The 228,200-nt window shown below is 67.2% G+C and carries 207 protein-coding genes, 3 tRNA genes, 4 pseudogenes and 2 riboswitches (2 of these 216 running past the window's edge); of the genes and pseudogenes, 77 read left to right on the top strand and 137 right to left on the bottom strand.

Annotation, left to right across the window (positions count from 1 at the left end):
• The 3 genes in view from OM977_RS07030 to OM977_RS07020 are tightly spaced (at most 39 nt apart) and all read right to left on the bottom strand, a layout consistent with a single transcriptional unit that may run on beyond the window.
• Positions 1–206: the 5' portion of an NAD(P) transhydrogenase subunit alpha gene (locus tag OM977_RS07030; protein ID WP_264356779.1), read on the bottom strand. The gene continues 130 nt to the left of window position 1, outside the view; the window shows 206 of its 336 coding nt (coding positions 1–206); the start codon lies at positions 204–206; the stop codon falls past the left edge of the window.
• On the bottom strand, positions 206–1,345 hold the full coding sequence (locus tag OM977_RS07025) for a Re/Si-specific NAD(P)(+) transhydrogenase subunit alpha (protein WP_264356778.1): 1,140 nt from the start codon (positions 1,343–1,345) through the stop codon (positions 206–208). The genes OM977_RS07030 and OM977_RS07025 overlap by 1 nt, the downstream gene beginning before the upstream one ends.
• A 39-nt stretch (positions 1,346–1,384) precedes the next feature.
• Positions 1,385–1,846 carry a (deoxy)nucleoside triphosphate pyrophosphohydrolase gene (locus OM977_RS07020; RefSeq protein ID WP_264356777.1) on the bottom strand — a complete coding sequence of 154 codons (462 nt, stop codon included), beginning with the start codon at positions 1,844–1,846 and terminating at the stop codon, positions 1,385–1,387.
• Positions 1,847–2,004: 158 nt separating this feature from the next.
• Here OM977_RS07020 and OM977_RS07015 point away from each other — a divergent pair, with 158 nt between their 5' ends.
• Positions 2,005–3,213 carry an MFS transporter gene (locus OM977_RS07015; RefSeq protein WP_264356776.1) on the top strand — a complete coding sequence of 403 codons (1,209 nt, stop codon included), beginning with the start codon at positions 2,005–2,007 and terminating at the stop codon, positions 3,211–3,213.
• 60 nt (positions 3,214–3,273) lie between these two features.
• On the opposite strand, the gene OM977_RS07010 is transcribed toward OM977_RS07015, so the two are convergent.
• On the bottom strand, positions 3,274–4,194 hold the full coding sequence (locus OM977_RS07010) for a cation diffusion facilitator family transporter (RefSeq protein WP_264356775.1): 921 nt from the start codon (positions 4,192–4,194) through the stop codon (positions 3,274–3,276).
• 247 nt (positions 4,195–4,441) lie between these two features.
• Between OM977_RS07010 and OM977_RS07005 the strand changes: the two genes are divergently transcribed.
• Entirely contained in the window at positions 4,442–4,708 is a 267-nt protein-coding gene (locus OM977_RS07005) for a GlsB/YeaQ/YmgE family stress response membrane protein (RefSeq protein WP_264356774.1), read from the top strand.
• Between the two features lie 140 nt (positions 4,709–4,848).
• Here the strand turns inward: OM977_RS07005 and OM977_RS07000 are convergent, their stop codons facing one another.
• The 4 genes from OM977_RS07000 to infC form a co-directional block, all read right to left on the bottom strand.
• Positions 4,849–5,757, bottom strand: a complete 909-nt coding sequence (locus OM977_RS07000; protein ID WP_264356773.1) for a TrmH family RNA methyltransferase — start codon at positions 5,755–5,757, stop codon at positions 4,849–4,851.
• A 65-nt stretch (positions 5,758–5,822) separates the two neighbouring features.
• Positions 5,823–6,287, bottom strand: a complete 465-nt coding sequence (gene rplT, locus OM977_RS06995; protein WP_264356772.1) for a 50S ribosomal protein L20 — start codon at positions 6,285–6,287, stop codon at positions 5,823–5,825.
• A gap of 119 nt (positions 6,288–6,406) precedes the next feature.
• Positions 6,407–6,601 (bottom strand): 50S ribosomal protein L35, encoded by a 195-nt coding sequence (rpmI, locus tag OM977_RS06990; RefSeq protein WP_009358635.1) that lies wholly within the window; start codon positions 6,599–6,601, stop codon positions 6,407–6,409.
• A gap of 115 nt (positions 6,602–6,716) precedes the next feature.
• Complete coding sequence (gene infC, locus OM977_RS06985; RefSeq protein WP_264356771.1) at positions 6,717–7,799, bottom strand: translation initiation factor IF-3; 1,083 nt, start codon at positions 7,797–7,799, stop codon at positions 6,717–6,719.
• Between the two features lie 449 nt (positions 7,800–8,248).
• Here infC and OM977_RS06980 point away from each other — a divergent pair, with 449 nt between their 5' ends.
• Positions 8,249–8,635: a DUF1844 domain-containing protein gene (locus tag OM977_RS06980; RefSeq protein WP_264356770.1), complete on the top strand. Its 387-nt coding sequence runs from the start codon at positions 8,249–8,251 to the stop codon at positions 8,633–8,635.
• A 112-nt stretch (positions 8,636–8,747) separates the two neighbouring features.
• On the opposite strand, the gene OM977_RS06975 is transcribed toward OM977_RS06980, so the two are convergent.
• The 8 genes from OM977_RS06975 to OM977_RS06940 all read right to left on the bottom strand — a co-directional run bounded on the left by OM977_RS06975 (position 8,748) and on the right by OM977_RS06940 (position 15,213).
• Positions 8,748–10,115, bottom strand: a complete 1,368-nt coding sequence (locus OM977_RS06975; RefSeq protein ID WP_264356769.1) for an MFS transporter — start codon at positions 10,113–10,115, stop codon at positions 8,748–8,750.
• A 61-nt stretch (positions 10,116–10,176) separates the two neighbouring features.
• Positions 10,177–11,109, bottom strand: a complete 933-nt coding sequence (locus OM977_RS06970; RefSeq protein ID WP_264356768.1) for an SseB family protein — start codon at positions 11,107–11,109, stop codon at positions 10,177–10,179.
• Between the two features lie 13 nt (positions 11,110–11,122).
• Entirely contained in the window at positions 11,123–11,869 is a 747-nt protein-coding gene (gene priA / locus OM977_RS06965; protein WP_264356767.1) for a bifunctional 1-(5-phosphoribosyl)-5-((5-phosphoribosylamino)methylideneamino)imidazole-4-carboxamide isomerase/phosphoribosylanthranilate isomerase PriA, read from the bottom strand.
• Positions 11,870–11,922: 53 nt separating this feature from the next.
• Positions 11,923–12,081, bottom strand: a complete 159-nt coding sequence (locus tag OM977_RS06960; RefSeq protein ID WP_264356766.1) for a hypothetical protein — start codon at positions 12,079–12,081, stop codon at positions 11,923–11,925.
• A complete protein-coding gene (hisH, locus tag OM977_RS06955) occupies positions 12,082–12,852 on the bottom strand; it encodes an imidazole glycerol phosphate synthase subunit HisH (RefSeq protein WP_264356765.1) in 771 nt (256 codons plus the stop codon). It abuts the gene before it with no gap.
• Positions 12,849–13,475 (bottom strand): imidazoleglycerol-phosphate dehydratase HisB, encoded by a 627-nt coding sequence (hisB, locus tag OM977_RS06950; RefSeq protein WP_264356763.1) that lies wholly within the window; start codon positions 13,473–13,475, stop codon positions 12,849–12,851. The genes hisH and hisB overlap by 4 nt, the downstream gene beginning before the upstream one ends.
• A 69-nt stretch (positions 13,476–13,544) precedes the next feature.
• Positions 13,545–14,663, bottom strand: a complete 1,119-nt coding sequence (locus OM977_RS06945) for a histidinol-phosphate transaminase (protein ID WP_264356761.1) — start codon at positions 14,661–14,663, stop codon at positions 13,545–13,547.
• Between the two features lie 112 nt (positions 14,664–14,775).
• Positions 14,776–15,213 (bottom strand): LysM peptidoglycan-binding domain-containing protein, encoded by a 438-nt coding sequence (locus OM977_RS06940; protein WP_264356760.1) that lies wholly within the window; start codon positions 15,211–15,213, stop codon positions 14,776–14,778.
• A 371-nt stretch (positions 15,214–15,584) separates the two neighbouring features.
• Between OM977_RS06940 and lexA the strand changes: the two genes are divergently transcribed.
• Positions 15,585–16,334 carry a transcriptional repressor LexA gene (lexA, locus tag OM977_RS06935; protein ID WP_264356759.1) on the top strand — a complete coding sequence of 250 codons (750 nt, stop codon included), beginning with the start codon at positions 15,585–15,587 and terminating at the stop codon, positions 16,332–16,334.
• 107 nt (positions 16,335–16,441) lie between these two features.
• Here the strand turns inward: lexA and OM977_RS06930 are convergent, their stop codons facing one another.
• A complete protein-coding gene (locus OM977_RS06930) occupies positions 16,442–18,583 on the bottom strand; it encodes an ATP-dependent DNA helicase (protein WP_270103240.1) in 2,142 nt (713 codons plus the stop codon).
• A complete protein-coding gene (gene hflX / locus OM977_RS06925; protein ID WP_264356758.1) occupies positions 18,576–20,144 on the bottom strand; it encodes a GTPase HflX in 1,569 nt (522 codons plus the stop codon). Before hflX ends, OM977_RS06930 begins: the two co-directional genes overlap by 8 nt.
• 511 nt (positions 20,145–20,655) lie before the next feature.
• Here hflX and OM977_RS06920 point away from each other — a divergent pair.
• Positions 20,656–21,270, top strand: coding sequence for a class I SAM-dependent methyltransferase (locus tag OM977_RS06920; protein ID WP_264356757.1), 615 nt, complete (start codon positions 20,656–20,658; stop codon positions 21,268–21,270).
• On the opposite strand, the gene dapF is transcribed toward OM977_RS06920, so the two are convergent.
• The 6 genes from dapF to OM977_RS06890 form a co-directional block, all read right to left on the bottom strand.
• Entirely contained in the window at positions 21,251–22,207 is a 957-nt protein-coding gene (gene dapF / locus OM977_RS06915) for a diaminopimelate epimerase (protein ID WP_264356756.1), read from the bottom strand. The genes OM977_RS06920 and dapF overlap by 20 nt on opposite strands.
• Before the next feature lie 9 nt (positions 22,208–22,216).
• A complete protein-coding gene (gene miaA / locus OM977_RS06910) occupies positions 22,217–23,179 on the bottom strand; it encodes a tRNA (adenosine(37)-N6)-dimethylallyltransferase MiaA (RefSeq protein ID WP_264357338.1) in 963 nt (320 codons plus the stop codon).
• A gap of 76 nt (positions 23,180–23,255) precedes the next feature.
• Complete coding sequence (gene miaB / locus OM977_RS06905; protein WP_264356755.1) at positions 23,256–24,845, bottom strand: tRNA (N6-isopentenyl adenosine(37)-C2)-methylthiotransferase MiaB; 1,590 nt, start codon at positions 24,843–24,845, stop codon at positions 23,256–23,258.
• A gap of 99 nt (positions 24,846–24,944) precedes the next feature.
• Entirely contained in the window at positions 24,945–25,418 is a 474-nt protein-coding gene (locus tag OM977_RS06900) for a regulatory protein RecX (RefSeq protein ID WP_264357337.1), read from the bottom strand.
• A 187-nt stretch (positions 25,419–25,605) separates the two neighbouring features.
• Positions 25,606–26,658 carry a recombinase RecA gene (gene recA / locus OM977_RS06895; protein WP_264356754.1) on the bottom strand — a complete coding sequence of 351 codons (1,053 nt, stop codon included), beginning with the start codon at positions 26,656–26,658 and terminating at the stop codon, positions 25,606–25,608.
• Positions 26,659–26,890: 232 nt separating this feature from the next.
• Positions 26,891–27,109 (bottom strand): DUF3046 domain-containing protein, encoded by a 219-nt coding sequence (locus tag OM977_RS06890; RefSeq protein ID WP_264356753.1) that lies wholly within the window; start codon positions 27,107–27,109, stop codon positions 26,891–26,893.
• Between the two features lie 41 nt (positions 27,110–27,150).
• Between OM977_RS06890 and OM977_RS06885 the strand changes: the two genes are divergently transcribed.
• Positions 27,151–27,672, top strand: a complete 522-nt coding sequence (locus tag OM977_RS06885; RefSeq protein WP_264356752.1) for a MarR family winged helix-turn-helix transcriptional regulator — start codon at positions 27,151–27,153, stop codon at positions 27,670–27,672.
• Positions 27,673–27,821: 149 nt separating this feature from the next.
• Here OM977_RS06885 and OM977_RS06880 read toward each other — a convergent pair whose 3' ends face one another.
• From OM977_RS06880 to OM977_RS06845, 8 genes are all read right to left on the bottom strand, one after another.
• Entirely contained in the window at positions 27,822–28,274 is a 453-nt protein-coding gene (locus tag OM977_RS06880; protein ID WP_066434909.1) for a helix-turn-helix domain-containing protein, read from the bottom strand.
• A gap of 137 nt (positions 28,275–28,411) precedes the next feature.
• On the bottom strand, positions 28,412–28,918 hold the full coding sequence (locus tag OM977_RS06875) for a CinA family protein (protein WP_264356751.1): 507 nt from the start codon (positions 28,916–28,918) through the stop codon (positions 28,412–28,414).
• Positions 28,915–29,553 carry a CDP-diacylglycerol--glycerol-3-phosphate 3-phosphatidyltransferase gene (pgsA, locus tag OM977_RS06870; RefSeq protein WP_264356750.1) on the bottom strand — a complete coding sequence of 213 codons (639 nt, stop codon included), beginning with the start codon at positions 29,551–29,553 and terminating at the stop codon, positions 28,915–28,917. Before pgsA ends, OM977_RS06875 begins: the two co-directional genes overlap by 4 nt.
• A 9-nt stretch (positions 29,554–29,562) precedes the next feature.
• Positions 29,563–32,547 carry an FtsK/SpoIIIE family DNA translocase gene (locus OM977_RS06865; protein WP_264356749.1) on the bottom strand — a complete coding sequence of 995 codons (2,985 nt, stop codon included), beginning with the start codon at positions 32,545–32,547 and terminating at the stop codon, positions 29,563–29,565.
• A gap of 219 nt (positions 32,548–32,766) precedes the next feature.
• Positions 32,767–34,458 carry a ribonuclease J gene (locus tag OM977_RS06860; protein ID WP_264356748.1) on the bottom strand — a complete coding sequence of 564 codons (1,692 nt, stop codon included), beginning with the start codon at positions 34,456–34,458 and terminating at the stop codon, positions 32,767–32,769.
• A gap of 60 nt (positions 34,459–34,518) precedes the next feature.
• A complete protein-coding gene (dapA, locus tag OM977_RS06855; protein WP_264356747.1) occupies positions 34,519–35,427 on the bottom strand; it encodes a 4-hydroxy-tetrahydrodipicolinate synthase in 909 nt (302 codons plus the stop codon).
• Between the two features lie 58 nt (positions 35,428–35,485).
• Positions 35,486–36,226, bottom strand: coding sequence for a carbon-nitrogen hydrolase family protein (locus OM977_RS06850; protein ID WP_264356746.1), 741 nt, complete (start codon positions 36,224–36,226; stop codon positions 35,486–35,488).
• A gap of 20 nt (positions 36,227–36,246) precedes the next feature.
• Positions 36,247–36,624 carry a hypothetical protein gene (locus OM977_RS06845; protein ID WP_264356745.1) on the bottom strand — a complete coding sequence of 126 codons (378 nt, stop codon included), beginning with the start codon at positions 36,622–36,624 and terminating at the stop codon, positions 36,247–36,249.
• Positions 36,625–36,740: 116 nt separating this feature from the next.
• Between OM977_RS06845 and OM977_RS06840 the strand changes: the two genes are divergently transcribed.
• Positions 36,741–37,976 (top strand): DUF1624 domain-containing protein, encoded by a 1,236-nt coding sequence (locus tag OM977_RS06840; RefSeq protein WP_264356744.1) that lies wholly within the window; start codon positions 36,741–36,743, stop codon positions 37,974–37,976.
• Between the two features lie 38 nt (positions 37,977–38,014).
• On the opposite strand, the gene OM977_RS06835 is transcribed toward OM977_RS06840, so the two are convergent.
• The 7 genes from OM977_RS06835 to OM977_RS06805 all read right to left on the bottom strand — a co-directional run bounded on the left by OM977_RS06835 (position 38,015) and on the right by OM977_RS06805 (position 43,691).
• Positions 38,015–38,497 (bottom strand): hypothetical protein, encoded by a 483-nt coding sequence (locus OM977_RS06835; RefSeq protein WP_264356743.1) that lies wholly within the window; start codon positions 38,495–38,497, stop codon positions 38,015–38,017.
• 5 nt (positions 38,498–38,502) lie between these two features.
• On the bottom strand, positions 38,503–39,261 hold the full coding sequence (gene dapB, locus OM977_RS06830; protein ID WP_264356742.1) for a 4-hydroxy-tetrahydrodipicolinate reductase: 759 nt from the start codon (positions 39,259–39,261) through the stop codon (positions 38,503–38,505).
• Positions 39,262–39,331: 70 nt separating this feature from the next.
• On the bottom strand, positions 39,332–39,829 hold the full coding sequence (locus OM977_RS06825) for a molybdenum cofactor biosynthesis protein MoaE (RefSeq protein WP_264356741.1): 498 nt from the start codon (positions 39,827–39,829) through the stop codon (positions 39,332–39,334).
• A complete protein-coding gene (locus tag OM977_RS06820) occupies positions 39,819–40,331 on the bottom strand; it encodes a MogA/MoaB family molybdenum cofactor biosynthesis protein (protein ID WP_264356740.1) in 513 nt (170 codons plus the stop codon). Before OM977_RS06820 ends, OM977_RS06825 begins: the two co-directional genes overlap by 11 nt.
• Entirely contained in the window at positions 40,328–40,849 is a 522-nt protein-coding gene (gene moaC / locus OM977_RS06815; RefSeq protein WP_270103239.1) for a cyclic pyranopterin monophosphate synthase MoaC, read from the bottom strand. Before moaC ends, OM977_RS06820 begins: the two co-directional genes overlap by 4 nt.
• The gene (locus OM977_RS06810; protein WP_264356739.1) at positions 40,837–42,060 is read right to left on the bottom strand and encodes a molybdopterin molybdotransferase MoeA; all 1,224 of its coding nucleotides are present in this window, start codon (positions 42,058–42,060) and stop codon (positions 40,837–40,839) included. Before OM977_RS06810 ends, moaC begins: the two co-directional genes overlap by 13 nt.
• A 50-nt stretch (positions 42,061–42,110) precedes the next feature.
• Entirely contained in the window at positions 42,111–43,691 is a 1,581-nt protein-coding gene (locus OM977_RS06805; protein WP_264356738.1) for a molybdopterin-dependent oxidoreductase, read from the bottom strand.
• 130 nt (positions 43,692–43,821) lie between these two features.
• Between OM977_RS06805 and moaA the strand changes: the two genes are divergently transcribed.
• The 4 genes from moaA (at position 43,822) to OM977_RS06785 (ending at position 47,068) form a co-directional block, all read left to right on the top strand.
• Complete coding sequence (gene moaA / locus OM977_RS06800) at positions 43,822–44,976, top strand: GTP 3',8-cyclase MoaA (RefSeq protein WP_264356737.1); 1,155 nt, start codon at positions 43,822–43,824, stop codon at positions 44,974–44,976.
• A 7-nt stretch (positions 44,977–44,983) separates the two neighbouring features.
• Positions 44,984–45,250, top strand: coding sequence for a MoaD/ThiS family protein (locus OM977_RS06795; protein ID WP_264356736.1), 267 nt, complete (start codon positions 44,984–44,986; stop codon positions 45,248–45,250).
• 104 nt (positions 45,251–45,354) lie between these two features.
• The gene (locus tag OM977_RS06790) at positions 45,355–45,636 is read left to right on the top strand and encodes a hypothetical protein (RefSeq protein ID WP_264356735.1); all 282 of its coding nucleotides are present in this window, start codon (positions 45,355–45,357) and stop codon (positions 45,634–45,636) included.
• A gap of 157 nt (positions 45,637–45,793) precedes the next feature.
• Positions 45,794–47,068 (top strand): MFS transporter, encoded by a 1,275-nt coding sequence (locus OM977_RS06785; RefSeq protein WP_264357335.1) that lies wholly within the window; start codon positions 45,794–45,796, stop codon positions 47,066–47,068.
• Here OM977_RS06785 and OM977_RS06780 read toward each other — a convergent pair.
• The 7 genes from OM977_RS06780 to OM977_RS06750 form a co-directional block, all read right to left on the bottom strand.
• Positions 47,065–47,478 (bottom strand): DUF1579 domain-containing protein, encoded by a 414-nt coding sequence (locus OM977_RS06780; RefSeq protein ID WP_264356734.1) that lies wholly within the window; start codon positions 47,476–47,478, stop codon positions 47,065–47,067. The genes OM977_RS06785 and OM977_RS06780 overlap by 4 nt on opposite strands.
• 197 nt (positions 47,479–47,675) lie before the next feature.
• Positions 47,676–49,019, bottom strand: a complete 1,344-nt coding sequence (locus tag OM977_RS06775) for a M16 family metallopeptidase (RefSeq protein ID WP_264356733.1) — start codon at positions 49,017–49,019, stop codon at positions 47,676–47,678.
• Positions 49,020–49,125: 106 nt separating this feature from the next.
• Positions 49,126–51,375: a polyribonucleotide nucleotidyltransferase gene (locus OM977_RS06770; protein WP_264356732.1), complete on the bottom strand. Its 2,250-nt coding sequence runs from the start codon at positions 51,373–51,375 to the stop codon at positions 49,126–49,128.
• Between the two features lie 246 nt (positions 51,376–51,621).
• The gene (rpsO, locus tag OM977_RS06765; protein WP_104063120.1) at positions 51,622–51,891 is read right to left on the bottom strand and encodes a 30S ribosomal protein S15; all 270 of its coding nucleotides are present in this window, start codon (positions 51,889–51,891) and stop codon (positions 51,622–51,624) included.
• Between the two features lie 140 nt (positions 51,892–52,031).
• Positions 52,032–53,315: a kynureninase gene (gene kynU / locus OM977_RS06760; protein ID WP_264356731.1), complete on the bottom strand. Its 1,284-nt coding sequence runs from the start codon at positions 53,313–53,315 to the stop codon at positions 52,032–52,034.
• Positions 53,312–54,166, bottom strand: coding sequence for a tryptophan 2,3-dioxygenase (gene kynA / locus OM977_RS06755; protein ID WP_264356730.1), 855 nt, complete (start codon positions 54,164–54,166; stop codon positions 53,312–53,314). Before kynA ends, kynU begins: the two co-directional genes overlap by 4 nt.
• A 45-nt stretch (positions 54,167–54,211) precedes the next feature.
• Positions 54,212–55,207: a bifunctional riboflavin kinase/FAD synthetase gene (locus OM977_RS06750; RefSeq protein ID WP_264356729.1), complete on the bottom strand. Its 996-nt coding sequence runs from the start codon at positions 55,205–55,207 to the stop codon at positions 54,212–54,214.
• 237 nt (positions 55,208–55,444) lie between these two features.
• Here OM977_RS06750 and OM977_RS06745 point away from each other — a divergent pair, with 237 nt between their 5' ends.
• Entirely contained in the window at positions 55,445–56,245 is an 801-nt protein-coding gene (locus OM977_RS06745) for a DUF937 domain-containing protein (RefSeq protein ID WP_264356728.1), read from the top strand.
• An 82-nt stretch (positions 56,246–56,327) separates the two neighbouring features.
• On the opposite strand, the gene OM977_RS06740 is transcribed toward OM977_RS06745, so the two are convergent.
• Positions 56,328–56,906: an adenylate kinase gene (locus OM977_RS06740; protein ID WP_264356727.1), complete on the bottom strand. Its 579-nt coding sequence runs from the start codon at positions 56,904–56,906 to the stop codon at positions 56,328–56,330.
• A gap of 207 nt (positions 56,907–57,113) precedes the next feature.
• Positions 57,114–59,033 (bottom strand): HNH endonuclease signature motif containing protein, encoded by a 1,920-nt coding sequence (locus OM977_RS06735; protein WP_264356726.1) that lies wholly within the window; start codon positions 59,031–59,033, stop codon positions 57,114–57,116.
• 223 nt (positions 59,034–59,256) lie between these two features.
• Here OM977_RS06735 and OM977_RS06730 point away from each other — a divergent pair, with 223 nt between their 5' ends.
• Both OM977_RS06730 and OM977_RS06725 read left to right on the top strand, forming a co-directional pair.
• Positions 59,257–59,661 (top strand): VOC family protein, encoded by a 405-nt coding sequence (locus OM977_RS06730; RefSeq protein WP_264356725.1) that lies wholly within the window; start codon positions 59,257–59,259, stop codon positions 59,659–59,661.
• 147 nt (positions 59,662–59,808) lie between these two features.
• Complete coding sequence (locus tag OM977_RS06725; RefSeq protein WP_264356724.1) at positions 59,809–60,369, top strand: NUDIX domain-containing protein; 561 nt, start codon at positions 59,809–59,811, stop codon at positions 60,367–60,369.
• Positions 60,370–60,442: 73 nt separating this feature from the next.
• On the opposite strand, the gene OM977_RS06720 is transcribed toward OM977_RS06725, so the two are convergent.
• The 3 genes from OM977_RS06720 to truB all read right to left on the bottom strand — a co-directional run bounded on the left by OM977_RS06720 (position 60,443) and on the right by truB (position 62,239).
• The gene (locus OM977_RS06720; RefSeq protein ID WP_264357334.1) at positions 60,443–60,871 is read right to left on the bottom strand and encodes a hypothetical protein; all 429 of its coding nucleotides are present in this window, start codon (positions 60,869–60,871) and stop codon (positions 60,443–60,445) included.
• Between the two features lie 70 nt (positions 60,872–60,941).
• A complete protein-coding gene (locus OM977_RS06715; protein ID WP_264356723.1) occupies positions 60,942–61,295 on the bottom strand; it encodes a hypothetical protein in 354 nt (117 codons plus the stop codon).
• A gap of 2 nt (positions 61,296–61,297) precedes the next feature.
• Complete coding sequence (gene truB / locus OM977_RS06710) at positions 61,298–62,239, bottom strand: tRNA pseudouridine(55) synthase TruB (protein ID WP_264356722.1); 942 nt, start codon at positions 62,237–62,239, stop codon at positions 61,298–61,300.
• 70 nt (positions 62,240–62,309) lie between these two features.
• Here truB and OM977_RS06705 point away from each other — a divergent pair, with 70 nt between their 5' ends.
• Together OM977_RS06705 and OM977_RS06700 are read left to right on the top strand one after the other, a co-directional pair.
• Positions 62,310–63,467 carry a pyridoxal phosphate-dependent aminotransferase gene (locus OM977_RS06705; RefSeq protein WP_264356721.1) on the top strand — a complete coding sequence of 386 codons (1,158 nt, stop codon included), beginning with the start codon at positions 62,310–62,312 and terminating at the stop codon, positions 63,465–63,467.
• A gap of 113 nt (positions 63,468–63,580) precedes the next feature.
• Positions 63,581–63,790 (top strand): hypothetical protein, encoded by a 210-nt coding sequence (locus OM977_RS06700; RefSeq protein ID WP_264356720.1) that lies wholly within the window; start codon positions 63,581–63,583, stop codon positions 63,788–63,790.
• Between the two features lie 110 nt (positions 63,791–63,900).
• Here the strand turns inward: OM977_RS06700 and rbfA are convergent, their stop codons facing one another.
• From rbfA to rimP, 5 genes and pseudogenes are all read right to left on the bottom strand, one after another.
• Positions 63,901–64,410, bottom strand: coding sequence for a 30S ribosome-binding factor RbfA (rbfA, locus tag OM977_RS06695; RefSeq protein WP_264356719.1), 510 nt, complete (start codon positions 64,408–64,410; stop codon positions 63,901–63,903).
• Between the two features lie 245 nt (positions 64,411–64,655).
• Positions 64,656–67,570 (bottom strand): annotated as a pseudogene (gene infB / locus OM977_RS06690) (translation initiation factor IF-2).
• Between the two features lie 152 nt (positions 67,571–67,722).
• On the bottom strand, positions 67,723–68,055 hold the full coding sequence (locus tag OM977_RS06685; protein ID WP_442960725.1) for a YlxR family protein: 333 nt from the start codon (positions 68,053–68,055) through the stop codon (positions 67,723–67,725).
• Between the two features lie 232 nt (positions 68,056–68,287).
• Positions 68,288–69,268, bottom strand: coding sequence for a transcription termination factor NusA (nusA, locus tag OM977_RS06680; protein WP_264356717.1), 981 nt, complete (start codon positions 69,266–69,268; stop codon positions 68,288–68,290).
• Positions 69,268–69,885 carry a ribosome maturation factor RimP gene (gene rimP / locus OM977_RS06675; protein ID WP_264356716.1) on the bottom strand — a complete coding sequence of 206 codons (618 nt, stop codon included), beginning with the start codon at positions 69,883–69,885 and terminating at the stop codon, positions 69,268–69,270. The genes nusA and rimP overlap by 1 nt, the downstream gene beginning before the upstream one ends.
• Positions 69,886–69,990: 105 nt before the next feature.
• On the opposite strand from rimP, the gene OM977_RS06670 reads away from it, so the two are divergent.
• The 3 genes from OM977_RS06670 to OM977_RS06660 all read left to right on the top strand — a co-directional run bounded on the left by OM977_RS06670 (position 69,991) and on the right by OM977_RS06660 (position 73,161).
• Positions 69,991–71,151 carry a ferritin-like domain-containing protein gene (locus OM977_RS06670; RefSeq protein ID WP_264356715.1) on the top strand — a complete coding sequence of 387 codons (1,161 nt, stop codon included), beginning with the start codon at positions 69,991–69,993 and terminating at the stop codon, positions 71,149–71,151.
• Positions 71,152–71,268: 117 nt separating this feature from the next.
• On the top strand, positions 71,269–72,003 hold the full coding sequence (locus tag OM977_RS06665) for a VIT1/CCC1 transporter family protein (protein ID WP_264356714.1): 735 nt from the start codon (positions 71,269–71,271) through the stop codon (positions 72,001–72,003).
• A 72-nt stretch (positions 72,004–72,075) separates the two neighbouring features.
• Positions 72,076–73,161, top strand: a complete 1,086-nt coding sequence (locus tag OM977_RS06660; RefSeq protein WP_264356713.1) for an aminoglycoside phosphotransferase family protein — start codon at positions 72,076–72,078, stop codon at positions 73,159–73,161.
• Here the strand turns inward: OM977_RS06660 and OM977_RS06655 are convergent.
• From OM977_RS06655 to OM977_RS06605, 11 genes are all read right to left on the bottom strand, one after another.
• A complete protein-coding gene (locus OM977_RS06655; protein ID WP_264356712.1) occupies positions 73,158–74,597 on the bottom strand; it encodes a pyridoxal phosphate-dependent decarboxylase family protein in 1,440 nt (479 codons plus the stop codon). The two genes, OM977_RS06660 and OM977_RS06655, sit on opposite strands and share 4 nt — an antisense overlap.
• An 88-nt stretch (positions 74,598–74,685) precedes the next feature.
• A complete protein-coding gene (locus OM977_RS06650; RefSeq protein WP_264357333.1) occupies positions 74,686–75,480 on the bottom strand; it encodes a sulfite exporter TauE/SafE family protein in 795 nt (264 codons plus the stop codon).
• A gap of 19 nt (positions 75,481–75,499) precedes the next feature.
• Complete coding sequence (locus OM977_RS06645) at positions 75,500–77,311, bottom strand: proline--tRNA ligase (protein WP_264356711.1); 1,812 nt, start codon at positions 77,309–77,311, stop codon at positions 75,500–75,502.
• Positions 77,312–77,715: 404 nt separating this feature from the next.
• On the bottom strand, positions 77,716–78,603 hold the full coding sequence (locus tag OM977_RS06640; protein WP_264357332.1) for a GNAT family N-acetyltransferase: 888 nt from the start codon (positions 78,601–78,603) through the stop codon (positions 77,716–77,718).
• Positions 78,566–79,732: a flavodoxin-dependent (E)-4-hydroxy-3-methylbut-2-enyl-diphosphate synthase gene (gene ispG / locus OM977_RS06635; RefSeq protein WP_264356710.1), complete on the bottom strand. Its 1,167-nt coding sequence runs from the start codon at positions 79,730–79,732 to the stop codon at positions 78,566–78,568. The genes OM977_RS06640 and ispG overlap by 38 nt, the downstream gene beginning before the upstream one ends.
• A gap of 45 nt (positions 79,733–79,777) precedes the next feature.
• Positions 79,778–80,068 (bottom strand): YciI family protein, encoded by a 291-nt coding sequence (locus tag OM977_RS06630; RefSeq protein ID WP_264356709.1) that lies wholly within the window; start codon positions 80,066–80,068, stop codon positions 79,778–79,780.
• A 126-nt stretch (positions 80,069–80,194) separates the two neighbouring features.
• Positions 80,195–80,743, bottom strand: coding sequence for a hypothetical protein (locus OM977_RS06625; RefSeq protein WP_264356708.1), 549 nt, complete (start codon positions 80,741–80,743; stop codon positions 80,195–80,197).
• Positions 80,740–81,474 carry a MarR family transcriptional regulator gene (locus tag OM977_RS06620; RefSeq protein ID WP_264356707.1) on the bottom strand — a complete coding sequence of 245 codons (735 nt, stop codon included), beginning with the start codon at positions 81,472–81,474 and terminating at the stop codon, positions 80,740–80,742. Before OM977_RS06620 ends, OM977_RS06625 begins: the two co-directional genes overlap by 4 nt.
• Positions 81,475–81,642: 168 nt before the next feature.
• A complete protein-coding gene (locus OM977_RS06615; RefSeq protein ID WP_264356706.1) occupies positions 81,643–82,974 on the bottom strand; it encodes a M50 family metallopeptidase in 1,332 nt (443 codons plus the stop codon).
• Positions 82,975–82,992: 18 nt separating this feature from the next.
• Entirely contained in the window at positions 82,993–84,177 is a 1,185-nt protein-coding gene (dxr, locus tag OM977_RS06610; RefSeq protein WP_264356705.1) for a 1-deoxy-D-xylulose-5-phosphate reductoisomerase, read from the bottom strand.
• A gap of 52 nt (positions 84,178–84,229) precedes the next feature.
• Positions 84,230–84,973 carry a sulfite exporter TauE/SafE family protein gene (locus OM977_RS06605; RefSeq protein ID WP_264356704.1) on the bottom strand — a complete coding sequence of 248 codons (744 nt, stop codon included), beginning with the start codon at positions 84,971–84,973 and terminating at the stop codon, positions 84,230–84,232.
• Positions 84,974–85,024: 51 nt separating this feature from the next.
• Between OM977_RS06605 and OM977_RS06600 the strand changes: the two genes are divergently transcribed.
• Positions 85,025–86,503 (top strand): lipase maturation factor family protein, encoded by a 1,479-nt coding sequence (locus OM977_RS06600; RefSeq protein ID WP_264356703.1) that lies wholly within the window; start codon positions 85,025–85,027, stop codon positions 86,501–86,503.
• A gap of 51 nt (positions 86,504–86,554) precedes the next feature.
• Here the strand turns inward: OM977_RS06600 and OM977_RS06595 are convergent, their stop codons facing one another.
• Positions 86,555–87,232 carry a response regulator gene (locus OM977_RS06595; protein ID WP_264356702.1) on the bottom strand — a complete coding sequence of 226 codons (678 nt, stop codon included), beginning with the start codon at positions 87,230–87,232 and terminating at the stop codon, positions 86,555–86,557.
• Positions 87,229–88,806 (bottom strand): sensor histidine kinase, encoded by a 1,578-nt coding sequence (locus OM977_RS06590; protein ID WP_264357331.1) that lies wholly within the window; start codon positions 88,804–88,806, stop codon positions 87,229–87,231. The genes OM977_RS06595 and OM977_RS06590 overlap by 4 nt, the downstream gene beginning before the upstream one ends.
• Positions 88,807–89,093: 287 nt before the next feature.
• On the opposite strand from OM977_RS06590, the gene OM977_RS06585 reads away from it, so the two are divergent.
• From OM977_RS06585 to OM977_RS06565, 5 genes and pseudogenes are all read left to right on the top strand, one after another.
• Positions 89,094–90,101, top strand: a complete 1,008-nt coding sequence (locus OM977_RS06585; protein ID WP_264356701.1) for a Bug family tripartite tricarboxylate transporter substrate binding protein — start codon at positions 89,094–89,096, stop codon at positions 90,099–90,101.
• Entirely contained in the window at positions 90,098–90,601 is a 504-nt protein-coding gene (locus OM977_RS06580; RefSeq protein WP_264356700.1) for a tripartite tricarboxylate transporter TctB family protein, read from the top strand. The genes OM977_RS06585 and OM977_RS06580 overlap by 4 nt, the downstream gene beginning before the upstream one ends.
• Positions 90,601–92,261, top strand: a pseudogene (locus OM977_RS06575) (tripartite tricarboxylate transporter permease). Before OM977_RS06580 ends, OM977_RS06575 begins: the two are co-directional and overlap by 1 nt.
• Entirely contained in the window at positions 92,258–92,656 is a 399-nt protein-coding gene (locus OM977_RS06570) for a universal stress protein (protein ID WP_264356699.1), read from the top strand. The pseudogene OM977_RS06575 and the gene OM977_RS06570 overlap by 4 nt, the downstream one beginning before the upstream one ends.
• 206 nt (positions 92,657–92,862) lie before the next feature.
• Positions 92,863–93,801 (top strand): glycosyltransferase family 2 protein, encoded by a 939-nt coding sequence (locus OM977_RS06565; protein WP_264356698.1) that lies wholly within the window; start codon positions 92,863–92,865, stop codon positions 93,799–93,801.
• 27 nt (positions 93,802–93,828) lie between these two features.
• On the opposite strand, the gene OM977_RS06560 is transcribed toward OM977_RS06565, so the two are convergent.
• From OM977_RS06560 to OM977_RS06530, 7 genes are all read right to left on the bottom strand, one after another.
• On the bottom strand, positions 93,829–94,671 hold the full coding sequence (locus OM977_RS06560) for an HpcH/HpaI aldolase/citrate lyase family protein (RefSeq protein ID WP_264356697.1): 843 nt from the start codon (positions 94,669–94,671) through the stop codon (positions 93,829–93,831).
• Complete coding sequence (locus tag OM977_RS06555) at positions 94,668–95,261, bottom strand: MaoC family dehydratase (protein ID WP_264356696.1); 594 nt, start codon at positions 95,259–95,261, stop codon at positions 94,668–94,670. The genes OM977_RS06560 and OM977_RS06555 overlap by 4 nt, the downstream gene beginning before the upstream one ends.
• A complete protein-coding gene (locus OM977_RS06550; RefSeq protein ID WP_264356695.1) occupies positions 95,258–96,025 on the bottom strand; it encodes a CoA transferase subunit B in 768 nt (255 codons plus the stop codon). Before OM977_RS06550 ends, OM977_RS06555 begins: the two co-directional genes overlap by 4 nt.
• A gap of 2 nt (positions 96,026–96,027) precedes the next feature.
• Positions 96,028–96,795 (bottom strand): CoA transferase subunit A, encoded by a 768-nt coding sequence (locus OM977_RS06545; protein WP_264356694.1) that lies wholly within the window; start codon positions 96,793–96,795, stop codon positions 96,028–96,030.
• 39 nt (positions 96,796–96,834) lie between these two features.
• A complete protein-coding gene (locus tag OM977_RS06540) occupies positions 96,835–97,998 on the bottom strand; it encodes an acyl-CoA dehydrogenase family protein (RefSeq protein WP_264356693.1) in 1,164 nt (387 codons plus the stop codon).
• 89 nt (positions 97,999–98,087) lie between these two features.
• Positions 98,088–100,295, bottom strand: coding sequence for an acetyl/propionyl/methylcrotonyl-CoA carboxylase subunit alpha (locus OM977_RS06535; RefSeq protein ID WP_264356692.1), 2,208 nt, complete (start codon positions 100,293–100,295; stop codon positions 98,088–98,090).
• A 7-nt stretch (positions 100,296–100,302) separates the two neighbouring features.
• The gene (locus OM977_RS06530) at positions 100,303–101,910 is read right to left on the bottom strand and encodes a carboxyl transferase domain-containing protein (protein ID WP_264356691.1); all 1,608 of its coding nucleotides are present in this window, start codon (positions 101,908–101,910) and stop codon (positions 100,303–100,305) included.
• Between the two features lie 148 nt (positions 101,911–102,058).
• Between OM977_RS06530 and OM977_RS06525 the strand changes: the two genes are divergently transcribed.
• Entirely contained in the window at positions 102,059–102,712 is a 654-nt protein-coding gene (locus OM977_RS06525) for an SACE_7040 family transcriptional regulator (protein WP_442960724.1), read from the top strand.
• Here the strand turns inward: OM977_RS06525 and OM977_RS06520 are convergent.
• The 4 genes from OM977_RS06520 to pdhA all read right to left on the bottom strand — a co-directional run bounded on the left by OM977_RS06520 (position 102,705) and on the right by pdhA (position 107,938).
• On the bottom strand, positions 102,705–104,204 hold the full coding sequence (locus OM977_RS06520; RefSeq protein WP_264357330.1) for an FAD-dependent monooxygenase: 1,500 nt from the start codon (positions 104,202–104,204) through the stop codon (positions 102,705–102,707). The two genes, OM977_RS06525 and OM977_RS06520, sit on opposite strands and share 8 nt — an antisense overlap.
• Positions 104,205–104,343: 139 nt before the next feature.
• Complete coding sequence (locus OM977_RS06515) at positions 104,344–105,753, bottom strand: dihydrolipoamide acetyltransferase family protein (RefSeq protein ID WP_264356689.1); 1,410 nt, start codon at positions 105,751–105,753, stop codon at positions 104,344–104,346.
• A complete protein-coding gene (locus OM977_RS06510; RefSeq protein ID WP_264356688.1) occupies positions 105,750–106,760 on the bottom strand; it encodes an alpha-ketoacid dehydrogenase subunit beta in 1,011 nt (336 codons plus the stop codon). The genes OM977_RS06515 and OM977_RS06510 overlap by 4 nt, the downstream gene beginning before the upstream one ends.
• Positions 106,760–107,938: a pyruvate dehydrogenase (acetyl-transferring) E1 component subunit alpha gene (pdhA, locus tag OM977_RS06505; RefSeq protein WP_264356687.1), complete on the bottom strand. Its 1,179-nt coding sequence runs from the start codon at positions 107,936–107,938 to the stop codon at positions 106,760–106,762. The genes OM977_RS06510 and pdhA overlap by 1 nt, the downstream gene beginning before the upstream one ends.
• Before the next feature lie 196 nt (positions 107,939–108,134).
• Here pdhA and OM977_RS06500 point away from each other — a divergent pair, with 196 nt between their 5' ends.
• The 3 genes from OM977_RS06500 (at position 108,135) to OM977_RS06490 (ending at position 111,120) form a co-directional block, all read left to right on the top strand.
• Positions 108,135–108,608, top strand: a complete 474-nt coding sequence (locus OM977_RS06500) for an Lrp/AsnC family transcriptional regulator (RefSeq protein ID WP_264356686.1) — start codon at positions 108,135–108,137, stop codon at positions 108,606–108,608.
• Between the two features lie 142 nt (positions 108,609–108,750).
• On the top strand, positions 108,751–109,215 hold the full coding sequence (locus tag OM977_RS06495) for a hypothetical protein (protein ID WP_264356685.1): 465 nt from the start codon (positions 108,751–108,753) through the stop codon (positions 109,213–109,215).
• Positions 109,216–109,416: 201 nt separating this feature from the next.
• Positions 109,417–111,120 carry a sialidase family protein gene (locus tag OM977_RS06490; RefSeq protein WP_264356684.1) on the top strand — a complete coding sequence of 568 codons (1,704 nt, stop codon included), beginning with the start codon at positions 109,417–109,419 and terminating at the stop codon, positions 111,118–111,120.
• A 78-nt stretch (positions 111,121–111,198) separates the two neighbouring features.
• On the opposite strand, the gene OM977_RS06485 is transcribed toward OM977_RS06490, so the two are convergent.
• The gene (locus OM977_RS06485) at positions 111,199–112,092 is read right to left on the bottom strand and encodes a DUF4862 family protein (RefSeq protein WP_264356683.1); all 894 of its coding nucleotides are present in this window, start codon (positions 112,090–112,092) and stop codon (positions 111,199–111,201) included.
• Positions 112,093–112,283: 191 nt separating this feature from the next.
• On the opposite strand from OM977_RS06485, the gene OM977_RS06480 reads away from it, so the two are divergent.
• The 8 genes from OM977_RS06480 to OM977_RS06445 all read left to right on the top strand — a co-directional run bounded on the left by OM977_RS06480 (position 112,284) and on the right by OM977_RS06445 (position 121,727).
• Positions 112,284–113,927, top strand: coding sequence for an ABC transporter substrate-binding protein (locus tag OM977_RS06480; RefSeq protein WP_264356682.1), 1,644 nt, complete (start codon positions 112,284–112,286; stop codon positions 113,925–113,927).
• Between the two features lie 72 nt (positions 113,928–113,999).
• On the top strand, positions 114,000–114,905 hold the full coding sequence (locus OM977_RS06475; RefSeq protein ID WP_264357329.1) for an ABC transporter permease: 906 nt from the start codon (positions 114,000–114,002) through the stop codon (positions 114,903–114,905).
• A gap of 3 nt (positions 114,906–114,908) precedes the next feature.
• Positions 114,909–117,020, top strand: coding sequence for a dipeptide/oligopeptide/nickel ABC transporter permease/ATP-binding protein (locus OM977_RS06470; RefSeq protein ID WP_264356681.1), 2,112 nt, complete (start codon positions 114,909–114,911; stop codon positions 117,018–117,020).
• Complete coding sequence (locus OM977_RS06465; protein ID WP_264356680.1) at positions 117,017–117,823, top strand: ATP-binding cassette domain-containing protein; 807 nt, start codon at positions 117,017–117,019, stop codon at positions 117,821–117,823. The genes OM977_RS06470 and OM977_RS06465 overlap by 4 nt, the downstream gene beginning before the upstream one ends.
• 42 nt (positions 117,824–117,865) lie before the next feature.
• On the top strand, positions 117,866–118,783 hold the full coding sequence (locus OM977_RS06460) for a dihydrodipicolinate synthase family protein (RefSeq protein ID WP_264356679.1): 918 nt from the start codon (positions 117,866–117,868) through the stop codon (positions 118,781–118,783).
• 18 nt (positions 118,784–118,801) lie between these two features.
• Positions 118,802–119,761, top strand: coding sequence for an ROK family protein (locus tag OM977_RS06455; RefSeq protein WP_264356678.1), 960 nt, complete (start codon positions 118,802–118,804; stop codon positions 119,759–119,761).
• A 2-nt stretch (positions 119,762–119,763) separates the two neighbouring features.
• Entirely contained in the window at positions 119,764–120,447 is a 684-nt protein-coding gene (locus tag OM977_RS06450; protein WP_264356677.1) for an N-acetylmannosamine-6-phosphate 2-epimerase, read from the top strand.
• Positions 120,444–121,727 carry an N-acetylglucosamine-6-phosphate deacetylase gene (locus OM977_RS06445; RefSeq protein WP_264356676.1) on the top strand — a complete coding sequence of 428 codons (1,284 nt, stop codon included), beginning with the start codon at positions 120,444–120,446 and terminating at the stop codon, positions 121,725–121,727. The genes OM977_RS06450 and OM977_RS06445 overlap by 4 nt, the downstream gene beginning before the upstream one ends.
• A gap of 18 nt (positions 121,728–121,745) precedes the next feature.
• Here the strand turns inward: OM977_RS06445 and OM977_RS06440 are convergent, their stop codons facing one another.
• Together OM977_RS06440 and OM977_RS06435 are read right to left on the bottom strand one after the other, a co-directional pair.
• Positions 121,746–122,507 (bottom strand): glucosamine-6-phosphate deaminase, encoded by a 762-nt coding sequence (locus tag OM977_RS06440; RefSeq protein ID WP_264356675.1) that lies wholly within the window; start codon positions 122,505–122,507, stop codon positions 121,746–121,748.
• 136 nt (positions 122,508–122,643) lie between these two features.
• Entirely contained in the window at positions 122,644–123,375 is a 732-nt protein-coding gene (locus OM977_RS06435) for a FadR/GntR family transcriptional regulator (protein WP_270103237.1), read from the bottom strand.
• Between the two features lie 160 nt (positions 123,376–123,535).
• Between OM977_RS06435 and OM977_RS06430 the strand changes: the two are divergent.
• A pseudogene (locus tag OM977_RS06430) lies at positions 123,536–124,557 on the top strand (acetylxylan esterase).
• A 540-nt stretch (positions 124,558–125,097) separates the two neighbouring features.
• Here the strand turns inward: OM977_RS06430 and OM977_RS06420 are convergent.
• Positions 125,098–126,714 carry a solute symporter family protein gene (locus tag OM977_RS06420; RefSeq protein WP_264356674.1) on the bottom strand — a complete coding sequence of 539 codons (1,617 nt, stop codon included), beginning with the start codon at positions 126,712–126,714 and terminating at the stop codon, positions 125,098–125,100.
• Positions 126,711–127,091: a DUF485 domain-containing protein gene (locus OM977_RS06415; RefSeq protein WP_264356673.1), complete on the bottom strand. Its 381-nt coding sequence runs from the start codon at positions 127,089–127,091 to the stop codon at positions 126,711–126,713. Before OM977_RS06415 ends, OM977_RS06420 begins: the two co-directional genes overlap by 4 nt.
• A gap of 205 nt (positions 127,092–127,296) precedes the next feature.
• On the opposite strand from OM977_RS06415, the gene OM977_RS06410 reads away from it, so the two are divergent.
• From OM977_RS06410 to OM977_RS06395, 4 genes are read left to right on the top strand one after another with little or no spacing between them, the layout of a single operon-like run.
• The gene (locus tag OM977_RS06410) at positions 127,297–128,514 is read left to right on the top strand and encodes a sensor histidine kinase (RefSeq protein ID WP_264356672.1); all 1,218 of its coding nucleotides are present in this window, start codon (positions 127,297–127,299) and stop codon (positions 128,512–128,514) included.
• Between the two features lie 45 nt (positions 128,515–128,559).
• The gene (locus OM977_RS06405; RefSeq protein WP_264356671.1) at positions 128,560–129,279 is read left to right on the top strand and encodes a LytR/AlgR family response regulator transcription factor; all 720 of its coding nucleotides are present in this window, start codon (positions 128,560–128,562) and stop codon (positions 129,277–129,279) included.
• Entirely contained in the window at positions 129,276–129,698 is a 423-nt protein-coding gene (locus tag OM977_RS06400) for a hypothetical protein (RefSeq protein WP_264356670.1), read from the top strand. The genes OM977_RS06405 and OM977_RS06400 overlap by 4 nt, the downstream gene beginning before the upstream one ends.
• 7 nt (positions 129,699–129,705) lie before the next feature.
• Positions 129,706–131,172 (top strand): sodium/solute symporter, encoded by a 1,467-nt coding sequence (locus tag OM977_RS06395; protein WP_264356669.1) that lies wholly within the window; start codon positions 129,706–129,708, stop codon positions 131,170–131,172.
• A 30-nt stretch (positions 131,173–131,202) separates the two neighbouring features.
• Here the strand turns inward: OM977_RS06395 and OM977_RS06390 are convergent, their stop codons facing one another.
• The 6 genes from OM977_RS06390 to rpsB all read right to left on the bottom strand — a co-directional run bounded on the left by OM977_RS06390 (position 131,203) and on the right by rpsB (position 136,320).
• On the bottom strand, positions 131,203–131,829 hold the full coding sequence (locus OM977_RS06390; RefSeq protein WP_264356668.1) for a DivIVA domain-containing protein: 627 nt from the start codon (positions 131,827–131,829) through the stop codon (positions 131,203–131,205).
• Positions 131,830–131,872: 43 nt separating this feature from the next.
• Complete coding sequence (locus OM977_RS06385) at positions 131,873–132,793, bottom strand: phosphatidate cytidylyltransferase (protein ID WP_264356667.1); 921 nt, start codon at positions 132,791–132,793, stop codon at positions 131,873–131,875.
• A complete protein-coding gene (gene frr, locus OM977_RS06380) occupies positions 132,793–133,350 on the bottom strand; it encodes a ribosome recycling factor (RefSeq protein ID WP_264356666.1) in 558 nt (185 codons plus the stop codon). Before frr ends, OM977_RS06385 begins: the two co-directional genes overlap by 1 nt.
• Positions 133,351–133,481: 131 nt before the next feature.
• Positions 133,482–134,219, bottom strand: a complete 738-nt coding sequence (gene pyrH, locus OM977_RS06375; RefSeq protein ID WP_264356665.1) for a UMP kinase — start codon at positions 134,217–134,219, stop codon at positions 133,482–133,484.
• A gap of 207 nt (positions 134,220–134,426) precedes the next feature.
• Positions 134,427–135,263: a translation elongation factor Ts gene (tsf, locus tag OM977_RS06370; RefSeq protein WP_264356664.1), complete on the bottom strand. Its 837-nt coding sequence runs from the start codon at positions 135,261–135,263 to the stop codon at positions 134,427–134,429.
• Positions 135,264–135,420: 157 nt separating this feature from the next.
• Positions 135,421–136,320, bottom strand: a complete 900-nt coding sequence (gene rpsB, locus OM977_RS06365) for a 30S ribosomal protein S2 (RefSeq protein ID WP_264356663.1) — start codon at positions 136,318–136,320, stop codon at positions 135,421–135,423.
• Positions 136,321–136,949: 629 nt separating this feature from the next.
• On the opposite strand from rpsB, the gene OM977_RS06360 reads away from it, so the two are divergent.
• A complete protein-coding gene (locus OM977_RS06360; RefSeq protein WP_264356662.1) occupies positions 136,950–137,537 on the top strand; it encodes a M23 family metallopeptidase in 588 nt (195 codons plus the stop codon).
• 65 nt (positions 137,538–137,602) lie between these two features.
• Here OM977_RS06360 and OM977_RS06355 read toward each other — a convergent pair whose 3' ends face one another.
• The 6 genes from OM977_RS06355 to OM977_RS06330 all read right to left on the bottom strand — a co-directional run bounded on the left by OM977_RS06355 (position 137,603) and on the right by OM977_RS06330 (position 143,007).
• Complete coding sequence (locus OM977_RS06355) at positions 137,603–138,793, bottom strand: acyl-CoA dehydrogenase family protein (RefSeq protein ID WP_264356661.1); 1,191 nt, start codon at positions 138,791–138,793, stop codon at positions 137,603–137,605.
• Positions 138,794–139,044: 251 nt separating this feature from the next.
• A tRNA-Ile gene (locus OM977_RS06350) sits at positions 139,045–139,118 on the bottom strand.
• A 102-nt stretch (positions 139,119–139,220) separates the two neighbouring features.
• On the bottom strand, positions 139,221–140,417 hold the full coding sequence (locus OM977_RS06345) for a glycosyltransferase (RefSeq protein WP_264356660.1): 1,197 nt from the start codon (positions 140,415–140,417) through the stop codon (positions 139,221–139,223).
• Positions 140,418–140,519: 102 nt separating this feature from the next.
• Positions 140,520–141,425 carry a DMT family transporter gene (locus tag OM977_RS06340; RefSeq protein WP_264356659.1) on the bottom strand — a complete coding sequence of 302 codons (906 nt, stop codon included), beginning with the start codon at positions 141,423–141,425 and terminating at the stop codon, positions 140,520–140,522.
• On the bottom strand, positions 141,425–142,072 hold the full coding sequence (locus OM977_RS06335) for a CDP-alcohol phosphatidyltransferase family protein (protein ID WP_264356658.1): 648 nt from the start codon (positions 142,070–142,072) through the stop codon (positions 141,425–141,427). Before OM977_RS06335 ends, OM977_RS06340 begins: the two co-directional genes overlap by 1 nt.
• Positions 142,073–142,128: 56 nt before the next feature.
• The gene (locus tag OM977_RS06330; protein WP_264356657.1) at positions 142,129–143,007 is read right to left on the bottom strand and encodes a phage holin family protein; all 879 of its coding nucleotides are present in this window, start codon (positions 143,005–143,007) and stop codon (positions 142,129–142,131) included.
• 181 nt (positions 143,008–143,188) lie between these two features.
• Between OM977_RS06330 and OM977_RS06325 the strand changes: the two genes are divergently transcribed.
• Together OM977_RS06325 and OM977_RS06320 are read left to right on the top strand one after the other, a co-directional pair.
• Entirely contained in the window at positions 143,189–144,412 is a 1,224-nt protein-coding gene (locus tag OM977_RS06325; protein ID WP_264356656.1) for a multidrug effflux MFS transporter, read from the top strand.
• 532 nt (positions 144,413–144,944) lie between these two features.
• The gene (locus OM977_RS06320) at positions 144,945–145,352 is read left to right on the top strand and encodes a hypothetical protein (RefSeq protein WP_264356655.1); all 408 of its coding nucleotides are present in this window, start codon (positions 144,945–144,947) and stop codon (positions 145,350–145,352) included.
• Between the two features lie 63 nt (positions 145,353–145,415).
• On the opposite strand, the gene OM977_RS06315 is transcribed toward OM977_RS06320, so the two are convergent.
• The 7 genes from OM977_RS06315 to OM977_RS06285 form a co-directional block, all read right to left on the bottom strand.
• Positions 145,416–145,488: transfer RNA gene (locus tag OM977_RS06315), tRNA-Asn, on the bottom strand.
• A gap of 137 nt (positions 145,489–145,625) precedes the next feature.
• Positions 145,626–145,698, bottom strand: a tRNA-Asn gene (locus OM977_RS06310).
• Positions 145,699–145,774: 76 nt separating this feature from the next.
• Entirely contained in the window at positions 145,775–147,718 is a 1,944-nt protein-coding gene (gene dnaG, locus OM977_RS06305) for a DNA primase (protein WP_264356654.1), read from the bottom strand.
• 64 nt (positions 147,719–147,782) lie between these two features.
• Positions 147,783–149,072, bottom strand: coding sequence for a deoxyguanosinetriphosphate triphosphohydrolase (locus tag OM977_RS06300; protein ID WP_264356653.1), 1,290 nt, complete (start codon positions 149,070–149,072; stop codon positions 147,783–147,785).
• Entirely contained in the window at positions 149,065–150,246 is a 1,182-nt protein-coding gene (dusB, locus tag OM977_RS06295; RefSeq protein ID WP_264356652.1) for a tRNA dihydrouridine synthase DusB, read from the bottom strand. The genes OM977_RS06300 and dusB overlap by 8 nt, the downstream gene beginning before the upstream one ends.
• A gap of 65 nt (positions 150,247–150,311) precedes the next feature.
• A complete protein-coding gene (locus OM977_RS06290) occupies positions 150,312–151,748 on the bottom strand; it encodes a YibE/F family protein (protein WP_264356651.1) in 1,437 nt (478 codons plus the stop codon).
• 114 nt (positions 151,749–151,862) lie between these two features.
• Positions 151,863–153,236: an FAD-binding oxidoreductase gene (locus tag OM977_RS06285; protein ID WP_264356650.1), complete on the bottom strand. Its 1,374-nt coding sequence runs from the start codon at positions 153,234–153,236 to the stop codon at positions 151,863–151,865.
• A gap of 260 nt (positions 153,237–153,496) precedes the next feature.
• Here OM977_RS06285 and OM977_RS06280 point away from each other — a divergent pair, with 260 nt between their 5' ends.
• From OM977_RS06280 to OM977_RS06265, 4 genes are all read left to right on the top strand, one after another.
• Positions 153,497–154,279, top strand: a complete 783-nt coding sequence (locus OM977_RS06280; RefSeq protein WP_333474009.1) for an alpha/beta hydrolase — start codon at positions 153,497–153,499, stop codon at positions 154,277–154,279.
• 16 nt (positions 154,280–154,295) lie between these two features.
• Positions 154,296–155,111 (top strand): DUF1295 domain-containing protein, encoded by an 816-nt coding sequence (locus tag OM977_RS06275; RefSeq protein ID WP_264356649.1) that lies wholly within the window; start codon positions 154,296–154,298, stop codon positions 155,109–155,111.
• Entirely contained in the window at positions 155,111–155,956 is an 846-nt protein-coding gene (locus OM977_RS06270; protein ID WP_264356648.1) for a lysophospholipid acyltransferase family protein, read from the top strand. The genes OM977_RS06275 and OM977_RS06270 overlap by 1 nt, the downstream gene beginning before the upstream one ends.
• Before the next feature lie 73 nt (positions 155,957–156,029).
• A complete protein-coding gene (locus tag OM977_RS06265; protein ID WP_264356647.1) occupies positions 156,030–157,469 on the top strand; it encodes a short-chain fatty acid transporter in 1,440 nt (479 codons plus the stop codon).
• Between the two features lie 84 nt (positions 157,470–157,553).
• Here OM977_RS06265 and OM977_RS06260 read toward each other — a convergent pair whose 3' ends face one another.
• The 3 genes from OM977_RS06260 to OM977_RS06250 all read right to left on the bottom strand — a co-directional run bounded on the left by OM977_RS06260 (position 157,554) and on the right by OM977_RS06250 (position 161,079).
• Positions 157,554–158,555, bottom strand: coding sequence for a GNAT family N-acetyltransferase (locus OM977_RS06260; protein ID WP_264356646.1), 1,002 nt, complete (start codon positions 158,553–158,555; stop codon positions 157,554–157,556).
• A 2-nt stretch (positions 158,556–158,557) separates the two neighbouring features.
• Positions 158,558–159,943: a glycine--tRNA ligase gene (locus OM977_RS06255; RefSeq protein WP_264356645.1), complete on the bottom strand. Its 1,386-nt coding sequence runs from the start codon at positions 159,941–159,943 to the stop codon at positions 158,558–158,560.
• Between the two features lie 167 nt (positions 159,944–160,110).
• The gene (locus OM977_RS06250) at positions 160,111–161,079 is read right to left on the bottom strand and encodes a DMT family transporter (protein WP_264356644.1); all 969 of its coding nucleotides are present in this window, start codon (positions 161,077–161,079) and stop codon (positions 160,111–160,113) included.
• A gap of 33 nt (positions 161,080–161,112) precedes the next feature.
• Between OM977_RS06250 and OM977_RS06245 the strand changes: the two genes are divergently transcribed.
• The gene (locus tag OM977_RS06245; RefSeq protein WP_264356643.1) at positions 161,113–161,349 is read left to right on the top strand and encodes an RNA-binding S4 domain-containing protein; all 237 of its coding nucleotides are present in this window, start codon (positions 161,113–161,115) and stop codon (positions 161,347–161,349) included.
• A gap of 34 nt (positions 161,350–161,383) precedes the next feature.
• Here the strand turns inward: OM977_RS06245 and OM977_RS06240 are convergent, their stop codons facing one another.
• Positions 161,384–162,034 (bottom strand): alpha/beta hydrolase, encoded by a 651-nt coding sequence (locus OM977_RS06240; protein WP_264356642.1) that lies wholly within the window; start codon positions 162,032–162,034, stop codon positions 161,384–161,386.
• An 83-nt stretch (positions 162,035–162,117) separates the two neighbouring features.
• Here OM977_RS06240 and OM977_RS06235 point away from each other — a divergent pair, with 83 nt between their 5' ends.
• From OM977_RS06235 to OM977_RS06225, 3 genes are all read left to right on the top strand, one after another.
• Positions 162,118–162,993, top strand: coding sequence for an SGNH/GDSL hydrolase family protein (locus OM977_RS06235; RefSeq protein ID WP_264356641.1), 876 nt, complete (start codon positions 162,118–162,120; stop codon positions 162,991–162,993).
• Positions 162,994–163,018: 25 nt separating this feature from the next.
• A complete protein-coding gene (locus OM977_RS06230; protein ID WP_264356640.1) occupies positions 163,019–164,122 on the top strand; it encodes a winged helix DNA-binding domain-containing protein in 1,104 nt (367 codons plus the stop codon).
• A gap of 78 nt (positions 164,123–164,200) precedes the next feature.
• Positions 164,201–164,752 carry an SHOCT domain-containing protein gene (locus OM977_RS06225; protein WP_264356639.1) on the top strand — a complete coding sequence of 184 codons (552 nt, stop codon included), beginning with the start codon at positions 164,201–164,203 and terminating at the stop codon, positions 164,750–164,752.
• A 2-nt stretch (positions 164,753–164,754) separates the two neighbouring features.
• Here the strand turns inward: OM977_RS06225 and OM977_RS06220 are convergent, their stop codons facing one another.
• Both OM977_RS06220 and mmsB read right to left on the bottom strand, forming a co-directional pair.
• The gene (locus OM977_RS06220) at positions 164,755–166,239 is read right to left on the bottom strand and encodes a CoA-acylating methylmalonate-semialdehyde dehydrogenase (protein ID WP_264356638.1); all 1,485 of its coding nucleotides are present in this window, start codon (positions 166,237–166,239) and stop codon (positions 164,755–164,757) included.
• Between the two features lie 48 nt (positions 166,240–166,287).
• A complete protein-coding gene (gene mmsB, locus OM977_RS06215; protein WP_264356637.1) occupies positions 166,288–167,190 on the bottom strand; it encodes a 3-hydroxyisobutyrate dehydrogenase in 903 nt (300 codons plus the stop codon).
• A gap of 135 nt (positions 167,191–167,325) precedes the next feature.
• Between mmsB and OM977_RS06210 the strand changes: the two genes are divergently transcribed.
• Positions 167,326–168,264, top strand: coding sequence for a LysR family transcriptional regulator (locus OM977_RS06210; protein ID WP_442960723.1), 939 nt, complete (start codon positions 167,326–167,328; stop codon positions 168,262–168,264).
• A gap of 116 nt (positions 168,265–168,380) precedes the next feature.
• On the opposite strand, the gene OM977_RS06205 is transcribed toward OM977_RS06210, so the two are convergent.
• From OM977_RS06205 to OM977_RS06195, 3 genes are all read right to left on the bottom strand, one after another.
• Complete coding sequence (locus tag OM977_RS06205) at positions 168,381–169,763, bottom strand: MFS transporter (protein ID WP_264356635.1); 1,383 nt, start codon at positions 169,761–169,763, stop codon at positions 168,381–168,383.
• Between the two features lie 202 nt (positions 169,764–169,965).
• Complete coding sequence (metX, locus tag OM977_RS06200; protein WP_264356634.1) at positions 169,966–171,141, bottom strand: homoserine O-acetyltransferase MetX; 1,176 nt, start codon at positions 171,139–171,141, stop codon at positions 169,966–169,968.
• A 10-nt stretch (positions 171,142–171,151) separates the two neighbouring features.
• Positions 171,152–171,267, bottom strand: a riboswitch (SAM riboswitch).
• Between the two features lie 115 nt (positions 171,268–171,382).
• Complete coding sequence (locus OM977_RS06195; protein ID WP_264356633.1) at positions 171,383–172,699, bottom strand: bifunctional o-acetylhomoserine/o-acetylserine sulfhydrylase; 1,317 nt, start codon at positions 172,697–172,699, stop codon at positions 171,383–171,385.
• Between the two features lie 61 nt (positions 172,700–172,760).
• Positions 172,761–172,876, bottom strand: a riboswitch (SAM riboswitch).
• Positions 172,877–173,076: 200 nt separating this feature from the next.
• Between OM977_RS06195 and OM977_RS06190 the strand changes: the two genes are divergently transcribed.
• Positions 173,077–173,715: a VOC family protein gene (locus tag OM977_RS06190; RefSeq protein ID WP_264356632.1), complete on the top strand. Its 639-nt coding sequence runs from the start codon at positions 173,077–173,079 to the stop codon at positions 173,713–173,715.
• Positions 173,716–173,834: 119 nt separating this feature from the next.
• Here OM977_RS06190 and OM977_RS06185 read toward each other — a convergent pair whose 3' ends face one another.
• On the bottom strand, positions 173,835–174,722 hold the full coding sequence (locus tag OM977_RS06185) for a CPBP family intramembrane glutamic endopeptidase (protein WP_264356631.1): 888 nt from the start codon (positions 174,720–174,722) through the stop codon (positions 173,835–173,837).
• Between the two features lie 112 nt (positions 174,723–174,834).
• On the opposite strand from OM977_RS06185, the gene OM977_RS06180 reads away from it, so the two are divergent.
• Positions 174,835–175,491, top strand: coding sequence for a histidine phosphatase family protein (locus tag OM977_RS06180; RefSeq protein WP_264356630.1), 657 nt, complete (start codon positions 174,835–174,837; stop codon positions 175,489–175,491).
• Positions 175,492–175,524: 33 nt separating this feature from the next.
• Here the strand turns inward: OM977_RS06180 and hutI are convergent, their stop codons facing one another.
• The 4 genes from hutI to tdh form a co-directional block, all read right to left on the bottom strand.
• Positions 175,525–176,733, bottom strand: a complete 1,209-nt coding sequence (gene hutI / locus OM977_RS06175) for an imidazolonepropionase (RefSeq protein ID WP_264356629.1) — start codon at positions 176,731–176,733, stop codon at positions 175,525–175,527.
• 11 nt (positions 176,734–176,744) lie between these two features.
• A complete protein-coding gene (locus OM977_RS06170) occupies positions 176,745–177,854 on the bottom strand; it encodes an NAD(P)/FAD-dependent oxidoreductase (protein WP_264356628.1) in 1,110 nt (369 codons plus the stop codon).
• A gap of 54 nt (positions 177,855–177,908) precedes the next feature.
• Positions 177,909–179,117 carry a glycine C-acetyltransferase gene (locus tag OM977_RS06165; RefSeq protein WP_264356627.1) on the bottom strand — a complete coding sequence of 403 codons (1,209 nt, stop codon included), beginning with the start codon at positions 179,115–179,117 and terminating at the stop codon, positions 177,909–177,911.
• A gap of 79 nt (positions 179,118–179,196) precedes the next feature.
• Positions 179,197–180,243, bottom strand: coding sequence for an L-threonine 3-dehydrogenase (gene tdh, locus OM977_RS06160; protein WP_264356626.1), 1,047 nt, complete (start codon positions 180,241–180,243; stop codon positions 179,197–179,199).
• A 155-nt stretch (positions 180,244–180,398) separates the two neighbouring features.
• Here tdh and OM977_RS06155 point away from each other — a divergent pair.
• Positions 180,399–181,308, top strand: a pseudogene (locus OM977_RS06155) (LysR family transcriptional regulator).
• 3 nt (positions 181,309–181,311) lie between these two features.
• On the opposite strand, the gene gatB reads toward OM977_RS06155, so the two are convergent.
• The 4 genes from gatB to OM977_RS06135 all read right to left on the bottom strand — a co-directional run bounded on the left by gatB (position 181,312) and on the right by OM977_RS06135 (position 186,250).
• Positions 181,312–182,817, bottom strand: a complete 1,506-nt coding sequence (gene gatB / locus OM977_RS06150) for an Asp-tRNA(Asn)/Glu-tRNA(Gln) amidotransferase subunit GatB (protein WP_264356625.1) — start codon at positions 182,815–182,817, stop codon at positions 181,312–181,314.
• Entirely contained in the window at positions 182,817–184,373 is a 1,557-nt protein-coding gene (gene gatA / locus OM977_RS06145) for an Asp-tRNA(Asn)/Glu-tRNA(Gln) amidotransferase subunit GatA (protein ID WP_264356624.1), read from the bottom strand. The genes gatB and gatA overlap by 1 nt, the downstream gene beginning before the upstream one ends.
• A 4-nt stretch (positions 184,374–184,377) precedes the next feature.
• Positions 184,378–184,674 (bottom strand): Asp-tRNA(Asn)/Glu-tRNA(Gln) amidotransferase subunit GatC, encoded by a 297-nt coding sequence (gatC, locus tag OM977_RS06140; protein WP_264356623.1) that lies wholly within the window; start codon positions 184,672–184,674, stop codon positions 184,378–184,380.
• A 139-nt stretch (positions 184,675–184,813) separates the two neighbouring features.
• Positions 184,814–186,250 (bottom strand): CitMHS family transporter, encoded by a 1,437-nt coding sequence (locus tag OM977_RS06135; RefSeq protein ID WP_264356622.1) that lies wholly within the window; start codon positions 186,248–186,250, stop codon positions 184,814–184,816.
• A 170-nt stretch (positions 186,251–186,420) separates the two neighbouring features.
• Here OM977_RS06135 and OM977_RS06130 point away from each other — a divergent pair, with 170 nt between their 5' ends.
• Both OM977_RS06130 and OM977_RS06125 read left to right on the top strand, forming a co-directional pair.
• Positions 186,421–188,154 (top strand): sensor histidine kinase, encoded by a 1,734-nt coding sequence (locus OM977_RS06130; RefSeq protein WP_264356621.1) that lies wholly within the window; start codon positions 186,421–186,423, stop codon positions 188,152–188,154.
• A complete protein-coding gene (locus tag OM977_RS06125) occupies positions 188,147–188,818 on the top strand; it encodes a response regulator (protein WP_264357326.1) in 672 nt (223 codons plus the stop codon). The genes OM977_RS06130 and OM977_RS06125 overlap by 8 nt, the downstream gene beginning before the upstream one ends.
• Here the strand turns inward: OM977_RS06125 and OM977_RS06120 are convergent.
• The 10 genes from OM977_RS06120 to OM977_RS06075 all read right to left on the bottom strand — a co-directional run bounded on the left by OM977_RS06120 (position 188,815) and on the right by OM977_RS06075 (position 198,276).
• A complete protein-coding gene (locus OM977_RS06120; RefSeq protein WP_264356620.1) occupies positions 188,815–189,198 on the bottom strand; it encodes a RidA family protein in 384 nt (127 codons plus the stop codon). The two genes, OM977_RS06125 and OM977_RS06120, sit on opposite strands and share 4 nt — an antisense overlap.
• 31 nt (positions 189,199–189,229) lie before the next feature.
• Positions 189,230–189,751, bottom strand: coding sequence for a hypothetical protein (locus OM977_RS06115; protein ID WP_264356619.1), 522 nt, complete (start codon positions 189,749–189,751; stop codon positions 189,230–189,232).
• An 82-nt stretch (positions 189,752–189,833) separates the two neighbouring features.
• Positions 189,834–190,337, bottom strand: coding sequence for a GNAT family N-acetyltransferase (locus tag OM977_RS06110; RefSeq protein WP_264356618.1), 504 nt, complete (start codon positions 190,335–190,337; stop codon positions 189,834–189,836).
• Between the two features lie 69 nt (positions 190,338–190,406).
• Positions 190,407–191,237, bottom strand: coding sequence for an inositol monophosphatase family protein (locus tag OM977_RS06105; protein WP_264356617.1), 831 nt, complete (start codon positions 191,235–191,237; stop codon positions 190,407–190,409).
• Positions 191,234–193,513, bottom strand: coding sequence for an NAD-dependent DNA ligase LigA (ligA, locus tag OM977_RS06100; protein WP_264356616.1), 2,280 nt, complete (start codon positions 193,511–193,513; stop codon positions 191,234–191,236). Before ligA ends, OM977_RS06105 begins: the two co-directional genes overlap by 4 nt.
• Positions 193,514–193,527: 14 nt before the next feature.
• Positions 193,528–194,325: a PP2C family protein-serine/threonine phosphatase gene (locus tag OM977_RS06095; RefSeq protein WP_264356615.1), complete on the bottom strand. Its 798-nt coding sequence runs from the start codon at positions 194,323–194,325 to the stop codon at positions 193,528–193,530.
• Between the two features lie 100 nt (positions 194,326–194,425).
• A complete protein-coding gene (locus tag OM977_RS06090) occupies positions 194,426–195,778 on the bottom strand; it encodes an adenylate/guanylate cyclase domain-containing protein (protein ID WP_264356614.1) in 1,353 nt (450 codons plus the stop codon).
• Positions 195,768–196,376: a PH domain-containing protein gene (locus OM977_RS06085; protein WP_264356613.1), complete on the bottom strand. Its 609-nt coding sequence runs from the start codon at positions 196,374–196,376 to the stop codon at positions 195,768–195,770. The genes OM977_RS06090 and OM977_RS06085 overlap by 11 nt, the downstream gene beginning before the upstream one ends.
• Positions 196,369–197,313 carry a biotin--[acetyl-CoA-carboxylase] ligase gene (locus OM977_RS06080; protein WP_264356612.1) on the bottom strand — a complete coding sequence of 315 codons (945 nt, stop codon included), beginning with the start codon at positions 197,311–197,313 and terminating at the stop codon, positions 196,369–196,371. Before OM977_RS06080 ends, OM977_RS06085 begins: the two co-directional genes overlap by 8 nt.
• 72 nt (positions 197,314–197,385) lie before the next feature.
• A complete protein-coding gene (locus tag OM977_RS06075) occupies positions 197,386–198,276 on the bottom strand; it encodes an SDR family oxidoreductase (RefSeq protein WP_264356611.1) in 891 nt (296 codons plus the stop codon).
• Between the two features lie 206 nt (positions 198,277–198,482).
• On the opposite strand from OM977_RS06075, the gene OM977_RS06070 reads away from it, so the two are divergent.
• The 5 genes from OM977_RS06070 to OM977_RS06050 all read left to right on the top strand — a co-directional run bounded on the left by OM977_RS06070 (position 198,483) and on the right by OM977_RS06050 (position 205,749).
• The gene (locus OM977_RS06070) at positions 198,483–200,066 is read left to right on the top strand and encodes an acyl-CoA carboxylase subunit beta (RefSeq protein ID WP_264356610.1); all 1,584 of its coding nucleotides are present in this window, start codon (positions 198,483–198,485) and stop codon (positions 200,064–200,066) included.
• Between the two features lie 77 nt (positions 200,067–200,143).
• Entirely contained in the window at positions 200,144–200,377 is a 234-nt protein-coding gene (locus tag OM977_RS06065; RefSeq protein ID WP_264357325.1) for an acyl-CoA carboxylase subunit epsilon, read from the top strand.
• A 49-nt stretch (positions 200,378–200,426) separates the two neighbouring features.
• Entirely contained in the window at positions 200,427–202,118 is a 1,692-nt protein-coding gene (locus OM977_RS06060; protein WP_264356609.1) for a DUF885 domain-containing protein, read from the top strand.
• A 321-nt stretch (positions 202,119–202,439) separates the two neighbouring features.
• Entirely contained in the window at positions 202,440–204,008 is a 1,569-nt protein-coding gene (locus OM977_RS06055; protein WP_264356608.1) for an endo-1,3-alpha-glucanase family glycosylhydrolase, read from the top strand.
• A 289-nt stretch (positions 204,009–204,297) separates the two neighbouring features.
• Positions 204,298–205,749, top strand: a complete 1,452-nt coding sequence (locus OM977_RS06050; protein ID WP_264356607.1) for a dicarboxylate/amino acid:cation symporter — start codon at positions 204,298–204,300, stop codon at positions 205,747–205,749.
• Between the two features lie 72 nt (positions 205,750–205,821).
• On the opposite strand, the gene OM977_RS06045 is transcribed toward OM977_RS06050, so the two are convergent.
• Entirely contained in the window at positions 205,822–206,382 is a 561-nt protein-coding gene (locus OM977_RS06045) for a hypothetical protein (RefSeq protein WP_264356606.1), read from the bottom strand.
• A gap of 183 nt (positions 206,383–206,565) precedes the next feature.
• Here OM977_RS06045 and OM977_RS06040 point away from each other — a divergent pair, with 183 nt between their 5' ends.
• From OM977_RS06040 to OM977_RS06030, 3 genes are all read left to right on the top strand, one after another.
• Positions 206,566–206,961, top strand: coding sequence for a YbjQ family protein (locus OM977_RS06040; protein ID WP_264356605.1), 396 nt, complete (start codon positions 206,566–206,568; stop codon positions 206,959–206,961).
• A 78-nt stretch (positions 206,962–207,039) separates the two neighbouring features.
• Positions 207,040–207,783, top strand: coding sequence for a TetR/AcrR family transcriptional regulator (locus OM977_RS06035; RefSeq protein WP_264356604.1), 744 nt, complete (start codon positions 207,040–207,042; stop codon positions 207,781–207,783).
• Between the two features lies 1 nt (position 207,784).
• Complete coding sequence (locus tag OM977_RS06030) at positions 207,785–210,328, top strand: MMPL family transporter (protein WP_264356603.1); 2,544 nt, start codon at positions 207,785–207,787, stop codon at positions 210,326–210,328.
• Between the two features lie 59 nt (positions 210,329–210,387).
• On the opposite strand, the gene OM977_RS06025 is transcribed toward OM977_RS06030, so the two are convergent.
• On the bottom strand, positions 210,388–211,737 hold the full coding sequence (locus tag OM977_RS06025) for an HNH endonuclease (protein ID WP_264357324.1): 1,350 nt from the start codon (positions 211,735–211,737) through the stop codon (positions 210,388–210,390).
• A 241-nt stretch (positions 211,738–211,978) separates the two neighbouring features.
• Here OM977_RS06025 and OM977_RS06020 point away from each other — a divergent pair, with 241 nt between their 5' ends.
• The 3 genes from OM977_RS06020 (at position 211,979) to OM977_RS06010 (ending at position 215,431) form a co-directional block, all read left to right on the top strand.
• On the top strand, positions 211,979–212,695 hold the full coding sequence (locus OM977_RS06020) for a Maf family protein (RefSeq protein ID WP_264356602.1): 717 nt from the start codon (positions 211,979–211,981) through the stop codon (positions 212,693–212,695).
• A gap of 125 nt (positions 212,696–212,820) precedes the next feature.
• Positions 212,821–214,665, top strand: a complete 1,845-nt coding sequence (locus OM977_RS06015) for an acetyl/propionyl/methylcrotonyl-CoA carboxylase subunit alpha (RefSeq protein WP_442960705.1) — start codon at positions 212,821–212,823, stop codon at positions 214,663–214,665.
• 34 nt (positions 214,666–214,699) lie between these two features.
• Entirely contained in the window at positions 214,700–215,431 is a 732-nt protein-coding gene (locus OM977_RS06010; protein WP_264356601.1) for a glutamine amidotransferase, read from the top strand.
• Positions 215,432–215,545: 114 nt separating this feature from the next.
• Here OM977_RS06010 and OM977_RS06005 read toward each other — a convergent pair whose 3' ends face one another.
• Positions 215,546–216,958, bottom strand: a complete 1,413-nt coding sequence (locus tag OM977_RS06005; RefSeq protein ID WP_264356600.1) for an MFS transporter — start codon at positions 216,956–216,958, stop codon at positions 215,546–215,548.
• Positions 216,959–217,246: 288 nt separating this feature from the next.
• Here OM977_RS06005 and OM977_RS06000 point away from each other — a divergent pair, with 288 nt between their 5' ends.
• The 4 genes from OM977_RS06000 (at position 217,247) to OM977_RS05985 (ending at position 223,028) form a co-directional block, all read left to right on the top strand.
• Positions 217,247–218,671, top strand: a complete 1,425-nt coding sequence (locus OM977_RS06000) for an MFS transporter (protein ID WP_442960704.1) — start codon at positions 217,247–217,249, stop codon at positions 218,669–218,671.
• A gap of 1 nt (position 218,672) precedes the next feature.
• Entirely contained in the window at positions 218,673–220,928 is a 2,256-nt protein-coding gene (locus tag OM977_RS05995) for a molybdopterin oxidoreductase family protein (protein WP_264356599.1), read from the top strand.
• Entirely contained in the window at positions 220,925–222,484 is a 1,560-nt protein-coding gene (locus OM977_RS05990) for an FAD-dependent oxidoreductase (protein ID WP_264356598.1), read from the top strand. The genes OM977_RS05995 and OM977_RS05990 overlap by 4 nt, the downstream gene beginning before the upstream one ends.
• A 91-nt stretch (positions 222,485–222,575) precedes the next feature.
• A complete protein-coding gene (locus tag OM977_RS05985; RefSeq protein WP_442960703.1) occupies positions 222,576–223,028 on the top strand; it encodes a hypothetical protein in 453 nt (150 codons plus the stop codon).
• A gap of 2 nt (positions 223,029–223,030) precedes the next feature.
• Here OM977_RS05985 and OM977_RS05980 read toward each other — a convergent pair whose 3' ends face one another.
• Positions 223,031–224,206: a S1C family serine protease gene (locus OM977_RS05980; RefSeq protein ID WP_333474008.1), complete on the bottom strand. Its 1,176-nt coding sequence runs from the start codon at positions 224,204–224,206 to the stop codon at positions 223,031–223,033.
• A 171-nt stretch (positions 224,207–224,377) separates the two neighbouring features.
• On the opposite strand from OM977_RS05980, the gene OM977_RS05975 reads away from it, so the two are divergent.
• Positions 224,378–225,097, top strand: a complete 720-nt coding sequence (locus OM977_RS05975) for a hypothetical protein (protein WP_264356597.1) — start codon at positions 224,378–224,380, stop codon at positions 225,095–225,097.
• A gap of 199 nt (positions 225,098–225,296) precedes the next feature.
• The gene (locus OM977_RS05970) at positions 225,297–225,836 is read left to right on the top strand and encodes a hypothetical protein (RefSeq protein WP_264356596.1); all 540 of its coding nucleotides are present in this window, start codon (positions 225,297–225,299) and stop codon (positions 225,834–225,836) included.
• A 75-nt stretch (positions 225,837–225,911) separates the two neighbouring features.
• Here the strand turns inward: OM977_RS05970 and OM977_RS05965 are convergent, their stop codons facing one another.
• Positions 225,912–227,327 (bottom strand): NAD(P)H-quinone dehydrogenase, encoded by a 1,416-nt coding sequence (locus OM977_RS05965; RefSeq protein WP_264356595.1) that lies wholly within the window; start codon positions 227,325–227,327, stop codon positions 225,912–225,914.
• A gap of 104 nt (positions 227,328–227,431) precedes the next feature.
• Between OM977_RS05965 and OM977_RS05960 the strand changes: the two genes are divergently transcribed.
• Positions 227,432–228,200 carry the 5' portion of a purine-nucleoside phosphorylase gene (locus OM977_RS05960; protein ID WP_264356594.1) on the top strand. It continues 50 nt past the right edge of the window, so only the first 769 of its 819 coding nucleotides appear in the window; the start codon lies at positions 227,432–227,434; its stop codon lies off the right edge, out of view.

Genomic DNA, 228,200 nt, shown 5'->3' with positions numbered 1-228,200 from the left:
AGAACCACCGCGATGAGGGCGATCGTGAGCAACCACGGATCGCTGGCCTGGCCGGCGACGAGGATGGCACCGACCAGGATGATGCCGTGGATGGCGTTGGCGCCGGACATCAGCGGCGTGTGCAGCTTGCTGGTTACCTTGGAGACAACTTCGAAGCCGACAAACACGGAGAGCACTACGACGGTCAGGAGTGTGATTGGATCCATCACTTCAATGCCTCCATAGCGCTTGCGGTCGCGGCGTGCCGGACCGTTCCGGCGTGGGTCAGGCACGCCCCGGCGACGACGTCGTCGTCGAAGTCCGGGGAGACCTCTCCGTCCGCAGTCATCAGGGCCAGCAGGTTAGCCACGTTCTTGGCGAACAGCCGGGAGGCGTCCGACGGCATCGCGGACGCGGCGTCCCGCAGCCCCACCAGGGTCACGAATCCGCCGGCGACCGCGATCTGGAGGTCCTGCCCGGCTTTCACACCTTCGACGTTCCCGCCGGATTCAGCGGCAAGGTCCACGACGACGGATCCGGCCCGCATTCCGGCCACCATGTCGAGGGTCACGAGCAAGGGAGCCGCGCGGCCGGGAATGGCCGCCGTGGTGATGAGGACGTCCGCGGCCGCGACGTGGGGGGCGAGCAATGCGCGCTGGCGCTTGGCCCGGTCCTCGCCGAGCTCGCGGGCGTAGCCGCCGGTGCCTTCGGGGGCGTCGAGGTCCAGGCGGATGAATGTCCCTCCCATCGAGGCGACTTCGTCTGCGGAGGCCGTCCTGATGTCGTTCGCCGAGACTCTGGCGCCGAGGCGTTTTGCGGTTCCGATCGCCTGCAGCCCCGCGACCCCGGCTCCGAGGACCAGGACCCGGGCCGGCGGAATTGTGCCGGCCGCGGTCATGTACAGCGGGAAGAACCGGGGATAGCGCAGCGCGGCCTCCAGCACGGCGCGGTAACCGGACACGAGCGATTGGGAGCTCAGCGCATCCATGCTTTGCGCGCGGGAGATCCGGGGGACGAGTTCCAGGGCGAAGGAGGTGACGCCGGCGTCGGCCAGGGCCCGGACGGCCGGCAGCTCGGAGGCCGGCGAGCCGAAGCCGACGGTGATGGAACCGGTCCGCAGCCGCGCGGCCGTCTCCGGGGTCAGCGGCCGGACGTGCAGGAGCACATCCAGCCTCTCGTACGGCAGTTCCGGAACAACCGTGGCTCCGGCCGCTGCGAACGCCTCATCCGAGTAACCGGCAGCCGTCCCTGCACCGCCCTCCACAACAAGCTGGAGGCCCAGGGCGGTCAGCTGCTGCACCGTCTCCGGCGTGGCAGCGACCCGCCGTTCGCCCGCACACTGCTCCCGTCTGACACCGACCTGCACGGGCCCTCCTCTCAATTCGCTTCAGCGTAGTTGCAAGCTTCACGCTTTGGCGAGGGGCAGAGCCGGACGCTCAGCATTCTTCAGCACTGCCAGGAGCGCTTCCACGATGGGCAGGTCAGCCGGGATCCACGGCAGCGCCAGAACCTCACGACGGTTCCCGAGGTCGATCCAGCGGAGTTCGTCGTGGTCCTGCAGGGGAAGCGGTTCGCCGTCGACCAGCTCGGCGAACCAGACCCGCATCGCGGCGCGTTCGTTCAGCGGCCAACCAGAAGCGGAGCCGGCTTTGAGCTCACCCCCGAGCCGGACGTGAACGCCGAGCTCCTCCAGCAGTTCGCGGTGCAGGGCCTGTTCGGCCGACTCTCCGGACTCCACCTTGCCGCCCGGGAATTCCCACATGCCGGCAAATTGCGGAGGCGCGGTGCGCCGTGCCACGAGCAGCCGGCGGGGGTTTGCCAGCGAATCCAGTACGGCACCGCCAACGACGCTAATAAGTCCAGTCACGACCCCAAGTCTAGGTCGGCGGCCGGTTAAGGGAGAATGGAGACAGCCGCCCTTCCCTTTACCGGAATACCTGGCGCGCCCCCAACGTTGTATAAATCAGATTTAAGATGCCGCGTTCTCCGGCCCCTCGGGCGGGAACTTCCTCGAAAAGCAGGCGAATGACTACCACCAAACTGGCCCCGGCGGCCTCGAAAACCGGCACCGGCAACCTTGCCCTAGCGATCGTCGCCCTTGCGATGGGCGGTTTCGGCATCGGCACCACAGAATTCGCCATGATGGGCCTGCTCAAAGAAGTGGAGCAGGGCCTCAAGATTGGCACTCCGGAGGCGGGACACCTGATCTCGGCGTACGCGCTCGGCGTCGTTATCGGTGCGCCGTTGCTGGCCGCTGCCGGTGCAAAGTTGCCGCGGAAATACCTGGCCCTGGGACTTATGCTGCTCTTCAGCATCGCCAACCTCTCATCGTTTATCGCACCTGACTACGGCACCATGCTGGTCTCCCGCTTCGTTTCGGGGCTGCCGCACGGCGCCTTCTTCGGCGTCGCGGCGGTCATTGCCGCATCGCTCGTGGCCCCGACCCGGCGCGGCTGGGCCATTTCCATGGTGATGGCCGGACTGACCATCGCGAATGTCATCGGCGTGCCGTTCGCCACCTGGCTGGGCCAGGCCTTCGGCTGGCGGCTGCTCTTCCTGGTAGTGGGCGTGATCGGCATCATCACGCTCGGCATGCTGTGGAAGTTCGTGCCGTTCCAGAAACCTCGCGCCGACGCCAGCATCCGCCGCGAGCTCGGCGCGCTCAAGCGCCTCCAGGTCTGGCTGGCGCTCCTCATCGGTGTGGTCGGTTTCGGCGGCTTCTTCGCCACGTACACGTACATTGCGCACACCATGACCTCTGTAGCCGGCATCCCGTCGCAGTGGTTGCCGCTCGTCGTGGCGCTCTACGGCCTGGGTATGGTGGCGGGCAACATTGTCGGCGGCCGGATCGCCGACAAGTCCGTCATGGGGACGATCTACTGGGTCCTGCCCGGCATCGCGGTGGCACTGGTGGTCTACGCCGTGGCGGTGCACTGGCCGTGGTCCGCCCTGGTCATGGTCTTTGTGGTTGGCGGGACAGGTTCGCTGCTGGTCCCGGCCCTGCAGACCCGCCTGCTGGACGCCTCCCCGGACGCCCCCTCGCTGGCATCCTCCCTTAACCATGCTGCGCTCAACGTCGCGAATGCCCTCGGAGCCTTCCTGGGCGGCCTTGTCATCGCGTGGGGCTGGGGTTATGTGGCCCCCGCCCTCGTGGGCGCAGGCCTGGCCCTCCTCGGCCTCGGCGTTGCCGTTCTCAGTGGCGTGGTGGAACGCCGGAGGCCGCTGGCACCGTAGCCGCAACGCGGCTCCGGCCAGCGGCCTCCGTCAAAAACTCCGAGGTCAGCGGGATAGCGGTCAGGGAGTGGTGACCCGCTGGACATCCGGCTCGAGGTAGATGGCCCGGGCAATCGGCACTGCCGCACGGATCCTGGTCTCGGCGTCGTCGATGGCCTTGGCGATGTCCTGGCCGGTGTCGGCCTTGCCGATCCCTATCTTCGCCGCGACCAGCAGTTCCTCCGGGCCCAGGTGCAGGGTCTTGAGGTGGATGATCGAGGTTCCGGCGGACTCTATGGCCTCCCGGATCTTGACGACGTCATCCTTGGTCGCGGATTCGCCGAGCAACAGGGACTTCGTCTCAACCGCCAGTACGGCGGCGATGGCCACCAGCAGCAGGCCGATCATGGCCGTCCCGAGCGCATCCCAGATGCCGTCGCCGGTGATGAGCGTGAGGCCGACGCCGAAGAGAGCGAAAACCAGGCCCAGAAGGGCGCCGAAGTCTTCAAGCAGGATGACCGGCAGCTCGGGCTGCTTGGCGCTCCGGATGAATTTGACCCAGCTCTGCGTTCCGCGGACGTGGTTTGATTCGATGATCGCGGTCCGGAAGGAGAACGACTCCGCGATGATGGCGCCCACCAGCACGGCCACGGGCACCCACCAGAAAGCGCCCTCGATGGCGTGCGGGTGCTGGATCTTGCCCCAAGCCTCATACAGCGCAAAAAGGCCACCGACGCTGAACAGCACGATCGAGACGATGAAGGCGTAGATGTAACGCTCACGACCGTAGCCGAAAGGGTGCTCCGGGCTGGCTGCCTTCGTGGCGCGCTTGCCGCCGACGAGCAGTAGGATCTGGTTGCCGGAGTCCGCCAGCGAGTGGATGGCCTCCGCCAGCATCGAGGATGACAGCGTGAGGAAATACGCGACGAACTTCAGGACAGCGATGGTCAGGTTGGCGGCCAGCGCCGCAACAATCGCCTTTGTACCGCCATTTGCAGCCAAGTGAGCTTCTCCTTCGGGGGTCTGCCGGGTGTTCGCGGGCTGGAAGTGCCCGAACCCGCAAGGAATACGCTACCGCGCTGGAGCGGCCGGCGCACCGCGGCGGACCCGGCGACACGGCGATATCACCGTCTGATCACAGCGGGTAACGATTGGATGTGATCCTGCTGACATTTAATGTCGCAGGTGTTAGCTTGAAGCCATAATCGGGATTCACAATTTGAATGCCGACGAATATGTAGGAGGAGACATGGGCTTTCTAGGCTGGATCATTCTCGGACTCATAGTAGGTGCAATCGTTAAGGCTGTCATGCCCGGCAGGGTCGGCGGCGGCTGGGTCACCAGTCTCGTGCTCGGCGTCGTCGGTGCGATAGTCGGTGGCTGGATCGGCGATCTGCTCTTCGGCGGCGGCAGGATGGAGTTCTGGAATCTCGGTTCCTGGCTTCTGGCCATTGTCGGCGGCCTGGTCGTCGCGGGAATCTACGGCGCCGTCACCGGACGCAACAAGACCAGCTGACCTCACCGGGTTGAATCGCCAAGGCGACTTCCCGGTCTGGACAATTCTCCACTAGGACAACTGCACAGCTCGAAAATTGCACGGATACGACGGCGGGAGCCCACCCTTTTTGGTGGACCCCCGCCTTCTGTCTGTCCAGGCTAGCTTTCCGCAGCTCCGGCCAGTTGGGAGCGGGCGCTGGCGTAGAGGCACACCGTCGCGGCAGTGCCCAGGTTGAGGCTCTCGGCCGCCCCGTACACGGGAACCGCCACGCGGTGGTCCGCCAGCGCCAGTTCCTCTTCGGACAGGCCCTGGGCCTCGTTGCCAAACAGCCAGGCCGTGGGCTGCTCGAGCGCGTACTCAGAGCCCCGGGGCGGTGCGCCCAGCCGGCGGGCGGCGTTCTGGTCCTGCAACCGGTCCAGGTTCAACTGGCCTTGGCCGTCCGCCGCGAGGACTCCGATGCCCCGTTCCTTGCACCGGGCCACCAGCTCCTCGATCTCGACGCCGAGGACCACCGGCAAATGGAACAGGGATCCCGCCGTCGAACGGACGGCCTTCGGGTTGTAGATGTCCACACTGGACGCGGTCAGCACCACCGCGTCCGCGCCCGCGGCGTCCGCCGCCCGCAGCACGGTGCCGGCGTTGCCGGGATCGCGGACCTGGCACAGCACCGCAATCAGCCGGGGGCCGGCGTCGAGGACCTGCTCAAGGCTCACGTCCAGGAATCCGCAGACCGCGAGAATGCCCTGGGGGGTCACGGTGTCCGCCATCGCGGCGAGCACTTCGTCAGTTGCAAGGTAGGCGTCCGTACCCTCAGCGAGTTTCTCGAGTTCGGGGTGCCGGTCGAGGCAGGCCTCGGTCGCGTACACCTCATAAACGACGCCGGGCTCCCCCGCGGCAATCCTTGCCTGGTGCAGGGTCAGGGCTTCCCGGACGGCCTGCGGGCCCTCGGCCAGGAACTCCTTGCGCTTTAAACGGGCCGGGCGCCCGGCAAGTTGTGCCACCTTCCTCACCCGATCAGCTCGGGGATTGGAGAGTGGAATGTCTTGCGGGCGCCCGGTTTCGTTCATATAAGAACCTTAGTTGCTGTTGCAGCCGGTTCTTGAACGTCGTCGTTATATGCGACTAATGGGAACTACTCAGCAGCCTCGTCGGCGGCGGCCTTCTTGGCGGCAGGCTTGCGTGCAGCCTTGGCCTTCGGTGCCGGAGCAGCCTCAGCCGCAACGGCCGGAGCGGACGTGTCGGCGGGCAGGGAGTCCTTGGCGATCTTCACCAGTGCGGCGAAGGCATTGGCGTCGGAAACGGCCAGCTCGGCAAGCATACGGCGGTCAACCTCGACCTCAGCGGCCTTCAGGCCCTGGATCAGTCGGTTGTAGGTCAGGCCGTTGGCGCGGGATGCAGCGTTGATGCGCTGGATCCACAGGCGGCGGAAGTCGCCCTTCTTCTTCTTGCGGTCGCCGTAGCTGTACACAAACGAGTGCAGCAGCTGCTCTTTGGCCTTGCGGTACAGGCGTGAACGCTGTCCACGGTAGCCCTTTGCGCGTTCAAGGATAACCCGGCGCTTCTTGTGGGCGTTGACCGCCCTCTTCACACGTGCCACGTGCGTACTCCTTTAGAATTCTGATCCCAAGCATCTACTGCCGGAACAACCGGCTGGCCTGAGAAGCCTTTTTGGTAGTTGACTGCTGCCAGGTGGCAGGCAGTCAGAGAACTTGGAACTTAGATGCCGAGCATCTTCCGGATAACCTTGGCGTCGCCCTTGAAGACGATCTTGTCGCCGGCAAGGCGGCGGGTCAGCCTGGAGGACTTGTGCTCGAGGTAGTGGCGGCGGTTGGCCTGCTGGCGGCGCAGCTTGCCGCTGCCGGTCAGCTTGAAGCGCTTCTTAGCACCACTGTGGGTCTTCATCTTCGGCATGGGAACCGATCTCCTTACGTATCCGCAGACAGGTCTGCAGTTCTTTCGTGCAGCCGCCCCTGCGGGCGGCATGCTGGTTGCCTGCCGCCGGACATTGCTGTCCGGCGGCCGTGAACTAGTTGGTCTTCTTGGTGCCCGGCTTGGCGGCGGACCGCGGAGCCGCGGGCCGAGCCGCAGGCTTGGGAGCCGCGGGGCGCGGCACCGGCTTCGGTGCAGCTACCGGCTTCGGTGCTGCGGCCGGAGCGGCGTTCGCGGGCTCGGGAGCCTTCGCGGCCTCGGGAGCTTTCGGAGCCTCAGGAGCCTTGGCGGCCGCAACCTTGGGCGCAGCCGGCGCCTTGGCGACTGCCGGCTTCTCGGCGGCCTTCGGAGCCTCACGCTTCGGAGCTGCCTGCCTGGCGACCTTGGGGGCCTCCTGCTTGGGCGCTTCCTGGACGGGAGCCTTTTCGACCGGAGCTTCCTCGACCTTAGCCTCGGCGGCCGGGGCCTCCTCGGCAGCGGTTTCCGGTGCTGCGGTTTCCGCGGCTTCGGTTTCCTGTGCAGCGGGAGCTGCTTCCGGAGCCGGCGCCTCGGTCCTTACCTGGAATCCCTCCGGCAGAAGGTCGGCCAGTGACTGCGTCAGCGGCGCGCTGTCGTCGCCGGAAACGTCCACGCGGCCCGAGGCCCTGGCCTCGTTCTCCGCCTTGGCTTCTGCACGCTGCGTGGCGCGGCGCGCCTCCGCCTTGGCTTCTGCCTTGTTCTTCAAGGGACCCACCACCATGACCATGTTGCGGCCATCGATCCGCGGGCTTGACTCCACGACACCAACCTCGGCGACGTCGTCGGCAAAACGCTGCAGCAGGCGGATGCCCATCTCGGGTCGCTGCTGCTCACGGCCGCGGAACTGGATCATGGCCTTGACCTTGTCACCGGCACCCAGGAAGCGGAGCGCGTGGCCGCGCTTGGTCTCGTAGTCGTGGGTGTCGATCTTCAGGCGGAAACGGATTTCCTTCAGGACCGTGTTGGTCTGGTTCTTCCGGGCCTCGCGTGCCTTGACCGCAGCTTCGTACTTGTACTTGCCGAAGTCCATCAGCTTGCACACCGGAGGCTTGGCCTGCGGTGCAACTTCAACGAGATCAAGATCGGACTCGGCAGCCAAACGCAGGGCATCCTCAATACGGACAACTCCTACTTGTTCGCCTGCAGGGCCGACCAGCCGCACCTCGGGGACGCGGATACGCTCATTGATTCTTGGCTCGCTAATGTTAAAGCTCCTGTGTTCGAGAGGGGTATTCCACCGGCAAATAGAGAAGGCCCCCAATTGCCGGAGCAATCGAAGGCCTCGAAGATCGGGACTGCCTTCCTCCTAAGAGGCGGCACGCGTTTCCGCCAGGCTGGTGCCCAGGAGAAATGCCCGACCAGGTACCCGGCAACCTTGCTTCTTGCGAAGCTTCCCGAAGGAGAGCGGCTGACGCGGGTGGGAGAGAACTCCGCTTGCAAACTGAAAAACGATTCTATCCAAAGAATCCCCCCGGCGCACATGCTAAGCAAAGCAGGCATGGATCGGAGGGTTTCCAACGGTAGTTCCCCTCACTCCGGCGGTCCAGCTGCCACAGTGAAAATATCGGGTGAAATAACGTCATCCAGTCGGTCTGTGACAAGCTTACCAGCATGAGCACAACAGATAGCAATTCACACGTTTATGAGCCCGCCGGCGCCCAAACCGACGTCTCGCAGCAAATCCGCGACATCTCCGAGGTCCCCGCGATCGAAGTCATCACCACGGCAGCCGTGCACCTGATGAGCGCAGCAGCAGTGAAGCTTGGCCTCGCCGCCGAGGAAAACGCAGAAGAGCTCAAGGACCTGGACGAGGCCCGCAAGCTGATTACCGCCCTGGCCGGCCTGGTCACCGCCGCGGCGCCCGAGATCGGTTCCCAGCACGCCGGACCGTTGCGCGACGGCCTCCGGTCCCTGCAGCTGGCCTTCCGCGAGGAATCCACCATCCAGGACGCCCCGGGCAAGGGTCCGGGCGAGAAGTACACCGGCCCCGTCAACTAGGAAGCGGCCAGCCAGCCAGTCAGGCTGCACCCTCAAAACTCCACGCTTCGGCGGGCGGACCCCTTGGTCCGCCCGCCGTCGTCGTTAACGGGCCCGGCGGTGACGGCCGTGGTTACCGGACGCCGGGGTCAACGGTCCCGTGCCGGCCTGCGGCGGCGAGCCGCTGCCGGCGCCGGCGCTGCAGGCCCAGCCCCAGCAGGCACAACAGGACGCCGCCCATGCCGACGGCGACGAACCCGGCGGAGGGCCCGACATTGTCGATAAAAATCCCGGCGAGCGGCGCCCCGAGCGCCACACCGCCGGTGAGGGCGGATCCGTACCAGCCCATCGCCTCGCCGCGGCGCCGCTCGTCGACGAGTTCGGCGACCTTCTCCGAGGCTGCCGACAGCACGGGCGCGCACAGCAGGCCCGGCAGGAGCGAAAGCAGGCTCAAGGTCCAGGTGTCCTGCGCGAAGGCCATCGGCACGGTGAGGGCGGACATGCCCAGCAGCAGCAGGATCGGCGAAATCGGCCGGTGCATGGCGCCATAGATCAGCCCGCCCACCACGGATGCCCCGCACCAGAAGAGGAAGACGAGCCCGATCTCGGCCTCCCGCCCGCCGGTTTCGAGGGCGGCGACAATCCCGACGTCGGAGCCGCTGAGCACCATTCCGGCTCCGGCCGCGACGGCGAAGACGGCGGCGACCGCGGCGCTGAACCAGGCAAAGTTGTGTTGGACCTTGTCCCGGAGGCCGGAACGGGGCTGCCGCCGCCGTTCCGCAGCGGCCAGCGGGGCGAACTCGGCGGCGGCTTCCTGCAGGTGCGCCGGAGCGGCCGCGACCACGGCGGCCTCCGCGGCTTCCTGCTGGCCAGCCTCGAAGGCTGCCGCGGACGCTGCATCCGACGGAAGGCCAGATTCGGCGCTGCGGGTCGGCGGATTGAACCACATCAGGAACAGCCCGGACACCGAGGTGGCAATGCCGATGATCGTCAGGCCCAGGACCGAGAATCCGGCGGTGGCGACGAGGGCGCCGACGGCAGGACCGATCATGAAGACCAGCTCGGTGGAGATTGCGTCCAGGGCAAACGCGGTGCGCCGCTGCTCCCCCGTGGCCAGGACACCGAGGGACTGGCGGACGACGCTGAAGATCGGCAGGGTCAGCAGCCCGCCCACGAAGACCAGCGGCAGCAGCATCTCAAAAGACACGTGCGGCACGATCGACCAGATGACGGCCTCACCAATGACGGACGGGATGAGGGCCCGGCGCAGACCCACGGTGTCGACGCGCCGGCCGCGCCAGGGGGCGCCGACAGCGATGCCGATTGTCATCACGGCAGCGGCGGCCCCGGCGGCCGCATAGCCCTGGCCGAGCGTGAGGACGATATGCAGGGTCAGCAGCACGCCGGCTGCCGAATGCGGTATGCGGGCAATCATGCCGACCAGCAGCAGCCGCCGGATTGGCCGGACGGACAGCAGCTCCCGGTAAAGCGCGAAATTCACGTAACTACATCCTCCTGCTACTGCCCCCGGCAGCAAGAGGGTCGCCCTCGCTGGCCGTCAGCTACTGTGCTGCGCGCTGCAATTTGACCTCGATCGAGTCAACCCGCTCAGCAAACATTTCATTCCGTGCCCAGGCACCGTTGAGGCCGGCCACGATGGACTGGACGCCTGCGGCGTCGAGTCCGTCTTCCAGGAACAACTGGACCCGGAGCTCGGGCCCGGAGCCACCGCCGGGAAGCTGCCTTCCATCTGCGGTCAGCGAGCCAACACCGCCGCCTGGATGAATTTCAACACGCCGGACGGCAGGAAAGCCAACGGCGGCCTCGCCGAGGCTCTGGGCCAGCTCCGGATCAGCATACGACGGCGTCCAGGTCCGCTGCTGCGCCAACGCCCACACAGCGGGCCGGCGCACCACGAAGGTGAAGTCAGAACCGGGGTCCAGGACCAGCAACTCGGCACCCTCCGCGACGGCGGACAGCGCAGCGCGGGCCGCATAGACCGCCACCGGCCTGGCGTCGGGGTGCCAGGCCTGGAGGGTGGCGGCCGAGGTGAACACCGGCATCGCCGTCCGCCCGTCGGGCGCTTTGAGGGTCACGAGGGCCATATCCGCCTGCTTGTCCCCGTGCAGGGCATCGCCCTGCGCGTCCACGTGGCCTGCAGCTTCCTCGGCGAGCTGGGCGAGGATCGGCACGAAGACCCGCGCGGTCGCGAGCGACGCGACGACGCCGGCCTCGGTGCCGTCGCCGGCCAGAAGAGCCGCCCGGGCCGCGAGGTAGCTTGCGTCGGCGGTGCCGTCGTCGTCCTCGAAGCTGTGGATTCGTGCGTCGTCCCCGGTCAGGCTCCGCCCGGCCCACGGCTGGCCGGCGGAGTCCGTGGCCCCTCCCGCGCCGGCCAAGGCCGCCGCGATGTGCCCGGGAAGGTGGCGGGGAGGCTCTGTGCCGCCGCCGGCCGAGGTGCCGGGCACCGGGCCGCCGCCTGGCGGCTGGGATTCCATGGCTGCGGTCCGGCTAGCGTCGGCCGGCGACGTCGAGAGCCTCGGGAAGCGTGAAGTTGCCGTTGTAGAGGGCCTTGCCGACGATTGCGCCCTCCACGCCGAGCGGGACGAGGGAGCGCAGGACCTTGAGATCGTCAAGGCTGGAGATGCCGCCGGAGGCCACGACGGGCTTGCCGGTCTTTTCCACCATCTGGCGCAGCAGTTCGACGTTCGGGCCCTGCAGGGTGCCGTCCTTGGTCACGTCGGTCACGACGTAGCGGGAGCAGCCGGCCTCTTCGAGCCGGCCCAGGACCTCCCAGAGGTCGCCGCCTTCCTTGGTCCAGCCGCGGCCGGCCAGCGTGGTGCCGCGGACATCCAGTCCGACGGCGATCTTGTCGCCGAAGCGCTCGATCACACGGGACGTCCACTCCGGGTTCTCCAGGGCCGCGGTACCGAGATTGACCCTGGCGACGCCAAGGTCAAGGGCCTTCTCGAGCGATTCGTCGTCGCGCAGGCCGCCGGAGAGTTCCACGTTGATGTCGAGTCGTCCCACGACTTCGCGGAGCAGCTCGGCGTTGGAGCCCCGGCCGAAAGCAGCATCGAGGTCCACGAGATGGACCCATTCCGCCCCCTGCTGCTGCCAGTTCAGGGCGGCCTCCAGCGGTGTTCCGTAGCTTGTTTCGCTGCCGGCCTCACCTTGCACGAGGCGCACGGCCTGACCGTTGACGACGTCGACGGCGGGCAGAAGCTCAAGCACGGGCAGCGGGGTTTCGGTGGTCATCGGGGGTCCTCAGCTTCTTTCGGTGGCGGGGATGAACGGGGGCTGCGGGACCGCTAGGAGGCGGGCAGCGTCAGGAGATAGGCGGCCAGCAACGACATCCCGGCCAGGCCGTAGAACACGATCTGGACCCAGCGCGGACTCTTTTGCTGCCGGAAGGACAGCGCGCCGCCGACCAGCAGTCCGGCGAGGCCCATCAGAACCAGGGACCACATCTAGGAGGTCTGTTCCGGGCCGGTACCGGGTGTGCCGGCCGGGGCGGCCCCGTCGCGGGACCCCTTGCGCAGGCTTTCGACCCAGTTGCGCAGCAGGTGTGCGCCGGCGTCGCCGGACTTCTCCGGGTGGAACTGCGTGGCGCAGAGCGGACCGTTTTCAACCGCCGCGATGAAGGGGGCGCCGTGCTCGGACCAGGTGACCAGCGGAGCGGCCATCCGCGGCTGGATGACATCGAAGTTCCACTCCTGCACCCCGTAGGAGTGCACGAAGTAGAAGCGCTCGTTCTCAACGCCCGCAAAGAGCCTGGAGCCGTCGGGCACGGACACCGTGTTCCAGCCCATGTGGGGAACCACGTCGGCGGGCAGCAGCTCCACCTTGCCGGGCCACTCCCCCATGCCGGGCGCCTCGGTGCCGTGTTCCACGCCCGCCTCGAAGAGGACCTGCAGGCCAACGCAGATGGCCAGCACGGGACGGCCGCCGGCGACGCGGCGTCCGATCATCCGGATTCCGTCGACCGCCTTGAGCTCGTTCATGACGGTTTCGAAGGCGCCGACGCCGGGAACCACGAGGCCGTCCGCGTTCAGTACGTCTTCCGGCTTGGCGCTGAGGATTACCTCGGCACCGGCGCGCTCGAGCGCACGGACCGCGGACCGGATGTTGCCGGAACCGTAGTCCAGCACCGTGACGGTGGGCTTGCCCTCCGGAGAGGCGGGCTTCCTGCCGGCATCGGGGTCGATGATGGCGCCGTCCTGCACCACGGGGCCGGTCACAGCGCACCCTTGGTGGAGGGGATGCCTTCAACCCGGGGATCCGGCTCGACGGCGGCACGGAGCGCGCGGGCGAAGGCCTTGAACTGGGCCTCGACGATGTGGTGGGGGTCCCGGCCGGCCGTGACGTTCATGTGCAGGCAGATGCCGGCGTGCAGGGTGATGGCCTCGAAGACGTGCCGGGTCAGGGACCCGGTGAAGTGTCCGCCGATCAGGTGGTACTCCTGGCCTGCCGGTTCGCCGGCGTGGACGAGGTAGGGCCGTCCGGAGACGTCGACGACGGCGTGTGCCAGGGCTTCGTCCAGGGGGACGGTGGCCTCACCGAAGCGGCGGATGCCGGCCTTGTTGCCCAAGGCCGTGCGCAGCACCTCACCGAAGGTGATGGCGACGTCTTCGACGGTGTGGTGCACGTCGATGTGGGTATCACCCGTCGCCTTGACCGTCATGTCGATCAGGGAGTGCTTGCTCAGCGCCGTCAGCATGTGGTCATAGAAGGGAACCGAGGTGCTGATCTCCGACACGCCGGTGCCGTCCAGGTTGATCTCGACCAGCACGGATGACTCGCTGGTGGTCCGCTCCATGCGTGCGGTCCGGCCCTCGGCAGCAGTTGATCCGGTGTTGCTCATGTGGGGGTGTCCTTTGGTGATGAAGGCGGTGCTGGGCGTTCTGGCGACGTTCTTGTCCCGAAGTTAAGTCTAGGCCCGCTGGTTGGACGGGCTGCTCAGGATCCGTTCAAGGGCCTCAAGGAAGGCTGTGGTTTCCGTCTCAGTCCCGGCCGTGACGCGCAGGTGGCCGGGGATGCCGACGTCGCGGATGAGTACCCCGGCGTCCAGCAGTTCCTGCCAGACGGCGTGCGGGTTCGCGAGCCCGCCGAAGAAGACGTAGTTCGAGTCCGAGGCGGCGGGCTTGAGCCCCATCCGCTGAAGTTCGGAGACGATCCTGTCCCGCTGGCGCTTGATGTCCTCGACGTCGGCCATAAGGGCAACGCGGTGCTGCAACGCGGCGAGGGCGGCCGCCTGCGTGATGGCGGAGAGGTGGTACGGAAGCCGGACCAGCCGGAGGGCGTCGGTCACTTCCGGGGCTGCCGCCATGTAGCCCAGCCGGGCGCCGGCGAGGGCAAAGGCCTTGCTCATGGTGCGCGAGACGATCAGACGCTCGCGGCCGGGCAGCAACGTCAGCGCGCTCGGCGTTCCGTCGTGGGCGAACTCGTGGTAGGCCTCGTCGACGATCACGATGGTCTGGCTGGCCTCCCCGGCCTCGTACACTGCCTCCACGACGTCGAGGCCGAGGCCCGTGCCGGTGGGATTATTCGGGGAACACAGGAATACGATGTTCGGCTGGAGTTCGCGGACCTGGCGGGCAGCGGATTCTGCGCTCAGCCCGTAGCCGTCCGCCCGCAGCCCAACAATGTATTCCGTGTCCGTCCCCGCAGCGAGCAGGGGGTACATGGAGTATGTGGGAGGGAAACCCAGTGCGGTCCGCCCCGGGCCGCCGAACGCTTGGAGGATCTGCTGGAGCACCTCGTTGGAGCCATTGGCTGCCCAGATACTGTCGGCGCCCAGGCCGTGACCGAGGTATTCCGCGAGGGCTCCGCGCAATTGGGTGAACTCCCGGTCCGGGTAGCGGTTCAGGCCGGCGGCGGCCTCCGTGACGGCCTCGGAGATGGCCGCCCGGACGTCCGCCGGGACACCGTGGGTGTTCTCGTTGACGTTTAGCAGGATGGGCACGTCCAGCTGGGGAGCCCCATAGGGAATCATGCCCCGCAGGTTGGTCCGGAGGGGAAGTCGGTTCAGGCGCTCTAACTGGTCAGTCACTTGCCTAGTTTAAGTGAGACCGCGCCGGGGCTTGAAACTGTGACGCCTGGCGCCGGGTTCCGGCCCCGCGAACCGGCCGGCTGTTGTTAGGCCGGGGCGCTCCCTGGCCGGGCTACTTGGCCGGGACGAACAGCGTTTGGCCGGGCAGCACGCGGGCCGCGTCGAGGTTGTTGAGCTGGACGATGTCGGCTACCACGTCGCGGGGGTCGCGATCGGGTGCGACGGATCCGGCGATGGCCCACAACGATTCCCCGGGCTGCACCGTAACGGACACGGTGGGAGTCAGGGACAGTTCCGCGGCCGAATCCGAGGCCTTGGCGGGGGCATTCAGGAAGCCGCTGAAGGACAGGATCAGTGCGGCCAACAGGATCAGGGGCACGCCGATGAAGACGAACCGTCCGCGACGGGTTAGCCGCAACGGCGCCTGCCGGGCGCGGCCGGTGCCGCCGGCCGAAGCGGCATGGCCTTCAGGGGCCGCGGAAACGGAGCGGCCGTACTCGCCGGATGCGGCTTGGCCAAAAGTGTCGTGAAACGCGCTTGAAGCTGACATGAACTGAGCCCTCCTGGACCATACTGTGCCGCCCGGCGTACTCCACGTACCTGCCGCCAACCGGCTTAACCTTCGAACATAGAACCGAACGCACTGCTGGGATCCAACCCGAGGCTTCCATCCGGACCAGCGTTGTTCGAACACATATTCGAACTTCACTAGACCAGTTTTAGCACCTATTAACGAACATTGTCGAGACTCGCTAGAACAAATGTTTGAAAAAGCCGGGTGGCTGGCCTACGTTTGAGGAACAGGACAACCACTTCTGCAGACGATCATCAGTAGTTGATCAGCGGGGTCTGACATTCAGGCCGGAGGGTCCCGGTATCTGCAGCCACGGCAGCCGGGCGGAATGAAAGGCAATGGCACATATGGCAGCACAAGCCACCGGCGGCAGGGCTTCCCAGCGGAGCCCGCAGTCAGCCAAGCCACCCAAGGGCCTCACCGTCCGGCAGAAGAAGATCCTGGAAACCATCCAGCGCTCAGTGACGGACAACGGCTACCCGCCTTCAATGCGCGAGATTGGCGACATTGTGGGCTTGGCGAGCCTATCCAGCGTGACCCACCAGCTTTCCCAGCTGGAGAAGCTCGGCTACCTGCGCCGCGATCCCAAGCGGCCCCGCGCCATGGAAGTTCTCATGCCGCTGACCCTGGATGAGGGCGGCACGAAGGTATCAGGCGTGGAAAAGTCCCGCGGTCTCCGTGCCGTGGGCGGGCTCTCCGTCTCGGAACTTGCCAGCGCCACGGATACCGCTATGGTGCCGCTGGTGGGCCGCATCGCTGCGGGCGGTCCGATTCTCGCGGATCAGGTCGTGGAAGACGTCATGCCGCTGCCGCGCCAGCTGGTGGGCCACGGAGAACTCTTCATGTTGAAGGTGGCAGGCGACTCGATGATCGATGCCGCCATCTGCGACGGCGACTGGGTCGTCGTGCGCCAGCAGGGCGACGCCGTCAACGGTGATATCGTCGCCGCGCTGCTGGACGACGAGGCGACCGTGAAGACATTCCGTCAGCGCGACGGCCACACCTGGCTGTTGCCGCAGAACACGCAATACGAGCCGATCCTCGGCGATCACGCCGTCATCATGGGCAAGGTTGTCTCAGTCCTGCGTTCCCTCTAGAGCCTGCGGTCCAGGGCCCCGTCCGGCACCGACGGGGCCCTTGGCGTTTTCCTGGCCCTTGGCGTTTCCTGGCCCGGCCGCCCGCCCGCGGCTGCTGTGCCCCGCGGCTACTGTGCGGCTTGGGCCGACGTCTGTGAGAGTCGTTCCAATGCCGCGACGGCGATTGCCGGATCGGTGGTCGGCCAGAACGGGGGCAGGGCTGCGCGGAGGAATCCGCCGTAGCGTTCCGTGGACAGCCGTGAGTCCAGCACGGCCACCACGCCCTTGTCCGTGGTCGTGCGGATCAGCCGGCCCGCTCCCTGGGCCAGGCGGATCGCGGCATGGGTGGCCGAGACACTCATGAAACCGTTGCCGCCGGCCTGGGCCACGGCCCGGGAGCGAGCCGTCATGAGCGGGTCATCCGGCCTCGGGAACGGGATTCTGTCGATGACCACGAGCCGGCAGGAGTCGCCGGGGACGTCAACGCCCTGCCACAGGGACATGGTGCCGAAGAGGCAGGTGTCCGGTTCATCGGCGAACTGGCGCACGAGCGCCGTCATGGTCGAGTCCCCCTGGCACAGGATGCTCATGTCCAGCCGGGGCCGCATCGCGTCGGCGGCGTCCTCGGCCGCGCGCCGGGAGGAGAAGAGGCACAGTGCCCCGCCGCCGGACGCGCGGATGAGTTTTTCCAGCTCGTCGAGCGCTTCCGGGGACGTGCCGCGGCCGGGTTTGGGCAGGTGCTTGGCGACGTAGAGGATGCCCTGCTTGGGGTATTCGAAGGGCGAGCCGACGTCCACTCCGGTCCAGCTGGGCGCGCCTGGGCCGACCAGGCCGAGACCGCCCGCGGCGGGTTCGAAGGCGGAGCCGATGGCCAGGGTGGCCGAGGTCAAAATGACCGTGTGGTCAGCGAAGAGGCCCTCGCGCAGCCGTCCGGCGACGCTCAGCGGGGCCACGTTGATCAGGGCCGGTGCGCTCTCGTCCGGCTGGGAGTACCCCTGGGCGGGATCGAAGGTGCTGTTCCGGGAGAACCAGACCACCTCGCGGTTTTCCCGGGCGGCCAGGAGCCGCTCGCAGAGTTCCAAAATGACCATGAGGCGCGAGCGGGCGAGCTGACGCCCGCCATCGGCGGTGTTGGCGCTGTCCCCCTTGGAATCGGAAAGCGCGGCCCGGCAGGCGTCACGCAGCTGGTCCACGCAGTCCAGCTGTTCGCTGTTCAGGCCGTTGGGCATCAGCCCGCTGGGGACACCTTCAATAGCAAGTTCGAGGTTGGCTGCGGCGTTGTTGAGTGCGTCCACGGTGATGGCGGTGTGCTTCCTGGCGCCGGACGCGGCCACATGCACCATCGCCACGGAGAGCTGGCCGGACACCGCACCGGTGACGCGGTCCTGGAGTTCGTGCGCCTCGTCCACCACCACCACGTCGTACTCCGGCAGCACGGCAAGGCCTTCGAAGGCGCTGACCGCCAGCATGGCATGGTTGGTGACGACGACGTCGGCGTCGGCCGCGTTTTGCCGGGCCAGCTCGCTGAAGCATTCGGCCGCGAGCGGGCATTTTTGTGCGCCGAGGCATTCCATCGAAGTCACGGAGATCTGGCGCCAGGCGCGGTCAGTGACCCCGGGCATGAGCTCGTCGCGGTCCCCGGTGGTGGTCTCTTCGGCCCATTCGCGTAGCCGGACCACTTCCTTGCCGAGCTGGGAAGACGGGCCGCCCATGGCTGCGGCGAAGTGCGGCACGGCCGTGTCCTCGCCGAGGGAGAACAGCTGGCCCTCGGAGGGTTCTTCGGAGGGGAAGCCGCCCTCGAGCTTGTGCCGGCAGACGTAATTGGCGCGGCCTTTGACGAGGGCCACCTTGACGGGGCGTTCCAGTGCCGGGGTGATGGTCTTGAGCAGCCGGGGCAGGTCGCGGCCCACGATCTGGGTTTGCAGGGCCAAAGTCGCGGTGGAGACCAGGGTGGGTTTGTCGCTGACCAGGGAATGGGCGATCAGCGGGATCAGGTAGGCCAGGGACTTGCCGGTGCCGGTGCCGGCCTGGACCAGGAGGTGGTCGCCCGTGTCGATGGCGTGCGCCACCTGGCGGGCCATTTCGTGCTGGCCGGTACGGCTCTGGCCGCCCATGCCGGACACCGCCCGGTCGAGCAGTTCGATCACGAACTCCTCACCGGACGGGCGGTCCTCGGCTGGACGGTTTTCGGCGGGACGGTTTCCGGCCGGGCTGGTCTCTGCCGGGCCGTGCTCGCCGGAGTCCCCCTCGGTCGCCGCTGGTTCAGTCATTGCTGATGAAGGAGTCCAGTTCAGCGGCCAGACCCTCGCGGACCATGACCACGGCACGCGTGCCGGTCTCCTCGTGGTCGAGGCTGAGGATCTCTGCGTCGGTCTCGTGCAGCTTGCTGAGCAGGTCCCCGCGGTTGTACGGGATCATCAGTTCCAGCTTCACGCTGGGCCGCGGGATGCCCTCGCTAATCGCCTTGAGCAGTTCCGGAATGCCTTCCCCGGTCCTTGCCGAGACCACGATGTGCCGCGGTTCGCGCTGCTTGAGCCTTTCAATCACGAACGGATCGGCAGCGTCTGCCTTGTTCAGGACGATGATCTCCGGCACCTTGCGCGCATCGACCTCGCTGAACACCGAGCGGACGGCCGCGATCTGGCCCTCCGGGTCCGGGTGGGAGACGTCGACGACGTGCAGGATCAGGTCCGAGTCGGCGACCTCCTCCAGGGTGGAGCGGAAGGCCTCCACGAGCTGCGTGGGCAGCGAGCGGACAAATCCCACCGTGTCGGCGAGGGTGTAGCCCAGCCCATCTGAGGTTTCGGCCTTGCGGACCGTCGGGTCCAGGGTGGCGAACAGGGCATTCTCCACCAGCACGCCGGCGTCGGTCAGCCTGTTCAGCAGTGAGGACTTGCCGGCGTTCGTGTACCCGGCGATCGCCACCGACGGCACGGCATTACGACGGCGGTTGGCGCGCTTGGTTTCCCGGGCCGGCTTCATCGCGGCGATTTCGCGCCGCAGCTTGGCCATCCGGGTGCGGATCCGGCGGCGGTCCAGTTCGATCTTGGTTTCACCGGGACCACGCGAGCCCATGCCGGCGCCGGCACCGCCCACCTGGCCACCGGCCTGCCGGGACATTGATTCGCCCCAGCCGCGCAGGCGCGGGAGCAGGTATTCGAGCTGGGCCAGTTCGACCTGGGCCTTGCCCTCCCTGCTCTTGGCGTGCTGGGCGAAGATGTCCAGGATCAGGGCCGTGCGGTCAATCACCTTGACCTTGACGATGTCTTCCAGGGAGCGACGCTGGGAGGGTGCCAGTTCGGCGTCGACGACGACGGTGTCCGCGCCCGTGGACATCACGATGTCCTTCAGTTCCTGGGCCTTGCCGGATCCGAGGAACGTTCCCGGGTCGGGCTTGGCGCGGCGCTGGACGATCCCGTCCAGGACCTCCGAGCCGGCGGTTTCGGCCAGGGCTGCGAGCTCGCGGAGCGAGTTTTCCGCATCGGCGAGCGTGCCTTCGCTCCAGAGGCCGGCCAGTACGACCCGCTCCAGCCGCAGCTGCCGGTATTCGACTTCAGTGACGTCTTCGAGTTCGGTGGACAGACCGGCGGTGCGGCGCAAAGCGTGCCGTTCCGCGAGATCCTGCTGGTCGCCGTCGTGACTGCCGTAGTCCTCGTCCAGCCCGGAGATGGCCTGCGCCTTGCCGAGCACCGACTTGGGCTCGCCGGCGGTCGGGGCAGCGTTCCGGGCAGGGGTGTCCTTGGAGAGGATCCGGTCGATGACAGCTTGGATTTCCGCAGGGCTCATGTCCTGGGCTGCTGAATCGGGTCCGGTGTTGGGCTGAGTGGTCATGGTCTCCTTTGAAGGTTCGGCAGTTTCAGAATAGTGCCGATTCGAAGTCTGCGGGGCGGTATTCGCGCTGGGCTGACGACTATGGGTCATTCGGGTCTCCTGGATGCCTGCGGCGGCGGGGCCTGCGGCAGGGGGGGGCTCCCGTGGGAGCGGTGAATAGCGGAGCTGGAAAGGAAGGGAAGGAACAGGACGGATATGCCGGACTGTCGAAGGGACGGTCTTGGGGCTGTCCGCGAGCCGAACTCAGATGAGCACTGCTGAACTCCAAGGGGTCGGGCGCCACGGGAGGGTCCTGAAAAGGGGTTCAGGTGGGGGTGGCGCGCTGAGCGGAAGGTAAGTACCTGCGTCGCTGCGGGGACGGGACGAAGCCCGTGCCGGCTACTTGAAGTTCAAGATCATGTATCAATATTACCAGACCGGTTTTCCGCATCGGCCCGCCGGGTCATCGCGGGCGCGTGAGCTTGCCCACCGGTTTCCCATAGCGGCCGAGAGCCAACTAATCTGGCAAGTTATGGAGTCTGCACATTATTTCAGCGCCCAGCCGGCCGGGCCCTTCACCCGGAAGCCATTGACCGTGGAGCTGGCAGGCGGGACGCGCCAACTGCAGACGTCCTCGGGCATCTTCAGCCCGGACGGCATCGACAAGGGAACGGCCGTCCTGCTGGCCGAAGCGCCTGCCCCGGCGCCGCAGGGAAACCTCCTGGATATCGGCTGCGGCTGGGGGCCGATCGCGCTGACCCTGGCGCTGCGCGCACCGCACTCCCGCGTTTACGCGGTCGACGTCAACGAGCGCTGCGTGACCCTGACAAACGAGAACGCGGCCATCCTGGGGCTGGGTAATGTCACCGCCAGCACGCCCGACGCCGTTGATCCGGAGCTGCGCTTCGACACCATCTGGTCCAACCCGCCCATCCGGATCGGCAAGGATGAGCTGCACGCCCTGCTGCTCCACTGGCTGCCGCGGCTCGCCCCGGGCGGGTCAGCGTGGCTCGTGGTCCAGAAGAACCTGGGATCCGATTCGCTTCAGCGCTGGCTGGCAGCCGAGCTGGATGGCAGCTTCACCGTGACGCGGGAAAGCACTTCGAAGTCCTTCCGCATCCTGCGGGTCAGGAAAGCGTCCCACTAGCCACGATTACGGCCGGACCGCTGAGCTCGACGTGCTCATGGCCTTCCGCGCCGAGGAAGAACTTCACGCCGACAACGCCGCCGGGCACCTTGACCTTCCAGGTGTCGGGGGCGCCCTGGCCTGCCCAGTGCCGGATGGCGACGGCGGCCGCGCAGGCGCCGGTACCGCAGGACTGCGTCTCCCCCACGCCCCGCTCGTGCACGCGCATGGTGATCGTTCCGACGCCGTCATGGACCAGCGGCTCGGACGGCACGACAAACTCGACATTCGTGCCGGCGGTCGGGATCGGGTCCACATGGGGCGCGGTAAACAGCTGTGTGGCCTCCAGTTCGGCCAGCTCGGCCAGCGCCACGACGGTGTGCGGGTTCCCCATGCTCACCGAAAGAGCGGGCCGGGCGACCTCCAGGCCGTGCGCACTGACGAGCGAGTCCATTGCGCGTGCCGTGGCTTCCCCCGGAAAAATGAACTCCCAGGGGCCCATGTCGACGGCGTAACCGGCCGCGGTGCGAACGATCGTCTTGGCGCCACCGCGGGTGCCGATGGTCAGGGAGTCCCCGGCGGGCAGCTCCACCAGGCCCTCGGTGATCAGGAAGTGCACGAAAACACGGACCCCATTGCCGCACATTTCCGACAGCGAGCCGTCTCCGTTCCGATAATCCATGAACCACTCCGCGTCCGGGTGTTCCCGAAGCAGTTCCTGGCCCTCGGGGAGCAGGCCGGACGGGACGGCGCGGATGAGGCCATCTCCTCCGATGCCGCGGTGCCGGTCGCAGAGCGCGGCCACCTGCTCCGGGGTGACGGAGAGCGTACCGTGCGGGTCCGCGAGAAGCACGAAGTCGTTGCCGGTTCCGTGGCCTTTGGAAAACTTAAGGCCGCTGAGCGCTGCCGTGTTGGTTTCTGCGTTCCGGTCAGCGGCCACGGCCAGGGTTTCGTCCATACTCCAAGGTTACCGTTCCGGTTGCTGCGCCGGGTCCGGACCGCCCGACGCGTCCGGACTGCCCGACAATCCCGGCCTGCCGGACGCTCCGGGTGTGCAGGCCGCGGCGGCCTTGGCCACGAGTTCCGGGTCCTGCCAGTCCAGCCACTGGATCCGGGGGTCCGCGCGGAACCACGTCAGCTGCCGGCGGGCAAACTGCCGGGTCGCGACGATGGTCTCCTCGGCTGCCTGTCCGACGTCAGCCTCACCGTCGAGGACTTTGAGGAACTGGGCGTAGCCGAGGGCCCGGGGGGCGGTCCTGCCGAGGCGCAGCCCAACAGCGTCGAGGTGCCGGATCTCGTCAAGCAGTCCCCGCTCCACCATGGTGTGCACGCGGCGGGCGAGCCGCTCCCGGAGCTGCTCGCGGTCCACGGCAAGGCCGATCTGAACGGCGGGCTGGAAGTACTGCCGGGTGGGCATGAAGGAGCTGAAGGGCCGCCCGGTCAGTTCATGGACCTCGAGGGCCCGAATGATCCGGCGTGCGTCGCCCAGCCGGCCGGCCGACACCGGATCCACGGCCTCCAGCCTGGCCCGGAGCGGGGCGGGCCCGGCGGATTCGAGTTCCGCCTCCAGCCGGCGGCGGACGGCCGGGTCGGTGCCCGGGAATTCCAGCACGTCCAGCGCGGCGCGGACGTAGAGCCCGGAACCGCCGGCCAGGATGGCGCGTTTGCCGCGGGCGTGGATGTCGGCAATCAGGGCGCGGGCCTGCTGCTGGAAGTCCGAGACGCTGGCTTCCTCGGTCACGTCCAGGGTGTCCAGGAGATGGTGCGGCACTCCCCTGCGTTCGGCCTCGGTGATCTTGGCGGTGCCGATGTCCATGCCGCGGTAGAACTGCATCGAATCGGCGTTGAGGACTTCGCCGTCGAGCTGCAGGGCGAGCGAAACGGCGAGGTCAGACTTGCCGGAACCCGTCGGCCCGACGACGGCGACCACCGGAGGGGCTGGCGGTGATCCCGCCGCAGTGTCCTGAGCTTGGCTCCCGGCGCTGTCCTGGGGACCTGCCACCGGGTTAGCGGCCGCGGACCGGGAGGGTGGGCATGCCCAGGGATACGCCGGTCTTGCCGGCGGCGCCCGGCGCGGGAGCACCGCAGGAATCCGCCTGTGACCTGTCCCAGGCGTCCCCGGCGCGGGAACGGCGGAGGCTGTAGTCGTCCGCCGACACCGGATCGGCCACGAGGTGGAAGGCCGCGGCCTCGGTGATAGTCACCGTCACGAGGTCACCGGGGCGCGGCGCTTCGGCGCCGGCCGGGACGGAGAAGTGCACCAGCCGCTGGTCCTGGGCGCGGCCGGAGAGCCTGTGGGTTTCCTCGGCTTTGCGGCCGGAGCGGGCGGTGACCATGACCTCGACGCGGCGGCCCAGCTGGCGGGCGTTTTCCTCGGCGGCGATCCGGTCCTGCAGGGCGGTGAGGCGTTCGAAGCGTTCCTGGACCACGGCCTTGGGGAGCTGGTCCGGGAGGTCCGCTGCCGGGGTGCCGGGACGCTTGGAGTACTGGAAGGTGAAGGCAGTGGCGAAGCGTGACTGCTCCACGACGTCGAGCGTGGCCTGGAAGTCCTCCTCGGTCTCGCCGGGGAAGCCGACGATGATGTCGGTGGAGATGGCGGCGTGCGGGATCTTTGCGCGGACCTTGTCCAGAATCCCGAGGAACTTCGTCGAGCGGTATGAGCGCCGCATGTCCTTGAGGACCTTGTCCGAGCCGGACTGCAGTGGCATATGCAGCTGCGGCATGACGTTGGCGGTCTCTGCCATGGCGTCGATCACGTCATCCGTGAAGGCGGCCGGGTGCGGGCTGGTGAACCGGACGCGTTCCAGCCCCGGGATGTCCCCGCAGGCGCGGAGGAGCTTGGAGAAGGCCTGCCGGTCGCCGAATTCGACGCCGTAGGAGTTCACGTTCTGGCCCAGCAGGGTGACCTCGATGGCGCCGTCGTCCACAAGGGCCTGAATCTCGGCGAGGATGTCGCCGGGGCGGCGGTCCTTCTCCTTGCCGCGCAGAGCCGGGACGATGCAGAACGTGCAGGTGTTGTTGCAGCCCACGGAGATCGACACCCAGCCGGCATAGACCGAATCGCGTTTGGTGGGCAGGGTGGACGGGAAGACGTCGAGCGATTCGAGGATTTCCAGCTGCGCCTCGTTGTTGTGGCGCGCCCGGTCCAGCAGTGCGGGCAGGGCGCCGACGTTGTGCGTGCCGAAGACGGCGTCGACCCACGGGGCCTTCTTCAGGATGGTTTCGCGGTCCTTCTGGGCCAGGCAGCCGCCGACGGCAATCTGCATGCCGGGGTTGGCGGCCTTGATCGGAGCGAGGATGCCGAGGTTACCGTAGAGCTTGTTGTCGGCGTTCTCCCGGACCGCGCACGTGTTGAAGACCACGACGTCGGCCAGTTCCCCGGCGGCCGGGACGTAACCGGCGGCTTCGAGCATCCCGGACATCCGCTCGGAATCGTGGACGTTCATCTGGCAGCCGAAGGTGCGCACCTGGTAGGTACGGGGCTGCGCGGCGTCCGATGCCGGCGCAGTGTCCAGAGAAGGGATGGCGCCCAGGGAAGGGATGGCGCCCAGAGAAGGGATGCTGCCGGATGCTGGGGAAGGAATGGTCAAACTCACCTGTTAAGGGTAACGGGTCCGGGCCCTGCCCGCGCGGGCCCGGCGGCCCGCACGGGCAGCCGGTCCCTTGCAGCCTCCGGTTACCGGTACGGGGCCGGGCTAGGCTTCGGCTTCGGCACGGACCGCGGCCGCGTCGAGGACCTCACCCACGATCCGGAAGGCCTGCGAGCGCTGATATCCCTTGCGCGCAAGCATGGAGGCCAGCCGGCGCGTGGTCTTGTCCCGCAGCTGGCGGTCATCCAGCCCGGTAGCGCCCCGGAGTTTGCGCTCGACGAGCTCCCGGGCCGCCGCTTCCTCGTCCTCGTCGCTGAGCTGTTCCAACGCCACGGCGGCCACTTCGGCGTCAATGCCTTTGTCCGCGAGTTCCCGCCGCAGCGCACCCTTGGCCAGCTTCCGGCTCTGCGACCTGCCGCGGACCCACATGTCGGCAAACTCCGCGTCGTCGACCAGCCTGACTTCCTCGAAGCGGTCCAGCACGGCCTCGGCGACGTCCTCGGGGATGTTGCGTTCGGCCAGCTTGCGGGCGAGCTGCAGCCTGCTCTTGGGCGAAGTTGTCAGCTGCCGCAGCACGATGGCGCGGGCTACCGCAGCCGGATCGGCGTCGTGGTCCTGCTCGGGCGTGGGGCCCGAGCGCCGACGCCGGCCGTCAGCACCGGCCCGTGCACCGGCCAGTGCGCCTGCGGGTGCAGATGCACCATCGTCGTCGAAGCCGGCGGCAGGATCCGGCGCTGCGGATCCTGCCCCCTGGCGCCGTCGGCGGTTAGAACCCGTCAACGGCCTTCAGCTTCGGTGATGCTTCGGTCTCGGCCGGGGCCTTCACGCCGACGCCAAGCTTTTCCTTGATGAGACGCTCCAGTTCGGAGGCAAGCTCAGGGTTGTCGCGCAGGAAGCGGCGCGAGTTCTCCATGCCCTGGCCCAACTGATCGCCGTCGTAGGTGAACCAGGAGCCCGACTTCTTGATCAGGCCGTGCTCGACACCCATGTCAATGATGCCGCCCTCGCGGGAGATGCCCTGACCGTAGATGATGTCGAATTCGGCGATCTTGAAGGGCGGGGCCATCTTGTTCTTGACGATCTTGGCCTTGGTGCGGTTACCGACCGAGTCCGCGCCCTCCTTGAGGGTCTGGATCCGGCGGACGTCGATGCGAATGGACGCGTAGAACTTCAGGGCCTTACCACCGGTGGTGGTTTCCGGGGAGCCGAAGAACACACCGATCTTTTCGCGCAACTGGTTGATGAAGATGGCCGTGGTCTTGGTCTGGCTGAGGCGCCCGGTGATCTTACGCAGGGCCTGGCTCATGAGGCGGGCCTGGAGTCCGACGTGGCTGTCACCCATGTCGCCTTCGATTTCCGCGCGGGGAACCAGGGCGGCGACGGAGTCGATGACGATGACGTCCAGCGAGCCGGAGCCGATCAGCATATCCATGATTTCCAGGGCCTGCTCACCGGTGTCCGGCTGCGAAACGAGAAGGGCGTCGGTGTCGACGCCCAGCTTGGCTGCGTACTCCGGATCCAGGGCGTGCTCGGCGTCGATGAAGGCGGCGATACCGCCGAGACGCTGGGCATTGGCCACCGCGTGCAGGGCAACGGTGGTCTTACCGGAGGATTCCGGACCATAGATCTCAACGACACGGCCGCGGGGCAGCCCGCCAATTCCCAGCGCTACGTCCAGGGCGATGGAGCCGGTCGGAATGACCTCGATGGGAGCTCGGACTTCGTCGCCCAGGCGCATGACCGAGCCCTTGCCGAACTGCTTGTCAATCTGGGCAAGCGCTGCGTCGAGCGCTTTCTGGCGATCCGGGGCTGCGGCCATGGTTCACACCTCTAATGCTTTCTCGCTGTGGAGTGGCCGTTTCGGCCCTTCGTCTGTCATCGCTGACCTGTCATCACTGACGCTACTTCTACCCACCGACAGAGTTGCCGGCGGGCGTCGCGTATGTGGAAAACACTCTAGAAAAAGCATAGTCCCACCCGAACAGGTATTCGAACAAATGGGGCGGCGTGTCAGCGGCAAGCTTGGTTTTCGAGCGGCGGATCGGCAACGGTCAGCGCGGTTTGATATCCCGGCCCAGGCGGCGCTCGGGCGGCACATCCTGCACGTCGCACAACGCCAGCCAGACCTGCCGCGGCGGTATCCCGGCCCGGAGTGCCTGGTCCGCGGTTCGGCCGCCGACGCCGGCGAGGACGAGGCTGCTGCTGAGAACCCGGGAATAGCCTGCTCCGAATTCATCGTCCATGAGCCGCCAAAAGTCACTGATTCGCACGAATAAAGTCTCTCACGGTGCGGGACTCTAGAATGGTTGCCATGAGCAACCCAGCCGGGGCCCCCGGAAATGCAGCTGACATTCCCGGTAGCGCCGAGGATCCCGCAGACGCGGCACTGACCGCTGTTGAACATCAGCTGAGCCTGTTCTTGCGCCGCGCCCGTTCCGTCTCCCAGCAGCTTTCACGTCAGGTTCATCCGGATATGGAGCCGGCCGCCTACGGCCTGCTGAGCGTGATCCGGCGGAAGGGTCCGATCCGCTTGACCGAGCTGGCCTCCTGCATCGGCGTCGGCAAGCCTTCCGTGAGCCGGCAGATTGCCTTCCTGGAAAATCTCGGCCTGATTGCCAAGGAAGCTGATCCCCTCGATGGCCGCGCGCAGTCGATCCGGCTGACGGCCAAGGGCGAGGACAAGATGCACCAGGTCCAGGACGCCCGCCGCGAGCTTTTTCGGGAGCGGCTCTCCGAGTGGCCGGCCGAGGACCTGCAGGCACTGGCCGCCTACATGGGCAAGCTCAACGCCACCTACGAACCCGACGGCTTCCCCCGGGACGAGTCCGCCTAAGAGCCATCGCGTGCGCCGGCACGCGAGCGGACAGTTCACGGCAGTGCCGCCGCGAAACATTGCCGCGAAGTGTTACATCGGGCGGGTAAGGGCACGCAAAAGGTCCCCGGCACACCGCCGGGGACCTTTGGATCGAATTGGGGTCGGGGCTAACGTGCCCCGGAGAGAAGGCCCTTGGCCAACTCGTCGTTCAGGTCCGAGTTGAGCTCACGGTCCAGGTCACGGCCGTAGCGCTGTGCGAACTCCTGCGGAACGGTGTCCGGAACTGCTACACCCTCGGCGACGGCGACGCGGTCGCTGACTTCGCGGAGCATGCTGGAGAGCGGAACATCGAGGGCCGAGCAGATCGAGGAAAGGAGCTCCGAGGAGGCTTCCTTCTGGCCGCGTTCCACTTCACTCAGGTAGCCCAGAGAAACACGGGCACTGTGCGAGACTTCGCGGAGGGTACGGCCTTGGCGTTGGCGGACATCGCGCAGAACATCACCGATTTCGTGACGAAGTACAACCATCTTGCGCTCCTTCTGTTCGCTCTTAGCCTGATCGGCGAGGCCCACATCCTTCCAGCGGACAACGCCGTTTACGGATACGGGCTGCTTTACCATCTGTATCGCCTTGCTCCCTCGTTTGTTAAATCCGCCACTTGAGGCGAACTATTGATTCCTTCATCCTAGGCGCCTCCCATATTCGGAGGCGACACAATGTAACAACTATTAGGAATCAACTTTTGTTCCCGGCAACTTTACGCCCGGTAACTTCCCGGCGCCAGCACTTCCAGCAGGCGCTCCAGCGCCGCCGCACAGGCAAGGGCGCGGATCTCGGGCCGGTTTCCGTCGAAGCTGTAGGAGTACGACGTCGAACCGTCCGCCGTCGCAATGCCGACATACACGGCGCCGACGTCCTTGCCGCCGTGCGAATCCGGGCCGGCGACGCCGGTGGTGGACACCCCAATGTCGGCGCCACAGATCCGGCGGGCGCCGTCGGCCATCGCCGCGGCAACCTGCCCGTCGACGGCACCGACGGTGTCGAGGAGTTCCCGGGGCACGCCGAGCACATCGGCCTTGACCGAATTCTGGTAGGACACCACGCCGCCCTGCAGCATCCCGGAGGCGCCCGGGATATCGGCCAGGACAGCGGCAACCATGCCGGCGGTGAGCGACTCGGCGGTGGCGACGGTCAGGCCACGCTCGATTGCCCCGGCCACGGCCTCGCCGGCGATGCGGTGGAGATTCGGATGCAGAGTGGTCATTTCTTGCCCTCCTGGATCTGCTGCCGTGCCCGGAGGCCGCTCGCGCGCAGCTTCAGGGCTTCGAGAACATATTCCGCGCCCGTCCAGACCGTGATGGCCACGGCCGCCATCATGACGGCAAAGGCCACGGCGCCCAGCCACGGCGCGAGGGAGGCGAGCGGAATGACGTACAGGAAAATTGCGGCCGTCTGGACGACCGTCTTGAGCTTGCCGCCCCGGGAGGCAGGGATCACGCCGTAGCGGATGACGAAGAAGCGCAGGGCGGTGACCCCCCATTCGCGGACCAGGATCAGGATGGTGACCCACCAGGGCAGTTCCTGGAGCAGGGACAGCATGACCAGCGCGGAGCCGATCAACAGCTTGTCAGCAATCGGGTCGGCGATCTTGCCGAAATCGGTGATGAGTCCGCGGCTGCGGGCGATGTCGCCGTCGAGCTTGTCCGTGTAGATGGCGACAGCGAAAGTCGCGGCCGCCACCCAGCGCCAGACGCCGTTCTGGCTGTCCAGCCCGGGGGCGTCGGCGACGAGGAACCAGATGAAGAACGGCACCAGCACAATCCGCAGCATCGTCAGGATGTTGGGCAGGTTCCAGATCCGCGCGGCGGACCCGGGACTCTTTGCTTCGGCGCTAGTCACCTTCCTAGGCTACCGTCCGGTGAGCGACCAGGCGTCCTCGGAGCCGTCGTCGTCCTCCCCCGAGGAATCCCCGGAGCCGCCGTCCGCGCCGTCGAAGTACTGCACGCTTTGCGTGCGGTTCTCCAGATCCGCCGCCACGAGGTCCTCCGCGTAGCCGCCCTGGGCGATGTTGGCGTTGGCGTTGTCGCTGAGCGCCGCGGTCTGGGAATCCGCGGTCACCGGGCCGTCCTGGCCCTTCATCGCGGCCAGGACGGCGGCGAGGTCGTCCGGCTTCACCAGGACGTCGCGGGCCTTGGAACCCTCGGAAGGGCCCACCACCCCCCTGGATTCGAGCAGGTCCATCAGGCGCCCCGCCTTGGCGAAGCCGACGCGGAGCTTGCGCTGCAGCATTGACGTCGAACCGAACTGCGTGGTGACCACCAGTTCGGTGGCCTGCAGCAGCACCTCGAGATCGTCCCCGATGTCGTCGTCGATCTGCTTCTTCTGCGCCTCCGGGGCGACGTCGTCACGGTAGACCGCCTTGAGCTGGCCCTTGACGTGTTCGACCACTTTGTGGATTTCAGACTCGGTGACCCAGGCGCCCTGGACACGCATCGCCTTGGAGGCCCCCATCGGCAGGAAGAGCGCGTCGCCCTGGCCGATGAGTTTCTCGGCGCCGGGCTGGTCCAGGACCACGCGGGAGTCGGTGACGGACGAGGTCGCGAACGCCATCCGGGAGGGCACGTTGGCCTTGATCAGGCCGGTGACGACGTCCACGGACGGGCGCTGGGTGGCGAGCACCAGGTGGATGCCGGCCGCGCGGGCCAGCTGGGTGATGCGGACGATCGAGTCTTCGACGTCGCGCGGGGCCACCATCATGAGGTCGGCGAGTTCGTCCACGATCACCAGCAGGTACGGGTATGGCCGGATGACCCGCTTGGAACCCTCCGGCGGGTGGACCTTGCCGGCCCGGACGGCCTTGTTGAAGTCGTCGATGTGCTTGAAGCCGTAATTGGCGAGGTCGTCGTAGCGGGCGTCCATCTCCCGGACCACCCACTGCAGCGCTTCGGCGGCCTTCTTGGGGTTCGTGATGATCGGCGTGATGAGGTGCGGGACGCCTTCGTAGGCGGTGAGTTCCACGCGCTTGGGGTCCACCATGACCATGCGGACCTCGTCCGGCGTGGCCCGCATGAGGATGGAGGTGATCATCGAGTTCACGAACGAGGACTTGCCGGCGCCGGTGGCGCCTGCCACCAGAAGGTGCGGCATCTTGGCGAGGTTCGCGACGACGTAGCCGCCCTCGACGTCCTTGCCGACGCCCATAACCATGGGGTGGTCCGTGCGGCGGGCGTTCTGGCTGCGCAGCACATCGCCAAGCGAGACCGTCTCGCGGTCCGTGTTGGGGATTTCGATGCCGATCGCCGACTTGCCCGGAATGGGGCTCAGGATGCGGACATCGGAGCTTGCCACGGCGTAGGAGATGTTCTTGGACAGCGCGGTGACGCGTTCCACCTTGGTGCCCGCGGACAGTTCGATTTCGTACCGCGTGACCGTGGGGCCGCGGCTGAAGCCGGTGACCTGGGCGTCCACGTTGAACTGGTTCAGCGTGTCAGTCAGGGAGGCCACAATCGCGTCGTTCGCCTCGGTGCGTTCCTTCGGGATGGAGCCGGGCGTCAGCACGTCCGATGACGGCAGCGTATACGTGACGTCCCCGGCCAGGGAGAGCTGTTCCGTGCGCTGCGGAATCGGTGTCGGCAGCGGCGCCGGTGCCACCGGGTTGGACGGGACCTTGGGACCGGCAGCGGCGTTTCCGTCGGTTCCGGCGGCGTTTCCGTCGGCCGTTCCCGGGGCCCCGGACGGGTTGAGGGACCCCGCGGCGACCATGCCAGGCGTGACCAGCGGAATCGCCTCGGTGGCGTTCTCGCCCACGGAACCGGCGGCTGTTCCGGCGGCGCCCAGGCCCTGGGCCGCCTTGATCTTCTCGACGGCGATCTCGGCCTGCGTGGGCCGGCGCACGCCCGGCGCGACGGACTTGGCGCCGGTTTTGGAGCCACTGGCGGACCTGGCGGCCTCGGCTTCCTCGTCCGCGATGAGCGCCCGTTCGAAGGCCTCGTCGCCGACGTAGCCCTCCAGTCCGGCCTCGGCGTCGGGGTCCTTGCCGAAGAGGCGCCGGCGCTTTTTCCTGGCCGGTGCCGGGGTCTCGTTCTCGTAGAGGTAGCTGCGGTCGTGGCTTTCGCCATTTGGTTCGTGGTCCGCCAGGTCAATGCCCATGAGGTGTTCATAGGCGCCCCGCAGCCGGCTGGGGATGGCTCCAAAGGGGGTCGCCGTGACAATCAGCAGTGACGTGAAGGCGACCAGGCTGTAGACCGCAATGGGGACGGCGGTGTGAATGGCCGCCAGCGGCGCGGCGGCAAGGTAACCGAGCATGCCGCCGGCCTGGCGCAGGCCGTCGAATCCGTCCGCGACGGTGGGCTGGCCGCCGATGATGTGGGCCAGGCCGGTACCCGCGAAGGTCATGACCAGGAAGCCGATGCCGATCCTGTTGTTGCCGCGGCCGTCGTCGGGCTGCCGGAACAGCCGGAACGCGCAGACGAAGAGCATGAGCGGCAGCAGCAGGGACATCCAGCCGAAGGTTCCGTTGACAATTCCGTAGACCGCGTCGGGGAACCAGCCCTGGAAGCCCCACCAGGCGAAGGTCGCGACGAAGACGCCAAGCGCGAGGTTGAACAGGGCGGCGCCGTCGCGGCGGTCCTCGGGGGCGAGGTCGCTGACGTCCGAGCCGATCCGGCGGACGCCCGCGCCCACGACATGGGCGATGCCGAGCCAGGCGCCGGCCACGACCCGCACCAGCCAGGGCTGCCGGGGTTCGACGGCGGCCAGCTGCCGGGTGCGCCCGGTGCCCGCCGTTCCGGACCTGCCGGATTTGGACGCGACGGGGCTGGAGCCCCTGCCCGTCGAGCTGCCTGATTTACCGTTTGAGTTTCCTCTTGGCGCGGAGGAAGTACGTGTCGCCATACACGCCACGGTACCGGAGGTCGGCCCGAAAACCGCGGATTTCCGGGGCAGGCCGGTATCCATGTTGCGCTGCCGAGGCCGGCCAAGACGCGCCGCACGGGCGCCGGAACAACGATGTGACAACGCAAGACGGCCTCCCTGGCCGGCCCAGCCAAGAGGCTGCGGGCGGGCCGGGAAGGCCGTCTTGGCAGGGCGCGGAGATTTCCGCGCCGAGCGTGCTTACGCCTCCAGGACCACCGGGATGATCAGGGGCTTGCGGCGGAGCTTGCGGTTGACCCAGGTGCCGACGACGCGGCGGACAACCTGCTGGAGCTGGTGGGTGGTGTGGTCCGAGCGGTTGAGCACGGCCTCCTCCAGCGCGGCGTTGATCTTGGGGATGATCTCGTCGAAGACCGAGTCGTCCTCGGCGACGCCGCGGGCGTGGATCTCCGGGCCGGAGACGACCTTGCCGGTGGCGCGGTGGATGACCGTGATGATGGAGATGAAGCCTTCATCGCCAAGGGTCTGGCGGTCCTTGAGATCGGCGTCGGTGATTTCGCCGACGCTGGATCCGTCCACGTAGACGAAGCCGACTTCAACCTGGCCCACAATGTCGGCCTGGTGGTCGCGGAGGTCAATCACGGTGCCGTTGTCCGCCAGCAGGATGCTCTCCTCAGGAACGCCGGAATTCAGGGCGATCTTGCCGTTGGCGATCAGGTGGCGGGTCTCGCCGTGGACCGGCATTGCGTTGAGCGGCTCGAGGATGTTGTAGCAGTACAGCAGTTCCCCGGCGGCGGCGTGGCCGGACACGTGGACCTTGGCGTTGCCCTTGTGGATGACGTCCGCGCCGAGCTTGAGCAGGCCGTTGATGATGCGGAATACGGCGTTCTCGTTGCCCGGGATCAGGCTGGAGGCGAGGACGACGGTGTCGCCCTGGCCGACGATTACGGGGTGGTCGCCGTTGGCCATGCGGGACAGGGCCGCCATCGGCTCGCCCTGGGAACCGGTGGACATCAGCACCACGCGGTTGTCCGGCAGGTTGCCGATGTTCTTGACGTCGACCAGGATTCCGGCCGGCACCTCGAGGTAGCCGAGCTTGGCCGCGATGGCCATGTTCCGGACCATCGAGCGGCCCACAAAGGCCACCTTGCGGTTATGGTTGGCGGCGGCATCGAGGACCTGCTGGACGCGGTGTACGTGGGACGAGAACGAAGCCACGATGATGCGCTTGGACGCCTGCCCGAAGACCAGGTCCAGGGTCGGCCCGATTTCCTTCTCGGCCGTGGTGAAGCCCGGAACATCGGCGTTCGTGGAGTCGGACATGAAGAGGTCCACGCCTTCTTCGCCGAGCTTGGCGAAGTGGCGGAGGTCCGTGATCCGGCCGTCCAGCGGCAGCTGGTCCATCTTGAAGTCGCCGGTGTGCAGGACGGTGCCGCCCGCGGTGCGCAGGAAGACAGCAAGGGCATCGGGGATGGAGTGGTTCACCGCGACGAACTCGCACTCGAACGGTCCGAACTTTTCAACCTGACCCTCGGTGACCGTGAGGGTCAGGGGCCGGATCCGGTGTTCCTGGAGCTTCGCCTCGATGAGGGCCAGGGTCAGCGTGGAGCCCACGAGGGGGATGTCCGCGCGGAGCTTCAGCAGGTAAGGGACGGCGCCGATGTGGTCCTCGTGGCCGTGGGTCAGCACGACGGCCACGATGTCCTGAAGACGGTTCTCGATGTAGGAGAAATCGGGCAGGATCAGGTCGACGCCGGGCTGCGTCTCCTCGGGGAAGAGGACGCCGCAGTCAACGATGAGCAGCTTTCCGTCGACCTCGAAGACCGTCATGTTGCGGCCGATCTCGCCCAGGCCTCCGAGCGGAACAATCCGCAGGGTGTCTTTGGTGAGTCTGGGCGGCGTGACAAGGCCGGGAAGGGCGGTTTGGGTCATAGTGCACTACTTTCCAGGCGGTCGCCTGACGGGTCGTTGCCGATCGGGGAGAATACCCGATCAGGAATAGACCAGTCCAGCTTCCGCCAAGTCCTCGCGGATGATTTCGATCTCGGCTTCGCCCGGCTCCACGAGGGGCAAACGGACAACCGAGTTGGGCAGGACTCCCTGCCACTTAAGAACTTGCTTCGCAGCAACAGCACCCTGAATGTGGGTCATCACTGCACGGACCACGGGGTCCAGTTCGAAATGTATGGTGCGGGCGGTCGCAAAATCGCCTGCAAGTGCGGCGTCGATCATCGCACGGTACTGCTTGGTGGCCACGTGGGCCGAGACGCTGACCAGCCCGACGGCGCCCGCTGCCATCCAGGGCAGCGTGAGTCCGTCGTCGCCCGAGTAGACATCCAGATCGGTGTTGGCCAGGACGCGGGTCACCGCGGCAAAGTCCGCCTTCGCATCCTTGAGGGCAACCACCTTGGGGTGGTCCGCAATCCGGATCATGGTCTCGGGCAGGATCGGGACGCCGGCGCGGCCGGGGATGTCGTAGACCATGACGGGAAGGTCGGCGGCGTCGGCGACGGCTTCGATGTGGGCCTGGATGCCCGCTTGACTGGGCTTGTTGTAGTACGGCGTGACGATCAGCTGGCCGTGGGCTCCGGCTTTCGCGGCGCGCTTGGCCATCTCGATCGAGTGCGAGGTGTGGTTGGTGCCGGTTCCGGCAATCACCTTGGCCCGGTCCCCCACGGCTTCGACGATGACGCGGAACAGCTTCTCCTTTTCGTCATCTTCCAGGGTGGATGTCTCGCCGGTGGTGCCGGAGATGACGAGGGCGTCGTTGCCGTCTTCGACGAGCTTGTTGGCCAGCTCTGCGGACTGCCGATAGTCGACCTCACCGTCGGTGGTGAAAGGCGTGACCATCGCGGTCACGAGGGTTCCGAACGTGTAAGAGCGAATGTCAGAGTCAGCCATGGTAAAAACGTTACCCTGTCCCCGGCGTGTTAGGACAATGGCAGCGGCGTGATGAAGATCAAATCCGGGCGGCGCGGTGCGGCAGGGTCGCGGTGAGCACCTCGGTGCCGGTCCCTGCGGCCTGTCGGAGAACGAACCCGTCCGGGCCCCAGAAGCCGCTCTTCCCTGCTGAGGGTCCGAGGGGCGTGTTGCCGCCCAGGTTCGCGAGGACGCTGTACATCCGGTGGTCCATGGCCCGGGCGCCAAGATGAAGGTCCAGCCGCCGCCCTTCCGCCGCGGCGTACAGGGCAGAGACTGCGTAGATGTCCGCCCCTTCTTCCGCGGCTGCGCCGGCGTGTGCCGGGTGGGCGGCGTCGTAGCAGATGGCGAGGGCGACCCGCCAGCCATCAAGGGCCAATACGGCCGACCGCTCCCCCGCGGTGAACCATTCGGTCTCCGCCCCGTGGAGCCACACCTTGAAGCTGAGGTCCACACTGCCGGAGGGATGCACCGCGAGGGAGGCCAGCCTCGGCGTGCCGTCCGGTTCCTTGTACGGAGCGCCGACGACGGCGGTGATTCCGGTCCGGCGGCAGATCTCGCGGAGGCCGCCGAGCCGGCTGTCGGCCGCGGTGAGCCATTGATCCGGGTCGGACAGCCGCTGCAGGGCATAGCCGGTCAGGGACAGCTCGGGGAAGATTACAAGCCTCGAGCCGTGGTCGTCCGCATCCTCGATGAGGCGGACGTGCTCGGCGAGGTTGGCAGCGATGCCGCCGTCGAGGGCCTCGTACTGGACGGCGGAGAGCGTCAGAGGGGTGGTCACCCTGCCATCCTAGGCGCGGCTCACGCCAACGGCCTGGCCCCGAGGGAATGCGACGCGGCGTCCGACGGCGCGGTGCCGTGCGGGGCGGCACAATACCGTCCGACAGCCGTTTGGCGCAGGCCCTCAGCCCAGGCGGCGAGCCGCTGCGCGGCGCGCACGTAGTTGAAGAGTTCGGTGGGGGTAAGGGCGTCGAGGTCGGTTTCGGCCAGCCGGCGGGCGAGCTCCGCCCCGGGCGCCTGGGCGGAGAGGGCAGTCCCCTCCTGCTGCCAGCGGCGGTCCTCCGGCGGTTCTCCGGCGACCAACTGGCGGAAGAGGAAGTCCACCACTCCGGGGCTCATTGCCTTGAGCACTCCGGATGCCTCGTCCGGTCGGTCAGCGGGTTCGGGTGCGGTACTCATGGCCCAATAGTATTCGAACATATATTCGAACACAAGGGCTGTGCAGCTCCTGTGAACTTCCCGGCGCAGAGCCCCACAGCGGGCGCAGTTCCTGCCGGTCATGAGACCATCGGACCATGACCCAGCGCGGAACCACCCCTTCCTCCCGGACCGCCAAGGGCGGTGCGCCCGGGGCGCGGCTGGCCGGTATCGACGCCGCCCGGGGTCTGGCGCTCCTGGGCATGATGGCCACGCATGTCCTGCTCACTTTCGAGCGCGATGCGCAGCTCACGCCGACCTGGGTGGGCCTCGTTTTTTCCGGACGGGCCTCGGCTCTCTTTGCCGTGCTCGCGGGAATCGGGTTGGCCCTTTCCACCGGGAAGGAGCGGCCGCTGCAGGGACGGGAGTTATCGGCGGCCCGCCGGGGAATCGCGTTGCGGGCTCTTGTGGTTGCCGCCGTGGGTCTGACCATTGGTGGTTTTGAGGTGAACATCGCCATCATCCTGGTTCACTACGCCGTGCTGTTCCTTTGCGTGCTGCCGTTTCTCGGGCTGGACATCCGACGCCTGCTGGTCCTGGCAGCCGGCTGGGTGCTGGTCACCCCGATCGTCGCTTTCCTGCTGCGTCCCTGGCTCCTGGCTGCCCAGCCTCCGCTGCAGCTGGGACACAACCCGCAATGGGAGGATCTCACCACGCCCGGCGTGCTGCTGGGCGATCTTTTCCTGACCGGCTATTACCCCGTCTTCCAATGGATCGCCTACCTGTTGATCGGTCTGGCGATCGGCCGGATGGCCCTCACGACGGCGGCCGTGCCGGGACTGCTGCTGGCCGGAGGAACCGCCGTGGCCGTCCTGGCCAAGTGGTTCAGCGTCGTGATGATGGAGGACTGGGGCGGCCGGGCGGCCTTGCAGGCGTCCCTGCGGAACCCGTCGTATCCGCTGGAGAGCCTCCTGCAGGTCAACCTTGCCGGCGTGGACCAGACCGGCTCCGGCTGGTGGCTCGCCACCAGCGCCCCCCACTCCGGCACCACGCTGGACCTGCTGCACACCTCAGGGGTGGCTGCCGCCGTCGTGGGCTTGTGCCTGCTGCTGGGCCGGCTCGCCACGTGGATCGAGCTGGATCTGCTGCTCCCGCTGCGGGGCGCCGGCGCCCTTACATTGAGCCTTTACACGGCCCATCTGTGGGTCATGGCGACGCTCTACGAGCAACCCCTATGGCCCGGCTGGACCGTGGAAGGCGTCTACTGGGCGCAGGCAGCCGCCGTAGTGATAATCGGGTCGGTCTTCGCCGCGCTCTCGTGGCGCGGCCCCCTTGAATGGGTGGCGCATGCCGCCAACCAGCTCGGCCGGCAGCAGCCCGCCGGAGTCCGCTAGCACAGTCCGCTAGCCCAGTCCGCTAGCACAGCCGACCGTCAGGTGACCGGCGTTCCGGCCCGGAACAGCTTGACGGCGTCGCGCATCGAGGCGCGGGCCCGCTTTCGGTCGCCCGAGGCGTCGTAGGCGCAGCTGAGCCGGAACCACGAGCGCCAGTCCTCCGGGGCCGCTTCCGTCTCCGCGCGGTATTTTTCGAATTCGAGGTCCGCGGCCTCCCGGACGATCCGGCCGGCCGGGGTCCGCGGCAAGGTGTCCTCCGGCAGGCCGCCTTCGGCCTCGAGGATTTTCGCCATCTGCTCCGTGCGGGCGCCGAACAGCAACTCCCGGACCAGCGCCCAGGCGCCGACAAGCGGGAGGACCAGGTATGCCACGCCGATGGCCTTGGCCACCAGGTTCGGGTCGGACATCAGCAGCACCGAGCGCTGGAAGGACACCACCAGGTAGAACACCAGCAGCAGGGTGACGGCGCCCACCCAGATCTTGGTGCGGTTGGCTTTCAGGGCAATGAGCATATTGGCCACGGCGCTCAGAGTCCCAGGTCCAGGTAGCCGTCCAGGCCCACGGTGAGGCCCGGGTGCGCGGCAATGTTGCGGACGCCCAGCAGCACGCCCGGCATGAATGAGGCCCGGTCGAAGGAATCGTGCCGGAAGGTCAGCTGCTCCCCCGGCCCGCCGAGCAGAACTTCCTGATGGGCCACCAGGCCGCGGAGCCGGACGCTGTGGACCCGCACGCCGTCGACGTCGCAGCCGCGGGCGCCGGGCAGCCCGCTGGTGGTGGCATCCGGGCTGGCGGGGATCCCGGCGGCGGCCCGCTCCGCTGCGATCAGCTGGGCCGTGCGCACCGCCGTGCCCGAAGGCGCGTCCACTTTGTCCGGGTGGTGGAGTTCAATAATTTCAACCGAGTCGAAGTACTTTGAGGCCTTGGCCGCGAAGGCCGACGCCAGGACCGAGCCCAGGGCGAAGTTGGGGGCGATCAGGACCCCGACGCCCTGCTGGCCGGCGAGGAGTTCCTCGAGCCGGGCCAGGCGTTCCGCGTCCCAGCCGGTGGTGCCGACCACGGCGTGCATGCCGTGTTCGACCGCGAAGCGGACGTTCGCTTCGGTGCTTTCAGGGACTGTCAGGTCCACCACGACCCGGGCTCCGGCATCCACGAGCGCGTCGAGGGAATCGTTCCGGCCGAGGGCCGCCACCAGCTTCAGGTCCGCGGCGGCGTCGACAGCCTTCACCGCTTCGGCGCCCATGCGCCCGTTCGCGCCCAGCACGGCGACTGCGAGTTGTTCGATCATGCCATCAACCCTACCGCCGGGGCTCGAAGCTCCATGAACCGGGGCCCTGCGTTACCTGCCGTTCCGGCTCCTACCCGCCGGCGCCGACCCATTCGACCGTGCCGTCGGTGAAGAACTGTTCCTTCCAGACGGGAACCTGTGCCTTGATCCGGTCCACGAGCTCGGAGCAGACCTCGAAGGCCTGGCCTCGGTGCGCGGCCGAGACGGCGCAGACCAGCGCCGGGTCGCCGATCTCCAGCATGCCGATCCGGTGCGCCGCCCAGATCCGCACCGGCTGGCGCTGCCCGCCGCCGGTTCCGCCGGCGGCATCGCCGCCGGTTCCGCTGGCGGCCGCCTGTTCGGCGACGAGGGCCGCGACGACGTCGGCCATCACCTGGTGCGCGGTGGGGTGCGCGCTGTAGCTGAGCCGCTCTACGGGTTTGCCGCCGTCGTGGTTCCGCACCACGCCACTGAAGCTGACCACCGCGCCGGCGGTGTCGGATTCGACCGCGGCGATGGCCTGCTCCACGGAGATGGGCTCCGCGCTCAGCACCGCGTGGACAACTTCAAATCCTGTTTCAATGCCCATGGCTGCCTTCCAGCTGGTCGCAAAGGTGTCCGAGGATGGGATCCAGCACGCTCAGGCCGTCCATGACGCCCTTCGGGGATCCGGGGAGGTTGACGATGAAGGTCTGTCCGGCGGCCCCCGCATGGCCGCGGCTCAGCATGGCCATCGGGGTCTTGGCGGTTCCGGCGCTCCTGATGCCCTCCATGATGCCCGGGATCTCGCGGTCCAGCAGGGGCAAGGTCTGTTCCGGGGTGGCGTCGGTGGGGCTGAGGCCGGTCCCGCCGCTCGTGATGATGACGGCCGGCTGCTGGGTCAGCAGGGCGCGGAGCGCGGCGCCCACCGGCGCGCCGTCCGGGACCACGAGCGTCGGGAACGGCTCGAAGCCGTGTTCGGTGAGCCAGTCGATGATGACGGGCCCGGTGAGGTCCGCGTAGACGCCGGAAGCGGCCCGGGTCGAAGCGATCACGACGCCGGCCTTCCGCCCGGTCGCTTCGCCGTGGCGGTGTGGTTCGGGCATGCTCATAAGGTCCAGTCCCCGCTCTTGCCGCCGCTCTTGGCCAGCACTTTGATGTCAGTCAGGACCGCGTGCTTGTCCACGGCCTTAATCATGTCGTACACGCTGAGCGCCGCCACCGAAGCGGCGGTAAGCGCCTCCATTTCGACGCCGGTCACGCCGCGGGTCTTCACCGTGGCGAAGACGGTGACCGAGTCGGCGTCGAGCTCGAAGTCGACCGTGACCTTGGCGATCGGGAGCGGGTGGCACAGCGGAATGAGTTCGGGAGTTTTCTTGGCGGCCATGATTCCGGCGATCCGGGCCACGGCCAGGGCATCGCCCTTGGGCAGGTCGCCGGAGCCGAGGAGGGCCAGGACCTCGGCTGTGCTTTGCACCGTGGCGGTGGCGGTGGCTTCCCGCGTCGTCTCGGCCTTGTTGGAGACGTCGACCATCTGTGCGGTGCCGTCCTGGCGCAGATGGGTCAGGGCCGGCTTTCCGGCGGCCGGGCTTACCGGGGCGGGGGTTTCTGCTTGGTTCACAACATCCATACTTCCACCTCGGCGCCCCGGGCGAGGTCAGCGATTCCCTCCGGCACATGGACCAGGGCGTTGGAGTGCGCCAGGGCGGAGACCAGGTGCGAGCCGGCGCCGCCTTCGAGCCGGACCGTCCCGTCCCGCCCGAGCGTGCCGCGCCGGACCTGGTGCTTGCCGCGGGGGGACGTCAGCGCTTCGGCCAGCCGGGCCCGGACCGCCGGGCGCGGCGCCGGCGAGCCGAACAGCTCGCCGAGCACGGGGCGGAGGAACATCTCGAAGGAGACGAGGCAGCTCACGGGGTTTCCCGGAAATCCGAGGACCGGGACGCCGTCGAACGTGCCGATGCCCTGCGGACCGCCGGGCTGCATGGCGACGCCGAGGAATTCGACGTCTTGGCCTTCCATTGCCTGCCGGACCACTTCGTAGGTGCCCTGGCTGACGCCGCCGGTGGTGACGATGAGGTCCACGTCCGGGGCATGCAGGCGCAGCAGCCCGGCCAGTTCCTCGGGCCGGTCCGTGGAGATCCCGGCGCGGGTCACGTCGAGGCCGGCCTGGCGCATGGATGATTCGAGCAGGGTGGCGTTGGAATCGTAGATCTTGCCCGGACCCAGCGGGCTGCCCGGCTCCACCACCTCGTCCCCGGTGGTGACGAGCAGGATGCTCAGGACCCGGTAGACGGCGACCTCGGTGAGCCCCAGCGCGGCCAGCAGTCCCAGCTGCCCCGGCCCCAGGAACGTCCCCGCGGAAAGCGCGGGTTCGCCGGCCCGGATGTCGCTGCCGGCGGAGCGGACGAAGTTCCCGGCGGGGGCGGCGGGCAGGGTCACCGTGGCTGGCTCCCCCGGGACGGGAAAGAAATCGGGCACGGCCTGCTCTATGGGTACGACGGCGTCCGCTCCCGGCGGGATCATGGCTCCGGTCATGATGGGAGCGGCGGTGCCGCGGGCAAGTTTGTCCGGAGCGGCTCCGGCGGGAATGGGCGCCACAACGCGCAGTTCGGTATCGCCGTCGGCCACGTCCGCGCTGCGGATGGCAAAGCCGTCCATCTGCGAGTTCGCGAACGGCGGGAGGTCCACCGGCGCGGCGACGTCCTCTGCCAGTCCCTGTCCGAGCGCGGCAAGCAGCGGCAGCCGCTCAATCCGGTCCGGAGTGCGGAGCGGGGCCAGCAGTTGGCGGACCGACTCGCGGTGCGCTTCCACGCTGACGCGCCGTGTCTGGGTGCGGTGCATACGTTTCCTGACCCCTCGTCGTGAGCCTGTGCTGGCTCGAGTCCGGCTCGCTAGGACTTCACGTCAACTGTAACCGTGTGAAAGCCTGTGGCTCCGCTGGGCGCCACCGGGGTGCGGTCCTCCACCTGCGGAACGCCGTCGAGGTCGGTGGCCCGCACCTGCACCTCGTATTGCCCCGGCGTCAGCGGCAGGGCAAGCTTCCACTGGTACCACGTGTCCTTGGAGATGCCGGGCGCCAGCTGAGCCTGCTGCCAGTCGCCGCGGTTGACCCGAAGCTCCACCTTGCCGATCCCGGTGTGCTGGGCCCAGGCGACGCCGCCGAACGCCACATCGCCGGCGGCGACCGGACGTCCGCCGCGCGGAACATCGATGCGCGAGGAGGTCTTGATCGGACCGCGCGCGCTCCAGCCCCGCGGCGTCCAATACGCCACGTCATCCGCGAAGCGGGTCACCTTCAGCTCGGTGACCCATTTCGTCGCCGAGACGTAGCCGTAGAGGCCGGGAACGATGAGCCGTGCGGGGAAGCCGTGTTCCAGCGGCAGCGGTTCGCCGTTCATGCCGACGGCCAGGAGGGCATCCCGGCTGTCCGTCAGCACCCCCAGCGGGGTGCCGGCGGTCCAGCCGTCCGTGCTGCGGGACAGCACCATGTCCGCACCGGCCTTGGGGCCCGCCAGGGCCAGCAGGTCCCGGACCGGCCAGCCCAGCCAGCGGGCGTTGCCGATCAGGTCTCCGCCCACTTCGTTGGAGACGCAGGCGATGGTCACGTGCCGTTCAATCAGGGGCTTGGCCAGCAGGGCCGCGAAGTCGAGCTCGATCTCGCGCTCCACGAGGCCGGTGACCTTGAGCCGCCACCCCTCCGGGTCCACCACCGGAACCCGCAGCGCGGTATCGATCCGGTAGAAGTCCTTATTGGGGGTCACGAGCGGGCCGATGCCGTCCAGCCCCAGTTCGGCTCCGGCCGGGACCGCGGGTGCGGGAGAATCGGGCGCCGGGAGCACAAGCCTGCTGCGCAGTTCGCTGACGACGGCGGCGCCTCCCCGCACGGTGGCGGCGAGCACCGCGCCGAGGGCGGCGACGGCGGCCGTTCCGCCGAGCATCCGGAGGAAGCGCCGGCGCGCGGGGGCGCCTGTGGGATCCGCGCCGGAGGAGCCGGCCTGCCACTCCCGCAGCCGCCGGATCAGCGAGCGCAACAAAGCGATCCCCAGCGCCGCGACCAGCAGCGGGATGGGGATTGCGATCGCTGTCGCCTCGGCCCGTCCCAGCACCGCCACGACGCCCACGACCCCGAAGACCGCGATGACGGCGGCCCCGGCGAAGCGGCGCCGCAGCTCAAGGACACCGGACAGGGCCGCCAGTCCGGCAATGGCAAGGGCCATTCCGCCCAGCAACGCCACCTTGTCCGCGGTGCCGAACAGCGAGATCGCCCAGTCCTTGACTCCCGGCGGAACGACGTCGATCACTGCACCCCCGACGGCGGTAATCGGCGAGACGGAAGGACTCAGGAGACCGGCGGCGACCTCGCCAACCACTACGCCGGTACCGACCGCAACGATCCCCGCCGCCGAGGCCCACCAGCGCAGCTGGCGGTTCCCGCTGGGCGCGGGGGCCGGCGCTGTCTGGAGCGTGTTCATGTCTCCAGCATAGGTTCGGTGGCGCAGTCCGGCACTGCCTCGGGGGCCGGGCCGGGGGCTCGGCCGGAACGAGATTGCCGAAGGGCGCAACGGGAGTGATGGTTGCCGAAAGGTGGCGTAGCCTGACTTTATGAGTGTTCAGCTTGGCATGCCCCAGCCGCGCGGAGGAATCGGCTCCACCGGTGATGCTTCCGGCGCGGTCGAATCCGGTACTGGCCCGCTGCCGGGCCGCCCGGCCGGGATGCCCGCCGGACTCGTGGACCGGTACGGCCGCCGCGCCACCGACATGCGCCTTTCGCTGACAGACAAGTGCAATCTGCGCTGCACCTATTGCATGCCGGCCGAGGGTCTGGAATGGCTGTCGAAGCAGGCCGTTATGTCCGCGGCGGAAATCGTCCGGATCGTGCGGATCGGCGTCGACCAGCTCGGCGTGCGCGAACTCAGGCTGACCGGCGGCGAACCGCTGGTGCGGGCCGATCTGTTGGACATCATTGCCGCGCTCCGCCAGGCCCACCCGGAGCTCCCGATCTCCATGACCACCAACGCCGTCGGCCTGGACAAGAAGGCGGCCGGGCTCAAGGCCGCCGGGCTTTCCCGGATCAACGTCTCCCTTGACTCGCTGCATGAGGAAACCTTCGCCAAGCTCACGCGCCGCCCCTTCCTCGACAAGGTGCTCGCCGGCGTCGACGCTGCCTGGGCCGCCGGGCTGGGTCCGGTCAAGCTCAACGCGGTGCTGATGCGCGGCATCAACGATGCCGAGTCCCCCGCGCTGCTGGCCTGGGCCCTGGACCGCGGCTACGAGCTCCGCTTCATCGAGCAGATGCCGCTCGACGCCGACCATGGCTGGACGCGCCGGAACATGATCACCGCAGCCGAAATACGTGAGCTGCTCTCCGCCGACTACGTGCTCAGCGCCGATCCGCGGGATCGCGACGGCGCCCCGGCGGAGCGCTTCGAAGTCCGGACCCGGGTTCCCGGCACGGCCGAGGCCGCAGGTCCGGTGCTGGGAACCGTGGGAATCATCGCCTCCGTCACCGAACCGTTCTGTTCAGACTGCCGGCGGACCCGGATCACGGCCGAGGGCAAAATCATGAGCTGCCTGTTCTCCCGCGAGGAGGTGGATCTGCTGGGACTGCTCCGCGAGGGTGCCAGCGACGAACAGCTGGCGGAACGCTGGCAGGACGCCATGTGGATTAAGCCCAAGGCCCACGGCATGGACCACGTGGGGCTGGACGCCCCGGACTTTGTGCAGCCGGACCGCAGCATGAGCGCCATCGGAGGCTGAGTAAACCATGAACGTACGCTACTTCGCTGCCGCGCGCGCTGCCGCCGGTGTGGACGAGGAACGCTTTGAGCTGTCCGACGGTGACACGCTCGCGAGCCTGCTGGAGGCGATCCTCGCCGTCGAGCGTCCCGAACCGCCCGCCGGGACGCCGCCGCTGGCGCGCATCCTGTCCCGCTCCAGCTTCCTGCTCAATGAGGTGGCCGTGCGGGACCGCAGCGCGGCGCTGAACCCGGCCGACGTCGTGGACGTCCTGCCGCCCTTCGCCGGGGGCTAGCATTCCGGGGATGGTGCCCGGGGCCTGCCCGGCCTAGCTTGGTTGGACCCGGCAGCAACCGGACTACAGCCATATCGGGACGACAGCCACGAGGAGTGAGTGCGATGTACACCTTGCAGATCGAGCACGGGATCAAGGACTTTGACCTGTGGAAAGCGGCCTTCGACCGCGATCCGGCGGACCGCGCCGGGTCCGGGGTTACGGCCCACCGGATCAGCCGGCCCGTGGATGACCCGCGCTACGTGGTGGTGGAACTCGACTTCGGGCAGCCCGGGCAGGCCGAGGCCTTCCTGGCCAAGCTGCACGCGACGGTCTGGAACTCCCCCGACGTCGCGCCCGCCCTTATGGGGGCTCCGAAAACCCGGATCCTGGAGTCCGCACTCTGAGGCCGGGCCGGACAGTCGGCGCGTCCCGGCTGCGGTTCCGGGCCGCTTTGCAACGTTGGGCAACAGTGCAGGTAGGCCGGACCCCATAGCGCACGGCGACGAGGCGGACGAGAATGGGCACGTGCTCCCCCATACCCCGGGCGGGGACAGCGACACGATGAACGCCGCCTCCCGCAAGATCCAGCGCATCTACCTCACGTTGACGCTGGGCAACACCCTCGCAGCCTCGTTCATCTGGGGCATCAACACCCTCTTCCTGCTGGATGCCGGACTGAGCAACCTCGAGGCCTTTGCCGCCAACGCCTTCTTCACGGCCGGCATGGTCCTGTTCGAGGTGCCCACCGGAGTGATAGCCGATGGGTGGGGACGCCGCGTCTCGTTTCTGCTGGGCACCGTGACCCTGTCGGCATCGACCTACCTCTACTACCTGTTATGGCTGTTTTCCGCGCCGTTCTGGTCATGGGCGGTGGTGTCAGTCCTGCTCGGCCTCGGCTTCACCTTCTTCTCGGGTGCGGTCGAGGCGTGGCTCGTCGACGCGCTGCGCTTCTCGGGATACGAAGGCGGGCTTGAGCCGGTGCTCGGGCGCGGACAGATGGTGTCCGGCGTCGCGATGCTGGGCGGGTCAGTGGCTGGAGGTGTGATTGCGCAGGCCACCGACCTGGGAGTGCCGTTCCTGCTGCGCGTGGGTGTGCTGGTGGCCTTGTTCCTGGTGGCCTTTTGGCTTATGCGCGACGTCGGTTTCACCCCCGAGCGCTCGGCTCATCCGCTCCGGGCCACCCGGGCCGTACTCTCCGCCTCGATCGAGAACGGCCTGAAGAACCCGCCGGTGCGTTTCGTGATGCTCGCCGCCCCTTTCAGCGCGGGCGTCGGGATCTATGTGTTCTACGCCCTGCAGCCGTACCTCCTGGAGCTCTTCGGCGACCCCCGCGCGTACTCCGTGGCGGGCCTGGCTGCGGCAATCGTCGCCGGGGCGCAGGTGCTCGGCGGCTGGATCGCACCCCGCCTCAGGCGCCTCGTCCGCAAGCGCACGACGGTGTTGATCCTGAGCAGCCTCGGGAGCTCCGTGATTCTGGTGGTGCTCGGGTTCACCCGGGTGTTCTGGGTCGCCCTGGTGCTGTTGGCGCTCTGGGCCCTGGTCGCCTCGGCTGGCACACCGGTCCGGCAGGCCTATCTGAACGACATGATCCCCTCGAGGCAACGGGCAACCGTACTCAGCTTCGACTCGCTCATGGGCTCGAGCGGTGGGGTCGTGGTCCAGCCGGCGCTCGGCCGGGCAGCCGATGTGTACGGCTACCCGGCGTCGCTGGCCATCAGCGGCGTAATCGAGTTGATCGCGGTGCCGTTCCTGCTGGCGAGCCGGCGGCAGCTCCCCCCGGCCGATCAGGCCAATGCCTCGACCAGCACGCCGAACGCGGAATCCCAGCCGTCCTAGGCCCGTTCCAACCGTGGCACCGCCGGGACCGGCTCGGGCGCCTTCAGCCGGGATCCGGGCCCGGGATCCGGCGCGCGCTGGCCTACAGAGGTCATGAAGCGGGTAAATTCAGTCGCAGCCCCCAGCCGGAGGCCCGCCGTGTGCGTCATGACGTTGCCCGCAACCTCGAAGGTGTGCCGCGCCGTTCCCCGCTCGCTCCGGCGGTCCACGGTCAGGATGCCGCCCAGCCAGCTGGCCTGTGCGGGGGGCTCCCGCGGCAGCCCTCGGCTGTTGACGAAGTACAACAGCATGTCCGGATGGTCCGGGTACGCGGTGAAGACACCCTGGCCCTCGCTGCGGTTTCCGTCGGCTTCGATGTGGCAGTAGCTCGCCGTCACGGCAAAACCGGCCGCCACCCGCGAAAAGGTCATCTCGGCAGCCGTGGTCCGGGCCGGACCCCACCGCGTTGCTGCCCACTGGGTCGTGCCGGTCCAACGACCCAGGAACGCCTCTAGAGCCTCCTGTGCACTGCCTGGCAGCGGCGGCCGGTCCATGGTTCCTCCCCGAGTGACCCTGGGACCATCATCACGCCGGGCCGGCCGCCCTGTCCAGCGGCGGTCAGTCCCGCTCAGAGGCCGAAGGTCTCGGTCTCCTCGAAGGGGCCGACGACGGTGATGGTCCGCGGGGCGGCGGCCAGTTCGCGGGCAAGCTCCTGGACGTCGGCGGCAGTCACGGCCTTGATCTGCCGCAGGGTCTCGTCGATGTCCTGGTATTCGCCGGAGACCAACTCGGCGCGCCCCAGCCGGGACATCCGGGAGCCGGTGTCCTCCAGGGCCAGCACGATGCCGCCGCACAGCTGCCCGACGGCCTTGCGGAGTTCCTCGTCGGAGATGCCGCCGTCGGCGAGCTTGTCCAGTTCGGCGCCGAGAAGCTCCAGCACCTGCCGGACCTTCGACGGCGTGCAGCCGGCGTACATCCCGAAGTAGCCGGCGTCGGCGTAGGAGGACGCGAAGGAGTAGGTCGAGTAGACCAGGCCGCGCTTCTCCCGCACTTCCTGGAAGAGCCGGGAGGACATGCCGCCACCCAGCACGGCATTGAGCACGCTCATCACGAAGCGGCGGTCGTCGGTGGCGACGATCGTGGGGCAGCCCATGATGATGTTGGCCTGCTCGACGGGCCGCGTGACCACGTGCAGGCCGGCGGTGCCGGTGATGTCGGCGCGTTCGGTGGACCGGCGCTCGACCGGCGCGGCGTCCGGTGCCAGACTCCAGCCGGCGGAGTGCAGGGCGTCGACCACGAGCCCGCAGACGACGCCGTGGTCCAGTCCCCCGGCGGCGGTGATGACCAGTTCATCGGGGCGGTAGTAGCGGCGGTAGTGGTCCCAGACAGAGTCGCGGGCGACGGCGCGGATGGCGTCGGGGGTGCCCCCGATCGGGCGTCCCAGCGGATGGGTGCCGAGGACGGCGGCGACGAAGTGTTCGTGGGCGACGTCGGTGGGGTCGTCGCTGTCCATCGCGATTTCCTCGAGGATGACGCCCCGTTCCTGTTCCATCTCCTGGGGATCGAGGACGGCGCCGGTGATCATGTCCGCGATGACGTCGATCGCCATGGGCAGGTCCGTGTCGAGCACGCGGGCGAAGTAGCAGGTGCTTTCCTTCGCGGTGGCGGCGTTGGATTCCCCGCCGACCTCGTCGAAGGCCGAGGCGATTTCCATGGCGGTGCGTCGCCTGGTGCCCTTGAACAGCAGGTGTTCCAGGAAGTGCGTGGAACCGTGCTGGCCGGGAGCCTCGTCACGGGAGCCGACGCCGACCCAGAAACCGATGGTGGCCGAACGCTGGCCGGGCATCGCTTCGGTCAGCACGCGGACACCACCCGGCAGGACGGAGCGGCGCACCTCGGATCCGCCGTCGGCTCCATGGATCAGGGTGTCAGCGTGCTGGTTCTGCTCTAGCGGCAGGGGGACGACAGTCATCAAGGCCTTTCATTGAACACGTGCCAAATCTGCCTGCCATCCTACCTTTAACAGCAACGGGGCCGGTGGAATACCCCACCGGCCCCGCCACTTCAGTCAGGAAAGACTACTCTGCGGACTCCACGGAGACCTCAGCGTTGGCTGAGTCCTCGGAGCCTGCCTCGTCGGCCACGACGGGCGAGAGGGAGAGCTTGCCGCGGTCATCGATCTTGGTGATTTCCACCTGGATCTTCTGGCCCACGGAGACGACGTCCTCGACGTTGTCCACGCGCTTGCCGCCGGCGATCTTGCGCAGCTCGGAGATGTGCAGCAGGCCGTCCTTGCCCGGGGTCAGCGAAACGAAGGCGCCGAAGGTGGTGGTCTTGACGACCGTGCCCAGGTAACGCTCACCGATTTCGGGGACCTGCGGGTTGGCGATGGCGTTGATCGCGGACCGTGCTGCGTCGGCAGACGGGCCGTTGGTGGCGCCGATGTAGACAGTTCCGTCGTCCTCGATCGAGATGTCGGCTCCGGTGTCTTCCTGGATCTGGTTGATCATCTTGCCCTTCGGGCCGATGACCTCGCCGATCTTGTCAACCGGGATCTTGACCGCGATGACGCGCGGCGCGAACTCGGAGAGCTCGTCCGGGGTGTCGATCGCGGAGTTCAGGACATCCAGGATGTGCAGGCGGGCTTCGCGGGCCTGCTTCAGGGCTGCTGCCAGGACGGAGGCCGGGATGCCGTCGAGCTTGGTGTCCAGCTGGATGGCTGTGACGAACTCGGCGGTGCCGGCGACCTTGAAGTCCATGTCACCGAAGGCATCTTCGGCGCCGAGGATATCGGTCAGGGCGGCGTAGCGGGTCTGGCCGTCAACCTGGTCGGAGACCAGGCCCATGGCGATACCGGCGACGGCGGCCTTCAGCGGCACACCTGCGTTGAGCAGGGACAGCGTGGAGGCGCAGACGGAACCCATCGACGTCGAACCGTTGGAGCTGAGAGCCTCAGACACCTGGCGGATCGCGTAGGGGAATTCCTCGCGGGACGGCAGCACCGGCATGATGGCGCGCTCTGCCAAGGCACCGTGGCCGATTTCGCGGCGCTTCGGCGAACCGACGCGGCCGGTCTCACCGGTGGAGTACGGCGGGAAGTTGTAGTTGTGCATGTAGCGCTTGCGCGTCACGGGAGACAGCGAGTCGATCTGCTGTTCCATCTTCAGCATGTTCAGCGTGGTGACACCCATGATCTGGGTCTCGCCGCGTTCGAAGATGGCCGAACCGTGGACGCGGGGCAGAACCTCGACCTCGGCGGTGAGCTGGCGGATGTCCGTCAGGCCGCGGCCGTCGATGCGGATCTGGTCCGTGAGGATGCGCTGGCGCACAACGTGCTTGGTGACCGAGCGGAAGGCAGCGGAGAGTTCCTTCTCGCGGCCTTCGAACTGGCCGGCCAGGGAAGAGGTGACCTCGTCCTTGAGCTCGTCGGAGGCGGTGTCGCGTTCCTGCTTGTCGGCGATCTGGAAGACAGCAGCCAGCTTGTCAGCGGCGGCGGACTCGACAGCGGCGTAGACGTCGTCCTGGTAGTCCAGGAAGACCGGGAACTCGACGGTCGGCTTGGCGGCGCGGGCTGCCAGGTCGGACTGTGCTTCGCAAAGGGCCTTGATGAACGGCTTCGCGGCCTCGAGGCCCTCGGAGACAACCTCTTCGGTCGGGGCGGTGGCGCCCTGTTCCTTGATGAGGTTCCAGGAGTTGTCGGTGGCTTCGGCTTCTACCATCATGATGGCGACGTCGTCACCTGCGATGCGGCCGGCAACGACCATGTTGAAGACGGCGTTCTCGAGCTGGGAGTGCTTCGGGAAGGCCACCCACTGCGAGCCGTTCTCGTCGGCGACGAGGGCAACGCGGACGCCGCCGATCGGGCCGGAGAAGGGCAGGCCGGAGAGCTGGGTGGACATCGAGGAAGCGTTGATCGCGACCACGTCGTACAGCTCGTCCGGATCGATGGAGAGCACGGTGACGACGATCTGGACCTCGTTGCGCAGGCCCTTGACGAAGGCGGGGCGCAGCGGGCGGTCCATCAGGCGGCAGGCCAAGATGGCCTCCGTGGAGGGGCGGCCTTCGCGGCGGAAGAACGAGCCCGGGATGCGGCCGGCGGCGTACATGCGCTCTTCGACGTCGACGGTCAGCGGGAAGAAGTCGAAGCCTTCGCGCGGGTGCTTGCCGGCGGTGGTGGCGGACAGCAGCGCGGTCTCTTCGTCGATGTAGACCATCGCTGCGCCGGCTGCCTGCTTGGCAAGGCGGCCGGTTTCAAAGCGGATTACACGCTTGCCGAAGCGGCCGTTATCAATGACTGCTTCTGAGAACTGGATTTCGGGACCCTCCATAGAGAGTCACCTCCGTTTCATGGTTCACGGAGCCCAGCCGCATCAACCCAGCCCAGCATCTGTCTACTGGCCTGCACTGCACCCGGTCATCGATCGAGACCCACGGGCCGGGCTTCAATCCTTGAAGCCGTTCCCGGGGATCACTACCGAGGACCGCGAATGCGTGATGCGGTTGATCCTCCTGTTGAGTTTTGTTTGAAGAAGGCGGCCCTTTCCGTCACGGAAGGGGCCGCCCCTTACAGCTGACTAGCGGCGCAGGCCGAGACGCTCGATGAGCGCGCGGTAGCGGGTGATGTCAGTGTTCTTGAGGTAGGTCAGCATGCGCTTGCGACGACCAACCATGGCCAGCAGACCGCGCTGGGTGTGGTAATCGTGCTTGTGCACCTTCATGTGCTCAGTGAGATCCTTGATCCGCTGAGTCAGGACTGCAACCTGGACCTCCGGCGAACCGGTGTCGCCCTCGGACGTTGCGAAATCCTGAATGATGGACTGCTTTACAGCGGCTTCAAGTGCCACGATAACTCCTAGAGATGTGCCGTGAGGCCCGAATCAGTAACTCACTGCCGGGGGTGCCGCGCCGGGGATCTCCTCCGAAAGAGGACGTTCGCCGTTCACAACAAGAGCCAGCCGCCACGGACTGCAGCCGGATCCAACGCTTAGTTTACCGGCACGGCCGGGATCTTGTCGAAACCGGGGCCCTGCAGCCGGTCCCGGATCGCGGCGACGCCTCTGTACAGCTCGGCAAAGGACGTGCTGAGCGGCGAGAGGCCGATCCGAATGCCGTGCGGCGCCCGGAAATCCGGAATGACATCCTGCTCCCACAGGGCGGCGGTCATCTCGCGGAACGCCGGGTGGTCGACCGTGATGTGGCTGCCGCGCGCCTCGGGGTCCCGCGGCGTTCCGAGGCTCACGCCCGCGGGCGCCAGCCACGCGTCGTGGAGTTCGACGGCGAACGCGGTCAGCAGCCGCGACTTCTCCCGGACCGCCGCCATTCCCACTTCCTCGAGCAGGTCCAGCGTCCCGCGCATGGCGAGCATCCCGAAGATCGCCGGCGTGCCGCTGAGGAACCCGCGGATGCCGTTGGCGGCTTCGTAGCCGGGGCCCATCTCGAAAGCATCCTTGCGCCCCATCCAGCCCCAGATCGGCTGCTGCAGGCCGGGCAGGTGCCGGACGTTGACGTAGGCGAACGCCGGCGAGCCCGGTCCCCCGTTCAGGTACTTGTAAGTGCAGCCGGCGGCGAAGTCGACGCCGGCGTCGTCCAGGCCGATCTCCACTGAACCGGCGGAGTGGCACAGGTCCCACACGATCAGCGCGCCGGCGTCGTGCGCGGCAGCGGTGATGCCCGGCAGGTCCGCGAGGTACCCGGAGCGGTAGGCGATCTGGCTGAGCACCACGACGGCGGTGGCCGGGCCCGTCGCGGCGCGCACCTGTTCGACGGTCACGCCGGACGCGGGATCGGCGTCGATCCAACGCAGGGTGAGACCCTCCTCGCGGGCGATGCCTTCGACGAGGTAGCGGTCGGTGGGGAAATTATCGGTGTCCAGCACGATTTCCGTGCGGTCCGGATCGGTCACGGCGGCCAGTGCGGCGCGGATCAGCTTGTAGAGCACCACGGTGGTGGAGTCGGCGATGATGGTCTGCCCGGGTGCGGCACCCAGCACGGCCCGCCCAAGCTGGTCGCCGATGGCCTGCGGGAGCTCCAGCCATTCCTCGTCCCAGCCGCGGATCAGCCGGCCGCCCCAGCTGCCCTGGATGAAGCTGCTGATGTCGGTGACTGTGCGGTTGAGCGGGCGGCCCAGCGAGTTGCCGTCGAGGTAGGACAGGTCCGTGTCCGTGCCGATGAACTGCTCGCGGTACGCGGCCAGCGGGTCGGCGGCGTCGAGTTCGAGGGCGCGCTGCCACAGGAGGTCCGTTGCTTCGGTTTTGGTGGAGATGCTCACTGGCCAATCTCCGTCCGTACCGCAAAGAGCTCGGGGAAGAACGTCAGCTCGAGCGCCTTCTGCAGGAAGGCGGCGCCGCTGGAGCCGCCCGTGCCGGACTTCATTCCGATGGTCCGCTGCACCGTGCGCAGGTGGCGGAATCGCCAGAGCTGGAAGTTGTCCTCGAGGTCCACGAGCTCTTCGCACGCCTCGTAGGCACCCCAGTTGTCCGCCGCGTTTTCGTAGATGTACTTGAAGACCGGGACCAGTTCCGGGCAGAACTCGTGGGCTTTCGTGACGTCGCGTTCCAGCAGGGAGGCCGGGACGTCGAAGCCCTGGCGCTTGAGGTAGGCCAGGAAGTCGTCGTAGATGCTCGGAGCCTCGAGGAGTTCCAGCAGCATCGCATGGGCCTCGGGGTCGGATTCGAAGACCGGCAGCATCTTGCGGTTCTTGTTGCCGAGCACAAACTCAACCGCGCGGTACTGGCTGGACTGGAAGCCGGAGGAGTTTCCCAGGAAGCCGCGGAACTGCGAATACTCAGTGGGGGTGAGAGTGGCCAGCACGGACCACTGCTCGGTCAGCGTCTTCTGAATGTGCTTGACGCGGGCGATGGCCTTCAGCGCCGAGCCGAGGTCGTCGGAGCGGAGCCACGCGGCGGCGCTGCGGAGCTCGTGCAGGACCAGCTTCAGCCACAGTTCGGTGGTCTGATGCTGGATGATGAACAGCATCTCGTCGTGGTGCTCCGGAGCGCTCACCGGCTGCTGCGCGCTGAGCAGCGTCGGCAGCTGCAGATAGGACGCGTAGCTCATCCGGGAGCTGAAGTCGCGGACAATGTCCTTGTCCAGCTCCCTGGTGTTCTTCTCGATGGTCACGGCTCTTGCCTTTCTTGCCAACTGGCTGTGCTTCCTACCGAACGGTCAGCGCGTGCGGCCGGCGCGGAACAGGATCTGGTGGGCCTGGACCACGTCCAGGCGCATCTGGTCCACGAGCGCTTCAGGGCCACGGTACGCCACCATGCCGCGCAGTCTGGCGACGAATTCCACCACTACTGTCTGGCCGTACAGATCGAAGTCCTCCACGGCCTCTTCCGGACGATCGATGACGTGGGCTTCCACCTGGCGGCTTACGCCGTCGAAGGTGGGGTTGGAGCCGACCGAGATCGCGGCCGGCCAGCGGGTGCCCGCCTCATCCACGAGCCAACCGGCGTAGATGCCGTCGGCGGGGATATAGCCGGTCGAGCTGGAGGCCAGGTTGGCGGTGGGAAAGCCGAGGTCGCGGCCGCGGGCGGCACCGTGCACCACCTCGCCGCGCATTCGGTGCGGCCGGCCGAGGACGGCGGCGGCGGTGGCGACGTCGCCTTCCCGCAGCGCCTCGCGGACCCAGGTGGAGGAGCACCGGCGGTCCTTGCCGGCGTCGTCATGGATGGGAAACCCTTCGGAGCCGAATTCGCTGATGACCAGCACCTCAAAGCCAAGCTTTTTCCCGAGTTCCTGCATCGTGTGCAGGTCCCCGGAGTTGCCGCGGCCGAAGCGGGCGTCGTGGCCGATCACGACGTGGCTGGCGCGGAGGCTGCCGACCAGGACGGTGTCGACGAATTCCTCGGCAGTCAGGCTGGCCAGTTCTAGCGAGTACTTCATCACCAGCACGGCGTCGAGGCCGAGCTCTCCGAGGGCGGCCAGTTTGTCCTCCAGCCCCATGATCAGTTCCGGGGCCGCCTCGGGCCGATGCACCTGCGCGGGGTGCGGGTCGAAGGTGATGGCGACCGCGCGGGCGTGGTTCAAGCGTGCGATGCGGATGAGCTGGGAGAGGACCTGCTGGTGGCCGCGGTGCACGCCGTCGAAGTTGCCGAACGTGACAACGGAAGGACCAAAGTCCGCCGGGACTTCGGACGGATCGTTCCAGATGTGGACCATCAACCTCGCCTTTTGCTACCTGCCATGAGCTCTTCCGGAGAAACGGTGCCGGCTCCGGAACTCTCTAAGATTACCTGCAATCAACACGGGCCCCTGACGCCCCCGGCAGTGGCCGCAGGCGCCGTCTTCCGCGGTCCGGCGGCCCGGACTACGATGCTAGGGCAACACTTTCACGGCGTCTGCGCAGTCGCCGATTCACCTCATCGCCGCGCGCTGGTGCGGCTGAAGGAGTACACCATGACTGAGCTCAACGACATCCTCGGGCAGATCCCGGTAGACCAGATTGCCGGCCTGCTCGGCACGGACCCGCAAACCGCCCAGGCAGCCGTGGAGGCCGCCGTCCCCACGCTGCTCGCGGGAATGCACAACAACGCTCAGGCCCCCGACGGCGCCGCCTCGCTCGAGTCGGCGCTCAGCCAGCATCAGGACGGGCTGATCGATGGAGGCGTGGACGTGGCCCAGGTGGATACCGCGGACGGTGAAAAGATTGTCAGCCACGTCTTCGGCGGGCAGCAGGACCAGGTGGCGAGCCAGCTGGCCGGCACCGCGCAGCTGGGCGGGGTGGGCGGGGACCTCGTCAAGAAGCTCCTGCCGATCCTGGCGCCGATCGTGATGTCCTACCTTGCCAACAAGGTTCTCGGTGGACGCGGGCAGTCGTCGCGCGGCGCTGACGGGTCCGGGCAGGCCGGCGGGATCGACCTCGGCGGCATTCTGGGCGGGATGCTTGGCGGTGCTGCCGCTGGCGGCGGACAGGGCGGTTTGGGCGACCTGCTGGGCGGGTTGCTCGGTGGCGGCCAGGCGCCGGACCGGCAATTGGCTCCCGACGCCGGGCTGGACAGCAGGCTGGACCCGCAGACGGCTCCGCAGTCCGTGCCCCAGGGCCAGCCACAGGACCAGCCGGTCGGCGGCGCGCCGCGGCCGGGTGAGCTCATCGAGGTGGACCTTCCCGGGAGCCAGCCGGAAGAGCGAAAGAAGGACGACGACGGCGGCAACGGCGGGCTGGGTGGGCTGCTGGGCGGACTATTCGGGAAGAAGTAGTAGAGCTTCTCGGACGCCAGCGGCGGGCCGGCGGCGGCCGGGCGGGCGATGCGCCTGAGGATGCGCCTCCGCCGTCGTCCGGTCAGGGCCTGCCGACCCCGCGTCCGTCGCGCGCCACCTGCTCAAGCCAGGCCTCAAGATCCCGGGGCCGCCGGAAGACCAGCACTGCAGGCATGTTCGGGTCCGTGTGCAGCTCGCGTATCACGCGCCGCTTCCGCTTGAACGACCTGAAATGCCAGGCGATATTCGAGTCCTTTGCGAGGAGCCGGGCAAGCGTCTCGACGTTGCCGTTGCAGACGGGCTGCCGGGTGACGACGCGCCGCACAGAGCGGCGGATCAGGCGGCTGAGCGAGAGCCAGCGCGGGTAGTCCAGCCCCACTATGAGGTCCGCCCTGGAAACCACCAGATCCCGCCAAACACCGTAAGCGCTGTCCAGCACCCACCGGTCCTGGGCGGCTATGCCTTGGGCGACCTTCCGTTGCGCTTCGGTGCTGGGCTGCTGCCAGCCCGGAAGCCAGCCGACGTCGTCGTCGGCCGAGTACTCCGGGAGCCCGGACGCCAACGCGTATGCTCGGGCGGCCGAGGATTTCCCGCTGCCCGTGACACCGTAGAAGATGACGCGAGAGGGACCGGAGGAGGGCTTCTCGAAGGGTGTTTGCATCAGCCGGCTTCCGGGATCGCGGGTCCTGTGGACGAATGTGCCGGATCCGGAGCGCCCGGCAAGTCGTCACACTAACACCTGCGCACCAGGCCCAAGGAGCTCTGCGGTTGGTGTTGCCATGAACCCATCAGCGGCCGGCGGCTGCGCCCGAACGGCGGTGCGAGTAAATGGGTCAACGGATGGCACGACGCCGGGGGCGGGCTTCCGTCAGGTCCTGCACTGTCTCGGGTCCATCGAACGGCGATCTCCGGTCACTTGAACAGGGGTCACGCCGCCAGTCCGGAACCTGCGGTGGCGTTTTTCCGCCGCGCCCTGGCTTGGGGCCGGAGTGCATGCGGCGGGCAAGGGATCTCCGGTGGCTAAGCGATCCGCGATCGTGAAGGGATCCCCATCCGGAATCGAGTGCCAGCCCGGGCAAGGGTCCGCGGGCAGTTCCAGTTCGGGATCCCGGCCCGGATCCTCGATCGGGTCCTCGTTCAGTTCGTGGTTCAGATCGTCGTCAGGATCCTGGTCCGGAAACTGGTCCGGTCCGTCCTCAGGTCCTTGATCCGGGAGCGGGCCGGAGTCGAACTCTGTGTCCGTGTACGTGTCCGTTGCCGGGAGGTGGATTGGCCAGTGGGGTGGTTCCCAGTCCTGGTGTTCGCTGGGGTAGTGGCGTCCGGTGGGTGAGGTCCATCCGGGTGGGGTGGTTTTGGTGGCGGCGGTGGGTGTCCAGGCGGTGGTGTGTTTGAGGCGGTGGTGTTTGGGGCAGGGTTGGCCGAGGTTGGTGATGCCGGTGGTGCCGCCGTCGGCCCAGGCCAGGAGGTGGTCGGCGTCGTTGTCCAGGGAGTGGTTGTTGCAGCCGGGGAACGGGCATTTGGCGTCGCGGAGGCGGAGCCATTGACGCTGGGCCTTGGTGAGGCGGTAGCTGGTTCGGCCGATTTCCAGCGGGGCGCCGTCGCGGGGGTCGGTGAGGACGCGGTAGAAGGAGTCGGCGCCGTCGGCGATCAGGCGCCGGGCCATGGACGGCGGGATCGGCCCGTGTCCGTCGAGGGTGGCGGGTTCGTCGGTGGCGCCGAGGAGGGACAGGACCGGGACGGTGATCAGGACCTGCGCCCGCGGTGACGGGACCTGCCCGGCGGGTCCGTCGGCCGGGCCCCAGCCGCTACCGCCGGTTCCCCGGATCCCGGCTCTGCCGCCGCCGGTTCCGTCGGCCGTGCCCGCGTTGCTGGTGTTCCCGCTGGTCCCGCCGGTGGTACCACTGGTGCCGTTGCTGGTGAGGAGCCAGGTGGCGGTGATGTCGGCGCGGAGCTGGGGAAGAGTGCGGGCCTCGTGGGGCCCCTGGAGCGCGCGGGCGGCGGCCGTGGTCCGGTCCCAGATCCCGGCGGCGGTGTCCGCCGGGAGGTAGGCCGAGAACCAGGCCATGCCGTCCCGGTCCGGGGTGTAATCGACCCGGCGGTCCGCGGAGCTTCTGGTGTGGCGTGCCTCGATGCTGGCCGGGTGGTGGCGCTCCCGCCAGCTGCGGGCCTTCGCCCGGAACCGGCCCGGAGTGAGGTCCCCGGCCGGGCAGCCGCGGGCCGGGTTCGGTGCAGCGGGGTCCAGGAAGTGCGCCTCCAGCGCGGCGGCACCGGCAGGGTCCAGGCCGCTCGACTCATCGACGAGGATCCGGGCGTGCTGCCAGGAAATCATCCCGGCCTGCAGGGCAGCCAGGGTCAGCGGCAGCGCCGCCGTTAGGGCCAGGGCTTCGGACAGGAGGGCTGCGGCACTGCGTTCGCTGACGGTCAGGACGCAGGCGACCTCCGCGACGACGGCCATTTCCTGGGCGGTGCGCTCCTGCGGGGACGCCGCCGGTGGTGCCAGGGCCTCGGCGGCCCGCACATAGCCGGCGGTTAGGTGCACCTTCAGCGCGGCGAAGCCGGCCTCCATCCGGGCCGCCTCGGCCAGCCCGCCCAGGTACGCGTCCGCGAGGTCCTGCAACGGATCGGCATCCCCGAGCGCGCTGTCGTTCTCCAGCGGGCCAGTGCCGGACCCATCAAAGCCGTCACCACCGGCGCCGGGGAAGGCAAGGGCAGCAAGCGCAGCCATGGACGCGGCGACGGCCGCCAGGGCCTCCCTGCTCTCCACACTCCACGTTGCCGTGCTATCCATACCCACAGCATCTCAGGGGGCAGTGACATTTTGACCCACCGGCTCTGTTGCGGTGTGACCCTGCCTCCGACTGGCGTTCCGTGAAGATATTGAAAGCTTCGTAGTGGCCCTTGTGAGCGGACTCTGCATGGAAGGCAGTGCCCAATTCACGGTTTAGCTGCTGTTACCGGGACCTGCCGTCGACTTTGCAAAAGGGTGAAGACATGCGTGAAAGACTCGCACAGTGAAAGACGACTCAGAAGGCGCGTTGCACCATATCGAACTTTGGGTGCCGGATCTCAACAGAGCCACAGCTGAGTGGGGCTGGATCTTGTCCACCTTGGGGTACGTGATCTATAAGTCTTGGCCACTTGGAATCAGCTGGCAGAAAGGCTCTACCTACATAGTTCTAGAAGAATCGCCGGGCTTGAGTGGCCGTCTTCATCAACGAACAGCGCCTGGTCTAAATCACCTCGCGTTCATCGTGGGCAGCCGGTTACGTGTGGACGCGCTGGCTAAAGACAGCGCTGAGTACGGCTGGACGCCGTTGTTCCCAGAAAAGTATCCACACGCGGGCGGACCGGAGCACTACGCCGCCTACCTCGAGAACTCCGACGGCTTCGAAATAGAGCTCGTGGCCGCTCAATAGGATCACTCGCTAGCTACGCCTTCAACGATGCCCCTAGAAGGTCCCACTTCCAATGATCGTCTGGGGACGCTTCTCCGAAGCACCAGCGCACGTTCTCCAACGTCACACGTCTGTCCCGACAAGAGGCACCCGTGGCAAGCTGTAACGATGGACAGAACAGCTGCCACGGCCCCTGGAAATTCACAGCCCGGAGCGCCGTACAACAGTGCCACACTCCCCGACGAACTGCGCCGCCCCCGCGGACCGCGCGATCCGGGCGACGCCTGGGTCGAGGGTGACCGCGGACGGTTCTGGGGCCGCTTCGGCTCGGCCGGGCTGCTCGTCCATGATCCTGCCAAGGGCGTCCTGCTGCAGCACCGGGCGTTGTGGAGCGACAAAGGCGGAACGTGGGGCCTGCCCGGCGGCGCCCTGCACCAGGGCGAAGAGGCTGTGCACGGGGCACTGCGGGAGGCGGAGGAAGAAGCCGCCGTCCCGCCGGAGAGCGTCCGGGTCCTGTTCACTTCGGTGTTCGACGTCGGCTACTGGACCTACACCACCGTCGCCGTCGAGGTCGTCGAGCAGTTTGACCCGGCGATCAGCGACCCGGAAAGTCTTGAGCTGCAGTGGGTTCGGCTGGACCTGGTCAGCGGCAAGGACCTGCACCCCGGCTTTGGCGCGTCCTGGCCGGAGTTGCACCGCCGGTTGCTGGAGGGTTCCGCGGCGCGCTGACAGGTTCTAAGGTGCGGGCATGACTAGAGAACATGGAACCCCGCCCCCGGTCCGCCAGCTCAGCCCCGGATAGCTAGCCGGCAACTTTCGGGGCAGGACGACGGCGGTAAAGCCACACGAGCCCCAGGATCGGCAGCAGGAGCGGAATGAAGGCGTAGCCGCGGCCGAACAAGGACCAGACGGTCTCGTGCGGGAAGTTCACGGAGTCGAACACGCTGAGCGCCCCGATCACCAGCACGCCGACCAACTCCACCAGCACCGCGGAAACGGAGACCTTGAACCAAGTGCGGCCGGCCTTCGCGAGGGACACCGTGGCCACAATGTAGACGACGGCGGCGAAGGCTGACAGCGAGTAGGCAAGCGGCGCTTCGGAGAACTTTGTGAGGATTTGATAGCCGGCCCGGGCGGTGGCCGAGATGGCAAATACCGCGTAAACGGCAATCAGGAGACGGCCCGGTCCCGTGTTCCGGGTGTCCGTTTTCAGCGCTGCGCCCTCTGCCAAAGTCGCTCCCGGGGCTGTTCCGGTGCCCTCGGGGGAAGGTGTTGCTGTCACGTTTGTTGCCTCTTCCAAGTCAGTACCAGATCTGGTTCATTCGGGCGGCCATCACGAGTGCCGTGACGCCCACTGCGGCCAGGACGAAATTGCTCCACCGCGTGCGTTCCAGGATGGACCAATACACCGCGCCGACGGGCAGCAGGAGTGCCGTCAGCAGGTAGCCCCAGAATTCCCAGGTCTCCCCCGCGATGCGCTCGCCGGCCGCGACCCGGACGATGGACCCGACGAGGTATACCAGCAGCGCCAGTTCGACGGCGGCCACGGACAGGATCGTCACGTCGTTCGGGGCCTTCTTGAGAATGCCCGCGCCGAGGCAGATCAGGGTGGAAATCAGCCCGACCGCCAGGATGATGTAGAAATACGCGTCCAAGGCTAGTCGGCCCGCTGTTCCTGCTGGGCAGCGCGCTTTTCGTTGTCGGGGGCGAAGACGAGCACGGGCTTGGCATAGCTCCCGGCGTCGGCCAGCAGCGCTACGAGCGTCCCGTCCGGGGCGAACGCCGCGGCCGGGCTTTCCGCCGTCGCCGCTTCAGGGGTGCCGGCGGCAGGTCCCGCGGCGATCCGGCGGCCGAAGGAAATTTCGGTGGTCTCGTCCTCGCTCAGTTCACGGTTAGGCATCAGCGCCCGCGCCGCCTCGGACATTTCCAGCACGTCCATCTCGTCAGCCAGCTGTTCCAGGGTGTGCGCCTGTTCGAGCGTGTACGGACCCACCTGGGTCCTGCGCAACGCCGTGAGGTGACCGCCGACGCCGAGCGCGTTGCCCAGGTCGCGGGCGAGGGCCCGAATATAGGTGCCGGAGGAGCATTCAACCGTGACGTCGACATCCAGCGCCTCGCCGTCGCGCACCGCGCGTAGCCCGTGCACCTCGAAGCGGTGGATGGTCACAGGCCGCGCGGCCAGCTTGACCTCTTCGCCGGAGCGGACCCGGGCGTAGGCCCTTTCCCCGTTGACCTTGATGGCGCTAACGCTGCTGGGAACCTGTTCGATCTTGCCGGTCAGGGCCGCGACGCCGGCCCGGACGGCCTCCTCCGTGACCGCCGCCGCGCTGTGCGTGGAGGTGACCTCGCCCTCGGCGTCGTCAGTCACCGTCGATTCACCCAGGCGGATGGTGGCCGTGTACGTCTTCGAGGTGCCCACAATGTAGGTCAGCAGCCGGGTGGCCTTGTTGATGCCGACCACCAGCACGCCGGTGGCCATCGGGTCCAGGGTGCCGGCATGGCCCACCTTTCGGGTACCGGCGAGCCGCCGCATCCGTCCAACCACATCGTGGCTGGTCCAGCCTTGCGGCTTGTCCACTATCACCAGTCCAGAAAGCACGCTTCCCAGTATATCTGCGCGGCGGCTGCCTCCCGCGCCCGCGGCGTAGCTGCCGGTTAGGATGGCAGACATGCCTGAGCTTGCCGCCCATGTCCGCGACGTCCCCATCAACCAGATCCGCGAGATCACCGAAGCCGCCTGGGCCACCCCCGGCGCCATCGTACTAAGCATCGGCGAGCCGGGCTTCGCGCTTCCGCGCCACATCCTCGAGGCGGGGATGGCCTGCCTGGACCGCGACGAAACGAATTACACCCCGAATGCCGGGATCCCGGCACTTCGCGAGGCCTTCGCCGCCAGGTTCCGGGAGCACAACGCGACGCCGGTCGGCGCGGACCGCATCTACGTCGTCGACGGCGCCCAACAGGGACTGCACTTCGCGATGAGCCTGTTGCTCTCCCCCGGCGACGAGATCCTGATCCCCAATCCGGGGTACCCCACGTTTGCCATGACCAGCAGCCTGCTCCATGCCGTTCCGGTGCGGTACCCGCTGTATCCGGAGCACGACTTCCAGCCGCGGCTCGAGGACATCGAGGCGCTCATCACGGCGCGGACCAAGGTGCTGATCCTGAATTCACCGTCAAACCCCTTAGGAGCGGTGCTCGGTGAGGAGCTCACGCGCGGCCTCGTGGAGCTGGCCCGGCGCCACGACCTGTGGATCATTTCCGACGAATGCTACGAGGCGTTCACCTACGACGTCCCGCACATCAGTCCTGCCCGCTTCGACAGCGACGTGCCCGGCGAGGCCCGCGTGTTCACCTCGCTGACGCTGTCCAAGACCTACGGCTTGACCGGGCTGCGAATCGGCGCGCTGGTCTGCCCACCCGGCTTGGAGCAGCAGATGAACAACGTAATGGAGTCGATTGTCTCCTGTGTCGCCTCGCCCTCGCAGTACGCGGCGTTGGCCGCGCTGACCGGCCCACAGGAGTACGTCAGCGACGCCCATGCCCACTACCGGTCCAACCGGGACGCGGCCTCGGCAGTCCTGGCGTCCAAGGGGATCCCGTACCTCACGGCCCAGGGAGCCTTCTACCTCTGGGCCGACGTCTCCCATGCCAGCGGCGGCGACGTCCGGGCCTGGGTCCGGCGCTTCCTGGCCGATTCCAAGGTGTCGTTCGCGCCGGGCACCGCGTTCGGCTCGATCGGCGAGGGCTGGATCCGGATTGCGCTCTGCAGCGGCCAGGACGAGCTCGTTGAAGGCGTAAACCGGCTCCCGGCCCGCGAGGCCTAGAACACCGGGCCGCTAAGGGGTACATAGTCCCTACCGCTCAGGCGGCGCCGCACCTAGCCTTGGCCCACGGCGCTTCGCGCCGGAGTTTCCGGGTTCGATCGGGGAGGTATGGCATGTGGTGGGAGGACTTGCTCTGGGGCATCTGGAACGGCCTCACGGCCTGGATTGTGCTGATCGTCCATGTCTTCGGGCAATGGGGAGAGTTCCCCTTCTATAACGCTGCCCGCGCCGGAAACTGGTATGACTTCGGGTTCCTGCTGGGGATGGGCTCGCCCGTTCTGGGCGGCCTGGGCGCCGGGCGGGCAAGGTTCCGGCGCCGCTGAAAGCCTCCACGCATCCACAGCGCTCAAGGACCGAACAAAAGGGCCGAACAGAAATGGCCGGCCCCAGGAACGGGACCGGCCACTTCACTGCACAACTGCGGGACTGAAGCCTACTTGTTGCGGTCCTCGTCGACGTCGTCGTTGTCGACCAGGTCGAGGTCCTCTTCGTCGAAGTCGTCCTCGTCCAGCTCGACGTCCTGCGGGACGTCGCTCTTGTACGGGTCGGCGTCGCCGGCGTGCTGGGCGCTCGCGGCGAGGGCCGCAACTTCGGCGTCCCGCTTCTTCGCGGCCCGGAGGAGTTCTTCCAGGTTGGAGGCGGTGACCGGAATCTGGTCAGCCACAAACTCCAGGGTCGGGGTCAGCCGGACGGTGATGTTCCGCCCCACTTCCTGCCGGAGCACACCCTTGGCCTTCTCCAGTCCCTTGGCGGCCTCGGCCTGGACCAGTTGGTCTCCAAACACCGTGTAGTAGACCGTGGCATGCTGCAGATCATTGGTGACACGCGCGTCCGTGACAGTGATGCCCTCAAGCCGCGGGTCCTTGACCTTACGCCCCAAGGCCTCGGCAACAACAACCTTAATCCGCTGCGCCAACTTGGCAGCCCGTGCGGGATCAGCCATTTCCACTCCTAAAAATTTGGATGTACGACGGCGCAATGGCAACCGGTACACGCTTCAGTTAGTTGCCACGCGCCTAAGGCAAGCCTACGACGGACTCCCGTTGGATTTTTTCCGGCGGCCTGGGAGTGGCATCGGGCCTGACGGAGCCGGACGGTTTGCGATCGAAGATCGAAAACCGTCCGGCGAAGGGGCGGGGCCGCCGGAAAAATTCCAACGGCCCCGCACCTTTGTAACGCTAGCTCAGACTAGACGCGCGGCTTTTCGCGCATCTCGAAGGTCTCGATGATGTCACCTTCGTTGATGTCGTTGAACGAGCCAAGGCCGATACCACACTCGAAGTCCGTGCGGACCTCGGTGGCGTCGTCCTTGAAGCGCTTGAGCGTCTCAACGGTGAGGTTGTCACCGATGATCTTGCCGTCGCGGCTGATACGGGCCTTGACGTTGCGTCGGATAACACCCGAGCGGACGATGGAGCCTGCGATGTTGCCGAACTTGGAGGAACGGAACACTTCGCGGACCTCGGCGGTGCCAAGCTGGACCTCTTCGTACTCCGGCTTGAGCATGCCCTTGAGGGCCATCTCGATGTCATCAATTGCTGCGTAGATGACGGAGTAGAAGCGCATGTCCACGCCTTCGCGGTCTGCCAGTTCGGCAACACGCTCGGCGGGCTTGACGTTGAAGCCGATGATGACGGCGCTGTCGACCGTTGCCAGGTTGACGTCGTTCTGCGTGATCGCACCGACACCGCGGTGGATGATGCGGAGCTGGACGCCTTCGCCGACATCGATCTTGAGCAGCGCGTCTTCGAGGGCTTCCACGGCACCGGACACGTCACCCTTGAGGATGAGGTTGAGGGTGTCGATCTTGCCTTCGGCGACGGCCTGGTCGAAGTCTTCCAGGCTGATGCGCTTGCGACGCTTGGCCAGTGCGGCGTTGCGGTCGGCAGTTTCACGCTTCTCGGCGATCTGGCGGGCGGTACGCTCGTCGGCGGTCACGAAGAAGGTGTCACCGGCGCGCGGGACGTTGGACAGACCCAGGACCTGCACGGGGCGGGACGGGCCTGCCTCGGTCAGGGCACTGCCGTCGTCGTCGAACATCGCACGGACACGGCCGTGGGCCGTGCCTGCCACGATGGTGTCGCCGACATGCAGGGTACCGGACTGAACCAGGACGGTGGCCACGGATCCGCGGCCCTTATCCAGGTTGGCTTCAATCGCGATGCCGCGGGCATCCTTGTTCGGGTTGGCGCGCATGTCCAGGGCAGCGTCTGCGGTAAGCAGGACGGCCTCGAGCAGCTCGTCGATGTTGAGGTTCTGGCGGGCAGAGACCTCCACGAACATGGTGTCGCCACCGTACTCTTCCGGAACCAGGCCGTACTCGGTCAGCTGACCGCGGACCTTTTCCGGGTTGGCGCCTTCCTTGTCGATCTTGTTCACAGCCACGACGATCGGCACGTTGGCCGCCTGAGCGTGGTTGAGGGCCTCAACGGTCTGCGGCATAACGCCGTCGTCCGCTGCGACCACCAGGATGGCGATGTCGGTGACCTTCGCACCACGGGCACGCATGGCGGTGAACGCCTCGTGGCCCGGAGTATCGATGAAGGTGATCTTGCGGTCAATGCCTTCGTGCGGGTGGGTGACCTGGTAAGCACCGATGTGCTGCGTGATGCCGCCGTGCTCGCCCGCCATAACGTCGGACTTGCGGATGGCATCGAGCAGTCGGGTCTTACCGTGGTCAACGTGACCCATGACGGTGACAACAGGAGGACGTGCCTCGAGGTCTTCGTCGCCTTCGGCTTCCAGCTCGGCCTCGAAGTCGATGTCAAAGCCGGAGAGCAGCTCGCGCTCCTCGTCCTCCGGAGACACAACCTGGAGCTTGTAGCCAAGCTCCTCGCCCAGCAGGGCGAAGGTTTCCTCATCCAGCGACTGCGTGGCCGTGGCCATTTCGCCGAGGTGGAAGAGGACGGTCACGAGTGCGGCGGGGTTTGCCTCGATCTTGTCGGCGAAGTCCGTGATGGACGAGCCACGGCGGAGCCGGACAACGGTGTTGCCGTCGCCGCGGGGCACGCTTACGCCACCCAGCGACGGAGCACTCATCTGCTCGAGTTCCTGGCGCTTGGCACGCTTCGACTTGCGCTGCTTGCCGCGGCCTGCGCCGCCCTTACCGAAAGCACCCTGGGTGCCACCGCGACCGCGGCCACCCTTGCCGAAGCCACCGCCGGCCGGAGCGCCGCCGCCACCGGTACCGGGAGCACCGGTTCCTGGAGCGCCACCCGGACGGCCCGGACCACGGGCACCGCCACCGGGGCGGCCTGCACCAGCGGGTGCGGGACGTTCGGTGCGGTTAGGCATCATGCCGGGAGTCGGACGGTTTCCGCCGGCTCCTGCCGGACGGCCAGCGCCGGGAGCGCCGGCCGGACGCGGAGCGCCCGGACGTGCACCCGGAGCGCCGCCGGTGCGGGGGGCACCCGGACGGGGACCTCCTGCGCCTGCTGCGGGACGGGGACCGCCGGGACGCTCGCCCTCGGTACGGCTGCCGCCCGGACGGGGCATGCCCTGGGAGGGAGCGAACGGGTTGTTACCCGGACGCGAGGGACGTTCGTTGTCTCCGCCGCGGCCCCGGGGCATGCCCTGGGACGTCGCGAAGGGGTTGTTGCCGGGACGGGGGCCGCCCGGGCGAGGTGCCGAGCCGCCCTGGCGTGCCGGAGCAGCCGGAGCGGCAGGCGCTTCAGCCTTCGGGGCGGGCCGTGCGCCGGGCTTGATGCCCGAGGACGGTGCCGTCGAAGGAGCAGCGGAAGGCTGTGCAGCCGGTGCCTGTGCGGCGGGGGCTGCGGGTGCGGCGGCTGCCGCGGCCGGAGCCGGTGCAGCTGCTGCCGGAGCCGGAGCTTCGGCCTTGGGTGCTGCTGCCTGAGCCGGGGCCGCGCGGGCGCCGGACGGGTTGCTGCCGGGCTGGCAGGTGCCTTGGGGGCCGCCGCGGGGGCTTCGGACTTCGAAGCTGCCGGGGCGTCCGGGAATGCGTTGCGGAGTTTCCTCACAACGGGGGCCTCAATGGTTGAAGAGGCAGAGCGAACGAATTCGCCCAGTTCCTGCAGTTTGGTTACTGCATCTTTGGAAGTAATACCGAGCTCTTTAGCAAGCTCATGTACGCGGACCTTGGCCACATTTCTCCTGTCTCGGTCCGCACCGAGCCAGGCACGAACCGTCTACTTCTTACTGCGGGCCTCCGCCGCGATTGCAGCTGAAAGGCCCATTGCAGAGCGCAACAAAGTTGTCATCGTTGCGCACTCATCGCTGGGAACTCATCGGGTTTCCATCAGTTTTCTGACCCGCTTTCAGGTTGGACGGTTGTTGCTGCGGCCACCGGAGTGTCCACGGCTTTCGTGCCTGCCGTGATCCGGCGTTCGACGTCGGCGGTGCCGGTTGCGCCGTTTAGGGCGCGTCCGAACGCTCGACGTTTGACCGCCAGTGCCAGGCACTTTTCGCTGGGGTGCAGCCATGCACCCCGGCCAGCCATCCGGCGTCGTTCATCCACTACGACGGCGGATGAACCGCTGCCGCCCGAGACGAGCCGGAGTAACTCAGACCGCGACCCTTTTTGTCGGCATCCGATGCACGTACGTTGCGGTTGATTCTCGAGGTGATGCACATGTGCCACGTCCGAGTATCTTCCTGCCAGTACCTGCCTGCGCGCCCGGGACTTCCGGGGCCCGCCAGCCAAAGCGTCCGGTAACTACGACTTTGCCAAGCTAAAACCCGGATGCGCTGAGGGCACACGGACACCGGCCCTTAGGCGCGGTCATGTCTATTCTAGCCCCTCCAGCGTCCGGACCCCGAACCTGAGGGGACACGGACGCTGCGGGGCGGGCGGCAAGGGCGGCCTATTTGTCGCGGGCCACCGCGGCGTCGGAGACGATGTCGATCCGCCAGCCGGTGAGCTTGGCCGCGAGCCGCGCGTTCTGGCCTTCCTTGCCGATGGCGAGGGACAGCTGGTAGTCGGGGACGACGACGCGGGCGGAGCGGGTCGCCTCGTCCGTGATGGTGACCGAATTCACCCGTGACGGGGACAGCGCGCTGGCGATGAAGGTTGCCGGATCGTCGCTGTAGTCGACGATGTCGATCTTCTCATCGTTGAGCTCGGTCATGACAGCCCGGACACGGGAGCCCATTTCACCGATGCAGGCACCCTTGGCGTTGACGCCCGAGGTGTTGGCTTTGACCGCAATCTTGGTGCGGTGCCCGGCCTCGCGGGCCAGTGCCACGATCTCGACCGAGCGGTCCGCGATTTCCGGGACTTCCAGTTCGAAAAGCTTGCGGACCAGGCCCGGGTGGGAGCGGGAGAGCGTGATGGAGGGACCCTTGGTGCCGCGGTGCACATCGATCACGAAGGCCCGGAGCCGGTTGCCGTGGATGTACTTCTCGCCCGGAACCTGCTCGGGCGGCGGCAACAGCGCCTCCACCGTACCGAGATTGACCTGGATCATGTGCGGGTTGTTGCCCTGCTGGATGGTCCCGGCCACCAGTTCGCCTTCGCGGCCCTTGAACTGGCCCAGGACGTTGTCGTCTTCGGCATCGCGCAGGCGCTGAAGAATGATCTGACGTGCAGTGCTGGCGGCGATGCGGCCAAACCCGGCCGGAGTGTCCTCGAACTCGCCGATCGGCGCGCCGTCGTCGTCAATCTCGGTAGCCCAAATGGTCACGTGCCCGCTCTTGCGGTCCAGCTCGGCGCGGGCCTTCTCGAAGGCTCCGGGGGTCTTGTGGTAGGCCACCAGGAGGGCCTGCTCAATGGTCGGAATCAGGAGATCCAGCGGGATTTCACGCTCACGCTCCAGGAGTCTTAGTGCGCTCATGTCAATATCCATCAGGCCTCCTCAGAAGGTCCATTGTTTGCGTTTTCCAGCCCGGCCTCTTCGAGGTGGCTGAACTCTATCTCGACTTTTCCACTGCGGATCCTGTCGAAAGGAATCTTGACCGGCTCGCCCTGCTTGGGTTTCATGCCCTTCTTGACAGCGATTTCCGGGACGAGCGTGACGCCGCCGTCTTCCACCGTCTGGATCCTGCCGGTGACGTTCTCGCCCTGCAGGACGTTGACCTTGACCAGCCGCCCGCGGGCGCGGTGCCAGTGCCGTTCCTCGGTGAGGGGACGCCCTACGCCGGGCGAGGAAACCTCGAGCTCGTAGGGGCGGGCGTCCGTGCTCGGATCGTTGTCCAGGATGTCGGAGAGGGTCTTGGATATCTCGGCGATGACGTCGAGGGTGACTCCGCCCGTCTCTTCCTGCGGCAGGTCCACTACAACGTGGACCACCCGGTTGGCGCCGGCGACGTGGATGGAGACGTCCTCGAGGTACAGGCGGTTCGCCAGGACCTCGGGTTCAAGGAGGGCGTGCAGACGCTCGGCCTCCAAGTTCTGGGCAGGTGCGGCTTCAGCCTTCCCCGTTCCGGTCCGGTCTGTTGAAGTCGTGGCTTCTGCGTTGGTCATGATGCCGGCCGCCTCCCGTTAGATGATGTTGTGTGTACTAGCCTAGCGATTTTCCCGGCGGCGTGGTGCACCCAGTTCCCGGCCGGCATGACAACATGGTCTGTTGTGAAGGACGACACCGGGGAAAAGAGATTGGGCTGGCTCACTCCCCGGTTTCTGCTCCGCTTCGCGCTCCTGGCATGCATCGCCCTGGTGGTGGTCGGCCTTGGCGTGGCTTTGACGCCCGGAAACCCGAAACAGCCCGGGGAACCGCCGTTTTCCGAACGCGCGCGGACGGCCGCGCTCACCGAAACCCTGCGGCTCCGGGCTGCCGGTGAACACCTCGGCAGCTCCGCCCCGGGCGCAGGACAGTCCGCCCTCGCCCGGACTGTGACGTTGCTGACAGGCCAGGCCCGGGCCCTGCTGTCCCCTGGCCAGGCCGCCCCGGTGTTTCCGTCCGCAGTTGCCGCGCAGGCCAACTCCGCCACGCAGAACGGGCCGGGAACTCAGGCTGCGCAGCCCTCGACCGGAGCTGCCTCGCCCCCGCCGGCCCCGCTGCCGGATTCGCCGGCCGGGCTGGCCGCCGCCCTCGCCGCGAGTGGCTCCCAGCGCATCGCCGACGCCACCGAGGCCGACGGCGGGATGGCCAGGCTGCTGGCCGCCGTCGGGACCGCGCAGCTGCTTCAGGCATCCTCCCTGGCGGCGGCCACCGGCGTGCCCGTTCCCCCGAACGCCGATCCGGTCCCGCCCCAGCTGTCCGGGTCCTGCCCGGGTCCAGTAGTTTCGGCGTCGCCAGCCAGCGGCGGGGTTACGGTTGCGCAAGCGCTTGAGGCGGCTGTGCGGACCGAACTTCAGAGCGTCTACGGCTATCAGCTGGCACTGACCAGACTCGGCGGCGAGCCCGCGAAGGCCGCCGCGGGTCAGCTGGCCCGGCACGAGGCACTCCTCCGCGGAGCCGAATCCCTGAGCCTTCGCCACTGCGTCTCCCCGCCCCCTCCGGAGGCCGGTTATGGCTTGGCGCCGTCCTTTTTTGCTGCGCCGGGTACCGGCCTGGCCGGGCTGGAAACCAGTGCACTGCCGGTCTACGGAGACCTGGTGGCGCTGAGCGAGGGAGAAACCCGGCAGTGGGCCATCTCTGCCCTGCTGGAGACTGCCCGCGGCGCCGCCGCGTGGGGCGCCCAGCCGGGCCCCCTGCCCGGACTTTCGGCCGACGTGGAGTCCCTACCGCCCTTGCCGGATCCCAGCACCCCGACACCCGACGCTCCGGCCCCGACACCCGGCCGCTGACGGCGTGTCCGCGCCGAAGGTGCCCCGTTCCGGACCCAGCCGCGAAGCGAGTCCGGGCTTACTTTGCTTAGCCTCGCGATACTGGCCAGCCAGCGGCGCCGATGCTTTGCTGTAACCATGGACAGCACCGGCGCCCCCACGCTTCATGAGAACGAACCGCACCGCAACGACCTTGCGCACCGGCTCAATTGGCTGCGTGCCGGCGTGCTGGGCGCCAATGACGGTATCGTCTCGGTCGCCGCGATCGTCGTCGGCGTAGCCGGTGTCACCACGGATTCCGGCCCCATCCTGATCGCGGGTGCCGCCGGAGTCGTGGGTGGGGCGATCTCCATGGCGTTGGGCGAATACGTCTCGGTCAGCAGCCAGAAGGACAGCCAGCAGGCCCTGATCGAAAAGGAAAGGCAGGAACTGCTGGAACAGCCCGAGGAAGAGCTCGACGAGCTCGCTGCCATCTACCAGGGCAAGGGCCTCAGCGCCGACACGGCCCGCACCGTGGCACGGGAACTCACCGCGCACGACGCCCTCGGTGCCCACCTCTCCGCCGAACTGAACATCGACGAGACCGACATCGTCAGCCCCTGGCATGCCGCGTTTGCGTCCGCCGTCGCATTCCTGGCCGGCGCGATCCTGCCCATGCTGGCCATCCTGCTGCCACCGGAGAATATCCGGGTGCCGCTTACGTTCGTGGCCGTCCTCGTGGCCCTGGCGGCCACCGGCGCACTGGGTGCCTGGATCGGCGGCGGTTCGCAGCTGAAGGCCGCGGCGCGGGTGGTGGTGGGTGGCGCTCTGGCGCTGTGTGCGACCTTCCTGATCGGCAACCTGCTCGGCGCGAGCGGCGTCAGCATCGGCTGAGTCCCGGTCCGCGAAGCCCGCCCGGCGGTGTCCCGTCGGGATGTCCGCGGCCCGGCAACTACGCTGGATCCGATGAGCCAGTCCGCAGATGTCCCGATCCCGCCCGATCTCAGCCGCCGTTACAGCACCACGGCCTCCGGCCGCGACTGGCTGGCGTCGCTCCCCCGGCTGGTCCGTTCCGGCCTGGACCGGTGGCAGCTGGCGCTGGACCTCGGGCCGGGGTGCCTGCCCTGGCACGGACACGGGGCCATTGTGGTGCCGGTCCGGCGCCTGGACGCCGACGGCGGGCCGCCGGAACCAGCCGTGCTGAAGGTCGCCTATCCGCACGAGGAGGCAATCGTGGAACGGCACGCGCTCACGTTGTGGGCCGGCGGCGGTGCTGTGCGGCTGCTGGCGGCCGACGCCGACGCCGGGGCGCTCCTGCTGGAGCGCCTGGACGCCGCCCGCTCGCTGCAGGACGTGCCGGTGGATGCCGCTGTTCCGGTGTGGGGAGAACTGGTGCGCCGGCTCAGCGTGGTGCCCGACGGCCGGCCGGAGTGGCGGGAGTTCGGCCATGTGGCTGCCAGGGCCGAACAGTGGAGCGATGAGCTGCCGGAGAGCTGGGAACAGTTGGGCCGTCCCTTCCCGCGCTGGCTGCTGGAAGCAGCGCTCGAGGTCTGCCAGACGCGCGGCGCCGTCGGCCGGCGCTCGGGGAAAGACGTGTTGGTCCATACCGACCTGCACTTTTCAAACATCCTGGCCAGGCCGGTACGCTCCGGCGGACGTGGCGTCCTGGGCGTGGCCGGCGGTTCGGCCGAAGCGACCAGTACGGCGGCCAGCTACGCCGCCATCGACCCGCAGCCCATGATCGGCGAGGCGGAGTTTGCGGTGGCTCCGCTGCTCTGGAACCGGATCCCCGAGCTGTCCCGGGCGGACCCGGAACGGGGCCTGCTGGAGCGCTGCCGGGACTTCAGCGCCGCCGCCGGCCTCGACGCCGAAGCCGCCCGCCAGTGGAGCCTGGCCCGGGAAGTGGACAACGCCCTCTGGTACGCCTCGCAAGCCCGTCACGAAGGGGACCTGGCGCGCTCGCTCTGGGTGGCCAGCACGCTGGCCGGACGCACCCTGCCGGGGCTGCCCGCAGCGCATGACTTGCCGGTCCCGGGGACGGCTGCAGCCTAACCGGTGTGCCCCCGTACTGCCGCCACGGCGTCCCGGACGGCGCCGACGGCGGTCGCCACATCGGCGTCGTCCGTGCTCCAGTTGCTCACCGAGATCCGCAGGATGTCCCGGTCCTGCCACCGGGAACCGGACATCCAGACCCGGCCGTCAGCAATGATTTGTGCCGTGACCGCCCGGGTGGTGGCGTCGTCGCCGAAGGCCAGCGAAACCTGGGTGTAGTCGACGTCGTTCAGCACCTCCACGCCGTCGACGGCCGACAGTTGCTCGGCCAGTTGCGCGGCGCGCCGCACCAGCCCACGGACCTGGGCGGCAACGCCGTCCCGGCCCAGCTCCTTCAGGGCCGCCCACACGGGCACCCCGCGGGCCCGCCGGGACAACTCGGGAACCTTCTCGAAGGGGTCTCCGGGACCCTCCGTGTCCTGGATCAAGTAGCTGGTGTGCACTCCCATCGCCGAACGCAGCGCCTGGGCGTCCCGGACGATCGCGATGCCGCAGTCGTACGGGGCATTCAGGGTCTTGTGCGCGTCGGTCCCCCACGAATCGGCGAGCTGCAGCCCGGCAGTCAACCCGGCGAGCTCCGGAACCGCGGTTGCCCACAGCCCGAAGGCGCCGTCCACGTGGACCCAGGCGCCGTGCGCCTTCGCGACCGCTATCGCCTCGGTGAAGGGGTCGAAGGCGCCGGAGTGCAGGTTCCCGGCCTGCAGGCAGACCAGCAGCGGAGCCGGGCCGGAGCCGCCGGCGCCGTCCAGGGCCGCGCCGTCCAGGGCCGCGCGGTCCAAGGCACAGTCCAGTTCCGCTGGGTCGATCCGGCCCTGCCGGTCGGCAGGCACGACCGTCGGCCGGCCCAACCCCAGGTAGCGGAGGCCAAGATCGATGGTGTCGTGCCGTTCCTGCCCCACCAGGCAGTGGATCCGCGGCGCCCCCGACAGGCCGTCGCGGTCCAGATCCCACCCGGCGTCGGTCAGCAGCCGCCAGCGGGCCGCCGCCAAGCCGGCAAAATTCGCCATGGTGGCGCCCGTGGTAAAGCCGACGTCGGACTCTTCCGGGAGCCCCAAGAGCTCAAGCAGCCAATGGCCTGCAGCTTCCTCGATGGCCGCCGTCGCGGGAGTGGCGTAGCGGAGACCGGTGTTCTGGTCCCAGGCGCTGACCAGCCAGTCCGCGGCGAGGGCCGCCGGGAGGGTGCCGCCGATAACCCAGCCGAAGAACCGTCCGGAGGGCATGGCCATCAGGCCTGGCTCGGCTTTGGCGGCGAGATAGTCCACCACTGCCGCCGCCGGCATGCCCTCATTGGGCAGCGGTCCGCCGAAGTCGGCCGCCAATGCGGCCGCGGTGGTGCGTGGGCTGACCTGGCGTGTTTCCTGGCTCTCCAGCCACCGGTGCGCATGCCGGGCCGCAGCGTCCAAGGCGTCCCTGTAGCGTTCTTCTGGTGCTGACATAGCTGCATGCTACGCCGACGGCCCCGGTTCGGGGAGGTACTGCCCCGGAGGGCCCGGAGGAGCGCTCCGGGGATGGCCGGCGGACGGCTCAGGCGAAGGATTCCTGCCAGATGTCGGACCCGAGCTTGAGGATAAGCGCCGCCACGACCACGAGGAACACGATCCGGATGAACTTGCTCCCCTGCCTGACCGCCGTCCGGGCACCAAGGTAGCCACCGGCCATGTTGGCCATGCCCAGCACCAGACCGAGCCCCCACAGCAGCGAGCCGTGCGGCAGGAAGAACAGCAGGGCGCCCGCGTTGGTGGCCATGTTCACGATCTTGGCTTTGGCGCTGGCTTCCAGGAAGGCATAGCCCATCGCCGACACGAGCGCGATGATGAGGAACGAGCCGGTTCCCGGGCCGATCAGTCCGTCATAGAAGCCGATCACTCCCCCGATCAGGCAGGCCACCACGTAGTGCCGGTGGCCGTCATGGCGCAGCTTGGTCAACTCCCCCACGCTCGGGCGGAACGCGGTGAACAACGCGACGGCGACGAGCGCGGCGACGATGATCGGTTTGAAGACGCTCGCCGGGAGCGTGGCCGCGAGCACCGCCCCGCCGAAGCTCCCGGCCAGCGCGATCGCCGCCATGGGCAGGGCGGTGCGCAGGTCCGGCCGGACGCGTCGGTAGAACGTTGCGGCACTCGTCGCGGTGCCGAAAATCGACCCCATCTTGTTGGTGGCCAGTGCCTGCACGGGGCTGATGCCCGGGACCAGCAGCATGGCCGGGAGCTGGATCAGGCCGCCGCCGCCCACGACGGCGTCCACCCAACCCGCGGCGAAGCCGGCCACCACGATCAGGATGAGGGTGCTGAGCTCGATCGACTCGAGTCCCGAGATCACGCCTGCGTAGGCGGGCGGGTCAGCTGTTGCGGACGGCGTTGACCACGTAGTCAACCGCCTTCTCAACGGCAATGTTCTCGGCGTCGCCGGTCCGGCGGTCCTTGATCTCCACGACGCCGTCCACGAGTCCGCGCCCGACGGCGAGGATGGTGGGGACGCCGACGAGTTCGGCGTCGCCGAACTTTACGCCGGGGGAAACCTTGGGGCGGTCATCGTAGATGACGTCGAGGCCGGCGGCTTCGAGCTCCAGGGACAGCTTTTCGGCGGCGGCGAAGATTTCCTCCCCGCGGCCGACTGCCACCACGTGGACATCGGCCGGGGCGACGGCGCGCGGCCAGACCAGGCCCCTGTCGTCGTGGTTGGATTCGGCCAGGGCGGCGACGGCGCGGGTGACGCCGACCCCGTAGGACCCCATGGTCACCACCACCTGCTTGCCGTTCTGGTCCAGGACCTTGAGGTCCAGGGCCGCGGCGTACTTCCGGCCCAGCTGGAAGATGTGGCCCATTTCAATGCCGCGGGCGGTTTCCAGCGGTCCGGAACCGTCGGGAGCCTCGTCGCCGGCGCGCACGTCGGTGCACTCGATGACGCCGTCCCAGCCGAAGTCGCGTCCGGCGACCAGGCCGAAGACGTGCTTGCCGGCCTCGTTGGCGCCGGTGACCCAGGCGGAGCCGCTGACAACGCGGGGATCCACGAGGTAGAGCAGCTTTGCGGCGCCCTCCGTGCCCAGCAGCGGCGCGTCCAGGGACATGCCGGGGCCGAGGTAGCCCTTGACGATCAGCGGCTGCTTCTTGAGGTCGTCGTCGTTGGCGGCCTCCAGCGTGATCTCACCGGCGATCGGCAGGAAGGACCCGATGTTGGCCTCGACGCGCTTGAGGTCCACGCCGCGGTCGCCGGGGAGACCGATGACGACGAGCTGGCGTTCACCGGTCGGCAGTGTGACGGCGAGGACGACGTTCTTGAGCGTGTCGGCGGCGGTCCAGGGGCCGCCGTCGGCGTCTGCGCGCGGAACGAGGACGTTGGCGGCGTCGACGAGCGTCTCGATGGTGGGGGTGTCCGGGGTGTCCCGGACTTCGGCGGCGGGGGCGCCGCTGAAGTCGATGTCTGCGGGGACTACCGTGGTGACGGCCTCGACGTTGGCGGCGTAGCCTCCGGCGGAGCGCACGAAGGTGTCCTCGCCGATCTCCGTGGGGTGCAGGAATTCCTCGCTCTTGGACCCGCCCATCGCCCCGGCCGTGGCGGCAACCGGAATGACCTCGAGGCCCAGGCGCGCGAAGATCTTCAGGTAGGCGCCGCGGTGGGCGGCGTAGCTGGCGTCCAGCCCGGCGTCGTCGACATCGAAGGAGTAGGAATCCTTCATGATGAATTCGCGGCCGCGCAGCAGGCCCGCCCGGGGACGTGCCTCGTCGCGGTACTTGTTCTGGATCTGGTAGATGCTCAGGGGCAGGTCCTTGTACGAGGAATACAGGTCCTTGACCAGCAGGGTGAACATCTCCTCGTGCGTGGGCGCCAGGAGGTAGTCGTTGCCCTTGCGGTCCTTGAGCCGGAAGATGCCCTCGCCGTACTCCGTCCAGCGGTTGGTGGCCTCGTAGGGCTCCTTGGGCAGCAGCGCCGGAAAGTGGACTTCCTGGGCGCCGATGGCGGACATTTCCTCGCGGATGACCTGCTCCACCTTGCGCAGCACGCTCAGTCCCAGCGGCAGCCAGGTGTAGATGCCCGGGGCGGCCCGGCGGATGTAGCCGGCACGGACCAGCAGGCGGTGGCTGGCCACTTCGGCGTCGGCGGGATCTTCACGCAGCGTGCGCAGGAACAGCTTGGAGAGTCGAAGGACCACTGGAGGGATTTCCGTTTCTGGGAGGTGCCGGGAAACTCAGTAAAACCGAGCAGAACTGGGGTAAACCGTCTAGGTACAAATCAGTCTAGGTACTAATCTACCGTCAGCCCGGACGCAGCAGAGCCACGCCATGACTGAGGGAAGCCCCTGGCCGTTCCCGGCTGGTCATCCCGACATGGCGTGGCTCTACGGCCCCCATCACCGCCAGATCTCCGGCTCTGAGTTACTCGAGGTTGCCCCTGAGGGCACTTGCGGCGCTGGTTCTCCCGGAGCCGCCCGTGCCCCCAGCGGCACGACTATGTTCGAACTTATGTGATGCGCCGCACGAAAACAAGAGTCCGCATCCGTTTATCTCCGCCGCAGGGCTCCGCCGCAAGCGAGCGGTGGCGGGATGACGGGCCCGGCTAGAAGAGGACAGTCGCGAAGGTTCCCACTTGGCGGAACCCCACCCGCTCGTAGGTGGCGCGGGCGCGGGAGTTGAAGTCGTTGACGTAGAGGCTGGTGACCGGGGCGAGCGTCCGGGCAAGGTCGACGACGGCGGCCATGTAGCCGGCGCTCTGGCCAAGTCCCCGGAATGCCGGATTCATCCAGACCCCCTGGACCTGCGTCACCTCGTGGGTGACCGCGCCCAGTTCGGCCTTGAAGACCACCTCGCCGTCCGGGTTCAGGTGGACCAGCGAATGTCCCTGGCGGATCAGGCCCTTCACCCTGCGGCTGTAATACTCCCGTCCGCCAAGATAGGGCGAGTAGCCCACTTCTTCCTCGAACATCGCCGCGCAGGCGGGCAGGATCTTGTCAAAGTCCGCGAGCTGGCCGAATCCCAAGAGCGGGTTTGCCGGGATGGCGGGTGGCCCGGAGATGGACATCAGCGGCTGGTCATCCCGGAGTTCGTGGGCCTCGTGGCCCAGCTGCTCCAGACCGGAATAGAGGGCCAGGACCGTCTCGGCCGGACCAAAGATGGACGCGTAGCGGCGCCCGGAGGTGTGCGCGGACATCGCCACGAGGCCGGCGAATTCCGGGTCGAGCTGCACCGGCACCAGGTTCGCCCCGGCCCAACAGGCCCCCACAAGGGCAACGCCATCAAACACGCCGAGGAAGCTGGCTCCCCCGGCCGTGGGAGCCGCCGAGCCGGCGCCCTCCAGGTGGGAGAGGATGAAGACGTTGGCGATCGGGTCCTGCTCTGCCAGGTCCAGCAGTTGTTGGGTGTCCGAACCGGTCAGGGTCCGGACGGCGACGCCGGAACCGGCGCCGTCCTTACGAGACGCTAACCACGGGGCTACCCTTGACAGCATCTTCGCCATCGGCCTCCCCCATCTCTTCAGCGATACGCATGGCTTCTTCGATCAGTGTCTCAACAATCTGGTCCTCGGGGACAGTCTTGATGACCTCGCCCCGGACGAAGATCTGGCCCTTGCCGTTACCGGAGGCTACACCGAGATCGGCCTCCCGCGCTTCACCGGGGCCATTTACGACACAGCCCATGACGGCCACGCGCAGGGGGATCTCCATGCCTTCCAGCCCGGCCGTGACCTGCTCGGCGAGCGTGTACACGTCCACCTGGGCCCGGCCGCAGGAAGGGCAGGACACAATCTCGAGTTTGCGCGGCCGCAGGTTCAGGGACTGCAGGATCTGGTTGCCGACCTTGATTTCCTCGACCGGCGGTGCGGACAGCGAGACCCGGATGGTGTCCCCGATGCCTCGCGAAAGCAGGGCTCCGAAGGCGGTGGCTGACTTGATGGTGCCCTGGAACGCCGGACCCGCCTCGGTCACACCGAGGTGCAGCGGCCAGTCGCCCTTCTCGGCGAGCATTTCGTAGGCTGCAACCATGATCACCGGGTCATTGTGCTTGACCGAGATCTTGAAGTCGTGGAAGCCGTGTTCCTCGAAGAGTGAAGCCTCCCAGACGGCGGATTCCACGAGCGCTTCGGGGGTCGCCTTGCCGTACTTCTTGAGGATGCCGGGTTCCAGGGAGCCTGCATTGACGCCGATCCGGATCGACGTGCCGTGGTCCTTGGCCGCCCGGGCGATTTCCTTGACCTGGTCGTCGAACTTCCGGATGTTTCCCGGGTTCACGCGGACCGCGGCGCAACCGGCTTCGATCGCGGCGAAGACGTACTTCGGCTGGAAGTGGATGTCCGCGATCACCGGGATCTGGGACTTCCGGGCAATGATGGGCAGCGCCTCGGCGTCGTCCGCGGACGGGCAGGCAACGCGCACGATGTCGCAGCCGGAGGCGGTGAGCTCGGCGATCTGCTGCAGCGTGGCGTTGATGTCCGTGGTCGGCGTGGTCGTCATCGACTGCACGCTGATCGGGAAATCGGAGCCGACACCCACCGAGCCCACCTTGATCTGGCGGGTCTTCCGGCGGGGAGCAAGTACGGGGGGCGGCAGAGGCGGCATTCCCAGGCTGACCGAGGTCACATGGACTCCTTAGAGAGCGAAGATCGAGGGCTGTTGCGGGACGGGCTAGGCGTGGCCGGCGAGGAGGCCGGTCACGGGCGCCCAGGCGGTGATGCGGGTCCCGGAGATGGCGCTGGCGGCGGCGAACGGATCCTGCTTGAGGATCTCGTTCAGGGCCGCCTCATCGGCCGCCTTCAGGATGAGGAGCGCTCCCGCGCCGTCGCCGTAGGGGCCGCTGGCGAGCAGCGTGCCCTCCTGCGCCAGTCCAGCGGTCCATTCGCGGTGCGCCGGGCGGCTGGCGTCCCGTGCTTCGGTGGATTCGGCGTCGTACACATACTCAACAGCAAAAACAGTCATACGGATACACTATCGCCCCAGCGGCCAGCTACCCATCCGGCAGCAGGCCAGGCGCCACGGCCCGCGGCGGCGGAGACCTCGGCATCACCGGGCCCCGCCCGGATAGCCGGCGGGCCCCGGCCGCGCTCAGCCGAGGAAGAACACCTTGGCCACCGCGGCGATGCCCGCTGCCCACAGCATGGAGGTCAGGGTCCCGATGATGAATCTCTCGGCCGCCACCGGCGTCTCCTTCAGCTCGGCGAAACGCCCCAGACCCTTGATGGCGACGACATAGGCGATTGCCACGGGCTGGCCGGCCAGGATGGCCAGGCAGACCGCCAGCCGTTCCAGGATGCCGATGATCGCTCCGCCCCGCAGGATCCGGGCGCTGCTGACTATGTCCGTGCCGGCAGCCGCATTGCCCCCGGAGCCCGTGGCGGCAGCACCCGCCGCCGCCGAACCGGCGTCGCCGTCGGTGTCCTGGCTGCCCGGCTGTGCGCTCACGACGTCGGTTGTGGAGTCCGCCGCGGGATCTTCGGCGCCGGCGCCCCCGGCTGGCAACTGGCTGCCGGCGTCACCGGCCCCGGCGTCGGCCCGGTCGTCGATGGTCCGGGCCAGGCGGAAGACCAGGGCTGTGACAGGCCAGCCGACGAATCCGGCCGCGAGCAGGGCCAGGGTGATCCAGAGGGCGTTCACCGGTCTCCTTCTGCGTTGCTGTCTGCACGGGGGTGATTTGTTCCGGTGATCAGCCCGTTTGCGAGGGACAGCAGCATCTCGGCGGCTGGCCTCGCCGCCCATTCTTCCTGCCAGCCGGAGCGCAGGAGGGCGCGGCTCACCGATTGTTCGGTGATTCCGAGTTTTCGGGCCGCGATTTTCTGGGTGCCGTGCGTGCTGGACTGGCCGTGCTGGACAGTGCGCAGCACGTCCACAACTTTCCATTGCGCGTCGGTCCGGTCCTGGACGAGGCGGCCGATCAGCCGCAGCACAGCCTCAGCGTTGGCGCAGGCCCTGGCGCCGTCTTCCCCGGCCCCCGCGCCACGTCCGGCGGATGCTTCGGGGGACGGAGCATGTCCGCGGCGGGCGCCCCCGGGGACCACCGCGAGCGGCACGTGGGCCGCCGAGGCCTTGGCGCGGTCCACCGCAAGCCGGGCCGCGACGAAGGCCGGTCCCGACCCCTCGCGCGGGCTTGCCGGCAGCGGCCGGTCCACGGCTCCCACCCCGATCCCGACGTACCAGCGGCCGCCGCGGAGGGCATGCAGTGCGATTTCCACCACTTCCGCAGGGAGTTCAAGAACGCCCTGGACCTCGTCGCCGACCGAGCGCTCGAACCGCCCGGAGCTGGAGAGAGCAGATAGCTGCGTCAGCAGCTCGGGGACGCGGTCGACGTCGGTAGTGCTCCCGCGCTGGTCGATGGTCATTACGTACATGGGCCCAGCCTAAACGGCTGATCTTCCACAATCAATCAATTTCAACTGATTAGTTAGAATTAGCCGTTATGGACTGATATCCGAAGATCAGCGGTTTCCGGTTCGGGGCTGACTCCCGCACCGGGCGGGCCGCGCAGCAAGGAGCCGCACAGGCCGTAACGGGCCAGCCTAGCCGAAGAGATTGACCGGCTTGACGATGTCAGCGTAGATCAGCAGGGCGCCCATGCCCATCAGCAGCACCGCAACCACGTAGGTCACCGGCAGCAGTTTGGCGATGTCGAAGGCGCCGGGATCCGGGCGGCCGAACAGTTTGGCGATCCTGCGCCGGGCGCCTTCGTACAGCGCGCCGGCGACGTGGCCGCCGTCGAGAGGCAACAGCGGAACCAAATTGAACACGGCCAGGGCAAAGTTGAGTCCGGCCAGCAGGCCAACCAGGGCGGCCAGCCGGGACTGCAGCGGGACCTGTTCCATCGCGGCGACCTCACCGGCCACCCGGCCCACACCCACCACACTGATGGGTCCGTTGGGGTCTCGGGGTTCTTCGCTGAAGGCGGCCTTCGCCACGCCGGCCACCCGCGCCGGGAGGTTCACCACGACGCCGGCAACCTGCTTGATGTTTTCGCCCGCCATCGGAAGCACGGCCGTCGCCGGCTGCTGCACGAGCGTGGTCTGGGCTCCGACACCCAGGAAACCGACGTCCTGGTAGAGCAGCTTGCCGTCGGCGTCCTTCGCCTGCCGGCCGTCGTCCCCCACCACCGGACGGGCCGAGAGGACCGGAGTGACAGTGGTGGTGACGGGAGCGCCGTCGCGCTGCACGGTGATGCTGACTTGCCTGTCCGCCGACGCGCGGATCCAGGCGGTGAGCTCATCCCAGCTGGAGACCGTTTTGCCGTCGAAGGCGGTGATGACGTCGTTGGGTTTGAGCCCGGCGGCCGCGGCGGGGGTGAGCTTGCAGTCGGCGGAGTCCGGGTCCACGGTCTCGCCGGCCTTGACCTGGCATTTGGAGACGTCGGCGATGGTGGTGGTCTGGGTGGCGACGCCGAACCCCATCAGCAGCACGGCGGTGAGGGCCACGCCGATCAAGAGGTTCATGGCCGGCCCGCCGAGCATGACGATGATCTTCTTCCAGACCGGGAGACGGTAGAAGACGCGGTTCTCGTCGCCGGGGCCCACTTCCTCGTGGGCCATGGAGCGGGCGTCACTGGCGAGCGACTGGAACATGCCGGTGCTGGAGGGCCGGACGGTGCCGTCCTCCTTGTTCGGCGGGTACATGCCGATCATGGAGACGAATCCGCCCAGCGGGATGGCCTTGAAGCCGTATTCGGTCTCGCCCTTCTTCCTGGACCAGAGCGTGGGGCCGAAGCCGATCATGTACTTGGTGACGCGGACCTTGAACAGCTTGGCCGGCAGCAGGTGTCCCACCTCGTGCAGGGCGATGGACACGGCGATGCCGATCGCTACAAAGACGACACCGAGGATAAAGAGGAGGACGGGGCTCATGCTGTGATCTGCTGCTTCCTAGACGCTTCTGACGGCTAAACGTTCGTGGGTGCGGGCACGTGCCCACTTTTCAGCATCCAGTACGGACTCCACTGTCAGCCCGGAGGATCCTGCGTGTTCGCTGAGTACGGCTTCGATGGTATCGACAATGTCGGTGAAGCGGATCCGGCCGGCGTGGAACGCCATCACCGCCTCCTCGTTGGCGGCGTTGAAGACGGCGGGGTAGGTGCTCCCCTGCCTGGCGGCGTCCTTGGCCAGCCCGACGGCGGGGAAGGCCACCGTGTCCAGCGGTTCGAAGGTCCAGCTGGTGGCCCGGGTCCAGTCGCAGGCCTGGGCCGATCCGGCGACGCGGTCCGGCCAGCCGAGACCCAGCGCGATGGGCAGGCGCATGTCCGGTGGAGAGGCCTGGGCGATGGTGGAGCCGTCAATGAACTGGACCATGGAGTGCACCACGGACTGCGGGTGGACCACGACGTCGATCCGGTCCAGCGGGATGTCGAAGAGCAGGTGCGCCTCGATCACTTCGAGGCCCTTGTTGACCAGGCTGGCGGAGTTGGTGGTGACCATCAGGCCCATGTCCCAGGTGGGGTGGGCGAGGGCGTCCTGCGGGGAGACATCGTGGAGCTCCTCGCGGGTCTTGCCGCGGAAGGGCCCGCCGGAGGCCGTGAGGACCAGCCGGTCCACTTCGGCCGCTGTGCCCGAGCGCAGGCACTGGGCGATCGCCGAGTGTTCGGAGTCCACCGGGACAATCTGCCCCTCGCGGGCGGCGGCCTTGACGAGGGAACCGCCGACGATCAGGGATTCCTTGTTGGCCAGCGCCAGGGTAGCGCCGGATTTCAGGGCTGCCAGGGTGGGGGCCAGTCCGATCGAGCCGGTGATGCCGTTCAGCACCACGTCGGCATCGGTCTCCGCGATCCGGGTGGAGGCGTCGGGGCCGGTGATGATCTCCGGGCGGTAGCCGCGCACTCCCGCCGCGCGGGCTGCGTCGTCAATCAGCGCCTGGAGGGCGGCCGCATCGCCGGACGCGACGCCGACTGCCTGGGCGCGGGTGTGCACGGCCTGCCGGGCAAGAAGTTCAAGGTTGCCGCCGCCGGCGCTGAGGGCCACGACGTCGAACAGGTCCGGGGCGCCGTCGACGACGTCAATCGCCTGTGTGCCGATGGAACCGGTGGACCCGAGGAGGACGATCTTGCGCGGCTGCATGGCTTAAGTATCCCGCACCCGGTGTTTTTGCGAGGCGCGGCAGTCCGGCACCCTACCCGAACGCCAGCTCCACCACGCCCTTGGCCATGGTGGACAGGGCACCGGCGTAGGCAACGCCGACCACGATTCCCCGAACGACCCCGGGGCGGATCCGTCCGGACAGGACATCACCGGCCGCGATGCCGACCACCATGGCCATCAGGATGCCCAGCCATTGCCAGGTCTCCAGGGCCGGAAGGTGGCCGCCGGAGAAGAGGTACTTGCTGAGCAGGGAGGACAGGCCGGTGGTGACGAAGTACGGCTGCAAGGTGGCGCCGAAGCTCTTCTGGTCCCAGCGGGTGGCGACGGCATACGCGGTGATCGCGGGCCCGCCGACCCCGGCTGCGGCGTTCATCAGGCCGCTGGTAAAGCCCAGCCCGACCATGGGAACCGGACCGGTGGCGCGCCAGGAGCTGCGGGTCAGCCGCTGCGACGCCAGCAACGCAATGACCAGCAGCACCCCGATGCAGATTTCCAGCGGAGCCTCGGGGACGTTGCTGGCCAGCCACGCACCGGGAACCACGCCCAGCAGCGCGGAGAGGGCAAGGCCTGCGTAACGCCGCCAATCAACGTGCCGCCACACCCGGGAGAGGATCAGCAGCGAGGACGCCGCACCGCAGAGGTTGATGATCATCACGCCGTCAAAGGGACCCAGCAGGACCACCAGGACCGGGGAGACCAAGAGGCCGAAGCCGAGGCCGGCCAGCCGCTGAGCCAGTGCCCCCGCCACCACGGCAATGAGCACCAGAGCAAACATGATTCGATCCTAGTGCCGCCCGGCCGCCGGGACCGGCGTAACGTGTGATTCGTGGAGTGGACCTCATGGTTCGACGCGCCGGAGTACGAGTTCGCCCGGCAGGTACTGCAGCGCGGCATCGCCACCATCTTCTTCGTGGCCTTCCTCTCCTCGCTCAACCAGTTCCCGGCCCTCCTCGGCGAGCGCGGCCTGTTGCCGGCGCCGGAGTATCTGGAAGGATTCCGCCGCCTGGGCAGGCCCAGCCTGTTCCGCTGGCGCTATTCGGACCGGCTGCTGCGGGCCGTGTGCTGGAGCGGCATGGCCATCTCCGGCACCCTGATCCTCGGCCTGCCGCAGCTCGGGCCGCCATGGGTTCCGCTGCTGGCGTTCCTGGGCTTGTGGCTGTTGTACATGTCGGTGGTCAATGTCGGCCAGACGTTTTACGGCTTTGGCTGGGAGATGCTGCTGCTGGAGGCGGGGTTCACCGCGGCGTTCCTGGGCTCGGACCAGACTCCCCCGCCGCGGCCGATCCTGATCCTGCTGGTGTGGCTGGTGTTCCGCCTGGAATTCGGCGCCGGCCTGATCAAAATCCGCGGCGGGTCCGAGTGGCGCGATCTGACGGCCCTGTACTACCACCACGAGACCCAGCCGATGCCCGGGCCCTTGAGCCGGCAGGCGCATCTGCTGCCCAGGGCGTGGCACCGGCTGGAGGTCCTCGGCAACCATTTCGCCCAGCTGGTGGTGCCGTTCTTCCTCTTCGCCCCGCAGCCGCTGGCAAGTGCCGCGGCCGGGATCGTCATCTTCACCCAGCTCTGGCTCGTGGTTAGCGGGAACTTCGCCTGGCTCAACTGGATGGCGATCCTGCTCGCCTTCGCCGCCATCAGTGATCCGGTGGCGCACGCCGTCCTTCCGGCCATCCCGCTCGACTGGCACGCCGCATCCGCAGAAGTGGTTGCCGGCGCACCGGCCGGCAGCCGGGCACCGGTGCCGTGGCTGGTGGTGGTCCTGTTCGCCACCGTCCTGCACGTGGTGCTCAGCTACCGGCCGATTCAGAACCTTTGCTCGCACCATCAACTGATGAATGCCAGTTTCAACCGCTGGCAGCTCGTCAACACTTACGGCGCGTTTGGCACGGTCACCAGGCGGCGGATCGAGATCGTGGTGGAGGGAACCCTCGACCCGGACCCGGGGGACGACGCCGAGTGGCGGGAGTACGACTTCAAGGGAAAACCCGGGGACGTCCGCCGCCTCCCGCGGCAGTATGCGCCCTACCACCTGCGGCTTGACTGGCTGATGTGGTTCCTGCCGCTGCGTACGGTGCACGAGGATTGGTTCTACGCGTTCCTGGCCAAGCTGCTGGAGGCCGACGCGCAGATCTTGCGCCTGTTGCGCCACGACCCGTTCGACGGCGGACGCCCCCGATGGGTGCGGGTCCAAAGTTACCTCTACCGCTTCGCCACGCGGGCCGAATTCCGGGCTACCGGCCAGCGCTGGATCCGGACCTCCCTGTATGTGGCCATCCCTCCGGTATCCCTGCCGGCGAAGCATTGACGACGGCTGGAAACGCCGCCCGTCATGGCCTAAAGGCAGGCCCGGACGAGGTCACTGCGGGTTCATCAGGTAGCGGCGTTCGGGGCGTCCTGCCCCATACTTGAGCCGCACCTGGACTCTGGCTTCATCGTGGAGATACTCCAGGTAGCGGCGCGCGCTGACCCGGGACGTGCCAGTAAGGTCCGCCACTTCTGCGGCGGACAGGTCTGTCTCAGCCGAGCGCAGGACTGCTTCGACCATCTTGAGCGTCTCCGGGCTGCAGCCCTTGGGCAGCGGCCGCTCGATGAACTCCTGCCGCTCCACCCCGAAGACCCGGTTCACGTCCGATTGCTCGGCCACATCCTTGGACGAGTCCAGGCTCTGGTAGGCGCTCCGGTAATGCTCCAGGCGCTCCTGCAGGTCCGCCTGCGAGAACGGCTTAATGAGGTAATGGACGATCCCTCCCCGTAGGGCGCGCCGCACCGTCTCCACCTCCCGCGCCGCACTGATCACCAGCACGTCCAGTTCCGGGGCGATTTCGCGCAGCTGAAGCATCAGATCGAGCCCGTTGGCATCAGGAAGATGGATATCAAGCAGCACCAGATCAGGCCTGAGGTCCCGGGTCTTGGCGAGCGCTTCGGCGCCGCTGTGCGCCGCTCCGACCACGGCGAACCCGGGGGTCCGCTGGATGAAGCCGGCATGGACCTTGGCGACCATAAAGTCGTCGTCGATGATGAGGACCCTGATCATGGCCACACCTTCCTCGGGACGAGCGTCGCAGTGAAGACCGCCCCGGCCTCGTTGTGTACCGAAAGCTGCCCTCCCCGGCGCTGGCAAACCACCCGGGACAGGGCCAGGCCGTAGCCGCGTCCGCCGTCGGCAGTGGCTTGTTTGGTGGTGAATCCTTGCCGGAAGATGGCATCCATGTGTTCCGGCGGCACGCCGGGACCGGAGTCCTTCACGACGACGCGCAACTCATCGCCGCCGTCGTCGACCAGAACTTGGACGACGGCGTCGGCGGTTCCCCGGACGGCATCCAGGGCGTTGTCGACAAGGTTGCCCACCACGGTTGTCAGGTCCCTGGACAAGTCCTCCTCCACCGGTCCCAAATGGGAGTCCGGAGACAGCTGGAGCGCCACTCCGCCCTCGGCCGCAAGGCTGGACTTTGCGATCAGCAGCGCTGCCAGCGCGGGGTCGCCGATCCTGCTGGTCACTTCTTCGTTGAGCCTGGTCCGGTCCAGGGTTGCTCCGTTGACGAACTGAACCACCGCGTCGTACTCGCCGATCTGGATGAGGCCGGAAATGATGTGCAGCTGGTTCGCGAATTCGTGGGCCTGGGCACGGAGGGTGTCCGTTGCGGTGCGTGTGGTTCCCAACTCACGCTCGAGCGAGGACAGTTCGGTGCGGTCACGAAGCGTGGTCACGGAACCTATGGTGCGGCCGCGCGAGAGCATGGGCATCCTGTTGAGGACAACAAGCCGCTCACCCACCAGCACAAGCCTGTCCGGACCCGGCTGGTCCCGGGTGAGAACCTCCCGCAACGCGGGCTCCACGGCCAGGCTGCCGAGGTTCTTGCCCACGCAGTCCGGCGACAGTCCCAGGAGCTGGCGGGCGCTCTCGTTGACCACCGTGATCCGTTCGTGCGGGTCCAGGGCCACCACGCCTTCCTTGAGACCATGCAGCATGGCCTCGCGGTTTTCCACCAGGTTGGTGATCTCTTTCGGTTCCATGCCCAGGGTCTGGCGTTTCACCCTCCGCGCCAGAAGAAGCGAGCCCGCGACGCCGAGCACGCTGGCCACGCCAAGATAGGTGAGCAGGTTCGGCACGGCGTCGCCCAGCCGCTCCAGCGTGGACGGGTAGTTCCGGCTGATGGACGCGATGCCGATCATGGCGCCGTTATCAGCCAGGACCGGCACGTGGGCCGAGAGGTACGGCGTTCCCGATCCGCCCACCACCCCGGTCCAGGCCCGGCCCTCCATGACTCTGCTCTCCCCCAGTTCGAGGGGCTTGCCGAGTTGTCCGGGGTCGGAGGACGCGACGACGGTGCCGTCCAGTTTGGCCAGCGCTACTTGCGAGGAACCGGACAGGGTGCGGACGGACTCGGCCACCGCGGGCAGCGCCGACCCGCTACGTGGTTCCGCCGTCGGAAGGAGGACGCGGACAGTGGGATTGCCGCCCAGGGCCTCGGCCGCGGACAACGCCCTGCGGCCTTCTATCCTTTCAAAGGCGGCGGCTGACTGCGCCAGCGAAATCGCGACCACCGCTACCAGCACGGCCAGGACGATCAGCAGCTGCAGGAACAGGTACTGCCCGGCCAGGGACATCCCTCGTCGTCGAGTCACGTGCTGTCTTTCCTTCTCGTGATCTGGCTGGCACAACGCCTCGGCCGCTGCACGCAGGATGGAACACAATCCGCGGCGGTGGGGTGAACTATACCGCACGCCGGACGGCAGATTCCGACGGGCCCGAGGGCGCCGTTGGACGGCAGAAACGTGAACGAAATGAACTTAACTTTCTCTGCGTACACAAGGGTGATCCGCGTCACGTCCGCACCTAGCATCGAATACACCAGTCAGTTTTGCTGATCAGTTTTAGCGAGAAGAGGAACACCATGCGCCAGATCCGCGCATTCCGCATTGCCGCCGTCGCCGCCGGCATTGCCCTGATGGCCACCGGTTGCGGTTCCACCGGCAAGAGCGCCACTCCCACCACCTCCGGCGCTGCTGCCGGCCCCATCACCGGGTTGCAGATCCTGGTTCCCAATACCGCAGGCGGCGGCTACGACACCACTGCCCGGGTGGCGGCGAAGGTTCTCGACGACGAGAAGATCGCCACGAACACCGAGGTGTTCAACCTCGCCGGTGCCGGCGGAACCGTAGGCCTGGCCCGCGTCGTGAACGAAAAGGGCAACGGCGACCTCGCCATGTTGATGGGCCTTGGAGTTGTGGGCGCCAGCTACACCAACAAGTCCGAATCCAAGCTGACCGACACCACTCCCCTGGCCAAGCTCATCGAAGAGCCTGGCGCGATCATGGTCAACAAGGACTCGCCCTACAAGACAATTACCGACCTCGTGGCGGCTTGGAAAGCAGATCCGGGCTCCATCAGCGTGGGCGGCGGTTCTTCCCCCGGTGGACCTGACCACCTCTTGCCGATGCAGCTGGCCGGCGCCGTCGGTATCGACGCCACCAAGGTCAACTTCGTCTCCTACGACGGCGGCGGCGATCTTCTTCCCGCCATCCTCGGAAACAAGCTCGGTTTTGCCGCCTCGGGGGCCGGTGAGTACGTGAAGCAGATCGAGTCCGGAGAGGTGCGGGTCCTCGCAACCAGCGGGGACAAGCGCCTCGAGGGCGTCGATGCCCCCACCCTGAAAGAGTCCGGCATCGACCTGGTATTCAGCAACTGGCGGGGCATCGTGGCGCCCCCCGGAATCAGCGATGCTGACAAAGCATCCCTGATCGCCGCCCTCGAGAAGATGCACGGCACCCAGGCCTGGAAGGACGCGCTGAAGTCGAAAGGCTGGTCCGACGCTTTCCTGACCGGCGACGAGTTCAAGTCCTTCCTGACCGAGCAGGACAAGCGGGTGGCCGACATTCTGACGAAGCTTGGCCTGACGTGAGTTCCTTGACCACTAAGCTCAAAGGCCGCTCCGAGCTGGGGGTTGCCCTCCTGCTCGGAGCGGTTGGGGGGCTGGTTCTGTGGGACGCCGTCAACCTCGTGACCCCGTTCTCCCGGTCGGACGCCGTCGGACCCAAGACCATCCCCTACATCGTTGCGGGCCTGCTGCTTGTCTGCGCCGTACTGCTGGCCATCAACGTGCTCCGCGGCGGGCACGCCGAAGCGGAAAGCGGCGAGGATGTAGACCTGACGCATCCCGCGGACTGGAAGACGGTCCTGCCGCTGGTTGGCGCATTCGTGGCCAACATCCTGCTGATTGATTGGGCCGGCTGGGTAGTATCCGGAACCATCCTGTTTTGGGGCAGTGTGTGGGCCCTGGGCAGCCGGCACTACGTCCGGGACGGCCTCATCTCCGTGGCCTTGTCCCTCCTGACCTTCTACGGCTTTTACCTCGGCCTCGGCATTGCGCTTCCCGCCGGGCTGCTGGAAGGAATTCTCTAATGGACGTCTTCGCCTCCCTCATGGACGGCTTTGCCACCGCACTGACCCCCATGAACTTCCTCTACGCCGTGATCGGCGTGGTCCTGGGCACCGCCGTCGGCGTCCTTCCGGGCCTCGGCCCGGCCATGACCGTGGCGCTGCTGCTGCCGGTCACCTATGCACTGGAACCTACGAGCGCCTTCATCATGTTCGCCGGCATCTATTACGGCGGGATGTACGGCGGCTCTACCACCTCCATTCTGCTCAATACCCCGGGCGAGTCGTCCTCGGTGGTCACAGCCATCGAGGGCCACAAGATGGCGAAGGCCGGCAGGGCCGCGCAGGCGCTGGCGACCGCAGCCATCGGCTCGTTCGTGGCGGGCACCATCGGCACCACGCTGCTGGCCGTCTGCGCGCCCGTCGTGGTGAAGTTTGCGGTCAGCCTGGGTGCTCCGAGCTACTTCGCCATCATGATCCTTGCCCTCCTGGCGGTCACCGCTGTGCTGGGATCCTCCCGGCTGAGGGGTTTGCGTCGCTGGGCCTGGGCCTGGCGATCGGCCTTGTGGGCCTTGACTCTGTCACCGGGCAGCGCCGCCTTACCTTTGGTCAACCGCTGCTGGTTGATGGAATCGACATCGTGGTCGTGGCCGTGGCGATCTTCGCGGTGGGAGAGGCCCTCTGGGTCGCCGCCCACCTGCGCCGGACCCCGCTCCAGGTCATCCCGGTGGGCCGGCCGTTCATGGGCAAGGAGGACTGGAAGCGGTCCTGGAAGCCCTGGCTGCGCGGAACGGCCTTCGGGTTCCCGTTCGGCGCCCTGCCCGCCGGCGGCGCCGAGATTCCGACCTTCCTCTCTTATGTCACAGAAAAGCGCCTCACCAAGCACCCCGAGGAGTTTGGCAAGGGCGCCATTGAGGGCGTCGCGGGACCTGAAGCAGCAAACAACGCTGCCGCGGCCGGCACGTTGACTCCCATGCTTGCCCTCGGCCTGCCGACCAACGCCACCGCCGCTGTGATGCTCGCAGCTTTCACCCAGTACGGCATCCAGCCGGGGCCGCAGCTGTTCGAGAGCGAGGGCCCGCTGGTGTGGGCACTGATCGCGAGCCTGTTCATCGGCAATCTGCTGCTTCTGCTGATCAATCTTCCGCTGGCGCCGCTGTGGGCCAAGCTGCTGCAGCTGCCCCGGCCGTACCTCTATGCGGGCATCTTGTTCTTTGCCACGCTGGGCGCGTATTCGGTGAACCTGCAGGCGTTCGACCTGGTGCTCCTGCTGGTCTTGGGCGCGCTCGGGTTCATGATGCGCCGGTTCGGGCTGCCCGTACTCCCGCTCGTCCTCGGTGTGATCCTGGGCCCCCGCCTGGAGGGTCAGCTGCGCAAGACCCTGCAGCTCAGTGCCGGTGACGTTTCCGGCCTGTGGAGCGAACCCATCGCCGTCGGCATTTACATCATCGTGGCAATCATCCTGGTCTGGCCGCTGCTGCTGAAGCTCTGGCGCAAGTCACGGCCCGGGCCGGCCGTCCTGGCCACCGCCGGACCGGACCGGACGCCGGACCGGGCGTGGGACGAGGCGGCGGACGACGCAGCCGCCACGACTCCGGCAGGCCGAGCGACGCACGGCCCGGAACATGCCGAAAGCACCATCGATCCCGGCGAGACCCGCCGGTCGCGACAGGAGAAACAGTGAGCATCATCGTCGGATACGTACCCACACCCGAGGGGGAAGCGGCCTTTGAGCGCGCCATAGTTGAAGCCCGCAAGGACAATGCGCTCCTCGTCGTCATCAACTCGTCCCGGGGTGACGCCCCCGTGGACAAGCGGTACGCCCAGGAGGACGCCATTGCCACCATCGAGGACAGGCTCAAGGACGAAGGCATCGAGCACCACATCCTGCAGCCGGTCCGTGGCAACGAGGCGGCCAACGAGGTACTGCGGGCCGCCGACGAGTACCGCGCGGACCTCATCGTCATCGGCCTGCGGAGGCGCACGCCGGTCGGAAAACTGATCATGGGAAGCACGTCGCAGCAGATCCTCCTGGAAGCGGACTGCCCCATCCTCGCGGTCAAGGCAGCTGCACATTAACGCGGCTTGACCCGAACACAGCTATGAGCACCGCAGGCCGGATGTCCCACGACATCCGGCCTGCGGCGTTTCCGGAACTCCCAGGGCGCAGAACAGCCCCATTCCGGCCGGAGTCTGCCCAGTTGCTAGCATGAGTCCATCGCCAGGCCGGCGTCGCCCAAGCATCTCGCTCAGTGACCAGCAGCCGGGAATAGTTTGGAGTGCAGATGCAGACAGTCAGCTTGACCATGGTCAAGAACGAAGAGGACATCATCGAGGCGTTTGTCCGATATAACCTCAGGGCCGTCGACCACATGTTCATCGCGGACAATTTGTCCACGGACGGCACGATGGACATTCTGCAGGCGCTGAAGGCTGAGGGACTGCCGCTGACGATCTCCATCGACGAAGACCAAGCACTCAAGCAGAACGAAAAAATGACTGCGATGTACAGGAATGCTTTTCGGCACAATGACTTTGACTTCGTCTTTCTCCTCGACGCCGATGAATTTCTCGACCTCGACCGGGAAGAAATGCTTTCCCTGCGCGAATCCCGGGGAGGCGCCGCAGCGTACTACGTGAAGCGGGTCAACTACCTGTATGGCGGCGAAGTTACTGACGGGCACAGCCTGTCGCTCTTCGACCTCACGTCCGTAACGGACACGGTGCCGGCAACTGACAAGTCAATGATTTTCCATGAGGCCGGTAGATGCGGCGGATTCAAAATCGGCAACGGCAACCACCACATCCGGGACTGGTCCCGCAGCGAACCTCATGTCTCGGTGAAACCCGACAAGGAATTTGCGCTGATACACCATCTTCCCCTTCGCTCCGTTGAGCAGTATGTGCGGAAGAGCTTGCTCGGCTGGTTCGCCCTGCAGCTTCGCGAAGCAGGAGTCAACGATGCCAAGCAGACCATAGGCTCGCACTGGCGGACCCAATACCGGCTGATCCTTGAACAGGACTGCCAGGTGGGTGCGGAGGAGCTGATCGCCAACGTCTACGGCGCCAGCTACGCTGGCCGGGCGGGTCGAAAGGCGCCTCTGACCATTGATTTTGACCTCAAGTACGAGCACCTGATGCGCAAGCAGTCCATCACCACGCAATTGGCCCGCATGTACGAAACCAGCATCGACAACATCTGGGCCCGGGCTGCCGGCAACTGACGCACACTGGACCGGCGAGCGCCCGGCCTAGACCGGCGAGCGTCCGGCGCGGCGGAGCGTGAACTCTGCGTGCTTAAGGATGGGCCCGTCGATCATCTTGCCCTTGTGCTGGAAGACCCCCGCGCCGGCCCCTGCGGCGGCGTCAAGCAGCTCCGCGGCAGCGGCGACGTCGGCTTCAGAGGGAGCATAGGCCCCGCGGACCACGGCCACCTGGTTCGGATGAATGCACGCCTTCGAACCGAAGCCCGAAGCGACGGCGTCGCGGGCCTCGACGGCAAGCCCCACGAGATCAGGGATGTTGACGTAGACGGAGTCGACGGCTTCCTTGCCCGAGGCCCGGGCGGCCAGCAGGACCGTGGAGCGCGCGTGCAGCGCCACCGCACGGTAGCCGCCGTCGTCGGTCCGGCTGGAGGTGCCTCCGAGGGAGGCGAGCAGGTCCTCGGCGCCCCACATCAGGCCCACAACGTTCGGTTCGGCGGCGATGGCGGCGGCGTTCAGGATCCCGGCTGCCGTCTCGCAGAGCGCAATCACGCTGTAGCCTTCCAGCGCCCTGAGTTGGGCCGCACTCTCCGCCTTGGCCAGCATGACGTGCCGGTATGGGGTGTGCTTGAGGCAGTGCAGGTCCTTCTCGAACTCCTCGCTACCCGCCGGGTTGAGCCGGATGATGGTCCGGCTCGGATCCAGTTCCGGCACATCGCCGGCGGAGCCAAGCTGGGCGAGGATGGCGCCGCGGGCGCGCTGCTTGTCTGCCGGCGCCACCGCGTCCTCCAGGTCCACGATGACCGCGTCAGCACGCTCGGCAGCCTTCTGGTAGCGCTCGGGACGGTCGGCCGGGCAGAACAGCAGGGCAGGACCCATCAAAAAACTCATGTGTCTATTCTCCCCTCTTGAGCGCGTTCTTTCAGGGCAGATTCTTTCCCGGCAGTTTCTATCCGTTCGGAGTTTTCGTCCTGCGCGGCGGTGTGGGCCGCGCGCGTCCACATCAGGCAGCTGCGCGTGGCGAGGGCCACGACGTCGCCGTGCTGGTTCCGGCCGGTGTGCTTCAGAGTCACGACGCCCTGCCCGGGGCGGGAGGAGGACAGCCGCTTGCCGGTCACGATGGTCTCCGTGTACAGGGTGTCGCCGTGATACAGCGGGTGCGGGAAGGAAACATCCGTCATGCCCAACTGCGCGACGATGGTGCCCTGCGTCAGTTGCGGAACGGACTGCCCCACCACGGTGGCCAGCGTGAACATCGAGTTCATCAGGCGCTGGCCGAACGGCTGCCCGGCGCTCCAGGCGGCGTCGAGGTGCAGCGCCTGGGTGTTCATGGTCATGGTGGTGAAGAGGACGTTGTCCGTCTCCGTCACGGTCCGGCCCGGCCGGTGCGCATAGACCACGTCCTCCTCAAGCTCGTCGAAGTAGAGGCCGCGCTGTTCGACGACCCGCGGTCCGGCAGCCTCCGCTGCATCCGTCGTCATACGGTCAGTTCCTGGTCTTCCTCGAAGAGTTCGGCGCCGGTGGCCGCGGCCACGTCCTCGACCGATACGTTGGGCGCCAGTTCACGCAGGACCAGCCGGGACTTCCCGCCCTCGGTCACGACGTCGATGACGGCGAGGTCCGTGATGATCCGGTCCACGCAACCCTTGCCGGTCAGCGGCAGTGAACAGCGCTCCACGATCTTCGGCCTGCCGTTCCGGTCCACGTGCTCCATCATCACGATCACCTTCTTGGCGCCGAAGACCAGGTCCATCGCCCCGCCCATCCCCTTGACCATCTTGCCCGGGATCATCCAGTTGGCCAGGTCTCCGTTGACGGCGACCTCCATCGCGCCGAGCACGGCCACATCCACGTGCCCGCCCCGGATCATGCCGAACGAGGCGGCGGAATCGAAGAACGCCGCGCCCTTGTTGACCGTGACGGTTTCCTTGCCCGCGTTGATCAGGTCCGGATCCACCTCGTCCTCGCGCGGGTAGGGGCCGACGCCGAGGATGCCGTTCTCCGAGTGCAGCACCACCTCCACCCCGGCCGGAATGTAGTTGGGGATCAGCGTGGGCATGCCGATGCCGAGGTTCACATACTGGCCGTTGTGCAGTTCCTGCGCCACCCGGGCCGCCAGTTCATTGCGGGTCCAGCCCTTGCGGTCGTTTCCGTCATTGCCGGCGTGTTCGACGGCGGAACGCCGGTATTCGTGCCGGACGGCTTCCGGACGGGGCGGTGCGCCCTGCGAGCTGTTCGTTTCCATGGCTAGGCTCCTGCCGGGTCGGTTGCGGAAACAGTCCGCTTTTCGATGCGCTTCTCGGCCTGCGGCGCCAGCACAACGCGCTGGACGAATATGCCGGGAACGTGGACATGCTCCGGGTCCAGTTCCCCGGGTTCCACGAGCTCCTCGATTTCGGCGATGGTGATCTTCCCGGCCATCGCACACAGCGGGTTGAAGTTCATCGCGGTGGCGTGGAAGACAAGGTTGCCGTGGCGGTCGCCCTTCCAGGCGTGCACGAGTCCGAAGTCGGGGTTCAGCGATTCCTCCAGGACGTAGTCGGCGCCCTTGAAGCTGCGGACCTCCTTGGGCGTCGACGCGATGGCGATGTTTCCGTCGCCGTCGTACTTCTGCGGCAGGCCGCCGTCGGACACCTGGGTTCCGACGCCGGCCGGCGTGTAGAACGCCGGAATGCCCGCGCCGCCGGCCCGCAGTTTCTCGGCCAGCGTGCCCTGCGGGGTGAGGACCACCTCGAGTTCCCCGGAAAGATACTGCCGGGCGAACTCCTTGTTCTCCCCCACGTAGGAGCTGACGGTGCGGCGGATCCGGCCATCCTTGAGCAGGATCCCTAGTCCCCAGTCGTCAACGCCGCAGTTGTTGCTGACGGTTTCCAGTTCCTTGGTGCCGTGCTGGTGCAGGGCATCGATCAGGGCGACGGGGATGCCGCAAAGCCCGAATCCGCCGACGGCCAGCGAGGCACCGTCCGGGATGTCCGCCACAGCCTCGGCAGCGCTGGCAACAACCTTGTCAATCATCGTTGGTCCTTCTCTCGACGGGTCCGGCCAGCGGGCGGGTTAGAGCCCCAGTTCGCGGGCGATCAGCATCAGCTGAACCTCCGTGGTGCCCTCTCCGACTTCAAGGATCTTGGAGTCGCGGTAGTGGCGCGCCACGGTGAATTCGTTGATGAAGCCATAGCCGCCGAACACCTGGGTGGCGTCCCGCGCGTTGTCCATGGCTGCCTCGCCTGCGACCATCTTAGCGATGGCCGCCTGCGTCTTGAACGGCTTGCCGGCGAGCATCCGGGCGGCCGCGTCGTAGTAGGCCAGGCGGGCCGTGTGGGCCCGGGCTTCCATCCGGGCGATCTTGAAGGCGATGGCCTGGTACTTGCCGATGTTCTGCCCGAACGCGCTGCGTTCCTTGGCGTATTTCACCGACTGGTCCACGCAGCCCTGGGCCGCGCCGACGGCCAGGGCTGCGATCGCGATCCGGCCTTCGTCCAGGATCGAGAGGAAGTTGGCGTAGCCGCGGCCCTGCGTGCCCAGCAGGTTGGCCTCGGGGACGTGGACGTTGTTAAGCGTCAGCGGGTGGGTGTCCGAGGCGTTCCAGCCGACCTTGTTGTAGGCCTTCTCCGCTGTGAAGCCCGGGGTGTTGGTGGGCACCAGGATGGTGGAGATTTCCTTCTTGATGCTGCCGTCCGAGCGTTCCTCCTGCCCCGTCACCGCGGTGACGGTGACGAGCCGGGTGATGTCCGTGCCGGAGTTGGTGATGAATTCCTTGTTGCCGTTGATGACCCACTCGCCGCCACCAAGCTTCGCGGTGGTCTTGGTTCCGCCGGCGTCGGAGCCGGCTTCCGGCTCGGTCAGGCCAAAGCCGGCGAGCGCCTTGCCGGAGGCGAGCAGGGGCAGCCATTCCTGCTTCTGCGCCTCGTTGCCGAAGCGGTGGATCGGCATAGCACCAAGGGAGACACCGGCCTCGAGGGTGATGGCGACGGATTGGTCCACCCGGCCAAGCTGCTCAAGGGCCAGGGCGAGGGCGAAGTAGTCCCCGCCCATCCCGCCGAACTCTTCCGGGAACGGCAGGCCGAACAGGCCCATGTCGGCCATCTGGGAGACGATTTCGTACGGGAAGCTGTGCTCCTCGTCGTGCTTGGCGGAGACCGGGGCCACCACTTCGTCGGCGAATTCGCGGACGGTGTTGCTGAGGTCCTGGTAATCCTCGCTGAGTTCAAAATCTGCCATTGGGGGTGACTCCTTCGTCTGTACTGCTGGCGTGTTGCTTGTTTGTGGGGTGGTGCTTCGATGTGGTGCGGCGGCTTCGTTCCGGGTTGCTAGTCCGCCGCGCCCATCGCGATGACGGCTTCCTCAATCGTGTCCTCGGCTGCGGTGTCCGCCGAAGGCGGCTCAGCCGCAACGGCGGCGTGGATGGTGGCGAGCACCTGGTCCGCCTTGACGAGGTCGCCGGATGTGACGCTGATATGCACGGTCCCGTCCAGGGGCGCCACCAGCTGGTGCTCCATCTTCATGGCCTCCACCGACACCAGTACCTGGCCGGCTTCCACGGCGTCACCGTTGCGGACGGAGACGGAAACGACGGTGCCGGGCATCGGCGAGCGCACCGCCGGGTCGGCGGCGCCCTCAACGCGTTCGATCGCGGCCAGCACCCGGGCGAGCCGGGTTTCCCGGGTGAGCACCTCGAGCCGGCAGGACCAGCCCTCGTTGCCGACATGGACGAACTGCGGCGTGCCGCCCGGCGGGAAATCCTGCCACGCGGGTGCCTGCGCGAACCGCAGTTCGCGGCCGTCGAGCTCCAGATAGACGTCGTCGCTGGCTAGCCCCAGGACCGTTACACGGTGTGCCGGGCCGTCGTCCACGCGGACGGTGGCATGGCCGAGGTCCAGGTTGCTCAGGCAGGTGACGGCCACGGTGGCGAGTCCCCCGCCGGGCGTTCCGAAGCTCATCCGCCACGGCGCGGGGGCGCCAAGGCGCCAGCCAGTGACGGTGTCCCAGGGCGGACCAACCGTGTCCGGCCCCTCGGCCAGGACCCAGAACGGCAGGGCCGCGGCGATTAGCTCGGCGTCGCCGATCCGGCGGAAGCTGAATTCCGGCATCTTCCGCTCGATCAGGCCGGTGTCCAGCCGACCGGCGCGTACATCGGCGTCGTTGATCAGCAAGCGCAGGTACTCGACATTGGTGTCGAAGCCCAGGGCGGTGTAGCGGGCGAGGGCAGTGTCGAGTTTGTCCAGTGCGGCCGGGCGGTCCCTGCCCCAGGCGATGACCTTGGCCACCATGGGGTCATAGTCGCTGGAGATTTCCAGTCCCTTGACGAGCGAGGAATCGATCCGGATATGGGGATCAGCGTCGGCCGGAGTGACGGTATGGAGGTCGTCCATCGCGGTGAAGATCGTGCCCCGTTCATCGAGGAGCAGCACTTCACCTCCGGAGGGCAGAAAGTTCCGCTCCGGGACTTCCGCGTACACGCGCGCCTCCACTGCGTGGCCGCTGAGCACGACGTCGTCCTGCTGCACGGTGAGCACCCCGCCGGCGGCGATGCGGACCTGCCATTCGACAAGGTCGACCCCGGTGACCATTTCGGTGACGGGGTGCTCCACCTGCAGGCGGGTGTTCATCTCCATGAAGAAGAACTCGTCCGGGGCGTTGTCCGAGACCAGGAATTCCACGGTGCCGGCCCCGGAGTAGTTGACGCTGCGCGCGGCGTTGCAGGCTGCCTCACCCAGACGCGCCCGGATTTCCGCGCCGTCGGCCAGGGACTCCAGCAGCGGGGAGGGCGCTTCCTCGATGACCTTCTGGTGCCGGCGCTGCAAAGAGCACTCGCGCTCCCCCAGATGGATGACGTTCCCGTGGTTGTCGGCCAGGACCTGGACCTCGATGTGCCTCGGGGTGAGCACGAGCCGTTCCAGGAACAGGGTGTCGTCGCCGAAGGCGCTCGCCGCCACCCGGCGGGCGGTGGCCAGGGTGGCCGCCAGCTCCTCCGGCCGTTCCACGACGTGCATCCCCTTGCCGCCGCCGCCGGCGGAGGGCTTGATCAGCAGCGGGAAGCCGACGCCGGACGCGGCCTCGATCAGCTGGGCGTCCGTCATCCCCGGCTCGGCAATGCCCGGGACCACCGGAACGCCGTAACTTCCGACGTGGTTCTTGGAGCGGATCTTGTCGCCCATAACGTTCAGGGACTCGACGCCGGGGCCAATGAACGTGATTCCGGCTTTGTCCAGGGCCCGGGCGAAGTCGACGTTTTCGCTCAGGAAGCCGTAGCCCGGATGGACCGCTTCGGCGCCGGTGTCCCGGCAGGCCTGGACGATGGCCTCGATCTTGAGGTAGCTCTCGGCGGCGGCCGCCGGGCCGATCCGGACGGCGACGTCGGCCTCGCGCACGTGGCGGGCGTCGGCGTCGGCGTCGGAATAGACGGCGACAGAGCGGATGCCGAGGGCGCGCAGGGTCCGGATCACACGGCAGGCGATCTCACCGCGGTTGGCCACCAGGACGGTGCCGAACAGGGGCTTTTGGGAGGTTGTAGTCACTGCTGGCTCACATCCGGAAAAGGCCGAAGGAGGTCTCCGGCAGCGGGGTGCGGGAGACGACGTCGAGCGCCAGTCCCAGGACGGTGCGGGTGTCCGCGGGGTCGATCACGCCGTCGTCCCACAGGCGGGCGGTGGAGTAGTACGGGCTGCCCTGGTCCTCGTACTGGGCCTTGATCGGCGCCTTGAAGGCTTCCTCGTCCGCGGCGGACCATTCCTCGCCGCGGGCCTCGTACTGGTCCCGCTTCACGGTGGCGAGCACGCTGGAGGCCTGGTTCCCGCCCATCACGGAGATCCGGGAGGCCGGCCACATCCAGAGGAACCGGGGCGAGTAGGCCCGCCCGCACATCGAGTAGTTGCCGGCGCCGAAGGACCCGCCGATCACCACTGTCAGCTTGGGGACCCGGGCGGTGGCGACGGCGGTGACCATCTTGGCGCCGTTTTTGGCGATGCCGCCCTGTTCGTAGTCCTTGCCGACCATGAAGCCGGAGAGGTTCTGCAGGAAGATCAGCGGGATGCCACGCTGGTCACAGAGCTCGATGAAGTGGGCGCCCTTGAGCGAGGACTCGCTGAAGAGCACGCCGTTGTTCGCGACAATCCCCACCGGATGGCCGTGCAGCTTCGCGAAGCCGGTGACCAGGGTGGTGCCGTAGTTCTTCTTGAATTCGTGGAAGCGGCTGCCGTCCACGAGCCGGGCGATCACCTCGCGCACATCGTACTGAGCGTTGACGTCCGTCGGGACGGCACCGTAGAGCTCGTCCGGGTCTGCAACGGGTTCGACGGCGGTGTCCACGTCCCAGGCGGGGGCGGCGGCCCGGGGCAGGGTGGAGACGATGTCCCGGACGATCTGGAGGGCGTGCTCATCGTTCTCGGCCAGGTGGTCGGTGACGCCGGATATCTTCGAGTGCACGTCGCCGCCGCCAAGTTCCTCTGCCGTGACGATTTCGCCGATGGCCGCCTTCACCAGGGGCGGGCCGCCGAGGAAAATGGTGCCCTGGTTCCGGACAATCACGGTCTCGTCACTCATTGCGGGAACATAGGCGCCGCCGGCGGTGCAGGAACCCATCACCGAGGCGATCTGGGGGATTTTGGCCGCGGACATTTTTGCCTGGTTGAAGAAGATTCGGCCGAAGTGTTCCTTGTCGGGGAAGACCTCGTCCTGCTTGGGCAGGAAGGCGCCGCCGGAGTCCACCAGGTAGATGCAAGGCAGGCGGTTCTCCAGTGCGATTTCCTGGGCCCTCAGGTGCTTCTTCACCGTCATGGGGTAATAGGTGCCGCCCTTGACGGTAGCGTCGTTGGAGATGACCAGCACCTGCCGGCCGTGGACCAGGCCGATGCCGGCAATCACACCGGCGCCCGGCGAGTCGTCGTTGTACATGCCGTTGGCAGCAAGGGGTGCAATCTCCAGGAACGGGCTGCCGTCATCGAGCAGCCGATCGATGCGCTCGCGCGGCAGAAGCTTGCCGCGGGCCACATGGCGTTCCCGGGACTTCTCCGGTCCGCCCAGGGCCGCCGCGGCGAGCCGTTCCTTCAGCTCACGGGCCAACCCCAGCTGCGCTTCCCGGTTCGCGGCATAGGCGCTACTCGTCGCGTCCACCTGGCTGGCAATTGTCTCCATTGACTGCTTCCGTTCCCGGGCCCCATGCTGGAGGCCCACCTTTGCGGCCTATCAGCCGCTTCGGTTAGTACCGCATAACTGAGATTTAGGTTAGTCTCTATTAACTGTGCTGTCCACCACGGGAGCGGGTGGACAGCTCGATCTTGAGATGAGGGATGTGCCGGTGACCGATCCCAGCCAGACTGCCCAGATTGGCACCCAGCGCAGCCAGGCCAAGGAGAACCGCCGGCAGGCGCTGCTCTCCGCTGCAGCCGCCATGTTCGCCGCGGACGGTTTCAACCGGGTGTCCCTCGAGGATCTGGGTGCGGCAGCGGGGGTCAGCGGCCCGGCCGTTTACCGGCACTTCGCGGGCAAACAGGCCGTCCTCGGCGCCCTGCTGTTGAGCGTCAGCCAGGAACTGCTGGACGGCGGCCGCCGGGTGGTGGCGGACTCCGACGGCGCCGCCGCGGCACTGGGCGGCCTCGTGGAGTTCCATGTCGACTTTGCCCTGAGCAACCCCGACGTCATCCGGGTCCAGGACCAGGACTTCAGCAACCTCGCACCGGACGACCAGGCCGAGGTCCGGACGCTCCAGCGCAACTATGTGGAACTCTGGGTCGACGTGCTGGCCGGGCTGCATGTCGACACCGAGCCAGCCGAACTGCGGATGCGGGCGCATGCCTCCTTCGGCCTCATCAACTCCACACCCCATTCCGTCCGCACCCATGGACGCAGGATCGCCGTCAAACGGGCCCGGCCGCTGCTGGAGAGCATGGCCCTGGCAGCCCTGATGGCCCCGGCAGTACCCGCGCCGGTCAGCTGACCGGTTTCGGTCCGAACCAGGTGGTGAGCGCGGCCGCAAGCCCCTGCTGGGTCTGGTTTCCCACCCAGGCCACATAGCCGTCGGGCCGAATCAGCACGGCAGTGGGCGCAGCAACTTCCCCGAGTGCCGGAAGCTCCCACGGACCCCTGTATTGGGCATCGATCAATTGGATCCGATCTGGCCGCGGCGTGGTGTCGAAGCATCCCGGCTCTCCGAGATTGAGCAGGACGGGCCGGGCCTGGTGCAGCAGGGTGAAGACCCGGATCGGGCCGCCCGCGGTGACCAGGTCGAAATCTGGCATGCGGCGTCCGAGCAGCGGGTGCCCCGGGCCGAGGTCGTAGTGGATGTCCAGGCCGGACTGCATCGCGGCGAATCGCTTGCGCGGCTCGTCTATGCTGAGGAGCTCTGAAATGGTCTCGCCAGCGGCCTTGCTGCGGCTGTCCGGGCGGCCAAGCGCGACCTGCGCCATCGTGTTGCGCAGCACGCGGGCAGCAACCGGGTGACGCTCGGCGTGGTAGGTGTCCAGAAGGCTTTCCGGGGCTGCATGGTTGACCACCCCGGCCAGCTTCCAGCCCAGATTCACCGCATCCTGCACACCGATGTTTAGGCCCTGACCTCCGACCGGGTAGTGCACGTGGGCGGCGTCCCCGGCCAAGAGAACCCGCCGGTCCCGGTAGGCCGCAGCCTGCCTGGTCATATCGGTGAACCTGGAGATCCAGGTGGGGTTGTGGATCCCGTAATCAGTCCCGCACACGGCGATGAGGGCTTCGCTCAGGTCGCGCAGGCTGGGTTCGCCCGTGCAGCCGACGTGCTCTTCGGTCACCATGACCCGCATCGGCCCGGCATCTTTGTAGACCACTTTGCCGTCGCGGATCTCGTACTCCAACCGGCCGAAGGAATGGATGCCAAAAGCATTGTGGTGGACGCCCAATTCCGGCTCCTCGGCCATCTCCACCTCTGCGATCAGGTTGCTGGTGGTCGGATCCCAGCCGGGAAAGTCGATGCCGGCTGCTTTGCGGACCAGGCTGCGGCCGCCGTCGCATCCGGCGACATATTCCGCCCGTAGCAACCGGCCGCCGGACAGCTCGACGTCGACGCCGGCGTCGTCCTGCGCGATGCCCGTGACCTCAAGTCCGCGGTAGGTGGTCACCGCCAACTCGTCGACCCAGCCGGCCAGTATGCGTTCGATGTGGGTTTGCCACAGCCCGAGCCCGTAGGGGTGCCGGGTGGGAAAGTCGCTGATGTCCAGACGTGTGGACGCGAACCCCGCGACCTGAGCAACCTGTCCCTGCGAGAGGAACCGGTCCGCGATCCCGCGTTGGTCGAGGACCTCGATGGTGCGTGAGTGCAGCCCGCCGGCGCGAGCGCCGGCGACGTCGCGGCTGGCGCGCCGCTCGACGATGGCGACGTCCACGCCTGCCAACGCCAGTTCGCCTGCCAGCATCAGCCCTGTCGGGCCGCCTCCGACGATCACCACCGCATGCCCGGTCATCGCCACACCCCGGTTCCAAGCATTGCGCTACTCCTGTTCCCAGTGTTCTGGTCTTCGGCGAGTATGCGCCCGGTCCCGGGGCTTGCCGCAAGTCCCCCTGCGGGCGATACATTGGGAATAGGAAGGACTGGCCGGAATGCTAGACCATGGCCAGCGCCATGCCCGGGTCGGCCAGGATGGTGCCGAGGTCCTGGAGGAACCGCGAGCCCTGTTCGCCGTCGACCAGCCGGTGGTCGAAGGAGAGGCTGAGGGTCATGACCTGGCGCAGCGCCACCTCGTCCTGGTACTCCCAGGGCATCTTGCGGACCGCGCCGAGGGCGAGGATGGCGGCCTCGCCGGGGTTCAGGATCGGCGTGCCGGCGTCGATGCCAAAGACACCGATGTTGGTGATGGAGATGGTTCCGCCGGCGAGGTCGGCGGGCGCGGTCTTGCCCGCGCGGGCCGTGTCCGTGAGGTCGGTCAGGGCGGTGGACAGTTCCTTCAGGGACAGCCTGTCAGCGTCCTTGATGTTCGGCACCGTCAGTCCCCGCGGAGTCGCCGCGGCAATGCCCAAATTGACGTAGTTGAACTGGACGATCTCCTGGCTGGCCTCATCCCAGCGGGTGTTGAGCGTGGGGTGGTTCCGCAACGCGATCAGGACAGCCTTGGACACCAGCGTCAGCGGTGTGAGCTTGTAGCCGGCGAAAGCGCGGCTGGCCTTGAGCCGGGCCAGCAGCTCCATGGTCGCGGTGACATCGATGGTCAGGAACTCCGTGACATGCGGGGCCGTGAAGGCGCTCGAAACCATGGCGGCGGCGGTGAACTTCCGGACACCCTTGATCGGGGTGCGCGTTTCCCGCGCAGCCGGCTCCGCTGCCGCACCGGGGGCGACAGGTCCGGCGAGGTCGCGTGGTGCCACCGGCAGGTCCCCGCCGCCGACGAAGTTCCGCACATCGTCCCGGGTGATCAGCCCGTGTTCACCGGTCCCGGCAACGTTTTCCAGGTTGACCCCGAGGTCCTTCGCAAGCTTGCGGACCGGCGGGGTGGACCGCGGGCGCTCCGCCGGGTGCCCCACGGCGGGGGCGGCGGGAGTGCTTGGAACCGGCGCAACGGCCGGAGCGGGCATCGCGGCCGGGGCGATGGCAGGCTCGACCACAGGTGCGGACCCCACTGCCGCTGGCGCGAAGCTGCGGGCGCGGCGGGACGGACGGCCGGAGGCTTCGAGGACCGCGCCATACCCGACGAGGTTGGGCTCGCGCTTGGCCGCCTGGCCCTCGCCAGAGTCCGAGTCCGCGTCCGCCGAGGCGGCACCGTCGTCGCCCTCGACTTCGAACGACACGATCGGCTTTCCGACTTCGACTACGGTGCCCGGCTGCTCGTGCAGCGCGGTGATCACGCCCGCGAACGGGGAGGGCAACTCGACAACCGCCTTGGCCGTCTCCACCTCGGCAATGATCTGGTTGAGCGAGACCGTATCCCCCACCCCGACCTTCCAGGCAACGATTTCCGATTCGGTGAGACCTTCGCCGAGGTCCGGCAGCCTGAATTCCTTGATCATGGTGGCGGTCATCCTTCCAGCCCGCTGAGGGAGTTGGGGCGGCCCAGGGCGCGGTCGACGCCGTCCAGGATCCTGTCCAGGCCCGGCAGATGGTGCATTTCAAGCTTCGAGTACGGGTACGGGACATCGAAGCCGGTCACCCGGACCGGGGCGGCTTCGAGGTGGTAAAAGCAGCGTTCGGTGATGCTGGCGGCCACCTCGGCGCCGAGCCCGCCGGACTGGGCCGCCTCGTGCGTGATGACCAGCCGTCCGGTCTTGCGGACCGAGTCTTCCAGCGTGGCGAAGTCCAGCGGGGCCAGGGAGCGCAGGTCAATGACTTCCACGGAGACGCCTTCATCCGCGGCGGCGAGGGCGGCATCCTTGGCGGTCTTGACGAGGGGTCCGTAGGCCACCAGGGTCACATCTTTGCCCTCGGCCACCACGCGGGCCTTCTCCATGGACAGCGCGGCGCTGAGGTCCATGGATTCATCAACCTCGCCCTTGTCGTGGTAGCGGCGCTTCGGTTCGAAGTACAGCACGGGGTCGTCACAGGCAATGGCCTGCTGGATCATTATGTGGGCGTCCTGCGGGTTGGACACGCTGATCACGCGAAGGCCCGAGGTGTGCGTGAAGTACGCCTCCGGGGATTCGGAATGGTGTTCCGGCGAGCCGATGCCGCCGCCGAACGGGACGCGGATGGTGATCGGCATCTTGACGGCGCCTTGGGTGCGGTAGTGCATCTTGGCGACCTGGCTGACGATCTGGTCGAACGCCGGGTAGATGAATCCGTCGAACTGGATCTCCACCACCGGGCGGTACCCGCGGTAGGCCAGGCCCACTGCGGTGCCCATGATGCCGGACTCGGCGAGCGGCGTGTCCACCACGCGGTGCGTGCCGAAGTCTTTCTGCAGCCCGTCGGTGACCCGGAAGACGCCACCGAGCGCGCCGATGTCCTCCCCCATCAGGATCACCTTGGGATCGTTTTCAAGGGACTTGCGCAGGCCCGAATTGATGGCTCGGGCAAAGGTCATCTGCGTCATCAGCGTGCACCTTCTTCAGAAGCGGCTTCTGCGGGATCACCGAAGGAAGCCAGGTAGCGGGAATAGTGGTCCTGCTGGCGGTCGAGCCAGGAATTGGGGGTGCTGTAGACGTGCTTGAAGACGTCCAGCGGCTGCGGCTCGGGCATGTTGATGGTGCCGGCCCGCAGCGCCTTGGCCACGGCGTCCGCCTTTGCTGTGACGGCGGCTTCGAGCTCCGCGGTGAGCAGTCCCTTGCGTTCCAGCAGGGACTTCACCCGGGCAATCGGATCCTTGGCGGCCCAGTCCTCGAGCTCGTTGGCGTCCCGGTAGCGGGTGGGATCATCCGCCGTCGTGTGCGGGCCCATCCGGTAGGTGACAGCCTCGATGAAGGTGGGTCCTCCCCCGTGCCGCGCCCGGTCGAGGGCGATGCGCATTGCGGCCATAACGGCCAGGACGTCGTTGCCGTCGACGCGCATGCTGGGGATGCCGAAGCCGGCGGCGCGGTCCGCGATCTGGATGTGCGACTGCAGCTTGACGGGCTCGGAGATGGCCCAGTGGTTGTTCTGGCAGAAGAACACCACCGGCGCCTGGAAACTGGCTGCAAAGACCATCGCCTCGTTGACGTCGCCCTCACTCGTGGCGCCGTCGCCGAAGTAGGCCACGGCCACCGAATCGGCGCCGTCATTCTGGATGCCCATGGCGTAGCCCGTGGCGTGCAGGGTCTGGGCGCCAATGATGATCTGCTGCGTTGCCACGTTCACGGTGTACGGGTCCCAGCCGGAAAGTGAGTTGCCCCGCCAGGCCCGGACGATGTCCTCCACGTTCACCCCGCGGACGTAGGCGACGCCGTTGTCGCGGTAGCTGGGGAAGACGAAGTCGTCGTCCCGGAGGGCCCGGGCCGAGCCGATCTGGGACGCTTCCTGGCCCAGCAACGGGGGCCAGAGCGCCAGTTGGCCCTGGCGCTGAAGGGCGGTTGCCTCTGCGTCGATCCGGCGGATCACCACCATGTCTTCGTAGAGTGTGCCGAGCTGCTCGTCGGTGACATCCTGGATCCAGGAGTCGAATTCGGGATGGCTGACCCGTTCGCCCCCCGGGGTGATCAGCTGGACGAGGTCCCCGCCGGTCCGCCTGTTTGATTCTGCGCTGTTCCCGGGGCCGCCGGCGGCGATGCCGCCCTTGCCCGCGTCGTCGGTAAACATGTTGTCCGCAACCTTCTGACGTCGTCTGACCGGTGCTCCGGAGGACTCGTGATCCCCGTGCACACCGGCCGCCCGGGCGCCGTTGCCCCGGATAATTGTGACCCTACTCACTTTGCACAAGGGGTACAACCACCTGCGGAAAAGTTGAGCATTATGCCCTGCCGGAGCCGCCGTGACCGTGCTAATCTTGCGCATTATGCAAACCTTGGATGGCACCGACACCCGTCTGCTTTCGGCCATGGCGAGCGATCCGCGGCGCACCGTGGTTGCCTTGGCCCAGAAGCTCGGACTGTCGCGCAACACCGTGCAGGCCCGGATGGCCCAGCTGGAGAAGAAACACGTCTTCCTTTCGTTCGAACGGCGCATTAATCCGGCCTCCCTGGGCTACCCGCTGATGGCCTTCATTTCGGTGCACGTCCAGCAACAGAAACTGGGCACGCTGGCGGTGGAGCTGGCGGGCATCCCGGAAATCCTGGAAGGCTACGGGCTCACCGGCTCCGCGGATCTGCTGCTGCGCGTCGTGGCCCTGGACGCCGAAGACCTGTTCCGGATCAACGGGAAGATCCTGGCCTGCGACGGCGTGGACCGGACGGACACAGCACTGGCCATGGGCGAGCTGATTCCGTTCCGGATCCAGCCGCTGCTCGAGCGGGGCTCCGCGGAAGGCTAAGAACCCGGCGGCGTGGCAACGCCCGTCGGCGGGTCCGGCCGTCCCCGTCGCTATAGGCTGGGTCGCATTGACACCCACGGGTCCCTTCAGGGTCCCTGCGACCAAGGCAGCGGCCATGCGGACTGCCGGAAAGGCTTGCATCTTGAGCATTCCCCAGGACACACAGCACGCTCCTGGAAAGAGCCGCCCCCCGCTGTGGATGGTGCTGGGCATGGTCGGCGGGTTCCTGCTGCTCGTAGCGATCGGCGTGGTCACACTGATGAACTTCGTCGGCGGCGCAACGAACAAAGCCAAGGATCTCGCGGATGATTTCAACGCGTTGATCATCACCGGCGACACCGGCACCGCCTACGACAAACACCTGGGTCCCGCACTCAGGGAAAAGCTCACCAAGGAGGACTTCACTGCCGGCGTCCGCGGCCTGGAGCTGAACGGGTCCTGCAAGCCGAACTACACGGAACTCCGGGCCAGCTCGGGCAACGGCGCTAAAGGGGCCGACGTCGCGGGTTCCCTCGACTGTGACGGTAAGACCATCGAACTGGCCTACCGCTTCGAGGGCACAGGCGAGCTCAACATGGTCAACATCCGCCTCAAGCCGCAGGCCTGAGCGGGGCGGACAACACCAGGAGCTCCCGTGCAGAGCACGGGAGCTCCTGGTGTTCCGGCCGGATTGGTCAGGGCAGGCGGCCCGGCGCCACCGGATCTAGACGCTCCACGAAAGAGCCCTTTTCCGCTGCTCCTTCTATACGACGTCCTACACACCATGGGGTGTCCGCTGTCACAAACGTAGAGCTGGTTAGACTAAGATGTGACATCCTATGTTTGCGGTCCCGTAGCGTCCGCCCACCCCTCCCTTGAGCAGGTCCTGGCCGTCCGGGGGCACGGCGGTTACCGTCAGTACCGCATTCCCGCCTTAGCGGTCACCGTCCGGGGCGCGCTGTTGGCGGCTTATGACGGGCGGCCAAACCTGGATGACCTGCCCAGCCCAATCGATCTGCTGGTCCGCCGGAGCTTGGACAACGGGAAGACCTGGGGTCCCCAGCAGGTGGTGCGTACCGGGTCCGGGTTGCAGGGTTATGGGGATCCAAGCCTGCTGGTGGATGCCGAAACGGGTCGGATCTTCCTCTTCCACGCAGCGGGCACACGTGCCGGCTTTTTTGAATCCACTACCGGCCTGGACCCGGACGATGAGCTCATTCAGCACTGCGACCTCAGCTTTTCGGACGACGACGGTGTGAGCTGGCAGCACCGGCGCATCACGGACCAATTGAAGGGCAGCAGTTCCGCCGCCCGGGTGATTACCGGCATTTTCGCGTCCGCGGGGCAGGGCATTCAGATCCACACCGGACCGTACCGGGGCCGTCTCGTCCAGCAGTTCGTTGTTCTCCGCGGCGGCAAGATCATGGCGGCCTCGGCCTACAGTGATGACCACGGGGACAACTGGACCCTGGGAGAACTTATTTATGCCACCCCCGAGGGAGCGGCGCCCAATGAGAACAAGGTGGCCTCGCTGGCTGACGGTCGGCTGCTCCTGCACAGCCGCGCCACTCCATGGCGGCTGGCCGCATTCTCGGACGACGGCGGCCACAGCTGGAGCAGTCTCGCTCCCGTCGGGGACCTGCCGGATCCCAGCGACAACGGCTCCCTTGCCCGGTTCGACGGCCTGCCCGCCGTGCCGAACCTGGCCACCGCAGTGACGGACCAGTGGCTGTTGGCGACCAACAACCACGACACCAATCTGCGGCGGAACACCGTGCTGAGCCTCTCCCCCGACAATGGGGCGACGTGGCCGGCGAAGCTGGTCCTGTGTGCGGGCAGTTCCGCGTATTCGACGGCGACGCGGCTGCCCGACGGCAACATCGCGGTGCTGTACGAGCGCCAGGGCTACCGGGAAATAGTTTTTGTTTCCGTCCCTCCGGGTCAGTTGACCGATCAGCTTGCCGCGCGGACACCGGCGGCAGCGGGTGATGGAGCGCCTCCGGCGGGCCCGGGTCTTTCCTTTGAGATGGAGTTGCGGTCCATCACGCCGGGCCTGCCTGCAGTATGGCAGGACGCCGGGGAGTCCCATGTCCTGGCTACGGACGGGAGCGGCTGGGGCGCCGGGACCTGGAAGGAGATCGGCCAGGGCTATTCCCCGGACCAGGTCCAGGTCCTTGGCACGCGCGAGGCGCAGGACCTGAACTACGGTCCTGTCCTACCGGGCTGCAAAGCCGGCGACATTCTCGCCTTCACCGGACGGGCAAGGAACGACGGGACCGAGGCTGCTTACGGGGTGCGGCTGACCGGCCCGGGCTCCGACGCCTTCCCCGCAACCGACCTTTCCCCGGGTGAGCAGACCCTTTACTTCACCCCTGCCTACACAGTCACTGAAGAGGACGCAGCGCAACCGGCATTCGACGTCATCTACGCGGTCGAAGCAAGGCAGAACGGATCCCTTCATCAATGGTCCCGGGTCTTCCGCTTCGACGTCACCACCGGAGCCGTCAGCATCGAGGATACGTCCTCACCATAAATGGATGTGGGATAGCCGAAACGGGCGGGCACCGACTGCTGCGACCGGGCCCTTGGCAGCGCCGGGCGCCGGCGGTGCTTATTCGATCAGGTCGCACATCTGCTGCAGCCGGGCGAGACGCTCCTCGGGAGACAGCCCGTGCCGAGATAGCCCAATCTTGAAGCCGGTCAGGGAAACCGGGCCGGCTGCGTGGAGGCAGCGCTGGATTTCGCTGGCGTTCAGCAGCGAGCTCGGCGGGGCGCCGGGTACCTCAGCGGCGGGAAGATGGGCGTCGATCCAGGGGTAACCGAACTCGGTTTCCGTGGGTGAGCAACCGGAGAACATCAGTCCGGCCAGGGTGTCGGCTTCCCGGGCCTGTGACAGGTGTTCGACGGCAGTGTCAGGGTTTTCCGTTTCAATGACGGACCGGGCCCAGTTCACGACGATTCCCGTATGGTGCCACCCCTGCTCCCGGAGGGAGCGGATGACATTCACTTCGTCTCTGAAGGTCAGGAACCCCTTTTCCGGGTTGCTACCCGGACGGGGAGCATCGCAATGCTCGATCAGCAGACGGGTACCGCCCCAATCCCAGTCGAGCAGTTCCTTGAAGGACTCCTCGAGGGCCTTGGCGGAGGATGACCGACGAGGGGCGGAGTGCAGTTCCACCGCCTCCACAGGGTGCCCTTCCCCCGCTAGTTGAAGGACATATTCCCGCAGCCCTGACACAAATTCCAGCGCCTTCAACCGGCCCTGGCTGTCGGTGGAAGCCAGACCGAAAGTCTTGTCCTGGTTCAGGCGCTGCATGGTGCCGGGAATGGCGGTCACCACCGCGGCCCAGTTTTCCGGCGCCCCGGCTGGCCAGGGACTGCCGCCGGCCTGGCCGTAAGGGAGCTCCAGACCCCGGATAGACGGAACGCGTCCGAGTCCTTGGTAAAACAGCTGCTGCTGCGGCGCCTCCGGCACGGCGGGATACGCACCCACAATCAGGGACATGTCGAACTCCTTTGACGACGGCTGGCGGAGGCAGAAACCGGGTGATGGAACTGCGCCACGGGGTTGGCGCTTTCATACGCACCCCTTGGCGAAGGGCCGGCACTTGACCCCCGGCTGTGATGGGACTTACAGTTTTACCACGAGCTCGGATGTCCTACATCCGATAAACCTTCTGGAATGGCGAGGCTTTTATGAACATCTCCTCCAAGAACCTGCCGCTGGTCAAAGATGCCAGCCGCCGGAACTTCCTCAAACTGACTGGCGCCATGGGTGTCGCCGCAGCATTCGCCACCACCCTTGCTGCCTGCGGCGCCCCGGCCACCACGACCTCCGGCGCTACGACGAACACCTCGCCGATCAACAAGGACCTCACCATCGAGGCCGGCATCTCCTATGCCCTTTCCACCGGCTTCGACCCGATCTCCTCCTCCGGCGCCACGCCGATGGCGGCGAACCTGCATATCTTCGAGGGCCTGATCGAGCTCCACCCGGCAACCCGTGAGCCGTACAACGCCTTGGCGGCCGCCGACCCGAAGATGGTCAATGACACCACCTACCAGGTGGCTATCCGCGACGGCGCCGTCTTCCACGACGGCACCCCGGTAACCGCCGAGGACGTTGTCTTCTCCTTCACCCGCGTGATGAACCCCGCCAACAAGTCTTTGTTCTCGCAGTTCATCCCGTTCATCCAGGACGTCAAGGCACTGGATGCCAAGACCATCGAGTTCAGCCTCAAGTACGCGTTCCCCGGCTTCGGACCCCGCATCTCCGTGGTCAAGGTCGTTCCCAAGGCCCTGACCAACTTCCCGGTCGGCTCCGAACAGCTGAAGTCCTTCGACGCAAAGCCTGTCGGGACCGGCCCGTACAAGCTCATCTCCGCCGTCAAGGATGACAAGATCGTCTTCGAGGCCAACGACGCCTACACCGGCCCGATGCCGGCCCTGGCCAAGGGCATGACCTGGCTGCTGCTCTCCGATGCCGCGGCCCGCGTCACCGCCATGCAGTCCGGGCGCGTCCAGGCCATCGAGGATGTCCCCTACCTCGACATGGAAGGCCTGAAGTCCAAGGCCACCGTTGAATCTGTACAGTCCTTCGGGCTGCTCTTCATGATGTTCAACTGCAACGCAGCGCCCTTCAACAACAAGCTCGTCCGTCAGGCCCTCCACTACGGCCTGGACAAGGACTCCATCATCAAGAAGGCCCTGTTCGGCAACGCCAAACCGGCCAGCTCCTACTTCCAGGAGGGCCATCCGGATTACGTCAAGGCCAAGAACGTCTACGGCTACGATGCCAAGAAGGCCGAGGAACTGCTCAAGGAAGCCGGCGTCACCAGCCTCGAATTTGAACTCCTCACCACGGACACGGCCTGGGTGAAGGATGTTGCCCCCCTGATGCTCGAGTCCTGGAACAAGATTCCGGGCGTCAAGGTGACCCTGAAGAACCTCCAGTCCGGTGCCCTGTACACGGACCGCGTTGCCAAGGGTGACTACACGGTGGTTGCAGCGCCCGGCGACCCGTCTGTGTTCGGCAACGACGCGGACCTGCTGCTGAGCTGGTTCTACGCAGGCGACACCTGGATGAAGAACCGCGCCTTCTGGGGCGAAACACCAGAACGCGCCCAGCTCGTGGACCTGATGTCCAAGGCCGGCCAGGCCTCGAAGGACGACGCCAAAAAGCTGACGGGCGAAATCGTGGACCTGGTCTCCGACGAGGTCCCGCTCTACCCGCTGTTCCACCGCCAGCTTCCCAGCGCCTGGGATTCAAAGAAGCTCAGCGGCTTCAAGCCCCTGCCCACCACCGGAGTTTCCTTCGTTGGTGTGGGCCGCACCTCCTAGCCACAGCAACCGGAGAATACATTGACCACGATATTGCGCCTACTGGGCCGACGGCTCGCGGCCCTGCCGCTGATGATCCTGGGCATCACACTGCTCGTGTTCCTCGTCCTGCAGGCCGCCCCCGGTGACCAGGCGAGCAGTGCCCTGGGCGAAGGGGCAAGCGAGGAAGCCAAAGAGCAGTACCGCCAGGCCAACGGCCTGAACGATCCCGTCCTGCTCCAGTACGTCCGCTTCCTCGGCAGGCTCCTGCAGTTCGACCTGGGTGTCACCACTCCCCCGGCGAAATCCGTGGCCAGCATGATCGGTTCGGCTTTTCCGCTCACCCTGCAGCTGACGTTCCTGGGCGTCATCATTGCCGTGGTTCTCTCTCTGGTCTTTGGCATCATGGGCGCACTGTACCGGGACAAATGGCAGGACCAACTGGTGCGAGTCTTCTCCATCGCCGCAGTGGCGACGCCGTCGTTCTGGCTGGGCATCCTGCTGATCCAGTGGTTCGCCCTGGGCCCCGCCCCGCTGTTCCCGTCCGGAGGCATCGCCACTCCCGAGTCCGGCTTCGGCGGCTGGCTCAACTCGATGGCGCTGCCCGCTCTTGCCCTCGGCATCCCGGTCTCAGCCTCCCTCATCCGGGTGGTCCGCACCTCCATGGTGGAGGAGCTGGACCGGGACTACGTCCGAACCGCCATCGGTAACGGTGTCCCCTACCGCGAAGTGGTTTCCAAAAACGTGCTCCGCAACGCACTGGTCACCCCGGTGACCGTGCTGGGATTGCGGATCGGCTACCTGCTCGGCGGTGCCGTGGTGATTGAAATGATCTTTGCCCTGCCCGGAATGGGCCAGCTGATCCTGAACGGCATCACCAACCTCGACGTCAACCTGGTCCAGGGCGTGGTCCTCATCATCTCCGTGACCTTTGTCCTGGTGAATATCGCCGTGGACCTTCTCTACCTGCTCATCAACCCCCGAATCAGGACCGTGTGACCCATGCGCAGCAAACTCGCCGAACGTCTGAGCGCCCCGGGACTCCGCTTCAAGGCACTGCCTTGGAGCTCCCGCCTGGCCCTCGCCTTCCTGGTTGTAATCGCCGTTGCCGCCATCTTCGCCCCGGTCCTGGCGCCGCACGATCCGCTCGAAACGTTCATTCCCGCGACACCTCCGGGGGCCGAACACTTCCTCGGCACAGACAGGCTGGGCCGGGATATCTTCTCCCGCCTGCTCTACGGATCGCAGTCCTCCCTCCTGATCGGCCTCGGCGCCGTCGGTCTGGCAGTACTGGTGGGCGCATTCCTGGGCTCGCTGTCTGCGACATCGAGCAAAGCCGTCAACGAACTCATCATGCGGATCATGGACATCCTGATGGCGTTCCCCGGGATCGCCCTGGCGGCCGTCCTGCTGGCGGCGTTCGGCAACTCAGTGCCTACCATCATCATTGCCATCGCCATCATCTACACCCCGCAACTCGCCCGGGTTGTCCGCGCCAACGTCCTGGCCCAGTACGGCGAAGACTACGTCCGGGCAGAACGGGTCATCGGCGCAGGACGCTTCTACATCCTGATCAAGCACATCGTCCGCAACACCGCAGCCCCGGTCCTGGTGTTCGCCACGGTCATGGTTGCTGACGCCATCATCCTGGAGGCCTCCCTGTCCTTCCTGGGCGCCGGCGTCCAAGACCCGGCACCCTCCTGGGGCAACATCATCTCCTACGGCCGCAACCTCGTCCTGTCCGGCGGCTGGTGGGCCACCACCTTCGCCGGCCTCACCATTCTCCTCACCGTTCTGGCCCTGAACATCCTCGCCGAAGGCCTCACCGACGCCATGGTCAACCCCAAACTGCGCAAGGCACCCGTGGTGAAGGACGACGACGGCTCGGCAGCCGTTGTTGCCGGCGCGGCCGTGGACACCGAGGTTGCAACGTCAGTTGCTCAGCCGTCGGTCGTGGAAGAGCACGAGCTCGACGGCGTCCGTACCGCTTCCGGGGGAATCCTCGACGAGGAGAACTACAACAGGTCAGCAGTGCTCACGGACGTGAAGGTGGCCTCGGCCAACCCGCACCTCCTGCTCGACCGCGAGCTGGAACTGTTGGCAGCCGTCGAAGGCACCCGGACGGACCGGTTGGCGCAGGTCCCTGCAGATGCAAGGACCGTCCTTGAGGTGAAAAACCTTTCCATCCGGTTCCCTGGCAGGTTCGGTGACACCGCCATCGTGGACAACGTCTCCTTCAGTGTTCACGAGGGCGAAACCATGGGCCTGGTGGGCGAATCCGGCTGCGGCAAGTCCATCACCTCACTTGCCGTCATGGGCCTGTTGCCCAAGACGGCATGGATCAGCGGCTCCATCACGTTCGACGGCAAGGAACTGCTGGACCCGCAAACCAGCCACAGCGATCCCAAGGCCTATCAGGGGCTCCGCGGGGAACAGATCGCCATGGTCTACCAGGACGCGCTCAGTTCCCTGAACCCGTCCATGAAGATCAAGGACCAGATGACCCAGCTGACCCGTCGCGGCGGCCGTAAGACCCCTGCCGAGCTGCTGGAAATGGTCAAGCTTGACCCGGTACGGACACTCGCCAGCTACCCGCACGAGCTCTCAGGCGGCCAGCGCCAGCGCGTGCTGATCGCCATGGCGCTCTCACGTTCCCCCAAGATCGTGGTGGCAGATGAGCCAACCACCGCCCTGGACGTTACAGTCCAGAAACAGGTGGTGGACCTGCTCAACGAACTGCGCGAACAGCTCGGCTTTGCCATGGTGTTCGTCAGCCACGACCTTGCCCTGGTCGCCTCCCTGGCCCACCGCATCACGGTCATGTACGCCGGTCAGGTCGTTGAATCAGCGCAAGCGTCCGAGCTGCTGCAAAACCCCAAGCACGAATACACCCGCGGACTGCTCGGCGCCGTGCTCTCCATCGAAGCCGACGCCGCCCGCCTCCATCAGATTCCCGGCACAGTGCCCTCACCACAGGACTTCGCGCCCGGCGACCGCTTCGCCCCGCGCTCCCAGCGCCGCGACGCCAACCCCAACCAGCAACTTGTCCTCACCGCCGTAGGCGGGGACTCTGACCACTACTGGGCAAGCCACCTGAAGGAGGACGCCAAGTGAGCGTTTCCACCGGCAAACCGGTCATCGAACTCAAGGACGTCAAAGTCCACCACCGCGCACGGACCGGCAGCCTTTTCCGCCCCAACATTGTCAAAGCCGTCAATGGTGTGAACTTCACCATCAGCCGCGGCGAAACCGTGGGCATCGTGGGTGAGTCCGGCTGCGGCAAGTCAACCCTGGCCTCCGTCCTGGTAGGTTTGCAGGCACCCACCTCCGGTCAGGTGCTTTTCCACGGCAATCCGGCCATCAAACGGAATGCGTCCATGCGTAAGGAATTCGGCCGCGCCGTATCGGTGGTGTTCCAGGACCCCGCCACGGCCCTGAACCCGCGCATGACCATCCAGGACATCCTCACGGACCCGCTCCAGATACATGGGATCGGCAACACCGCCTCCCGGGCTGCCAAGGTCAGGGAACTCCTTGCGCTGGTGGGCCTGCCCGCCTCCGCGGCGGAAGTGACGCCGTCGCAGGTGTCCGGCGGCCAGCGGCAGCGCGTGGCCATTGCCAGGGCACTGGCCCTGGACCCGGACATCATCGTCGCCGATGAACCGACGTCGGCCCTGGACGTCTCGGTCCGGGCGCAGGTACTGAACCTCCTCTCGGACCTGAAGACCCAGCTGAACCTGGGAATGGTGTTCATCTCCCACGACATCCAGACCGTCCGCTACATCTCCGACCGCATCTGCGTGATGTACTTCGGCGAAATCGTGGAGGAAGGCCCCGCCGCCCAGGTCTTCGACACCCCACGGAACGACTACACCAAAAAGCTCCTCGGAGCAGCCCCCAGCCTGCTGCACACCTAGATTTTCAAACCCCACCTTTACAACCACCCATTGGAGTTCCCCTTGTCTTCCCAGTTCCAGGGCGTCATCCCGCCCGTCGTCACCCCCCGCCACGCAGACGGCAGCATCGACACTGCATCACTGCAGAACCTCACCAAGCACCTGCTCGACGGCGGCGTGTCCGGACTCTTCGTCCTGGGCTCCTCCGCGGAGGTGCCGTACATGACCAACGCCGAACGTGACCTCGTGGTCAGCACCATCGCCGCCGCCAACGCCGGCGCCGTGCCCCTGATCGTCGGCGCCAACGAGCAGACCACCAACCGCGTCATCGAGGAAGCCAAACGCGTCATCGACCTCGGGGCCGACGCCATCGTGGTCACGTCCATGTACTACGCCATCGGCAACGCCAGCGAAACCGAGACCCACTTCCGCACCATTCACGCAGGTGTTGAGACGCCGATCTTCGCCTACGACGTTCCGGTCCGGACCCACTTCAAGCTCCCCACAGACCTGCTGATCCGGCTGGGCCGCGACGGCATCATCGCCGGCGTCAAGGACTCCTCCGGCGACGACGTCTCCTTCCGCCAACTCCTGCTCGCAGCAAAGGACATCGATAACTTCGACATCTTTACCGGCCACGAAGTAGTGGTCGACGGCGCACTCCTCGGCGGCGCACAAGGCGTGGTCCCGGGCTTGGGCAACGTCGACCCCCGCGGCTACCGCAACCTCGTTGACGCAGCCATTGCCGGGGACTGGGCCAAGGCAGCGGCCGAACAGGACCGCCTGGCCGACCTCTTCGAGATCGTCTACACCCCCAACGGACGCGTCTCCGGCGGAGCAGCCGGCCTCGGCGCCTTCAAGACCGCCCTGCAGATCATGGGCATCATCGAATCCAACACCATGAGCATCCCCATGCCCGCGCTGAACGAAGAAGAAACGACCGCGATCAAGGTCATCCTCGAACGCAACAGCCTGGTCTAGGGACGGGCGCTGAAGCTGATGCACGCCATTGGTGTTGACCTGGGCGGGACTAAAACTGCTGCCGGGGTCGTCTCAGACACGGGTGAAGTCCTGTTTTCCGAGACCATTCCCACCCTCAACCGTGATGGCGGCGAGGCAATTCTCAACGCCACTGCCAGCCTGGTTGCTGAACTCATTGGACGGGCAGCTGCTGCCGGAATCGTCGTCGATCATGTCGGCGTCGGTGCGGCCGGTGTCATTGATGCCCGCACCGGTGAAGTGGTTTCAGCGACCGATGCGATCCTCGGCTGGGCCGGAACAGCAATCAGCGCCGACCTGGCAGCGCGGCTGGCCCTGCCGCCGTCGTCCGTTCAAGCCGTGAATGACGTCCACACCCACGCGCTTGGCGAGACTTGGACCGGTGCCGCCGCCGGGACTGCGAGTTCACTCCTGGTTGCCTTCGGCACAGGCGTCGGCGGCAGTTTCGTCCACGAAGGCACACCGGTTCTGGGACACCGCTACGTGGGCGGACACGTTGGCCACTTTGCCTCGCCGTACGCCTTCCACGACGGCCAGCCAGTGCCCTGTGTCTGCGGCGGAGCAGGGCATGTTGAAGCCATCGCCTCGGGACCTGCCATCCGGGAAGCCTACCGGCGGTTGCGCGGGCGGGCACCCGTGTCTGATGCCCGCAGTGTTTTCGCCCTCGCCGCCGATGGTGATGCCATCGCCATAAAGACCATCGGCGTCGCTGCCGCTGCGGCCGGGCAGGCCGTGGGAGGGTTGGCAAACATATTGGACCCGGAAGTCGTGGTGGTCTCAGGTGGGCTCGCGGACGCGGGAGCGCCCTGGTGGCGTCCGATGGAACGGGCCGTCCGGGCCGAACTCCTCCCGGCTCTGGCCGGCGTTCCCCTGCTTCCTGCCTCACTTGGTAACGCTGCCGCCATAGTGGGCGCAGCCCGCCTCGTTCTCACCCAAGCCACGATTCTACAAAGGAACTGACCATGATTCTGTCCCCCGACCGCCTTGCATCCTTGCGGGGACGGCTCATCGTGTCCTGCCAGGCATACCCGGGTGAGCCCATGCGCGATCCCCGCACCACCGCACAGGTCGCTGCTTCCGCTGTCATCGGCGGCGCGGCCGCGGTCCGGGTGCAGGGACTGGCGGACGTCCAGCACACCCGCGCCGCGGTGGAAGTCCCGGTGATTGGGCTGTGGAAGGACGGGCACGACGGTGTCTTCATCACCCCAACCCTCCGGCATGCCCTCGCGGTAGCCAACGCCGGCGCCCACGTCGTGGCCGTCGACGGCACCCGCCGCGCACGCCCGGATCGCCTCACCCTCGCCCAGGCAGTGGCCGGGATCCACACAGAATCCCACGCTCTGGTGATGGCTGACTGCGGGTCTTTCGAGGACGCAGCGGCCGCCGTCGAGGCCGGCGCGGACCTGATAGGGACGACACTTGCCGGCTATTCCGGTGACCGGCCTAAGACCCAGGGGCCGGACCTTGCACTGCTTGAACAGATTGCGGCAGCTGACTTCGGTGTGCCGCTCATCGCCGAGGGCCGGCTGCATACCCCCGCCCAGGCGAGGCAGGCACTTGATGCCGGCGCCTTCGCCGCGGTGGTGGGAACAGCCATCACACACCCGGCCACCATTACCGGCTGGTTCGCGGACGCCTTGAAATGAGTCTTCAACCTGCCGTTGCGCCCCGTGCCGCAGTTGACCCCGGTTCTTTCCTGCTGTCCGGGACCGTCCTAACGGACGGAACCGTTCTTGAGGACGCCGTAGTCGCGGTCAGCGAGGGGCGCATCTCCTATGCCGGACCACGGACCGGGTTCGATCCACGCACCCTGCCGGGGCTGGAGGATGTGGAGTTGCCGCCCGGCAGCATGATCCTCCCTGGGCTGGTTGACCTTCACTGCCATGGCGCAGCGGGCGGAGATTTTCCTGGCGGTGATCTCCTATCAGCCCGATCCGCGGTCGAGTTCCTTCACGCCAGCGGTACCACCACCTTGCTGGCTAGCCTGGTGACCGCTCCCCGGGAGGACCTGCTGCGCGGCGCTGAAACCCTGCGCCCCCTTTCTGAGGAGGGACTGATCGCTGGAATTCACGCCGAGGGGCCGTTCCTTTCCCACGTGCGCTGCGGCGCCCAGGATCCCCGGTTCCTCCTCGAACCCGATCTTCACCTGCTCCGGGACCTCGTGGAGAGCGCAGGCGGGTACCTGCGCACCATGACCTATGCTCCCGAACTGCCCGGCGCCGCAGCATTGGTACAAGCCTTGGTTGATCTCGGCGTCACGCCGTCCCTGGGCCACACCAACGCTGATGCCTCGACGACGGCGGCCTCCCTCACCCAGGCAGCGAACCTGCTCGCCGCATCGACGCTGGGCAGCGACGCGCGTCCGACGGTCACCCACCTGTTCAACGGCATGCCATCGCTGCACCACCGCGACCCCGGGCCCGTAGCGGCCTGCCTGCGAATGGCGGCGGCAGGTACGGCCGCTGTGGAACTTGTTGCCGACCGCGTCCACCTCCACCCGGACACCGTCCGTATGGTCTTCGCACTCGTTGGCGGGGACAACGTCATTCTGGTGACCGACTCCATGGCCGCGACGGGACTGCCGGACGGCGACTACGACCTTGGGCCCGCAGGGGTCTGCGTCAGCGGCGGCGAGGCCCGGCTCCGCAGCAATGGCGCCCTCGCCGGCGGAACTGCGACACTGCTGGACGTTGTTCGGCGGACGGTCGAAGCAGGGGTGGACGCGGCAAGCGCCGTTGTATCAGCCACGGCCGTTCCGGCCAGGATCCTTGGCATCCAGAAAGAAGTAGGAAGCCTCAGACCAGGGCTGAGGGCGAACATCCTGGCTGTGGACCGCGACTTCCGCCCGATCAGGGTGTTCCGTCGCGGCCTTCAACTCCCCCGGCCAGCCGCAGCCATCACAGCCGCCACCGCGCCTGCTTCCTAAGGCCCCTGCTCCCCTAGTTCAGGCGCTCGGCGTCGCGACCCTGACGGCCACCTGTCCAAGCTCGGCACCAAGGAGGACAGCCGCAGCTTCGTCTGCCACCACGGTCACATGCGGGTGCAGCTGCAGTACCGAAGCGGGACACTCCGGGGTCACCGGCCCGTGCAGTGCTGCAGCCAGAACTTCAGCCTTATCCGCCCCGTTGACCACCATCAGCAGGTGCCGGGCCTCACGAATGGTACCGAGGCCCTGGGTAATGCACTGGGTTGGCACGTCGTCAACAGACCGGAAGTAGCGCGCGTTGGCTTTGCGGGTCCGCTCGGCCAAAAATTCCACGCGAGTCCGGGAATCGAGCCCCGAGCCCGGTTCATTGAAGGCAATGTGCCCGTTGTGGCCTATCCCCAGAATCTGCACGTCCACGCCGCCGACGGCGCGGATGGCGGCGTCATACAGGGCTGCTGCGTGGTGAGGATCTTCGGCGCCGCCGTCGGGAACTGAAACAAGGGCCGGGTCCATACCCAAACGTTCGGTCACTTCACGGCGGACCACTTCGGCGTAGCTTTGCAGGTGCCCAGCCGGCAGGCCAACGTACTCATCGAGGGCGAACGCTTGGACCCCGGACATGTCCAAAGTGTGCTCGGCCAGCGCCGCGTAAACGGGCAGTGGGGAGCTGCCCGTAGCGACACCAAGGACAGCATCCGGCTTGCTCCGGATGACGGCGGCAAGAATCCCGGCGGCAACAGCTCCGGTACCCGACGCATCGGGGACTACAAAAATTTCCATGGCAAAAGGGCGCTCTCTCATAAGATGGTGCCTCACCGCGTGCTCCGGTAAGTAATCTGGACGAACGGGGACGGGAGATTTACGTGAACGATGCGGACAGCGGTACGGGTTTCTCGTCCTCGCCCGGCAGCGAGTCTTAGGTTGACGCGACGTCTTTCAATTTGCGGCGGATACCGTCGAAGTGGCGCTGAAGGCGTTCAGAAGCCAAGGCTTTGTCCCTATCTGCCACTGCGTGGTAGATGTCCCAATGGATCTGGACCTGTTCTTCAAGGTTGACCGGCCCGGAGCCCAACGCCTCATGAATCTGGCGGTAGACCTGCCAGAACACGTCCATCAGGTTGATGAGCAGCTCGTTGTTCAAAGGTGCATAGAGACGGCGGTGAAACTCCGCGTCGTGTTGAACAAGGAGTTCACCCTTACCGGCAGCGTCCTGCATTGCTTCCATCGTGGCGCGCAGATCAGCCAAATGATCCTCCGTCAAGAGGTCTATGGCCGAGCCGATAAGACCGGACTCAAGAGCCTGCCGCACATCGATCAGCTCCATCGCTTCCTCGCCTTTGTGCCGGAGCGAAAGCCTGCCCCGGAACGTCAGCCCGGACACCAGTGCGCTGAAATTGTTCGGAGCGACAAACATGCCGAACCCGTGCCGGATCTCAATGACACCAAGGGCCTGCAGCACCTTCAAGGACTCCCGGACAGTGTTCCGCCCTACGCCAAGCTCAGCGGAGAGCTCACTCTCAGTGGGAAGGGCATCGCCAACATCCAGCCCTCGCTCCAGGATGAGGTCCATGATCCGCGTCTGCAGGGCCTGGGAACGGATTTGCGCGCTGAACCTTGCCGGCGATACCGAGGCGGGTGCTACTGTCACGTCATCTCCTTCAGCCGCGCTCGGGGGCGGCCATTCGTCTAAACTAATGATACAGGAGATGGGATATCCTCTGTCTCCTTTCTTTCCACAAATTTCGAGAATCCTACAACTCGCAGGCCGGGGTAGGGATCGCTCAAGCACCAGAAAATGGAGAACGAGAATGCCCATCGTTGACATGCCCCTGCAAGAGTTGCGCAGCTACACGTCGGCGGCAACTGAGCCCCAAGACTTTGATGCGTTTTGGGAGGCAACCCTCGCCGAGGTCCGTGCCATCCCGCTGGCACCTGCCTACACTCCCGTCGAGAACCTTTTGCCACTTATTGAAAGCTTCGACGTTTCCTTTGCCGGTTACGGCGGAGCCCGGATCCGGGGCTGGCTCCACCTTCCCGCATACCGGCTCCCCGGTCACCGCCTGCCAGCAGTGGTGCAGTACATCGGATACTCAGGCGGCAGAGGCCTGGTCCAGCAGGACACCAAATGGGCGCAGGCGGGCTACGCCCACTTCATCATGGACACCCGAGGTCAAGGCTACGGCGGGATCACCGGTGACACGGCCGACCCTCACCCATCAGCAGGAGAGATAGCACACCCCGGCCTCATGACCAGGGGCCTGACCTCGAAGGAGGACTACTACTACCGCCGGCTGTATGTGGACGCATTCCGGGCGATCGAGACCGTCCAAAGTTTCCCGGACGTGGACGCCAACAACGTCTTCCTTGCCGGTATAAGCCAGGGAGGAGGCCTGGCCCTCGCAGCGGCCGGGCTTTCTGCCGGAAGACTCGACGGAATTCGAGCTGTTCTGGCAGACGTTCCCTTCCTTCAGGACTTTCCCCGGGCAATTAATCTCGCACAACGGGGCCCTTATCCCGAGATCACCGAGTTCCTCTCCCGTCACCGGGAACGTCACGAGCTCGCGTTAGAGGTCCTGAACTACTTCGACGGAGTCCACCTCGCTAGCAGGGCAACCGCACCGCCCTGTTTTCCGTCGCCCTGCTCGATGACGTCTGCCCGCCCTCCACGGTCTTCGCTTCCTACAACAGCTTCGGAACCGGGACTCCGCGGCAATTTGGGCAAGTGCCCGCGAAATCCATCGAGGTCTACCATTTCAACGGCCACGAGGGAGGACAGGAACACCACTGGGTCCGTCAGCTTGCGTATTTGAACGAAAGCCTCACTTGCTAACACATCGATCCCCAGCCGGAGCAACGCTGTCGAGTGGTCGAAGAGCCGGCACTTACGGTGCTCCTGCACGCAGACTCCGCAGGGCAGATCGACTGGACAGTGTCGGTGGACTCGACGATCAGCGGAGCCCACCAGCACGGGACGAGCCTTCCGCGCCACAGGGGAAACTCCCGAATTACAAGAAACTGTTTGCTGAACCGCCGGACCACACGATCGGACGCTCCCGCGGCGGGCTTAGCACCAAAATCCATCACGCCTGCGATGGCAATGGCCTGCCGCTGGCCATGATTCTTGGCCCCGGGCAGGGTGGCGGCTCGCCCATTCCCCGTCGTCATGGAAGCGGTCCGGGTGCCCCGCGGAGGGCGCCCGTGAACTTCGACTCAGAGACCTACAAGGCCGCACCACTGTCGAGAGGTCCTTCAGCCTCTTCAAGCAATGGCGCGGCCTTGCCACCCGGAACGACAAACCCGCGCTGACGTACCGTTCCGGCGTCGTTCTCTACGCCGTCGTCATCTGGCTACGCCAATAAGGAGACACGCCCTAGTGGTCCGTGGCCTTTTCGGCGCCCACGCCCGTGAGGGAGCGGACTTCCATCTCGGCCTGCTTGGTGGTGTCTTCCAGCTTCTTGTCCAGCACCGTACCGAGCCAGCCCAGGAAGAAGGCCAGCGGAATGGAGACAATGCCGGGGTTGCTCAGGGGGAAGATCGCGAAGTTGGCGCCCGGGATCATCGAGGTCTTGGTTCCCGAAACCACCGGGGAAAGCGCGATGAGGATGATTGCCGAGCCCAGTCCGCCGTACATGCTCCAGATGGCGCCCTGGGTGGTGAAACGGCGCCAGAACAGCGAGTAGATGATCGTCGGGAGGTTGGCCGAGGCGGCCACGGCGAACGCAAGTGCCACGAGGAACGCGACGTTCTGGCCGTTCGCGAAGATGCCGCCAACGATGGCCATGATTCCAATGACCACGACGGTCCGGCGGGCAACCTTCACCTCGGTGTCGGCATCGGCCTTGCCCTTGGCGATGACGTTGGCGTAGATGTCATGGGCAAAGGACGCCGCCGCGGTGATGGTCAGGCCGGCCACAACAGCGAGGATGGTGGCAAAAGCCACGGCCGAGATGAAGCCGAGCAGGAGCGGGCCGCCGAGGTGGAAGGCCAGCAGCGGTGCAGCCGAGTTGACTCCGCCGGGGGCCGACCTGATCGTCTCAGCGCCGACGAGTGCCGCAGCACCGTATCCGAGGACCAGGGTGAAGAGGTAGAACAGGCCGATCAGCCAGATGGACCACACCACGGACTTGCGGGCTTCCTTGGCGGTCGGAACCGTGTAGAAGCGCATCAGCACGTGCGGCAGGGCGGCGGTGCCGAGGACCAGTGCGAGCCCGAGGGACATGAAGTCGAGCTTGGAGGTCTCGGACTTGCCGTACTGCAGTCCCGGGTTGAGGATGGCCGGATTGTTCGCGGTCTCCACGGCCCCGCCGAGCAGCGCCGAGAGGTTGAAGCCGTAGATCGCCAGGACCCAGATGGTCATGACCGCGGCACCGGCGATGAGGAGGATGGCCTTGATGATCTGCACCCAGGTGGTGCCCTTCATGCCGCCGATCAGGACGTACATGATCATGAGGCCGCCGACGACGATGATGACCAGCGCCTGCCCGCCCCAGTCGCTGATGCCCAGCAGAAGCGAGATCAGGCTGCCCGCACCGGCCATCTGGGCCAGCAGGTAAAAGAAGCAGACCGCAAGGGTCGAGATGGCGGCGGCGATCCGCACCGGCCGCTGCTTGAGCCGGAAGGAGAGCACATCGGCCATCGTGAACTTGCCGGTGTTGCGCAGCAGTTCGGCGACCAGGAGCAGGGCGACGAGCCAGGCGACCAGGAAGCCGATCGAGTACATGAAGCCGTCGTAGCCGTTGATCGCAATCGCGCCGGTGATGCCGAGGAACGAGGCTGCGGAAAGGTAATCGCCGGCGATGGCCGTTCCGTTCTGCGAACCGCTGAACGAACGCCCGGCGGCGTAGTAGTCGGCCGCCGTCTTGTTGTTGCGGCTGGCCTTGATCACGATGACCATGGTGATCGCGACGAACAGGCCGAAAATGGCCATGTTGAGCAGCGTGGTGTCCTTGAGGTCCGCAACGTTTACTGCGGGAACCATGAGCGTCATTTGTTTACCCCGCCGATTTTGTTGCCGTCCTTGTCAAATTCATGGCCTTCGATTTCGTGCCGGATTTCTGCGGCGATCGGGTCAAGCTTCCGGTTCGAGTAGCTGACGTACCAGCCCGTGATGGCGAACGTGGAGACGAACTGCAACAGGCCCAGGATCAGGCCGATGTTGATGTTGCCCCATACCTTGGTGGACATGAAGCCGACCGCGTAATCGGCCAGCAGAACGTAGGCGAAGTACCAGAGCAGGAACGCTATGGCCATCGGGAAGACAAAGCTGCGGTGACGTTTGCGCAGTTCCTGGAACTGCTCCGTCGACTGGACTTCCTTGAAGTCCACGGCCGCCGCTGCGTCCGTTTCTTGGGCGTCGTGACCCATCGTTCCTCCTCATTGAGACTGGCGAGTCCACACCGGCTGCAATGGCGGCATCGGAACAGCCCTCCGGTCAGTGTGACTCCAATCACTGTGCATCCGGACCTGCCCAACATTCCATCTCCACGGGCGCCTGGGTCGCTCAGCGGTCCTGATGCTGCGCCCAACGGCGGCGGCCGCGCCCCACCGGCGCCCGCGATACGCTGGCAGCATGCCGGACTCTCCGCTGTACACTGCTGCCGCCATCGCCGTGATCGCAATGGCGATCGCCGTCGTCGTCGCGGTCGGACTCAAGGTGCTCCGCTCCTTCCGGGAGCTGGGAACCGACGCCGAGCAGGCCACGTACAAGACTTTGCATGCCGCCTCCCGGGCCGGGCAGCACCTGCGGACCGGACTCAACCCCGCCGGCGCGGCCAAGGCCAGCAGGCAGCTGCGCAGTCTGCTGGGCTGCGATGCGCTGGCGATCACCGACACAACGGGGGTACTCGCGTGGGACGGGGCCGGGGAGGAACTGAAGCCGGCCCTGATGGGGCTCGCGGCCCGCGTGCTCGACGGCGGCCACACCGCGGTGATCCCGCCCGGCGAGCTGCAGCTGCTGGCCGACGGCGGCGCACCCGGGACGCTTCCACCCGAGGCGGAGCGCGCCGTCGTGATCGCCCCGATCAAGGCCGGCGCGCGGGTGGTGGGCGTCGTGGCCGCCTTTGCCCCCGCCGCGGGCGCCGGGCTGGTCCGCGCCACGGGTGAGGTAGCCGACTGGGTGGCCACCCAGGTGGAACTGGCCGAACTCGACGCCAGCCGAACCCTCCTGATGGAGGCCGAGGTCCGGGCGCTCCGGGCCCAGATCAGCCCGCACTTCATCTACAACTCGCTGAACGCGATCGCCTCCTTCATCAACACAGATCCCGTGCGGGCCCGCGAGCTCGTGGTGGAATTCGCCGACTTCACCCGCTATTCCTTCCGACGGCACGGCGATTTCACCACCCTGGCCGAGGAGCTGCGCTGCATCGACAGGTATCTCCTGCTGGAACGCGCCCGGTTCGGCGACCGGGTCCAGGTCAGCCTGCGGATCGCACCCGAAGTGCTCAGCACCGTCATCCCCTTCCTGAGCCTGCAGCCGCTCGTCGAGAACGCCGTCCGGCATGGGCTCGAAGCCAAGGAGGGTCCGGGGCACATTTCCATCACGGCCAATGACTCCGGGGCCTTTGCCGAGGTCACTATCGAGGACGACGGCGTGGGCATCGACCCGGAACAGCTCCGCTCCGTCCTGGCCGGGCACAGCGACGGCGACCACGTCGGGCTCCGCAACGTCGACGCCCGGCTGCGCCAGGTCTACGGGGAAGAGAACGGGCTCGTGATCGAAACGGCTCCCGGGGAGGGAACCCTTATCACGATGCGGGTGCCGAAATCGCAGCCCCGCCACGACGCTTGATCCTGCCTAATGCCGTTCAAAATGCCGCGGCAGTAGTCTTGAACCATGATTAACGTCCTCGTCGCAGACGACGAGCTGCCCGCCGTCGAGGAACTGGCATTCCTGCTCAGAAAAGATGACCGGATCGGCATGATCCACCGCGCCTCCTCCGGCGCAGAGGCCCTCCGGGCGCTCGAAGTCGAAGAGGTCGACGCCGTCTTCCTCGACATCCATATGCCTGCCCTGTCCGGGCTCGACATTGCCCGCGTGATATCCCGCAGCGCGCACCCGCCGGCCGTTGTCTTCGTCACCGCCGACGAGGACCGTGCGCTGGAAGCGTTCGAGCTGGCCGCCGTGGACTACCTGCTGAAACCCGTGCGGGCCGAGCGGCTGGCAAAGTCCATCGGCCGGATCAGCGAGCTGCTCAAGGACGGCGCCCCGGCGCCGGAGATGATCACCGTGGACCTCGGCGGCAACACCAAGATGATCCGCCGCGAGGACGTCACCTACGTCCAGGCGCAGGGCGACTACGCCAGGCTCCACACCGCGGATGCGAGTTATCTGATCCGGGTCCCGCTGGCCGATCTCGAGCAGCAATGGTCCGACGCCGGCTTCATCCGCACGCACCGCTCATACCTGATTGCGCTGAATCACGTCAGCCATCTGAAGCTCGCGGCGGCCCGCCCCAGCGTCACCGTGGCCGGGGCCGAGCTGCCCATCAGCCGCCGGCACCTGCCGTCCGTGCGGGAGAAACTGGAGTCGACGCGGATCCGGCCGCACGTATGACCCGCGTCCGCGTGACCGCACCGCGCGGTGTTTCACCGCGCATCATCCCGCTAAGCGGCATCGCGCCGCACGGCTCGGCACTGCACGGCTCGGCGCTGCCGGCCGCGCATTCATCCGCCGATGCCCGGGACGCTGCGCAGGAGTCCGACGCCGGGCAGGTCTTCATCCGCTCGCTGATCCGCTCGCAGCTGCGGCTGGGTCTGGTGGTGGCCGGCGGGTTCCTGCTGATCCTGCTCGCCTTTCCGCTCATGCTCGGGCTGGTTCCCGGCCTGGCGCACTCGACGATCGCGGGCCTGCCGTTCGACTGGGTCCTCCTGGGGGCGGGCATCTACCCCGTAATCGGGCTTAGCGCCTGGCTGTACGTCCGGACGGCGGCCCGGAACGAGGCACGCTACCGGGACCTGGCCGGGGACAAGTGAGGCGCCGGTGAACCCGGTCGTCGGCATCGCGGCCTTCGCCGCCGTCTCGCTGGCCACCGCTGTGATTGGTTTCTATGGTCTCCGGATCTCCCGCACCACCGGGGATTTCTACGTGGCGTCCCGCACGGTCCGGCCCTGGTGGAACGCCTCGGCGATCGGCGGGGAGTACCTCTCCGCGGCAAGCTTCCTCGGCGTCGCCGGGCTGATCCTGCTCTCCGGCACGGATGCCCTGTGGTATCCGGTGGGCTACACCGCCGGCTATTTGATGCTGCTGCTCTTCGTGGCGGCGCCCTTGAGGCGGTCCGGTGCGTACACCATTCCCGATTTCACCGAGGCCCGGCTCGATTCACGGGCGGTCCGCCGGGTCACGAGCGTGGTGGTGGTGCTGGTCGGCTGGCTGTACATCGTCCCGCAGCTGCACGGGGCGGCACTGGCCATCCGGATCACCACCGGCCTTCCGGCCTGGGTGGGGCAGGTGGCCGTCGTTGCCGTCGTCTGCGTGACGGTGGTGGCCGGCGGGATGCGCTCCATCACGTTTGTCCAGGCCTTCCAGTACTGGCTCAAGCTGACCGCGCTGGCCGTGCCGATCCTCTTCATCCTGTTCGTGCTGGCCGGCAACGGCGCGCCCGCCGTGGCCGAGGCCGGGGCGAATCCCACCGCAGCCGCCCCGGCGAGCCCCTACCAGAGCATCTCCCTGCTGGTGGCGCTGCTGTTCGGGACACTGGGGCTGCCCCATGTGCTGGTGCGGTTCTACACCAATCCGGATGGCCAGTCCGCCCGACGGACCACGCTGATTGTGCTGGGCCTGCTCTCGGTCTTTTACCTGTTCCCCACCGCCTACGGCCTGATCGGGCGCCTCTTTGCCCCCGGGCTGGCACAGAGCGGCCAGGCCGACGCGCTGGTCCTGCTCTTGCCGGGCCGGATGATCGGCGGCCCGGCCGGGGACCTGTTGTCAGCCCTGGTCGTGGCGGGCGCCTTCGCCGCCTTCCTTTCCACCACGTCCGGGCTGGTGGTCTCGTTGGCAGGCGTGATCAGCCAGGACGTGCTCGGCGGGAGCGTCCGGGGCTTCCGGCTCGCGGCGGTCATCTCCGCCGTCGTGCCGTTGGGGATCGCGTCCATGACGGACTCCCTGGCCCTGGCCGGAACGGTGGGGCTGGTGTTTGCCTTCACGGCCTCGACCATCTGCCCGGTGCTGCTGCTGGGAATCTGGTGGCGCGGCCTGACGGATGCAGGGGCCATCGCCGGGATGGTGACCGGCGGCCTGCTGTGCGGCGGGGCCATGGTGGCCGGTTCCGTACTGGGCGGCGCCGGTGCGCCATCCTGGCTCGCGCAGCCAGCTGCCTGGACGGTACCCGCAGCCTTCGCCGTCATGGTGCTGGTGTCCCGGGCCACGAAGCAACGGGTGCCGCGGGCCATTACCCGGCTGATGACCCGGCTGCACACCCCCGAAAGGCCGCTCGCTACCGACCGCTAGAGCGGGATCGGCCGGCAGAACCGGGGCCTGTCAGTCGATGGCGGCCATCAGCTGGACGACGCGGTCCAGGAAGGCGTCCACCTGGCTTTCCTCGTAGCCGTCGCGGCCCACAGCCGGCCGGAACACGGCCCGCCGGACGTTGTCCACGCTCAGCGGCCGGTCTTCTTCCAGGTAGCCGATCAGCTCATGGCAGAGGTCATCGACGTCGCTGGTGTTGTAGCTGCGCACCTTGGCTTTGCTGGGACGGCGGAAGCGCTGGCCATCGGGCCGGTGCAGCCGTCCGCGCAGCAGGCCGGCCAGCCGGCCGATCTCGCGAAGCCAGGCTTCCTCGCCGCGTTCCCCGATCAGCTCATCGCGTTCCCGCAAGGCCAGTGCGTCCTCGAGCCGGTCCAGGGCGGCATCGACGCCAGCCGCGGCATAGCCGCCCTTGACGGGGTCGAACGTCACCGCGCGGACGTCGGCACTCTTCACCGGACGGCCCGCGGAGCCCGGGGCTTCGAACGACACCCGTGCGCGCTGCAGGAACTGATCAACCTGCTTGGCGTTGTACCCGTACTGGTTCCGCTGCACGCGGTCAAAGGAAGCAGGAATCTGCCGTTGAATGTCCACTGTAACTATGTTTCCTTCAATGCCGTTCGGCTGGTTAGCTGGCACCATTCTACGGGCCGGGAGATGGAACGAAGTTGGAACCGGGGCCGAGCTAGGTGCCGGCGAAGGCGGAGAACAGGATGAACGCCACTGGCGAGGCGAAGACGATCGAGTCCAGCCGGTCCATCACTCCCCCGTGGCCCGGCAGGATGCTGCTCATATCCTTGATGCCCAGTTCACGCTTCACCATGGATTCGGCGAGGTCCCCTGCTGTGGCAGCGGCGACCATACCGACGGCGAGCACCGCTCCCACCCACCAGGGCTTGTCCAGCACGAGCAGGCTGGCCAGGACGCCAATGACCATCGCGCCGGCAATGGAGCCGGCGAAGCCCTCCCAGGTTTTCTTGGGACTGATTTTCGGGGCCATCGGGTGCTTGCCGAGCGAGGCTCCCACGAGATAGCCGAAGGTGTCATTGGAAACGACAAGCAGCAGCAGGGTGGCGACCTGCCAGGCCCCTTGCGGGATGAAGCCGCCGGGCCAGAGTCCCACGGGCGTCTGGCCGCCGGTGGCATGCAGGGGCAGCACGGCAAAGCTAATCAGGAACGGAACCCAGGCCAGGGTGAAGACGCCGGCGAAGATGCTGCGCGCCGAACCGGCGGCGCCCTCCAGGGAGCGCCACAGCAGAATGGCCACGCTGCTCAGCAGCATGGCAAAGAGCAGGCTTTCCGAGCCGCCGAAGTAGGCAGCAAGCGGCATGGCCACCGTTCCGACCATTACCGGAATGATGGGCAGGCGGGTCCCTGCGGCTTCCAGCGCCCGGAAGATTTCCCAGACTCCGAAGACCGCGAAAGTGGTGACGACAAGCGCAAAGCCAAGCGGGAGGAACAGCAGGCCGCCGAGGACCACCAGAAGCATGCCAAGGCCCACCGCGGTGGCGGCAGGAAGGTTCCTGCCGGCTTTGGGCGTCGGATTACTGCGTTGCTTCCCCGGCCCCCGGACGTGTGGTCCGGGAGCCTGCTGTGCCTGACCCATCAGACCTCGAGCAGCTCGGCTTCCTTGCGCTTGAGCAGCTCGTCGATACCGTCGACGTGCGCCTTCGTCATGGCGTCGAGTTCCTTCTCGCCGCGGCTGCCCTCGTCCTCGCCGGCTTCGCCGTCCTTGACAAGCTTGTCCAGGGTTTCCTTGGCCTTGCGGCGGATGTTGCGGATGGAGATTTTGGCGTCCTCGCCCTTGGACTTGACGATCTTGACGTATTCCTTGCGCCGCTCCTGGGTCAGGTCAGGGATGGTAATCCGGATGACGTTGCCGTCGTTGGAGGGGTTGGCGCCCACCTCGGAGTCGCTCAGGGCACGTTCGATGTCCCGCAGCGCGGTCTTGTCGAAGGGCGTGATGAGGATGGTGCGGGCATCCGGGATGGCAAAGGAGGCCAGCTGCTGCAGCGGCGTCGGCGAGCCGTAGTAGTCCACCAGGACCTTGTTGTACAGGCCCGGGTTGGCGCGGCCGGTGCGGATCGAGGCGAAGTCTTCCTTGGCTACCTCAACCGCCTTGTCCATCTTGTCCCCGGCTTCGAGCAAGGTTTCTTCGATCACGGTCTCTCCTCAGAAATTGGTGCATCCCGGCGGGCGGGAGTGCTGAACGGTCGTTGGTCCGTCTGTGTGTTCCGCCTGGTGGTCCCCTTGGTCCGGGGAGCGGAACTATCCTCAAAACATCCTAGCCGTTGCTAGGGGGTGACTACGGTGCCCAATTCCTCGCCGAGGATGGCGCGGGTGACGTTGCCTTCGCCTTCCATGCCGAAGACCACCATGGTGAGGTTGTTGTCCTTGCACATGGTCATCGCGGTCTGGTCCATCACGCGGATGTCACGCCGCAGGGCGTCGTCATAGCTCAGGCGGGAGAGCTTCTCCGCCGTCGGGTCCTTCTTCGGGTCTGCGGTGTAGACGCCGTCGACCCCGCTCTTGGCCATCAGGACGACGTCGGCGTGGACCTCCATGGCCCGCTGCGCCGCCACCGTGTCGGTGGAGAAATACGGGAGTCCGGCCCCGGCACCGAAGATGACGACGCGGCCCTTCTCCATGTGGCGGATGGCGCGGCGCGGAATGTAGGCCTCGGCGACCTGGCCCATCGTGATGGCGCTCTGCACGCGGGTCTCAACGCCGGCCTGTTCCAGGAAGTCCTGGAGCGCCAGGCAGTTCATCACGGTGCCGAGCATGCCCATGTAGTCGGCGCGGGAGCGGTCCATCCCGCTCTGCGACAGCTCTGCGCCGCGGAAGAAGTTGCCGCCGCCGACGACGATTGCGACCTCGACGTCGGGCACTGCCGCGGCGATCTGCTTGGCCACGCCTCGGACGGTATCCGGGTCAACGCCCAGTTTCCCGCCGCCGAAGACCTCGCCGGAAAGCTTCAACAGGACTCTGCGCCGGCTCTTCTTTGGCTGGGCTGAATTGGTGACGGTTTCCATGGTGCCTTCCCGTTGGTGAACTCTGAGCTAGGTTATCGTGCCGGGGGCCAAAGGCGGCATTCCGCCCAGGCCGGTGCCCCCGGATAGTAGTGCCGGCGCATGCCCCGGCCATTGCCTCCGGCGGAGGTTCCGGTGCATGCAAAAGGGGTGGCCACCGCAGTGACCACCCCCTTTAGCGTGTCTGACTAAGGTCTGACGGTTTTCGAACTAGGAACCGACGCGGAAACGCGCGAAGCCCGTTCCCTTGACGCCGGCCTCTTCGAGGACCTGCGCGACAGACTTCTTGGCATCCTTGGCGAATGCCTGGTCGAGGAGGACCTCGCCCTTGTAGAAGCCCGTGACACGGCCTTCCACAATCTTGGTCATTGCAGCTTCCGGCTTGCCTTCAGCCTTGGCCGTCTCCTCGGCGATGCGACGCTCGGACTCGACGAGCTCGGCCGGAACATCCTCGCGGGCGAGGTAGTTCGGGGACATCGCGGCAACGTGGACGGCGACGTCGTGGGCTGCGGTAGCGGCTGCTTCGCCTTCGCCGTCAACGGCGAACAGGACGCCGACCTGAGCCGGGAGATCCTTGGAGGTCTTGTGCAGGTAAGCGTCGACCGTTGCGCCCTCGATGCGGGAGATGCGGCGGACGACAACCTTCTCGCCCAGTACGGCGCCCTCTTCGACGACGACCTCGGACAGCGGCTTGCCGTCGACTTCGGTGGCCAGCAGGGTTTCGAGGTCGGCAGCGCCGGACTCGACTGCTACGGCCAGGACCTTGTCGGCGAGCTGGATGAACTTGTCAGCCTTGGCGACGAAGTCGGTCTCGCAGTTAACTTCGATCATCACGCCCACGCCGCCGTCGACCTTGGCAGCAACCAGGCCTTCTGCGGTGGAGCGGCCTTCGCGCTTGGTAGCGCCCTTCAGGCCCTTGATGCGGATGATTTCGATGGCCTTCTCGGCGTCACCGTTGGCCTCGTCAAGAGCCTTCTTGACATCCATCATGCCGGCGCCTGTGCGCTCGCGCAGAGCCTTGATATCAGCGGCAGTGTAGTTCGCCATGTGAACCCCTCTGTCTAGAAAATGTGTGTGGTGTACGGACCGACAGGACAGCTGCTCACCCGGTGAGCGGCCATCCTGTCGGTACCCCTACGCTGCGGACAGCGTGCGGGGAGGTCCAGATTTACTTGTCAGCTGAGCTGGCAGTGTTCCTGACTGACTACTTGGCTTCGCCAGCGGCGTCGTCAGCAGCCGGGGTAGCCTCGGCAGCTGCCGGGGCTTCCTCTGCAGCGGGTGCTTCTTCGGCGGCGGCCGGAGCAGCCTCGGCTTCGGGAGCGGCTGCGGCTTCGGCCTTGCTGCCTTCGAGGAGCTCGCGCTCCCACTCAGCCAGCGGCTCTTCCGGAGCTTCGGTGGTGCCAGTTGCGCGCTGGTTGCGGGCGATCAGGCCCTCAGCAACGGCGTCGGCCACAACGCGGGTCAGGAGGTTGACGGAGCGGATGGCGTCATCGTTGCCCGGGATCGGGAAGTCGACTTCGTCCGGATCGCAGTTGGTGTCCAGGATGGCAACAACCGGGATGTTCAGCTTCTTGGCCTCGTCAACGGCGAGGTGTTCCTTCTTGGTGTCCACGATCCAGAGCACGGAAGGTGCCTTGGTCAGGTTGCGGATACCACCGAGGTTGGTTTCGAGCTTCGTGAGCTCGCGGCGAAGGAGCAGCAGTTCCTTCTTGGTGTACGCGGAGCCGGCGACGTCGTCGAAGTCGATCTCTTCGAGTTCCTTCATGCGCTGGATGCGCTTGGAGACCGTCTGGAAGTTGGTCAGCATACCGCCGAGCCAACGCTGGTTGACGTACGGCTGGCCGACGCGGGTGGCCTGCTCGGCGATGGATTCCTGCGCCTGCTTCTTGGTGCCGACGAAGAGAACGGTGCCGCCGTGTGCAACGGTGGCCTTCACGAACTCGTAGGCGCGGTCGATGTAGGACAGCGACTGCTGCAGGTCAATGATGTAGATGCCGTTGCGCTCCGTGAAGATGAATCGCTTCATCTTCGGGTTCCAACGGCGGGTCTGGTGTCCAAAGTGGACGCCGCTGTCAAGCAGCTGGCGCATAGTTACGACGGGCATGCCGGCGCTCCTTCCGGCAGGTCATTCATGAGACAGCCCATGGGTTGTCTTACCCTGCCAATAGTTGACGGTTAATTAGCAAACACCCAGGCGGGCTTCGCTCCTGGCATCCACTGCGCTTCTTATCCGGACGTGGGGTCCGGACCGCAAGAGGCACAGTCCTCCGCACTCTGAAGAATTTCGGCTTCGAATGAGTTGGGCTGGATACGCGTAGTCAGCCACTGCTCCCCCGCACCCCTGAATGAGGCGTGCCGGCTTAACAAGCATGAGGGCACAGCAAACTGCTCCACCAAGTGTACTACAGGAGCACTGTCGGATTGGACGGGTTTCGGCGGCCGCACGGGGGTTGGGGTGGGGTGATCGGCGGGGTGATCTGCGGTGTCAGGAGGGTGGTCCGCGGTGTCCGCGGAGGCGGTGCGGCAGGCGCCGGCCCGGGCGGTACGGCAGGCGCCGGTCGGGTTGGTACGGCAGGCGCCGGTCGGGCGGTACGGCAAGCGCCGGCCCGGGCGGTACGGCAGGCGCCGGTCGGGTTGGCCAACTGCACCTGCACCTGCACCTGCACCTGCAGGTTGTCCACATAGCCGGGTCGGCCGCTTTCGGCGGCCCGGAAACCGGGGAAGGGTGGCTTCATGAAAACTCCGGCCCTGCTTGCAGCCCTGGTTCTTGCCCTCTCCCCCGTGGCGTCAGGTGCAGCCGGGCTTTCGCCGGGGGCGCCGCCCGCTCCCGGGGCCCCACCCGCCGGGAGCCTGAATGCAGGGTTCTCGCCCGCGGAGTCCCGGTCGGCAGGGCCCGCAGGGTGGAGCTGGCCGCTGAATCCGAAACCTGCGGTGCTGCGGGCATTCGACCCTCCGGCCAAGCCATGGCTGAGCGGTCATCGCGGCGTGGACCTTGAGGCGGCATCCTTCGGCGCTGGGGTGGCCGCTCCCGCATCGGGGACGGTGAGTTTTGTCGGCGTCGTGGTGGACCGGGCGGTGATCACCATCGACCACGGCGACGGCCTGCGGAGCAGCTTCGAGCCGGTGGAAAGCGCACTGGTCAAGGGTGCCCGCGTCGCAATTGGCGAAACGCTGGGCCGCATCCTGCCAGGGCACTGCGGCGCACTGCCCTGTGTGCACTGGGGCGTGCGGCGCGGGGACGACTACCTCAACCCGCTTGCCTTCGTGACCGACTTGCGGCCCTCCATCCTGCTGCCGCCCCTGGACCCGGCGCCGGGATAGAGGAGCCTGGATAGGAGCGGGTGGCGCGGGGCGGAGAAGGAGGCTGCAACCAACGCGAAGGGGTCCTAGACGATCGCCGAGATTCCGGTGATGGCCCGGCCTGTGACGAGGGTGTTGATCTCGTGGGTGCCTTCATAGGAATAGATGGCTTCCGCGTCAGCGAAGACTTTGGCCATCTCGTAGTCGGTCACAATCCCGTTGCCGCCGAGGAGGCTGCGGCCGATGGCGACGCTCTCGCGCATGCGGGCCGTAGTGAAGGCCTTGGCCAGCGCCGACTGCTCGTCCTTGGCCTCGCCGGCGTCCTCCAGCTGCGAGAGCCGCACCATCATGCCCATCGAGCTCACGGCGTTGCCAAGGATCTGCACGAGCTGGTGCTGGACCAGCTGGAAGGAGGCAATCGGGCGGCCGAACTGGTGGCGCTCCACGGCGTAGCGGCGGGCTACATCGAAGGCGGCGAGCTGCTGGCCGACGGCTTGCCAGGCGACGGCGAGCCGGGTGACCTTAAGGACTTTGTTGGTGTCCCGGAAGCTGTTGGCGTTGGCGAGCTTGAAGAAGTCCGGCACGACGACGTTCTCTAGCGTGATGTCGGCATTCTGCACCGTGCGCAGCGAGATCTTGTTCTCGATCTTGGTCGCGCTGTAGCCATCCGTCTTGGTGTCCACCAGGAAGCCCTTGACCTGGTTGTCGGCTAGGTCACGGGCATAGATGACCACCCAGTCGGAGAAAGTGGCGTTGCCAATCCAGCGCTTGCCGCCGTTGAGGATCCAACTGTCACCGTCCCGGCGGGCCGTGGTGCGGGTGCCGCCGGCGACGTCGGAACCGCCGAGCGGTTCGGTGAGGCCGAAGGCGCCGATCTTCTTGAGTGCATAAATGTCCGGAAGCCACGCATCCTGTTGTTCCTGCGAGGCGAGGGCCTCGATGGAGCCTGTGAAGAGGCCGTCATGAACGCCCATGAAGGTGGCAATGGATGAGTCGGCCCGGGTGGCCTCGGCGTGCAGGATCCCGGCGAACAGGTTGGAGTAACCCTGTCGCCGGACGGGGCTGACCAGGTCGATCTCCGCGAGTTTCGGAATCAGATCCATGGGAAACTCGCCCCGGTTCCAGCAGTCCACCGCAATCGGTTTGACCTCGCGCGCCAGGAACTCCCGGACCTCCGCCAGCCGGTCCTGCTCCTTACCGCTGAGCAGCTGCTCGAAAGCAAAGAAGTCGCCGTCGGCGTAGGGGAGGTCGTTGATGTCGACTGCAGCTTTGGACATGGTGTTCCTTCACTTGGAATCAGCGGTGACCAGAAGAAGCGGGCCGCGGACCGACGGTATGTTACTGACGAGTAACATACCGCAGGGCGCGCCCGCCTGCAAGCACCCGTCCGGGATGAGGGTGGCCCGGGACGTTCCGAAAGGTGTACGAGGGTGCCCGGCGGTGTCCGCACAGACGGAAGAAGCCGTGGCCGACGTCGCAACGTCGGCCACGGCTTCGCGGGCTCCCGGAAGCAGATTTCCGGGGAAAGTAGGGCTACTCGGACTTGAACCGAGGACCTTAGGATTATGAGTCCCGCGCTCTAACCAGCTGAGCTATAGCCCCCTGCGCCCGGAAAGTTGCCGGCCCGCGAGGAGCCGGACCGGACCCGGGCAAAAACACTCTAACAACTTTAGTCGCCGATGCCCGCCAGCGGCGCCACCCTGATCAGACCACCAGGTCGTCGTAGCTGGCACCGCGGTAGAGGTCTTCGAACGCCTGGAGCGTGCGCTCGAGGCTGTGGTTCTCCACCATTTCCCGGCTCGTCTTGCCCATGGCTGCAAGCTCATTCTCGGGAAGCGTGAACAGGCGGACCAGCTTGGCAGAGAGGTCGTCGCTGTCGTTGGGCGTGAACAGGTAGCCGTTCTCGCCGTCGTGCACCAGGTGCGGCAGCGCCATCGCATCGGCAAGCAGGACCGGCGTGGATGCGGACATCGCTTCGAGGGTGACCAGGGACTGGAGCTCTGCGGTTCCCGGCATGCAGAAAACATCCGCCTGGAGGTAGGCCTTCCGCAGCTCAGCGTCGGTCGCGAGGCCGAGAAACTTTACCCGGTGCTGCAGCCCGAGGCGGGCCACCTGGGCCTCGAGGCCCTGCCGGACTTCCCCGCCGCCGACAATTTCGAGGTGGATGTTCAGCTCCGTAGGGGCCTTGGCGATCGCATCGATCAGCACGTCCACGTGCTTTTCTTCGGCGAGCCTGCCGACGAAGAGCACGGTGGGGCTGGTGTGGCGTTCGAGGTTCTCCCCAGGCTGGAGCTCGTAGGCGGCGGCGTCGATTCCGTTCGAAAGCGGGAGGACCTTGCGGAGGAAGGCATGCTGGTGCATCGCCTTGGCGGCCAGGGGCGTGGGGGTTGTCACGACGTCGGCCTGGCCCATGACCTTGCCCATGTCTTTCCAGGAGATGCGGCCGATGATGTCCTTGAACCATTGCGGGAAAGGCAGGAACGGGTTCAAGTTCTCGGGCATGAAGTGGTTGGTCGCAACAATCCGGATGCCGCGTTTCACCGCCTCATAGAGCACATGCTCGCCGATCATGTAGTGGCTCTGAATGTGCACGACGTCGGGCTGGACGCGGTCGAACAGCAGGCCGATTTCCTTCTTGATCTCCCACGGAAACGTGATGCGGAAGTACTCATGGGTGGGCACCGAATGGGACCGCAGCCGGTGGACCGTTGCCTCGGCGCTGAGTTCGCTGTAGCTCTTGCCTTTGCCTGGACGGCAGGCGAGGACATGCACATCGTGCCCCCGGGCCGTCATTCCTTTGGCCAGGCGGTAACCGAACTGGGCGGCGCCGTTGACGTGTGGCGGGTAGGTGTCCGCGGCGATCAGGATGGTCAGCGGGCGCTGGGTGTCAGGCATGGTCACGTGGGAAGCTCCTGGTGGTCATGGTGCGGGCAGCTGGACTGTGGTGGCCGGTTGGCCGTCGGCGCAGGCGCCCGCCTACTGCTGAAGTCTGTTGCGGATGCCCTAGGACAACCGGCCCGCGGCCTTACGCGCGTCTTTCTTGCGCTTGGTCACCTCGGGGTGGTGTCTGGACAGGGCTATCACTCCCACGATAGCAAGGGAAGCCGCAGTCCCCATCGCAATTGCCATAACGGCGTGGACATCCGGCCGGAGTTCGCCCAGGATCGCAATGCCGATCGCGATGCCCACGATCGGGTCGATCACGGTCAGTCCTGCGATCACAAGGTCGGGCGGACCACCCGAGTAAGCGCTCTGCACAAACCATGAGCCGAGACCGCCGGCAGCCACGATGGCAACCACGGAATACCATTGCACGTTCAGCAGGCCCAGGCCGTTCGGATCCAGCAGGTGCTTACCGATAATGCGGGTCAGCACGGCCACAAAACCGAACAGCACACCCGCGCCGAGAATGTAGATGAAGGCGCTCATCCGGTGCTTGAACAGCAGCGCAAGCGTGCCGAACAGGCCGACCGCCAAGGCCAGCAGCAGCACGATCGTCAACTCGTCCGAGCCACTGACGTGGTGGTTCTCCTGAGTGACATTGACGGCCAGGACAACAAACAGTGCGGAACCTGTGACACAGGCCGAGATGGCGACCACCGTGGCCCGGTTGATGCTTAACCCTTGGTCCTTGGAGTTCACCATCGTGGTGATGACGAGGGCAATGGCCCCGATCGGCTGAACGACAGTGAGGGGCGCCGAAACCAGGGCGATGGCATTCATCACCATGCCGGTGCAGAGCAGCAGCAGGCCGAAGATCCAACGGGGACTGCGGATCAGTCGGAACAGGCCGTGGCTGCTCAGCGCCAGGCCCCCGGTGTCCGCCTTGACCGCGCTGCCCTGGCGCTGGGCACCGAACGCGAGGAAGAAGGCCCCGAGGACCGCTAGAAGTACCGCAATCCAGACCATTAGAGGAGACCGCCGTCGTCGGCGTCTGCGCTGCCGGCACTGCCGGCCCTGAGGCGCTTGCCTTTGCGGATGATGGCCCTGAAATAGTTGTAGCCGGCGATCCAATGTCCCACGAGACCGAGGCCGAGGAAGAGCCAGGCGACGACGGCGTAGATCTCACTCGCGGGGATTGCCAGTTTGGAGAGCACAAGCAGCGGCGTTCCCACGAGCAGGAGGCCAGTCCGGATTTTGCCAACCCGGCTCACGGGCAGATCCGGATGGCTGTGGAAGTAGTACAACGACACCGCGAGCATTATGGCATCGGGAATGAGAAGGGCAGCCAGGTACCACCACTCCACGACGCCGGCGATCACGAGGGTCACGGCGACGGCGATCAACGCCAGCCGGTCAGCGATCGGGTCCATGACCCGGCCCAGGTGGGACATCTGGTTGAAGCGTCTGGCGATGTAGCCGTCCACCCAGTCGGTGCTTGCCATGATCGCCAGGATGAGGGCTCCGTAGCCGTATTCCCGCGGTCCGAGCACGAGCCAGATGAAGATTGGGACGCCAAGAAACCGGACCACTGTCAGCACGTTGGGAATGGTGAAGACCGCGTCGTGGTGGATCTGGGGCTGCCCGGGCCGGGCACCAGCACCGATGAACTTCATCCATTCCCCCCTTTCCGTGGCCGGCAACGTTCGGGCGTCGCAGTTCAGCGGGCCGCCTAGCCCTTGAGTAGTTTGCGCAGGAGGAACACCAGTGCGGCGGTGGAAGCGGCAAGCGCGGCAAGGGGCTTCCAGCGCTGGCCGAGCTGATCCGCCGCGCCACGGGCGTTCGCGATAGCGGGGCCCTTCGCCGAGGGACCGGCCGAGGACTTGAAGCCGGCGACTTTGGCGCTCAGTTGCTCCTTGCCGTCCTGCAGCCGGGCCTGGGTCATGGCCAGCAGAGCCTGCGCCTGCGTCTTGACGTCCAGTTCCTCTGAGAGTTCGTCACGCACTCCGGTAAGGTGTGTGCGGCGCTGGACCACCCGGCGTCGCAGTTCCGATTCGGTGGGCGGCGGGCCGAACTCAGGCTCGGCGGCCTTCTTGGCTTCCTTCTCGGCCTTCGCCTTGGCGTCGGCTTCAGCCTTCGCGGCTTTGGCCGCTTTGTACTGCTCGGAGTTGGGGTCCAGCACCGCAGGGTTGAAAGCGGAGCCCTCCTTGGCGATGCCAAGATCGTATTTGAGGCCGCGGACGGTCTCTTCCGGCATCAGTGGCATCGCTTTCTTGAACTTCCGGAATCCCACCAGACCGACGATCAGGGCGATCAGCAGGAAGACGCCACAAACCAGCAGTGCGGCGAGCCAGGCGGGCATGATCGTGGCCAGGCCCATGATGGCGGCCACGACCAAGCCGATCACCAGAAGGGCCACAAACACAAGCGCGACGGCGACGAACGCGGCAGCGACGCCGAGCTGGATGCCCTTGCGTTTGATTTCAATCTTCGCGAGGGCGATCTCGTCATTGAGCTGCCGGGGCGCCAGCTTGAAGATCAATCTCAGGGTCCTGGGCAGCGCGGAAATCCGCAGCCCGCCGCTTGTCCCGCCGCTGTGACGTCCGCTCATCGGTCCCGCCTAACTGGTTCCACTTGTGATTCCGCTTGCGCGGGCTTGCCGGTCTGCGCCGCTTGACGCACACTCCGGTGTCAAAACTACCATTCTGGCTCCCGGCCGGGCCCTGCGGGCACGGTGTGGCGCGGCTGCGCTGCCGGGGACCACCGGAGTGCCGGGCCTAGGATGGAGCACTGTGACTACAGCCTCCAATCCCGGCGATTCCCTGAGCCGCCGCCGCAAGCTCCTTTACATCCTGATGCTCGGCGCATTGACCGCACTGGGGCCCTTCACGGTGGACCTCTACCTGCCAGCGTTCCCGGCGCTGGAGGCCGACCTCGGTGTCTCCGAGGCTGCCGTACAACTGACGCTGACCGGCACGACCGTGGGCTTTGCCCTGGGCCAGCTTGTGGTGGGGCCGTTGAGCGACAAGTTCGGCCGGCGGACGCCGTTGATCCTCGCGACGGCGCTGCACATCACGGCATCGTTGGGAGCCGCCCTCTCCACAGACATCGCCACACTGGGGTTCTTCCGCGTCCTGATGGGGATTGGCGCGGCCGGCGGCGGCGTGGTTGCGATGGCGATGGTGCGGGACCTTTTCAGCGGCTACGCAATGGTCCGGATGTTCTCCCGAATGGCCCTGGTCAACGGCCTCGCACCGATCCTGGCCCCCGTGATCGGTTCTCAGCTGCTGTTGCTGACGCCGTGGCCCGGCATTTTCATCTTCCTGGCCGGCTACGGGACGTGCGTGATCATCGCGGCACTCTTTGTGGTCCGGGAGACCTTTCCGCCGGAGCTGCGCGGGAAGACCGGGATGACAGCACGGCAGCGCTACGGCGTCCTGTTCAAGGACCGGGTGTTCGTGGGCCTGCTGATGGTGGGCGGCATGAACTTCGCGGGGCTGTTCACCTACCTCTCTGCCTCGCCCTTCCTCTTTCAGGACGTATACGGCTTCAGTCCTCAGGAGTACGGGCTGCTCTTCGGCATCAATTCCCTGGGCATCGTGGCCGGCGTGCAAACCAGCTCGCGCCTGATCCGCCGGGTCCCACCGCAGTGGATCCTGGCCTGTTCCACGGCATGGATGTTCCTCATGGCCGTGCTGATTGTCGTCTTCGACCGGTTGGGCTTCGGCCTCTGGGGCGTTCTGGTGCCGCTCTGGTTCTACATCCTCGGCGCGGGCTTCACGTTCCCCTGCGTCCAGGTCCTGGCGCTGGCCAAGCATGGCGCGCAGGCAGGAACCGCCGCTTCGCTGCTCGGCGCGGCAACGTTCATGATGGCCGGCCTGATCTCCCCGGTGGTCGGCTGGCTCGGTGTTAGCTCCTCTACACCGATGGGAGCGGTGCAGGCCACCTGCATCTTCCTGGCCGCGGCCGCCCTGTGGCTGGTTGTCCGGCCCCGGACCGTGCCCTCGATCCACTAGGACCACCGTCACTCCCCGCCACGGCACATGCCCATTTTTCGGGCCCAGGGCTCGACGAGCCCGGCCGCGGGACATGCCCATTCTTCGTGCCCAGGAGTGGACATAACGGGCATATGTCCAATGGCCAGCCCCAGCACGGAGCATGTCCACCGGCGGCGCGGGGCACAGCGTAACTCCCCCGGGTAGGGCATGCCCATTCTTCGGGCCCAGGAGTGGACATAACGGGCATATGTCCACCCGCCAGCCCCAGCACGGAGCATGTCCACTGGCGGCGCGGGGCACAGCGTAACTCCCCCGGGTAGGGCATGCCCATTCTTCGGGCCCAGGAGTGGACATAACGGGCATATGTCCAATGGCCACCCCCAGCACGGAGCATGTCCACCCGCCAGCCCCAGCACGGAGCATGTCCACCGGCGGCGCGGAGCATGTCCACCCCAGCGCTGGGCATGTCCTGTTCGGTGGTGGGCTGGGCGCCGGAGACCGGGTGGTGGCGGCCCTGTTCCGGGTACGCTCCGGGCGATAAAGTTGGTACGTGCCCCACCGGCAGGACCCTCAGCCCCTCCCGACCACGTGGCAGCGGTGTGACGCCGGAATCCTGCCCCTGTGGTGGGACCGCCTGTGCACCCAGATGAGCCGCCAGTCGGCGGCTCTCTTCGCCGCCGGGCTGTTCACCGAGGACCGGCGGCGCCCGATCGCCCAGTGGTACAACCCGGCCCACGACTCCGCGCTCCTCGTTGCCCCGGAGAGTTCGCCGGAATGGCCTGTGCAGCGCTTCGGCATCTTTTACGCCCCGCCCGGCGGCGGCTTCACCCAGGTCCATTCGGCCCCGCACGAGTGGCATCCGCGCGAACCCCGGAAGTCCCCCACTGAGCTCGAGGCGTTCCAGGCGGCCGTCGCCGAAGCGGAACGGTTTCTCCAGGTGGAAATGTACTTCGTCTGAAGAATGGCTCGCAGCATAAAAAAGGTCCCGCGGCTGGTTTTCACCGGCCGCGGGACCTGTCCGCTCCTCCTGCTGGACTTGAACCAGCAACCCTTCGATTAACAGTCGAATGCTCTGCCAATTGAGCTAAGGAGGAATGAAGCAGGTATGACATTAGCAAAGGTTTTGCCGCTAAGGAAATCGGCGGTCTGCCCTGCCCGGAGGACACGGCATATACCCCCTGCGGGTATGAAAAAAAGTCCCCGTCCCGGAACCCGGGACGGGGACTGCGCGCTCCTCCTGCTGGACTTGAACCAGCAACCCTTCGATTAACAGTCGAATGCTCTGCCAATTGAGCTAAGGAGGAATGAAGCGGGTATAAGCCTAGCAAACACTCTGCCGGGAAGCGAAATTGGCCAGGGCGGGACACCAGGGCGGAACCATCAGGCGTCCGAACGCAGGGACCGGCGCTGCACCTCGAGTTGCATGAGCTCCCTGTTCAGCCGCTGGAACTCTTCGGGATCCGCCGAAGCGTCCAGCCGCTGCAGCTGGCCCATTTTGTCCGCCTTGACCCGGGTGATCTGGAGCTCGAACAGGCGCGCCAGGATGTCCTTGCAGTACCGCTGCACGCCCTCGGCCGTGCTGGCCGGGAGGGGCACCACAGCGAGCTCGGACACGAGCGGCCGCAGCGGCTCGGGAACCTCCTGCAGCAACTGCTCCACCCAGCGCACCGGGTCCCCCGTGAAGCCCAGACCGGTGGCGCGGATGGCCTGATGGACGGCCAGGTACGCCGGCGTGGAGAAGCGGGCCTCGGAGAACCGCTGCCACGTCTCGCCTTCCAGCATCCCCGGCTCCTGCAGGGCCACCTCGAGCGCCTGGCGCTCCATCGTGGCCACCGGGTCGCGCGGGTCCGGCCGGTTGAAGGACGGCAGGACGGCCGTCGGTGGCAACGGCGCGACACCCGGCGCGGCCCCGGCGCCGGGTCCTGCGGCATTACCTGCGCCCTGCCCGCGGCCCTGGGCCTGCGCCGCACCGAAGCCTCCCGTTGGACCTTGCGCCGCACGCTTGGCGGCCGCTCCGACAGCCCTGCTGACTTCCTCCACCGGCATGCCCAGCCAGCCGGCGAGTTCGCGGGCATAGGCGGGGCGGATACCGGCGTCGCGGATCTGGGCCACCACGGGCGCGGACTCGCGCAACGCGGCGATCCGGCCCTCCACGGTGTCCAGGTTGTGCCGTTTCAGCGCTGCACGGATGGCGAATTCAAAGAGCGGGCGCCGGGTGGCGATCAGGTCGCGGACGGCGGAGTCGCCCTTGGCCTGGCGCAGCTCGCAGGGGTCTGCCCCGCCGGGTTCCACAGCCACGTAGGTCTGGGCCACGAAGCGCTGGTCCTCTTCGAAGGCCCGCAGGGCCGCCTTTTGCCCGGCGGCGTCACCGTCGAAGGTGAAGATGACCTCCCCGCCGCTGCCGTCGTCGGACAGCAGCCGCCGTGCGATCTTGATGTGCTCGGTGCCGAACGCGGTACCGCAGGTTGCCACAGCCGTCGGGATTCCGGCGAGGTGGCAGGCCATCACGTCGGTGTAACCCTCCACCACGACCAGCTGGCGGTCCTTGGCGATGTTCCGTTTGGCGAGGTCGATCCCGTAGAGGACCTGCGACTTCTTGTAGAGCGCGGTCTCGGGGGTGTTCAGGTACTTGGGACCTTGGTCGTCCTCGTAGAGCTTGCGGGCCCCGAAGCCGATCGTCTCCCCGGCGATGTCCCGGATGGGCCAGATCAGCCGGCCGCGGAAGCGGTCGTAGATTCCCCGGCCGCCTTCCGAGAACATTCCAGTCAGTTTGAGCTCGGCATCGGTGTAACCGCGTCCGCGGAGGTGCTTGAGCAGCGAGTCCCAGCCCTGCGGGGCGTAGCCGACGCCGAACTGTTCGGCGGCGGCGCGGTCAAAGCCGCGGCCGTGCAGGAAGTTGCGGCCCTCGGTGGCGCCCGGGGTCAGCAGCTGGGCGCGGAAGAACTCGTCGGCGACCTTGTGGGCGTCCAGCAGCCGCTGCCGCCGGCCGACCTCTTCCCGGTTCGGGCCGGAGCCGCCGTCCTCGTAACGGAGCTCGAAGCCGATCCGGGCAGCCAGCTTTTCGACGGCCTCATGGAAGGACGTGTGGTCCAGTTTCTGCACGAAGGAGATGACGTCGCCGTCCTCGCCGCAGCCGAAGCAGTGGTACCTGCCGACTTGGGGACGGACCGTGAACGAGGGCGAACGCTCGTCGTGGAAGGGGCACAGCCCCTTGTAGGAGCCCAGGCCCGCGACCTTGAGGGTCACATAGCCGTCGACGACTTCCTTGATGTCGGTGCGCTGGCGTACCTCGTCGATATCTTCACGTTTGATCAGGCCGGCCACAGTGCCATCCTAGTGCCGGGTCCGACGCCGAAGGTCCGGTTATGGTGCCGGTCACCGTAGCCGGTCACCACAGGGACGGCAGGCTGCCTACGAGCCGCTCGTACATGGCCAGCGCCGAACCGTCGGTCAGCGAGGCGACCTGGTCGATCACGACGCGCAGCCGGGCGCCGTCGTTCCCGGCGTCGCGCCAGTCGGCCGCGAACATGGGCTCCAGATGGCGGTCGCCGGTGGCGCTCAGCGCCGTGACGAGGGCGTGCAGAACCTCGCGCTGCCGCTCATAGATCGGCTGCCGGTGTTCCGTGGTCATCACGAACGTCGTGGCGAGGCCCTTCATCACGGCGATTTCCAGCACCGTTTCTTCCGGAACGATCAGTTCGGCGTTGTACCGGGTCAGGTTCTCCGGCCCGTAGACGGCGCGGGTGGTCTCCAGTGCGCTCTGGCAGAAGCGGCCGATGAGCTGGCTGGTCATGTCTTTGAGGGCGGCCATCGACTTGCGGCTGCCGTCGGCCTCGCGCACCCAGACGTCCGTGGCCTCCAGGCGGGCCAAGGCGGCGTCGATCGCGGCGGGATCGTTGTGCGGGAGGTACCACTGCTTGGCGTAGCCGACCACCCTGGCGCGGTGGTCCGGGTTGTCCATCCACCGCAACTGGAAGTGGCCGGCGACGATCGCGTCCTCGACGTCGTGCACCGAGTACGAGATGTCGTCCGCGAGGTCCATGACCTGGGCTTCGAGGCAGGAGCGCCGGTCGGGAGCTTCCTCGCGGATCCAGTCGAAGATCGGCAGGTCGTCCTCGTAGGCGCCGAACTTGCTGGTCCGCTGGCCGTGGATGACGGGCGCGTTCTCCGCGGACCACGGGTATTTGGCGGCGGCGTCGAGGCTGGCCCGGGTGAGGTTCAGCCCGGCCGGGCGTCCGTCGGCGGCGAGCACCTTCGGTTCCAGCCGGGTCAGGAGCCGGAGGGTCTGGGCGTTGCCTTCGAAGCCGCCGATCGCGTGCGACACCTCGTTCAAGGCAGATTCGCCGTTGTGGCCGAAGGGCGGGTGGCCGAGGTCGTGGCTGAGGCAGGCGGTGTCCACGACGTCGGGATCGCAGCCGAGGGCGCGGCCGAGTTCGCGGCCGACCTGCGCCACTTCGAGGCTGTGCGTGAGGCGTGTGCGGACGAAGTCGTCGGTGTCCGGTGCCACGACCTGGGTCTTGGCCCCGAGCCGGCGCAGCGCCGAGGAGTGCAGGACCCGGGCGCGGTCGCGTTCGAAGTCGGAACGGTAGGTGCTCTTGGCCGGCTCCTCCACCCAGCGGGCCCAGTCGCGGCCGGTGTAGCCCTCCAGGACGGGGGCCGTGGTTCGCGTCTCAGCCACCGGACACGTCCAGTTCCGCGTGGCAGATCTCGCGCGACTGCTCGGCGTCCATGTTGCGGTCCAGCAGCCAGTCCTTGGGCAGGGCGGGCTTCTTGGGCGAGCCTGCGCGGCCGCGGGGGCCTTCGGCGTCAACGCCGGGGTACGGCGAATCAAGGTCCAGTTGGTCCAGCGTCCCGCGGAGCACCTCGAGGCTGGTCACCATCGCCAGCTTGGTCCGCAGTTCACTGCCGACCACATAGCCCTTGAAATACCAGGCCATGTGCTTGCGGATCTCGCGCAGCGCCTTGCCTTCGTCGTTGCCGAAGGTCTCGACCATGAGTTCGGCGTGGCGGTACACCCCTTCCGCCACCTGGCGCAGGTCCGGCTTGTGGCGTGCGTCGCTGCCCTCGAAGGCGGCCATGAGGTCGCCAAACAGCCAAGGCCTGCCCTGGCAGCCGCGGCCCACCACAACACCGTCGACGCCGGTCTCACGGACCATGCGGATGGCGTCCTCGGCGGACCAGATGTCGCCGTTGCCGAGCACCGGGATGTCCGGCAGCGCCTCGCGCAGCCGGGCGATCGCGGACCAGTCGGCCTGGCCGGAGTAAAACTGCGCAGCCGTGCGGCCGTGAAGCGCGACGGCGGCGACCCCGGAATCGCGGGCGATCCGGCCGGCGTCGAGGTAGGTGAGGTGGTCCTCGTCGATTCCTTTGCGCATCTTGATGGTCAGCGGAACGTTGCCCTTGGAGGCTTCCTTGACGGCGGTCCGGACGATGGAAGTGAACAGGTCGATCTTCCAGGGCAGGGCCGAACCGCCGCCGCGCCGGGTCACCTTGGGCACGGGGCAGCCGAAGTTAAGGTCGATATGGTCCGCCCGGTCCTCTTCGACGAGCATCCGTACGGCCTGGCCGACAGTTACCGGATCCACGCCGTAGAGCTGGACGGACCGGACTTTCTCGTCGTCGTCGTGCGAGATGATGCGCAGCGATTCGGGCGTGCGCTCCACGAGGGCGCGCGAGGTGACCATTTCCGCGACGTACAGGCCGCCGCCGTATTCACGGCACAGCCTGCGGAAGGCGGAGTTGGTGATTCCCGCCATCGGAGCCAGGATCACGGGAGTGTCAACCGTGATGGGGCCCAGCTTCAGGGGCGGGAGTTCCAGCTTGGGGGCGGGAGGCGTTGCTACAACAGTCACCAGAACATTGTCTCAAAGCCGGGCAAATCGGGCGGATCCCGGCCGGCTATGTGGACAAGCCGCCGTCAGCCCCGTGCCGCCGCCCGCCGCCCGCGGCGGGTTTCCGGGGGCGTTCCGGCGCCGTCGGAAGGGGCGCCTTCGGAAGGGACGCCGTCGGGAGTGACGCTGTCCGGAGCGCCCGCAGGGATGCGGGGCGCCGTCGTTCCGGCGACCGGCAGAGCGGGTCCCCGCACCCCTGTTGCCTTGACTACCAGTACAGCGATCAGCGTGGTGACCGGAATGGCGAGCACCAGTCCGACCGAACCGACCAGCGTGCGGATCACTTCCTCGGAGAGCTCGGCGCTCGTCAGGGCGTCGCCGAGTGGCCGCTCGTAAAGCATTACCAGGATCAGGACCGGCAGGGCCGCGCCGGCGTAGGCGAAAGCGATGGTGTAGACCGTTGAGGCGATGTGGTCCCGGCCGATCCGCATGGCCGAGGCGAACAGCTGGCGGGCGGATGTTTCCGGGGCGAGTTCCCACAGCTCCCACACGGCGGAGGACTGCGTGATGGTGACGTCGTTGAGGACACCTAGGCCGGAAATGATGAGTCCGCACAGGATGATGCCGGAGATCGAGATGTTGTCCGAAATGTTGGTGAGCGCGGCGGCATCATGGCTGCCGACGCCGGCGAGGTTGGCGGCGTCCGTGGCCCACGCCGCGAGCAGGGCGGTGATGCCGAGCCCGAACATGGTGCCGAGCAGCGCCGTCGAGGTCCGGGCGGAGAAGCCGTGGGCGAAGTAGAGCACCCCGATCATGATCACGGTGGATCCCACCATTGCGAGCAGGAGCGGCGGTTTTCCTTCCACCAGGCCGGGAAGCATGAAGGTCACCAGCACGGCGTAGGCACCGACCAGCCCGATCAGTGCCCGCAGCCCGCGCCAGCGTGCCACGGCAATCACGACGACGGCATACAGCACCGCCAGGAAGATGATCGGCAGGGTCCGGACGAAGTCGACGAAGACGTACGCCGGCGTGCCCGCGGCCTCGGACGCACCCTGGGCCTTGGAGAGATTCAGGTAGCGGATGTTGTCCCCCACCTTGACGCCATGGGATTTGGCGACGTCGGGGTTGATGACCACCTTGACCGGGTTGCCGCCTTTGTCCGGCTCGGTGAACGCGAAGGTGCACTGGGAGCCCTGTTGGGCGCCGTCGCCGGCGGCCGGGACCTGTCCCGAAGTATCGGCCTGCCCGCCGGGCTGGGCGCCGTCCATGCAGTTCCCGGTCACGACGCGCTGGATCTTGCCGGTGTCGAAGGTGACGCCGGGCGCGGCGGCATAGGGGCTGGCCAGCGTGATGCCCTCCTTGCTGCCGGAGGGCCAGAGCATGACCATCGCCGCAAGCGTCAGGAGGGTCAGCGGGATCAGGACGGCGGCCAGGATCCGGTTTGCCTTCTTCCGGGCGGCGAGCGCCTGGGGAGTCGGCGCCGTATGTTCGGTGGGAGCGTGGACATGTCCGGCGCCCATCAGCAGTTCAACCTCATGCCGAAAACATTACGGCCTCCACGGCTCCTGTCCTGCCCGATGACGCGGATGACGTCGATGCCGGGAACGCGGCGCGCCGTGGGATGACGACGGCGGCTAGCCGGGTGGGATGTTCTGGTTGACGTGGAAGAGGTTCTGCGGATCGTATTTCGTCTTGACCTCGGTCAGCCGGCGATAGTTCGGCCCGTAGTTCTCCGCGACCCTGGGCAGGTCGTCGCCGTCCATGAAGTTGATGTAGCCGCCGGGAGCCGAAAACGGGCTCAGGGCCGCCGCATAGTCCCGAACCCAGGTGACGTTCGCGTCGGTGTCGGCGGGATCGTCCCAGAAGGCGGCGATCACCGGGGCGAATTTCACGTTCCGGTTGGCGAACGCCGTGTCGGCCTGGCCCACCCGCTGAACTGCTCCGTCGATGGGATAGAGGTGAACGGCGGTCTGGACCGTGGGAATGGTCTTCCCGTACCGGAGGTGGGTCTCGATGGCACCGTCACTGAGTTCCGGCAGGAAATCGGCCTTCCAGTAGCTCCGGATACCCTTGGGTTGAAGGGCGTCGAAGGCCTGGTTCAGGGCCGGGTAGGGCATCGGTCCCATCATGGACCCGGCCACCGGTGCGATGTCGAGGAAGGGCTGCCACCGCGCCGGCCCCTCGGCTTGTTCGCCGGTCCACATGCCCACTACGATGCACACGGGTTTGCCATGCCACTCCTCCGGCAGGAACGGCACGGGCGGCCCCAGGGCAAAGGCCAGGAATGCCCCCAGCTCTTCTGGCGCTGATGCCAAATGGTCGCGGTAGAACCTCGACACCGTCTCGGCATGCTCCAGTGGGTAGATGATGACGCCGACATACACCATGTCAACCGGGTGCAGCCGGAACTCCAGGGACGTAACGACGCCGAAGTTTCCGCCGCCGCCGCGCAGCGCCCAGAAGAGGTCATCATTCTCGCGCTCGCTTGCGGTGAGGAACCCGCCGTCCGCGGTGACGACGTCGGCCGATATCAGGTTGTCGCAGCTCAGCCCATACTGGCGGCTCAAATAGCCGATCCCGCCGCCAAGGGTCAGCCCCGAAACGCCGGTGGTGCCGACGATGCCGCCGGTGGTCGCCAGCCCGAACGCGTGGGTGGCGTGGTTGAAGTCCGCCCAGGTCGCCCCGGCCTCGGAGCGCGCGGTCCTGGCAGCCGGATCAACCCGGACTCCTGAGGTTTTGACGAAGTCGATGACCAGGGCGCCATCGGCGGTGCCAAAACCGGGGGCGCTGTGCCCCCCGCCGCGGACGGCCAGATCAAGGGAGTTGTCCCGGGCGAAATTGACGCAGGCGATTACGTCCGCCACCTGGGAAACCCGGACGACGGCGGCCGGCCTCTTGTCGATCATGCCGTTGTGCACCGCCCGTGCGGCGTCGTAATCCGGGTCGTCCGGCGTGATGATCTGGCCGCGGACCTGCCCGCGCAGGCTGTCGACGTTTATTCCGTTCATTTTTTGTACCGTCTCATTTTCTGTAGCGGAATGGTGGTTCTGAGACCTGCCCCGGACGGCAATCCGCACCCCCAGCCGGCACGGTGTCCGGAGGTTTACCTGCACAGGCCTACTCCTCGGGCATTGCCCGGTCAAGGGTCCAAATGACGTGGACGGGGCCAGGGCGCCAATCCCCCGGAGTTTCGGCTCCGAATGTCCTGTGGGAATGATCCGAGGGAGCCACCGGGCGGGAACGCCGTCGGGCAACCTATCGTTGGTAAGTGACGGATGATGTGGAGGACACCGGCGTGGCAATTCGCAAGATAGACGACCGCGAAGTCAGGGAAGCAGGTTCCGGAGCTGCGGCGAAGGCCGTGCTGAGCGTTGCCGCAGCCCGCGGGAAAACCCGGGGCGTCGCCCTGGTCCTGCACGGGGGCCGGGCCAACAGTTACGAATCCGTCCGCGGCGGGCATCTCAGCCCGGCCCGGATGGTGCCGTTCGCCCAGACCCTCCGGGCCAGGGGCGGGCCGCATGGCCTGTCCGTGTGGACGCTCCGGAACCGGTACCGCGGTTGGAACGGGGCGGACATGTCCCCCGTTCAGGACGCCCGCTGGGCCCTGTCCCACATCCGCCGGGACCATCCGGACCTGCCCGTCTACCTGCTGGGCCACTCGATGGGCGGCCTGACTGCGCTCTGCGTTGCCGATGACCCGCAGGTGCAGGCCGTGGTGGCCCTCGCGCCCTGGCTGAACCGCGACACCCCGGTGCAGCGCGTCGCCGGGCGCCGGGTGCTGATCGTCCACGGCACCGAGGACCGCTGGACCAGTCCCGCTAACTCGTTGGCCTACGCCCGCCGCGCGGAGGGCGTCGCGGAGTCGGTGGACTATGTGTCCCTCAAGGGCGCCGGGCACTTCATGGTCCGCCGGCTGGGCCTCTGGAACTCCCTGGCTACCGGCTACATCCTGGACGCGTTCGCTGGCGACAGCGGCGCCGCGCCGCGCAGCACGGAGGCCTTTCGCAGCCTCCTGCCGGCCGCCGGGGCCAGCCTCCCGGTGGTCCTGTGATGCCGGTGGTCCTGTGATGCCGGCCTTCCCGCTCGACGCTTTCCTGTCCAGCCTTCCCTGGGCAGCCGCCGGGCTCGCGGTGCTGCTGGCTGCAACGTTCGCCGTCGCCGTCCGGCAGAACCGCCACTCCGTGATCGACACTGTCTGGGGTCTCGGCTTCGTCGTCGTCGCTGCGATCTCGTGGCTCCTGTCCGCCGGACACGGCGACGACGGCCGCCGCCTGCTGCTGCTGGTTCTGGTCGCCGTCTGGGGCGTCCGGCTTGCCGTCCATATCGGTCTCCGTTCCCGCGGCGGGCATGAAGACCCCCGCTACGTGGACATGCTCTCCTCGGCCCCCGGTTCCCGGAACGTCTATGCCCTGCGGCGGGTCTACCTCCCCCAGGGCGTGGTGCTCTTCTTCGTCTCGCTCACCGTCCAGGTGGGCATGTTCAGCACCGGGCGCCTGGGCTGGCTGGCGCTGCCGGGCGTTTTGCTCTGGATCCTGGGGTTTGTCTTTGAGACGGTGGGCGACCGGCAGCTGGCGCAGTTCAAGGCCGACCCGGCCAGGCGCGGCACGGTGCTCAACACCGGGCTCTGGCGCTACACCCGCCACCCCAACTACTTCGGTGACGCGGCCGTGTGGGCCGGCCTCTTCCTGGTCGCCGCAGACTCCTGGCCCGGCGTGCTGACGGTCCTCTCCCCCGCCCTGATGATCTGGACCCTCGCCGGCAAGACCGGCAAGCCGTTGACCGAAAAGGCGATGTCCGGCCGGCCCGGCTACCGGGAGTACATCGAGTCCACGTCGGGGTTCCTTCCGCTGCCGCCGCGCCGGCCACGTGCGGGCGGGCGCTGATGGCCTGGCGCCCCCGGCCCAGCGACCGTTTCTACCGCGCCATTGTCCGGACCGGGCTGGCGCTGCGCCGGCTCTTCCGGATCCGCGTGATCGTCACGGGACAGGAGCACCTGCCGGCGTCCGCGCCGCAGGAGGCAACATCCGGCGGCCGCCCCCGGCCAGTCCTCCCGGGCCGGGGCGCCGTCGTCGCCATCACCCACTTCGGCTACCTCGACTTCGCCTTCGCCGAGCTGCTGCTGTGGGGGCACAATAAGGCCCAGCTGCGGTTCCTGATCACGCAGGGCGCGGCTGATCACTGGTTCGCGGGCCCGGCCGTCAGCGCCGCCGGGCACGTCGTCGTCGGGTACGAAACGGGCGCCCATGCCTACGATGCCGCCGTGCGGAAACTCCGCGACGGCGAGTACGTCGCCATCCTCCCCGAGGCAGGCGTCAGCCGCAGCTTCCGGGTCCGCGAATGCAAGACCGGCGCCGTGCGGATGGCGGCCGAGGCCGGCGTGCCGATCATCCCCGTCTCCATCTGGGGAGCCCACCGGCTGATGACCCGCCGCCTGTTGACCCGCCATAGCTGGTTCTCCCCGCTCCGGGCCTGGCGCGCCCCGGTCCGCGTCCACGTCGCCGAGCCGATGCGGGTCGGGCCGGAGGAGGACCCGGTGGCTGCCACCGCGAGGCTGCGGCAGGTTCTGCAGGCCGGGATCGACGCCGGGATCGCGGACTTCCCGCTGGACCCGCGCCCCGGCGCCTGGTGGATGCCGGCGGATCGGGGCGGCGGCGCCCCCAGCGAGGAAGAGCGGCAGCGGCTGGACGAGGCCGAAGGCCCGCGGCGCGCAGGCGGCCGGCGCCGATAAGCCCGCTTGCCACCGGTGACGGACTAAACTCCATCGGGTAGAAAAATCGCACTCAATGGAGAGGTACTCCTCTGTGGCAAACACAGTCCTGACGAATAGCGGAACCGAAGAACGCGGTCTCGCCCGAATCGCCCAACGGATGGCGGCCTGGACCGAGAAGTGGTTCCCGGATGCCTACATCTTCGCCCTCGCCGGCGTCGTCATCATCGCCGTTGCCGCCCTGGCCATCGGCGCCACGCCGCAGTCGGTCGCCGACTCCTTCGGCAACGGCTTCTGGGATCTCACGGCCTTCACGCTGCAGATGGCCATGGTGGTCCTGACCGGTTACGTCGTGGCGACGTCCCCGCCCGTGGCCAAGCTCATCAACCGGCTGGCCCTCGTCCCGGCCACGGCCCGCACCGCCGTCAGCTTCGTGGCGCTGATGTCGATGTCGGTGTCCTTCCTCAACTGGGGCCTCAGCCTCATCTTCGGTGGCCTGCTGGCCCGTGCCATTGCCCGCCGCAAGGACCTCAGGGTGGACTACCGCGCGCTCGGGGCGGCCGCGTTCATGGGCCTCGGCGCCGTCTGGGCGCTCGGGCTCTCCTCCTCCGCGGCGCAGCTGCAGGCCACCGCGGCGTCGCTGCCGCCGGCCCTGCTGAAGATCACCGGCATCCTGGACTTCGGCACCACGATCTTCACCTGGCAGTCGCTGCTTACCCTGGTCATCCTGATGGCCCTCACCACCGTGATCGCGCACTTCTCCGCGCCCCAGGGCGGCGCGATCCGCACCGCCGAGGATCTCGGCGTCGACCTCGACGACGAACCCAGCGAACCGGCACCGCGCTCCCGGCCGGGTGAGTGGCTCGAATACAGCATGATCCTGCCGATCCTGGCCGGACTCCTGACGCTCGGCTGGCTCGTCTCGCAGTTCCTGACGAAGCCGTTCCTGACCGTGGTCAGCAGCCTCAACGGCTACCTGTTGGTCTTCCTGATCCTGGGGTTGGTGCTGCACGGGACACCGCGGAACTTCCTGCAGGCCGTCACCAAGGCAGTCCCGGCGACCGCCGGGATCCTGGTCCAGTTCCCGTTGTACGCCGCGATGGCCGCGATCCTGACCAAGGCCACCGGCCACGGCGGAATGACCATCTCCGCGCACCTGGCCGAGTTCTTCTCGGACATCGGCGGAAACGGCGCGTTCGCCGTCGTGATTGCCCTGTACACCGCCCTGCTGGGCCTGCTGGTCCCTTCCGGCGGCGGCAAGTGGCTTGTGGAGGCACCCTACGTGATGCAATCCGCGACCGATGTGCAGATGAACCTGGGCTGGACCGTGCAGATCTACAACATCGCCGAGGCCCTGCCGAACCTGGTCAACCCGTTCTTCATGCTGCCGCTGCTCGCGGTGCTGCGGCTGCGGGCCCGCGACCTCGTCGGCTTCACCTTCCTGCAGTTCCTATTCCACCTGCCGGTGGTACTGCTGCTGGTCTGGCTGCTGGGAATGACGTTCGACTTCGTCCCGCCGGTAATACCCAAGTAACTGCGCTTAACCCAACTGACTCGCATTGGTGGCCGCAATAACGCTTTATAACAGCCCACAACTGCGAGTCAGTTGGGTTAACGCTTAGGCCGGGTCGGAGACGATCAGCGTGTCGGCACCATGGACCCGGGCCTTGCCGCTGTGCAGCAGCGGCTCGACCACGCCGAGCAGCGCCGTCATGGAATCGTCCAGTTCCAGCAGCACGGGATGCTGGAACGCAATCAGTGCCAGCAGGTCCCGCACCGCGGCCCGGGCCTCCTCCAGCGAGAGCTGCGGCTCGTGGCCCAGGAAGACGTCGGTCGGCTGTCCGGTCGAAGCCTGCGCCGCGTCCTGCCCCGCGGCGGCGGCCAGCTCGGCGTAGCTGATCGCAAACGCCTCAATCCGGCCCTTCTTGCTGGCCGGCACTCCGTCGCCGAACGCGCTGGACATCGGAGCCCGGAGCACGATCGCGCCATGGGCCCCGCTGAGTTCATCCAGGAACAACCGCTGGACGGTGGCGATGCTCAGGTCCCCGGGGCTGTCCCAGGCGTGGGCGACCGTGTAGTACCGGCCCACGACGTCACTGAGCTCCACCGACCCGGTCGCGAGGTCCTCGACCTGCTCGGCGGCCGCGGCCTCGGACCCGTCGCCGAAGACGGGCAGCTTCAGGGCTCCCGGCTCCACCACGATGAGGCGGGAGCGCTGGATCGGGGCCAAGCCGGCCGCCGCGGCGAAGGCAGCGCCGGGCGTGCCCGGCTCCACCTTGCACCGTAGCCGGGTAACGCCCGACGGCGACTGCTCGGCTTCGTGCCGGAGCATGGTCAGCAGGGTCGAGCCGATGCCCGCACGGCGGTGCTGCCGGTCGACTTCGATGTAGGCCCACAGCCGTTCCGGGTGCAGCGAGGCCTCGTGGACGACGCCGGCGGCGACCGGAATGGCCACGCCGTCCACGACGTCCTCGGCCACGATGCAGCGGCGCCACGGCGAGTTGCCCGAGGGCGCCAGGGTGCCGCGGAACTGTCCGGCCTGGACGGTTTCGGGGTCGCCCCAGATTTCCAGCAGGGCAAGGTCATCGCCCTCGCGCCACTCGCGGTATTCGACGGCCATGGTCAGGCGCCGATCAACCGGGCGGCGAGGTAGCCTTCCACCTTGTCCAGGGAGACGCGCTCCTGGCTCATGGTGTCGCGTTCGCGGATGGTCACGGCCTGGTCGTCGAGCGTTTCGAAGTCCACCGTGATGCAGAACGGGGTGCCGATCTCGTCCTGGCGGCGGTAGCGGCGGCCGATGGCGCCGGCGTCGTCGAACTCGATGTTCCAGTTCTTGCGCAGCTGGGCGGCGAGGTCCTTGGCCTTCGGCGAAAGGTCCTCGTTGCGGCTCAGCGGCAGCACGGCTGCCTTGACCGGCGCCAGGCGCGGATCGAGCTTGAGCACGGTGCGGATGTCCACGCCGCCCTTGGCGTTGGGTGCCTCATCCTCGGTGTAGGCGTCGATCATGAAGGCCATGAAGGACCGTGTCAGGCCGGCGGCGGGTTCGATCACGTACGGCGTGTAGCGCTCGTTGGTGGCCTGGTTGAAGTAGCTGAGGTCGGTTCCGGAGGCCTTGGCGTGCGTGGAGAGGTCGAAGTCGGTGCGGTTGGCGATGCCTTCGAGCTCGCCCCACTCCGAGCCCTGGAAGCCGAAGCGGTATTCGATGTCGGTGGTGCCCTTGGAGTAGTGGCTGAGCTTGTCCAGCGGGTGTTCGAAGAACCGCAGGTTCTCGTCGCGGATGCCCAGGCCGGTGTACCAGGACATGCGCTCCTTCATCCAGTACTCGTGCCACTGCTCATCCGTGCCGGGCTCGACGAAGAACTCCATTTCCATCTGCTCGAACTCGCGGGTGCGGAAGATGAAGTTGCCCGGGGTGATCTCGTTGCGGAAGGACTTGCCGATCTGGCCGATGCCGAACGGCGGCTTCTTGCGGGAAGTGGTCAGCACGTTGCTGAAGTTGACGAAGATGCCCTGGGCGGTTTCCGGGCGCAGGTAGTGCAGGCCCTCGTCGCTGGCAACGGGTCCGAGGTAGGTCTTGAGCAGGCCGGAGAATTCCTGCGGCTCGGTCCATTCGCCGCGGGTGCCGCAGTTGGCGCAGGCGATGTCCTTGAGGCCGTTCTCGGCGGGGCGGCCCTTCTTCTCCTCGAATTCCTCCAGGAGGTGGTCCGCGCGGTAGCGCTTGTGGCAGGAGAGGCACTCGACCAGCGGGTCGGAGAAGACCTCGACGTGGCCGGAGGCTTCCCAGACCTGGCGGGGCAGGATGACGGAGGAGTCCAGTCCTACGACGTCTTCGCGGCCGCGGACCACCGACTGCCACCACTGGCGCTTGATGTTTTCCTTGAGCTCGGCGCCCAGGGGTCCGTAGTCCCAGGCAGAACGTGAGCCACCATAGATTTCACCGGCCTGGAATACGAAACCCCTGCGCTTGGCGAGGGAAATGATCTGGTCGAGGACGGATTTTGCTGCCATGGGAACTCCACTTTCTACAGGGCCGCTGGGTGCGGTCCGCGGTCTCAGCCCCGGAACCCCGGCTGGTTGCCGGACGGGGCACTAAAACGCAAAACAGTGCGCCAACGAAAAAGCACAGGTGTTTGCGTGCAGGAAGCTGCGCCTACCAGCCTACCGGGCCGCCGGGGTCAACGCTTCAGGGCCCCCTTTGGCCAGGGCAGGGTGGCCAGGATGATGGCGGCGAGGGTCAACATGGTTCCCAGCACCGTTGGCAGCGCCACCACGGTGCCGGGCGCGGGAAAGGCCAGGTCCAGCCCGAGCGAGCCGAGCAGCTGGCCGGAAATCATGCCGAGTCCGGTCACCAGCACGCCCAGGCTGCGCACCAGCAGGGCGCCCACGCCGATGAAGACGCAACCCATCGGCCCGCCGAGGTAATACCACCACTGCCCCGGCAGCGGATTGCCGGCGCCGGCCACCGCGAGCTTGACCAGCCAGGCAAGCCACAGCAGGGTCGTGCCGGAGACAAAGTTCACCAGGGTGGCGGTGATCGGGGTGCCGTAGTGGACCGTCGCCGTGCCGTTCATGGCCTGCTGGAAGCTCATCAGGAAGCCGGCGAGCACGGGCAGCAGCACGGGGGCGAGCAGCTGCAGGAGCTCCGGACCCGTTCCGCCGAGCCGCGGGGATACGGCCCAGGCGACGGCGGCGACGGTCAGGATGCTGCCCAGTACCCGGATGCCGGTGATCGGTTTCTTACCGGCCGGGCCGATCCCCATCCGGTCGACCAGCAGCCCGCTCAGCGTCTGGCCGGTCACGGCCGCCACGGTAAACAGGGCGACACCGAGCAGGCCGACGGTGAAGGACTGCGTGAACACGAAGAACGCTCCGATGCAGCCGGCGAGGACGTAGTACGGCGGGAACTCCCGGTTCCGGACGGCCGGCAGGATCCGCGCCAGGCCGGCCCGGCCTTTCGGCAGCAGCAGCGAGACCGCGGTGATCAGCAGCAGCCCCGTGGTGAAACTGACCACGGCCGCGGCGATGCCGTCCGCGAGCGCCACGCCCAGCGCGCCGTTGATCCTGCCCTGGACGGGGATGAGGAGGCCGGCCGCGACGGCCAGCGGCAGGCCGGCGACGAGGGGCAGTCGGGGGGCGTGGGTCATTGGTGTTCCCTTACGTCGGGCATCATTGCTTGTATGAGCAACCCGGAAATTGAAGAAATCCCCATCCGCGACGACATGATCCGGCTGGGTCAGCTGCTGAAGCTGGCAAACCTGGTCGAGGACGGCGTGGAGGCGGCGGAGCTGATCAAAGGCGGGCTCGTCAAGGTCAACGGTGAGATCGATGACCGCCGCGGCCGTCAACTCCACCACGGTGACACGGTGACCGTGAATCGCCGTACCGTCCGGATCAGCACCCCCGCGGGCGCCTAGGGTCCCGGCGCCTGGTGGCCGGGCCCCTGGCGCCCTACTTGTTCAGCACCTCGTGGGTGAGGAACTCGGAGACATGGCCAACTTCCTGCTGGTTGATGCCATGCCACATTCCGGTGTAGAGCACCTTGGTCAGCTTGACGTGCTTCCGCACCCAGCCCATGGTGAAGTCGATCTTGTCCGGCGTGATCACCGGATCCTGCTGGTCGCGGCCCCAGAACATCGGCACGGTCCCGTCGAGTTCGGCGTCCCGGAAGCTCGGGTCCGAATTGGCGTCGACGGCAAATCCGGACAGCCCGACGACGGCGGCGAAGTCCGCGGGACGCTGCCGCAGCAGCGTGGTCGCCATGGCCATGCCCATCGAGAAGCCCAGCAGCGTCACCGAGGGGTGGTTGGCCTTGACGGAGTCGATCCAGTCCAGCGCATACCCGGAAGCGGTTTTGACGGCGTCGAGCGAATATTCGATGGAGGCCGTCAGCGGGAACCAGGTGAAGCCGGGGCCGGAGACGAGGGGGGCGCGCACGGAGGCCACCGCGAAGTCCCGGGGAAGCATGTCCGCCAGGCTGAGCAGGTCCTGTTCGTTGGCCCCGTAGCCGTGCAGCAGGACGAGCAGCGGCTTGCCGGCGCGCTCCTCCTCGGGCTGGGACCACAGGACAACGGGCGCGGGAAAGGCAGCGGCTTGAGTCATGGGTCCATTCTTGCAGTTCGTTCCTCCCTTTACCTGCCAGTAACAAGCAACGGTGGCGTAGCTTTGCGGGAAGAGTGCAGGATATGAAGGTGAGCGAATCCGAGGGCATGGACAATCCATCAGATGACACGGTCAGCCACCCGTGGAGCCGGTACGTGGCCATGGGTGACTCCTTTACCGAGGGCATCGGCGATCCCGAACCGGAGAGCCCGGGCGGACACCGGGGCTGGGCGGACCGCGTGGCTGAGGAACTGAGCCGCGGCCACGAAGGCTTTGCCTACGCCAACCTGGCCGTCCGTGGCCGGCTCCTGCAGCAGATCGTCGACCAGCAGCTGGCCCACTGCCTGTCCCTCCGGCCGGACCTCGTCACCCTGTCCGCCGGCGGGAACGACCTGATCCGGCCCGGCGGCGATCCGGACGCGCTGGCGGAGAAGCTGGACTCGGTAGTGCAGATCCTGAGCCTGGCCGGCGCCACGGTGGTCCTCTTCAACGGCCCGGACACGGGCTCTTCCGTGCTGGGGCGGATCCGCAGCAAGGTGGCCATCTACAACGAGAACCTCCGCACCGTCGCCGCACGGCACGACGCCGTGATCGCGGACATGTGGTCCCTGCGGCAGCTGAACGATTCCCGGATGTGGGATCCGGACCGGCTGCATTTCTCGCCGCTGGGACACCACACGATCGCGGCCATGGTGCTCGATTCGCTGAATGTCCAGCACACCCTGGAGCCGCTGTCCCCCAAGCCGCTTCCGCCCCGCAGCTGGCGCGAAGCCCGCAGCGGGGACCTGGTCTGGGCCCGTGAACACTTTGTGCCGTGGGTGGTCCGGCGCCTGCGGCACCGGTCATCCGGCGACGGCATCACCGCCAAGCGCCCCCTGCCGGGCCCGGTCTTCGGTCCCGGGGTGCCGCTGGGCTCGGGCGAAGGCCCGCCCGGCGCCCAGGAACCGGTGCGGTCCTGACCGCCTGAGGCTGCGGCTGGCAACGATGGACGCCGACGACGTCGTGCGGCTGCGGCTCCGCGGGCAGCAGCTGCGCGAGCCGTTCGCCGCGACGGCGGAGGAAGCGCTGCAGAACCTGCTCGCGGTGCAGGCCCAGGAGTTCGCGTACGCGCGCTGGACGCTGGCACAGCGCACCGCTGGCGGCTCCGCCGCCGGGGTCGAAGAGGCGGTGTCCGAGGGCACCATCCTGCGCACCCACATCCTGCGGCCCACCTGGCACTTCGTGCACCGGCACGATCTGCGCTGGCTCCTGGCCCTCTCTGGCCCCCGCGTGCATCAGGCCAACGCCGCGACGTACCGCCGGACCGGAGTCGACGCCGCCAACGCGGCCAGGAGCAGCGACGTCCTGGCCGGCGCAGTGGCGGGCGGCGCGCACAAAACGCGGGAGCAGCTCGCGGCTGCACTCCGCAGGGCCGGTTTCGGCGCTGAAGGCCTGGAACTCGCCTACCGGATCATGTTTGCCGAGGCCAGCGGCGTCCTGGTCAGCGGTTCCCCCGTGCGCAGCGCCGGCGGCGCGCTGAAGCAAACATATGCGCTCTTTGACGAACGGGTCCCCGCCGCACCGGCCGGCCTGATGGAGCGGCCGCGGGCGCTCGCGGAGCTGGCCCGCCGTTACTTCACCAGCCGCGGCCCGGCGACCGAGAAGGACTGCGCCGACTGGTCCCGACTGACACTGTCGGACGTTCGGACCGGGCTGCAGCTCGCCCGGGAGATGGCGCCCGAAGCACTCGCAACGGCAATGATCGACGGCGTCGCCTGCTGCTTCAGCGGCCGTGCGGACGCCGGGGGCGTGAACCGGCCGGGTCGCCTTGACCTGATCCAGTGTTACGACGAATACGTGATGGGATATTCGAAGACGCGGCACTTCCTCGGCGGCCCGGTACCGTTGGTGCCAGTTGCCGGCGGGCCCCTGCATCTGGTCCTGCGGAACGGCCGGCTCGCCGGGGTGTGGCGGCACAACATCGTCCGGGGACGGTGCGAACTCGACGTCCGGCTGGACTCCAACCACCATCCCGGTGACGAGCACGAGCTCAGCCGGCTGGTCGCGGCCTACGGCGGCTTCCTGGGGATACCGGCTGTCCGGCTGTAACGCCCTGCGCGGAACGCGGGTGGTCCGGGACCGGTCCGGGCTTAAGCTGGGAGGACACCTTCTGAAAGGCGCCGTACCGTGAACAATTTGTTCTTCTGGCTCATCGTTCTGTCCTTCCTGGTCCCGATGGCGTTGCGCCTGTACCGGAAATCCATGCGCGGCAGGAACCAGAACCAGGGCACGCCCGGCGGGTTCCTGGGGAAGTTCGGTCAAATCCCCGGAGACAACTCCGGCAATGACCCCGGCCAGCAGAACAAGCAGCCCCGGGACGGCTTCACCCAGCGGGACTATTACGGTGGCTTCGGCCAACTGGGTGCCCCGCAACAGCCCATGCCGCCGGCGAATCAGCCGTACCCGGGCGAACAGTTCCCCGGCCAGCCCTACCCCGGACAGCCCCTCTACCCGCAGCAGGGCTATCAGTCCCCCGTCCCCTACGAGGACAGCCCGGAGTACCCGGCCAACCGGCCCCAGCCCGGCCAGCAGCAGCCCGGCCCGCCGGTGCCCCCGCCGCCGTCCGCCCCGCAGGGCTTCCGCGCGCGGAAACTGGCGGAACTGGACCAGCGGTACAGCGACGGTGAACTGACCATGGAGGATTACATGGCCCAGCGGGCGGAGATCATGAAGGGCTAGCCTCAGTCGACCTGCGGGAAGCCGAGGTCGATCACCGAAGTGGACGGGTCCGGCCAGCGGGTGGTGACAACCTTGCCGCGGGTGTAGAAGCGGATGCTCTCCGGGCCATACATGTGCGTGTCGCCGAAGAGCGAGTTCTTCCAGCCGCCGAAGGAGAAGGTACCCACCGGCACCGGGATCGGCACGTTGACGCCCACCATGCCCGCCTCGACGTCGAACTCGAACTGCCGGGCCGCGCCGCCGTCGCGGGTGAAGATCGCCACGCCGTTGCCGAACTCGTTGTCGTTGACGAGCCGGACCGCGTCAGCGTAGGTATCGGCGCGGACCACCGAGAGCACGGGACCGAAGATCTCGTCGTCGTAGACCTTCATGCCCGGCTTGACGTGGTCGATCAGGCTGACGCCGATGAAGAAGCCGTTGGAGTCGAACTCCTGGTCCCGGCCGTCCACCACCACGGTGGCGCCTTCGCTGGCGGCGCCGGCGACGTACGAGGCCACCTTGTCGCGGTGCTCGGCCGTGATGAGCGGACCCATCTGCGAGGCCGGGTCGGTGCCAGGGCCGATCTTCAGCGTCGCCATCCGGGTGGTGATGGCGTCCACGAGTTCGTCGGCGATGTTGCCGACGGCGACGAGCACGCTGACCGCCATGCAGCGCTCCCCCGCGGACCCATAGGCGGCGGAGACGGCGGCGTCGGCGGCCATGTTCAGGTCCGCATCGGGCAGGACCACCATGTGGTTCTTGGCTCCGCCGAGGGCCTGCACGCGCTTGCCGTGGTCGGCGGCGCGCTTGTAGATGGACTGGGCGATCGGCGTCGAGCCGACGAAGCTGATGGCCTTGACGTCCGGGTGCTCCAGGAGCACGTCCACGGCTTCCTTGTCCCCGTGCACCACGTTGAGCACACCGGCCGGCAGGCCGGCTTCGGCAAAGACCTGGGCGATGAAGATGGCGGAGGAGGGGTCCTTTTCACTGGGCTTGAGCAGCACGGTGTTGCCGCAGGCCAGGGCGCTGCCGATCATCCACAACGGCACCATGGCCGGGAAGTTGAACGGCGTGATGCAGGCGACGACGCCGACCGGCTGGCGGACCGAGTGGACGTCGACGCCGCCGGCGACCTGCTCGGAGCGTTCGCCCTTGAGCATGTGGGACAGGCCGGTGGCGAACTCGATGTTCTCCAGGCCGCGGGTGATCTCGCCCTCGGCGTCGGAGAGGACCTTGCCGTGTTCGCTGGTCAGCAGGGCCGCCAGTTCGGGGCGGCGCTGCAGCAGCAGTTCGCGGACCTTGAAGAAGATGTTGGTGCGCTTGGCCAGGCTCGTGGCGCGCCACGCCGGCAGGGCGGCGCGGGCGGCCTGGATGGCCTCCTCGACGCGGGCGGCCGAGGCCAGGGCGACCTCTTTTTCCTGCTCGCCGGTGGCCGGATTGAAGACCGGGCCGAAGCGGTCGGCGTCGGAAATCAGGGCGCCGTTGATGAAGTGCGGAATACGTTCCATGGGGTGGGTCTCTTTCGTGTGGTGCAGGTGGTGAGCGTGCTGGGGAGGCTACTTGGCGGACTCGAGGGAGCCGTCGATGAGTTTGATGATCATCGAGCAGTCCTTGCCGGATTCGCCGGAGTCGATGAGGCGCTGGAACAGCTGCTGGACGTGCTCGCCGATCTCCAGCGGAGTGCCGGTGTCACGGGCGGCGCTGATGGCCAGTCCGATGTCCTTGTTGGCCAGCTCCGTGGTGAAGGTCGGGGCAAAGTCGTTGTTGGATGCGGCGGTCGGCACGACGCCGGCCACCGGGTACCAGGTGCGCAGGGCCCAGCTGTCGCCGGAGGACACGGAGGCGATGTCCCAGAAAACCTGCTTGTCGAGTCCGAGGCGGTCCGCCAGGACGGCACCCTCCGCGGTCGAGGCCAGGTTGATGAAGAGCATGAGGTTGTTGCAGATCTTCGCGGCCTGGCCGGTGGTGGCGCCGCCGGTCGGGATGATGTTCGCCGCCATTGGACGGATGTATTCGGTGGCCTCGGCGACGGCGCCTGCCTCGCCGCCGATCATGAAGGTCAGGGTGGCGGCCTTCGCTCCGCTCATGCCGCCGGATACCGGAGCATCGACGAAGCGGAAGCCTGCGGCAGCCGCGGCGTCGTGCAGCGCCTGGGCCGAGGCGATATCAATCGTGGAGGAGTCCACCAGGAGCGTGCGGGTGTCCGCGTGGGCCAGGACGCCGTCCTCGCCGAGGTACACGGCGCGGGCGTGCTCGCCCTTGGGCAGCATCGTGAAGACGACGTCGGCGCCCTGGACGGCCGCGGCGATGCTGCCGGCAGGCTTGACGCCGCCGGCTTCGGCAGCGGCGAGGGCCTCGGCGTTGAGGTCGAAGCCCCGGACCTCATGCCCGGCCTTCGCCAGATTCACCGACATGGACCCGCCCATGTTCCCCAGTCCGATCCAAGCGATTACTGCCATGGCATAAGCTCCTTTGCTTTGCTGCTGTTGCTTTGCGCAGTGCGCGCCATCCGGCCTCGGCGCCGGATGTTTCCGTGTCCAGCATCACATCCTGTTACAGTGCAATCAAGGCAAAAAACTACAGATGGCATGTGCATGGATGCACATGAGCCAGCGGAGGAGAATTTCGTGGACGCTAGGCGGCTTCCGAGCCCCGATGACCTGCTGATCCTTTTGACCGTCGCACGGCTGGGCCGGTTCAATGCGGTCGCGGAAACCCTGGGCACCACTCACACCACCATCTCCCGGCGCATCCTCGCCCTGGACAAGCAGCTCGGCGGGCGCACCCTGGAGCGGAGCCCGCACGGCTGGGAGCTGACAGAGCTCGGCAGCCAGGCGGTTGCCGCGGCGGAAGCCATCGAGGGGACGCTGGGGGCGCTGTCCAGCACCATCGCCCGGACCGGGGATCTGCTGGCGGGCCTGGTCCGGATCGCGACGCCCGACGGCTTCGGCGCGGCCTTCGTCGCTCCGGCGCTCGTGCGCCTGCAGCAGGACCACCCGCTGCTCAACGTGGAGATGCTCAGCGCCACCCGCAAGGCCAGCCAGAACCGCTCGGGAGTGGACCTTGAAGTGGTGGTGGGGAACCTGGACGTGACCAACGCGCAAACCATTTTCCTGAGCAACTACTTTCTGAGGCTCTACGCCAGCCCGCAGTATGCCAGGGAGCGCGGTCTGCCGCTCACGCTCGACGACGTCCGGCAGCACGGTTTTGTCTCCTACGTTGAGTCTTCGCTCCAGGTCGCGGAACTCGGCCACCGCTCGACCCAGCTCCCGGTGCCGCGCTCCAGTTTCCAGGCCACCAGCATCTTCGCCCAGCTCGAGGCCGTCCGGCGCGGCGCGGGCATCGGGCTGCTGCCGAATTTCCTGGTGGTGGGGAACCCGGACTTCCTGCCGGTCCTGCCCGACGACTTCCAGCGCCAGCTTCCCATCTGGGCGGTGGCTCGCTCGGAGTCGCTGCGCTCCGCCCCTGTGCAGGCCGTGATCGAGGCGGTCCGGATCGAGATCAGCGAACGCCAGGCAGTGCTGGCCGGCTGAGGAGCACGGACGAAATCTGCCGCCAAACACGCAAGAGCCCCTGTCCCCGCGGAGCAGGGACAGGGGCTGTTGCGGTTACTTCTTAGCGGTTACTTCTTGCCTGATATTTTTGCCCGTTATTTCTTTCCGGAGGCCAGCAGGTCCGCGGTGCCCTGGGCATCGGCGGCGTCGACGTCGTGGAGCGAGATACCGCGGGTTTCCTTGAGGAAGAACACCGCGACGGCCGTGATGGCGCAGGCGATCAGCAGGTAGACGGCCACCGGGGTGGAGGACTTGTACTGGCTCAGCAGGGCGGTGGCGATGATCGGAGCCAGCGAGCCGGCCACGATCGAGGTCACCTGGTAGCCGAGCGAGACACCGGAGTAGCGCATCCGGGTCGGGAACATCTCGGCCATCAGCGCCGGCTGCCCGGCGTACATGAGCGAGTGGAACAGCAGGCCGATGGTGATGGCGGCCAGGATGATGAGGTCGTTCTTGGTGTCCATCATCGGGAAGGCGAAGAAGCCCCACGTTGCTCCGAGGAGCGCACCGGCCATGTACACCGGCTTGCGGCCAAGGCTATCGGAGAGCTTGCCGACCAGCGGAATGGCGCAGAAGTGGATGGCGTGAGCGACCAGCAGGAGCAGCAGGATCCGGGACGTGTCGGTCTGGACGATGATCTTCAGGTAGGTGATCGAGAAGGTCACCACGAGGTAGTAGAGGATGTTTTCTGCGAAGCGCAGGCCCATGGCGGTGAAGACGCCGCGGGGGTAGCGGCGGAAGACCTCGGCGACGCCGTAGCCCTTGTTCTCAACGACAACTTCCTTGCGGGCTTCCAGGAAGATCGGGGCGTCCTGGACCTTGGTGCGGATGTAGTAGCCGACGATCACGATCACGGCGGAGAGCCAGAACGCTACGCGCCAGCCCCAGCTGAGGAAGTCGGCCGAGGACAATGTGGAGGACAGGACGAACAGCACACCGGTCGCGAGCAGGTTGCCCATCGGAACGGCGGACTGCGGCCAGGAGGACCAGAACCCGCGGGACTTGCTCGGGCTGTGCTCGGCGACCAGGAGGACGGCGCCGCCCCATTCGCCGCCGACGGCGAAGCCCTGGACGAAGCGCAGGAAGACGAGCAGGGCCGGAGCCCAGTAGCCGATCTGCTGGAACGTCGGCAGGCAGCCCATCGCGAAGGTCGCGACGCCCACCAGGATGATGCTGAGCTGGAGGAGCTGCTTGCGCCCGAACTTGTCGCCGAAGTGGCCGAAGACGATGCCGCCGATGGGGCGGGCCACGAAGCCGACAGCGTACGTCACGAAGGCGGCAATGATGCCGTCCAGCTCCGTGCCGGAATTCGGGAAAAACAGCTTGCCGAAGACGAGGGTGGCGGCGGAGGCATAGAGGAAGAACTCATACCATTCCACGACGGTGCCGGCCATGGACGCCGTCACCACCTTCTTCAGGCCGGACGATTTGACGTCGGGCTCTTCCGGGCGCCTGGCGGCTGCGTTGTGCGTACTCATTTCGACTCCTTTGGTGTCGCCGTCGACACCCTATTGACCAGTGGGAGGAGGACGCCTGTGATTTGTGACACGCGGCATCATTCTCAATGAGTATGGGCGCTCCCGGCCTCCGTCTCAACGGCCATTAGTGCAGAGCGCGTCTGCAAAAACGCACAGGCAGTGGACGTTCGGGTCAAGACGATGCCCGTTTTTAGCGGACGGATCAGCCGAAGAAGTTTTCCCGGAGCTGTCCGCTGAGCTGGCCGATCTCGGTCAGGAAGCCGTCATGACCGATCGGCGCCTGGATCACGTGCACGTCCACGGTTCCGGGCAGGGCGTCCGCGAGGGCGCGGGACTGGGCCGGGAAATAGAGCCGGTCCGAGTCCACGGCTGCCACCAGGAATTCCGCCGTCGACGGCGCCAGGGCCTCCTCGAGCGCCCCGCGGCCGCGGCTGATGTCGTGGCTCATGAGGGCCTCGGTGATGGCGATGTAGCTGTTCGCGTCGAAACGCCGGACGAGTTTGTTGCCCTGGTGGTCCAGGTAGCTTTCCACCTGGTAGCGGCCCCGGCCGGCCAGCGACCCGGCCTGCAGCGGGGCCTCTGATTCCTGGGCATTCCGGCCGAAGCGTCCGTCCAGCTCGGCCGCGGAGCGGTAGGTAATGTGCGCGATGCGCCGCGCCAGGGCAAGGCCGGCCTCGGGTCCCGGGCCGCCGTAGTAGTCCCCGCCGTTGAAGCCGGGATCCTGGCGGATCGCGAGCGTCTGGGCCTGGGCGAAAGCGATCTGTTCGGCGGTGCTGCTGGCCCCGATGGAAATCACGGCGCAGCGCCGGACCCGTTCCGGGAAGGTCACGGCCCACTCCAGGGCTCGGGCGCCGCCGAGAGATCCGCCCAGGACCGCGTACCAGCTCCGGATGCCGAGGGCATCGGCGAGCCGGGCTTCGGCAGCCGTGGTGTCGCGCAGGGTCACCAGCGGGAAGCGGGAGCCCCAGGGCTTTCCGTCCGGAGCGGGCGTGGAGGGCCCAGTGGAGCCGTAGCAGCCGCCCAGGATGTTGATCGAGACCACGAAGTACCGCTCGGTGTCCACGGGGGCGCCGGGGCCGGCGAGCTGTTCCCACCAGCCGGGCTCTTCGCTGGCGCCGCGGGTGACGTGGGTGTCGCCGGTAAGCGCATGCTCGATCAGCACCGCATTGGAGCGGTCCGCGTTGAGCGTCCCCCAGGTTTCATAGGCAAGGGTGACATCGGGCAGCCGGGATCCGGACTCGAGGTCAAGGTCACCGATCGGGACGTATTGCACCGTCCCGTCAGGAACGCCAGGACCTGCCGGCGTTGCTGGGCCGGTGGCTGGCGGGGCGGCGGTGGTGCTTAGGGGTGCACCCTTGCGGGTGACGGCAATCGTCATGTGGGACCTCACTTCGCGCTTGCCCGCCGTCGGCAGACCGGCAGGCCAGGTCTTCACCCGGGGCACCCCGCCGCAAAAGGAGGGTTGCCGGCCAGCAAGCCGGGGCTGTCGCTGGCACTCATGACCTGCCTCGAGTCTACGAAACGGAGCGCCGTTGTGGCGAAGATTGTGACGGCTATGTGACTGCAGGCCGTGGTTTCCGGTGCCCCGGCGCGCGGCCGGGGCACCGGAAACTGGCGGATCAGTCGCCCTTGGCAGCGCGGAAGCCGGCGTCGAGGTCGGCGAGGATGTCGTCGATGTGCTCGAGTCCCACGGAAAGCCGTACCAGGCCCGGATGGACGCCGGCGATGGTCTGCTGTTCCGGCGACAGCTGGCTGTGGGTGGTGGAGGCCGGGTGGATGACCAGCGAGCGCACATCGCCGATGTTCGCCACGTGGGAGTGCAGCTCGAGGGCATCGACGAAGCGCTGGCCGGCCTCCGCTCCCCCGGCGACGATGAACGAGACCACGGCGCCGGTGCCTTTGGGCCCGTACTTGCGGCCGCGCTCATACCAGGGGCTGGACGGCAGCCCCGCGTAGGCGACCGATTCGACGTCGGCCCGGGCTTCGAGCCATTCGGCGACCTTGGTGGCGTTGGCAACGTGGCGTTCCACCCGCAGGCTCAGGGTCTCAATGCCCTGGGCGATGAGGAAGGCGTTGAACGGGGAGACGGCGGAGCCCAGGTCGCGCAGCAGCTGGACGCGCGCTTTGAGGATGTAGGAGAGGTTTGCGCCGAGCGCACCGTCCTTGCCGAGGTCACGTGCGTAGACGATGCCGTTGTAGGTGGGGTCCGGGGTGTTGAATCCCGGGAACCGCTCCGGCTCCGCCCCGAAGTCGAAGTTGCCGGAGTCAACGATGACGCCCGCGATCGCGGCGCCGTGGCCGCCGAGATACTTGGTGGCGGAGTGCACCACGATGTCCGCGCCCCATTCGATCGGGCGGATCAGGTAGGGCGTGGAGAGGGTGTTGTCCACGATCAGCGGCACGCCGGCCTCGTGGGCCACGGCAGAAACTCCCTCGATGTCCAGGACGTCCTGGCGCGGGTTGGAGACTACCTCGCCGAAGAACAGTTTGGTGTTGGGCCGGACCGCATCGCGCCACTGCTCCAGGTTGTCCGGATCCTGCACGAACGTCACGGAGATGCCGAATTTCTTCAGGGTATGCGCCAGCAGGTTGTAGGTTCCGCCGTACAGGCTGGGGCTGGCCACGACGTGGTCGCCGGCCTCCGCGATGTTCAGGATCGCGAAGGTCTCCGCAGCCTGGCCGGAGCTGAGCAGCAGCGCCCCAAGGCCGCCTTCCAGGCTCGCCACCCGCTGCTCCACGGCATCCTGCGTGGGATTGCCGATCCGGGTGTAGATCGGCGCAAGTTCGGCCAGCGCGAAGCGGTTGGCTGCGCTCTCGGCGCTGGGGAACACGAACGACGTCGTCTGGTAGATGGGCAGGGAACGGGCGCCGGTGGCGCTGTCCGGCTGTTGGCCGGCGTGGATCTGGCGGGTTTCAAAGGACCAGGCGTTGGACATTCGGAGCTCCTAGGGACCGGGCACAGGCCGCCCCGGAGGCCATCGGCCCGGGTCGGTTCAGGCGCCGCGCTTGCCGACCGGCGGGCGCCGGACGGCCAGGTCTTCACCCGGGGCACCCCACCGCGAAACGAGGGTTGCCGGCCAGCAAGCCGGGGCTGTCCGCTGGCACTCATGACCTGGGTTCAGTGTAGGAACGGCCCGCGGGCGCTGAACAGCTTTGTGACAAAGATGAAGTCCACGCCCCGGGTCTGGACAGGTCCTCCGCCACCCCGCGACAACGGCCCGCGAGGGGGCAGTACAACGCCGTCAAAGTGACTTCCCCGCCAGTTAGGACACCCTAAGCTGAGAGCCCCATCACAAAGTGCCAAGATGAGGGCATGCGCATGGATCACGTCTCTTACGCCTGTGAACAAGATGGCCTAGCTGCCACCACCGACCGTATTGCGTCTGCCCTCGGCGTTGAAGCCGTGAAGGGTGGAGTACACCCCCGTTTCGGGACCCGAAACATGATTATTCCGCTTGCCGGACATAAGTACCTGGAAGTCGTGGAGGTCCTGAACCACCCCGCCTCGGACAAGGCACCGTTTGGCCAGGCCGTACGTGCCCGTTCCGAAGCAGGCGGCGGCTGGATGGGCTGGTGCGTCGAGGTCGACGACCTGACGCCGTTCGAGCACCGGCTTGGCCGCGCCGCCGTCAACGGCAACCGGAAGTTCCCGGACGGCCGCGAGCTCGTCTGGAAGCAGATCGGCATCCTGGGCCTCATCGCCGATCCCCAGGTGCCGTACATGCTGAAGTGGGAGGGCGATCCGGAGCTGCACCCGTCCAACGCCTACCCGAGCGAGGTCAAGATGACTGCCCTGACCATCGCCGGCTCCGCGGACCGCGTGACGGAATGGCTGGGTGAACCGGTGGAGAAACCGCTGGAAGATGTCGCCGTCAACTGGCTGGCCCCGCACGGCACGCCCGGCATCCTGTCCGTCACGTTCGAGACGTCCTCCGGAGCCGTCACCATCTAAGGCTTCGCTGCCCCAACTCTTCGGCCGCCATCGGCGGGTGCCAATGACGTCACCCTGGATGGCGGCCGAAACCTTTAAGCGTCAGCCCGGGCTACGAGGCTCGGCCCGGGCTTTGCGGCTCAGCCCAGGCCGACGGACTTGCCGAAAAGGCTGAAACCGACGAACGCCACGATGTCCAGCAGAGCATGGGCGATGACGAGCGGCATCACCCGGCGGGTCCGGGTGTAAACCAGGGCGAAAACCACCCCCATCACCGCGTTGCCGATAAACGGGCCGAAGCCCTGGTAGAGGTGGTAGCTGCCGCGGAGCATCGAGCTCGCGAAGATGGCCAGGGGCATGCTCCAGCCGAGCTTGCCCAGCCGGTCCAGCAGGTAGCCCACCACGATCACTTCCTCCACGATCCCGTGCCGCGCCGCGGAAAGGATCAGCACCGGCACCGTCCACCAGTAGGAGTCCAGCGCACTCGGAATGATCGTCGTCGTGATCCCGAGGGCCCGGCCCGCGGCGTACAGGCCCAGGGAGGGGATGCCGATCAGCGCGGCCAGGCCCAGTCCCTGTAGCAGGTCCTTCCCGGGCCGGGCAAAGTCGAAGCCGAGCCTGCCGAAGGCCGAGCCGCCGCTGCTGCCGCCGGACAGGCTGCTGCCGCCGGACAGGCTGCTGTTGCCGGCCAGGCTGCTGTTGCCGGACAGGCTGCTGTTGCCGGCCAGGCTGCTGTTGCCGGACAGGCTGCTGTTGCCGGACAGGCCCGGCAGCCGGTGCTCGGTCAGGAAGTAGATCACCAGGACCACCGGCACCAGGGCAAAGATGATGTCCAGCAGCTGGTACGTCAGGTCGAAGTACTCGCGGCTGCTCTGCGAGCGGTTCAGCGTGGAGGTCCCCTCCGCCAGCGGCGCCTTGGTCATCTTGTCCAGCAGCTGCACCACGGAGTACACGGCCGACTGCCCCAGCGACAGACCCAGGACAATCCAGACCTCGATGCGAAGCCGACGGCGCGAAGGAACCAACATGTTCCTATCTTGCCTGCAGTTGCTGGCAGTTGCCTGCTTCCGGGCGCTTCCCCGGCCGGCGCCCCGAACGGACCTATGCTTGGGAGCTATGAGTGCGCCCGGGAAAATTATCATGATCCGGCACGGCCAGTCCGCCGCCAACGCCGATACCTCGATCTACAACCGGGTGCCGGATTACCGCATTCCGCTGACCGACCTGGGGCTCGAGCAGGCTCGCGCCGCCGGTGAGCAGGTCCGGCGCCTGCTGGCCGGCCGGCAGGTCTGCGTCTATGTTTCCCCCTATCTCCGGGCCTATCAGACGCTGGAGGCGCTCGACCTCGGGCCGCTGACCGAGCGGGTGATCGAGGAACCGCGGCTGCGGGAGCAGGACTGGGCGAACTTCCAGATCGCCGGCGAAATCGAGGACCAGAAGGAGCTCCGGAACGCCTACGGCCACTTTTTCTACCGCTTCCGGGAGGGCGAGTCCGGCTCCGATGTGTACGACAGGATCTCCTCGTTCATGGAGACGCTGCACCGGCACTGGTCCAAGCCGAGCTACGCCCCGAACGCCCTGTTCGTCACACACGGGCTGACGATGCGGCTGTTCTGCATGCGCTGGTTCCATTGGTCCGTGGAGTACTTCGAGTCGCTCAACAACCCGGACAATGCCGAGGTCCGGACCCTGTTGCGCACCGACTACGGCAAGTATGAGCTGGACAAGCCCTTCAGCCAGTGGGTGGACCGGCGCGTGGACGAAACCGTGCTGGATGCTCCGCCGATGTTCTTTTAGGGCCGTGCCGCGAGCCACCCGTGACACGTCGGATCAGCGGGCGCGGACGCCCGCCCGCCAGACCGCGTGGGTGAGCGGGATGCCGGGGCGGTAGGCCAGATGTGTGGCGGACGGCGCGTTGAGCACGTGCAGGTCCGCGCGGTGCCCGACGGCGATCGACCCGACCGCGCGTTCGCCGTCGACGTCATTCCCGGTGTCCCGGCCAAGGGCCAGCGCCCCGCCGAAGGTCGCGGCTCGCACGGCCTCATGCACGCTCAGGTGCATCTGCAGCACGGCCGTGGTGACGCAGAACGCCATCGAACTCGTGTAGGACGTGCCGGGATTGCAATTGGAGGCCAGCGCCAGCTGCACCCCCGCGTCCAGCAGTTCCCGGCCGGGAGCCAGCGGCTGCCGGGTGGATAGGTCGCAGGCCGGCAGGCAGGTTGCCACGGTTCCGCGCTTGCCGCCTGCACCGGCGTCCCAGCCGGCCCAGCTGGCGGCGAGGGCGGCGACGTCGTCGCCGGAAAGGTAGTTCACGTGGTCCACGCTCGCCGCGCCGAATTCCACGGCAAGCTGCACGCCGGGGCCCTCGCCCAGCTGGTTGCCATGGACGCGCAGCCCCAATCCCGCCTCGCGGCACGCCCGGAGCACGCGGCGGGACTGCTCCTCGGTGAAGGCACCCCGTTCGCAGAAGACATCGGCCCAGCGGACGTAGGGGCGGACCGCAGCCAGCATGGGGCCGCAGACCAGATCCGTATACTCCTCGCCATCCATTCCGGCCGGGACGAGATGCGCCCCGAGGTAGGTCACTTCGTCCACCACCGAGGACGCGATGCGTGCGCTGCGGGCCTCGTTCTCCACGTCCAAGCCGTAGCCGGTTTTGGTCTCCAGGTAGGTGGTGCCCTGTGCGACGGCCTCGGCCACCCGTCCCATCGCCAGCCGGGTGAGGTCGAAGTCGCTCGTGCTTCGGGTGGCGCTGGTGGTCACGGCAATGCCGCCGGCGCTGTAGCCCTCCCCCGCCATCCGGGCCTCGAACTCGGCCGTGCGGTCCCCGGCGAAGATCAGGTGCGTGTGCGAATCGACCCAGCCCGGAAGGACGGCACGCCCCCCGGCGTCGACAACGTCGTCGGCGGCCGGCGCGTCCGCCGCGGGGCCGAGCCAGGCGATCCGCTCCCCCTCGACCACCACGGCCGCGTTTTTCAGGACGCGGTGGTCCACGTCCTGGGTCATCAGTTCGGCGATGTTGGTGACGAGGGTGCTCATGGTTCCATTCTTCAGCGGCGGATGGACCAGCGAGTGGCAGACAAGGCGTCGGTTGTCCGGGATGCCGGACCCGCCGCGGTTTCGCTGGCACCCGGGCCGGCCAGTATCAGCTCTGCGGCCAGTTCGGCGATGCCCGAGGAGGTTTGGAACCCGTACCCGCCCTGGCCGGCGAGCCAGAAGAATCCGGGAGCTTCGGCGTCGAACCCCACGACCGGGACTCCGTCAGCCGCTTCCGTCCGCAACCCGGTCCAGGCCTTGCGGACCCCGCGGATGCCGAGGGTGGTGATGCCGTTGAGCCTGGCAATCAGGGCCTCGACGTCGCCCGGGAACGGCTGGGCGTCCTCGGGCCGGCTCGGCACGGACTCCGAGGGTGAGATGAGGACCTGTTCGCCGTCGCGGCGGAAGTAGAAACTCTCATCGGCGGCGGCCACCATGGGACAGCCGGTCGGGAGCGGGTGCCCGACCTCGACGATCGCCGCCGTCCGCCGGTACGGCTGCAGGCCGAGCTTCTCGACCCCGCTGAGCACGGCGAGTTCGTCCGCCCAGGCGCCGGCCGCGTTCACCACGACGGCGGCCTGGAAGCCCTCCTGCCCCGCGCCGAGTTCCCAGCCGGAGCCGAGGCGCTGGGCGGAATGGACCTTGGCTCCGGTGATGATGTCCACGCCGCCGGCCTCGGCGTGCTGACGGTGGTCCTCGAGCAGCAGCGGGGCATTGCAGGCGAAGGAGCCAGTGTCCAGGCCCGCGGCGCTGAAGGACTCCGGCACCAGGACCGGGCAGAGCTCCATCGCCTCGGCATGGGTGATCCGGCGCATGAGGCCGCTGGCTTCCGCCTGGACCGTGGCTTCGTCGCCGATCAGCAGGAAGCTGCGTGGGCTAAGCACCGGTTCGGGCCGGCCGGCGTCCTCGGCGGCGATGAGTTCCAGTGTGCGGACGGTGAGCTCCTGGACCACGGCCGGGCCGTAACTGGGGATCAGCTGCCGCGCCGAGCGCGCCGAGGTGTGGTAGGCCAGGGTCTGCTCGGCTTCGACCAGGGCCACACTGCATCTCCCGGCCAGGGCGGAGGCAAGGGAAAGGCCGGCGATTCCGCCGCCGACAATCACTACATCGTAATGGGCTGACATGGTTACATCCTTGCAGACGTACCGGTCGACGGCGCCGCAGCGCGACGGCCTGAGCTAGGCCGCCACCGCGGCCCGGCTGCGGACGAACGCCTGCACGCAGGTCTCGACGTCTTCGGCGCTGTGCGCGGCGGATAGCTGCACCCGGATCCGGGCGGCGCCCTTGGGCACCACCGGGTAACTGAATGCCGTCACGAAGACTCCGTGCTGCAGCATCTCATCCGCCACCTTGGCGGCCATCACGGCGTCCCCGAACATCACCGGGACAATCGCATGTTCGCCCGGGAGCAGCTCGAAGCCTTCCTCCGCCATCCGGTTCCGGAACAGCCCGGCGTTGGCGAAGAGCTTGCCGCGCAGTTCCGCGGAGTTTTCGACCAGGTCCAGGGCCTGCAGGGTGGCCGCGACGATGGCCGGCGCCAGCGAGTTGGAGAACAGGTACGGCCGGGCCTTCTGCCGGAGCATCGCGACGATCTCGCGGCGGCCGGAGACGTAGCCGCCGGATGCGCCGCCGAGCGCCTTGCCGAAGGTTCCGGTGTAGATGTCCACCCGCTCCGAGACGCCGGCGTGCTCGGGCGTGCCGGCGCCGGTGGAGCCCATGAAGCCCACGGCATGGGAATCGTCCACCATGACCAGGGCGTCGTATTTGTCGGCGAGGTCGCAGATGGCTTCGAGCGGGGCGAGGAAGCCGTCCATGGAGAAGACGCCGTCCGTGACGATGATCTTGCGGCGGGCGGGGTTCTCCTGTGTCGTGGCCTGGATCAGCTTGGCTTCCAGGTCGGCCATGTCCTGGTTGGCGTAGCGGAACCGCTGGGCCTTGCAGAGCCGGATGCCGTCGATGATCGAGGCGTGGTTCAGCGCGTCGGAAATCACGGCGTCTTCCGGGCCGAAGAGGGACTCGAACACGCCGCCGTTGGCATCAAAGCAGCTGGAGAACAGGATGGTGTCCTCCGTGCCGAGGAACTTCGAAACCCGCTCCTCCAAGGCCAGGTGCAGGTCCTGGGTGCCGCAGATGAAGCGCACGCTGGCCATCCCGAAGCCGCGGTCGTCCATCGCAGCCTTGGCGGCGGCGATGATCTCCGGGTGGTCTGCAAGGCCCAGATAGTTGTTGGCGCAGAAGTTGAGGACCTCCGCGCTGGCATCGCCGATCTGCCCGGCCTTGATGCGGTTGGCCTGCGGGGAATCAATGTGCCGCTCGGTCTTGAACAAGCCGGCGCTGCGGATCTCGTCCAGTTCGTGCTGCAGCTGGTCCTTGATGGCTGAATACATGGGTTGTGCTCCTCAGCTGGGGTGAATTCCTGGTTCGGGGGCGGAAAGTCGTGCGAACGCGGGCTCGGAAAGGGAGGGCCTAGAAGCCGGTCCAGTCCAGGACCACTTTGCCGCCCACGCCGGCGCGGGCGATCTCGAAGCCCTTCTCCCAGTCCGCGGCGGGCAGGGTATCCGTGACGACGGCGGAAATGTTGGCGTGCAGCACCGGGTTGGAGGACAGCATGGCGCTCATGGCGTACCAGGTCTCGAACATTTCGCGGCCGTAAATGCCCTTCAGGGTCAGCATGTGCGTGACCACCTTTCCCCAGTCGATGTCGATCGACTGGGTGGGCAGTCCCAGCATCGCGATCCGGCCGCCGTGGTTCATGTTGTCGATCATCTCAGGCAGCGCCGTCGGGTGTCCGGACATTTCCATGCCGATGTCGAACCCCTCGCGCATGCCGAGTTCGCGCTGGGCGTCCTTCACGCGCATCCGGGAGACGTCGATCGCGAGGTCGACGCCGAGCGTGCGGGCCAGTTCCAGCCGCGGGGCGGAGACATCGGTGATGGCGATTTTCCGGGCCCCGGCGTGGCGGGCAACGGCGATGGCCATCAACCCGATGGGCCCGGCGCCGGTGATCAGCACGTCCTCGCCCACGAGCGGAAAGCTGAGAGCGGTGTGGACGGCGTTGCCGAACGGATCGAAGATGGCGCCCAGTTCCGGCGTCACGGACGGGTCCTGATGCACCCAGACGTTGGTTTCGGGGATCACGACGTACTCGGCGAAGGCGCCGTCGCGCTGGACCCCTACGCTGACGGTATGGATGCACATCTGCTTGCGGCCGGCACGGCAGTTGCGGCAGATCCCGCAGACGATGTGGCCTTCGCCGGAAACCCGGTCGCCGACCTTGACGTCGAGGACGTCCTCGCCGGTCTCCACGACCTCGCCGTAGAACTCGTGGCCGGCAATCAGCGGAGCGTTGATGATGCCCTGCGCCCAGGCATCCCAGGACTGGATGTGCAGGTCGGTGCCGCAGATCCCTGTGGTCATCACGCGGATTTTGACATCGGCCGGGCCGGTTTCCGGCTCCGGCCGGTCCACCAGTTCGAATCCTGCGTGGGCGCCGGCCTTGTAGAGAGCCTTCATGGCGTTCCTAACTGTGCTTTGTTTCGCTGTCCGGCGACGGTGGCCGCGGGCAGCAGGTGGGACAACTCACTTCATTAGAGCCCTTGCAAAGCATTAGCACAACCGGGTTTTTCTCAATCGACGATTAAGCGTTTCCTTGCGAATAGACTGGGCGCATGGAAATCCACCAGCTCGAGATGCTCCGCGAACTCGGGGCCCTGGGCAGCGTCAAGGCAGTCGCCGAGACCTTACTCGTGACGCCGTCGGCAGTGTCCCAGCAGTTGACCGCCCTGCAAAAGTCCGTCGACGTTCCGCTGACCCGCAAGGAGGGCCGCAACCTGGTCCTGACCGAGGCCGGCCAGGTGCTCGCCGACGCCGGAGCCGCCGTCGTCAGCGCCATGGCGGACGCCCGGACGGCCATCGGCGCCTACCACGGCTCGCCCGTAGCCCCGGTAACCCTCTGCGGTTTCCACAGTGCCGGGCAGGCGTTGTTCGCCCCCCTGGCCCGGTTGCTGGCCGCCCCGGACCAGCCGCGGATCCTGCTTACCGACGAGGACGTGGCCCAGCAGGACTTCCCGGCGCTGACGGCCCGCTACGACCTGGTCCTGGCGCACCGGATGGACCACAGCCCGCGCTGGCCCGAAGAGCGCGTCGCGGTGATCCCGCTGGCGCACGAGCCGCTGGATGTGGCGTTGTCGGCCGGGCACCGGCTGGCCGGCCAGCAGGCGGTCACCGCGGACGACGTCGTCGGCGAACCCTGGGTGACCAGCCACGCAGGCTACTCCCCGGCGGACGTACTCTCCGCCGTCGCCGCCGTGTCCAGCCGTGAACTGAACATCGTCCACCGGATCAACGACTACTCCACAGTGGCCATGCTGGTGGCGACGGGGAATGTGATCGGGCTGCTGCCGCGGCATACCGCGCGGCCGGTGCTGAACCCGGAGATCGTGCTGCGCCCGCTCGAGGGCATCAGCACCCGGCGCCGGATCGACATCCTGGCGAGGCCGGAGAACCTTAAAACGCAGATCGGTCATGATGGTCTGCGGAGCACTGCAGTCCATCATGACCGATTTGGTGGGCGGCTAGGGGTTAGCCTTCGACGCCGAGGCGTTCCAGGATCAGTTCCTTGACCCGGCCGGCGTCGGCCTGGCCGCGGGTGGCCTTCATGACGGCGCCGACGATCGCGCCGATCGCCTGGACCTTGCCGCCGCGGATCTTGTCCGCGACGCCGGGCTGCGCGGCGAGGGCCGCGTCGATGGCTTCCAGGAGGGGGCCGTCGTCGGAGACCACGGCGAGGCCGCGCTTTTCGACGATTTCCGCCGGAGTGCCTTCGCCGGCGAGCACGCCGTCGAGGACCTCGGTGGCCATCTTGTTGTTGATCTTGCCGTCCTCGACCATCCGGTTCAGTTCCACGATGGTGGCCGGTGTGACGCCAAGCTGGCCGGGATCGACGTCGGCGTTCTTGGCGCGTCCGACGATCTCGCCCATCCACCATTTGCGGGCCACCGTGGCGGTGGCGCCGGCAGCGATGGTTTCCTCGATCTCGTCCATGACGCCGGCGTTGACGACGTCGCGGAACTCGAGGTCGGCGTAGCCCCAGTCGGCCTGCAGGCGCTTGCGGCGGGCGGCCGGGGGCTCGGGCAGGGTGGCCCGGAGTTCCTCGACCCACTCGCGGGACGCGGTGATCGGCACCAGGTCCGGCTCGGGGAAGTAGCGGTAGTCGTCGGCGTCGGACTTGGCCCGGCCCGACGTCGTGGTCCGCGTGTCCTCGTGCCAGTGGCGGGTCTCCTGGATGACCGGCTCGCCCGAGTCCAGCACGGCGGCGTGCCGCTGGATCTCGTAGCGGACGGCGTGTTCGACGGCGCGCAGCGAGTTGACGTTCTTGGTCTCGGAGCGGATGCCGAAGCGTTCGCGGCCGTGCGGGCGGAGCGAGACGTTGGCGTCGCAGCGGACGTTGCCCCGTTCCATCCGCGCGTCCGAGACGCCGAGGTTCTTCACGATTTCGCGGACTGCCGCCACGTAGGCCTTGGCGAGTTCGGGAGCGCGGCTGCCCGCGCCCTGGATGGGCTTGGTGACGATCTCGACCAGCGGCACACCGGAGCGGTTGTAGTCCACCAGGGAGTAGTCCGCGCCCTGGATGCGGCCGGTGGCGCCCCCCATGTGGGTCAGCTTGCCGGCGTCCTCCTCCATGTGGGCGCGCTCGATCTCCACGCGGAAGATCGTGCCGTCGGAGAGCTCGATGTCCAGGTAGCCGTCGTACGCGATGGGTTCGTCGTACTGGGAGGTCTGGAAGTTCTTCGGTGTGTCCGGGTAGAAGTAGTTCTTCCGGGCGAAGCGGCACCTCTCGGCGATCTTGCAGTTCAGCGCCAGGCCGATCTTGATTGAGGACTCGATCGCGGTCTTGTTCACCACAGGCAGCACGCCGGGCATGCCGAGGTCCACCTCGTTGACGTTGGTGTTGGGCTCGTCGCCGAAGACGTTGGGCGCGGAGGAGAACATCTTGGTCTTGGTGTTGAGCTCCACGTGGACCTCAAAGCCCAGGACGGGATCGTACTTCTCCATCGCCTCTTCGAAGCTAAGGGTTGCGTCAGTCATTAGTGGGAACCTCCGTGGCTTGCGACGGCGTCATCGGTGAGAGCGGGGGCACGGTCCAGCAGCGGCCCGCCCCACTGCGCCTCGAGCAGGGACTCAAGCACGGCGCCGACGCGGTAGAGCCGGGCGTCCTGGCGGGCCGGGGCCAGCAGCTGGATGCCAACCGGCAACCCGTCCTCATCGGCCAGGCCACCGGGCAGGGAGAGCCCGGGAACACCTGCCATGTTGGCGGGGATGGTCGCGACGTCGTTGAGGTACATGGCCAGCGGGTCGTTGAGCTTCTCGCCGAGCTTGAAGGCCGTGGTGGGGGCCGTCGGGGAGATCAGGACGTCCGCCTTGGCGAAGGCGGCGGCGAAGTCGCGCTGGATCAGCGTGCGCACCTTCTGGGCCGAGCCGTAGTAGGCGTCGTAGTAGCCGGCGCTCAGGGCGTAGGTGCCCAGGATGATGCGGCGCTTGACCTCGTCGCCGAAGCCGGCGGCCCGGGTCGCTCCCATCACACGCTCGATGGTCATCGGACCGTCCGCGGGCAGGACCCGCAGGCCGTACCGGACGCCGTCGAACTTGGCGAGGTTGGAGGACGCCTCGGAGGGCATGACGAGGTAGTAGGCGCCCAGCGCGTACTTGAAGTTGGGGCAGGAGACCTCGACGATCTCGGCGCCCGCGGCCTTGAGCAGCTCGAGGGACTCATTGAAGCGGTTCTCGACGCCGGCCTGGTAGCCCTCGCCGTGGAGCTCCTTGATGATGCCGATCTTCATGCCGTCAACGTTGCCGGTCCGGGCGGCGGCCACGAGGTCCTCCAGCGGGTCCGGCAGCGAGGTGGAATCGTGCGGATCGTGTCCGCCGATGACCTGGTGCAGCAGGGCCGAGTCGAGCACCGTGCGGGAGACCGGGCCGATCTGGTCCAGCGAGGAGGCCATGGCGATCGCGCCGTAGCGGGAGACGCCGCCGTAGGTGGGCTTGACGCCGACGGTGCCGGTAACGGCGCCGGGCTGGCGGATGGAACCGCCGGTGTCCGTGCCGAGGGCCAGCGGCGCCTCGAAGGCAGCCACGGCGGCCGCGGAGCCGCCGCCTGAGCCGCCGGGGATGCGGTCAAGGTCCCAGGGGTTGTGGGTGGGGCCGTAGGCGGAGTGCTCGGTGGAGGAGCCCATCGCGAATTCGTCCAGGTTGGTTTTGCCCAGGATCGGCATCTTCGCGGCGCGCAGGCGCTTGACCACGGTGGCGTCGTAGGGGCTGTGCCAGCCCTCGAGGATTTTCGAGCCGGCCGTGGTGGGCTGGCCGACGGTCACGATGAGGTCCTTGACCGCGATCGGCACGCCGGCGAGGGCGTGCAGTTCGTCGGCGGCGGCGCCGCCGGCTGCGCGGATGGCGTCCACCTCGGCGGCGACGGCGAGCGCCTCGTCGGTGTTGACGTGCAGGAAGGCGTGGACCTTGCCGTCGACGGCGGCGATCCGGTCCAGGTGCGCCTGGGTGACCTCGACGGCGGAGACCTCGCGCGCGGCGAGCTTCTCGGCCAGCTGCGCGGCGGAATTACGGATCAGGTCGGAGTTCGTTTCAGTCATGTTCTTAGTCCTCGTCCAGGATTGCCGGGACCTTGAAGCGGCCTTCGTACGCGTCGGGGGCGCCGGACAATGCCTGCTCGGCCGTGAAGGTGTGGCCGACTACGTCTTCGCGGAACACATTGGTCAGCGGAATCGGGTGGGACGTGGCCGGGACGTCATCACCGGCGGCTTCACTGACGGACTTCACTGAATCAACGATGACGGCGAGTTCGCCGGCCATCCTGTCCAGCTCTTCAGCACTCATCTCGATGTGCGCGAGATGCGCGAGATGCGCGACGTCGTCGCGGTTGATCGCAGCCATGGATCTCCCCTGCAAGTTCGGATTATTTTCCGTCCCAGTCTACGTGGGTTGAACTGCTGTTACCGTCGGACGCCGAGACGACAGTTCGCGGCAATGTTTTGTGCAAACACTGCCGCGAACTGTCTTCTCGCGGGGTGGGTTAGCCGATGCCGATGGCTCCGGTGAGGACTCCGGTGGCAAGCATGACCAGGGAGATGACGGCGGTGCGCCAGAGGACCTTCTTGTGGTGGTCGCCGAGGTCCACCTTGGCGAGGGAGACCAGGAGCAGGATGGCCGGGACCAGGGGGCTCTGCAGGTGGAAAGGCTGGCCGGTGATGGAGGCGCGTGCCATGTCGGCGGCGCTGACGCCGTAGTGGGCCGCGGTTTCGCTGAGGACCGGGAGGACGCCGAAGTAGAAGGCGTCGTTGCTCATGAAGAAGGTCATCGGGATGCTCAGTACGCCGGTGATGATGGCCATGAACGGGCCCATGTCGGCGGGAATGATCGCCACGAGCCACTCCGACATTGCCTTGACCATGCCGGTGCCGTTCAGGACGCCCGTCAGGACGGCGGCGGCCATGACCATGCTGACGACGGCGACGATCGAGGGTGCGTGGGCGATCAGCTGGGCCCCCTGGTCTTTGACCTTCGGGAAGTTGACCAGCAGGGCGATCGCGGAACCCACCATGAAGACGAATGGCAGCGGAATAACGTTGGCTACGAGCGTCACCATGACGGCCACCGTCAGGCCGAGGTTGAACCAGAACAGCTTGGGACGCAGCGTAGCGCGGTTGGGGTCCAGTGCGGTGTCCGCCATGGCGGAATCGCGGTCGTCCACGAGCTCTTCAGTGCGTTCCAGGACAGCAATCGAACCGCTGCCGGCCGGGGTTCCGCCGCCGGGACGGTCGGCCTTGCGCCGGCCGCCGGTGCCGCCGGCGCCGCCGTCGAATCCGGCGCCGTCGGCCCAGATCTCCGGGGCGACGGCGCGGAGCCGGTTGCGTTCCTGCAGGCCCAGGAGCCAGGCGAAGACGAAGACGACCACGAGGCCGGCGATCAGCGAGGGGATCATGGGAACGAAGACTTCGTTCACATCGAGCTTCAGCGCGGTTGCTGCACGGGCGGTAGGGCCGCCCCAGGGCAGGATGTTCATGGTGCCGTTGGCGAGGCCCGCCACGCAGGTCAGGACCACGGGGCTCATCTTGAGGCGCAGGTAGACCGGCAGCATGGCAGCGGTGGTGAGGATGAAGGTGGTGGAGCCGTCGCCGTCGAGGGACACTGCCGCTGCGAGGATGGCGGTGCCGAGGACCACCTTGGCGGGGTCGTTGCCAAGCTTGCGCAGGATGAACCGGACCAGGGGGTCAAAGAGCCCGACGTCGATCATCAGGCCGAAGTAGATGATGGCGAACATCAGCAAGGCGGCGGTGGACGTCATCGACTTCATGGAGTCCATGACCATGGGGCCGATGCCGAGACCGGCGCCGGCGAAAAGTCCGAAGACTGTGGGGACGATGATCAGCGCCAGCACTGGCGTCAGCTTCTTCGTCATGATCAGCACCATGAAAACCGCGATCATGGCGAATCCTAGTAATACCAGCACGGCCGGCTCCTCTATGTGTTCGGCACCACCCCGGTGTGATGCGTACTACAGACGTTAGAGTGGCCCCCGTCACGGCAGTGCCTTTGGCTCAATTGATTGGCATACTGCTTATTGGAAGCATTTTGCTCATTTTGCTCACCGTTTCATTGACTCGAGGAAGGAGGACCGCCGTGGCGCGCCTGGCCGGCAGGGCTCCCCTTCGTTTCTCCACCCAGACCCTCCTGTTGCAGTTGGGCGTCGTGGCGCTCGTCGTCCTCCTCAGCGCGGCCGTTCATGCCTGGCTGACCTACGAGCGGTTGGGCCGTGAGGCCGAGAACCAGGCCCTGACGCTGGCCCGGACCGTCGCTTCGGATCCGGAGGTGCGGGCAGAGGTGCAGCAGATCAGCGCGCAGCCCGGCACTCCCCCGCGGGCCGAGCTGCTGACCGGTCCCCTGATGGCCGCCGCGGAGGGAGCGCGCACCCGCACCGGAGCACTGTTTGTTGTCATCACCGATGAGACCGGCCTGCGGCTGGCCCACCCCGATGCCGAGCGGCTGGGCGAACGGGTCAGCACCGACCCGTCCGAGGCACTGGCCGGCAAGGAGGTCACCACCCGGAACACGGGCACGCTCGGACCATCCGCCGGCGCCAAGGTCCCCGTGTTCGCCCCGGGCTCGGAGGCGGTGGCCGGCGAGGTCAGCGTGGGCTATTCCACCGAAACCATCGGCCAGAGCCTGGCCCGGGACATCGTTCCCATCGCCCTGACCGCCGCCGGGGCCCTGCTCGCCGGGGTACTCGCCTCCTTCCTGCTGCGCCGCCGCCTGCAGCGGCTCACGCTGGGCCTGGAACCGGAGGAGATCAGCACCCTGGTCCATGACCAGGTGGCTGTCCTCCAGGGCGTGGACGACGGCGTCATCGGCGTCTCCGCGGACGGCCGGATCAGCGTCTTCAACGCCGCGGCGCAGCGGCTCCTGGGCCAGCCGGACCTGGCCGGAACACCGTGGGCAGCCGCCCCGGTCCCAGCCCAGCTCAAGGCCCTGACCCGCGCCGATGCCGCGGAGGGCGACGCGGTGGAGTTCGTGGCCGGCGCCCGTATCCTGGTGGCGAGCGCTCGCAAGGCGCTGCATGGCCGGGAAGACCTCGGGTGGGTGGTCATGCTCCGGGACCGCACCGAACTCCAACAGCTCACCCGCCAACTCGACGCGGTCGGCACCATGTCCACGGCGCTTCGGGCCCAGCGCCACGAATTCGCCAACCAGCTGCACACTATCGCCGGATTCATGAGCATCGGCCAACACCAGCAGGCCCGCGAGTACGTGGCCCGGCTGGCGGCCACCGGCCCGCTGAAGTTTCCGGTGGACCAGGCCGAACTGCTCCAGGACCCCTACCTGCAGGCGTTCCTCGGGGCCAAGGGCGTGGAGGCGGACGAGCGCGGCGTGAGTCTACGGCTGGGCCCGGAAACCCTGGTCCGGGGCCAGGTCACCGAGCCGCAGGAAGTCACCACTGTCCTCGGAAATCTCATCGACAACGCGGTGAACGCCGCGGTGGCCGGCTCGGCCGCCGAACGCTGGGTGGAGGTGGAGGTGCTGGACGGGCCCGGGGCAGGCGGCGCGGGCGCCGGACCGGGAACCCTGCACATCGTCGTCGGGGACTCCGGCGACGGGCTGCCGGCGGCAGTGGCCGGAGGGGCGGAGGGGGATGACGTATTCGCCGAAGGCTTTACGACGTCGGAACGCCCCGTCCGGGCCGGCGCCGGGCAGGGACTGGGGCTGGCCCTCGCCCGCCAACTGGCGCGCCGCCGCGGCGGGGACGTGCGGGTGCTGGAGCGCGGCTCCCCCGGCGGCCCGGGAGCTGTGTTCATGGCGACCCTGCCGGGAACGACGTCGCACGGGAACAAACCAGATGAAAGGGACAATGATGTCTGACGATTTCCGCGTGCTGATTGTGGACGATGATTTCCACGTCGCCAAGCTGCACGCGGCCTACGTGGATTCGGTGGCAGGGTTCCTGGCGCTGCCCCCGGCCGGATCTGCCTCCCAGGCGCTGCAGGCCATCCACAGCCTGCGCCCCGATTTGATCCTGCTGGACGTGTACCTGCCGGACGCGTCCGGCCTGGACCTGCTGCACCAGCTGGATGTGGACACTATGATCCTCAGCGCGGCCTCGGACGCGGCGTCGCTCCGGCTCGCCTTCCGGCGGGGGGCGCTCGGCTACCTGCTCAAGCCGTTCACGGCTGAATCGCTCTCGCAGCAGCTGCGCTCATACGCCCGCTACCGGCGGATCCTGGCCCAGCCCGGGTCGGTCACCCAGGACACGGTGGAACGGGCCAAGCGTGCCCTGATCCCGGGGGACGTCATCGCCTCGGCCAAGCCCAGGTCCGCCACCGAGGCGGCGGTGCTTGAATCGCTGGAACCGGGTGAACAGTATTCGGCGGCCGAGGTCGCCACCCGGGTAGGCGTGTCCCGGGCAACTGCCCAGCGCTACCTGTCGTCACTGGCGGACGACGGCGCCGTCGATATCCAGTTGCGGTACGGCACCACCGGGCGGCCCGAGCACCGCTATGGCCTGCCGGCCCGTACGGGCGGCTAGCTGGCGCTCTTCTGGGCGACGAGTTCGATCTCGACCAGCATCCCGGCATCCAGGAACGGCAGCACATGGACCAAGGAGAGCGTGGGACGGATGTCACCGAACACCTCGCCGTGGGCGCGTCCGGCTTCCTCCCACTGGCTGATGTCCGTCAGGTACAGCTTTGACTGCACGACGTCCGCGTAGCCGAAGCCCGCATCGGCCAGCACGGTGCCGAGCTTGTCCAGGATGAAGCGGGTCTGGGTGTAAAAGTCATTCCCCACCACGCCGTTGTCTCCGCTGGCGGCAGTAGCGGAAATATAGAGTGTGTTGTCCACCTGGACCGCACGGGAGTAGCCGAGCTTCTGTTCCCAGACGGAGCCGGTGCCGAATGTCTTGCGCATTTTCTTGCCTTTCGGGGTGGGTCAGGGTGGGTCAGGCGGCGACGTCGCCGTGCCGGCGGAAGGCGTTCCGGCGGGCGTGGTCGTGGACACGGCTCAAAGCGTCAATCTGGCCCCGCGCGTCATCGCTGAGCTTCTGGAAGGTGACCGGGTCCAGCCCCAGGTCGGGGGCCAGCTCTTCGAGAGTCTGCCAGCCGCCGATCTTTCCCAGAATCGCGGCGCGCATCAGTTCGGCCTCGAGGACCATGGTCATCGGGGACCGCCGGATAATCCGGCCGTTGAGCTTGAGCCGCCCGGCATGTTCGGCCAGCCATGCCGCAGCTTGGCGGTGCGGCCGCTGCCGGACGTCCAGGTCGTGGATCAGGCCCTCGAGCAGGTCCCGCTCACGTTGGAGCTCGGCGCTGACCCGTGCGAGGTCCCCGGACACCGGCGTGTCCGCGTACACCTCAGCCATCCGCTGGATCCGGGAGACTCCGGCCGTTGAGCCGGACAGGTGGTCGGACAGGTAGAGTCCGAGGAGCTTTGCGTCGATCGAGCCGGGGATGTGCGGGGCCATGGAACCTCCAGGGTGTGCCTGTTGCCTGAGCGGGGTCGGTTGACCAAAACCCTACCGCACGGTCTCGACGCCTCCTGGCCGCTTACAGCTCCTGGCGGTAAACGAGCAGTTTGATCTCGGTATCGGGCACCAGCCAGTCGCGTTCGGGTACGCGCACGAATCCGGTTTTCGAGTAGAGGCCGTGCGCGCTCTCCCAGGTCATGCCCGTGGTGAGGGCGACGGCCCGGATTCCGGGCAGGGACCGGCCGTGCTCGAGGATGGCGCGGACCATGGCCAGGCCGGCGCCGCTGCGCTGCACGGCCGGGTCCACCACGAGCATGCGGAACTCCAGCTCGTCGCTCCGGGCGATGTCGGCATAGGGCTCGCCCGCAACCGCCAGCGTCACGGAACCAACAATCACGCCGTTCCGTTCCGCGACCCAGATTGTTGCTTTCGAGGCCCGCTGGGCGACGTTCTGGATCTGCCGCATGTACGGGTGCTCGGCACTCTCAAAGTAGCCAGCGGCCAGGTAGGCGTCCCGGGTGATGCGCGCTATGGCGTCGAAATCGGTCGGAACGGCGGGGCGGATGCGGATCTGCGAAGACACCTGTCCATGGTAAGGGCGCACGCAGCAGCCGGCCCGAAGAACGGCGGTTTCCGTGACTGAACTATCAAATCAGAGCGGGAACTTGCCGGAGAATTCCAGGCTTCCGGCGCAGGTCCAGGCAGCCAGCCGCTCCTCGTCGGAGGGGCCGCCGGCCAGCGGGCTGGTGAGCCGGGGCCGGCGCACCCAGCAGCCTGCCTCCTCCGCGATCAGGGCGCCGGCCGCGAAGTCATGCTCATTGAGGCCGCGCTCACCGAAGGCATCGATGGTGCCGTCCGCCACGAGGCAGAGGTCCAGGGCCGCGGAGCCGAGCCGGCGGACGTCGGCGAAGCCCTCCATCAGGCTGCCCAGGCCGCCCGCCTGTTCGGCGCGGACACCGGCGTCGTAGTTGAAACCCGTGGCCAGGATCTGCCCGCTGCGCCCGGGGACCGGCCCGAACAGCTGCGTCTGCCGGCCGTTCTCGTCAAGCCAGGCCCCGTGGCCACGGGACGCGTAGTAGCTCCGTCCCAGTGCCGGGGCGTGAACGACGCCGGCCAGCCAGACGCCCTCGGGATCCGCCACGGCCACCGAGGTGCCGTAGTAGACGATATTGCGGATGAAGTTGGTGGTGCCGTCCAGCGGATCGACGGACCAGCGGTAGCCGCTGGCGTCGTCGGGCAGGACGGTGCCGCCCTCTTCTCCGGTGATGATGTCCTGCGGCCGGGCAGCGATAAGCACCGCCCGGACGGCCTTCTCTGCGGCGAGGTCGAATGCCGTCACCCAGTCCCCCGCGTCGCCCTTGTTGCTGACCCCGAGTTCGGCCGCGTTCCGGCCGGCCAGGACCGCGGCCCCGGCCGCCGCCGCCGCCCGGGCCAATTCGAGCAGTGCCCCCGGCTCCGGGCCGGAAGCGGGATCCGCGCTCATTCGGTTGCCAATTCCTGGATTTCCTCAGCGGAATCGTCCGAATCGTCCCCACCCGTACCGCCGGCCGTACCGCCGGCCGGGCCGGTCGCCGGGCCGCTCGCCAGCAGGGCGCGGAAGCCGTCCTCGTCCAGGACGGGCACGCCGAGCTGTTCCGCCTTGTCCAGCTTGGTGCCCGCGTTCTCGCCGGCCACCAGGTAGTCCGTCTTTTTCGACACCGAACCGGATGCTTTGCCGCCGCGGATCAGGATGGCTTCCTTCGCCTCGTCCCGGCTGAAGCCCTCGAGGCTTCCGGTGACCACGATCGTGAGCCCCTCCAGGGTCCGGGGCATGGACGCGTCCCGTTCGTCTTCCATCCGGACGCCGTCGGCGGCCCAGCTGTCGACGATCTCGCGGTGCCAGTCGTCGGCGAACCATTCGGTGAGGGCCTGCGCGATTACCGGGCCGACGCCGTCGACGTGGGCCAGCTCCTCCTCGGAGGCCTGCCGGATCCCGTCCATGGTCCCGAACGCGGTTGCGAGCGCGCGGGAGGCCCTCGGCCCGACATGCCGGATGGACAGGGCCACCAGCACGCGCCAGAGCGGCTGCGTCTTGGCCTTTTCCAGTTCCCGGAAGAGTTTCTCGGTGGTCGCCGTCGGTTTGGACGGCGCCTTGGCGGTGCCCTTGCTGAAGAAGTACGGCACGAGCTCGAACTCTCCGGTGGGCACGCCCTTGCTGCGCTTTTCGCGCCGGATGCGCACGCCCGCGAGGTCTTCCGGTTTCAGCCGGAACAGCGTCGCCTCGGTGGTCAGCGGCGGGGTCTCCGGCTCCGTAGGCTGGGTGAGGGCAATGGCTGCTTCCCAGCCGAGGGCCTCAATGTCGAAGCCGCCGCGGCCGGCGAGGTGGAACACGCGTTCGCGAAGCTGTGCCGGGCAGGAACGGGAGTTGGGGCAGCGGATGTCCACGTCCCCCTCTTTCGCCGGGGCCAGAGCTGTCCCGCAGGCGGGGCATTCGGTGGGCATCACGAAGTCCCGGACCGGCGGAACCTGCTGGTCCCGGAGGGCTAGGACGGGCCCGACGATCTCCGGGATGACATCGCCGGCCTTGCGCAGCACCACGATGTCGCCGATCTTGACGCCCTTGGCCTTCACGACTTCCTGATTGTGCAAGGTGGCCATTCCCACCGTGGAACCGGCCACCTTGACCGGTTCCATCACCCCGAAGGGCGTGACCCGGCCGGTGCGGCCCACATTGACGGTGATGTCCAGCAGTTTCGTGTGGACTTCCTCCGGCGGGTATTTGTAGGCCACCGCCCAGCGCGGGACGCGGGTGGTGTAGCCGAGTGCCCTCTGCGTGGCGAAGTCGTCCACCTTGACCACGATGCCGTCAATCTCATGGGTCAGGCTGTGCCGTTTGTCCCCGTAGCGCTGGATGAACGCCAGCACATCCTTCAGCCCGGGCAGGACCTCGACATACGGGCTGGTGGGCAGTCCCCACTCCGCGAGCTGGCGGTAGGTCTCGGACTGGCTGGCGGTTTCCAGGCCCGCACGGGCGCCGATGCCGTGCACGTACATCCGCAGCGGCCGCTTGGCGGTTTCCGCGGGGTCCTTCTGGCGCAGCGATCCGGCGGCGGCGTTGCGCGGATTGGCCAGCGGCGCCTTGCCGGCCTCGATCAGGGCCTCGTTGAATTCCGCGAACGCCTTGGAGGGGATGAACACCTCGCCGCGGATTTCCATCTCCGCCGGGAAACCCTCGCCGCTGAGCTGCTGAGGGATTTCCTGAATGGTCAGGACGTTGTGCGTGATGTCCTCACCGGTGGTGCCGTCGCCGCGGGTGGCGGCCCGGACCAGCACGCCGTCGCGGTACAGCAGGTTGACGGCGAGCCCGTCGATCTTGAGTTCGGTGAGCCAGGCCGGCGTCCCGTTCCCGAGTTTGGTGATGCTGGCCTCGGCCTTGGCGATCCACGCCTCCAGCTCCTCGAGCGAAAAGACGTCCTCGAGGCTGTACATGCGCTGCAGGTGCTGGACGGCGGCAAACGCCGCGGACACCTCACCGCCCACCTCCTGGGTGGGCGAATCATTGGCCACGAGTTCGGGGTGCATGGCCTCGAGCGTTTCCAGGCGCCGGAAGAGTTCGTCGAACTCGGCGTCGGAAATGGTCGGCGCGTCCTCCTGGTAGTACGCGAACCGGTGTCGGCGGACCTGTTCCACGAGGTCTTCGTACTCCTCGCGGACGGCCTCGGAGGGGACCAGCTCCGTGGCGGGGCTTTGGGCGTCGGTTTCAGTGTTCCCTGTGCTCACAGACCTATCCTGCCCTACATCGGGGGTGCTGTGGGGACACCGCCGCCAGGAGTCGGAACGTTGGTCGCGTCCACCACGATGCAGGTGACATTGTCCCGTCCGCCGCAACGCAGGGCCGCCTGGATGAGTTCATCGACGGCCGCCTGCGGGTCGGCTTCGGCCGCCAGAATGCCGGCGATCTGCTCGTCGTCCAGCTCGCCGTTCAGCCCGTCGGAGCAGACCAGCATCCGGTCGCCCTCCTCGACGGGCAACAGCCAGTAGTCCGCCTCGGTCTCATAGCCGGTGCCCAGGGCGCGCGTGACCACGTGGCGCCGCGGGTGCACGGCCGCCTCGGCCATGCTGATCTCGCCCGCGTCCACCAGTTCCTGCACTTCGGAGTGGTCCACGCTGATTTGGCTGAGGCAGCCCCGGCTGAACCGGTAGGTCCGGGAGTCCCCGATGTTCAGCACCAGCCAGTACGGCATGCCCAGCTGTTCCACCACCACCACGCCGGAGAGGGTGGTTCCGGCCCGGGACCCGGTTGCCTCCCGGATGTTTTCGTCGGCGGTCAGCAGGTACTCCTGTACGGTGCCGGCCGTGGCGTCGCGCGCGCCGCCTGCCAGCTGCGGCATCCCGGCGAGGGTGCGGATGCAGATGCCGCTGGCAATCTCGCCGGCCTCGTGCCCGCCCATGCCGTCGGCGACGGCGAAGACGGGGTCGGCGGCGATGAAGGAATCCTCGTTCATCTCCCGGCGCAGTCCGCGGTCGGTGCCGTAGCCGGCGTTGAGCCGCAGGTCGGTAGCGGAGGGTACGGCGGCCGGTTGTGGTTTCATGCCTGTCCTAGGTAGAAGGCTGCGTTACGGGGATACTACCCGGGATCGGGCCGGTGTCCACTGTACTTAATCCAGGGCAGGACTTAATCCAGGGCAGGACTTAATCCAAGACCAGGCCCCGGCCGCTGCCACGCTGCAGTTGCACCGGGTGGATCTCGCCGAAGCCACGGACGTCTTCCGCCGGGCGCGGGAGGAGGACGAAGCGTTCATCCTGTTCCAGGGCGGCTGCGGTCATCGAGTCCACGAGGACCGTTCCCGGATCCGCCAGCGCGGTGAGCCGTGCCGCCAGGTTCACGGTCGGGCCGTAAATGTCCCCGAGCCGGGAGAGGATGCGGCCCCACACCATGGCCACGCGGGCCTGCGGCAGGATCTCGTCCTCGGTGAAGGCCTGGCACAGTGCGAGCGAGATCTCGGCGCCTGCCGCGGGCGTTTCGGCAATGTAGAGGACTTCGTCGCCCACGGTCTTGACGAGGCGGCCGCCGCCGACGGAGATGATTTCGGCGCATTTGTTTTCGAAGCGTTGCACCAGCTGGGCCAGCGTCTTCTCGTTCATGCGGCGGGACAGGCTGGTGTAGGAAACCAGGTCGGCAAAACCGACTGCCCGGGCAAGGGGCAACGGCGTGTCATCCTCGTCCCCTTCGCGGCCCTCCTCGCTGGACTGCAGCCCAGCCTCGGCCCGCACCGCCAGCCGCTGGACACCGGCGTTGAGCTGCCGGCGCCAGGAATAAAGCAGCATTTCCTCCAGCGCGTCCACCAGCGAGGGCAGTTCGCTGACCAGTCGCTTGCGGGCCACCGCGTCGGGCACGCCCTGTTGGTGGACCATGTCCTCCACCAGTGCCTCGATCTGCCACACCACCATGCGGTCCGTCATCTGGCCGATGGCCCGGGTGACCGAAATGGCGGCTTCCTCGGTCAGCTTGCCGGACCGGACCTGGTCCACGATGGTGTTGAGCGCGGACTGGTCACGTTCGGTGAAGGCGACGTCCTCATCGCCCAGGTTGGGAAAGCCCAGGGCGCGCCAGAGTTTCCGGGCGGAGAGCAGGGACAGCCCGGCGCCTGCCGCGACCTCACGACGGCGGAGCTTGCGTTCCCCGCCCAGCAGCCGGTGTTCGAGGGCCTTCAGGGCAAGGCGCTCGCCGGAGATCGCTCCAGTGGGCGGTGCTACCGAGGCGGCAGCGATGTCGACATCGCCGGCGTCAGAGTCGGCGTCAGAGTCAGTGTCGGCTTCGGCCGCACCGGAGTTCGCATCGGAGTCCGCGCCGGGCTCTTCAGCCTGGCCGGATGCATCCGCGCCGGCATAGGCGGTAGGGGTGTCGGTACCCTGCTCGCGGCCTGCGGCGACGGAATCGAGGACGGCTTCTTCGAGTGTGGCGGCCTCGACGACGGCGTCGTCAACGTGCGATGGCTCCCCGTCCAGGAGCCCGGATTCCTGGTGGACATTCTCAGCGCTCATCTCTTCCACCTTCTCTCGTCTCCCATGGCCGGGCCCCGTACCGGCTGCCCTCTGCGTTGTGAATCATGCCCTCGGCCCTGAATCCGCCCTGCGGAAGTTCATTGATGGCCTCGAGTATGAAGATTCGGAACGTTCCCACCTCCGGGACGTCGGGCACCACCGTGCTGGCGGAGTACCCGGTGTCCAAGGATATATTCCCGGACCGCAATACGCGTTGGAGCAACGACTGCCGGATCTCGACATTTCGAACGGCTGCCAGATAAACCTGCTGATCCCGCCGCCGTAACATGCCGTAACGGGCAACTAAGCGCTGGCTCGTCAGGGTGTACCGGGTGGCGTGCCAGGTCAGCGTCCGCGGTAGGCAGTAACCCAGCAGCACCCAGGCGGCCAGCACCACGCAAAGACCAATAAGCCAGGGGGTCCACGCCGGCCGGATCAGCGGGAGGAGCCTGGTGGGTCCGCCTTTGACGATCCACGCGCAGGCATAGGCGGCCAGGGCCGGAACAGCAATGAACAGCAGCGCCGGGACGATCAGCATCCTGGGCTGGGGCCGGGTCACCGCAATCACTTGCTCACCCGGGAGAAGCTCCTTACGCATAGCCGCTTTCGGCGCTGGCGGGTTGGCCGTCGTCGCCCGCGGTCCCGTTCCCGGGTGGCGTCCAGGGCCGCAGATGCACCACATCCCCCGCCGTGATGACGTGCTCGTGTCCGCCGGAGTCCACCACCATCAGGGAGCCGTAGTCATCAAGGCGCGAAGCATGGCCAATGATTTCATGGTCGCCGGGGAGGTGGGCGCGCACCTGCTTGCCGAGGGTGGTCAGGACGGCCTCGACCCGCTTGTGCAGGGAGTGGCCGCCTGCCATGCCGGCGGCAGGGTCGCCGTCGGCGTTGCAGAAGCTGCGGTACAGCGTGGCGAAACGCGACAGATAGCTCTTCAACAGCACGGTCCGGTCCACCGTGGCCGGGCGCTCCAGCAGCACGGAGGTGGCGGTGGGAACGGGCAGTTCGGCAGCGGTAAGGGAGACATTGAGTCCGGTACCGAGCACCACCGGCGGGACGGCGCCACCCTCCAGCGGTCCAAGCTGGGCCAGGATGCCGGCGATTTTCCTGCCGCGGACCAGGACGTCATTGGGCCATTTGAGTTCTGCCGGGATGCCTGCCGTATCCAGCAGCGCCTCGCGCAGAGCCAGCGCCGCGAGCAGCGAAAGCCAGGAATAGCTCTGGGTCGGCAGCGGGCGGCCATCGGCATTGACAGGCCGTAGAACCAGGGAGACGGATACGGAGCTGCGGGCTGGGGCTTCCCAGCGGCGGTCCAGCCGTCCGCGGGCGGCGCTCTGGTACTCGGCCGTGAGTACGGCCAAATCCGGGTAGGCCTGTGGATCCTCGCTGGCGCCGCGGAGCAGGTCCGCGTTCGTGGAACCGGTGGACTCCACCACCATGAGTTGCGGGATTCCGTTAGCGGCCAGGAACGACTCATCACGGAGGGCTGCGACGTCAAGCGGTGGACGATCCGGTGTTTCCTGGGCGGCTTCCATGCTTGAATCCTACCGAGGAACGGCCACCGCGGCTCCGGCCCCGGGACCCGGAAACGGCAATCCACACGGAACTTAGAGGAAAATGTCAGCGACCAGCCGGTTCTCCGGGGCGCCGAGGCTGTACGGCGTGAAGTCCGTGACACCTGCGGCAGCGAGCACCTGTTCATCCGTATAGAAGTTCCCGCTCCGGCTGCCCGAGCCCGGCATGGAGTTCCCGCCGGTCAGCACGGCGTGGGCCGCATCCGCCATGATTCCGGGACCCCGGGCGCCCTGGACGATCTTCTCGCCGCCGGGCATGTTCCGGATCGCAGCGGTATCGATCAGGGTGCACGGCCACAGCGAGTTGACGCTGATACCGTCCCCCTTGAGCTCTTCGGCCAGGCCCAGCGTGGTCAGGCTCATGCCGTACTTGGCCAGCGTGTAGGCCAGGTGCATGCCCGCCCATTTGGGGTCAAGGTTGAGCGGCGGTGACAGCGTAAGGATGTGCCCGGCGTCCGATTCGCGCAGCGCGGGCAGGGCACACTTCGACAACAGGAAAGTGCCGCGCACGTTGATGTCCTGCATCAGGTCGTAGCGCTTCATGTCCACGGCGTCGGTCTTGGAGAGGTCGATCGCGGAGGCGTTGTTGATAACGACGTCGATCCCGCCAAAGCGGTCGACGGCGGCAGCGACGGCGCCGGCGACGTCGTCGTCACTGCGTACGTCGCCCACCAGCGGGAGCGCATTTCCGCCCGCGGCCTCGATCTGTTCAGCAGCGGTGTAGACGGTGCCTTCCAGCGTGGCGTGCGGTTGCCCGGTCTTGGCCATCAGGACAATGTTGGCGCCGTCCCGGGCGGCCCGGATGGCGATCGCCAGGCCGATGCCGCGGCTGCCTCCGGAGATGAGGATGGTGCGGCCCTGGAGGGAACCGGCGGCCTGGTATGGCCCTGCGGCGGCGCCCGAAGCATCGTTGCTTGAAGTCATGAGCACACTCTAGCCGAATCATGTTACCGGTGAGTAACATCGACCCGCCGAGGATAGGAAGGAGAGAAAATTGTAGGTTTTCTACAGCGGAATCGACTGATAGCGTCACTAGACTTGCCCTCAGGGCCCTGCCTTTGTGTGGAATCTACTTAAGTCCTCCGCGGTATTGGGCCAGCGACTATCAGCAACAGAGCCGGAGACATTTGATGAGCCACGATCTGACCACGACTGCGGGAAAGATTGCAGATTTCCGCGAGCGCCAGGCCCGTGCTGAGCAGCCCTCCGGCCCGGAAGCGATCGAGAAGCAGCATGCGCGCGGCAAGAACACCGCCCGCGAGCGCATCGACCTGCTGTTGGACGCCGGTTCCTTCGTCGAGTTCGACGCGCTGGCCGTGCACCGCTCCACCGCCTTCGGCATGGAGAAGAAGAAGCCGCTCGGCGACGGGCTCGTCTCCGGCTACGGCACCGTGGACGGCAGGCCCGTGGCGGTCTACAGCCAGGACTTCTCCGTCTATGGCGGCTCGCTGAGCCAGGTCAACGGCGAGAAGATCGTCAAGGTTCAGGAATTCGCGCTGCGCAATGGCTGCCCCGTCGTGGGCATCCTCGACGGCGGCGGCGCCCGGATCCAAGAAGGCGTCGCCTCGCTGGCGATGTTTGCGGATATTTTCCGCAACAACGTCCACGCTTCCGGCGTCGTGCCGCAGATCTCGCTGATCATGGGACCCTCAGCCGGCGGCGCCGCCTACTCCCCGGCCCTGACCGACTACGTGGTCATGGTGGACAAAACTTCGCACATGTTCATCACCGGCCCGGACGTCATCAAGACCGTCACCGGCGAAGACGTGGACATGGAAACCCTCGGCGGCGCCCGCCAGCACAACGCGAACACGGGCACCTCCACGTACCTCGCCTCCGACGAGACGGACGCCATCGAGTTCGTCCGCGAGCTCCTGGATTTCCTGCCCTCCAATAACCTCGCCGAAGCCCCGGTGCTGGAGCACACCCAGGAGCTGGAGCTCGACGACGACGACCTCGCCCTCGACACGCTCATCCCGGACTCGGCCAACCAGCCCTACGACATGCGTAAGGTCGTCGAGCAGATTGTCGACGACGCGCACTTCCTGGAGATGCAGTCGCTCTACGCCCCGAACGTGATGATCGGCTACGGCCGGGTGGAGGGCCACACGGTGGGGATCGTGGCCAACCAGCCCATGCAGTTCGCCGGAACCCTGGACATCGCCGCCTCGGAAAAGGCCGCCCGATTCGTCCGCCACTGCGATGCCTTCAACATCCCCATCATCACGCTCGTTGATGTGCCCGGCTTCCTTCCCGGCAAGGACCAGGAGTTCCAGGGCATCATCCGCCGCGGCGCTAAACTGCTGTATGCCTATGCCGAGGCCACCGTGCCCAAGCTGACCGTCATCACCCGCAAGGCCTACGGCGGGGCGTACATCGTGATGGGCTCGAAGAAGCTCGGGGCGGACCTGAACCTGGCCTGGCCCACCGCCCAGATCGGCGTCATGGGCGCCCAGGGTGCGGTCAACATCCTGTACCGCCGCGAACTGGCAGCCGTTTCGGCAGACGGCGGCGACGTCGAGGCCAAGCGCGCCGAGGTCATCCGGCAGTACGAGGAAGAGCTGCTCAACCCCTACCAGGCCGCCCAGCTCGGCTACGTGGACGCCGTCGTCGCGCCGTCCGAGACGCGGGTGCAGATCATCAAGGGCCTGCGCGCCCTCCGGGACAAGCGCGCCAGCCTGCCCGCCAAGAAGCACGGGAACATCCCGCTGTGATCCCCACCCGCCCCCTAACTTCGCAAGTCCCCACCGGCTCCCAGCCTTCGCAAGCTCAGGCCGGGTCCCTCGCCGGCGTGGGCCCACGGCCAGGAGGATCCGCCGACAGCCCCGACTCGCCGCTGCTCTCCGTCGTCAAGGGCGAGCCGACGGCGGAGGAGCTGGCGGCGCTCACCGCCGTCGTCCTCTCCCTCGGCAACGGCGATTCCGCGGCGCCGGTGAAGCCCAGTGTCCGCCAGTGGGTCCGGCGGCAGCAACTGCAGCTGGCGCCCAAACCCGGCCCCGGGTCGTGGAAGCGCAGCCGCGGCTGAGCATTCAGTAACCCTTTCAGAACTGCCCGACCGCGGCTAGTCTCGTCGGGTGACTGAAACTACTGAACACGCCGCCACCGTGCGCCCGCAGACCGCCATCGACGCCGTCGCCGACGACTACACCGACACCCTGATCCGGCTTAACCCGAGTTTTGCCACCGAACTCGGTCTGCCCGGCCACGAGACGGAATACCAGGATTTCTCCCCCGCCGGGCAGGAGGCATTCGCCGCCGCCGCCCGCCAGGCCCTGGCCGCGCTGGACGGCCTGGAGCCCGCCGACGACGTCGATGCTGTCACCCTTGACGCGATGCGCGAACGCCTGGGCCTGCAGCTCGAAATCCACGAATCCGGCTGGGATGCCGCCGAGCTGAACAACATCGCCTCCCCCGCGCAGGATATCCGGGCAATCTTCGACCTGATGCCGACGGACACCGCGGAGCAGTGGAACCATATCGCGGGCCGCGCGCGCAACGTCCCGGCGGCGATCGACGGCTACATCGAGTCGCTGCGCTCGGCCAAGGCGGACGGCAGGGTCGCCGCCGCACGCCAGGTCTCGATCGTGATCGAGCAGACCACCAAGTACGCCGCCGAAGACGGCTTCTTCGCCAAGCTCGCCGCCAACGCCCGCACGGCGGAGGGCCCGCTGCCCGCAGATCTGCAGTCCACGCTCGACGCCGGAGTGGCTGCTGCTCGGGTGGGCTATTCGCGGCTGGCCGGCTTCCTGGAATCCGAGCTGCTGCCGGCCGCCCCGGCCGCGGACGCCGTCGGCCGGGAGCGTTACGCACTGGCTTCGCGGTCCTTCCTCGGCGCCGCGGTGGACCTCGAGGAGACGTACGCCTGGGGAGTGCACGAACTTGAACACCTGATCGCCGAGCAGGAGCGGGTGGCTGGCGAGATCCGCGCGGGCGCCTCCATCGAGGAAGCCAAGGAGCTCCTGAACAACGACCCCGCCCGCCAGCTGAAGGGCACGGACGCGCTCCAGGCGTGGATGCAGGGGCTCTCCGACAAGGCCGTGGCCGACCTTGCCGGCGTGCACTTCGACATTCCGGACGTGATGAAAGCGCTCGAGTGCAAGATCGCACCGACCGACGAAGGTGGCATCTACTACACCGGGCCTTCGGACGACTTCAGCCGGCCGGGCCGCATGTGGTGGTCTGTGCCTGCCGGCGAGGACACGTTCACCACCTGGGCCGAGACCACCACGGTCTACCACGAGGGCGTGCCGGGCCACCATCTGCAGGTCGCGACCGCCACCTACCGCCGGGAGCTGCTCAACAAGTGGCGGCGCAACGTCTGCTGGACCTCCGGGCACGGCGAAGGATGGGCGCTCTACGCCGAAAAACTTATGCAGGAACTGGGATATCTCAAGGACCCGGGCGACCACATGGGCATGCTGGACATGCAACGCATGCGGGCGGCCCGGGTGGTTTTCGACATCGGCGTGCACCTGGAGCTGGAGGTTCCCGAGCGCTGGGGGTCTGGTACCTGGACGCCGGAGAAGGGCTACGGGTTCCTCGAAACGAACCTGCCGATCAGCGAGGGCCAGCTGAAGTTCGAGTTCACCCGCTACCTCGGCTGGCCCGGCCAGGCGCCGTCGTACAAGGTGGGCCAGCGGCTCTGGGAGCAAATCCGGGCCGAGCTCGAATCCCGGCCCGGCTTTGACCTCAAGGAGTTCCACACCAAGGCGCTGAACGTCGGTTCGGTAGGCCTGGACACCCTCAGGAGTGCTCTGCTCGGCTAGAGAGGCTATGCCATGTGACACGTGCCGAATGGACCTCGGTGTGATCTTGGTCTAGTCTCTACCGGGACACATTTGCTGGGTTTTCGATAGCCCGCGTCGGAGGCTGGGGCCGCGACGCAGATGCCGGGTAATCCTGCGCTCATCTGTTGGACCACCTTCCAGGCAAGAACCGCCGTTCCTTAGTGCGGTCTTCCCACCAATCAGCACCTCGGTCTCAGGTGCGCACTGTTGAAATATGAACCCGCGCGAACGCTCAGCACATCACTTGCTTACCGAACCCTGCCGGGCAAATGCACAGAAAACCCCATATTGGAGCCTTCCATGAGGAAATTTGCCTCAAACCTGAGACCCCCGACCCTTTCCGCACCCCGGGCACGGCCCCGAGCCCGGACGCGGGCCGCCGCTTCCCTTGTAGCGACCGCCGTCCTTGCCGCTGTTGCGGCGATCGGCGCCCCGACCCCCCTGAATGCGGCGACAGCGCCGGCCTCAACATCGGTTGCACCTCTTGCCACGACCGCAGTCTGCAATCCCCTCCCGATCAACCTGCCCGCCCCAGCGAACCGGCACACCTCGGCAAAGAAGGTTTGGGCCTACTACTTCCCGCCGTTCCCGCTCGCTGTGGACAGCCCTGATGCGAGCCGGGACGTCTACACGCGCTGGCTGAACACCCACAACTCCACGGGCGGCGCCTACGACCTGCGGGACCGTCCGCAGGTTCCCCAGCGAGTGGGCACCTCGGCGTGGCGTCAGGCCGACTTCGAGCAGGAGGTCCGGCAGGCCGTCGGGGCGGGCCTGGACGGCTTCATCTGGGAATACCACTCCTCGAGCGACCAGCGCTGGAATCAGTTGCCGGCGATGCTGGCAGCCGCCAAGAAGGTAGACCCGGGCTTTAAGATCATGCTCAGCCCGGACTTCAATACGGCGGCGGGATCCACCTCGGACAGTGTCTACAACGACGTCATGAAGGTCAAGGACGACTCCTCGATTTACCGGAACAGTGCCGGCATCGTGCTGGCCCCGTTCTTCCCTGAGCGCAAGACTCCCTCCTGGTGGGACGGGCTCAGGAACCGCCTCGCTTCCTCCGGCGTGAAATCGAACCTCGTTCCGATCTTCATCTCCTGGGGCGGAGGAACCCAAAAGATGGACTGGAACAATTCCGTGTCCGGCTATTCGCATTGGGGAACGCGCATCGCCAGCGGTGTTCCGACCCTCGCAAAAGAGAGCGCCGAGGCCCACCGCCGCGGAAAGACGTGGATGCAGCCGGTAGCGTTCGAGGATTCCCGGTCCTACGACGGCCGCTACTGGGAGTCATCCAACAGCTCCACCATGCGGGATTCCCTGATGTCCGCAATCACCGGCAAGGCAGACTCGATCGCCTTCATCACCTGGAGCGACTACACCGAATCCTGGGTGGCACCTTCCAAACAGCGCGGTTTCGCCGTGATGGACATGGCCGCCTACTACATCTCCTGGTTCAAGAGCGGGGTCAAGCCCACCATCACCCAGGACGCGCTGTACTGGAGCCACCGCTCACACGCCACGAACGCGCCGTATTCGAAGACGGCCATCGGCCACAACGGCAAACCCGCGCCCATGCACATTGCCAACGGTGATGCGGCCAAGAACGAGGTGGAGCTGGTGGCCGTGCTGAAGTCCCCCGGACGCCTTACCATCACACAGGGCAGCAACGTCAAGACCATGGACGCTCCGGCGGGACTCACGTCCTTCAAGGTTCCGCTGGTTGCCGGCACCACTCCTGCCTTCAAGCTCGCCCGCAGCGGGACGACGGTGCAGACCGTTACCAGCAACACCCCGGTGCGCTCCTCCGTGGTGTACCAGGACATGATCTACCATGCAGGCGGCGGCGTGGCGGCCAACTGCCCGCGCTAGCCCGTTTCCTGCGGGCGCCAGCCCGTTTTCCCGCGCGAGATTACAGTTCGCGGCAGTGTTCCGGCGAAACATTGCCGCGAACTGTTCTCTGGATGCGCCTCAGGCCCTCGCCGGTCATGCGCCGCCGATCAGGGGAGACAATCACCACATCCGCAGCAGGAATATCTTTCCAAAGTCCCGGATTTCGGCGGCATCCCCGGGAGACCCGTCCCGGGGCGGGGAATGTTACGTCGTAACATTTCTCAACGTCCGTTCGCCGTGATAATCGGACCGGTCCTAGCGTGTTCGGGTGAGCACTCAGATAAGCACCCCCGCACCCGCCGGAAAGACCGGCTTCCAGCTGCCCAAGTGGGCCGGCTCGTTCGGCTTCCAAATCATCGCCGCCCTGATCATTGGCCTAGGCCTTGGCCTCCTGGCCAAGTACACCGGCAGCACCAAGGCCAACCCCAACGCCCTCGGCACAACCCTGCAGACCATCGGTTCGAGCTATGTCTCGCTGCTGCAGACCGCCGTTGTCCCCCTCATCTTCACCGCCGTCGTGAGCTCCATCTCCAACTTGCGTGCCGTCTCCAACGCCGCCAAGCTGGCCTGGAACACGCTGCTGTGGTTCGCGATCACCTCGCTGATCGCCGTGCTGATCGGCATCGGCCTCGGCGTCCTGCTGCAGCCGGGCGCCAGCACCGGCATCACGCAGGAGGCCAAGTACTCCGGTAAGTCCGGCGACTGGTGGGCCTTCCTGACCGGCCTGTTCCCGAAAAACTTCCTCGGCCTGGGTGCCAGCACCACCGTCACCGAAGGTGTTGCCACCACCGCAGTGAGCTTCAACGTGTTGCAGATCCTGGTGATCGCCATCGCCGTCGGCATCGCGGCACTCAAGGTGGGCAAGGCCGCTGAGCCGTTCCTGAACCTCAATGCCTCTGCCCTCGCCGTGATCCAGAAGGTCCTTTGGTGGATCATCCGCATCGCCCCGATCGGCACCATCGGCTTGATCGGCAACGCCGTGGCTGTCTATGGCTGGGACACCATCGGCTCACTCGGCAAGTTCACGTTCGCCATTTACGTGGGCCTGGCCCTCGTGCTGTTCGTGGTGTACCCGGTCCTGGTCCGCGCCCACGGCCTGTCCATCAAGCAGTATTTCTCCGGCGTCTGGCCCGCCGTGCAGCTGGCCTTCGTCTCCCGCTCTTCCGTGGGTACCCTGCCGCTCACCCAGCGCGTGACCGAGCGCAGCCTGGGCGTCCCCCGGGCCTACGCCTCCTTCGCCGTGCCGCTGGGCGCCACCACCAAAATGGACGGCTGCGCTGCAATCTACCCGGCGATCTCCGCTATCTTCGTGGCCCAGTTCTTCGGCATCCAGCTCGACTTCACCCAGTACCTGCTGATTGCCCTCGTCTCCGTGTTGGGCTCCGCCGCGACGGCCGGTACCACTGGCGCCGTCGTCATGCTGACACTGACGCTCTCCACCCTGGGCCTGCCACTGGCCGGCGTCGGCCTGCTGCTGGCCATCGATCCGATCCTGGACATGGGCCGCACGGCCGTCAACGTGGCCGGTCAGGCACTGGTCCCCACCATCGTCGCCAAGCGACAGGGCATCCTGAACGAGTCGCTCTACAACGCACCGCGCAACGGTGACCCCTTCGCCGACGAAGTCGACGGCACCGTCGACAGCGCCGCCGTCGACCCCTCAGCTGCCGGTCCCGCCATTGAGCGGGACGATCGCGAGCTGGCAAACGCGAAAGCCTAACCGCTAACAGGCGTTCACAGGAAAAGTCCCCGGGATGAACTGCACCCGGGGACTTCTCCTGTTAAGCGGCGACTAGTGCCCGCCCCCGCCGATGACGCCCTTCTCCACGGCCTTGGTGACGGCGTCGGCCTCGGCCTGGGTCAGGGTCCCGTCCGTGACGGCCTTGTCCAGCTTCGTCTTCAGAGCCGCGGCACGGTCCGCCTGTGCAGCGGTGCGGAGCTCCTCGAGGGCCGCGGTGACCTTGGACTCCTCGATGCCGAGCGACGACGCCAGGGACTTGGCCAAGGCCGCGTCCCGGGCAGCACGGTCCGGCTTGGTGCCGTCGGCCGGCGGGGTGGTGGGCTTGTTGGCGTCGCGGAAGGCCTTCAGCGCTTCGGTCACCTTGGCCTCCTCGACGCCGAGCTTCGCGGCCAGTTCGGATGCCCGGGCGCCGCCGCGGTCCCCGCCACGGCCATGGCCGCCGCGCATGCCCTGACCATCGTTGGTGCCGGGCGTCGCGTCCGCCGAAGCGCTGGTGCTGGGAGTTGGGGCCGGAGTGGTGGCTGCCGATGCCATCCCGGTAACTCCAAGGCCGGCGCCGAGGGCCAGAGCCGCGGCTGAAATGCCGAGGGTGATTCTCTTCGTGCTTGACATGTGCTGTCTCCTGGATCTGCCGTGCGGTGACGGCTCCTTGTGCTGTTGTCTCTGTGTGCTGTGGTCTCTGTTCCAAGACGTGGTTCCAGTCTGCTCCCGCCGCTTCAGCCGGAGCTGTCGGGAAGCTTTCATCTTCCTGTGAATGTTCCGGCCCGGACTCCGGGGTATGGGTAGGCTCAGGGCATGTTGATCGTCACGTCGAACGAGATCCCGGGGCACCGGATCGACGCCGTCTTCGGCGAGGTCATGGGGCTCACCGTCCGAGCCAGGGACATCGGCGCCCAGGTTCTGGCCGGCTTACGATCGCTGGGCGGCGGGGAGCTGCCCGAAATGACCCGTGCGCTCTACGAGAGCCGGCAGCAGGTTATGGCCCGGATGGTCACCGAGGCCGAGCAACGCGGCGCCAACGCCATCGTCGCCATGCGCTTCGACACCTCGGAGCTGGGACCCAACTGGACGGAAGTCTGCGCCTACGGGACAGCCGTCTTCGCGATCCCGCTGGCGGAAGGGGAAGCCGGCGCGACCGGCCAGTCCATTTACCTCGCGAGTCAAGGAAAACCGCAGCCGGAACCGGAATGATGTGACCCTCCCCGGGGCCACCCCTCCGGCCCCTATAGAAAGTTGCGCACTGTGCAAACATGCACGTAGTGTAAGCGCGTGACTTCCCCTTCAGCTCCCGCTGCAGCTTCTGCTTCTGCTTCTGGCGATGGCGCACCGCCTTCGCGCCGGGAGCTCAACAAGGCGGCGACCCGGCAGGCCATCACGGAAGCCGCGCTGGGCCAGCTGCGCACCAAGGGCCCGGGCAACTTCACCGTAGAGGACATCGCGGACGCTGCCGGAATCTCCCGCCGGACCTTCTTCAACTACTTCAACAGCACCGAAGCGGCGATCGCTGCCGTCACCTTCGGCTTCCTGGACAAGGCACTCCAGCAGTTCCGGCTGCGCCCGGCGGGGGAACCGTTCCTGGAATCGGCCCGCGCAGCACTCGTGGCCCTCGCCGACCCGATGACCGTGGCCCCGATGGCTGAGCTGTACAGCCTGGGCAAGTCCAATCCGCAGCTCAGCCGCTCGGAGCTGGAAGCCTGGGACCACTGCACCGGCGAAATTATTGCCGCCGCCCGCGAGCGCTCCAATGCCGAGGCAGGGGAACTCGATGAACTGTACCTCCGCGCCCTGGCCGGATCCGTCATCTCCTGCGGCAAAGCAGCCATGGACGTCTGGTTGGCCAGGTGCGGCGGGTCACTGACCCCGGAATCGCTCTCCATCCTGCGCCAGCTCCTGATCGATTCCATGGGCCTGCTGGGTTCAGGTTTCGCCCGACCCACAGCTGCGCAGGCTGCCCCTCAGGCCGGCAACCCGGCCGTCCCGTCCACCGCCACCCCTTCCCCAGATCGGCTCTGACATGGCCCTCCTTCTCTACCGCCTCGGCAAGTTCTCCTACCGGCACCGCTGGTTGGTGATTTCACTGTGGCTGGCCGTGTTAGTGGCAGTCGGTGGCGCCGCAGCCGCCTTCCACGGCACCCTGTCCAACAACTTCCAAATTCCGGGCACGGAAACCCAGCAGATGGCGGACAAGCTCAAGAAAGAACTGCCTGCGTCCTCGGGCGGTTCTGCGGGCATCGTCTTCGAAGCCAATGGCTCCGAGTTCAGCCAGGCAGGCAAGGATGCGGTGTCCGCCGCACTGGCCAGGCTGAAGACCCTTCCGGACGTGCAGGGGACGGTGGATCCGTTTGCCACCCAGGCGCAGCTGGACGACGCCGCCGCCGAACTTGCTGCCGGCCAGCAACAGTCAGCCGCAGGCCAGGCCCAGCTGGACCAGGCCGCGGCAGAACTCGCCGCCGGCAAGACTCAGCTGGAGGCCGCGGAGCAGCAGATGGCCGCCGCCGGACTCCCCGCCGCCGCCATCGAGGCGCAGCTCGGCCAGCAGAAAACCGCCCTCGCCGCGGGGCAGGAGAAGCTCGACGCCGGCACCCGGGAGCTTGCGGCCGGCGCCGAGAAACTCGCCCTTGGCCAGCGCCAGTTGGACGCCTCCAGAGGCATGCGCTTCGTCTCGGAGGACGGCAGGGCCGCTATCGCCCAGGTCCAGTTCAAGACCTCCATCAACGGCCTCAAGCCCGAGGTCCGCCAGGAAGTCCAGGACATCGTTCAGGAAGTCTCCTCGGCCGGTGTCACGGCCCTGCCCAGCAAGGAAATCACCGAAGACGTTTCCGAGCTGTTCGGTATCTCGGAGATCCTTGGAATTGCCATCGCAGCCCTGGTCCTGATCATCATGCTGGGCACTTTGATTGCTGCCGGGCTGCCCCTGCTCATGGCCGTCGTGGGCGTAGCGGTGGGTGTGGGCGGAACGTTCGCCCTTAGTGGCGTCATGGACATGAGCTCCATCTCCCCGATGTTGGCCTTGATGCTCGGCCTCGCCGTGGGCATTGACTACTCCCTCTTCATCGTCAACCGCCACCGCGGCCAGTTGCTGTCCGGCATGGACCCCGAGGAATCCGTGGCCCTCGCCACCGGCACCTCGGGCAACGCCGTGCTGTTCGCCGGCCTCACCGTCATCATTGCCCTTGCAGCGCTCGTCATTCCGGGGTTGCCCTTCCTGGCCGTGATGGGCCTGTCCGCCGCGGGCACCGTGGCCGTCGCCGTCGTCGTCGCCCTGACTCTCACCCCGGCCATCCTCTCCCTGGTGGGCCGGAAGCTGATCTCCAAGCGGGCGTGGGCAAAGGCGGACAAGCACAACACGGCTCCCGGCCACGAGATGGATGACCGGGCCCGGGACGAATACCGCGGCAGCCACGGCTGGGGCGGCCTCGTCACCAAGCACCCTGTAATGGCCATGCTGGCGGGCGTCCTGCTGCTCGGCATCGTGGCGCTGCCGGCCGGCCAGCTGAGGCTCGCCCTACCCGACGGCGGGTCGGAACCCGTCAATTCGCAGGCTTTCAAGGCCTACGACGTCACCGGGCGCAGCTTCGGCGCCGGCATGACCGGGCCCATTGTGGTGGTCGGTGACCTCCCGGCCGGACTCACCGAAACCGAGGCACAGGCCAAGCAGTTCGACGTCGCTGACACCCTGCGCAGCACCGACAACGTCACGGCCGCCGTCCCCGTGGCACTGAGTGACGACCGCCGCACCGCAGTCTTCCAGGCCATCCCGAACGAGGGACCGGCCAGCGCGAGTACGGTCCGGGTGGTCTCCGAACTGCGCGCCGAAAAGGGCGCGATCAAGGACTCCACCGGGGTCAGCATCGGCCTCACCGGACAGACCGCAGGAAACGTCGACGTCTCCACCAAGCTCGGCGATGCCCTGCCGCCCTATCTGGCGATCGTGGTGGGCCTGTCCCTGATCCTGCTGCTGCTGGTGTTCCGTTCCATCGTGGTGCCGCTGCTGGCCACCGGCGGCTTCCTGCTCTCGCTCGCCGCCGCTTTCGGCGCCGTCGTCGCGGTCTACCAGTGGGGTTGGCTCGGGACGATTTTCGGCGTCGACAATCCGGGGGCCGTGCTGAGCTTCCTGCCCATCATCCTGATCGGTGTGTTGTTCGGCCTGGCCATGGACTACCAGGTGTTCATTGCCTCCGGCATGCGCGAGTCCTACATGCACGGCGAAACGGCTAAGCACGCGGTCCGCTCCGGCTTCAGCCACGCCTCCGCGGTGGTCACGGCGGCGGCGATCATCATGGTCAGCGTATTCTCGGGCTTCATCTTCTCGCACCTGAACATGGTCCGGCCGCTGGGCTTCGCCATGGCCTTCGGCGTGCTGATCGACGCGTTCGTGGTCCGCATGACGATCGTCCCGGCCGTCATGTACCTGCTCGGCGAGAAGGCCTGGTGGCTGCCCCGTTGGCTGGACCGGATCCTGCCTGACGTGGACGTTGAAGGCGCGAAGCTCCGCCCCGAAGCATCAGCGGCCGCTTTCGAGGCCGAGCCTGAGCCGGAAGAAGTCGCCGCCCGCTGACCGTCACAGCCTGCGCCGCCCGCTGATCATTCCGATCGGCGGGCGGCTTTTTCGTGCGTTCAGGCCGCCAGGACTGATGCGGCGCGCACCCGCTTGAGCGTCTTGGCGTGATGGCGCTGTATCCGTCGGTGGTGGCGAGCGTCCGGGGCCAAGGCATCCCGGCCTGGCGTGTCATTGGTTGTGGTGCCGGGTAGTGGCGGTGCGGTGGAGTGGTAGGTGTGGCCCGTGGGGGTGGTGAGTTCGATTCTGTGGCGCGGCCCGGGCCTGGGGATTGCGGTCCAGCCGGGGGTTTCTTTGGTGTGATTGCAGGCTTCGCAGAGCCCGGCGCCGTTGGTCGCGGTGGTCTGCCCGCCTTCCGCCCAGGGGATGATGTGGTCCATGTGCCGGATCGGGGCGTCGCAATAGGGGGTGCGGCAGGTGTCGTCCCGGGTCTGGAGGAAGCGGCGGAGTCCGGGTGGGAAGAGCCGGGCGCGGGAGTCCACCGCGACCAGGCCGCCGGTGCCGGGAGCGGTGTAGAGCCGCCGCAGCCAGACGTTCGTGGCCTGGTTCTCGCTGCCTTTGATGAGTTGGCGTGCCCAGCCGGCGGGGACGATGCCGTAGCCCGGGAGGCGAGCGGGTTCACTGTCGCCTTGGAAGAGGGCGCGGTCGGTCATCACGAGCTGGATCTCGATCCCGCTGATCCCCGCTTCCCTGCCGGTGGTGCGTTCGACCAAGGCGTCCGCCATGAGCTGGCCGCGGGTGCGGGGGTCCCCTGCGGAGCGGGCGGCGTCGGCGTGCCGGGTGAGTGCCGCGTGAACGGCGACGCCTTGGGCGACGGGCAGCAGGGCGGTGAGGTAGCACATGGTGTCCGGCGCGGGCCGGAGGCCGACGTGCCGGTCGGCGGCGGCGTGGGCTGCACGTTCCGCGACCGACCGCGGGTCCCGCCGGTAAGCGGCGGACCGGGCCGCGGCGACAAGGGCGCGGTCGCCAGCTCCGCTGAACTTACCACCGTCGGGCGCGAGTTCCTCGTCCACGGCAACCCGGTCGGCGGCCGTCAGGCATGCGGTCTCGCGGACCAGCAGCGTGGCGCGCCATTCGCTGAGCTGCCCGGTTTCCAGGGCGGCAAGGGTATGCGGCATTTCGGCGACGAGGGCTTTGGCGAGGCCGAGGAGCCGGCCGCCCTTCGCGGGGGATTCGCGCCGGGCGAGGGCAATCTGTGCCGCGACGCCGGCGCCGAGCTGGTCGGCGGGCATTCCAGCGTCGGATTGTTCGCGGCGCTGGCGTAGATCGAAGGCGACGGCATTCCGGGCCTGGCGCGCGGCCAGGGCGGACTTAAGGTCTTCCAGTTCGCGTGTTTCATTGATGAGTTCGGCGGCTCGGGCCGGGGCCGGGAGGGCGGCCAGGATCCGGGCCAGGTCAGCGACCGTCATGCCTGCCGCCTGAACTATGCCGTGCTCCTGATGGCCGTCCATGGTTCAAATGTATCTGCGGGCTATGACATTTATGGCCCTGCGGAGTCATTCCACCGCTTCGGAATGCATCAGTGATCTTCCTGGCCCGGACGTAGCTCCTCGCAGCCGCCTGTTCGAGCTCGTCACGCCCGTAAAGGCCGCTCAATGAGAGCCGTACATGACGGGCACGCATCAGGGGCGTAGGAACTAGGCTGGAGCAGTGACCCGCCTCATTCTTGCCTCCCAGTCCCCCGCCCGCACCAAACTGCTCAGCTACGCCGGCATCCGGCACGAGGTCCTCGTCTCCGATGTGGACGAGGACGCCGTCCAGGCACGCTACGGCGTGACCGATCCGCACGACACAGCCCTCCTGCTCGCGAGGGCCAAGGCCGAGGCCGTAGCGTCGCTGCCGGAGGCGGAAGGCGCCCTGGTGCTCGGCTGCGATTCGGTCTTCGAGTTCGACGGCGAGGCGCACGGCAAGCCGTACACGGCCGAGGTCGCCCGGGAGCGGATGCTCAGGATGAGCGGCAGCATGGGCGTCCTGCACACGGGCCACTGGCTCGTCGACTGCCGCGACACCGACGGCCCCGCGGACAGCGACAGCGGCCCCGACACCGAAAACCCCGACGACACTCCCGAGCGCCCCGGCACCGGCGCGACCCTCGGCCATGTCACGTCCGCCGAGGTGCACTTCATGGAGATGAGCGCCGAGGAAATCGATGCGTACATCGCCACCGGGGAGCCGCTGCAGTGCGCCGGATCCTTCACGATCGACGGCTACGGCGGGGCCTTCATCCGCAAGGTCGACGGCGACCCACACACCGTCGTCGGCCTCTCCATATCCACCCTCCGTGGCCTGCTGGGGCAGGCGAAGGTGGGCATCACCGAACTCTGGACCGAAGGCGCGGTGGACCCGGCGGAGGTACGTGCTGAGTGAGCCAATTCGCAGTCTCTTTGTAGCAACCCTACAAAGGAGGGGCCGTCTACGGGCGGATTCCGCAATTAATATCGGCGGAACCCACAAAACCGCGCTAGGCTCCCTGAAGGAAAGAAGGAGACGCCTTGTCAGCAAATTCGGAGCAGTCCGCAAATCCCGTGCCGTCGTCAGCCGTAGTTACGCATCAGCTGAGCAAGGTGCTGATCGCTAACCGCGGTGAAATCGCGGTGCGCATCATCCGCGCCGCCCGTGACGAAGGCATCGCCTCCGTGGCGGTCTATGCGGACCCGGACCGGGACGCCCTGCACGTCAAACTCGCCGACGAGGCGTACGCCCTGGGTGGCAACACGGCGGCGGAGTCGTACCTCGTCATGGACAAGCTGATCGAGGTGGCCCACCGCTCCGGCGCCGACGCCATCCACCCCGGCTACGGCTTCCTGGCCGAAAACGCCGAGTTTGCCGCCAAGGTGATCGCCGCCGGCATCACCTGGATCGGCCCCTCCCCCGAGGCCATCTCCGCCCTCGGAGACAAGGTCCAGGCCCGCCACATCGCCGAAAAGGTCGGCGCCCCGCAGGTCCCGGGAACGGCCGACCCGGTGGAATCCGCCGAGGAAATCCTGGAGTTCGTGGACAAGTTCGGACTGCCGGTGGCCATCAAGGCTGCCTTCGGCGGCGGTGGACGCGGCATCAAGGTGGCCCGTACCCGCGAGGAAATCCCCGAACTGTTTGAATCCGCGGTCCGCGAGGCCGTCGCCGCCTTCGGCCGCGGCGAGTGCTTCATTGAACGATTCCTCGACGCCCCGCGACACGTCGAGACCCAGTGCCTGGCGGACGCCTACGGCAACGTCGTGGTGATCTCCACCCGCGACTGTTCGCTCCAGCGCCGCAACCAGAAGCTGGTCGAAGAAGCACCTGCCCCTTTCCTCACCGAAGAACAGAACCTGCGGCTCTACGAATCCTCCAAGGCCATCCTCAAGGAAGCTGGCTACCTCGGCGCCGGCACCTGCGAGTTCCTCGTGGGCCAGGACGGCACCATCTCCTTCCTCGAGGTCAACACCCGCCTCCAGGTGGAGCACTGTGTCTCCGAGGAAGTCACCGGGATTGACCTCGTCCGCGAGCAGTTCCGGCTGGCCCGCGGCGAAAAACTCGGCTACGACGACCCCGAGGTCCGCGGCCATTCCATCGAATTCCGCATCACCGGCGAGGACCCGGGCCGGAACTTCATGCCCGCCCCCGGAACCATCAGCCGACTCTTGAACCCGACCGGCCCCGGCGTCCGGATCGACTCCGGCGTGGAGCAGGGCGATGTCATCAGCGGCAATTTCGACTCGATGCTCTCCAAGCTCATCGTCACCGGCGCCACCCGTGCCCAGGCCCTGCAGCGCGCCCGCCGCGCCCTCGAGGAGATGGTGGTCGAAGGGATCCCCACCGTCATCCCGTTCGACCTCGCCGTCGTCAGCAACCCCGACTTCGCTCCCGCCGAGGGACCGTTCAAGGTCCACACCCGCTGGATCGAGACGGCCTTTATCAACGACATCCCCGCCTGGACCCCCACCGGGATCGGCGCGGAAGCGCCCGACGCCGGCGAACGCCAGCGCGTCGTCGTCGAGGTCGGCGGCAAGCGCCTTGAGGTCGTCCTCCCGGCGTCGCTGGGGTCCCCTAACTCCGGCAGCGGCGGCGGGGCCAAGCCGGCGAAGGCCAAGAAGCGCTCGCGCAGCGGCGGCGCAGCAGTCGCGGCCAGCGGCAACGCGCTGACCTCCCCCATGCAGGGCACCATCGTCAAGGTGGCCGTCGCCGAGGGTGACACGGTTGCCGAAGGTGACCTCGTCGTCGTGCTCGAGGCCATGAAGATGGAGCAGCCCCTCACCGCACACCGCGCCGGAATCGTGATGGGCCTGTCCGCGGCTGCCGGCGAGACCGTCTCCGCCGGCGCCGTCATCGCCATGATCGAAGACAGCGCGGCCGAGTAGCGGGAGCCTTGACGGGAACGGCAGACTTAGTTCCGTGAAGCCATTCCTCCTCCTCGCCTCCCGGGCCGAAGACGCCGCAGCCGACGACGAATACAGGGCATACCTCCGCTATACCGGCCTGGCCGCGGCACAGCTGCACCGGATCCGGATGGAGGCGGTCCCGCTGCCGGAGCTGGAGCTCTCGGATTACTCGGGCGTGATCGTCGGCGGCAGCCCGTTCACCTCCAGCGATCCGCCCGAGCAGAAATCGGCCACCCAGCACCGGGTGGAGCGGGAGCTTGCCGCACTGCTGGACCGGATCGTGGCCGAGGACTTCCCGTTCCTGGGCGCCTGCTACGGCGTCGGAACGCTGGGCCGGCATCAGGGCGCCGTGATCGACAGGACCTATGGTGAGGGACTGGGCGGCGTCACGATCAGCCTGACCCAGGAGGGTTTAAACGACCCCCTGCTCAAGGGCCTGCCGGAGGAGTTCACGGCGTTCACCGGCCACAAGGAGGCCTGCACCGTCCTGCCGCCGGACGCGGTACTGCTGGCGAGCTCCGCCGCTTGCCCGGTGCACATGTTCCGGATCAAGACGAACCTGTATGCGACGCAGTTCCACCCGGAGCTCGACGCCGAGGGGCTGGTCACCAGGATCGACATCTACCGCCATGCCGGGTACTTTCCGCCGGAATCGGCCGAAATGCTGATGGAGGACGCCCGGAAGTTTGTCGCCACGGAACCGATGAAAATCCTCCGGAACTTCGTGGAGCGGTATGCCATCTGACGGTTCCGGGCTGAGCCAGGCCCGGGGCTGTGCACAAAGAAGCCCGGTGTGTTCAACACACCGGGCTTCTTCCTGCATCAACCAGTTGTAGTAACGGGTCTCAGTAAGCGAGCGTCAGGCTACGTTGTTTTCGTAGTCCAGGTCGCGGGTTTCCTTGCTCAGGAACAGGGCGATGAGCGTCAGGACAGACATGACGGTGAGGTAGACGCCCACCAGCACGGGGCTGCCCTTTGCCATTTCCCAGAGCCAGACGGCGATGAACGGTGCCACGGCCGCGCCCAGGATGCTGGAGACGTTGTAGCTGACGGCCGAGCCAGTGTACCGGACGTTGGTCGGGAACAGCTCCGGCAACAACGCACCCATGGGGCCGAAGGTCAGGCCCATGAGTGAGAAGCCGATGATGAGCAGTGCCATGGTGCCCACGAAGCCGCCGCCGAAGAGCGGAACGAACAGCAGGCCGAAGACGAAGATGCCGCCCGTGACTGCCAACAGCATCTTGCGGCGGCCGTACTTTTCGGCGAGCGGACCGGAGACCAGGGTGAAGATGCCGAAGAACACGACGCCGGCGATCAGCATCCAGAGGAAGTCGTTGCGGGAGAAGCCCAGGCCGGGGACGAACGCTGCTGCGGCGGCCTCGGTCATCGGCTTGCCGGCCTTCTCTGCTGCGGCCTTGGCGGCGTCCAGGCTGGAGGCGCGGGTGCCGTAGGTCAGCGTGAACGTGGTCATCAGGTAGAAGAGCACGTAGGTGGCGAGCATGATGAACGTGCCCAGGATCAGCGGACGCCAGCTGGTCTTGAAGACGCGGGCGAGCGGCAGCTTGGCGACCTCGTTGGATTCGAGCACCTTGGTGAAAGCGGGGGTTTCGATCAGCTTAAGCCGGACGTAGAGACCGATGATGACCATGACGGCGCTGAGCAGGAACGGCACACGCCAGCCCCAGGCCATGAAGGCTTCCGCCGAGAGGGCGTAGCTGAAGACCAGGAAGATCACGTTGGCGATGATGAAGCCGATCGGGGCGCCCAACTGCGGGAAGGTTCCGTAGATGGCGCGCTTGTTCGCCGGGGCGTTCTCGGTGGCCAGCAGGGCGGCACCGCTCCATTCGCCGCCGAGGGCAAGGCCCTGGGCGAAGCGCATGACCACCAGCAGTGCCGGGGCCCAGAATTCCCAGCCCGGGACGAGGGCCGTGGGCAGGCAGCCGATGAGGAAGGTGGCGATACCCATGGTCAGCAGCGAGGCAACCAGGGTGCCCTTGCGGCCGAACTTGTCACCAAAGTGGCCGAAGACGATTGAGCCAAGCGGGCGCGCGACGAAGGCGACGCCGAAGACGGCGAAGGAGCTCAGCAGCTGCGTGGTTTCGTTCTGGCCGGGGAAGAAGAGGCGCGGGAAGACGAGTACGGCGGCCGTGGCGTAGACGTAAAAGTCGTAGAACTCAACGGTGGTGCCGATCAGGCTGGCGACAATGACGCGGCCGCGCGAGTTCACCTGTTTGGCGGACCCATGCCCCGTGGAGGTTGCAGTGGATGACATGTAGTGGCGCTTTCATGAGGACCGGACCGTTCTTGCTCATGGTCCGGATGAGGAGAGAATACGTAGGCTTACATATTAGTTCCCGGGGTCCAATGAATGGACAAATGTCCCACTATTTGGACAGCCGGGATTGTCTCACGTGATGGTCCTCACATTATGCCCTGACGTTCCTCACGCCGTAATAAACGCGCCGATAGGCAAACGTCACAGCACGTTAACAAACGGCGACGGTCCCGGAAACGCGGCATCTCTACCTTGGAAGGACAACACCCCCCCAAGGAGGTCTCCGTGACTGCTGATCGCACCGCAAGCGCCGAACCCGGCGTTTCCACACACATTGAAGCCGGTACAACTGTCGGCGGCCCCGCCCTTGAGTACCGGCCCGGCCGCTGGATTGCCAACTGGGATGCCGAGAACAAGACCCAGTGGGAGACCCTGGGCCGCTCCATTGCCCGCCGCAACCTGAACTGGTCCATCTTCGCCGAGTTCCTGGGCTTCGTGGTCTGGCAGCTCTGGTCGATCGTAGTGGTCCAGCTGCCCGCGGCCGGATTCACCTTCAGCACCTCGGAAATTTTCTGGCTGATCTCGATGCCCAGCCTGGTCGGCGCCACGCTGCGGATCCCCTACACCTTCATGGTCCCCCGCTTCGGCGGCCGGAACTGGACAATCGTCTCCGCCATGCTGCTGCTGATCCCCTCGATCGGGCTGGCCATGTGCGTCTCCAACCCGGAGACCCCGTTCGGCACCATGCTGTTCGTCGCAGCCCTCGCCGGCTTCGGCGGCGGCAACTTCGCCAGCTCGATGGCCAACATCACCTTCTTCTACCCGGCCCGTGAAAAGGGCTGGGCGCTGGGACTGAACGCTGCCGGCGGCAACCTCGGTGCCGCCGTCGCACAGCTGGCCGTTCCGATCGCAATCACCCTCCTGGCCGCCGGCACCGTCAACCTCCCCATGGCCGGCCTGATGTGGGTCCCGCTGATCCTGCTCGCCGCGTTCGGTGCCTGGAAGTACATGGACAACCTCACCAGCGCCAAGGGCGACGTCGCGGGCTCGCTCGCCGCGCTCAAGGAACCGCACCTGTGGATCATGGCGCTGCTGTACATCGGCACCTTCGGTTCCTTCATCGGCTTCGCCGGCGTCTTCCCCAAGCTCATCAAGGACTACTTCCCGGCGTTCTCCTCGATCGGGGTCGGCACCGTGGCACTCTCGCTGGCATTCCTCGGCCCGCTGGTCGGCTCGCTCGCCCGTCCCTACGGCGGGCGGATGGCTGACCGCATGGGCGGCGCCCGGATGACCGTCACCGCCTTCGCTTCGATGGCCGTCATCACGCTCACCATGATCTGGACGCTTCCGCTGAAGAACTTCTGGCTCTTCCTGGTCCTGTTCCTGATGCTCTTCACCGCCAGCGGCTTCGGCAACGGTGCAACGTACCGGATGATCCCGGTCATCTTCGCCACCTCGAGCCGGGCAGCCAAGTCCGGCGCCAGCACGGTGGCCACCCAGCGCCTCGCCTCCTCCGCCCTGGGCCTCATCTCGGCCATCGGCGCCTACGGCGGGTTCGTCATCCCGCAGGTGCTCAACGCCTCCAACAGCGCCAGCGGCTCGTACACCCCCGCGTTCTACGGATTCGTCGGGGCCTACGTCCTGATGCTGATCGTCTGCTGGGCCTGCTACATCCGCAACGCCAACCGAAACGCGATGGGACACGTCTAACATGACCAAAAGCGCCGACACGCACTGCCCTTACTGCGCTCTGCAGTGCGCCATGACGCTCACGTCCCCAGCGGCTCTGACCCCGGCTCCCCAGCCGGGGTCAGACCCCGTGGCGGCGCCTGCCGCCACCCCACTCGAGGCGCCCCCCGTAGCGCCCCTCGATGCGCCCCTCGCCGTGTCCGGCAGGGACTTTCCGACCAACCGCGGCGGCCTCTGCCGCAAGGGCTGGACTTCCGCCACGCTGCTGAACCACACCGGCCGGGTCACCGAACCGCTGCTTAAAGGCGCCGACGGCGTCCACCGCCCCATCGGCTGGGACGAGGCCCTGGAGCTCATTACAGCCGCGGTCAAGACCGCCCGCGCCCGGTACGGCGCGGACGCCGTCGGCGTCTTCGGCGGCGGCGGGCTCACCAACGAGAAGGCCTACCAGCTCGGCAAGTTCGCCCGGCTGGCCCTCGGTACCTCACGGATCGACTACAACGGCCGGTTCTGCATGTCCTCGGCCGCCGCGGCCGGGATGCGCGCCTTCGGCCTGGACCGCGGCCTCCCCTTCCCGTTGGAGGACCTCGATGCCGCCAGCACCATCCTGATGCTCGGGTCCAACGTCGCCGAGACCATGCCGCCGTTCGTGCAGCACCTGCAGGGCGCCCGCGACGCCGGCGGCCTGATCGTGGTGGACCCCCGCCGCTCGGCCACCGCGGCGTTCACCTCCGACGGCGGCGGCCTGCACCTGGCACCGCTGCCCGGCACCGACCTCGCCCTGCTGCTCGGCCTCTCCCACGTGGTCATCCACGAAGGACTCGCGGACGTGGACTACATCACGGCCCGCACCACCGGCTACGACGCCCTGGTCCGCAGCGTCGCCAGCTTCTGGCCGGAGCGCGTGCAGTCGCTCACCGGCGTCCCCGCCAGCCTCATCCGGGACACCGCCCGGCGGCTGGCCGACGGCGCACGCCACGGCGGCAGCTACATCCTCACCGGCCGCGGCGTGGAACAGCACGTCGACGGCACTGACACCGCCACCGCCGCCATCAACCTCTCACTCCTGCTGGGGCTGCCCGGCTCGGCCCGCAGCGGCTACGGCACGCTGACCGGCCAGGGCAACGGCCAAGGCGGCCGCGAGCACGGCCAGAAGGCGGACCAGCTCCCGGGCTACCGCAAGATCACCGATCCCGCCGCCCGCGCCCACATGGCCACGGTCTGGGGCGTCCCCGAAGCGCTGATCCCCGGTCCCGGCATCCCCGCCGTCGAACTGCTTAAGTCCTTGGGACAGCCCGACGGCGTCCGTTGCCTCTTCGTGCACGGCGCCAATGTGGCGGTGTCCGCGCCGGACGCCAACGCTGTGATCAAGGGCCTGCGCAGCCTGGACTTCCTGGTGGTATGCGACTTTTTCCTCTCCGAGACCGCCTCCGAGGCGGACCTCATCCTTCCGGTCACGCAGTGGGCCGAGGAGGAAGGCACCCTCACCAACCTCGAAGGCCGTGTGCTCCGCCGCCGCCGGGCCATCGCTCCCCCGCCGGGAGTACGCACCGAACTGTGGATCATGAACCGGCTGGCCGAAGCCCTCGACGCGCCGTCCACGTTCAGCGAGGACCCGGAGACGGTCTTCGAGGAACTCCGGCTCGCGTCCGCCGGCGGCCTGGCCGACTACTCCGGGATCGACTACGCCATGCTGGACCGCGGCGAGGCAGCCTACTGGCCTTACCCCGCGGGAAGCACCGGCACGCCTCGGCTGTTCCTGGGCTCCTTTGCCCACGCCCACGGGCGGGCCGTGTTCACCCCGGTGACCCCCCGCCGTCGTACGCCTTCTGCGGCGGACGCCGCAGCGGCCGCTGATCGCGCCGGCACTGATCAATTGGGCACCGCGATGACCCTGATCACGGGCCGGCTGATGGAGCACTACCAGTCCGGCGCGCAGACCCGCCGCGTGGCGGCCCTCGCCGCCGCCCAGCCCGAGGCCAGGCTCCAGATCCATCCCGCGGCCGCGTCGGCGCAGGGCATCGCCGAGGGCGACTACGTCTCCATTTCGAACGAGCGCGGCGAGGTCAGCTGCCGCGCCGAGCTCAGCACGGACATCCGGCCCGAGACGGTGTTCCTGCCGTTCCACTTTCCGGAGCTGGAGAGCGCTAACCGGCTCACCGAGGCCGCGACGGATCCGATTTCCGGGATGCCGGAGTTCAAGACGAGCAAGGTGTGGGTCCGGCCGGGCGCCGGAGATGCCCACGCGAATGTTCCCCAGATGGAAGGTGCCTCATGACCGAGCGGATTGTTGTGGTGGGCTTCGGGCCGGTGGCCGCACGGCTGATCGACGAGCTGTTGCCGGCGGTGCGCAGCGGGGTGGCGCAGCTGACGGTAATCGGCGAGGAGGCGGAGGCCGCGTACAACCGCGTGCTGGTGGCCGATTTGGGCGTCGGGCGGACGACGGCTTCGGCCTTGGCGCTGTCCGATGCGGCGGCGCTGGTTGCCGACGGCGTGGACGTCCGGCTCGGCGTGCGCGTCCGCCGCGTGGACCGTGCCCGGCAGCAGCTGATTCTCACCGACGGTACCTCCCCCGGCTACGACCGGCTGGTCTTCGCCACCGGCTCCCGTCCCGTCATTCCCAACCTCACCGGGCTCAACCCGGATCCGGCCGCACCCGTCCTGCCGCCGGGCGTGACCGCGCTGCGGGACCTGCGGGACGCCTCGGTGCTGCAGGCGGCTGTGGCGGGCGGCAAGCGCGTGGTGGTCCTCGGCGGCGGCGTGCTCGGCCTGGAGACGGCACTGGCCGCGGCCGAAGAGGGCGCCACCGTGACCGTGGTGCACAACGGCCCGCACCCGCTGGGCCGCAACATCGACCGCGGCGGCGGCGCCGTCCTGGCCGCGAGCCTGCGGAACTGCGGTGTGCGGGTGGCCGGCAACGCGCGCTCCGTCGGGGTGGAACACAACGCGCCCGACGGCGGCTTCTCGGCGTTGCTGCTGGATGACGGTTCCGCGATCGACGGCGACCTGCTGGTCCTCTCCTGCGGCGTCCGTCCCCGGACCGAGCTCGCGGAAGGCTGCGGACTGTCGACGGCGGCCGGCATCCTGGTGGACCACAAGCTCCGGGCGCACCACGAACCCCACATCTTCGCGATCGGCGACTGCGCCGAGGTCCGCTGCCCGGAACCGGACTGCCTTGAGTGCCGGACCGCGCGCGGCCCGTCCGGGCTTGTGGGCCCGGGCTGGCGGCAGGCCGAATGGCTGGCCGACTACCTGACGCTGCTGGCGTCCGAGGCTGCTGCCGAGGCCGAGGCCCTGCCGGCACTTCCGGCGGAGAAGCCCGGCGTGATTGTCCTCAAAGCCCGGGGCCTGAACATGGCCGTTGCCGGCGATAACGCCGCGGAGCCGTGGGATGAGGAAGCGCTGACGGCCGGTGCCGTGAACGGGCGGGCCCGGCTGCAGATCGCCCAGTGGGCCGATCCCGAGCACGGCCGCTACGTGAAGATGACCACCCGCGCGGGAGTCCTCGAAGGCCTGGTGTCGGTAGGCATGCCCCGCACCGCGGCCGAGCTGGTGCAGCTCTTTGAACGCGGCGCCGAGCTTCCCGCGGACCGGTCGCTGCTGCTGCGGCTGGACGGGCCGGACCAGGCGGCGGCTGCCGGTGCGGCCGATCCCGAGCGGACCGTGTGCCGGTGCGCCGGTGTCAGCGGAACGAAGATTGCTGCTGCCGTGACTGACGGGTGCGGGACGGTGGCCGAGGTTTCCGGTGCCACCCGCGCCGGCACCGGCTGCGGCGGCTGCCACGAGGACATCAAGGGAATTATCGAAAAGCACTTTCAGGGGGCCGTGGCGTAGGCGCTTCCCGCGGACTCGCAACGCCTACTAGGCTTCCCGCATGGGGAACAGGAGGATCGGCCGGCGGGGGCGTGCCGCCTGGGTGGCGCTCGTGGGATTGATGCTGGTCACTGTGTATGCGGTCGCCGGCACGCTTCAAACCCTGGTGTGGAATCCTCTTGCGGCCGTACCCGGCGCGACGATGGCAGAAATCCACGCCGGGCTCGACCGGGCCAACGAGTCGCTCGGCGCCCCGGTCGTGATTGTCTGGGCGGTCGTGGGCGTGCTGCTGGCGGCTATCGTCGTCGTGGGTGCTGTGCAGCGACCAGATCTCCCAGTGAAGAACGTTTTGGTCATCGACCTTCTGCTTCTCGTGCTAGCCGCACCCTCGCACTGGTATGCCGCGTTCCCTGCGGGAATGGGCATAGCCGACGCATTCGCAACGCACGGCGGCGACCACGCTCCGTGGGGCCTCGCGCTCTATGCCAGCAGCGCCATGGCGCTTGCGGCCCTGTTCGTCGTCGCGATGATATCCAGATTCGGCCGGGCCGACACAGCGCCCTAGCGTCACCCCGCCGTCGCACTCCCCAGCACTACGTCCGTGCTCAGTTCCTTGCCGCCTCGCTGGTAGGTGACCTTGACGGTGGTCCCGGCTGCGTGTTCGTGGGCGGCGGCCGTGAGCTCCGAGGCATCGGTGATGCTGCGCCCGGCCAGGCCTGTGATGACGTCGCCCGCTTTCAGGCCGGCCGAGGCCGCGCCGGATCCTGGTGTCACCGCGGAGATCTCCGCCCCTGTGGTGAACCCTGAGGCCGGTCCGGAGGCCATGTCCTGTACGGAGAGTCCGAGCTGCCCGTGCGTGGCGGACCCGTTGGCGATGATTTCCTGCGCCACCCGTGACGCCTCGTTGATGGGGATCGAGAAGCCGACGCCGATGTTTCCGGACGAGGACGAGGAGGACGTGGAGTCGGCGGTGGCAATGGCCACGTTCACGCCAATGACCTCGCCCTTGGTGTTCACCAGGGCGCCGCCGGAATTGCCGGGATTGATGGCCGCGTCCGTCTGGATGACGTTCATGCTGACCGAGGCCTGGGCGGCCGTGGCACTGCGGCTCCGGCTCTGTGTGCTGGGCGCGGCCGAGGAAGCCGTTTCAATGGCACGGTTGGCGGCCGATACGATGCCATCCGTGACCGTGCCGCTGAGTCCCAGGGGTGCGCCAATGGCGACGGCTGTGTCCCCGACGTTGACTTTCGCTGAGTCGCCCAGCGAAGCGGGGACCAGCCCCTCGGCGTCGATCTTCACGACTGCTAGGTCCGCGAGCGCGTCCGCGCCAACCACCGTCCCCGGATATACGCTACCGTCGCTGGTGCGGACTTCGATGACCGCGCTGGCGGCTTCGCCGTCCAGGGTGACGACGTGCATATTGGTCAGGATGTGGCCGTCCGCATCCAAGATGATGCCCGAGCCGGTTCCGCCCGAGTCGGCGGTGGTCGCGCTGATCGTCACCACGCTGGGCGTCGCCTTCTGCGCCGCCGCCGTAACGGCGTTGACGCTGTCGGGGTTGTTGACGATCACGGGGGTGAATTCCGCGGTTTGCGATGTACTTGCCACCGGGGACGATGCGTTCAAGAAAGTTGTTGCTCCGGCGACAGTGCCCCCGCCGAGAAGGCCGGCGGCCAACATGCAGGCCATGAGTCCACCGGCACCGATCCGCTTCCTGGCCTTCACTTGTGCGGTTTCGTTCATGACCGAGCTCCTTGGAGTGTGATGCTCCGAGTCTTTCGAAGCTGTAAACCCATCGTGGAGGCCGGGCCTTTCGGCGGTCTGTCGTGCCGCTGTGAATGGACTGTGAGGCCTCCAGCATCCCCCGCGTAACAGGAATCGGTCAGCGCACGCACGGCGGGTAGCATCGGGGCCATGAGCGCCGACGACGACGACATCACCGAAGAACTGCTAGCTGACGCCGACAAACTCACCGGGCTGGGCCTTGAGCTCCTGGGGCTCGACCCGCATCCCGATGACATGACCGCCGAGCAGCGACTCCAGTTCGATCCCGAAGACCTCGCGGAGATGGCCGCGGTCGGCCCGGAGGAGCGCCAGAAGGCCCTGCGCCAGACGCGCCTGCTGGCCGGGCTGCTCTGGAACTCGTCGAGCATCCTCATCGACCAGCTCTTCCGGGACTTGGGCACGTTGAGCCAGCTCGAAGACGTCACCGCCACCGACATCGCCGGGACGTCCGTCCTGTCCTGCCTGCCGCCACAGTTCGCCGCCGGCTACGACGCGAAGTTCACCCAGAAATTCATCGTCGTCGCCTCCGACGTCACCGCATCCCTGGTCCGCGGCTGGACAGCCCCCGGCTCCCTCGCCGCCGAACTCGCCGTCCGGTGCCTGCTGGACCAGGCCGAGATCACCGAGGACATCTACGAACTGGACCTCCCGGAGGACTGGCGGACCGACGTCGAGGAAGTCCTGCTGGAACACGCGGACAGCCAGGCGCTGTACGCGGACAACCTGGACGATATCGAAGACGACGCCGACCGGCTGGGTTTCGAGCACTGGTTCCGGCCCGTCAGCGCCGGCGACACCGTTCCGCCGTACGCCTTTGCTGAACCGGACGGAACTCGTTCCCACGTTTAAGGAGCGCACTCGGGGACGCAAGGAATTCCCAAGGTTCCCGGGGTAACTGTTGAGGCCGGGATGACGGTTTCTAAAGGTTCATCCCCCTCGCCGCGGTGAGTCCGCGGGATCACGCGATCCGAACGCGCAAGTGTCTACTGCGCATCTGGCCTTACTCATCCGCGGCCACAAACGGCCGCCGATTCATTTTGGAGTACCCGTGAAACCTCTCACAGCCCGTCGATTTGCGCCGTCTGCCCTGCTTGCCGCTGCCCTTCTCACAGTATCGCCAGCCGCCATCGCCGCCGCTCCAGTCAAGGACGGCAAACCCGGAACCTTGGCGCAGGATATACCGGCCGGAGAGGGATGTGCTTTCGATCTTCGAGTTCTAGGGACCGGATCGAATGCAAACATCAAGGAATTCCTTGACGAAAGCGGCAAGATTGTCCGCACAATCACAGCCGGTAGGGGCTACACGCTTACCTACAGCCGGATAGTGAATGATGCTCCGGTAAAGTCGATAACTCTCCGGCCGACCGGTTCGGTCCAAAAGGAAACTATCGCGGCTGACCGGACCAAGACTGTCACGGCAACGGGGGGCAACGGGCTCATCCTGTTCTCCACGGATCTTCCCAAGGAGGCGGTGCCATCCGCAATCCAGTACTCGGGTCGCATCGTCTACACCGTTGCGCCCGACGGCACCTTTACCCTGATCAGCACTTCCGGCACGAGGCTGGACATCTGTGCGGCGCTGAAGTAAACACGGCGTCCACAGCCATAACCACAAAAGGGTCCAATGGCATTGCCACTGGACCCTTTTGTCGTGCGGTGATTGCTACATGTGGACGTGGAGGCGCCGTGCCGCTTCGGAGATGGAACCGCTCAGCGACGGGTACACCGTGAAGGTGCTGGCGACGTCGTCGACGTGCAGTTTCTGCTTCACCGCAATTGAGATCGCGAAGATCAGTTCGGAGGCATTCGGGCCCACCACGACGCCGCCGATCACGGTGCCGGAGCCCTTGCGGGCGAAGATCTTGATGAACCCGTCCTTGTGGTTGCGCATCTTGGCGCGGGCGTTGCTTTTCAGCGACAGCTTGACGACGTCGCCCTGGTATTTGCCGGATTCGATCTCTGCCTCGGACACGCCCACGGACGCGATTTCCGGTGAGGTGAAGATGTTGGACGCCACCTGGTGAAGCTTGATGGGGGTGACGCTGTCGCCCAGGAAGTGCGCGATGGCGATCCGGCCCTGCATCGCGGCCACGGAGGCCAGGGCAAGCACACCGGTGCAGTCGCCGGCCGCGTAGATGTTCGGCGCGCTGGTGCGGGAGACGCCGTCGACCTTGATGTGGCCACTCTCGGTGAGCGCAACGCCGGCCTCCTCGAGGCCGATCCCCGCCGTGTTCGGAATGGACCCGACGGCGACGAGGCAGTGGCTGCCGGTGACCTTCGAGCCGTCGGCGAGCGTGACCACCACACCGTCCTCGGTGCGCTCCACCGTCTCGGCGCGGGCGCGCGAGAGCACCTTGACGCCGCGGCGTTCAAAGACACCCTCGAGGACCTCGGCGGCATCCGTGTCGGAGCCCGGCAGCACGCGGTCACGGCTGGAAATCAGCGTCACCTTGGAGCCCAGGCCGTTGTAGGCGGAGGCAAACTCGGCGCCGGTCACGCCGGACCCCACCACGATCAGTTCCTCGGGGAGTTCGTCCATGTTGTAGATCTGGGCCCAGTTCAGGATCCGCACGCCGTCCGGCCGCGCGGTGGGCAGCTCGCGCGGGTGGGCACCGACCGTGAGCAGAATCGCGTCCGCTTCAACTGTCTCGGTGCCGTCGGCGGTGAGGACCTCGATGGTGTGGTTGTCCAGCATCTTGCCGGAGCCGATCAGGATACGGACGCCCTGCTGCTCCAGGCCGGCCTGGATGTCGGCGGACTGCTGCCGCGCGAGGCCCAGCAGCCGGTCGTTGATGTGTTTGAGGTCGGCCCGCATCACCGGGGCGAAGTCACCGCCGTCGACGTCGAACTTGACGCCCAACTCGCCGGCCTCCCCCACACGGGTCATCAGGTCCGCCGTCGCGATCAGCGTCTTGGACGGCACGACGTCGGTCAGCACCGCGGAGCCGCCGAGCCCCGCCCGCTCAATGATGGTCACCGTCGCCCCCAGGGAGGCGGCGACCATGGCGGCTTCGTAACCGCCCGGGCCTCCGCCCAGGATAGCGATGCGGGGTGAGCTGAAATCGGGATGCGTAGTCACAATCGACCATTCTCCCCCATCCACCCCGGCGCACCAAGAAACCGGCCCGCCCTCCGCCGCTGCCGGTGCTGGGCAGCATGGCACCGGCACGGTAACTTGTACCAGTGAGTAATACAGAATTCCTGAACACGGATCCCTTCGACGCCGCCCGCGCCGCCGCCGACTACATCGCCGAGGAGACGGGCATCGATTCCCACGACGTGGCCCTGGTCCTCGGTTCGGGCTGGGGCGAAGCCGCGGACCTGATCGGCGAGACCACCGCCACGCTGTCCGCAGCCGAGGTGCCGGGCTTCTCCGCCCCGTCCGTGGTGGGCCATGTGGGCACCATCCGCTCGGTGCTGACCAAAGAAGGCAAGCGCGCACTGGTCCTGGGCGCGCGGACCCACTACTACGAGGGCAAGGGAGTCCGCGCCGTGGTCCACGGCGTGCGCACCGCCGCGGCCGCCGGCTGCAAGACGCTGGTCCTGACCAACGGCTGCGGGGGGCTGAACGAGGACTGGGCACCGGGCACGCCGGTGCTGATCAGTGATCACATCAACCTCACCGCCACCTCACCGCTGGAGGGTGCCACCTTCGTGGACCTGACAGACCTTTACTCCGCCCGCATCCGGGACCTCGCCCGCGAGGTCGACTCCTCCCTGGACCAGGGCGTCTACGCGCAGTTCACCGGACCGCACTACGAAACCCCCGCCGAGGTGCAGTACGCCAAGCGGATCGGAGCCGACCTGGTGGGCATGTCCACCGCGCTCGAAGCCATCGCGGGACGCCACGCCGGCATGGAGGTCTTCGGCATTTCGCTCGTAACCAACCTCGCCGCCGGCATCAGCCCCGTGCCGCTGAGCCATGAGGAAGTCCTGGAAGCCGGCCACGCCG

The sequence above is a fragment of the Pseudarthrobacter sp. MM222 genome, assembly GCF_947090775.1.
In the GTDB taxonomy this organism is placed as follows: domain Bacteria; phylum Actinomycetota; class Actinomycetes; order Actinomycetales; family Micrococcaceae; genus Arthrobacter.
Note: the sequence above shows the minus strand (reverse complement) of the source record. Positions and strands in the feature narration are given on the sequence as shown.

Bases quoted from the DNA above. Each gene is read 5' to 3' on its own strand.
- gatC (WP_264356623.1), bottom strand. From the start codon at position 184,674: ATGGCTGCGATCAACCGCGACGACGTCGCGCATCTCGCGCATCTCGCG.
- OM977_RS07005 (WP_264356774.1), top strand. From the start codon at position 4,442: ATGGGCTTTCTAGGCTGGATCATTCTCGGACTCATAGTAGGTGCAATC.
- OM977_RS06655 (WP_264356712.1), bottom strand. From the start codon at position 74,597: ATGTCAGCACCAGAAGAACGCTACAGGGACGCCTTGGACGCTGCGGCC.
- metX (WP_264356634.1), bottom strand. From the start codon at position 171,141: ATGACGATTGCCGTCACCCGCAAGGGTGCACCCCTAAGCACCACCGCC.
- OM977_RS06500 (WP_264356686.1), top strand. From the start codon at position 108,135: ATGCAAACCTTGGATGGCACCGACACCCGTCTGCTTTCGGCCATGGCG.
- OM977_RS06115 (WP_264356619.1), bottom strand. From the start codon at position 189,751: ATGGCCCCGCACATCCCCGGCTCGATCGACGCAAAGCTCCTCGGACTC.
- OM977_RS06260 (WP_264356646.1), bottom strand. From the start codon at position 158,555: ATGGCCGTCGAATACCGCGAGTGGCGCGAGGGCGATGACCTTGCCCTG.
- OM977_RS06700 (WP_264356720.1), top strand. From the start codon at position 63,581: ATGTGGTGGGAGGACTTGCTCTGGGGCATCTGGAACGGCCTCACGGCC.
- OM977_RS06605 (WP_264356704.1), bottom strand. From the start codon at position 84,973: ATGTTTGCTCTGGTGCTCATTGCCGTGGTGGCGGGGGCACTGGCTCAG.
- OM977_RS06480 (WP_264356682.1), top strand. From the start codon at position 112,284: ATGAACATCTCCTCCAAGAACCTGCCGCTGGTCAAAGATGCCAGCCGC.
- OM977_RS06085 (WP_264356613.1), bottom strand. From the start codon at position 196,376: ATGCGTAAGGAGCTTCTCCCGGGTGAGCAAGTGATTGCGGTGACCCGG.
- OM977_RS06195 (WP_264356633.1), bottom strand. From the start codon at position 172,699: ATGTCCAACGCCTGGTCCTTTGAAACCCGCCAGATCCACGCCGGCCAA.
- OM977_RS06865 (WP_264356749.1), bottom strand. From the start codon at position 32,547: ATGGCGACACGTACTTCCTCCGCGCCAAGAGGAAACTCAAACGGTAAA.
- dapF (WP_264356756.1), bottom strand. From the start codon at position 22,207: ATGGACGAAACCCTGGCCGTGGCCGCTGACCGGAACGCAGAAACCAAC.
- OM977_RS06170 (WP_264356628.1), bottom strand. From the start codon at position 177,854: ATGTCAGCCCATTACGATGTAGTGATTGTCGGCGGCGGAATCGCCGGC.
- OM977_RS06590 (WP_264357331.1), bottom strand. From the start codon at position 88,806: ATGTCCCTGGCCGGGCAGTACCTGTTCCTGCAGCTGCTGATCGTCCTG.
- OM977_RS06960 (WP_264356766.1), bottom strand. From the start codon at position 12,081: ATGTGGTCCCTGGTTCTGATGGGCCTCGCCGGACTGCTGGTCGGCGGC.
- OM977_RS06120 (WP_264356620.1), bottom strand. From the start codon at position 189,198: ATGCGCAAGACATTCGGCACCGGCTCCGTCTGGGAACAGAAGCTCGGC.
- OM977_RS06330 (WP_264356657.1), bottom strand. From the start codon at position 143,007: ATGAGCGGACGTCACAGCGGCGGGACAAGCGGCGGGCTGCGGATTTCC.
- OM977_RS06485 (WP_264356683.1), bottom strand. From the start codon at position 112,092: ATGTCCCTGATTGTGGGTGCGTATCCCGCCGTGCCGGAGGCGCCGCAG.
- OM977_RS06285 (WP_264356650.1), bottom strand. From the start codon at position 153,236: ATGAACGGAATAAACGTCGACAGCCTGCGCGGGCAGGTCCGCGGCCAG.
- OM977_RS06735 (WP_264356726.1), bottom strand. From the start codon at position 59,033: ATGGATAGCACGGCAACGTGGAGTGTGGAGAGCAGGGAGGCCCTGGCG.
- OM977_RS06930 (WP_270103240.1), bottom strand. From the start codon at position 18,583: ATGACTGAACCAGCGGCGACCGAGGGGGACTCCGGCGAGCACGGCCCG.
- rbfA (WP_264356719.1), bottom strand. From the start codon at position 64,410: ATGGCTGATCCCGCACGGGCTGCCAAGTTGGCGCAGCGGATTAAGGTT.
- OM977_RS06180 (WP_264356630.1), top strand. From the start codon at position 174,835: ATGATCCGGCACGGCCAGTCCGCCGCCAACGCCGATACCTCGATCTAC.
- OM977_RS06420 (WP_264356674.1), bottom strand. From the start codon at position 126,714: ATGACGCTCATGGTTCCCGCAGTAAACGTTGCGGACCTCAAGGACACC.
- OM977_RS06545 (WP_264356694.1), bottom strand. From the start codon at position 96,795: ATGATTGACAAGGTTGTTGCCAGCGCTGCCGAGGCTGTGGCGGACATC.
- dxr (WP_264356705.1), bottom strand. From the start codon at position 84,177: ATGCAGCCGCGCAAGATCGTCCTCCTCGGGTCCACCGGTTCCATCGGC.
- OM977_RS06790 (WP_264356735.1), top strand. From the start codon at position 45,355: ATGTACACCTTGCAGATCGAGCACGGGATCAAGGACTTTGACCTGTGG.
- OM977_RS06565 (WP_264356698.1), top strand. From the start codon at position 92,863: ATGCAGACAGTCAGCTTGACCATGGTCAAGAACGAAGAGGACATCATC.
- dapB (WP_264356742.1), bottom strand. From the start codon at position 39,261: ATGATCGAACAACTCGCAGTCGCCGTGCTGGGCGCGAACGGGCGCATG.
- OM977_RS06530 (WP_264356691.1), bottom strand. From the start codon at position 101,910: ATGGAGACAATTGCCAGCCAGGTGGACGCGACGAGTAGCGCCTATGCC.
- OM977_RS06240 (WP_264356642.1), bottom strand. From the start codon at position 162,034: ATGACTCAAGCCGCTGCCTTTCCCGCGCCCGTTGTCCTGTGGTCCCAG.
- OM977_RS06750 (WP_264356729.1), bottom strand. From the start codon at position 55,207: ATGGTCCACATCTGGAACGATCCGTCCGAAGTCCCGGCGGACTTTGGT.
- OM977_RS06980 (WP_264356770.1), top strand. From the start codon at position 8,249: ATGAGCACAACAGATAGCAATTCACACGTTTATGAGCCCGCCGGCGCC.
- OM977_RS06045 (WP_264356606.1), bottom strand. From the start codon at position 206,382: ATGTCAAGCACGAAGAGAATCACCCTCGGCATTTCAGCCGCGGCTCTG.
- nusA (WP_264356717.1), bottom strand. From the start codon at position 69,268: ATGGATATTGACATGAGCGCACTAAGACTCCTGGAGCGTGAGCGTGAA.
- OM977_RS06190 (WP_264356632.1), top strand. From the start codon at position 173,077: ATGCGCATGGATCACGTCTCTTACGCCTGTGAACAAGATGGCCTAGCT.
- OM977_RS06775 (WP_264356733.1), bottom strand. From the start codon at position 49,019: ATGACTGTCGTCCCCCTGCCGCTAGAGCAGAACCAGCACGCTGACACC.
- OM977_RS06405 (WP_264356671.1), top strand. From the start codon at position 128,560: ATGATTAACGTCCTCGTCGCAGACGACGAGCTGCCCGCCGTCGAGGAA.
- gatB (WP_264356625.1), bottom strand. From the start codon at position 182,817: ATGACTGACGCAACCCTTAGCTTCGAAGAGGCGATGGAGAAGTACGAT.
- dapA (WP_264356747.1), bottom strand. From the start codon at position 35,427: ATGGCTGACTCTGACATTCGCTCTTACACGTTCGGAACCCTCGTGACC.
- OM977_RS06970 (WP_264356768.1), bottom strand. From the start codon at position 11,109: ATGGAATCCCAGCCGCCAGGCGGCGGCCCGGTGCCCGGCACCTCGGCC.
- OM977_RS05990 (WP_264356598.1), top strand. From the start codon at position 220,925: ATGACCGAGCGGATTGTTGTGGTGGGCTTCGGGCCGGTGGCCGCACGG.
- OM977_RS05975 (WP_264356597.1), top strand. From the start codon at position 224,378: ATGAGCGCCGACGACGACGACATCACCGAAGAACTGCTAGCTGACGCC.
- OM977_RS06255 (WP_264356645.1), bottom strand. From the start codon at position 159,943: ATGGCAGCAAAATCCGTCCTCGACCAGATCATTTCCCTCGCCAAGCGC.
- OM977_RS06205 (WP_264356635.1), bottom strand. From the start codon at position 169,763: ATGAGTACGCACAACGCAGCCGCCAGGCGCCCGGAAGAGCCCGACGTC.
- OM977_RS06390 (WP_264356668.1), bottom strand. From the start codon at position 131,829: ATGGTGCCAGCTAACCAGCCGAACGGCATTGAAGGAAACATAGTTACA.
- moaA (WP_264356737.1), top strand. From the start codon at position 43,822: ATGAGTGTTCAGCTTGGCATGCCCCAGCCGCGCGGAGGAATCGGCTCC.
- OM977_RS06475 (WP_264357329.1), top strand. From the start codon at position 114,000: ATGATCCTGGGCATCACACTGCTCGTGTTCCTCGTCCTGCAGGCCGCC.
- OM977_RS06805 (WP_264356738.1), bottom strand. From the start codon at position 43,691: ATGAACACGCTCCAGACAGCGCCGGCCCCCGCGCCCAGCGGGAACCGC.
- OM977_RS06030 (WP_264356603.1), top strand. From the start codon at position 207,785: ATGGCCCTCCTTCTCTACCGCCTCGGCAAGTTCTCCTACCGGCACCGC.
- OM977_RS06385 (WP_264356667.1), bottom strand. From the start codon at position 132,793: ATGGGTCAGGCACAGCAGGCTCCCGGACCACACGTCCGGGGGCCGGGG.
- OM977_RS06450 (WP_264356677.1), top strand. From the start codon at position 119,764: ATGATTCTGTCCCCCGACCGCCTTGCATCCTTGCGGGGACGGCTCATC.
- OM977_RS06840 (WP_264356744.1), top strand. From the start codon at position 36,741: ATGACCCAGCGCGGAACCACCCCTTCCTCCCGGACCGCCAAGGGCGGT.
- OM977_RS06075 (WP_264356611.1), bottom strand. From the start codon at position 198,276: ATGACTTCAAGCAACGATGCTTCGGGCGCCGCCGCAGGGCCATACCAG.
- lexA (WP_264356759.1), top strand. From the start codon at position 15,585: ATGGCAGCACAAGCCACCGGCGGCAGGGCTTCCCAGCGGAGCCCGCAG.
- OM977_RS06525 (WP_442960724.1), top strand. From the start codon at position 102,059: ATGAGGGATGTGCCGGTGACCGATCCCAGCCAGACTGCCCAGATTGGC.
- OM977_RS06055 (WP_264356608.1), top strand. From the start codon at position 202,440: ATGAGGAAATTTGCCTCAAACCTGAGACCCCCGACCCTTTCCGCACCC.
- OM977_RS06290 (WP_264356651.1), bottom strand. From the start codon at position 151,748: ATGGGCGCCGGACATGTCCACGCTCCCACCGAACATACGGCGCCGACT.
- OM977_RS06620 (WP_264356707.1), bottom strand. From the start codon at position 81,474: ATGTACGTAATGACCATCGACCAGCGCGGGAGCACTACCGACGTCGAC.
- priA (WP_264356767.1), bottom strand. From the start codon at position 11,869: ATGACCACCGAAACCCCGCTGCCCGTGCTTGAGCTTCTGCCCGCCGTC.
- OM977_RS06070 (WP_264356610.1), top strand. From the start codon at position 198,483: ATGAGCCACGATCTGACCACGACTGCGGGAAAGATTGCAGATTTCCGC.
- OM977_RS06845 (WP_264356745.1), bottom strand. From the start codon at position 36,624: ATGAGTACCGCACCCGAACCCGCTGACCGACCGGACGAGGCATCCGGA.
- rpmI (WP_009358635.1), bottom strand. From the start codon at position 6,601: ATGCCGAAGATGAAGACCCACAGTGGTGCTAAGAAGCGCTTCAAGCTG.
- OM977_RS06660 (WP_264356713.1), top strand. From the start codon at position 72,076: ATGAGCCAGTCCGCAGATGTCCCGATCCCGCCCGATCTCAGCCGCCGT.
- OM977_RS06885 (WP_264356752.1), top strand. From the start codon at position 27,151: ATGAGCAACCCAGCCGGGGCCCCCGGAAATGCAGCTGACATTCCCGGT.
- OM977_RS06245 (WP_264356643.1), top strand. From the start codon at position 161,113: ATGAGCAACCCGGAAATTGAAGAAATCCCCATCCGCGACGACATGATC.
- OM977_RS06940 (WP_264356760.1), bottom strand. From the start codon at position 15,213: ATGTCAGCTTCAAGCGCGTTTCACGACACTTTTGGCCAAGCCGCATCC.
- OM977_RS06705 (WP_264356721.1), top strand. From the start codon at position 62,310: ATGCCTGAGCTTGCCGCCCATGTCCGCGACGTCCCCATCAACCAGATC.
- OM977_RS06235 (WP_264356641.1), top strand. From the start codon at position 162,118: ATGAAGGTGAGCGAATCCGAGGGCATGGACAATCCATCAGATGACACG.
- OM977_RS06040 (WP_264356605.1), top strand. From the start codon at position 206,566: ATGTTGATCGTCACGTCGAACGAGATCCCGGGGCACCGGATCGACGCC.
- OM977_RS06025 (WP_264357324.1), bottom strand. From the start codon at position 211,737: ATGACGGTCGCTGACCTGGCCCGGATCCTGGCCGCCCTCCCGGCCCCG.
- OM977_RS06780 (WP_264356734.1), bottom strand. From the start codon at position 47,478: ATGACCTTTTCGCGGGTGGCGGCCGGTTTTGCCGTGACGGCGAGCTAC.
- OM977_RS07000 (WP_264356773.1), bottom strand. From the start codon at position 5,757: ATGAACGAAACCGGGCGCCCGCAAGACATTCCACTCTCCAATCCCCGA.
- hflX (WP_264356758.1), bottom strand. From the start codon at position 20,144: ATGACCACTCAGCCCAACACCGGACCCGATTCAGCAGCCCAGGACATG.
- moaC (WP_270103239.1), bottom strand. From the start codon at position 40,849: ATGGATGTTGTGAACCAAGCAGAAACCCCCGCCCCGGTAAGCCCGGCC.
- OM977_RS06090 (WP_264356614.1), bottom strand. From the start codon at position 195,778: ATGAGCGCTGAGAATGTCCACCAGGAATCCGGGCTCCTGGACGGGGAG.
- OM977_RS06725 (WP_264356724.1), top strand. From the start codon at position 59,809: ATGGACAGAACAGCTGCCACGGCCCCTGGAAATTCACAGCCCGGAGCG.
- OM977_RS06745 (WP_264356728.1), top strand. From the start codon at position 55,445: ATGACTGAGCTCAACGACATCCTCGGGCAGATCCCGGTAGACCAGATT.
- OM977_RS06220 (WP_264356638.1), bottom strand. From the start codon at position 166,239: ATGGAACGTATTCCGCACTTCATCAACGGCGCCCTGATTTCCGACGCC.
- OM977_RS06520 (WP_264357330.1), bottom strand. From the start codon at position 104,204: ATGACCGGGCATGCGGTGGTGATCGTCGGAGGCGGCCCGACAGGGCTG.
- OM977_RS06275 (WP_264356649.1), top strand. From the start codon at position 154,296: ATGCCGGCCTTCCCGCTCGACGCTTTCCTGTCCAGCCTTCCCTGGGCA.
- tsf (WP_264356664.1), bottom strand. From the start codon at position 135,263: ATGGCGAACTACACTGCCGCTGATATCAAGGCTCTGCGCGAGCGCACA.
- OM977_RS06455 (WP_264356678.1), top strand. From the start codon at position 118,802: ATGCACGCCATTGGTGTTGACCTGGGCGGGACTAAAACTGCTGCCGGG.
- OM977_RS06270 (WP_264356648.1), top strand. From the start codon at position 155,111: ATGGCCTGGCGCCCCCGGCCCAGCGACCGTTTCTACCGCGCCATTGTC.
- recA (WP_264356754.1), bottom strand. From the start codon at position 26,658: ATGGCCGCAGCCCCGGATCGCCAGAAAGCGCTCGACGCAGCGCTTGCC.
- OM977_RS06555 (WP_264356696.1), bottom strand. From the start codon at position 95,261: ATGACGACGGATGCAGCGGAGGCTGCCGGACCGCGGGTCGTCGAACAG.
- OM977_RS05980 (WP_333474008.1), bottom strand. From the start codon at position 224,206: ATGAACGAAACCGCACAAGTGAAGGCCAGGAAGCGGATCGGTGCCGGT.
- OM977_RS06770 (WP_264356732.1), bottom strand. From the start codon at position 51,375: ATGGAGGGTCCCGAAATCCAGTTCTCAGAAGCAGTCATTGATAACGGC.
- OM977_RS06105 (WP_264356617.1), bottom strand. From the start codon at position 191,237: ATGAGCGCGGATCCCGCTTCCGGCCCGGAGCCGGGGGCACTGCTCGAA.
- hutI (WP_264356629.1), bottom strand. From the start codon at position 176,733: ATGAGCACCCTCGTCACCAACATCGCCGAACTGATGACCCAGGACGTG.
- OM977_RS07015 (WP_264356776.1), top strand. From the start codon at position 2,005: ATGACTACCACCAAACTGGCCCCGGCGGCCTCGAAAACCGGCACCGGC.
- OM977_RS06540 (WP_264356693.1), bottom strand. From the start codon at position 97,998: ATGGCAGATTTTGAACTCAGCGAGGATTACCAGGACCTCAGCAACACC.
- OM977_RS06920 (WP_264356757.1), top strand. From the start codon at position 20,656: ATGGAGTCTGCACATTATTTCAGCGCCCAGCCGGCCGGGCCCTTCACC.
- hisB (WP_264356763.1), bottom strand. From the start codon at position 13,475: ATGAGCAACACCGGATCAACTGCTGCCGAGGGCCGGACCGCACGCATG.
- OM977_RS06440 (WP_264356675.1), bottom strand. From the start codon at position 122,507: ATGGAAATTTTTGTAGTCCCCGATGCGTCGGGTACCGGAGCTGTTGCC.
- OM977_RS06445 (WP_264356676.1), top strand. From the start codon at position 120,444: ATGAGTCTTCAACCTGCCGTTGCGCCCCGTGCCGCAGTTGACCCCGGT.
- OM977_RS06630 (WP_264356709.1), bottom strand. From the start codon at position 80,068: ATGACTGTTTTTGCTGTTGAGTATGTGTACGACGCCGAATCCACCGAA.
- OM977_RS06080 (WP_264356612.1), bottom strand. From the start codon at position 197,313: ATGGAAGCCGCCCAGGAAACACCGGATCGTCCACCGCTTGACGTCGCA.
- OM977_RS06665 (WP_264356714.1), top strand. From the start codon at position 71,269: ATGGACAGCACCGGCGCCCCCACGCTTCATGAGAACGAACCGCACCGC.
- OM977_RS06595 (WP_264356702.1), bottom strand. From the start codon at position 87,232: ATGATCAGGGTCCTCATCATCGACGACGACTTTATGGTCGCCAAGGTC.
- OM977_RS06230 (WP_264356640.1), top strand. From the start codon at position 163,019: ATGGACGCCGACGACGTCGTGCGGCTGCGGCTCCGCGGGCAGCAGCTG.
- OM977_RS06515 (WP_264356689.1), bottom strand. From the start codon at position 105,753: ATGACCGCCACCATGATCAAGGAATTCAGGCTGCCGGACCTCGGCGAA.
- OM977_RS06795 (WP_264356736.1), top strand. From the start codon at position 44,984: ATGAACGTACGCTACTTCGCTGCCGCGCGCGCTGCCGCCGGTGTGGAC.
- OM977_RS06875 (WP_264356751.1), bottom strand. From the start codon at position 28,918: ATGACCACTCTGCATCCGAATCTCCACCGCATCGCCGGCGAGGCCGTG.
- OM977_RS06335 (WP_264356658.1), bottom strand. From the start codon at position 142,072: ATGAAGTTCATCGGTGCTGGTGCCCGGCCCGGGCAGCCCCAGATCCAC.
- OM977_RS06640 (WP_264357332.1), bottom strand. From the start codon at position 78,603: ATGCTGTCAAGGGTAGCCCCGTGGTTAGCGTCTCGTAAGGACGGCGCC.
- OM977_RS06355 (WP_264356661.1), bottom strand. From the start codon at position 138,793: ATGTCCAAAGCTGCAGTCGACATCAACGACCTCCCCTACGCCGACGGC.
- OM977_RS06560 (WP_264356697.1), bottom strand. From the start codon at position 94,671: ATGAGTTTTTTGATGGGTCCTGCCCTGCTGTTCTGCCCGGCCGACCGT.
- OM977_RS06585 (WP_264356701.1), top strand. From the start codon at position 89,094: ATGCGCCAGATCCGCGCATTCCGCATTGCCGCCGTCGCCGCCGGCATT.
- OM977_RS06250 (WP_264356644.1), bottom strand. From the start codon at position 161,079: ATGACCCACGCCCCCCGACTGCCCCTCGTCGCCGGCCTGCCGCTGGCC.
- OM977_RS06210 (WP_442960723.1), top strand. From the start codon at position 167,326: ATGGATGCACATGAGCCAGCGGAGGAGAATTTCGTGGACGCTAGGCGG.
- OM977_RS06005 (WP_264356600.1), bottom strand. From the start codon at position 216,958: ATGTCATCCACTGCAACCTCCACGGGGCATGGGTCCGCCAAACAGGTG.
- OM977_RS06415 (WP_264356673.1), bottom strand. From the start codon at position 127,091: ATGGGTCACGACGCCCAAGAAACGGACGCAGCGGCGGCCGTGGACTTC.
- OM977_RS06165 (WP_264356627.1), bottom strand. From the start codon at position 179,117: ATGTATTCAGCCATCAAGGACCAGCTGCAGCACGAACTGGACGAGATC.
- OM977_RS06550 (WP_264356695.1), bottom strand. From the start codon at position 96,025: ATGGAAACGAACAGCTCGCAGGGCGCACCGCCCCGTCCGGAAGCCGTC.
- OM977_RS06360 (WP_264356662.1), top strand. From the start codon at position 136,950: ATGAAAACTCCGGCCCTGCTTGCAGCCCTGGTTCTTGCCCTCTCCCCC.
- OM977_RS06095 (WP_264356615.1), bottom strand. From the start codon at position 194,325: ATGAAACCACAACCGGCCGCCGTACCCTCCGCTACCGACCTGCGGCTC.
- OM977_RS06820 (WP_264356740.1), bottom strand. From the start codon at position 40,331: ATGAGCATGCCCGAACCACACCGCCACGGCGAAGCGACCGGGCGGAAG.
- OM977_RS06785 (WP_264357335.1), top strand. From the start codon at position 45,794: ATGAACGCCGCCTCCCGCAAGATCCAGCGCATCTACCTCACGTTGACG.
- OM977_RS06510 (WP_264356688.1), bottom strand. From the start codon at position 106,760: ATGACGCAGATGACCTTTGCCCGAGCCATCAATTCGGGCCTGCGCAAG.
- OM977_RS06400 (WP_264356670.1), top strand. From the start codon at position 129,276: ATGACCCGCGTCCGCGTGACCGCACCGCGCGGTGTTTCACCGCGCATC.
- rpsB (WP_264356663.1), bottom strand. From the start codon at position 136,320: ATGCCCGTCGTAACTATGCGCCAGCTGCTTGACAGCGGCGTCCACTTT.
- rimP (WP_264356716.1), bottom strand. From the start codon at position 69,885: ATGACCAACGCAGAAGCCACGACTTCAACAGACCGGACCGGAACGGGG.
- OM977_RS06470 (WP_264356681.1), top strand. From the start codon at position 114,909: ATGCGCAGCAAACTCGCCGAACGTCTGAGCGCCCCGGGACTCCGCTTC.
- OM977_RS05995 (WP_264356599.1), top strand. From the start codon at position 218,673: ATGACCAAAAGCGCCGACACGCACTGCCCTTACTGCGCTCTGCAGTGC.
- OM977_RS06860 (WP_264356748.1), bottom strand. From the start codon at position 34,458: ATGACCCAAACCGCCCTTCCCGGCCTTGTCACGCCGCCCAGACTCACC.
- OM977_RS06740 (WP_264356727.1), bottom strand. From the start codon at position 56,906: ATGCAAACACCCTTCGAGAAGCCCTCCTCCGGTCCCTCTCGCGTCATC.
- OM977_RS06125 (WP_264357326.1), top strand. From the start codon at position 188,147: ATGTCTGACGATTTCCGCGTGCTGATTGTGGACGATGATTTCCACGTC.
- gatA (WP_264356624.1), bottom strand. From the start codon at position 184,373: ATGACTGAAACGAACTCCGACCTGATCCGTAATTCCGCCGCGCAGCTG.
- pyrH (WP_264356665.1), bottom strand. From the start codon at position 134,219: ATGGAAACCGTCACCAATTCAGCCCAGCCAAAGAAGAGCCGGCGCAGA.
- OM977_RS06185 (WP_264356631.1), bottom strand. From the start codon at position 174,722: ATGTTGGTTCCTTCGCGCCGTCGGCTTCGCATCGAGGTCTGGATTGTC.
- pdhA (WP_264356687.1), bottom strand. From the start codon at position 107,938: ATGTTTACCGACGACGCGGGCAAGGGCGGCATCGCCGCCGGCGGCCCC.
- OM977_RS06615 (WP_264356706.1), bottom strand. From the start codon at position 82,974: ATGAGCCCCGTCCTCCTCTTTATCCTCGGTGTCGTCTTTGTAGCGATC.
- OM977_RS06810 (WP_264356739.1), bottom strand. From the start codon at position 42,060: ATGCACCGCACCCAGACACGGCGCGTCAGCGTGGAAGCGCACCGCGAG.
- OM977_RS06825 (WP_264356741.1), bottom strand. From the start codon at position 39,829: ATGGGCATTGAAACAGGATTTGAAGTTGTCCACGCGGTGCTGAGCGCG.
- OM977_RS06410 (WP_264356672.1), top strand. From the start codon at position 127,297: ATGCCGGACTCTCCGCTGTACACTGCTGCCGCCATCGCCGTGATCGCA.
- mmsB (WP_264356637.1), bottom strand. From the start codon at position 167,190: ATGGCAGTAATCGCTTGGATCGGACTGGGGAACATGGGCGGGTCCATG.
- OM977_RS06880 (WP_066434909.1), bottom strand. From the start codon at position 28,274: ATGGTAAAGCAGCCCGTATCCGTAAACGGCGTTGTCCGCTGGAAGGAT.
- OM977_RS06340 (WP_264356659.1), bottom strand. From the start codon at position 141,425: ATGGTCTGGATTGCGGTACTTCTAGCGGTCCTCGGGGCCTTCTTCCTC.
- tdh (WP_264356626.1), bottom strand. From the start codon at position 180,243: ATGAAGGCTCTCTACAAGGCCGGCGCCCACGCAGGATTCGAACTGGTG.